The following is a 217,988-nucleotide window of genomic DNA, read 5'->3' as shown; positions in this document are numbered from 1 at the left end:
CTTCCGCGCCGGATATTCCGTCGTGGCTGGCGCTGTCGGCACGTGCGCAGACCAGCCTCGGGAAGGCCCCGACCCCTATCGCGGCGAAGTTCCCGCGCGGCCGCGGCGGGAGCCGAGGGCACCAGGCCGGCCGGGGGCCCCGCGAACCCCTGCGGAGCGCCGTAGCCGCCGCCGGGCGCCTGCGGCATCGGCGGGGCGGCCCTCCGCGCGCGGGCCGCGGGCGCCGGCGGGGGCACGGGGGGCGGAGCGGCCGCGCCCGCCGCGACGGGCGCCGGCGCGCCCCAGTCGTCGTCGGCCGCGGCGGCCCCGGCGACCGCGCCGCCGGGCCCGAAGGCCGTGGCCGGGCGGGGGCCTGCCGCGTCGTACCCGGCGAACAGGTCCGCGAGGCCGGCCGGAGGCTCACGCCAGCCGGACGGCGCGGGGGCGGCCTGACGGCGGCCGAGCCGGACCGAACGGAGCCGGGGCAGGTCCGTGCGGCGCCGCAGGTCCGCGGTGGAGAAGGCGATGCGCACCCCCGTCCAGTCCTCGTCGGTCCGCTGGGCGACCGACGCCCGCAGCAACAGCCGTCCGCTGCCGTCACCCTGGTGGTGCGTCAGCCGGTAGGTGGGCACCCAGACGGCGCCCGGCACCCCGTACTCCAGCTCCACGCGCACGTGCGTCGCGGCGTCCTCCACACCGTCCAGCGTCAGGACCGCGCAGACCTCCGTCCGCACGTGCGCCGCCGGCGCGTCGGTGGAGGCGCGGGCGAGACGCTCGGCGGCGACGGTCAGGGCGTGCTCGGCCTCGCGCAGCTCCTCCTCCAGCTCCGCCAGGCGCGCGTGCAGCCCCGTCAGCCGCTCGTCCACGAAGTCCGCGAGCTCCAGCCACGCCTCGACGGGGCTCCGCCGGTGCGGGTCCTCACGCTTCCGGCCGGGCGCCACCGGATGGAGTCCCTCGATCTCCTTCACGAGCCCCAGCTGTCGGTCGCGCCGGGCCTCCACCGCCTCGCGCGCGTCCCGCAGCCGCTCCACCTCCCGCCCGAGGCCCTCGGCCGCGCCCGGGGCGACCGGCGCCGCGTCGACCTTGACCCGTGCCTCGGTGACCCGTACTCCCGGGGTGTCCAGCACCCGCGCCCGCAGCGACCCGGGGTCCAGCGACCGCGGCAGCCCCGTCACGACCACCCGGCCGCCGGGAGACACCGTCCCCCGCGCCAGCCGGCGGCAGAGCGCGCCCCGCGCGTACACCACCACCGCGTCCAGAGCCGATTCCCACCGCTCCTCGGACCCACCCGTCATGTGCTCCGCCCCCCTTGGCATCACGCTGCCCGCAGCCTACGCCGAGCCGCGTCGCGGCGTGGCCCGCTCGACCCCCTGCCCCCGCGCCCGGCACGGATGTGGGAGCGTGGGCGGGTGAGTGAGACACCGACGAACACCCTGCAATACCGCGTCGACGGGCGCGACGACGCCCCGGTCCTTGTCATGGGGCCCTCACTGGGGACGACATGGCACATGTGGGACCGGCAGATACCCGAGCTGACCAGGGAATGGAGAGTCGTCCGGTTCGATCTGCCGGGGCACGGCGGTGCGCCCGCGCAGCCGTTCACGTCGGTCGCCGAGCTGGGGGACCGGCTGCTCGCCACGCTCGACGAGCTGGGGGTGCAGCGGTTCGGGTACGCGGGGTGTTCGCTGGGCGGGGCCGTCGGACTGGACCTGGCGCTGCGGGCGCCGCACCGGGTGGCGTCGCTGGCGCTGGTCGCCACGTCACCCCGGTTCGGGACCGCCGACGAGTTCCGGCAGCGCGGGGTGATCGTCCGGGCGAACGGCCTGGAGCCGATGGCCAGGGCCGCGCCCGAGCAGTGGTTCACGCCGCTGTTCGCCGGTGCGCAGCCCGCGATCGTCGACTGGGCCGTGCAGATGGTCCGGACGACCGACCCCGCCTGCTACATCTCCGCCTGCGAGGCCCTCGCCGTCTTCGACGTCCGCGAGGCCCTGGGCAGCATCGGCATCCCGGCGCTCGTGCTCGTCGGCTCGGAGGACCGGGTCACCGGCCCCGCCGAGGCCCGCACCCTGGTCGCCGGCATCGCCGACGCGCGCCTCGCGGTGGTCCCGGGCGCCTCGCACCTGGCCCCCGTCGAGCAGCCCGCCGCCGTCACCGACCTGCTGGCCGAGCACTTCACCGGGGCCGCGCAGGAGTCCAGCGGGACCCTGGCCGTGCCGCCGGTCCCCGCCGCCCCCGTGCCCGCCGCCGAGCCCTCGCCGGCGGTGCCGGAGGCCGAGCCCGCCCCGGCCGGACGGCCCGACCCGTACGAGAAGGGGCTCGGGCTGCGTCGTGAGGTCCTCGGCGACGCCCATGTCGACCAGGCGCTCGCGACGGACCCCGACGGCGCCTTCCAGGAGCTCGTCACCCGCTACGCGTGGGGCGAGGTCTGGGGCCGCGAGGGGCTGGACCGGCGCACCCGCAGCGCCGTCACCCTCACCGCGCTGATCGCCGGGGGGCACCGGGAGGCGCTCGCCGACCACACCCGGGCCGCCCTGCGCAACGGCCTGTCGACCGAGGAGATCCGCGAGATCGTCCTCCACGCGGGCGTGTACTGCGGCCTGCCGGCCGCCGAGACCGCCCTGCGGGTGGTCACCCGCGTCGTCGAGGAGGAGACCACGCCCCCGGCGTAGCCTGGACGGCGTGAAGCTGACGAAGAAGTCCCACGCGTGCGTACGGCTGGAGAAGGACGGGCGGACGCTCGTCCTCGACCCGGGCATGTTCACCGAGGAGGACGCGGTCCGCGGCGCGGACGCCGTGTTCGTCACCCACGAGCACCCGGACCACTTCGACGAGGGCCGGCTGCGCGCCCTCCTCGAAGCCGACGCGGCCGTCGAGGTCTGGACGCTCCGCAGCGTCGCGGAGCAGCTCTCGGCGGCCTTCCCCGGACGCGTCCACACCGTCGGGCACGGCGACGCCTTCACGGCCGCCGGGTTCGACGTCCAGGTCCACGGCGAGCTGCACGCGGTGATCCACCCGGACATCCCCCGCATCACCAACGTGGGCTTCCTCGTCGACGGCGCCGTCTTCCACCCCGGCGACGCGCTCACCGTCCCCGACCACCCCGTGGACACCCTGCTGCTGCCCGTCATGGCCCCCTGGAACAAGATCTCCGAGGTCATCGACTACGTCCGCGAGGTCAAGCCGCGCCGGGCGTACGACATCCACGACGCGCTGCTCACCGACCTCGCCCGGCCCATCTACGACCGCCAGATCGGCGCGCTCGGCGGCACCGACCACCTGCGTCTGGCACCGGGCGGCTCCGCCGACGTCTGATCGCCGGGCGGGGGGTCCGGGGGAGCGGTCCCGGGCGGCGCACCGGCCGACTGTCACACCCCGCCAGTAGGCTTGCGGGCATGCGCATCGCCACCTGGAACGTCAATTCGATCACCGCCCGGCTGCCCCGGCTCCTGGCCTGGCTGGAGAGCACCGGCACGGACGTGCTGTGCATCCAGGAGACCAAGTGCACCGCCGAGCAGTTCCCCACCGAGGAGCTCCGCGCCCTGGGGTACGAGTCGGCGGTCAACGCCACGGGCCGGTGGAACGGCGTGGCCCTGGTCTCCCGGGTCGGTCTCGCCGACGTCGTGACCGGCCTGCCCGGCGGCCCGGAGTACGAGGGCGCCGAGGAGCCCCGGGCGATCTCCGCGACCTGCGGCCCGGTCCGCGTCTGGTCGGTCTACGTGCCGAACGGCCGCGAGATCGCCCACGACCACTACGCGTACAAGCTGCGCTGGCTGGAGGCGCTCAAGGCCGCCGTCGCGGACGACGCGGCGGGCGGGCGCCCCTTCGCCGTCCTCGGGGACTACAACATCGCCCCGACCGACGACGACGTCTGGGACCGGTCGCTCTTCGAGGGCGCCACCCACGTGACGGAGCCGGAGCGGGCCGCGCTGGCCGGTCTGCGGGAGACCGGTCTGACCGACGTCGTCCCGCGCCCCCTGAAGTACGACCACCCCTTCACGTACTGGGACTACCGCCAGCTCTGCTTCCCGAAGAACAAGGGCATGCGCATCGACCTGGTCTACGGCAACAAGCCCTTCGCCGAGGCCGTCTCGGACAGCTACGTGGACCGCGAGGAGCGCAAGGGCAAGGGCGCGTCGGACCACGCCCCGGTCGTCGTCGACCTCGACGTCTGACCGCCGCCCCGCCCGGCGGCGGAGATCGTTTCCGCGCGCCGGGTGGTCGAGCGGCAGGTGGCGGTGCGACGCTGTTCGGATGAACATCCCGTTTCTGGACAACTGGCGCAAGCGACATGAGGCCGAGCCGACCGACTCCCCCCTGGCCGCGGCGTTCGACCGCGACCCGGAGGGAGTGGCCGAGCTGCTCTCCGAGTGCGAGCTGCTCCGTGCCCGTGTCGGGACGGCCGGGGTGGTGCTCGACGACACCCCGCGCTCCCTCCAGGAGCTCGACCAGCTGCCACCGCGCTGGCGGAACGATCCGGAGGAGCTCCCCTGGATCGGCAACGACGCCGGGCTCTACCTCGGCACCGTCGTCGTCCGGAACGTCCCGGGCGCGCGATGGCAGGTGTGGCCGGGCGGCGGACCGGTGGTGCGCCTCGCCTCCGGCCGCGAGATCCAGGTCGTCGAGGCCGGGCTCGACTGGGCGATGACGGGCTCGCCGGAGCTCTCCCAGGTGTACGCCGAGGCCGCCGAGTGCTGACCCGGGACCCGGCCCGCGCCACCCCCCTGCAGTAAATACGGCTTATTCCGGTTCCATGCGTGTCGAACCTGAAGTCCCTTTCCTCCGTGGAACGTTTGCGCTGACCGCGACACCGCCGACAAGGGGGCAGGGCAGCGCATGGCCGTCGCTCCGGCCGAACCGGGAACGCTGCTGCCGGGAACGCAGTAGCCGGTGTGGGGCCCTGCCCGCCCGGCAGCAGCCGGTGTGGGCCCTGCCCGCCCGGCAGCAGCCGGTGATCACTCCTGCCGCAGAGGCACCGACACGTACGACGGGTCGGCCGCCGGGGAGGAGAAGGTCAGCTGCGCGCCGGTCGGGTTGTGCTCGATGTACAGCGGGTCGACGGTGTCGACGACCAGGGCGAGCCGGTGCCCGGCGGGCACGTCGTACGCCGTGGAGAACAGCTCCAGGTCGACGGCGAACGGCTGCCCCGGGGTGCGGTCGTGGAAGGTGTACGGGGCGTTGCTCACGAGTTTGCCGAGCCCGAGCGGGCCGACGTCGTAGAGGTAGGCGACGAGGGTGCCGCTCTCCTTCGTGGAGGTCACCGTGGTGTGCACCGTCGCCGTGCCGCGCACCCGCTGCGCGGTGTCGTACCGCTCGGACTGCCAGACGCCGGCGAAGGCGCGGGGGAGCAGCGGGACGGACACGACGGGCGGGGTGCGGAGGAACTGGTCCAGGGCGTTGGTGAGCAGGGTGATGCCGCCGTTGGCGCCGGAGTCGACGTTCGCCAGGATGCGCTTCGTGCCGTCGAGGCCGAACTTCCGCTGGTCCGCGTTGACCGACTTCCAGTCGGGGTAGCCCTCGTAGCCGCCGGTGGAGCGGGACTTGAGCTGAACGGGCTGCTCTTGGTCGACGCCGTTGTCGGCGCCCTTGAGGTAGCGGTCGAACCAGCGGTGGGCGCTGGTCCAGGTGTCGTTGGGGAGCCCGAACAGGCCGGTCGCCTCGGCGGTGGCGTGGTCGCCGGGGCGGAACTCCAGGCGCTTGGGGCCGGTGAGCTTCTCGTAGAAGCTCGCGTACTGGTTGGGCGGGAAGATCGTGTCGCCCCAGGCGTTGCCGAGCATGATCGCGGCGCCGTTGGCGTTGATCCGGTCCAGGTACGCGGCGGGGGACCGGGTCCGTCCCCAGGCGATCATCTCGTCCTCCTTGTCGAGGTTCGACGAGAGGAAGTCGCCCAGGATCTCCTTGAGTTCGGGCCCGGGGCGGCCCGTGAGGTAGCCGGCGCCACCGAGCAGCGCGGCGGCCTGGAGGTGCTGGGTGCGTCCGCTGTAGATGGACTCGATCAGGTCCGCCCAGCCGCTCAGCGCGGCGACGGCCTTGATCCGCGGGTCGTGCGCGGCGGCGAGCAGGCTGATGCCGGCGCCGTAGCTGACCCCCGCCATGCCGATGTGTTCCGGGTCCGAGGGGGTGTTCGCCAGCGCCCAGTCGATGACCTTCGACGCGTCGGCGACGTCCTTCGGTCCCGCGGTCTCGATCTCCCCGCCGGACTGCCAGAAGCCGCGGGAGTTGTAACTCACCACCACATAGCCGGAGTCGGCGAGTTGCTGTGCCTGCGCCAGGTACTCGATCTGCGGCATCGCCCAGCTGGTGGGCAGCACGATCAGCGGGTGGGCGCCGCCTCCGGCGGGGGTGACGACGTTCGCCTTGAGGACGGTGCCGCCGTCGCCGGCGATGTCGACGAACCGGACGCCGCTCCTTCCGGCGGTGACGGCCTCCGCGGCCTGCGCGCCGGGCGCGAGTCCGAGCGCCGTCCCGGCCGCGAGGGCGGCCGAGACGGCGAGGACCAGGGATGTACGCACGGGTCACTCCTCACTGGGGCACTGATGGGGGGCAGTGAAAGTGACCCGACGGTAACCGGCCAGGCTTACCCGTGGTAACCGGTCGGTATGTTACGCACGAGTAACGATTGGGTGAGGCGCGCGGAGGGCCGTCGCCTCCGCCAGGTCCGCGTGGGCGTCCCCGTACCGCCCGGCGGCGGCGAGGAACATCGAGCGGTCGGTCAGGGACCGGGCGAGGGCGCCGGGGTCGGCGGTGAGGAGGCGCGCCAGAGCCACCCCCTCGTCGAAGAGGGGGCGGAGCGACTCCTCCAGTCCCGGGTGCCGGGGCCCGTCGTCCCAGCGCGCGGCGGACCGCGCGGTCAGGCGGCGGTGGGCGGACAGGGCCTCCCGCGTCCGGCCCGCCTCGGCGAGCCGCGTCGCCTCCGTCCGCAGGGCGGGAATCGCGGCGAAGTACGCGCCCCGGGTGTCGGGCGACCACTGGAGGCGGTCGGCCCCGAAGGGCGGCAGCGGCGCGTCCCGGGACGCCGCGGGCTCCTCCGCCCGGCACGACAGGGCGAGCAGGACCACCCAGGAGGAGCCGGAGCCGCGGGTCGTGATCTCGCCCGCCTCCCCCAGGCGCGCGAGCACCGCGAGAGCCTCCCGCCGATCGGCCTCGGCCTCCTCCGGGCGCCCGGCGGCGTCCAGCGTCCCCGAACGGTGCGTCAGCTCCCACACCAGCCGGGCCGCGGTGCACGATCCGTCCTCGGCCCCCTTCCGCGTGGCGTCCACGGAGCCCTCCAGCGCGACCGCCGCCTCACCGTGCCGCCCGGCCGCCTCCAGCTCCGCCGCCCACCGGACCGCGTCCTCGAAGTCGACCGCAGGCGACCCGGCGGCGGCGCCCCGCCCCAGGATCTCCGCCGCCTCCGCGTGGCGGCCCTCCTCCGCCAGCACGTCGGCCAGCCGTCCGTGCGCGTGGACCGGACTGTGCACCTGCCCGCGCTCGAAGGCGATCCGTCCGGCCTCGGCCATCTCCTCGCACACCGCCAGCCCTTCGGCCCGCCGTCCGCCGGCGAACAGTGCGCGCTGGTGGAACCACAGGGCGCCGCAGAGCGCCTGCAGCCGGTTCGGTTCGTCGGCGCCGATCCGTCGGGCGGCATCCACCGCCTCGGCCGTCAGCTCCAGTTCGCGTTCCGGGCGGCCCGCGCGCGCCACCTCGCAGCCGAGCGAGGTCAAGGCGTCCGCCAGCTTCGGGAGATACGCCGCCGGGCTCACCCGCGACAGCACCCGATACGCCTCGACCTGCTCCGCCGGGCTCAGCCGGTCGGATCCGAGCAGCATCGTCCGCGCCCTCAGCACCGCATCATGATCGACGTTCTCGGAGTGATTCATGACGGAGATTCTGAGGGCCGGGCACGGCACCGGACCAGGCTCCCGAAGTGTGCGATCGGTCCTACGAAAAACGCCCCTGACCTGTCATGATGGTGATGTCTTGACCCCTGGGGCACTTCTGTCGGGAGGCACGGTGGGGGACGCGAACGGCACACCGGACGTCTTCGACCCCCGGCTCTACGCGGCCGGTGTCCCGCACGACCGCTTCCGCGCACTCCGCGACCGCGCCCCCGTCGCGCGCCAGGCGGAACCCGAGATCCTGGGCTGGCCCGCCGGGCCCGGCTTCTGGGCCGTCACCCGGCACGCCGACGTGGTGCGGGTGCTGAAGGACTCGGAGACGTACTCCTCCCACCTCGGAGCCACCCAGATCCGCGACCCCGACCCGGCCGACCTGCCCTTCATCCGACGCATGATGCTCAATCAGGATCCGCCGGAGCATGGTCGGTTGCGACGGCTCGTGAGCCGGGCGTTCACTCCGGGGCGTATCGAACGGTTCACCGTGACGGCGCGGGAGAGGGCCCACGGACTCCTCGCGGAGGCGGTCGCGAGCGGCGGCGAGGTGGACCTCGTCGGGACCGTCACCGACGACTACGCGCTCCTCAACCTCACCGACCTGCTCGGGGTGCCCGCGAGCGACCGCGGGCTGCTGCACGCCTGGACCGAGCGGGTCATCGCCTACCAGGACCCCGACGAGCCGCCCGTCCTCGACGCCGGGGGCCGGCCCGTGAACCCCCGGTCGCCCGCCATGCTCGCCGAGATGTTCGGCTACGCCCAGGAGCTCGCCGCGTACAAGCGGTCGCATCCCGCCGACGACGTCATGACCTCGCTGGCCACCTCCGAACTCGCCGACGGGGAACTGGAGATGTTCTTCTTCCTGCTGACCGTCGCCGGAAACGACACGGTCCGCAGCGCCGCTCCGGGCGGCCTCCTCGCACTCGCCGAGCACCCCGGCGAGCAGCGGAGGCTGTGGAACGGCGAGGTGCCCATGGAGACGGCGGTCGACGAACTCCTGCGCGTGCACCCGCCAGTGCTGTCCTTCCGCCGCACGGCGAGCCGCGACACCGAACTGGCGGGGCAGCACGTCCGCGCGGGCGAGAAGGTCGTCGTCTTCCACGCCTCCGCCAACCACGACGAACGCGTCTTCGCCGCGCCGCACCGCCTCGACCTGGGCCGGACGCCGAACCCGCACGTCTCCTTCGGCGACGGCCCGCACGTCTGCCTCGGCGCCCACTTCGCCCGGCTCCAGCTCCGGGTGCTGTACGAGGAGGCGCGCGCGGCCTGCGGAGGCGTGGTCCTCGCCGGGCCGCCCCGCAGGCTCGTGTCGAACTTCGTCAACGGGATCAAGTCGCTGCCGGTGCGGCTGCGGGAGCCGTGAGGGCGAGCCGCGTGACGTCGGCGACGAGCTCCACCACGTCGGGGCCGTACGCCTGGGTGTTGACCACCTTCAGGAGCAGGACGAACGAGCCCGAGCGGTGGGCGCGGGCCAGCGTCCTGTGGTGGCGAGCCAGATAGCGGGTCGCCGCCTGGTTGGTGATGGCCCGCTGCCCGCAGAAGAGGAAGACCGGCCGACCGCCCTCGCCGGCGGTCAGCCGGGCGAGTATCACGTACTCCGTGACCCCCTTGTCCATCGGGTAGCTGTCGGTGCCGACCGTGATCGACCCCTGGGTCTCGGAGGGTTGGACGTCCACGTTCATCGTCACGCCGGGGAGCAGGGTCGCGAGATGGGCGGCCATGCGCCGGTTGGAGTAGGGGCCGCCGACACAGAACTCGGTGCGGTCGCCGAAGCCCTGGTGGGCCACGTCGTGCGCCAGGATGCGGGCCTGTGCGCCGCAGTCCTTGATGAGGGCGGAGAGTTCGAGCATCGCGAACACGTCGAAGCGGTGCACGACGTTGTCGCCGCCCGCCTCCCGGTTCACCACGAGCAGGCACTCCGAGCCGCCGGGCAGGCCGAAGAACGCCTGCTTGCGGCGGAGCCCCCGCCTCCAGAGGTAGGTGCGGGACAGCCACCCGAGGGAGGCGCTGACCCCGGTCGCCAGGACTCCGAGCACGATGTTCCGCACGTCTTCGTTCATGGGCGGGCATGGTAGCGGCCGACCGGCCCCTTGTTCGAGGCGGTCCTGACGGAAGGGGCGGGCGGAAGTTACGCTGCGCGGACGGTTGTTGACTGGAGGTAGGAATGCGTCGCTCCGCCGCTGGGAAGGTCTCCGTACTCGCCGTCGCGGCGACGGTGCTCTCGATGGGTGCCGCCGCCCCGGCCCCGTCCCCGCCGAGCGCGCCGCCGCCACCCGTCAAGGAACCCGTCGCCGTCGGGTACGGCGGAGCCGTCGCCAGCGTCGACGCCGACGCCTCGGCCGCCGGTGTCGAGGTGCTCCGCAAGGGCGGCAACGCCGTGGACGCCGCCGTCGCCGTCGCGGCCGCCCTCGGCGTCACCGAGCCGTACTCGGCGGGCATCGGGGGCGGCGGCTACTTCGTGTACTACGACGCGAAGAGCCGCACCGTCCACACGATCGACGGGCGCGAGACGGCGCCCCGCTCCGCCGGCACGGACCTCTTCGTGGAGAACGGCAAGCCGATCCCCTTCGAGGAGGGCCAGACCAGCGGCCTGGGCGTCGGCACCCCCGGCACCCCGGCGACCTGGCAGACCGCCCTCGACGCCTGGGGCAGCAGGCGGCTCGGCACCCTGCTGGAACCCGCCGAACGCCTGGCCCGCCAGGGCTTCACCGTCGACGCCACCTTCCGCGCCCAGACGGCCGCCAACGAGGCCCGCTTCCGCGACTTCCCGGCGACGTCCGCGCTCTTCCTGCCGGGCGGGCAGTTGCCGGTGGTCGGCTCCGCGTTCAAGAACCCCGACCTGGCCCGTACGTACGAGAAGCTCGGCCGCGAGGGCGTCGGCGCGCTCTACCGGGGTCCGCTCGCCCGCGACATCGTGAACACCGTCCGCACGCCCCCGGTCCGCGACGGCGCCACCCGGACCGTCCGGCCCGGCGACCTGACGGAGCGTGACCTCGCCGCGTACCGGACGGAGTTCCGCAAGCCCACCAAGGTCTCCTACCGGGGCCTCGACGTGTACGGCATGGCTCCCTCGTCCTCCGGCGGCACGAGCGTCGGCGAGGCGCTCAACATCCTGGAGGGCACCGACCTCTCCGCCGCCACGCAGGCCGGGTACCTGCACCGGTACATCGAGGCCAGCCGGATCGCCTTCGCCGACCGGGGCCGCTGGGTCGGCGACCCGGCGTTCGAGTCCGTGCCCACGCGGGGGCTGCTGTCCCGGCGGTTCGCCGACTCCCGCGCCTGCCTGATCCGCGACGACGCCGTCCTGACCAGCCCGCTCCCGCCCGGCGACCCCGCGAGCCCGGTGCCCTGCGCGAGCGGCGGGACCGCCGCCCCGACCCCGTACGAGGGCGAGAACACGACGCATCTGACCGTGGCCGACAGGTGGGGCAACACCGTCGCCTACACCCTGACCATCGAGTCCACCGGCGGCAGCGGCATCACCGTCCCCGGCCGCGGGTTCCTGCTCAACAACGAGCTGACGGACTTCTCCTTCGCCCCGGCCAACCCTGCCGTGCACGACCCGAACCTGCCCGGCCCCGGCAAGCGGCCGCGCTCCTCGATCTCCCCGACGATCGTCCTCGACCGTCACGACCGGCCCGTCCTCGCCCTCGGCTCCCCGGGCGGCGCGACCATCATCACCACCGTCCTCCAGACCCTGACCGGCGTCGTCGACCGGGGCCTCCCGCTCGTCGACGCGATCGCCGCGCCCCGGGCCAGCCAGCGCAACCAGGCGACGACCGAGCTCGAACCGGCGCTGTGGAACAGCCCGCTGCGGACGGAGCTGGAGGGCATCGGCCACGGATTCCGGCAGAACCCGGAGATCGGCGCCGCGACCGGCGTCCAGCGCCTCCCCGACGGCCGCTGGCTGGCCGCGGCGGAGACGGTCCGCCGGGGCGGCGGCTCGGCCATGGTGGTCCGGCCTGCGGCCGGCGGGGAGTGACGCCGCGCCACCCGGGGCCCGGCGGGGGGCGTGAGCCCTCCGCGGGCGGTCACAGGGCGGTCAGCACCCGTGGACCGGCGTCCGTGATCGCGACCGTGTGCTCGGCATGGGAGGCGCGCGAGCCGTCGAGGGTGCGGATCGTCCAGCCGTCGCCCGCCGTGTAGTGCCCGTCGGTTCCGCCGCCGATGAGCATCGGCTCGATGGCGAGCGTCATGCCGTGCCGGAGCCTCATGCCGCGGCCCGGGCGTCCCTCGTTGGGGACGCCCGGGTCCTCGTGCATGGTGCGGCCGATGCCGTGGCCCCCGAAGCCGTCGGGGATGCCGTAGCCCGCCTCCCGGCAGACCCGGCCGACGGCGTGCGCGATGTCGCCGATCCGGTTGCCGACGACGGCGGCGGCGATGCCGGCCTCCAGGGCGCGCTCGGCCGTGGTGATCAGGCGGGTGTCCTCCGGCCGGGCGCGGCCCACCGTGAAGCTGACGGCGGCGTCGCCGACCCAGCCGTCCAGCGTCGCCCCGCAGTCGACGGAGACGAGGTCGCCGTCGGCCAGCCGGTCCGAGCCGGGGATGCCGTGCACGATCGCGTCGTTGACCGAGAGGCACACGACCGCGGGGAACGGCACCGGGGCCCACTCGGGGTGGTAGCCGAGGAAGGGCGAGCCGGCGCCCGCCTCCGCCAGGACCTCGCGGGCCGCCCGGTCGAGCTCGGCCAGGGCGACACCGGGTGCGGCGGCCTCCCGCGCGGCCGTGAGGGCCCGTGCGACCACCCGTCCGGCCTCGCGCATCGCGTCCAGGGATTCGTTCGTCTTGATCTCCACCATGCCAATTACTATACCGGTATTAGAATGGCGGCATGGTGCGCACACCCCTGACCCCCGAAGAGCGCGAGCGCGGCGAGCGTCTCGGCATCCTCCTGCGCGCGGCGCGCGGCGAGCGGTCCATGGCCGAGATCGCCGCGGCCGCCGGACTCTCCCCCGAGACCCTCCGCAAGATCGAGACCGGCCGGGCCCCGACGCCGGCCTTCTTCACCGTCGCCGCCCTCGCCGGCGTCCTCGACCTCTCCATGGACGAGCTCGTGGCGCTCTGCGCCCCGGTGCCGGCCTGACGCCTCCGTCGGACCCTTAGGCTCGCGGCATGATCTCCGAGGAACTGCGGCGTGGCCGCTACGTCAGCCTGACCACCTACCGGAAGGACGGCACCCCCGTCGCCACCCCCGTCTGGTACGCCGTCGAGGGCTCCGAGCTGTACGCCTGGACCCGCACCGACTCCTGGAAGGTCAAGCGGCTGCGGAACGACCCCCGGGTCGTCGTCGTGGTCTGCGACGTGCGGGGCAGGATCGCGGACGGTGCCGAGCGGGTCCAGGGCGAGGGGCGGCTCGTGACGGGGGAGGAGCTGGGCCGGATCCGCGGTCTGCTCTCGCGCAAGTACACCTGGCAGTTCTGGCTGACCGACGTGCCCGCCATGATCGCCCGGCGCGGGAAGCGCCCGCACACCGGGATCGTCGTCACCTTCTGAGTCGCGCACCCAGCCGAAAACGGTCCGTAGTCGTCCCGTAACACGACTGCGGTCCAATACCCGCGGACCGGAAGGTTCCAGTCGACCGCGGGGCAGGTGCGTGACGCATGACGGTATATCAACTCCCCTCAGGGGTCGGCTCCTTCACGGAGTGGCTGACGGAGCTGGCCCTGCGCCTGCGGCCGGATGCCGGATGGTACGGCGTCTTCGCCGAACGCGACCCGGCGGGGATGCGCGCCTGCTTCACCGGCACGGAGATCCTGCCCTGGGACGTCGTCGAGGCCCTCCTCCAGGACGCCGGCGAACCCGCCGGCGGACCGTTCGCCGCCCACGGCCGCACCCTCCACGCGGCGGCCGCCGCCGCCCACGACCGCCGGCCCGGCGGCGCCGCCGCACTCGCCGAACGCCGGGCCACGATGGAACGCGAACGCCGCCGCGCCGCGTCCCGCGCCCGCGACCTCGACGACCGGCTCCGCGCCGTCCCGCCTCCCGCACCCGACGAGGCCGCCCGTCTGCGCCACGACCTCGCCTGGACCCGCGACGACCACGCCCGGGCGGTCGCCCGCGTCCGGGAGCTGACGGGCCGCCTGGCCGTCCTGGGCGACGTACCACGGGAGCCGGCGGCGGCGGTCTCCGCGACCGGACGCGAGGCCGCGCGGGCCCCCGTGTCCGCACAGCCACAGCCGCAGCCGCAGCCGCAGCCACAGCCGCAGCCGCAGCCGCAGCCGCAGGCTCCGACTCCCGCATCGGCGTCGGCTCCGGCGCGGGCCGAGACGCAGGCCGAGCCCCCGACGCGGACACGGCCACCGTCTCCGGAAGCCCCGGCCAAGGCCAGACGGCGTCCCCGCGGCGCCCGCTACGCCTGGCTGGAGGAGAGCGCCGAGGCGCGCGAGGAGCAGGCGGTGGTCGTCCTCCCCGCGGGGGGCGCGGCGCCGCGCGGGGCCCGGTTCGGAGGAGCGGCCCCGGACGAGGGGGCGGGCGGCGCGGCCCCGGTGCCCGTGGCGGACGAGGCGGAGGCGGTGCGGGCGGCGGCCAACGCGGTCTACGCGCTGCGGCGGCTGCGCGCCCAGGGCCGCAGCGGCGAGGCGCACGCCCTGCTGTGCGAGGCGCTCGGCGGGCCGCCGGTCCGGCTGCCCGCCCTCGCGACGGAGCTGCACCGGGCCGGGCTCGGTGCCGACTGGGCCACCCTCCTCTGGGAGGCGGCCTCCCTGCCGCCGGTCCGGCTGGCCGCCGTCGCCGGCGCGCTCGCCGACGCGGGCCGGGCCGCCGACTGCGAGCAGCTCCTGCGGCAGGGGGTGGCCCGACCCGTGGATGAACTCGCCGGAGCGTGCTCCGCGCTCCGGGCCGAGCACCACCACCGCGAGGCCCACGCCCTGCTCACCGCCTTCGTCCGCGCCCGCACCCCCGAGGACGCGGCCCACCTCGCCGCCGCGGACCCCCGCACCCTCGTCCCCCGGCTCCTCGACGCCGCCCGCGCCGTCTCCGCCACCCGCGAGCGCGACGTCCACCACGCCCTCCGGGTGGCGGGTCTGGCGTGAGCCCGACGGCCGCGGTGCCGCGGGCCGCGTGGCCGACGCCGGCCCCCGGGCCGAGGACGCGGGCGGCCGCGTACAGGACGCCGGGGAGGCGTGCGGCAGGGGGTCGGGGGTGCGGGTGGGCGGGCTGCCGGCCTTGAGCAATCGGGCGGTGCGGGACGGGTCCGAACGTGTCGGTACGTGTCCGACGTGGACCACTCGGGTATGAAACATGATCGACCCGGCCGCTTCACTGCGGTGGTCTTGCTCCGAGGTGTGACGGGGCTTACGTTCTCCTCCTACGCATCGCGTCTACGTGCGTAGAGGCTCTCTGACGCCGTGCCGAAGGAGCAGCTCATGACCGACGTCGTACGCGCCGCACTCGTCCAGGCGACCTGGACCGGCGACACCGAATCCATGATCGCCAAACACGAGGAACACGCCCGGGAAGCGGCCCGGCAGGGCGCCAAGGTGATCGGATTCCAGGAGGTGTTCAACGCCCCCTACTTCTGCCAGGTCCAGGAGCCCGAGCACTACCGCTGGGCCGAGCCCGTCCCCGACGGCCCCACCGTCTCCCGGATGCGGGACCTCGCCCGCGAGACCGGAATGGTGATCGTGGTCCCCGTCTTCGAGGTCGAGAGCGAGGGCTTCTACTACAACACCGCCGCCGTCATCGATGCCGACGGCTCCTATCTCGGCAAGTACCGCAAGCACCACATCCCGCAGGTCAAGGGCTTCTGGGAGAAGTACTACTTCCGCCCGGGCAACGCCGGCTGGCCGGTCTTCGACACCGCCGTCGGCAAGATCGGGGTGTACATCTGCTACGACCGGCACTTCCCGGAGGGGTGGCGGCAACTGGGTCTCAACGGCGCGCAGTTGGTCTACAACCCGTCGGCCACCCACCGCGGCCTGTCCTCCTACCTCTGGCAGCTCGAACAGCCCGCCGCCGCCGTCGCCAACGAGTACTTCGTCGCCGCCATCAACCGGGTCGGCGTCGAGGAGTACGGAGACAACGACTTCTACGGCACCAGCTACTTCGTCGACCCGCGCGGCCGGTTCGTCGGCGAGCCGGCCTCCGACAAGGCCGAGGAACTCGTCGTCCGCGACCTCGACTTCGGCCTCATCGAGCAGGTGCGCCAGCAGTGGGCCTTCTACCGGGACCGCCGCCCCGACGCGTACGACGGGCTGGTGCAGCCGTGAGCGGCCTCTTCGAGCGGCACCGCGCCGTCATCCCCGACTGGGTCGCGCTGTACTACCGCGACCCCATCGAGATCACCCACGGCGAGGGCCGCCACGTCTGGGACGCCGAGGGGCGCAGGTACCTCGACTTCTTCGGCGGCATCCTCACCACCATGACCGCGCACGCCCTGCCCGAGGTCACCAAGGCCGTCGCCGAGCAGGCCGGACGCATCATCCACTCGTCGACGCTCTACCTCAACCGGCCGATGGTGGAGCTCGCCGAACGGATCGCCGGCCTCTCCGGCATCCCCGACGCCCGCGTCTTCTTCACCACCTCCGGCACCGAGGCCAACGACACGGCGCTGCTGCTCGCCACCGCCTACCGCCGGTCGAACCAGATCCTGGCGATGCGCAACAGCTACCACGGCCGCTCCTTCTCGACCGTCGGCATCACCGGCAACCGCTCCTGGTCGCCCACCGGACTCTCCCCGCTGCAGACCCTCTACGTCCACGGCGGCGTCCGCACCCGCGGTCCGTACGCCGGGTTCACCGACGACCGGTTCATCGAGGCGTGCGTCGCCGACCTCGAGGACCTCCTCGGCCACACCCGCGAGGTCGCCGCACTGATCGCCGAACCGATCCAGGGCGTCGGCGGCTTCACCTCCCCGCCCGACGGGCTGTACGCCGCCTTCCGGCGCGTCCTCGACCGGCACGGCATCCTCTGGATCGCCGACGAGGTGCAGACCGGCTGGGGGCGCACCGGCGAGCACTTCTGGGGCTGGCAGGCGCACGGCCAGGCCGGGCCGCCCGACATCCTCACCTTCGCCAAGGGCATCGGCAACGGCATGTCCGTCGGCGGGGTCGTCGCCCGCGCCGACGTCATGAACTGTCTCGACGCCAACTCCATCTCCACCTTCGGCGGTTCGCCGATCACCATGGCCGCCGGCCTCGCCAACCTCTCCTACCTGCTCGAACACGACCTCCAGGGCAACGCGCGCCGCGTCGGCGGCCTCCTGATCGAACGCGTCCGGGCCGCCTGCGCCCGCGTCCCCGAGGTCCGCGAGGTCCGCGGTCGCGGCCTGATGATCGGCATCGAGCTGACGGAGCCGGGCACCGACCGGGCGAACCCCGACGCGGCCGCCGCCGTCCTGGAGGCCGCGCGGGCGAACGGGCTGCTCATCGGCAAGGGGGGCGGCCACGACACGAGCACCCTCCGCATCGCCCCGCCGCTCTCGCTCACCGTCTCCGAGGCCGAGGAGGGCGCCGCCCTCCTCGAACAGGCACTCGGAACCCTGTAACCGCCCCCTCAAGCAGGGAGAGTCCCGTGAGCACCCGAACCCTGATCAGGGGCGGTCTCGTCGTCACCGCCGCGGACGAGGTCCACGCCGACGTGCTGATCGAGGACGGCCGCGTCGTCGCCCTCGCGGCCCACGGCTCGGACGTGGCGGCCGGCTGGACCGCCGACCGGATCCTCGACGCCACCGACCGCTACGTGCTGCCCGGCGGTGTCGACGCCCACACGCACATGGAGCTGCCCTTCGGCGGCACCTTCGCCTCCGACACCTTCGAGACCGGCACCCGCGCCGCCGCCTGGGGCGGTACCACCACCATCGTCGACTTCGCCGTCCAGAGCGTCGGCCGGAGCCTGCGCGAGGGGCTCGACGCCTGGTACGCCAAGGCCGACGGCAACTGCGCGATCGACTACGCGTTCCACATGATCCTCTCCGACGTCAACGAGCACACGCTCAAGGAGATGGACCGGCTCGTCCAGGAGGGCATCTCCTCGTTCAAGCTGTTCATGGCCTACCCCGGCGTCTTCTACAGCGACGACGGGCAGATCCTGCGCGCCATGCAGCGCTCCGCCGACAACGGCGGGCTGATCATGATGCACGCCGAGAACGGCATCGCCATCGACGTCCTCGTCGAACAGGCCCTCGCCCGCGGCGAGACCGACCCCCGCTACCACGGCGAGGTCCGCAAGGCGCTCCTGGAGGCCGAGGCCACCCACCGCGCGATCCAGCTCTCCCGGGTGGCCGGGTCGCCGCTCTACGTCGTCCACGTCTCCGCGGAGGAGGCCGTCGCCGAGATCGCCGCCGCCCGGGACAAGGGCCTCCCCGTCTTCGGCGAGACCTGTCCGCAGTACCTCTTCCTCTCCACCGACAACCTCGCCGAGCCGGACTTCGAGGGCGCCAAGTACGTGTGCTCGACCCCGCTCAGGCCGAAGGAGCACCAGGCCGCGCTCTGGCGCGGACTGCGCACCGACGACCTCCAGGTGGTCTCCACCGACCACTGCCCCTTCTGCTTCACCGGGCAGAAGGACCTCGGCCGCGGCGACTTCTCCAAGATCCCCAACGGCCTGCCCGGGGTGGAGAACCGCATGGACCTCCTCCACCAGGCCGTCGTGGACGGGCGCATCTCCCGGCGCCGCTGGATCGAGATCGCCTGCGCCACCCCGGCCCGGATGTTCGGCCTCTACCCCCAGAAGGGGACGATCGCGCCCGGTGCCGACGCGGACGTCGTCATCTACGACCCGCGCGCCCGCCAGACGATCTCCGCGAGCACCCACCACATGAACGTCGACTACTCCGCGTACGAGGGGAAGACGATCACGGGCCAGGTCGAGACCGTCCTCTCGCGTGGCGAACTCGTCATCGACCAGCGGAAGTTCACCGGCCGCGCCGGACACGGCGCCTTCACCCCCCGCTCCACCTGTCAGTACCTGAACTAGGAGATCGACGTTGGACTTCGGACTCGTCCTGCAGACCGACCCGCCCGCCTCGGAGGTCGTCGGGCTGATGCGCCGGGCGGAGCGCAACGGCTTCCGCTACGGCTGGACCTTCGACTCGGCCGTGCTCTGGCAGGAGCCCTTCGTCATCTACAGCCGGATCCTCGAGCACACCACGAAGCTCCACGTCGGGCCGATGGTGACCAACCCGGGGACCCGGACGTGGGAGGTGACGGCCTCCACCTTCGCGACCCTGAACGACATGTACGGCAACCGGACCGTCTGCGGGATCGGCCGCGGCGACTCCGCGATGCGCGTCGCCGGCCGCAGGCCCAACACCCTCGCCCGGCTCGGCGAGGCCATCGACGTCATCCGCGACCTCGCGGAGGGCCGCGAGGCGTCCGTGGACGGCAACCCGATCCGTCTGCCGTGGGTGCGGAACGGCAAGCTGCCGGTCTGGATGGCCGCGTACGGTCCCAGGGCGCTCGCACTGGCCGGGCAGAAGGCCGACGGCTTCATCCTCCAGCTCGCCGACCCGTTCCTCACCGAGTGGATGGTCAAGGCGGTCCGCCAGGCCGCCGCGGACGCCGGCCGCGACCCCGACGCCCTCACCATCTGCGTCGCCGCCCCCGCGTACGTCACCGCCGACGACTCCCCGGAGGCCCTGGCCCACGCCCGCGACCAGTGCCGCTGGTTCGGCGGCATGGTCGGCAACCACGTCGCCGACCTCGTGACCAAGTACGGCGAGCACTCCGGCATGGTCCCCGAGGAGCTCACCGCCTACATCAAGGACCGCCAAGGCTACGACTACAGCCACCACGGCCGGGCCGACAACCCCGACACCACCTTCGTCCCCGACGACATCGTCGACCGCTTCTGCCTCCTCGGCCCCGCCGCGACCCACGTCGAGAAGCTCCGCCACCTGAAGACCCTGGGCGTCGACCAGTTCGCCGTCTACGACATGCACGACAACCGCGAGGGCACCATCGACGCCTACGGCTCGGAGATCATCCCACTGTTCGGCTGACACCCGCCCGAGGGAAGGGCCGACCCCGGAGCCGGCCCTCCCCGCTGCCGTTCCTAGCGGGGCGGCTGCCCGGCCGGCGTGGTCTGCGGGGGTACTCGTACCGTGATCAGGTCGGCGACCCCCGCCACCTCGCGCAGCGCCTTCGAGAGCGACAGCAGCACCTGGCGTACGGACTCGATCTCGGCCCGCAGTTCGGCGGCCCGCTCCCACTGCCGTTCGTGCTCGACCGGATCGACGTTGTCCGGACGCGTCGCCTCGTGCGCGGTGAGCAGCGGATGCCACCGGCTGAGCAGGGGCCGGATGGAGAGGTTGAGAACGTTGACCGCCAGCGCCCCGAAGGTCACCTGTCCCGGTGCCACGTGCGGTGCGACCGCGGGCCCGTAGCGGCGCAGAATCTCCCGCGTGGTCGCGAACATCGTGTAGAGCGAGGACAGTGCCTCCCGGAGCAGCCCTTCGTCCTCGCCCATCTCGACGACCGAGATGCGGGTGGCGAGTTCGACGTACAGCTCCCAGGCGGCCTTCCGCTCGACGTCGTCCGGCTGCCACGTCCCGCTGATCTCCCCGACGAAGGGGATCCCGAGCTTGACGTTGACCTCCTGTGTGACGAGCCGGCTGCCCCGACGCCCGCGCCCCCACCGCTCTCCCAAGCCCATCCCGTGAACCCCGCCCCCGCCAACCGCGCATGTCAGCCTATGAGTTACCCGAGACTACACAAGGAATACCGGGCGCAGCGGAAACGGTCGGGGACGAACGTCCCCACGGGATGGTCGCGTTTCCCTCGTGCGGCCGGCTTCGGGCGGTGCCGATTCTGTGGCGTCCATTCGAACTTGCTTGGCAAGCGCAGTGTTTGACGATCTTTCATGTTGTTCTTGGATGCCGCGATGTCACCCCGCTCATGCGGTTCCACAGGCTGACGCGCAGTCGCCGTTCGGCTGCGCTGAGGCGTCTCCGATTGTTACTGTCTCAGGCAGTCGGCGCCGCCAGGGGGGCGGGCGTGGGCAGGCGCGGCCGGACCCACGGAACGCCGCCGGAGAGCGCGCGGCGCGGGCTCGTACGACCGGGGGGACAGCAGCATGCCGGATGAGGAATTACCTCCCGCGGCGCCACGGGACGACGGACCCACGGAGCCCGCCGTGGTGGAGGACTACGACGCCTTCATCTCGTACACGCACCGACCGAACCACGCGCTGGCGAAGGCGATCCAGCGGGGCCTGCTGTCCGTGGGCCGCAAGAGCTGGCGGGCGCCGACCATCAAGGTCTTCCGTGACGAGGAGACCCTCTACTCGACCGGCGATCTGCCGAAGACCCTGCAGCACCACCTCGACCGGTCGCGCCACCTGATCCTCGTGGCCTCTCCGGAGTCGGCGCGTGCGGAGTACGTGCTGGCGGAAGTGGCGTACTGGCTGCAGCACAAGTCGAGCGAGAACATCCTCATCGCGGTGGCGGGCGGAGAGATCAGCTGGCCGTCCGGCGCCCGGGACTTCGACTGGGACGAGACCACCGCGCTGCCCAGGTCCCTGAAGGGCCGACTCTCCACGCAGCCCCTGTGGAGCGACTTCCGAGACCTGAAGAACGAGAAGGGGGACCCGCTCACCCTCCGCGACGAGAGGTTCCTCGGCGAGATCGCCAAGCTCGGCGCACGGCTCCACGGCGTGCAGAAGGAGCAGTTGGTCAGCATCGAGCGGCGCAACCAGCGCAACGCCCTGCGGCGGGCCTACACGGCGATCGCGGTGCTGATGGCCCTCCTCATGACGGTCGGGGTGCTGGCCTTCGTGGCGAACGACCAGCGACAGAAGGCCGAGCAGCGTGCGCGTGAGGCGACCAGTCGCCGGCTCGCGGCCCTGAGCAGGACCGTTCACGGCACCGACGGTTCCCTGCAGTACCTGCTGGCCGCGCAGGCCCAGCGGATGGCGGCGACGACGGAGGCGAGGGGGGCGCTGTTCGAGGCCGCCGCCGGCTCCGACGGCCAGCGGACACAGCAGGGCACACGGTCGCTGGCCCGCCTGGTCGGACACGAACAGGGCGTGGACGCCGTGCGCTTCTCGCCCGGCGGTACCCGGGCCGGGACCGTGGACGGCGTGGGTACCGTGCGGGTCTGGGCCACCGGCGCGCCGGGCGACCCGGTCACCGTGCCGGGCCTGCAACGGCCGCGGCTGACCTTCACCGCGGACGGTGAGTTCGTCGTGTCCGACGGCTCCCACCTGCAGTGGCGGGACGCGGCGACCGGCGCCGTACGCGCGGACCGGGACCTCGGCTTCGTCCCCGGCCACCTCGAATGGCTGGGCAGTGGCCGGACGGTGCTGGTCGCCGGGCCGGACGCCACCGTCGCCGCCGCCCGCCCGGACGGCGGCATCGACCGGGCGCCCGACGCCGGATCGTCCGCCGTCACCTTCCTGGGATCGCCCGCGCACGCGGAGGTCGCCGTCGTGGCCACCGCCGACGGCACGGTGACCGTCCGGCGCAAGAAGGACCTCGCCGTCGAGGAGCGGTGGAATCTGGGCTCCGAGGCAGGCCGCCCGGTCGCGGTGAGCGCCGACGGGACCCGCATCGCCGTCCTCGTGGAGACGTCGGGCAGGACACCGGCCCCCGACGGTACGGGCTTCCCCGTCGCCTCGGTCCAGGCGGTCCGGGGTGGCAAGCGGATCGGGCTGGTGCGGACGTCCGAGTACTACGTGGCCAAGGACGCGACGTTCATCGGGCGCGGCTCCAGCGTGGTCGTGGTCACGAGCGGAGGCGTCGACGGGGCGCCGGGTCAGCTGCTGACGGCCGATCCGGCGAGGAACGAGCCCGCCACCAGCCCGGGACTCGCCGTCCCGACCACCGCGTACGCGGTGCGGACCAGCGACGACGGTCGTCGTCTCCTGGTGGGCGGGGGCGATCCGACCGCCTACATCGACGCGATCGGACCGCGGGACGCCGACTTCGGTGCGAGTGTCCTCCCGGACGGCGTCACCCCGGTGCGACCTCTGAGCGTGGCCGGCGACACCGGCCGGGTCGTGGTCCGGCAGGCGGGCCGGGTGGGGTTCGCGGACATCGGGACGGGAAAGGCGGGCGACGCGGTCAGGGCCACCATGGTCACGGCAGGCGACAGCGCTGCCGTCAGTACGAACGGCAGATGGCTGGTGTCCGCCACCGGAGACGTGTTCGACCTCCGCGACCCGTCCGTGCCGAAGCGGGCGGGACGGATTCCCCCGCCGCGCGGCGCCCTCGCCTTCGACGGCGGCGGGGACCGGGTCGCCTACGTCGCAGGCGAGGCGGACCTCGTCGTCGCCGACCTGCCGTCACTGTCCGTCCGGCACGGCTCCGCCGGTCGCCGGCTGTGCCCCGCGAGCCAGTGCTCCGCGGTCGTCGCCCTCAGTCCGGACGGGCGTACGCTCGCCGTCCGCCCGACCTCGGCGAACGGCTTCACCACTGAACTGCCGGCCGGAGCGGACCCCGCCGACTCGCCCGCGGACCACGGCCGGACACCGCTCGTCCTGGTCTCGCTCCGGGACGGCTGGACGGTCCGGGCCGCCCTCGACCTCGCCGAACCGGGGCCCGTCACGTTCAAGGACGACGAGACCCTGCTCGTGCAGGTGGGCAGGACCCTCCTGACGGTCGACGCCACGGAACCGACGAAGTCGCCGGTGACGCGCGCGGCGGACCAGCGGGGCACCTGGGCCTTCGGGTCCGGACGAGAGGACAAGGACCTTGCCATCGCCGGGCAGTGCGGGATCGCGCTGACCGACCCGCTCACGTGGGGGGAGATCGCCGAGGTCCCCTTCGACGGGGTGAACACCGACGCCGGGTGCGACGGGACCTCCGCGGCCTGGGCCGGCGAGACCCTGCTGACCTCCGACGGCGAGGAGTGCCGTGAGGCCGTCTCCGGCGCCTGTCCCCTGAGGCGATGGAACACGCGCGCCGAGAAACTGGTCCAGCGCGTGTGCGGGCTGGCGGCACGGAACCTCACTCCCGGCGAGTGGAGCCAGTACCTGCCGGAGTGGCCGTACGAGCGGACCTGCCCGGAGTACTCCGGGCCGTCCGGGAGCGAGTCCGGCGCGCCGGGCCCGGGAACGGCTTCCGCCACGCCCGGCGCCCCGGTCCCGGGGACCTCCACGGACTCCCCTCCCGAGCCGACCGCCTCCGCGGCCACACCGACCCGGCCGGCCGCGCCCACGCCGACGCGATCTGCTCCGGCCCTCCCCACCACCGCGTCCGCCGGTCCGTACCCACCCGGCTCCGTACCGGAGGGACCCGGCGGCTGCTCACCGGGTCGGAACGACCTGTACCGCTGCACCGTCGGCAAACGGGGCGGCGCCCCCTACCAGGACTCCCCGACCGGAAAGCCCATGGGCGGCCTCGTCACCCGCGGCGAGCACCCGTTCCTCTGCCAGCGACAGGGGGCGGCCCACACGTACGGCGCCTACCACAACGACTGGTGGGCACGGGTCGTCCTGCGCGAGGCGACCGGGGAGGGCGGCTGGGTCAACGCCGTCTACCTGTCGGGGGGTGACAACGACCGTCCGGTGCCGGGACTCCCCGTCTGCGCGGCGGGGTGAGCGGGGAGACGGGCCATGTGCGGACGGGCCCCTCGTGAGGCCCGATCCGGCGCACGCCCCCCCCGGCACTCCGGTCACGTGCCCGCAGCGCTGTTCAGTTGCTTCTCCAGGGCGGCCAGGGTCCGGTAGCAGTCCAGCACCTGGGCGAGGGAGGAGTTCGGTTCGCGGTGCTCGCGGATGGCGGCGACGAACTCGCGGTCCTGGAGTTCGATGCCGTCCGTCGACACGTCCACTCGGCTGACGTCGATCGGCTCGTCCTTGCCGGTGAACAGGTCGTCGTAGCGGGCGAGGTAGGTGCCGGTGTCGCCGATGTACCGGAAGAAGGTGCCCAGGGGACCGTCGTTGTTGAAGGACAGCGACAGGGTGCAGATCGCGCCGCTCGCCGCCCGCAGCTGGATGGACATGTCCATCGCGATGCCCAGCTCGGGGTGGATCGGTCCCTGTACGGCGTTGGCCTGCACGATCGGCGAACCGGTCTGGTACGCGAACAGGTCGACGGTGTGGGCGGCGTGGTGCCACAGCAGGTGGTCGGTCCAGGAGCGCGGCTCGCCCAGCGCGTTGAGGTTGCTGCGGCGGAAGAAGTAGGTCTGCACGTCCATCTGCTGGATGCGGAACGCGCCGGCCTCGATCCGCCGCCGCACCCACTGGTGGCTGGGGTTGAAGCGGCGGGTGTGGCCCGCCATGGCGACGAGGCCGGTGCGTCGCTGCGCCGCCAGACACGCCTCGGCGTCCCCGAGGGAGGAGGCGAGCGGGATCTCGACCTGGACGTGCTTGCCCGCGTCGAGGCAGGCCAGCGTCTGCTCGGCGTGCAGGGGGGTGGGCGTGGCGAGGACGACGGCGTCGACGTCGTCCATGGCCAGCACCTCGTCCAGGGAGGCCGCGGCGCGGCCCACGCCGTGCTCCGCCGCGAACTTCCGCGCCCCCTCCAGGGTGCCGCTCACCACGGCGGTCACCTCGACGCCCTCGATCCGCCGCAGCGCGGCCGCGTGCTTGGCGCCGAAGGCGCCGCCGCCGGCCAGGGCGATCCGCAGGGTCCGGTTGTCGGTCATGTCACTCCTTCACGGCGGGCTCGTCGGCCCGCGGGCGGTTTTCCAGGATGAGGTGGCCGACGGCGGTGTTGGACGCCGGCACGTGGTAGAAGCGGTGCTTGAGCGCGACCTCGCCGGAACCGTCGACGTCGCTCATCGCGCCGCGGGCCATCAGCCACATGACCAGCTCGATGCCCTCCGAGCCGGCCTCCTCGACGTACTCCAGGTGCGGCACCTCGGCGAGTCCCGCCGGGTCCGCGACCAGCCGGTCGAGGAAGGCGTTGTCCCACTCCCGGTTGATCAGGCCGGCGCGCGGGCCCTGGAGCTGGTGGCTCATGCCGCCGGTGCCCCACACCTGGACCTTCAGCGGCCGGTCGTAGGACTCGACGGCCCTGCGCAGGGCCTGTCCGAGCGCGAAGCACCGGGCGCCCGACGGGACCGGGTACTGCACCACGTTGACGTGGAACGGGATGACCTTGCACGGCCACGTGCCGACGTCGCCGAACATCAGCGACAGCGGGACGGTCAGACCGTGGTCGACGGGCATCTCGTTGACGAGGGTGAGGTCGAAGTCGTCGCGGATCAGGGCGTGCGCGAGGTGCGCGGCCAGGTCGGGGTCGCCCTCGATGCCGGGCACCGGGCGGGGGCCGTACCCCTCGTCGGCGGTGGGGAAGGAGGCCCCGGTGCCCAGTACGAAGGTCGGGACGATCGACTGGTCGAAGGCGCTGGCGTGGTCGTTGTAGACCAGGATGACGACGTCGGGGACGTTCTCCCGCGCCCACTCCCTGGAGTACGCGTACCCGTCGAAGACCGGTCGCCAGTACGGCTCCTCGGCCTTGCCGTGGTCCAGCGCGGCGCCGATCGCCGGCACGTGCGAGGTGAAAACCGCGCCGGTGATCCGCGCGTGCGCGGCCGGGGCCGCGGGGGCGTGCGCGGCTTCGAGGACGGCGTGGTCGATGCGGTTCCCCTCGACCGGGCGGCCGCCGCCGACCATCATGGCGCGGTACTCCTGCTCGGTCATCCCGGTCATGGATCCTGCCATCTGCTGGAACGAGAGTCCCAGCGTGGCACCCCACTTGGCGAGGAAGTAGATGTTGCCGCCCTCGCGCATCGCCGCGTTGAGGTCGCGGTCGAGCAGCGCCTGTTTCTGCTCCTCCCGCAGCGGCCACGCGTCCAGGTAGGCGCGCTCGTCGGCGAGATAGCTCGCGCGGTTCTCCGCGGTCATCAGCGACATGCAGAACTGGTTGAGGTGGTACCCCTTGGCCGACTGCTCGGCGTCGAAGATCGTCGTCCCCGGAACCAGCTTGTAGGTCTTGTCCAGCGCCATGCGGATGCTCCCATCGGGGCGGGTCAGGAGGGTTCGGGCGATGCGTCGGGCCAGTACAGGCGCATCGGGTTGTCGACGAGCAGCCGCTGCCGGAGCTCGGGCGTCGGCGCGATGTGCGGCACGAAGTCGACGAGCAGCCCGTCGTCGGGCATGTGGTCGGTGAGGTTGGGGTGCGGCCAGTCGGTGCCCCACAGCACCCGGTCGGGGAACTCCTCGACCACGCGCCGGGCGAAGGGGACGACGTCGCGGTAGGCGGCCCGCTCCCCGTCGAGGGCCGGCGGACCGTCGGCCGACAGCCGCTCCGGGCACGTCACCTTGCACCAGATGTCGGGCCGGGCCCGCAGGAAGTCCAGGAACGCCTCGAAGTCGGGGCCCCACGGGTCCTTCGCGGTGTCCGGACGGCCCATGTGGTCGACGACCAGCGGGACGGGGATCGACAGCAGGAACTCCCGCAGACCGGGGAGGTCCGCAGCCTCGAAGTAGACGACGACGTGCCAGCCGTAGGGCGCGATCCGCTCGACGACGTCCCACAGGTCCTGCCGCGGCGCCGCGTCCACCAGCCGTCTGACGAAGGTGAACCGCACCCCGCGGACGCCCGCCTCGTGCAGCTCGCGCACCTGTGCGTCCGTGACGTCCGGCCGCAGCGTCGCGACGCCCCGGGCCCGTCCGTCCGAGGCGCGCAGCGCGTCGACCATGGCGGTGTTGTCGGCGCCGTGGCAGGTGGCCTGCACCACGACGTTCCGCGCGAAGCCGAGGTGGTCGCGGAGCGCGAACAGCTGCTCCCCGGACGCGTCGCACGGGGTGTACTTGCGCTCCGGCGCGTACGGGAACACGGCGCCGGGGCCGAAGACATGACAGTGCGCGTCGACGGCGCCGGCCGGGAGCCGGAGCTCCGGCCGGCTCGGACCGGCGTACCAGTCGAGCCAGCCCGGGGTCTTCTCGAAGTCCGTCGTCATCGTCAGTCCTCGTACCGCAGTCCGAGCCCGGCCAGCGGGCCGCGCATGCCGTACAGGTCCAGGCCGAGCGCGCCCGCCCGGAAGCGGGCGCGCTTGCCCTCCTCGGCCGCTTCGCGGGCGGCCGAGGCGGCGGCCACCTCGGCGGCCCGCTCGCGCGGCACCACGACGACGCCGTCGGCGTCGGCGACGACCACGTCACCGGGGCGCACCAGGGCGTTGGCGCAGACCACGGGGGTGTTGACGGAGCCGAGGGTGGCCTTGACCGTGCCCCTGGCGTTGACCGCGCGGGAGAAGACGGGGAAGTCCATCGCCTCCAGGTCGGCGACGTCGCGGACCCCGCCGTCGATGACCAGGCCCCGGCAGCCCCGGGCGCGGAACGAGGTGGCGAGCAGCTCGCCGAAGAACCCGTCCTCGCTCTCGGTCGTGCAGGCCGCGACGACGACGTCCCCCTCCTGGATCTGCTCGGCGGCGACATGGAGCATCCAGTTGTCGCCGGGCTGGAGGAGCACGGTCACCGCCGTGCCGCACATCCGGGCCTTCGGGTACACCGGGCGCAGGTAGGGGCGCATCAGCCCGACGCGGCCCATGGCCTCGTGGACCGTCGCGACGCCGAACGCCGACAGTGCGGCGACGGCCTCCGCGTCGGCACGGTCGATCTTGGTGTGGACGACGCCGATCTCGGTGTGTTCCATCGTGGTCCTCCTGGGGTCAGCGGCCGACCGCGGCGAGGCGGGCGGCGAGGCGGGGGTAGACGCGCAGGGCGTTGCCGGAGTAGACGGCGGCACGCTCCTGCGCCGACAGGTGCGGGGTGGCGTCCACGTACCGCCGGGTGTCGTCGAAGTGGTGGCCGGTCCGCGGGTCGACGTCCCGGACCGCGCCGATCATCTCGCTGGCGAACAGTACGGACCGGCTGGGGATCACCCGGGTCAGCAGGTCGACGCCGGGCTGGTGGTAGACGCAGGTGTCGAAGAGGACGTTGTCCAGCAGGGTCTCCGGGTCCGGCCGGCCCAGCGCCGCCGCCAGGCCGCGGAAGCGGCCCCAGTGGTACGGAACGGCTCCGCCGCCGTGCGGGATCACGAACCGCAGCGTCGGGAAGTCGGCGAACAGGTCGCCCTGGACGAGCTGCATGAACGCCGTGGTGTCGGCGTTCAGGTAGTGCGCGCCGGTGGTGTGGAACGCCGGGTTGCACGAGGTGCTGACGTGGATCATCGCGGGGACGTCGTACGCGACCATCGCCTCGTAGAGGGGGTACCAGCTGCGGTCGGTCAGCGGCGGCGCGGTCCACCGGCCGCCCGACGGGTCGGGGTTGAGGTTCACCGTGACCGCGCCCAGCTCCTCCACGGCCCGGCTCAGCTCGGGCACGCAGGTCGCCGGGTCGACGCCGGGGGACTGCGGCAGCATCGCGCCGACCGCGAACCGGTCGGGGTAGAGGCCGGCGACCCGGTGGACCAGGTCGTTGCAGATCCGCGCCCACACCGAGGAGACGGCGAAGTCGCCGATGTGGTGGGCCATGAAGCTGGCGCGCGGCGAGAAGATCGTGAGGTCGCTGCCCCGCTCGTCCATCAGCCGCAGCTGGTTGGACTCGATCGCCGCGCGCAGGTCGTCGTCGCCGATGACCAGCTCGGCGGGGTCGGGGACGGGGCCGCGGCCGGCGGCCGCCGCGATCTGCCGGTCGCGCCAGGCGGCCAGCTGTGGCGGGGCCGTGGTGAAGTGACCGTGACAGTCGATGATCATGGGAGGTCTCGCAATCGTCCGGGTCAGGGGCGGTGGCCGCGGGTGGGCCAGCCGGTGTACTGCTCGGCCAGGTAGGCGCGTCCGGCGCGCGTGCCCACCACGTTGTCCAGCTCGCCGAGCTGCCGCCGCAGGTCGAAGGCCGAGCCGCCGGGCTCGGTGTGGAGCAGCCGGGTCATCCAGGACGAGAAGTTCTGCGCCCGCCAGATCCGCCGGAGGGCCCGCGGCTCGTAGGCGTCCAGCGCGGGGTCGCCCGTCCTGCCGAGGGCCCGGGGCAGCACGTCGGCGAGGACCTTCACGTCGTGCAGCGCCAGGTTCAGCCCGCGGGCCCCGGTCGGCGGCACCGTGTGCGCGGCGTCGCCGACCAGGACCAGCGAGCCCCAGCGCATCGGCTCCTGCACGAAGGAGCGGAACCGCAGCACCGTCTTCTCGGTGATCGGCCCCTCCTTCAGCCGGAAGCCGTCCTCGCCGGCCACCCGCGCCTGGAGGGTGTCCCAGACGCGGTCGTCGGGCCAGTCCCCGACGGACTCGTCGGGGGAGCACTGGAAGTACATGCGCTGCACGGCCTCGGTGCGCTGGCTGATGAGCGCGAAGCCGTGCTCGGAGTGGGCGTAGACCAGCTCGGGGGCGCTCGTCGGCGCCTCGGCGAGGATGCCGAACCACGCGAAGGGGTACTCCCTGCCGTACCGCGTCCGCCGGTCCTCCGGCACCAGGTCGCGGCACATGCTGCGGGACCCGTCGGCACCGACGACGTACCGCGCCCGGATCTCGTGGCGGGCTCCGTCGGGCGCGGTGTAGCGGACCCGCGGGGCCGTGGTCGTGACGTCGAGGACCTCGGTGTCGCGGACCCCGAAGTGGACGGCGCCGCCGTCGCGTTCGCGGGCGTCGGCGAGGTCGGCGAAGACGTCGGTCTGCGGATAGAGCCACACGGACGCGCCGACGAGCTCCCTGAAGTCGACCCGGTGCGACCGCCCGGCCACCCGCAGCTCGACGCCCTCGTGCTCGTACCCCTCGCGCAGGATCCGGTCCGAGACCCCGGTCTCGACCAGGTCCCGGGCGGCGTCGGCCTCCAGGATCCCGGCCCGCTGGGTCGTCGCGATCGCGTGGCGGGTGCGGGTGTCGACGACGGTCGTGCCGACTCCGGCGCGGCCGAGCAGGTGCGCCAGCATCAGTCCGGCCGGCCCGGCACCCACGACCGCGACCGGAACCGTGGTGACGGAGTCGACGGGGGCGTCGGCCATGGCATCTCCCAAGCAGCTGTCTCCGTTGCGAACTGCTCGAACGGTGACAGCCTGCCCGGCGGCCGGTCTGCGGCGTTTCCGTCAGGCGGAAACGCTCCCTGCCCTCACCCCGACGTGCGGGTGCGCCTGCCGAGTTCGTCGGAGATCCCGTACGCCGCCCGCAGCAGGGGCTCGCGCAGCCCGCGGGCCCGGCTCGCGTCCTGCGCCGTCAGCACGATCCCCAGCGCCGCGCTCACCGGTCCGGCCCGGCCGATCCGCACCGGCGCGGCCACCGCCACCGTGCTCTCCGACAGCTGCCGGTCACTGACGAAGACCTGCTCGCGCCGGATGCGGTCCAGCTGCGTCCGCAGCGTCCTCGGGTCCGTGACGGTGTGCGGGGTCCACGCCCGCTGCGGCGAGTCGAGGACCTCCTCCTGGATGTCCCGCGGCGCGTGCGCCAGCAGCACCCGGCCCATCCCCGTGGACCCGACGGGAAAACGGGTCCCCACCCCCGTCAGGAGCTCCACCGACCGGTGCCCCGAGATCCGCTCCACGAACACCAGCTCGGTGCCCTCGCGCACCGCGAGCTGGACGTTCTCGTGGGTCGCCTCGTACAGGTCCTGCAGGAACGGCAGCGCCACGTCGCGCAGGATCTGCGTCCGGGGACATCCCGAGGCGATCTCCCACAGCCGCAGCCCCACGTGCCACGACCCGTCCTCGGCCCGCTCCAGCGCTCCCCACGCCGCCAGCTCCATGAGGACCCGGTGCGTGGTGCTCACGGCCAGACCCGTACGCTGCGCGATCTCCGACAGGGTCTGCGAGGGGTGGTCGCGGTCGAAGGCCGAGAGGACCTCCAGGACCTTTCCCGCCGCCGTGCTCCGGACTGTGCTCACCTCGCCAGTCTCGCAGACCCCCGACGGGCCGCCCGGTCGCCGGCCGTACCATCTGCCGCACACCAAGGAGGCGATGTGGAAGAAGAGATCTCCGGGCTGTCCTCGATGGCCACCCGGCCCGTGCTGGCCGAGCTGTCCGCGCACATCCGGCTCGCGCACGGGATCCCCGTGCGCTTCGACGCCGGCGGCGGGGTCGAGATCGCGCGGCGCGTGCGCGAGGGCGCCGAGGCCGACCTGGTCGTCCTCGCGGAGGGCGCGCTGGCCGGTCTGGAGCGCGACGGCCACGTCCTCGCGGGCAGCACGCGGCCGCTGTGGGTCTCCCAGGTCGTCGCCGCCGTCCCGGCGGCGGCACCGGTCCCCCCGCTCGGCTCGGAGTCCGACCTGCGGGCCGCGCTGCTCGCCGCCGACGCGATCGCCTACTCGACGGGCCCCAGCGGCACCGCGCTCACCGAGCTGATCGACCGGCTGGAGCTCGCCGACGCCCTCCGGGACCGGCTCGTGCAGGCGCCGCCCGGGGTGCCCGCCGGCAGCCTGCTGTCGTCCGGCCGCGCCGGTCTGGCCTTCCAGCAGCACAGCGAGCTGATGGACCTGCCGGGTGTCGTCGTGGTCGGACCGCTCCCTGGCGACGCCGCGATCAGCTCGCTCTTCGCCGGCGGCGTCCTCGCCTCCTCCGGCCGGCCGGGCCGGGCCCGCGAGGTCCTCGCCCTCCTGGGATCCGACGAGGCGTCACGGACAGCCCGCGCCCGGGGCATGCGGCCTGCGGGAGAACCCGCGGCGTGACGCCGGAGGCGGCGCCAGGTGAGGGACGGGCTCCGCCGGACAGCCCACGGGGCAAGAGGGGGCCAAAGTCCTGATGAGCCGTCACGTGCGCGACAGCGGACGCCATGTGACGGAGAGGCCGGGAGGAGAGCCGGTCATTCGCGGGGAGGGGCGGAGATCCGCCGGGAAGCCGGTGATCCGCCCGCGAGGCGTCACCTCCCTTGACGCACCTGTCCCGCAGGACGAGACTCCGCACGGTCAAGAACCCCACGCCCGCACGGCCTCGTTCCCGTCCCCGAACGAAGGGTTCCGTCCATGACCGCGACCACCCCCGCAGGAAGACCCGGGAGCGCCGGAAGCCCCGCGGCCCACAGCACGCCCCAGGGGCACGACGACCGGGTCGAGCTCGCGCCCGGCGCCGCCCCGGCCGACTCCCGCTTCGTCAACGACGACCTGCTCCCCGTCCCGCTGGCCGAACGCCGCTGGACCACGTACAACTTCGCCGCCCTCTGGGTCGGCATGGCGCACAACATCCCCTCCTGGATGCTGGCCTCCGGCCTCGTCGCCCTCGGCATGGACTGGAAGCAGGCCGTCCTCACCATCGCCCTCGCCAACGTCGTCGTCCTCCTCCCGATGCTGCTCACCGGACACGCGGGACCCAAGTACGGCATCCCGTTCCCGGTGCTGGCCCGCGCCTCCTTCGGCCTGCGCGGCGCCAACCTGCCCGCCCTGATCCGCGCCGGGGTCGCCTGCGCCTGGTTCGGCATCCAGACCTGGATCGGCGGCCAGGGCGTCTTCGTCCTGCTGGACAAGGTCTTCGGCGGCGCGTGGGCCGACGCCTCCCGCGTCGGCGGCCAGCCGTGGACCCTGTGGCTCTGCTTCGTCCTCTTCTGGGCCCTCGAACTCGCCGTCATCCACCGCGGCATGGACGCCCTGCGCCGCTTCGAGAACTGGGCCGCGCCGTTCGTCATCGTGGGCGCGCTCGCCCTGCTCGTCTGGATCACCGCGAAGGCCGGCGGCCTCGGCCCGCTCCTCGACCAGCCGTCGCGACTGGGCTGGGGCGCCGATTTCTGGCCGGTCTTCTTCCCCGCCCTCATGGGCATGATCGCCTTCTGGGCCACGCTCAGCCTCAACATCCCCGACTTCACCCGCTTCGGCGCCGGCCAGCGCGCCCAGGTCCGCGGGCAGACCCTGGGGCTGCCCACCACCATGACCCTGTTCGCCCTGCTGTCGGTGCTCGTGACCTCCGGTTCGCAGGCCGTCTACGGGGCGCCGGTGTGGGACCCGGTGGCGCTCGCCGCCAAGACCGACAGCGTCTTCGGGCTGCTCTTCGCCCTCGTCACGGTCCTCGTCGCGACCCTGTCGGTGAACATCGCCGCCAACGTCGTCTCGCCGGCGTACGACCTCGCGAACCTCGCCCCGAAGCTGGTGGACTTCCGCAAGGGCGCCCTGATCACCGGGGTGGTCGGCGTCGTGATCATGCCGTGGAAGCTGACCGCCACCCCCGAGCTGTACATCTTCACCTGGCTCGGCCTGGTCGGCGGTCTGCTCGGGACGGTCGCCGGCATCCTCATCGCCGACTACTGGCTCGTCCGCCGCACCGTCCTCGACCTCGCCGGTCTCTACTGCGCCGACGGCCCCTACTGGTACCGGGGCGGGTGGAACCCGGCGGCCGTCCTCGCCTTCGCGGTCGGCGGAGTCCTCGCCGTGGGCGGCTCCCACTCGGCCCCCGGCGCGGGCCCGTTCCCCGAGGACGGCCTGATCCCCTTCCTCAAGCCCCTGGCCGACTACGGCTGGGCCGTCGGCCTCGCGGCCTCCCTGCTGCTCTACACCGCCCTCATGAGGCGCGGGGGAGCCTCCCGATCGTCCGCTCGATCCAGCTGAGGTACGCCCCGACGCGGGTGTTCACGGCGGGGGTGTCGGTGGCGCACCCCCGCCCGTAGGACACGAGGCCCACCAGGTAGGGCCGTCCCCCCTCCCGGTGGACGAGGGGGCCGCCGGAGTCGAACAGGCAGGTGTCCCGCCCGGGCGCGTAGGTGCAGATCTGGGCGGAGGTCACCCGGCTCCACCCGCGCTCCGCGCACGTCGCGGTGCTCATCGTGGCGAGGTCCACGGTCCGCAGGACGTCGGACCGGGGGCCGTCGAAGGAAGTGGCGCCCCAGCCCGCCGCCTCCACCCGCGTGTGGTCGAAGGCGCTGGGGGAGAAGGAGACGGGCAGGCCGACGGGGCTCACGCCCTCGCGGTACGCGACCGGCTCCGCGAGCCGGATCAGCGCGATGTCGTTCACCTGGGTCCCGGGGTCGTAGTCCGGGTGGACGGAGAAGCGGGCCGGGGCGGCGAGCACGGCGCCGGGGCTGTCCGAGGACGACGACAGGTCGTGGTCGCCGAGGAGGACCCCCACGCGCGCGGTGCTGCCGTAGGAGCCCGTCAGGCAGTGCGCCGCGGTCAGCACGTACCGCTCGGTGACCAGCGCCCCGCCGCACATCACCCGCCGCTCCTCCCGGTCCACCAGCCCCGCCATGTACGGGTACTGGTGCGGCCGCGCCTCCTGGCCGCCCACGATCCCGTGCGCGGGCACGGGCCCCAGGGGCCAGACGGCCGCCACCGCGCCCGCCACCGTCGCCGTGAGCTTCCTCGCCCATCCCATGAACCCTCCGAACCCTCGACCGCGTCGTCCCGGACCCGCGGGATGCGGAGACGTTTCCTCTCTCCGCCCCGCCCCGGCCCGCCGGGTCGTCAACGACCGGGGGTGCGCGGGGTCACGGACCCGCCGACCCGTACGGTGGCCGGGTCCGGGCGACGGCCCGGCGCCCCGGACGAAGGAGGCCGCCCTCGTGGAACGGCGTCAGGACGCACTGCCCTACGACACGACGGAGGCGACGTCGGCCTTCGGACTCGGACTCCACCACGTCCAGCTCTCCCTGCCGCCGGGGGAGGAGGAGGCGTGCCGCCGGTTCTACGTCGACGTGCTCGGTATGACGGAGATCCGCAAACCCCCGGTGCTGGCGGCCCGCGGCGGGCTGTGGGTGCGCCTCGACGCACTGGAGATCCACCTCGGCGTGGAGGAGGACTTCCGGCCCGCCCGCAAGGGCCACCCGGGAATCCTGGCCGCCGACCTCGACGGCCTGGCGGAGCGGCTGACCGCGCACGGCGTGAAGGTCACGTGGGACGGGAACTTCCCCGGGTACCGGCGCTTCCACACCGCCGACTGCCACGGGAACCGCCTGGAGTTCCTCACTCCCGAGCGCCGAACCCGGCCGGCCGGCGACCCCCGGGCGAACGGCGGGTGACGGGAGCGACGTACCGGTCGTCAGCGCCGCGTGCTTAGCTGGGGGACATGATCGGAGACTTCCTTGAGCACGTCCTCGACGGCGGTACGGACGAGGTGGAGGAGGCGGTGCGCAAGGCGGCCGCCGCCGAGATCACGCCACGCTTCCGGCAGCTCGCCGCCGAGGACATCGTCGAGAAGAACGGACCGCACGACCTGGTCACCGTCGCCGACCGGGCCGCCGAGGCCCACCTGACCGCCTCCCTGACCGCCCTCCTGCCCGGCTCCGTCGTCGTCGGCGAGGAGGCCGTCCACGCCGACCCCGCCGTCTACGACGCGCTGCGCGGCGACGCCCCGGTGTGGATCGTCGACCCCGTCGACGGCACCCGCCAGTTCGTCCACGGCGACCCCGCCTTCTGCACGCTCGTCGCCCTCGCCCACCACGGCGAGGTCCTGGCCTCCTGGACCTTCGCCCCCGCCCTCGACGAGATGGCCGTCGCCGTGCGCGGCCGCGGCGCCACCCTCGACGGACGGCCGCTGCGCTCCGGCTCGCCCGCCCCCGGCGCGGTCGTCCAGGTCGCCACCTCGCACCCCGACTACACCACCCCCGACCAGAAGAAGGCGCTGCTCGGCCTCGACACCGAGGGGGTCCGGCGCCGCCCGTGCGGCTCCGCCGGACTCGAGTACCTCGCCGTGGCCCGCGGGGCCCTCGACGCCACCGCGTTCACCTGGGAGTACGCCTGGGACCACGCCGCCGGCCTGCTCCTGGTCGCCGAGGCGGGCGGCGCGGACACCACCATCGCGGGGGAGCCGTTCCGGATCACCGGGGGCAACGCGCTGCCGTTCACGGCGGCCCGGGACGCGGCCACCGCCGAGCGGATCCGGGGACTCCTCGGGGGGCGGTGAGCCCGGCCGGACCACCGGCCTATCCTGGGAGCCTTGGCCATCGGCTGACGAAGGAGTCCGAAGGTGACGAACGAGACGTCGATGCTCGATGCCGTCGTCGTGGGGGCGGGACCCAACGGACTGACCGCCGCCGTCGAGTTGGCCCGGCGCGGTTTCTCCGTGGCCGTGTTCGAGGCCGAGCCGACCGTCGGCGGCGGAGCCAGGACCGAGGAGCTGACCCTCCCCGGCTTCCTGCACGACCCCTGCTCCGCCGTCCACCCCCTCGGCGCCGGCTCGCCGGTCTTCCGGACGATGCCGCTCGACCGGTACGGCCTGGAGTGGCTCCACCCCGAAGTGCCCATGGCACACCCGTGGGACGACGGCACCGCGGCCGTCCTCGCCCGCTCCGTCGCCGAGACCGCCGCCTCCTTCGGGCCGCGCGACGCCGGCGCGTACCGCCGCCTCGTCGCGCCGTTCGTCGGCAAGTGGGACACCCTGGCGAGGGACTTCATGCAGCTGCCGCTCACCGCGCTGCCCCGCGACCCGGTGACCCTCGCCCGCTTCGGCCTGGCCGGCCTGCCGCCGTCCACCTGGCTCATGCGCCGCTTCCGCGACGAGAAGGCCCGCGCCCTCTTCGCGGGACTCGTCGGCCATGTCATCGCCCCGCTCGGCGGTTTCGCGACCGGCGCCGTCGGCCTGGTCTTCGCGCTCGCCGCGCACGCCGGCGGCTGGCCCATGCCCCGGGGCGGCTCGCAGTCGATCTCCGACGCCCTCACCGCCTACCTCAAGGACCTCGGCGGCGCCGTCCACACCGACTTCGAGGTGAAGCGGCTCGACGACCTGCCGCCGGCCCGGGCGTACGTCTTCGACACCTCGCCCACCGCCCTCGCCCGGATCGCCGGCTTCGGCGGGCACTACGACCACTACCGCTACGGCGCGAGCGTCTTCAAGATCGACTACGCCCTCGACGGCCCCGTCCCGTGGACCGCCGACGAGGCCCGCCGCGCCGGCACCGTCCAGATCGGCCCCACCGCGGGCGAGATCGACACCGCGCTGCGCCAGGCGTCCTCCGGCACCGCCCCCGACGCCCCCTTCCTCATCACCGCCCAGCCCAGCCTCGTCGACCCCTCCCGCGCCCCCGAGGGCAAGCACGTCTTCTGGGCCTACGGCCACGTCCCCCACGGCTGGACCGGCGACCTCACCGAGGCGATCGAGCGTCAGATCGAGCGCTTCGCCCCCGGCTTCCGGGACCGCGTCCTGGCCCGCGCCACCGCGGGACCGCCCGAACTCGCCGCCCGCAACGCCAACTACGTCGGCGGCGACATCGCCTGCGGCGCCGCCCGCGGCCTCCAGCTCCTGCTGCGCCCCACCCTCTCGCTGCGCCCCTACTCCACCCCGCACCCGGCGGTCTTCCTCTGCTCCTCCGCCACCCCGCCCGGCCCCGGCGTCCACGGCATGTCCGGGCACAACGCGGCGAAGGCCGTGTGGCGGCGGCTGCGAAAATAGACTGCCCCCATGGCCAAGTACTTCGACGTCCACCCCGACAACCCCCAGCCCCGCACGATCGCCGCGGTGGCCGACAGCATCCGCAACGGTGCGCTCGTCGCGTACCCCACCGACTCCTGCTACGCGCTCGGCAGCCGACTCGGCAGCCGTGACGGCATCGGCCGCATCCGCGCGATCCGCGACCTCGACGACCGGCACCACTTCACGCTCATGTGCCAGAACTTCGCCCAGCTGGGCCAGCTCGTGCACATCGACAACGACGTCTTCCGCGCGGTCAAGGCCGCCACCCCCGGCGCGTACACCTTCATCCTGCCCGCCACGAAGGAGGTGCCGCGCCAGCTCCTCCACCCCAAGAAGAAGACCGTCGGCGTGCGCATCCCCGACCACGTCGTCACCCAGGCCCTCCTCGCCGAACTCGGCGAGCCGCTCCTGTCCAGCACCCTGCTCCTGCCCGACGAGGCCGAGCCGCTGACCCAGGGCTGGGAGATCAAGGAACGGCTGGACCACCAGGTCGACGCCGTCCTCGATTCCGGCGAATGCGGAACCGAACCGACCACCGTCGTCGACTTCTCCAGTGGCGAGCCCGAGATCGTGCGCCGCGGGGCGGGAGACACCACGCGGTTCGAGTAGGACGGCGCGCCGACCGGCCGGGCCGCGTCCCGGCATGTGATCCTGTGCCGTTCCGACACGGCACCACAACGGGGGAGTTCCACCATGTCCAGGCGTCGCCTTCGCACGTCCGCCCTGTCCGCCGCCGCGCTCGTCTGCGGCCTCGTCCTCACGGGCTGCTCGGGCGGCACGACCTCGGGCTCGGCGAGCGGCGGCTCGACCCCCGCCACGACCTCGGCCCCGGCGCCCTCCGCCTCGGACGCCGCCGGCGGCCCGTCGTCGGACGGCTCGTCGTCGACCGGCGGTACGGCGACCGGCGGCTCGTCCGGCACCGGCGGGACGGGCGGCTCGGACGGCACGGCCTCCGGCGGCACCGCGACCGGGTCCGGCGCCCCGGCGGCGGCCGGGCCCTGCCGCACGGCCGGACTCGGCTTCGCGATCGCGCCCGGCAGCGGGGCCCAGGCCGTCGGGGAGCAGGGCGCGGTCGTCGTCGAGCTCACCAACAAGAGCGACGCCCCCTGTACCCTCAAGGGCTTCCCTGGCGTCGACCTCGTCGGCGACACCACCTGGTCGCTGCCCCGCCAGACCTCCCAGACGCCCCGCCCGGTCACGCTGAAGCCCGGGACCACGACGACCTTCACCGTCACCTACCAGTCGTACGAAGAGGGCTCCGGCGTCGAGCTCACCCCGAAGCGGCTCGTCGTCACCCCGCCCGGCGAGACCCGCTCGACCACGCTGACCTGGGACTTCTCCTCGGTTCTGCTCCAGGACGGAGCCACCCACCCGGGCACGTACGTCGGCCCCGTCGGCGGCAACTGACCCGGCGGCGCCGGCCCCGGCGCCCCGGTCCGCGCGAGGGCGGACGGCCATGTCGTTTTCTCGCCAGCCCGACGGCCGTCCGTCCCCGATCCTGGAGGCATGCACACCGACACCGAGCGCTGCGTGCGGGCCGTCCAGTCGAAGGACGCCCGCTTCGACGGCGTGTTCTTCACCGCCGTCCGCACCACCCGGATCTACTGCCGGCCCAGCTGCCCCGGCGTCCCGCCCAAGCCCCGGAACATGGAGTTCCACCCCAGCGCGGCCTCCTGTCAGCGGGCCGGCTTCCGGGCCTGCAAGCGCTGCCGGCCCGACACGAGCCCCGGCTCGCCCGAATGGAACGTCCGGGCCGACGCCGTCGCCCGCGCCATGCGCCTCATCCAGGACGGCGTCGTCGACCGGGAGGGCGTGCCCGGACTCGCCCGGCGCCTCGGCTGGTCGACCCGCCAGATCGAACGCCAGCTGCTCGCGGAACTGGGCGCCGGACCGCTGGCCCTCGCCCGCGCCCAGCGCGCCCAGACCGCCCGCGTGCTCATCGAGACGACCCCGATGCCCCTGGGCCAGGTCGCCTTCGCCGCGGGCTTCTCCTCGATCCGCACCTTCAACGACACCGTGCGCGAGGTCTTCGCCCTCACCCCCGGCGACCTCCGCGCCCGGGCCGCCCGCCGCTCACCGGCCGGGCCCCCCGCCACCCCGGGCATGATCAGCCTCCGGCTGCCCTTCCGCGCACCCCTGGAGCCCTCCAACCTCTTCGGCCACCTCGCCGCGACCGCGGTCCCCGGCGTCGAGGAGTGGCGCGACGGCGCCTACCGCCGGACCCTGAGCCTGCCGTACGGGCACGGCATCGTCGCGCTCTCCCCGCGCGCCGACCACATCGCCTGCCGGCTCTCCCTCACCGACCCCCGCGACCTCGCCCACGCGATCAGCCGCTGCCGACGGCTGCTCGACCTCGACGCCGACCCCGTCGCCGTCGACGAGCGGCTGCGCACCGACCCGCTGCTCGCCCCGCTCGTCGACGCGGCGCCCGGCCGCCGGGTGCCCGGCAGCGTCGACCCCGCCGAGTTCGCCGTGCGGGCCGTCCTCGGCCAGCAGGTCTCCACGGCCGCCGCCCGCACCCACGCCGCCCGGCTCGTCACCGCGCACGGGGTCCCGGTCGACGACCCCGAGGGCGGCCTCACCCACCTCTTCCCGGACGCCGAGGCGCTCGCCGCCGTCGACCCCGAGACCCTCGCCCTGCCGCGCAGCCGCCGCACCACCCTCCTCACCCTGGCCCGCGCCCTCGCCGACGGCTCGCTCGCCCTCGGCCCCGCCGAGGACCGCGAGGAGACCCGCGCCCGGCTGCTCGCCCTGCCCGGCTTCGGGCCCTGGACCACCGAGATCATCGCCATGCGGGCCCTCGGCGACCCCGACGCCTTCCTCCCCGGCGACCTCGGCGTCCGCCGCGCCGCCGAGGGCCTCGGCCTGCCCGGCAGCCCCGGCGCGCTCACCGCCCGCGCCGCCCACTGGCGCCCGTGGCGCGCCTACGCCGTCCAGTACCTCTGGGCGACCGACGACCACCCCGTCAACCACCTGCCCAGCGAAGGACACTGAACCGTCATGGCCCCCACCGTCCTCCACACCGTCGTGGACAGCCCGTACGAGCCGCTGACGCTCGTCGCGTACGACGGCGTCCTCAGCCGCGTCCACATGACCGGACAGCGCCACCGCCCGTCCGAAGAGACGTTCGGCGACCCCGACCCGCGCCCCTTCGGCGAGGCCGTCCGCCAGCTCGACGCCTACTTCGCCGGCGAACTCACCACGTTCGAACTGCCGTTGAAGCTGATCGGGACGCCGTTCCAGCTGCGGGTCTGGGAGCGGCTGCTCCGCATCCCGTACGGGGAGACGCGGACCTACGGCGAACTCGCCGAGGAGCTGGGCAGCCCCGGCGCCTCCCGCGCCGTGGGCCTCGCGAACGGGAAGAACCCCGTCAGCATCATCGTCCCCTGCCACCGGGTGATCGGCGCCGGTGGCGGGCTCACCGGCTACGGCGGCGGCCTCGACCGCAAGCAGCGCCTCCTCGCGTTCGAGTCGGGCACGGCGGAACCGGACGCACTGTTCTGACCGAGGTGTTAGGTTCCCGCCATGGCCAAGGTGAACATCGCGCTCGACGCCGAACTCGTCGTGGAAGTCATGGTGCTGGCGGGGATCGGCAACCCGCAGGACGCCGTCGAGGCCGTCGTGCGCGACTACATCGCCCGCGGCCACCGCACCGAGGCCAGGGCCGTCAGCCGGGACGAGCCCCACCGCACCGGCGAGATCGTCCCGCCGGAACCCCAGCAGGGCTGACGCCCGCGCCGGACGGGGCGGACCGGCACCGAACGGCCGCGCCCTCCGTCACGAGACCGACCGCGCCAACCGCACGGTCCTTTCGGCCAGTTCGCCGATCCGGACGCCGTCGAAGCCGAACACCGCACTGCTCACCCGGTCCCGCAGCGGGACCGACCACCGCGGCGGAATCGCGGCCGCCCCGCACATCACCCCGGCCACCGAACCCGCCGTCGCGCCGATCGAGTCCGTGTCGAGGCCGCCCCGCACGGTCAGCGTGATCGTGCGGGTGAAGTCCCCCTCCCCGTAGAGGAGTCCGGCGGTCAGCACCGCCGCGTTCGGGACCGTGTGGATCCAGCCGAGGCCCGCCGTGCGCTCCGCGAGCTCGGTGAGCGCGTCGGACCAGTCGAGCCCCGCCTCGTACAGCGCGATCGTCGCCCGCACCGTCCGGGCCAGCCGGCTGCCCGCCGGCACCCGCGCGAGGCCCTCCTCCAGCGCGGACCGGACGTCCGGCGCGGTGAACGCCGCCGCGATCAGCGCCGCCGCCCACATCGCCCCGTACACGCCGTTCCCGGTGTGCGACAGGACGGCGTCGCGCCGGGCCAGCGAGGCAGCCCGGCGCGGATCGCCCGGGCTGGTCCAGCCGTAGACGTCGGCCCGGATCAGCGCGCCGATCCACTCCTGGTGGGGATTGTCGTACGTGGCCGTCAGCGGCGGGCGCAGCCCGTTCACGAGGTTGCGGTAGGCGGCCCGCTCGGCCGTGAAGGTCTGGAGGTACGGCAGCCGCAGCAGCCACTCCTCACCGAGCTGCTCGGTCGTGAAGCCGAAGCCGTGGGTCTCCAGGACGTGCAGCCCGAGCACCGACCAGTCGACGTCGTCGTCCCGGCAGCTGCCGTCGATCCCGCCCCGCACGCACCGCGGCCACTCCGGGCGCAGCTCGAAACCGGCCGCGTCCGGCGGCGGGGCCGGCAGGTAGTCCGTCAGCGGCAGCGCGTCCGTCAGTCGCAGATAGGCGTCGATGTGCTCCCGGGTCCAGTGGTCACCGCGTTCCACCGGCTTGCCCAGCATGTTCCCCGCGATCCGGCCCGTCCAGCCGCCCAGGATCCGGTCCGCGAGCTCCGCGTCGGCGAGGACCACGTCAGGCACCGCCCTCGGGAGGCTCCGCGTCCGTCCCGGGCCGGGGCCGGCGGCCTCCGCCGCCGCCCTGCTCGGTCAGCGCCTCCCCGACCAGCGTCCGGACCGCGTCCCGGAGCCCGTGCAGGGCGTGGTGCCGGGCCGGACCCGCACCCGGGTCCTCCCGCAGCTCCTTCAGGAGCGCGAAGCACAGCACCAGCATGACCACCACGAACGGCAGGGCCACCAGGATCGTCGCCGTCTGGAGCGAACCCAGCCCGCCCACCACCAGCAGCACCGCCGCCACGGCCGCCATCAGGACGCCCCAGGTCACCACGAGCCAGGTCGGCGGATGCAGCGAGCCGCGGCTCGTCAGCGACCCCATCACCAGCGAGGCCGAGTCCGCGCTCGTCACGAAGTACGTCATCACCAGCACCATCGCCACGACCGACGTCACCGACCCGATCGGCAGCGCCTCCAGCATCGCGAACAGCGACGCCTCCGCCCCGTCCTTCACCGCCGTCGCGAGATCGGCGGCGCCCGTCGACTCCAGCCGGATCGCCGTGCCGCCCATCACGCAGAACCACACCACCGTCGCCCCCGAGGGCACCAGCAGCACGCCCATCAGGAACTCCCGGATCGTCCGGCCCCGGGAGATCCGGGCGATGAAGGTGCCCACGAACGGAGCCCACGACAGCCACCACGCCCAGTAGAAGATCGTCCACGTCCCCAGCCAGTCACGGTCGGTGAACGCGCCCGTTCGGCTCGCCATCGGCAGCAGCTGGTGCAGATAGCCGCCGACGGACGCCGGGATGGTGTCCAGGATGTAGACGGTCGGACCCAGCAGGAAGACGAACAGCATCAGGCACGCCGCGAGGACGATGTTCAGCGTCGACAGCCACTTCACGCCCTTGTTGAGCCCCGAGAAGGCCGACAGCACGAAGGCCGCCGACAGCGACGTGATGATGATCAGCTGGGTCGCCGTGGAGTCCTCCACGCCCATCGTCAGGTTCAGCCCCTCGGACACCTGGAGCGCGCCCAGCCCCAGGCTCGTCGCCGTGCCGAACACGGTCGCGAACACGGCCAGCAGATCGATCGCCTTGCCCGGCCACCCGGCCGCCCGGCGCGCGCCCATCAGCGGCACGAAGGCCGAGCTCAGCTGGTTCCCCCGGCCCTTGCGGAACGCCGCGTACGCCAGCGCCAGCCCGGCGATGCCGTAGATCGCCCACGGCGTCAGCGTCCAGTGGAAGAACGAGTACTCCAGGGCGGTACGCGCCGCCGCGCCCGTCCCCGCCTCCACACCGGTCGCCGGCGGTGGGCTCAGGAAGTGCTGGAGCGGCTCCCCGACCCCGTAGAACATCAGGCCGATGCCCATGCCGGCGCTGAACATCATCGCGATCCACGCCAGGTTCGTGAACTCGGGCTCCGAGTCGTCCGCCCCCAGCCTGATCCGGCCGAACCGGCTCAGCGCGATCACCACGCACAGCACCAGGAAGACGTCCGCGGCGACCACGAACAGCCACGCGAAGTTCGACAGGACCCAGTGCAGCGCCGTCGACGACGCACGGTCGAACGAGTCCTCGCCCAGCGCCGCCCAGGCCACCACCGCCGCCACGGCCGCCATCCCGATCCCGATGACCTTGCCGTCGGGCGCGTGCCGCTCACGTGGGGCCCGATCGATCGGTTCCGTCCTCATGCGACCCCACTATGGTGCGGAATATCGTCTCATCAGGGGGTGGCACGCCGTCTGGCGGTACGGATAGGGTCGGCCTCGGCGCGACTGCACGTTCGAAAGCAAGGGATGCAAGGTGACGGACGGAGCAGCAACTCAGGTCGCTCACGTGCTCGTGGCGGCCGACAAGTTCAAGGGCTCGCTCACCGCCGTACAGGTCGCGGAGCGGGTCACAGCAGGACTGCGACGGGTCGTCCCCGGACTCAGCGTCGAGACGCTGCCCGTCGCCGACGGCGGCGACGGCACCGTCGCGGCGGCCGTCGCGGCCGGATTCGAGCGCCGCGAGGTGCGCGTCACCGGACCGCTCGGCGAGCAGGTCACCGCCGCGTTCGCGCTGCGCGGCACCACCGCCGTGGTCGAGATGGCCGAGGCATCCGGCCTCCAGCTCCTCCCGCGCGGCGTCTTCGCCCCGCTCACCGCGACCACGTACGGCTCCGGCGAACTCCTCCGCGCGGCCCTCGACGCGGGCGCGACCACCCTCGCCTTCGGTGTCGGCGGCAGCGCCACCACCGACGGCGGTGCCGGCATGCTCGCCGCGCTCGGCGCCCGTTTCCTCGACGCGGACGGCGAGCCCGTCGGCCCCGGCGGCGCGGCCCTCGCCGACCTCGCCACGGCCGACCTGGCCGGCCTCGACCCCCGCTTCGCGGACGTCGACCTCATCCTCGCCAGCGACGTCGACAACCCGCTGACCGGCCCCAAGGGCGCCCCCGCCGTCTACGGCCCCCAGAAGGGCGCCACCCCCGACGACGTCCGCACCCTCGACGCCGCCCTCGCCCACTTCGCCACCGTCCTGGAGAAGGCCGTCGGCCCCAAGGCGGCCGAGGCAGCCCTCGCACCCGGCGCCGGCGGCGCCGGCGGCATCGGCTACGGCGCCCTCATCCTCGGCGCGAGCTTCCGCCCCGGCATCGAGCTCATGCTCGAGGTCCTCGGCTTCGCCCCCGCCCTCGAACGCGCCACGCTCGTCATCACCGGCGAGGGCTCCCTCGACGAGCAGACCCTCCACGGCAAGGCCCCCGCCGGCGTCGCCGCCGCCGCGCGCGCCGCCGGCAAGGACGTCGTCGCCGTCTGCGGCCGTCTCGCCCTGTCCCCCGAGGCCCTCGGCGCGGCCGGCATCCGCCGCGCCTACCCCCTCACCGCGCTCGAACCCGACCCCGCGGTCTCCATCCCCAACGCCGGCCCCCTCCTCGAACAGACCGCCGCCACCCTCGCCACCGACTACCTCACCTGACCCACCCCTCCCGCCCCTGCGGGACCGGTCCCGTCCCGTTGCGAGCGCCCGTCCCACTGGGGTGTGCCCACCCCCGCGGCCGGGAGCGGACGACCGTGACCGGGGTGCCCGGCCCACCCCGTTGTGGGCAGTCGTTCCGCTGGGGCGGAACGGGTGGGCACAACGGAACGGCGCCCCCTGCCGGGCCCAGGCTTCCGTGCCCCGGGCCCGCAGCCCATGCGCGGCGCACTGCTGGTGCGGGTCCAGGCACAAGGGGCGGGGGCGCCGCCAAGGGCGCCGTCCCGTGTGCCCACCCGTCCCGCCCAGCGGGACGATTGCCCACACGATGGGCAGGCGTGGGACCGGCCCACACGGAGGGGCGGGCGCGGGCCCGCGAATGGACGCGGGCGCCCCGCACCGGCGGGTCCGGGGTCAAGTCAGCCGGAAGGCGTCGAGGGCGAGGGTCATCTCCGTGAGGTCCCGCGGCCGGGACAGCGACCGCGACGTCAGCTGTTCGAGCCGCCGCAACCGGTTGAAGACCGTGTTCCGGTGGCAGTAGAGCCGCCCGGCCGCCCGCCCCGCGGACCCCTCGCAGTCGAGCCACGCGTCGAGCGTCTCCAGGAGGACCGCCCGGTCGGCGGGGTCGAGTTCGAGGAGCCCGCCGAGGACGTCGGTGACGAGGAGGCTCGCCATCTCGGGCTGGGAGACGACGAGCGCGCCGGCCATCCGCCGGTCGAGGCGGACGATCTCGCGGCTGCCGGGCGGGCAGGTCCGCAGGGCGAGCTCGGCGAGCCGCCGGGCGCGGCCGAGTTCGGTGAGGCCGACGACGACGGGGCTGATGCCGCCGGGCCCGGGGCACCGCCCGTCGAGGAGTTCGGTGAGGGCGTCCAGCCCGGTGTCGCCGGCGAGCGCCACGACCCCGAGTTCGCAGTCGGCTCCCATGCGCCACAGGAACCGGACGCCTTCGCCCTGGACCTGCCGGTGGAACGGTTCGCGTTCCTCACGCCGGTCGTAGCGCAGGACGACGACGGCGTACCGCCCCTGTTCGGGCAGGTCGAGGCCGGCCGCGGCCCGTGAGACCAGCTCGGGGGAGCGCTGGCCCTGGAGCAGTGCGTCGAGGAGGGCCTGGAGCTGTTCGTCGGTGCGGCGGCGCAGTTCCAGCTCGGCGGAGCGGTACGCCTCCGACGCCGTGTCGGCCTGCGCGTCGACCGCCGACCAGACGGTCGTCGCCGACTGCATGAGGGCGGCGAGCTGCGCGGTGTCGGTGCCCGCGCCCTCGATCAGCGCGTCCCACACGAGGTGCCCGGCATGCCGGTAGGCGTGGACGACGAGTTCCAGCGGCATGCCCTGCGCGGCCCGCCGCCGGCCCATGCCGTCGGCGTGCTCCAGGTCCCGCCGGGGCGAGTTGCGGGGCGCCGAGATCATCTCGATCCCGATCCGGATGGCTTCCTGGGCCTCCTGCCAGTGCTGGTCGTACGGGAGGATCCGCCCGTAGGCGGGCTCGTAGGCGTGGAGTTCCCGTAGATGCTCGTCCACCAGCTCCGGCACGCGCTCCAGAAGCCTCGTGCACGCCTGAGCGAGCACCTTCCAGTCGTCGCCGGTCCGCCTTCTGCGCCGTCCCATGCCGGGAGGATCCACCGCCGCGGCCCCCCGCGCACAGCCCTGACGCGCAGCGTTGTGCGCATGCACAGCCCGTCGCCGCGCCCGCTGGTCACCGGCAGCGTTTCGGCCGCGGAGCGTGGACGCGCGGTCCGGCGCGGTGCTGGGGTGAGCGCCACTGAACGGCCGAGTGACACGTGCGGCCGGGGAAAGGGGAACCATGGGAGGTACCGCACCCGCCCTCCAGGTGACGGACCTGACGGCGGGATACGGGCCCGTGCACGCGTTGCGACGGGTATCGCTGACCGTGCCGGCGGGCGCCGTCGTCACGGTGCTGGGAGGCAACGGAGCCGGCAAGTCCACGCTGCTGCGGGCGGTCTCGCGCACCCTGCGCTTCCACGGCGGCGCCGTGGTGTCGGGGTCGGTGAGCCGCGACGGACGGCCGCTCGACGGGCTGACGCCCGACCGGGTCGTCGCGGCCGGCGTCTCGCAGGTGCCGGAGGGCCGCCAGGTCTTCGCCCGGATGACGGTCGAGGACAACCTGCGGGCCGGCGCCCTGGGCCGCCGCGGCGGCCGCGCCGGGAAGGCGGCGGCGCTGCGGCGCGTGCACGAGCTGTTCCCCGTGCTCGCCGACCGGGCGCGCCAGCAGGCCGGGCTCCTCTCGGGCGGCGAGCAGCAGATGCTCGCCGTCGGCCGCGCGCTGATGGCCGAGCCGGGGCTGCTCCTCCTCGACGAGCCCTCCCTGGGCCTCGCCCCGCTGATGGCGGCCCGGATCGCGGACGCCGTCCGCGAGATCAACGCCCAGGGCACGGCCGTGCTGCTGGTGGAGCAGAACGCGGCGCTCGCGCTGCGGCTCGCCTCCCTCGCGTACGTCCTGGAGGTCGGCGAGGTCACCCTCTCCGGTCCCGCGGCCGAGCTCGCCGCCTCCGACGAGGTCCGCCGCCGCTACCTCGGCGTCGTCGACGAGACAGCCGCCGCCGACGCCGCCGTGGCGCGCGCCGCGCACCCGGTCCTGTCCCGCTGGGAGGAAGCCCGATGACGTCCACCCCGAAGCCCGGGGCGGCACCGGAGGACGACGACGCCGGGACGCCCGGCACGGCCCTCGCCCCCACCCCCGACGCCCCCGCGCCCCCCGCGCTCGAAGTCCGCGACGTCACCGTCCGGTTCGCCGGGCTCACGGCGCTCGACGGTGTCGGGTTCACGGTGCGGCCCGGGACCGTCCACGCGCTGATCGGCCCGAACGGGGCCGGCAAGTCCACCTGCTTCAACGTGCTGTCCGGGGTCTACCGGGCCGCCGAGGGCTCCGTGCGGTTCGGCTCGCACGAGCTGACCGCGCTGCCGCCGCACAGGATCGCCGATCTCGGCGTCGGGCGGATCTTCCAGAACCTGGCGCTGCCGCCCCGTGCGACGGTCGAGGACAGCCTGATGCTGGGCCGGCACCGGCTGACCCGCACGGGCTTCCTCGCCGCGGGGCTGCGGCTGCCGTCGGCGGCGCGGGAGGAGGCGCGGCACCGGGCCAGGGTCCGGGAGATCGCCGCGTTCGTGGGGCTGGAGAAGCAGCTCGCGATGCCCGCGGGCTCCCTGCCGTACGGGCAGCAGAAGCTCGCGGAACTGGCCCGCGCCCTGTGCATGGAGCCGAAGCTGCTGCTCCTGGACGAGCCGGTCGCGGGCATGACCGCGGACGAGCGGAGGCGTACCGCCTCGGTCATCGCGGGCGTCCGCGACGGCCTCGGCATCTCCGTGCTCCTCGTCGAGCACGACATGGGCCTGGTGATGCGGCTGGCCGACTCCGTCACCGTCCTCGACTTCGGCCGCCGGATCGCCGACGGGGCACCCGCCGACGTGCAGAACGACCCGGCGGTCGTCCGCGCCTACCTCGGAGAGGAGACCGCCGCGTGAGCACCTTCGCCGAGTTCCTGATCAACGGCGTCTCACTGGGCTCGATCTACGCCCTCATCGCCCTCGGGTTCGTGGTGATCTTCCGCGCCACGGAGGTCGTCAACTTCGCCCACGCCTCGCTGCTGCTGGCCGGCGGCTACGTCACCGCGGTGCTGCACGACACGATCGGCTTCTGGCCCGCGCTGGTGGCGGGGATCGCGGGCGCGGCGGTGGTGGGCGCGGCCGTGGAGTTCCTCGTGATGCGCCGCCACCGGGGCGGGGACCACAGCGTCCTCGCGATCGTCACCATCGGCGTCGACATCCTGCTGGCCACCGAGCTGACGCGGCGGATCGGCACCGACATCCTCGCCCTCGGCGACCCGTGGGGCGACTCCGTCGTCACCGTCGGCCCGGTCACCATCGCCGAGACCCGGATCGCCGCGCTCCTCGCGGCGGCCCTGCTCATCACCGCGTTCCTGCTCGCCTTCCGGTACACGTCCTGGGGCGTGGCGATGCGGGCCGCGGCCGAGAACCAGGAGACGGCCGCCCTGATGGGCATCCGGCTCGGCCGGGTCTCGCTCGGCGCGTGGGCGGTGGCCGGTGCGCTGGCCGCGGTGGCCGCGCTGTTCCTCACGGTCTTCCCGACCCCGGGCCTGGAGCGGGCCACCTCGCTCGCCGCCCTGAAGGCGTTCCCCGCGGCCATCCTCGGCGGCCTCGACTCCACCACGGGCGCCCTCGTCGGCGGCCTGCTGGTGGGGATCACCGAGTCCCTGGCCACCGGCTACCAGGGGGACCTGGCCTTCCTGGGCCGGGGCATCGGCGACGTCGCCCCGTACCTCGTCATGGTCGCGGTGCTGCTGATCCGCCCGGCCGGACTGTTCGGCACGAAGGAGCTCGCCCGTGTCTGAGACCCTGACCCGCCTCGTCCCGCGGGTCCGCACCCGGGTGTACGGCTGGGCCGCGGCCGGCCTGCTGCTCGCCGCCCTCCCGTTCTACCTGGACCGCTTCTGGCTCCAGGCCGGACTGTTCGCGATGGCCGCGGCCCTGGGGGCGGTCGGCATCAACCTGCTGACCGGCGCCACCGGGCAGCTCTCGATGGGGCACGCCTTCTTCCTCGCCGTCGGCGCCTACGGCTACTGCGCCTTCGCCGGCGACGGCGCCGACGGCCTGGCGGGCCTCGGACTGCCGGGCTGGCTCGCCGCCGTCCTCGCGGTCGCCCTCGCGGGGCTGGCCGGCGGGGTGTTCAGCCCCATCGCGGGGCGGCTGCGCGGCGCGTACCTGGGCATCGCGACCCTCGCGCTGATCTTCATCGGCCAGCACGTGCTGTTCAACGCCCACGACGTCACCGGCGGCTACAACGGCCGCGCCGTCCCGCCGCTCTCGCTCTTCGGCCTCACCTTCGACGACACGGAGCTCCTCGTCGCCCAGGTGCCGTTCGGCGCCGTCGAGAAGCTCTGGTACCTGGGGCTCGCCCTGCTCCTCGGCGGGGTCCTCTTCGCCCGCGGGGTGCTCCGGGGACGCCCCGGGCGCGCCATGAACGCGATCAGGGACCACCGGATCGCCGCCGGGGTGATGGGCATTCCCGTGGCCCGCTACCGCGCCGCCGTGTTCGTCCTGTCGTCGATGTACGCGGGCCTGGCGGGCGTCCTGCTGGCCCTGGTCTTCCAGCGCACCGTGCCGGAGTACTTCGGCATGGCGCTCTCCCTCGAGTACCTGGCCATGATCGTCATCGGCGGTCTCGGCTCGGTCGCCGGGGCCGTGGCCGGAGGCGTCTTCGTCTCCCTGCTGCCGCAGCTCCTCACCCGGTACAGCGACGCGCTTCCCCTCGTCTCCGCCCCCGGGACGGGCGGGATCGCGCCGGGCGAGGCCGCGCGCTACCTGTACGGCGCCGCCGTCGTCGCGGTGGTGCTCTTCCTGCCCGGCGGCCTGGTCCGCCTCGCCGCGCGGAAACCCCCGAACCCCACGCACACCCCCGCTCCACCTACTTCCACCGAACCCTCAGGGGAGGCACGATGAACCACCGACGACAGGCCGTGCGGGGCCTGGCCGCCGCGCTCGCCGCACTGGTCGCGCTCACCGCCGCCGGATGCAGCTCCAAGGCGAAGTCCGGCGACGGCAAGCAGACCGGCGCGGGCGGGGTGAAGGCCGGCGAGGGCGTCACCGACAAGACGATCGCCCTCGGCGCGCTCACCGACATGACCGGGGTGTACGCGACCCTCGGCAAGAGCGTCACCCAGGCCCAGCAGCTCTACGTGAAGCAGGTCAACGCCGCCGGCGGGATCTGCGGCCGGCAGCTGGAGCTGACCGTCCGCGACCACGGCTACGACCCGCAGAAGGCGCTGGCCGCCTACACCGAGCTGGAGCCGAAGGTCGTCGGCTACACCCAGTTCATCGGCTCCCCGTTCGTCGCGGCCGTCAAGTCCCGCGTCGACGGCCAGGACAAGGGCCTGGTCCTGCCCCAGGCGTGGTCGGCCTCGCTCCTCGGCTCCCCGTACATCCGCGTCCTGGGCGCCACGTACGACGTCGAGACGATCAACGCCGTGGACTTCCTGGTCAAGGAGAAGGGCCTGAAGGCCGGCGACAAGCTCGGCCACGTCTACTTCGAGGGCGACTACGGCGAGAACGCGCTCAAGGGTTCGAAGTACGCGGCGGAGAAGGCGGGCCTGACCGTCGTCGAGCAGAAGATCAAGCCGACCGACAACGACATGTCGGCCCAGGTCGCCGCGCTCAAGCAGGCCGGCGTCAAGGGCGTCGTCATCAGCGCGGGCCCCCGCCAGGCCGCCTCCCTCGTGGGCGTCGCCGCCGCCACCGGCCTGAAGGTGCCGGTCGTCGGGAACAACTCGGCCTTCGCCCCGCAGCTCCTGGGCACCCAGGCCGGTCCCGCACTGGAGAAGATGTACTGGTTCGCCTCCCCGAGCCTGCCCATCGGCGCGGACACCCCGACCGCGAAGAAGCTGGTCGCCGACTACCAGGCCGCCTACCCGGGCGACGCCCTCGACAACGGCATCGTCGCCGGCTGGACCGCGGCGAGCGTCTTCGGCGAGGCGCTGAAGAAGGCGTGCGCGGACAAGGACCTCACCCGCGAGGGCGTCGACAAGGCGCTGCTGACCATGACCGGCCACGACGCCGGCTTCGGCATGACCCACAACCTGGGCGACCCGAAGGCGCCGTCCTCCCGCGAGTCCGTGATCATCCAGCCCGACAAGTCGGTCCCCGGCGGCATGCGCACGGTCCGGCAGCCCTTCGTCTCCGACGCGGCGAAGAGCTACACGCCCTGATCGGCGAACCCGGCCCGCCAGGACGGGCGGGCCGGGACCCGGCCGAGGCCACGGGCCCGGCCGTTCACCGCACCCCGGGCCCAGCCGACCCGGCCCGCGGTCCGCTCTTCACATCCGGGAAACACGGAAGTGTGAAGCTCGGGCCCATGAACCCACGCATCGAGGAGAACCGCTCACACCCCCGCCTCGCCGACCTGCTCGGCGCCTACCACCTGGTCAACCAGGAGGAGAAGGGGACGGCGGTGGCGACGGTGGCCGAGCTCCCGGCCGTATACCGCGCCGAGGCCGAGGATCCGGCCGCCGCCTTCGCCGCCGACACGGTGCTGCTCGCCACCCCGGACGGGGCCGAGGAGCCGGCCGGCTGCGTCGTCCTCAAGGCGCCCCGCGACGGCCGCTCACCCGAGATCAAGCGGCTCTGGGTGGCGCCCGGGGCCCGCCGCAAGGGCCTCGCGAAGGCGCTCATGGCCGAGGCCCTGCGCCGGGCCGCAGGCTCCGGGGCGCCCTCGGTGCGCCTCACGGTCTGGTCCTGGCGCGAGGAGCCCGTCGCCCTCTACCGCGCCCTCGGCTTCACGGCCGTCGCCTCCTGGGACGACCGGCCGGACCTCCTCTGCCTGGAGCGGCCCCTCGACGCCGTCGAGCGCCTGTCGCCCGACGGCGTCCGCGCCCACGCCGACGGGGGGCTCGCCGAGCTCCTCGTGGACGCCGTGGACGGCGGCGCCTCCGTCGGCTTCCTGGCGCCCCTGGACATCGCGGAGGCGGCCGCCTGGTGGTCCCGTGCCGCCGACGAGGCGGCCGAGGGCGTCCGGGACGTCCTCGTGGCCCACGGACCCGACGGACGCCCGTCCGGCGTCGTCACCCTCGTCCGGACCACCACGGCCAACGGCCGGCACCGCGGCGAGATCGCCCGGCTCCTCGTCCACCGCTCCGCCCGGGGACGCGGCCTCGGCCGCCGTCTGCTGGCCGCGGCCGAGGCGCACGCCGCGGCCACCGGACTCTCCCTGCTCGTCCTGGACACGCAGACCGACAGCCCCGCCGAGCGCCTCTACCGGGCCGCCGGCTGGACCGCGGCCGGTACCGTCCCGGACTTCGCCGCCGACCCGACGGGCGTCCTGCGCCCCACGACGCTGTACTACAAGCGCCTCGGCTGAGCGGGCACGCGCAAGGGCCCCGGGAGGCGTATCGCCTCCCGGGGCCCTTGTCGTACCGCCTGGTCCGCTACGGCAGCTGCGCCGCCCGCGCCTCCCGGCTCTCACGCCGGTTGTCGCGGAAGGTGTTCACCCGGCGCGCCGTCGCGAAGAGGGGGATCACGGCGCCCAGCACGACCTGGAGCGCGCAGCCGGTCTGGAGCAGGAACGCCCCGCCCGGCGCGTCGAACGCCCACGCCGCGAGCATGGCCATCGCGCCGACGATCCAGCTGAGCATCGCCACCGCGAGGACGCCCCGCGGCTTCGGGTACTCGACCCGGCTCACCATCAGCCAGGCCACTCCGATGATCGCGAGCAGCGTCGGGATGAACGGCAGCTCCAGCAGCACGATCGAGACGACCGTCAGCGCGCCGAAGGGGCTCGGCATGCCCTGGAACATGCCGTCCTTCATCGTCACGCAGGAGAATCTCGCGAGCCTGAGGACCACCGCGAGCAGCACCACGATCGCGGCCACGGCCGAGACCTTCTGCTGCGCGTCGTCGGCGACCATGCCGTACACCAGCACGAAGTAGGCCGGTGCCAGACCGAAGCTGATCAGGTCCGACAGGTTGTCGAGCTCGGCACCCATCGGCGAGCTACGGAGCTTGCGCGCCACGATGCCGTCGAAGAGGTCGAAGATCGCCGCGCACAGCATCAGTATCACCGCGGTCGCGGCGCTGTTGCGCGCCATGCCGGTCTCGGTGCTGCCGGTGAGGTGCGGGATCAGGATGCCGGTGGTCGTGAAGTAGACCGCCATGAAGCCACACGTGGCGTTACCGAGCGTGAGGGCGTCCGCTATGGACAGCCTCAGCGACAGCGGCATCTCCTCGGCCTCGTCGGCCGCGTCCGCCTCGGTGTCGGCGGCCCACTCGGCGGCCCGTGTGTCGGGATCAATCACGGTCAATGCGAGTCACCCCCGCGGTCGTGGCCTGCCCGACCTCGACGGCGACCTCGACACCCTCCGGAAGGTAGATGTCGACGCGCGAGCCGAAGCGGATCAGGCCGATCCGGTCACCCTGCTCGACCTTCGTGCCCTGCGGGATGTACGGCACGATGCGCCGGGCGACGGCACCCGCGATCTGGACCATCTCGATGTCGCCGAGCTCGGTGTCGAAGTGCCAGACAACGCGCTCGTTGTTCTCGCTCTCCTTGTTGAACGCCGGGACGAACCCGCCCGGGACGTGCTCCACGGACGTGACCGTGCCGGCCAGCGGCGCGCGGTTGACGTGCACGTTCAGCGGGCTCATGAAGATGGCGACCCGGGTGCGTCCGTCCTTCCACGGCATGATGCTCTGCACCACACCGTCGGCGGGGGAGATGACCCGGCCCTGAGCGATCTCGCGCTCGGGGTCGCGGAAGAACCACAGCATGCCGGCCGCGAGTGCGGTGGTCGGCACGGCGATGGCCGCGGCACGCTTCGACTTGCGCGCGCGCACGAGGCTGAGCGCCGCGGTGGCGACGGTCGGCAGGAGCCACGGCGATGCTCCGCGCGCGAGGCGTACGCCGGCAAGGCTGTCGCGGTGTGCAGAGGTTTGGCTGTGGGGCATGGATGACCTTCGTAGCGGATGATGCCGCGCTGGCAACGGGGGACGGCGGCTTTCCGGCGATGCTATCGGTTGCGGGGCGCAACTGGGCAAGCCAGGAACCGAGTCGACGGCCGGAAGACGAACACAGGGTGTGATCTTCTTCGCGGCCTAACCGACTCAAAAGCGACAATCAACCCTGGAATCGGTACTCCTCGAGCAGCCGACGACCAATGATCATTTTCTGGATCTCGGCGGTACCTTCACCGATGAGCAGCATCGGCGCCTCGCGGTAGAGACGCTCGATCTCGTACTCCTTCGAGAACCCGTAACCACCGTGAATGCGGAAGGCATCCTCGACGACCTCCTTGCAGTATTCGGAGGCGAGGTACTTCGCCATCCCTGCTTCGAGGTCGTTTCGTTCCCCGGAGTCCTTTTTGCGTGCTGCATTCACCATCATGGCATGAGCGGCCTCGACCTTGGTAGCCATCTCGGCAAGCTTGAACTGAATCGCCTGGTGCTGGGCGATCTGCTTGCCGAAAGTGTGACGTTGCTGGGCATACGAGACACCCAGTTCGAAAGCACGCTGAGCGACACCGCAGCCACGGGCCGCCACGTTGACGCGGCCGACCTCCACGCCGTCCATCATTTGGTAAAACCCTCGGCCGGTGACGCCCCCGAGGACCCGATTGGCCGGAATGCGCAGTCCGTCCATGATGAGTTCGGTCGTGTCGACGCCCTTGTAACCCATCTTGTCGATCTTCCCGGGGATGGTGAGGCCCGGACGGACCTCCCCGAAGCCGGGCTCCTTCTCGACGAGGAAGGTCGTCATCGACTTGTGGGGCGCCGTGCCCTCGGGGTGTCCTTCGTCACTTCGGACGAGAACGGCCACCAGCGTCGACGTGCCGCCGTTCGTCAGCCACATCTTCTGGCCGTTGAGGACGTACTCGTCGCCGTCCTTCACCGCCTTGGACGTGATGGCCGACACGTCCGAGCCGAGGCCCGGCTCCGACATCGAGAACGCGCCGCGCGTCTCGCCGGCCGCCATCCGCGGAAGGAAGTACTCCTTCTGCTCCTGGGTGCCGTGCTGCTTCAGCATGTACGCCACGATGAAGTGGGTGTTGATGATGCCGGAGACCGACATCCAGCCGCGGGCGATCTCCTCCACGCACAGCGCGTAGGTGAGCAGCGACTCGCCCAGGCCCCCGTACTCCTCGGGGATCATCAGACCGAAGACGCCGAGCTCCTTGAGCCCGTCGACGATCTGCTGGGGGTACTCGTCGCGGTGCTCCAGCTCCGTCGCGACCGGGATGATCTCCTTGTCGACGAAGTCCCGCACCGTGGCGAGGATCTCCTGCTGGACATCGGTCAGACCGTGGGTCTGGGCGAGTCGCGCCATGACTACTTCCCCTGTTCCTTGAGCTGGGGGCGGCCGGGCTGCTCGCCGCCGCGCTCCTTGATGTACGTCTCGGTGGGGACCATCACCTTGCGGCGGAAGACGCACACGAGGGTGCCGTCCTGCTTGTAGCCCTTGGTCTCGACGTAGACGATCCCGCGGTCGTTCTTCGACTTCGACGGGGTCTTGTCGAGGACCGTGGTCTCGCCGTAGATCGTGTCGCCGTGGAAGGTCGGCGCCACGTGGCGCAGCGACTCGATCTCCAGGTTGGCGATGGCCTTGCCGGAGACGTCCGGCACGGACATGCCCAGCAGCAGCGAGTAGATGTAGTTGCCGACGACGACGTTCCTGCCGAAGTCCGTCGTGTTCTCGGCGTAATTCACATCCATGTGCAGCGGATGGTGGTTCATCGTGAGCAGGCAGAAGAGATGGTCGTCGTACTCGGTGACCGTCTTTCCGGGCCAGTGCTTGTAGACGGCACCGACTTCGAACTCTTCGTAGGTACGGCCGAACTGCATGGTCCTCACGCCTCCGGGATGTCGAACGTGGTGGTGCGCTGCATGCCGGCGGCGCGGCCCTTGCCGGAGATGACCAGGGCCATCTTGCGGGAGGCTTCGTCGATCATCTCGTCGCCGAGCATCGCGGAGCCCTTCTTCCCGCCCGCCTCGGACGTGTAGTAGTCGTACGCGTCGAGGATCAGCTCGGCGTGGTCGTAGTCCTCCTGCGACGGCGAGAAGATCTCGTTCGCGGCGGCGACCTGGTCCGGGTGGAGCACCCACTTGCCGTCGAAGCCCAGGGCGGCGGCGCGCTGCGCCACGGCCTTGTACCCCTCCTGGTTGCGGATCTGGAGGTAGGGGCCGTCGATCGCCTGGAGGTTGTTGGCGCGGGCGGCCATCAGGATGCTCATCAGGATGTGGTGGTACGCGTCCGCCGGGTAGCCGGGCGGCTGCTCGCCGACGACGAGGGACTTCATGTTGATGGAGGCCATGAAGTCGGCCGGGCCGAAGATGATCGTCTCGACGCGCTGGGACGCCTGCGCGATCGCGTTGACCTGGGTGAGGCCCTGGGCGTTCTCGATCTGCGCCTCGATGCCGATCTTGCCGACCTCGAAGCCCATCGTCTTCTCGATCTGGGTGAGCAGCAGGTCGAGCGCCACGATCTGCTGGGCGTCCTGGACCTTCGGCAGCATGATGCAGTCGAGGTTCTGGCCGGCGCCCTCCACGACGGTGACGACGTCGCGGTACGTCCAGTGGGTCGTCCAGTCGTTGACGCGGACCACGCGGGTCTTGCCGGTCCAGTCGCCCTCGTTCAGGAACTTCACGATGGTGTGGCGGGCGTCCGGCTTGGCCAGCGGGGCGCAGGCGTCCTCCAGGTCGAGGAAGACCTGGTCGGCCGCGAGTCCCTGGGCCTTCTCCAGGAAGCGCGGGTTGGAGCCGGGGACCGCCAGGCAGGAGCGGCGGGGGCGGAGCCGGTTCACAGGGCTGGTCATGCGGGGACCTCCGTGCTTTCAATGGGGCTGAGCTTGTGAGCTGTGCGGATCTCGTCGACGATACGGCCGATGATCTCCGTGATGCCGAAGTCCTTCGGCGTGAAGACGGCGGCGACACCCGCCCGCTTCAGTTCCGCCGCGTCGGCGTTCGGGATGATCCCGCCGACGATGACGGGGATGTCGGTCGCGCCGGCCTCGCGGAGACGGTCGAGGACGTCGGGGACCAGCTCGGCGTGGGAGCCGGAGAGGATCGACAGGCCCACGCAGTGCACGTCCTCGGCGAGGGAGGCGTCCACGATCTGCTCGGGGGTCAGCCGGATGCCCTGGTAGACGACCTCGAAACCGGCGTCGCGCGCGCGTACGGCGATCTGCTCGGCGCCGTTGGAGTGGCCGTCCAGGCCGGGCTTCCCGACGAGCAGCCGCAGCCGCCCGGAGTTCAGCTCCTCGGCCGTCCGCGCCACCTTCTCCCGCACGAGGGCCAGCGGCGTGCCCGCCTCGGCGGTGACCGCGACGGGGGCGGAGGAGACGCCGGTCGGGGCCCGGAACTCCCCGAAGACCTCGCGCAGCGCCCCGGTCCACTCGCCGGTCGTGACGCCGGCGCGGGCGCACTCCAGGGTGGCCTCCATGAGGTTGCCGGTGCCCTTGGCGGCCTCCTTGAGGCGTTCGAGGGCCTTGCAGGGGCGCGGGTGGTTGAACGGGGGCTGGTAGCGGTTGTCCCGCCACGACTTCAGCGAGCCGACCACCCGGGCCTCGACGGCCGGGTCGACGGTCATGATCGCGGTGTCCAGGTCGGCGGTGAGGGGGTTCTCCTCGGTCGACTGGAAGATGTTGACGCCGACGATCTTCTCTTCGCCGGCCTCGATCCGGGCGCGCCGCTCGGCGTGCGAGGAGACCAGCTGCGACTTGAGGTAGCCGGACTCGACGGCCGCCATGGCGCCGCCCATCTCCTCGATCCGCCCGATCTCCGCCATGCACTCCTCGACGAGCGAGTCGACCTTGGCCTCGATGACGTGCGAGCCGGCGAAGATGTCCTCGTACTCCAGGAGGTCGGACTCGTGGGCCAGCACCTGCTGGATGCGGAGCGACCACTGCTGGTCCCAGGGCCGGGGGAGGCCCAGGGCCTCGTTCCAGGCCGGGAGCTGGACGGCCCGGGCGCGGGCGTCCTTGGAGAGGGTGACGGCCAGCATCTCCAGCACGATCCGCTGGACGTTGTTCTCCGGCTGGGCCTCGGTGAGGCCGAGCGAGTTGACCTGCACGCCGTAGCGGAACCGGCGCTGCTTGGCGTCCTCGATGCCGTACCGCTCGCGGGTGATGCGGTCCCAGATGCGGCCGAAGGCGCGCATCTTGCACATCTCCTCGACGAAGCGGACGCCCGCGTTCACGAAGAACGAGATGCGGGCGACGACATCGCCCTTGCGGTCCTCGGGGATCTGGCCGGACGCGAACACCGAGTCGAGCACGGCGATCGCGGTGGACATGGCGTACGAGATCTCCTGGACCGGCGTGGCCCCGGCCTCCTGCAGGTGGTAACTGCAGATGTTGATCGGGTTCCACTTCGGGATGTTGTTGACCGTGTAGCAGATCATGTCCGTCGTCAGCCGGAGCGACGGGCCGGGCGGGAAGACGTGCGTCCCGCGCGACAGGTACTCCTTGACGATGTCGTTCTGCGTGGTGCCCTGGAGCTTGGTGATGTCCGCACCCTGCTCCTCGGCGGCGACCTGGTAGAGCGCCAGGAGCCACATGGCCGTGGCGTTGATGGTCATCGAGGTGTTCATCTGTTCCAGTGGGATGTCCTGGAACAGCCGTCGCATGTCACCGAGGTGCGAGACGGGGACGCCGACCCGGCCGACCTCGCCGCGGGCGAGGATGTGGTCGGGGTCGTACCCGGTCTGCGTCGGCAGGTCGAACGCGACCGACAGGCCGGTCTGACCCTTGGCGAGGTTGCGCCGGTACAGCTCGTTGGACGCCTCGGCGGTGGAGTGACCGGCGTACGTCCGCATGAGCCACGGCCGGTCCTTCTGGCGCTCAGTCATCTATGGTCCCGGGCTCAGATGTTGCGGAAGCGGTTGATGGCGTCGATGTGCTGGGCGCGCATCTCGGGGTCGCGCACGCCCAGGCCCTCCTGCGGGGCGAGGGCGAGGACGCCGACCTTGCCCTGGTGCAGGTTGCGGTGGACGTCGTAGGCGGCCTGGCCGGTGTCCTCCAGGGAGTAGACCTTGGAGAGCGTCGGGTGGATCTTGCCCTTCGCGATCAGGCGGTTGGCCTCCCACGCCTCGCGGTAGTTGGCGAAGTGCGACCCGATGATCCGCTTGAGGGACATCCACAGGTAGCGGTTGTCGTACTGGTGCATGTAGCCGGAGGTCGAGGCGCAGGTGGTGATGGTGCCACCCTTGCGGGTGACGTACACCGAGGCGCCGAAGGTCTCGCGGCCCGGGTGCTCGAAGACGATGTCGATGTCCTCGCCGCCGGTCAGCTCGCGGATCTTGGAGCCGAAGCGCTTCCACTCCCGCGGGTCCTGGGTGTTCTCGTCCTTCCAGAACTTGTAGCCCTCGGCGTTGCGGTCGATGACCGCGTCGGCGCCCATGGAGCGGCAGATGTCGGCCTTCTCGGGGGAGGAGACGACGCAGATCGGGTTGGCGCCGCCGGCGAGGGCGAACTGCGTGGCGTACGAGCCGAGGCCGCCGCTCGCGCCCCAGATGAGGACGTTGTCGCCCTGCTTCATGCCGGCGCCGTTGCGGGAGACCAGCTGGCGGTAGGCGGTCGAGTTGACCAGGCCGGGCGAGGCGGCCTCCTCCCAGCTCAGGTGGCCGGGCTTCGGCATCAGCTGGTTCGACTTGACCAGGGCGATCTCCGCCAGGCCGCCGAAGTTGGTCTCGAAGCCCCAGATGCGCTGCTCGGGGTCGAGCATCGTGTCGTTGTGGCCGTCCGAGGACTCCAGCTCGACCGAGAGGCAGTGCGCGACGACCTCGTCGCCCGGGTTCCAGGCGTTGACGCCCGGGCCGGTGCGCAGGACGACGCCCGCGAGGTCGGAGCCGATCACGTGGTACGGCAGGTCGTGGCGCTTGGTGAGCTCGGAGAGCCGGCCGTAGCGCTCCAGGAAGCCGAAGGTCGAGACGGGCTCGAAGATCGAGGTCCAGACCGAGTTGTAGTTGACCGAGCTCGCCATGACGGCGACCAGGGCCTCGCCCGGGCCGAGCTCGGGCAGGGCCACGTCGTCGAGGTGCAGGGACTTGCGCGGGTCCTTGTCGCGGCTGTCGAGCCCGGCGAACATCTCGGCCTCGTCCTTGTGGACGGTCACGGCCCGGTACGAGTCGGGGAGCGGGATGTTCGCGAAGTCGGCGGACGTGGCGTCCTGCGACTGGATCGCGGCCAGGATTTCCTTCACGGGTTGCCTCCGGCGGTGAGCGTCCTGAGGGAGGGACGCCTGGGGGTTACGGCGGTGGGTGCTGCTGTGGAGGTGTGCCGTCGGTTCGGCGTGGTGGTGCTGTGGCGGCGCTGTGGTGGAGCGCGGGGTGCCTGTGACGCAGGCGTCCGGGCGCAACAGCCGTCGGCTGGTGGGGACAGCCGGCGCACGAGGTGTGGTCTCTGCGCGCCGGCCGCCCGGACAACATCAACGTATGGCACGCCGTGTCACCTGACAAGGCACTGCGTGCCAACAATTTCACTCAGATGCAATCTGCCGGTCTCGGATGAGCGATGATCGATCGAAACGGCCTGTGAACTGGGCGAACGCGAGAGGGCCGCCCCCGGAAACCGGGGGCGGCCCTCTGCGTGGAACGTGCTCAGGAGCCCTTGAGGGCCTCCTGGATGGTGCGCATGACCTCGTCGAGCGGGGCGTCCGTGCGGGCCACCGCGACGACCACGTCGCCCGTCGTGGAGACCCGGGCGGCCGGCGCCGGCTCGGCCTGCCGGGAAGGGGCCGGGCGGCCCGCGCCTATCCCCGTGCCGAAGGTCTCCCGGACGATCGCGAAGGCGTGGTCGAGCTGCGCCTCCACGTCGCCCTGCCCGCCCGCCCGCAGCCAGCGGCGCAGCACGTGGTTGTGGGCGGTGACGACCGCCGACGCGGCGACCTCCGCGAGCAGCGGGTCGTCGTTGCCGTCGTGATGGTCGCCCTCGTCGAAGTGCTCCAGCAGATAGCGGGTGAAGAGCCGCTCGTAGCGGGCCACCGAGGCGATCTCGCGCTCCCGCAGCGTCGGCACCTCGCGGGTGAGCCGGTAGCGCTCCACGGAGACCGCGGGCGACCCGGCGTACATCTTCATGACTTCCTTGATGCCCGTGCACACCGTGTCGAGCGGGTGCTCGTGCGGCGGGGCGGCGTTCAGCACCGCCTCCGCCCGCACCAGGGTGTCGTCGTGGTCGGGGAAGATCGCCTCTTCCTTGGAGCGGAAGTGACGGAAGAAGGTCCGCCGCGCGACCCCGGCCGTGGCCGCGATCTCGTCGACGGTGGTGGCCTCGTACCCCTTGGTGGCGAAGAGCTCCATGGCCGCCGCGGCGAGCTCCCGGCGCATCTTGAGCCGCTGCGCGGCGGCACGAGTGCCCGCCGCGGTCTCCGGAGCGTCGGACGTGGACGTGGCACGGGGTGTCTTCGCGGCCTTGGGCATGGTCCGAACGTACTGCATCGGAGCGGGAGTGTGCCCAGGTGGGGGCGGGGAGACCCCCGGGGCACCGGCGGTGCCCCGGGAGCCCAGCAGGCCGCCCCAGCCGGCCGTGCGGGACTCAGCGTCGGGCATATTCGCGGAAGCCGCGCCCCGTCTTGCGGCCCAGGCAGCCCGCCGCCACCAGGTGCTCCAGGAGCGGGGCCGGGGCGAGGCCCGGGTCGCGGAACTCGCGGTGCAGCACCTGCTCGATCGCGAGCGAGACGTCCAGGCCGACCACGTCGAGCAGCTCGAACGGGCCCATCGGGTAGCCGCCGCCCAGCTTCATCGCCGCGTCGATGTCGTCCAGCGTCGCGTAGTGGTCCTGGACCATCTTGATCGCGTTGTTCAGGTAGGGGAAGAGCAGCGCGTTGACGATGAACCCGGCGCGGTCGCCGCAGTCCACCGGGTGCTTGCGGATCCTCGTGGTGACCTCGCGGACCGTGGCGTGTACGTCGTCGGCGGTCAGGACCGTCCGGACGATCTCGACCAGCTTCATCGCCGGAGCCGGGTTGAAGAAGTGCATGCCGATGACGTCCTGCGGGCGCGTGGTGGCGCGGGCGCAGGCCACGACCGGCAGCGAGGAGGTCGTGGTGGCGAGCACCGCGCCCGGCTTGCAGATCTTGTCGAGCCGGGCGAACAGCTCCTGCTTGATCTCCAGGTCCTCGGCGACCGCCTCGACGGCCAGGTCGACCTCGGCGAAGGCGTCGAGCGTGCCGGCCGCGGTGATCAGGGCCAGCGTGGTGTCACGGGCCTCGGCCGTCATCCGGCCCTTCTCGACCGAGCGGGCCAGCGACTTGGCGATGCGGGCCTTGGCCGTGTCCGCCTTCTCCTGGGAGCGGGCGGCGAGGACGACCCCGTACCCGGCCTTGGCGAAGACCTCGGCGATCCCGGAGGCCATCGTGCCCGAGCCGGCGACGCCCACCGAGCGGACCTCGCGGGCCGAGCCGGCCTCCGCGGACGCCGACGGGGTCAGCGCGTCCGCGACCACCTCGGCGGAGCCCGGCGCCTCGTAGGTGTAGAAGCCGCGGCCCGCCTTGCGGCCCGTCAGGCCCGCCTCGCTGAGCTGCTTGAGGATGGGGGCCGGGGCGTGCAGACGGTCGTGCGAGGAGGCGTACATGGCCTCCAGGACCGTACGGGCCGTGTCCACGCCGATCAGGTCGAGCAGCGCCAGCGGCCCCATCGGCAGGCCGCAGCCCAGCTTCATCGCCGCGTCGATGTCCTCGCGGGAGGCGTACCTGGCCTCGTACATGGCCGCGGCCTGGTTCAGGTAGCCGAAGAGCAGGCCGTCGGCGATGAAGCCCGCCCGGTCGCCGACCGCCACCGGCTCCTTGCCGAGGCTCTCGGCGAGCCGCGTGACGGCCTCGACGGCCCTCGGGTCGGTCAGGACGGAGGAGACGACCTCGACCAGCTTCATGGCCTGGACCGGGGCGAAGAAGTGCAGGCCGAGCACGCGCTCGGGGTGCGCGGAGTCGGCGGCGAGGCGGGTGACGGAGAGCGCGTTGGTGCCGGTCGCCAGGATCGTGTCGGGGCGGACGATCGCGTCGAGGGCCCGGAAGACCTCCTGCTTGGCCTCGTACGACTCCGGGACGACCTCGATCACGAGGTCGGCCTCGGCGGCCGCCTGGAGGTCGGAGAAGGTACGGAAGCGGGCCAGCACGTCCTGCCGCTCCTCCTCGGTGATCCGCTCACGGGCCACCGCGCGGGCGGTGGAGGACTCCAGGGCGGCGACGGCGCGGGCGGCGGCCGTGTCGCTGATGTCGATGCCGATGACCTCGCGGCCGGCCCGGGCGAGGACGTCGGCGATACCCGCGCCCATGGTGCCGAGACCGACGACGGCGATGGTGGAGAGAGGGGTGTCCATCAGGGGACTCCAGAGAGGAAGAGTGACGACTGAGGGCAGTGCGTGGAGCGAGAGTGCGGGTGCGGCTCCGCGTAGGTGCGCACGCGAGTGGTGCCGAGTCGCGCGAGGGAGAAAGCGCGGGAATACCCGGGAACAGGGCCGCCCCGGGAAAAGCGGCGGTGCCCTGGAAAGGAGCGACGGACCCTGTCCCGGGCCGCGTCGAAACTGCCGAACCGACGTACGACACAACGGCTGCGTCACCAGGCCGTCGTGGAAAGTGCGGGTGGTGGCCCGCTCACCTGAGACTAACCGGCCGGTAACGAGCGCGCCAGTCCCGGGAAGTTGAGGGCGATGTGATCTGGATCGCGGATAGGGTCGGATTCATGGAATACGCAGAGGATCCGGAATTCTGCTCGATGATCGATCGATTGCGCGACGAGATCGAGAAGGACACCGGAGAAGTCCCGGACGCATTCCGCCGCCTCGCGGAAACCGTCGATCCCGAAGAACTGCACGACGTGCTCACCGCACCCGGACAGCCGCTGTGGGCCCGTGAGATCGCCGCCTACGCACTGGGGGTCGCCGGCGACCCGCGCGCCTTCGAGGCGCTCGTCCTCCTCCTCAACCACCGCGACCCCGAGCGCTGCGTCACCGCCGCCCACGCCCTCACCCGGCTCGGCGACCCGCGCACCGCGCGCGCCGCCGCGGCCCTCGCCACCAACGAACTCCGGGCCGCCTACGCCCTCCTGCCGGTCCGGCTGCTCGCAGCCCTCCGCGCGCCCGAGTCCGTCCCGGCCCTCCTCACCGTCCTCGAACGCCGGCTCCCCGCCGACGACCCCCACTGGCGGGTCGGACTCGCCTGCGTCGAGGGCCTCGGAGCCCTCGGCGACCCCGCGGCCCGCCCCGCCCTGGAGGCCGCCCTGCCGCACCCCCGGCTCGGCGCCGCCGCCGGACGGTCACTGGCGCTGCTCGGCCCCGCCGCCTGAACCCGGGCCCCCACGCGACTAGGCCGTCTCTTCCGGATCTTGCCTGACCCGTGCCGCCCGGCACCGCACCTCGCGGCGTTGTCGAGGCACCCGAGTACGTCCAGTACGCGGGAGCCCCTCCGCCTTGCGATGCACGGCACCGGACGACACGGGCTTGACCGGCAAGATCCGAAAGAGACGACCTAGGCGCCCTCGCCGGGCCCCGGGCCCCGACCCGGCTCGTTCCCGACGTCCTGCTCCGCGCCCTGCCCCTGCCCCATCCCGTCGTCCGGCTCCCGGCCCCGACGTCACTCGTCCCCGACGCCCTCGCGGGGGCTCCGGTCTGCCCGTGCCGGAGCCAGGGTCCCGGCCGCCGCCAGGACGGCGGGAAGGGCCGCCAGCGCGAAGCACACCGGTAGCGGCAGCCGCCCCACCAGCAGACCCGCACCGGCCGTCGCCCCCGTACTGCCCGCGTTGAACGCCGTGTTGACCCACGCCCCCGCCCGGGCGCGCCGCTCAGGCCCGGCGGACTCGTCGGCCAGGAGGTAGGCGCTCGTGATCGCCGGCGCCAGGAAGAGCCCGCCGATCGCGACCCAGCCGACCAGCGCGTACGGATGCGGGGAGAGCCCCGCCACCGCCAGGACACCGCCGAGCCCCAGCGCGAGCAGCGACAGCCGCACGGCGGTGGGCAGCCGCCAGGAGACGGCGCCGTGCACCAGACCGCCCACCGCGCTGCCCGCCGACAGCGCGGCCAGCGCCCAGGGCGCCACCCCCGGCATGCCGTGCTCGTCGGCGAAGGCGATCACCAGCAGGTCGAGCGCCCCCAGGGCCATGCCCACAGCGGCCGCGACCAGGGCCGCCCGCGCCGTCCCGGCACCCGGCGCTCCCGTCGGGCCGCCTTTCGCCGCCGCCCCGCGCTCCCGCCCCCGGCTCCGCGCCGCCGGTGAGGCGGCGAGCGCGAGCGTGCCCGCCAGGACCAGCAAAGCGCTCAGCGCGAGCCCGGCCGGCGCCGCCCAGTACCGCACGAGCAGACCCACCAGCAACGGGCCCGTGACGAAGAGGACTTCCTCGGCCACCGTGTCCAGGCTGTACGCACGTCGCAGCAGGTCGCGGTCGGCGAGCATCCCGCTCCACAGCGCCCGCATCACCGGCCCGAGGGGCGGGGTCGGGCAGCCCGCCGCCGCGGCGAGCGCCACGAGCGGGACCGCTCCGCCCGCGGAGGCGGCCGTCGCCGCCGCGAGGGCGGCGAGCAGCAGCGCGTAGACGAAGGCCATCGGGGGCAGGGCCCGGCGCGGCCCGAACCGGTCGACCAGACCGGCCCTCACCGGCGACAGCACCACGCTCGTCAGCCCGAAGGCCGCCATCGCGGTGCCGGCCACGGCGTACGACCCGGTGCTCCCCTTGACCGACAGGAGCAGGGAGAGCGGGGCCGTCCCGTAGGAGAGCCGGCCGAGGAGAGCCGCGCCGAAGGTCCGGCGGGCGTGCGGGATCCGCAGCACCGCCGCGTATCCGGGCGCGGGGGACGGGCGGGCAGGGGAGATCACGGACATGACGGTGTTCCTCGGGAAAGGGCGCCGGGCAGCGGCCTGCGGCGCCGGGGCGTGCGGGGACGGCGGGACACCGCGCCGGGCTGGGCACGGTCGTCGGCTCGCCGACTCCTACGCACGGGAGAGGAACATGCGCGTCAAGGTAGCAAACGGAGCTCCGCCCCGGTCCGGGCCGTCGTCGCCGGCTCCTCCGGGACGAGGGCGAACGCCTCGATCTCCAGCAGCAGTTCCGGCCGGACCAGCGCCGCCACCTGCACCGCGGAGCTCGCCGGGAGCGGCGCCCCGGCGAGGGCGGCGTCCCGCGCGTCCCGGACGGCGGGGAGGTGGGCCACGTCGGTGACGAAGTACGTCAGTTTCACCACGTCCCCGAAGCCGGCACCGGCCGCGGAGAGGCAGCGCTCCAGGTTCGCGAAGACCTGGCGGGCCTGCGCCGCCGGGTCGCCGACGCCGACCACCGCGCCGTCGGCGTCGAACGCGCACTGCCCGGATATCGCGACGAACCGGCCTGTGCCCCAGACCACGTGGCTGTACTGGGGGCTGGGCGCGAGGCCGTCCGGGGCCGGGAGGTGGGTGAGGTGGCTCGTCATGCCGGACATCCTCGCGCACGCCACTGACAGTGCCCGCGACCGAGGGGGTGCGGGCACGGTCGGTGGAGGGGCGCGGATGTCAGCGCACGTGGCCGAGGAACCCGTGCAGGGCCGTGCCCGCCGTCTCCGCCTGCGGGGCGCCGGCCCGCGTGCCGCCGCCCTCGGGGGCGGTCTTCCCGGCCGGGGCCGCGGGCTCCGGCTCCGGCTCCGGGAGCGCGGCGCAGACCGCGTCGGCCTCCGCGCCGTCCGCGGCGCGCGGGACCGTGCCCGTGGCGAGGTAGCCGGCCAGGTGGTCGTCGAGGCAGTCGTTGCCGGCGAGGGTCACCCCGTGGTTCCCGCCGCCTTCCTCGACGACGAGGCTGGAGCCCCGGACGAGCCGGTGCAGCGCGACCCCGCCCTCGTACGGCGTGGCCGCGTCGTCCGTGGCCTGGAGGATGAGGACCGGGGGCACCTGGTCGTTGGCGACGTCCGGCGGGGACAGCGGCTCGACCGGCCAGAACGCGCACGGCGCGTTGTACCAGGCGTTGTTCCAGGTCGAGAACGGCGCCTTGGCGTGCACGTCCCAGTTGTCCTTGCGCCAGACGCTCCAGTCGCGGGGCCAGCCCGCGTCCCGGCACTGCACGCTCGTGTAGACCGAGTAGCCGTTGTCCGCGGCCGCGTCGGCCTCCCCGTACCGCTCGTACGCCTCCTTCAGCGGCGCCGGGTCGTCGTCGTTGACGTACGCGGAGAACGCGCGCGCGAGGCGCGGCCAGTAGCCGTCGTAGTACCCGCCGGGCAGGTAGGTGTCTTCCAGCTCGCCCGGCCCGACCTTCCCGCCGGCCGGGCTCTCGCGCAGGGCGTCCCGCATCCGGTACCAGGCCGCCTCGACCGCCGCCGGGTCGGTGCCCAGACCGTAGGTCGCGTCGTGCCGGGCGACCCAGGCCGTGAACGCCTTGTGGCGGGTGTCGAAGGCGAAGTCCTGGGCGATGTTGTCCTCGTACCAGACGCCGTGCGGGTTGACGACGGAGTCCAGTGCCATCCGCCGCACCCGGTCCGGGTACAGCCGCGCGTAGACCGCGCCGAGGTAGGTGCCGTACGAGTAGCCGAGGTAGTTGATCTGCTGGGCGCCCAGCGCGCCGCGGATGACGTCGAGGTCGCGCGCGGTGCTCACGGTGTCGATGTACGGCAGCACGTCCGCGTACTTCTCCCCGCACGCGTCCGCGAAGGACTGGGCGCGGGTGACCGCAGCCCGCTCGGCCGCCGCCCCGGTCGGCACCGAGTCGGCGCGCACCGGCGCGAAGTGCCCGGGCTTGCAGTCGAGCGCGGGTTCGCTCTTGCCGACCCCGCGCGGGTCGAAGCCGATCACGTCGTACTCGGCGGCCACCTTCGGGGGCAGCGACGCCGCCACGTACCCGGCCATGCCGCGCCCGCTCCCGCCGGGTCCGCCCGGGTTCACCAGCAGGGGCCCCTGGAAGGTCGGCGCCGTGTGCGGGATCCGGGTGAGCGCGAGCGTGATGCTCCGCCCCGCCGGGTCGTCGTGGTTCAGCGGCACCTTCAGGGTGGCGCACTGGAGCTTCGGGTAGGCCGGGGTGGCGCACCCGGTCCAGGCGATCCGGGGCAGTGGACGGGGAGCCGGTTCTCCGGCGTCGGCGGGAGCGGCCGGCAGGACGGTGACCGTCCCGGCGACCAGCGCTCCAGCGGCGATCAGCATTCCTGCGCGTGGGGTCATAGGGCCTTTGTGTCCCGCCGAGCGCTCGGAAGGACCCACTTCGGCCAGAGTTGACCCGAACAGAGGAGGATCCGACGGCGTGTCAGGTGACCGGTCGGATGATCGGAGCGGGCGTCCGGCCTCCAGGAAATCCGCTCGTGAGCGGCCGTCAGAGCAGGGTGAGCTGTTCCGGGGCGACCGCGTCGGCGGGGTCCTCCGGCAGCGCGATCCGCCGGGGTGCGCCGCCACGGTGCGCGGGGCCGATGCCGAACTCGGCCGCCAGCTCGTGCACCTGACGTGTGATCCGGCGCTGGTACCAGGTCGGCGCGTACGCCCCGGCCGCGTACATCCGCTCGTACCGCCCCACCAGCCCGGGGTGGTGCTCGTGCAGCCACCGCATGAACCACTCCCGGGCGCCGGGCCGCAGATGGAGGACGAGCGGGGTGACCGAGCTCGCGCCGGCCTCGGCGATCGCGCGGACCGTCGCCCGCAGCTGCTCGGGCCGGTCGCTCAGGAACGGCACCACCGGAGCCATCAGGACCCCGCAGTCGATGCCGTGCTCGCCGAGGACGCGGACGACGTCGAGGCGCCGCAGCGGTGAGGGGGTGCCGGGTTCGACCGTCCGCCACAGCTCCTCGTCGGTGAAGCCGACCGAGACGGAGATGCCGACCTCGGTGACCTGGGCTGCCTGGGTGAGGAGGTCCAGGTCGCGCAGGATCAGCGTGCCCTTGGTGAGGATCGAGAACGGGTTCGCCCGGTCGCGCAGGGCGGTCAGGATGCCCGGCATCAGGCGGTAGCGGCCCTCCGCGCGCTGGTAGCAGTCGACGTTGGTGCCCATGGCGATGTGCGCGCCCTGCCAGCGGACCGAGGCGAGCTGGCGGGCCAGCAGCTCCGGGGCGTTGATCTTGACGACGATCTGGGAGTCGAAGCCGAGGCCCGTGTCGAGGTCCAGATAGCCGTGGGTCTTCCGAGCGAAGCAGTACACGCACGCGTGCGTGCAGCCCCGGTAGGGGTTGACCGTCCACTCGAACGGCATGCGGGACGCGCCCGGCACCCGGTTGAGGATCGAGCGGGCCCGCACCTCGTGGAAGGTGATGCCGCGGAACTCCGGAGTGTCGAAGGTCCGGGTGGTGACCGCGTCCGAACCGAACAGGGCGATGTCGGCGGGTGCCGCCGCGCCGCCCGGGGTGTCGCCCAGATTGTCCCAGCGCATGGACGCCTCCTCGGTGGCTGATGTCGACCGTGCGCCCAGAATAGAACACCTGTTCCCTTGATCGTCGCAACCCGGATTTCGCCCGCCGCACCCCACGTGGTTCGCTTGGCCCACACCCGGAGGAACCACAAGCTGGAGGAAGTCAATGGCGCAGGTCGAGGCCACCACGGAACGGATCATCGCCGCGGACGCGGAGACGGTGTTCGACGCGCTGGCCGACTACAGCGGCACGCGCGCGAAGCTGCTCCCCGAGCACTTCAGCGAGTACGAGGTGCGCGAGGGCGGCGACGGCGAGGGCACCCTCGTCCACTGGAAGCTCCAGGCCACCAGCAAGCGCGTGCGCGACTGCCCCCTGGAGGTGAGCGAGCCCACCGACGGGCAGCTCGTCGAGAAGGACCGCAACTCCTCCATGGTCACCACCTGGACCGTGACCCCGGCCGGTGAGGGCAAGTCCCGCGCTGTCGTCACCACCGTCTGGAACGGCGCCGGAGGCATCGGAGGCTTCTTCGAGAAGACCTTCGCACCCAAGGGTCTCGGCCGGATCTACGACGCCGTCCTCGCCAAGCTGGCGGACGAGGTCGAGAAGTAACGCCCCGGGCGTTCACCGATTCGAGTGGATCGCCCGCACCCCCGTACCGGCGCCCCGCGCGTCGAGGGGGCGCGGGCCTTCTCGTAAACGCGCTGATGAGCGACCCAAGTGCGCCGTGGCGCAGGGAGGTTCGCACCCCCGGGCGCCACCTGCCGCCCGTACCGCCCGACTTGCTCCCCCTTCGCGTGCAATGCGAAGAATGGCGCGGCGCAGACGCCGTGACGAGGGGAGCAGGTACGTGGGTGCGATCACCATCGCGGAGTACGCCGGGAGCGCCGAGGAGGACGCGCGCGACACGGAACCGCTCCCCGCGCACGACCCGCCCGCCGGCCTCGCACCCCCGCCCGGCCCCGGTCCGGCCGCCCTCGACCCCCGGCGCGTCCGGCTCGTCTTCTGCGGCCTGATGCTCGCGCTGCTCCTCGCAGCGCTGGAGCAGATGATCGTCGCCACCGCCCTGCCGAAGATCGTCGGCGAACTCCAGGGCCTGGACCGGATGTCCTGGGCGATCACCGCCTACCTGCTGACCTCCACGATCGGTCTGCCGGTCTACGGGAAGCTGGGCGACCTCCTCGGCCGCAAGGGCGTCTTCCTCTTCGCCATCGTCGTCTTCGTCATCGGCTCGGGCCTGGCCGGCTGGTCGCGCACCATGGACCAGCTCATCGCCTTCCGCGCCCTCCAGGGCGCGGGCGCCGGCGGGCTCATGATCGGCGTCCAGGCGATCATCGCCGACATCGTCCCCGCCCGTGAACGCGGCCGGTACATGGGCCTGATCGGCGCCGCCTTCGGCCTCGCCTCCGTCGCGGGCCCCCTCCTCGGCGGCTTCTTCACCGACCACGTGTCCTGGCGCTGGTGCTTCTACTTCAACGTGCCCTTCGGCCTCGTCACCCTCGCCGTCGTCGCCGCCGTCCTCAAGCTCCCCAAACCCGTGAAGCGCGCGCGCTTCGACGTCCTCGGCGCCCTGCTCCTCGCCGCCGCCTCCACCTGCCTGGTCCTGCTGACCAGCTGGGGCGGCACCGAGTACGCCTGGGACTCCCGGGTCGTTCTCGCTCTCGCCTGCGGAGCCGTCGGAACGACCCTGCTGTTCCTGGTCGTCGAGCACGTCGCGCCCGAACCCCTCATCCCGCTCCGGCTCTTCCGCGACTCCGTCTTCACCGTCACCGCCCTCGTCGGCGCCGTCGTCGGCATCGCGCTCTTCGGCGCCGCCAGCTACCTTCCCAGCTTCCTGCAGATGGTCGAGGGCGCCAGCGCCACCGAGTCGGGCCTGCTGATGCTGCCCCTGATGGGCGGCATCGTCGTCGCCTCCGTCGTCTCCGGCCAGCTCATCAGCCGCACCGGCCGCTACAAGATCTATCCGGTGGTCGGCGGAGCCGTCTCCGTCCTCGGCATGTGGCTGCTCTCCCGCATGGACGCCGACACCCCGCGCCTCCAGCACAGCCTGTGGCAGGCCGTCCTCGGCACCGGCATCGGCCTGGTCATGCCCGTGCTCGTGCTCGCCGTGCAGAACTCGGTGCGCCCCGCCGACCTCGGCACCGCCACCAGCGCCCACACCTACTTCCGCCAGATCGGCGGGAGCATCGGCGCCGCGGTCTTCGGCACCCTCTTCGCCTCCCGGCTCGACGACGCCCTCGGCGACCGGCTCGCCGGCGTCCTCTCCGGGACCGGCGGCGCGACCCTGCCGCCTGCCGAGTCCATCACCCCGCAGACCGTGCACACCCTGCCGCCCGCGCTCCGCGACGTGTACGTCCTGGCCTACGCCGACGCGATGCCGCGGATCTTCCTCTACCTCGTGCCGGTCCTCGCGCTCGGCCTCGTCCTCGCCTTCTTCCTCAAGGAGAAACCGCTGGTGTCCCACCACAGCCCCCTCGCCGAGACCGCCGAGGCCCACGACATCGCCGGCGCCCAGGCCGTCCCGCACGCCCGCCACGCCGCCCCGCAGCCGGCTCCCGCGGCCCCGCACCACTCCGGGGTGCCGGTCTGCGGCACCGTCCAGCACCACGACGGCAGCCGGGTGCCCCGTGCCGCCCTCACCCTCATCGACGTCCAGGGGCGGCAGGTCGGCCGGGGCGCCAGCGGCGAGGACGGCCGGTACGCGCTGAGCGTCCCCGGCGGCGGCGCGTACGTCCTCATCGCCGCCGCGGGCGGGCACCAGCCCCAGGCCGTGTCCGTCACCGTCGGCGACCGGCCGGTCGAGCTCGACGTCGTCCTCGGCGGCGCCGGGCGGCTGGCGGGCAGCGTCGTCACGGCCGACGGCACCCCGGTACGGGAGGCGGCCGTGACCCTCACCGACGTCCGCGGCGAGGTCGTCGCCTCGACCCGCACCGGGCGCGAGGGCGGATACGTCATCGGCGAACTGGTCGCGGGCGAGTACACGCTCGCCGCCAGCGCCCCCGCCTTCCGCCCCGCCGCGCTCCCCGTGAGCGTCCAGTCCTCCCGGGAGACCCGGCAGGACATCGAGCTGGCCGGCGGCGCCGTGCTGCGCGGCACCGTCCGCGGGGGCGGCGGCCGGCCCGTGGAGGACGCCCGGGTCACCCTGCTCGACGCCGCGGGCAACGTGGTCGACACCCTCACCACAGGCGCCGACGGAGCCTTCCGGTTCGTCGACCTCTCCTCCGGCGAGTACACGGTCATCGCCGCCGGGTACCCGCCCGTCGCCACCGTCCTCCAGATGGCCGGCGGAGGCCGCACCGAGCGCGACCTCCAGCTCGGCCACCAGGACTGAGGCCCCGCCCCCGCGGGCGGGACGGGAGGCTCAGGAGGTGGTCGTCGCCTTGCGCAGCGCGCTGATGCAGGTGCCGATCGCCTCCTGGAGGGCCTCCAGGCGCTGGAGCATGTCGGCCTCGTAGATGTCCTCCTCCATCACCTCGTCCAGGGTCAGCTCCTCGAAGACCTTCGTCGCCTTCTGCAGGCTGTTGTAGAACTTCGTCCGGCGCTCCTGGACGCGCAGCGCCGGGTCCTCCTCGACGGCCTTGGCCACCAGGCCCTTCACCGTGTCGTACGCCTCGCCGGCCCACTCGCCGGCCTCCTCCGAGTCGTCGAGCTCGTCGAGCAGCGACAGGTGCCGCTCGGCCTCGGCGCGCAGCTCGGCCGGCGCCTCGACGGTCTGCCCCGCGGGGGTCTTGATCTGGCCGTTCTCGACGATCTGGCGCACGTACCCGATGCGGTCGGCCGCCTTCGCCTCGCTCGCCACGGCCTTCTTCAGGTCGTCGGTGCGCGCGATCGCCCGGGCCATCTCCGTCTGGAGCGCCGGGTCCTCCTTCATCCGGTCGAGCAGCGCTCCGCGGGCCGCCTCGGCGGTGCCCGGGTCGGCGAGGATCGCCGCCCGCAGCGCCGTCGGGTTCTCGGCGACCTCCAGGGCCTTCGTCGGCCGGATGCCCTCCGCCTCGGCCGCCGCCGTGATGGCCTGGCCGCGCACCGAGGACGCGCCGTTGCGCGAGGTGTAGTACGACAGCCACACGTCCGCTTCGGGCAGCTCGATGTCGGCGCCCGGCACCAGGACCTCGAACTGCGGGACCAAGCCGTCGTCCGCCGCCATGTCCCACGCCTTGTAGTACCGCATCACCCGCTCCGGGGAGCACCCCGCCAGCCGCGCGAACGCCTTCGCCGAGACCTTCGTCCGCGCCGTCCCCTCGGCGGCCTGGCCGCCCGGCCGCACGCTGCGGGCCACCTTCAGCGCGAAGGTCCAGCCGCCGGTCCGCGCGTACACGCCGAAGTCGAGGGCGTCCCGGACGACGACGGGGTCGTGCTCCTGACCGAGATCGTCGCTGTCGCTGTCGCTGTCGCTGTCGCTGTCGCTGTCGCCGTCGCCGTCGCCGGAGGGGGCGTCGGCGCCCTGCTGCTCGTGCCGCTCTGCCGGGGCGCCCGGCTCCTCCCGGGGCTCGGGGGCCGACGGCTCCCAGAACTCGGGCTCCTGCGCCATGGCGGGCACGTGGGCGGCTCCGGCGGCCCCGGCGGACGCGGTGTCGCCGGGCGCGGCGTCGGCGGGCGCGGTGTCGGACGGGGTGAAGGCGATGGTCACCGAGGGTCTCCGGAGGGTCGGGTGCGACAACTGCGGCCGACAGCCTATACGCACCTGTTGGCGATGTTTCGCCCGATTCGGTGCATCCCGCCCCGAAGGACCGATGGTGCGGGAGGGCCCCAGGCCGTATACGGAATCCGCCGGGTGAACCGTACCGCCGTCCGGTGGGCGTCATTGGTCCACTCCAACGGAGGTTATCCACAGGGGTGGTAGGGCTGCCGGGCGGCGCGTACGGTGCGAGACATGAAGATCCTCATCAGCGCCGACATGGAGGGCGCGACCGGTGTGACCTGGCCCGCCGACGTGCTGCCCGGCACGCCCCAGTGGGAGCGGTGCCGCTCGATGTTCACGTCCGACGTGAACGCCGCGGTGCTCGGCTTCTTCGACGGCGGCGCCGACGAGGTCCTCATCAACGAAGCGCACTGGTCCATGCGGAACCTGCTCCTGGAGCGGCTCGACGAGCGGGCCGAGATGATCACCGGCCGCCACAAGACCCTCTCCATGGTCGAGGGCGTGCAGCACGGCGACGTCGACGGCATCGCCTTCGTCGGCTACCACACGGGCGCCGGCACCGAGGGCGTCCTCGCCCACACCTACCTCGCCAACTCGATCACCGGCGTCTGGCTCGACGGCGAGCGGGCGAGCGAGGGCCTGCTCAACGCCCATGTGGTCGCGGAGTACGGCGTCCCGGTCGTCCTCGTCACCGGGGACGACCTCACCTGCGAGGACGCCCTGGGGTACGCGCCGGAGGCGCGCAAGGTCGCCGTCAAGGACCACGTCTCGCGGTACGCGGCGGTGTGCCGCACCCCGGCCAGGACCGCCGGCGACATCCGCGCGGCGGCCAAGGCCGCCGCCGCGCTCGCCGTCCGTCACGAACCGGTCCGCGGCGGGCCCTTCACCGTGGAGCTGGAGTTCGACGCCGACCACCTGGGCGCCGCCGCCACGGTGGTTCCCGGCGTGGCGCGGAGCGGGGAGCGGCGCGTCGCCTACACCAGCGAGACCATGTACGAGGCAATTCGGACGTTCAAGGCGGTCACGACCATCGTCTCGGCCGCGGTGGAGGAGCAGTATGGCTGAGGAGGTCCGGGGACCGGACGCGACGGCGCTTGACGAGGTGGTCACCTTCACCTCCGAGCTCATCCGCATCGACACCACCAACCGCGGCGGAGGCGACTGCCGGGAGCGGCCCGCCGCCGAGTACGTCGCCGAGCGGCTCGCCGCCGCCGGCATCGAACCCACCCTCCTGGAGCGGACCCCCGGCCGCACCAACGTGGTGGCCCGCATCCCCGGCACCGACCCCACGGCCGAGGCGCTCCTCGTCCACGGGCACCTGGACGTGGTCCCCGCGGACCCGGCCGAGTGGACCGTGCACCCGTTCTCCGGCGAGATCCGCGACGGCCTCGTGTGGGGCCGCGGCGCCGTCGACATGAAGAACATGGACGCGATGGTGCTGGCGGCCGTCCGCTCCTGGGCCCGCCACGGCGTCCGGCCGCGCCGCGACATCGTCCTCGCGTACACCGCGGACGAGGAGGCCAGCGCCGAGGACGGCTCAGGCTTCCTCGCCGACCGGCACGCCGACCTGTTCGAGGGGTGCACGGAGGGCATCAGCGAGTCCGGCGCGTTCAGCTTCCACCCCACGCCCGGCACGACCCTCTACCCGATCGCCGCGGGCGAGCGGGGTACCGCCTGGCTCAAGCTGACCGCGCACGGCCGGGCGGGCCACGGCTCCAAGGTGAACACGGCGAACGCCGTCACCCGCCTCGCCTCCGCCGTCGCCCGGATCGGCGCGCACACCTGGCCGGTCCGGCTGACCACGACCGTCCGCGCCGCCCTCACCGAGCTGGCCGCGCTGTACGGCATCGAGGTCGACACCGGGGCGCCCGACCTCGACGTCGACCTGCTGCTGGACAAGCTCGGTCCCGCCGCCGCACTCGTCGAGCCGACCGTCCGCAACAGCGCCAACCCGACGATGCTGGACGCCGGATACAAGGTCAACGTGATCCCGGGCCAGGCCGTCGCCCACATCGACGGGCGGATGCTGCCGGGCACCGAGGAGGAGTTCGCCTCGACCATGGACCGGCTCACCGGGCCCGACGTGGCCTGGGAGTTCCACCACCGCGAAGTGCCCCTGGAGGCGCCGGTGGACTCGCCGACCTTCGCCAAGCTGCGGGCCGCCGTCGAGCGCTTCGACCCGGCCGGACACGTCGTGCCGTACACGATGTCCGGCGGCACCGACGCCAAGCAGTTCTCCCGGCTGGGGATCACCGGCTACGGCTTCTCGCCGCTCCGGCTGCCCCCCGGCCTCGACTACGGCGCGCTCTTCCACGGCGTCGACGAACGCGTCCCGGTCGACGCCCTGCACTTCGGCGTCCGGGTGCTGGACCACTATCTGCGATCCGCGTAGGGACGGGGGAGAGGAACCTGTGACAGGGGGAGTGGAGATGGAGCCGACCGAGGCCGCCCACGGCGGCTGGCCGTCACCCGTCGACGCGGCGCTCGCCGCCGCGCACGACGGGCGGCCCGAGTACCTCGGCGCCGTCGGCGACGAACTGTGGTGGACCGCGCCCCGCCCCGCCGAGGGCGGCAGGCGCGCCCTCGTCAGGCGGCGCGCCGACGGCACCGAGGAGAGCGTGCTGCCCGCGCCGTGGAACGTGCGCAGCCGGGTGATCGAGTACGGCGGACAGCCCTGGGCGGCGGCCGGGCGACCCTCCGGCGGGCCGCTCGTCGTCTTCGTCCACTTCCCCGACCAGCGGCTGTACGCCTACGAGCCGGACGCCGCGCCCGGCGCGGAGCCGAGGCCCCTCACCCCCGTCTCCGCCACCGGCGACGGGCTGCGCTGGGTGGACCCGGTGATCCGGCCGGAGCGGGGCGAGGTGTGGTGCGTCCTGGAGGAGTTCACCGGCCCGGCCCCGACCGACGTGCGCCGGGTGCTCGCCGCCGTGCCGCTCGACGGCTCGGCCGCGGAGGACCGCTCCGCCGTCCGCGAGCTCTCCGACGACCGTCACCGGTTCGTCACCGGCCCCCGCCTCTCGCCGGACGGGCGGCGCGTCGCCTGGATCGCCTGGGACCACCCGCGGATGCCCTGGGACGGGACCGAGGTGCGGCTCGCCGAGGTCGCCCCCGACGGCACCTTCCGGGCCGCCAGGACCGTCGCCGGCGGGCCCGCCGAGTCGGTCCCGCAGGTCGACTGGGACACGGCCGGGCGCCTGCTGCTGGTCAGCGACCGCACCGGCTGGTGGAACCTCTACCGGGCGGAGTACGGGGCCGACGGAGAGCTCGGCGAACCCGTCGCGCTCTGCCCCCGGGCCGAGGAGTTCGGCGGCCCGCTCTGGAAGATCGGCCTGCGCTGGTTCACGCCCCTGGAGAACGGTCTGATCGCCGTCGTCCACGGGAGGGGAACCACCGCACTCGGCGTCCTCGACCCCGGCACCGGCACCCTCGCCGACGCCCCCGGCCCCTGGACCGAATGGGCCTCCGCCCTCGCCGCGCAGGGCACCCGTGTCGTCGGCGTCGCGGCCGGCCCGCACACCTCCTACGAGCTCGTCGAGCTGGACACCCGCACCGGACGGACCCGGGTGGTCGGCGCCGCCCACAGGGACGCCGTCGACCCGGCGTACTACCCCGAGCCCCGCGTCCGCACCTTCACCGGACCGGGCGGACGGGAGATCCACGCGCAGGTCTACCCGCCCCGCCACCCCGGGTTCACCGGTCCCGACGGCGCGCCGCCGCCGTACGTGATCTGGGCGCACGGCGGCCCCACCGGCCACGCCCCGCTCGTCCTCGACCTGGAGATCGCCTACTTCACCTCGCGGGGCATCGGCGTCGCCGAGGTCAACTACGGGGGTTCGACCGGCTACGGACGCGAGTACCGGGAGCGGCTGCGCGAGCAGTGGGGCGTCGTCGACGTCGAGGACTGCGCGGCCGTGGCCGCGGCGCTCGCCGCGGAGGGCACGGCCGACCCGGCCCGCCTCGCGGTGCGCGGCGGCAGCGCCGGCGGCTGGACGTCCGCCGCCTCCCTCGTCGCCACCGACGTGTACGCGTGCGGCACGATCATCTACCCCATCCTCGACCTGCGCGGCTGGGCCACCGACGAGACGCACGACTTCGAGTCGCAGTACCTCCACGGCCTGATCGGACCCCTCGACCGGGTGCCGGCCCGCTACAAGGAGCGCTCGCCGATCGAGCACGTCGACCGGGTCACGGTCCCGTTCCTGCTGCTCCAGGGGCTCGACGACGTCATCTGCCCGCCCGCCCAGGCCGAGCGCTTCCTCGCCCGCACCGCCGGGAGAGGTGTCCCGCACGCCTACCTGGCCTTCGAGGGGGAGGGTCACGGCTTCCGCAGGGCCGACACGATGGTCCGTGCGCTGGAGGCGGAACTCGCGCTGTACGTCCGTGTCTTCGGGCTCGACCGGACGGACGTCCCCGACCTCGAGTACCGCTCGTGAGCCCCCGCGACCCCCGGGCGGCGGACGGTGCCGTCGCGCCCCTGGTCCGGGCCGAGCGGCTCAGGCCCGGGGCCCGGGTCGCCGTCGTCTCGCCCAGCGGACCCGTACCCGAGGACCGGCTCGACGCCGGGCTCGACATCCTGCGCGGCTGGGGACTGGAACCCGTGGTCGCCCCGCACGTCCTCGACACCCACCCGGCACTCGGCTACCTCGCGGGCGAGGACCGGGCACGAGCCCGCGACCTGACCGAGGCATGGTGCGACCCGACGGTCGCCGCCGTGTTCTGCGCCCGCGGTGGCTTCGGGGCGCAGCGGATGGTCGACCTCGTCGACTGGCGGGCGGTCCAGGAGGCCGGCCCCAAGGTCTTCGTCGGCTACAGCGACGTCACCGCCCTCCACGAGGCCCTCGCCGTCCGGGCGGGCTTCGCGGGCCTGCACGGCCCCATGGTCGCCGCCGGCACGTTCCTGACGGACGCGGACACCCGGGAATCGCTGCGGGCCACCCTGTTCGAGCCCGAGACGGTCCGTACCGTCGGACTCGGCACGGCACGGGCCCTGGCACCGGGACGCGCCCGGGGCGTCACCCTCGGCGGGTGCGTCAGCCTCCTCGCCGCCGACCTCGGCACCCCCCAGGGCCGCCCCTCGGCGCGCGGCGGGCTGCTGCTCCTGGAGGACGTGGGGGAGGAGCCGTACCGGCTCGACCGGATCCTCACCCAGCTCCTGCGGTCCGGCTGGCTCGACGGCGTCGCCGGGATCGCCCTGGGCTCCTGGACGGAGTGCGGCCCCTACGAGGACGTGCGGGCCCTGCTGTCCGACCGGCTCGGCGGACTCGGGGTGCCGGTCGTGGAGGAGCTGGGCTTCGGCCACGGCGCATCCGCCCCGACCGTGCCGCTCGGTCTCCCCGCGGTGCTCGACGCGGAGGCCGGCACCCTCACCCTGGACGTCCCGGCCCTGCGCTGAGCGCGGGCCGGGAGGCCCGGGTGCCACGCGGCCCGGGAAGCCCTGCCGATCAGGCCGGACCGGACGGAGGAGCCCAGCCCACGCCGATTCCCCGGCCGCCGGCCGGTCCCCTCCGGAGGGGACCCCCTAGAGCGCCGCGTAGCCCGGGCGGACGACCTCGTCGATCAGCCGGCGCCGCTCCGGGAGCGGCAGGAAGGCGGCCTCCAGGGCGGCGACCGTGAACTCCTCGAAGACCTCGGGGCCGTAGCCGAAGGCGTCCACCATGTGCTGGAACTCCTCGCTCATGGTGGTGCCGGAGACGAGGCGGTTGTCGGTGTTCAGGGTGATGCGGAAGCCCAGGCGGCGCAGCTCGTCGATCGGGTGCGAGGCGTAGTCCTTCGCGGCGCCCGTCTGCAGGTTGGAGGTCGGGCAGACCTCCAGGGCGATGCGGTTGTCCCGCACGTACGCGGCGAGCCGGCCCAGCGTGCCGTCCTCGGCGATGTCGTCGGTGATCCGTACGCCGTGGCCGATCCGCTCGGTGCCGCAGACCTGCACGGCCTCGTGGATCGACTCCGCGCCGACGGCCTCGCCCGCGTGGATCGTGAAGTGGCAGTTCTCCCGCTTGAGGTGCTGGAAGGCGGGGAGGTGGCGGGCCGGCGGGTTGCCGATCTCGCCGCCGGCTATGTCGAAGCCGGCGACGCCGTTGTCCCGGTGCGCCACCGTGAGCCGCGCGATCTCCAGCGAGCGGTCCGTGTGCCGCATGCCGGTGAGCAGGGTGCGGACGGTGATCCGGCCGCCGGACCGGCGCTCGCCCTCGCGGAAGCCGTCGTTGACCGCCTCGACGACCTCGTCGAGCGTGAGCCCGCCCTCCAGGTGCTGCTCGGGGGCGTAGCGGATCTCGGCGTAGACGACGCCGTCCGCCGCGAGGTCCTCGGCGCACTCGGCCGCGATGCGGGCCAGCGCCTCGCGGGTCTGCATCACCGCGCAGGTGTGGGCGAAGGTCTCCAGGTACCGCTCCAGCGAACCGGAGTCGGCGGCGTCCCGGAACCACACCGCGAGCGCGGCCGGGTCCTCGGTGGGCAGCGCGGTGTAGCCGCACTCGCGCGCCAGCTCGACGATGGTCGCGGGGCGCAGTCCGCCGTCGAGGTGGTCGTGGAGGACGGCCTTGGGGGCCCGGCGGATCCACTCGGAGACGGTGGCGGCGGCAGGCGTGGCAGGGTTGTCAGACAAGTGCATGGCCGGGAAGTGTACGCCACGCCCGGGACGCGCGCTGTGACGGTCCCGACAGCCCGTAGGGCCTGCGACGCCCACCGGCCCGGCCGCGCACCGCTCGCGGGTGCGCCCGGCGCCCGGCGGGACTCGGGCACCGGCCCGGCGGGGCTCAGTGCGACTGCAGCACCGGCAGGGCGGGGGCGCCCGTCGGGAGCATGTGCTTGGCGGCCAGGACCGGTGTCTCGCCGACCCGTACGACCTGGGTGACCAGCACGGCGGGCGTGTCCGCCGGGCGTCCGAGCTGCTCGCCGCGGCGCCGTCCGAGCAGCGTCGCCGTGATGCCGCTGTGGGCGCTCAGGGCCGTCTCGCGGGAGGCCCCGACGAGGACCGAGAGCATGGAGACGGACGGTCCCCGGGCCGGCCCGGGACCGGCGGCCCGCAGCGTGCCGCGGTCCTCCCCGGCTCCCGCCCCGGACTCCGTCGCGCCGCCGGTCTCCGCGGCCCGCAGGGCCCGCGCGAACTCCGGGTGGGTCCGGTCGAGGAGCTCGTCCGGCGCCGCCCACTCGTGGCTCAGGGCCGCCGCCGTGCCCTCCCCGGTCAGCACGGACTCCCAGAAGCGCAGCTCCGCGCGGGCGGGGGCGAGCAGGTGCTGGGTGGTGAAGTCGGTCGGCTCCTCGACGGTGCGCAGCAGGGCCCGCACGCGCAGCGGCGAGCCCGCCCCGATCAGCTCCTCCAGCGGCTGGACGTGTTCGAACCCGCGCCGGGGCGGCCGGTCGTTGACGGTCCTGCCGACCCCGCGCCGGACGGTCAGGACGCCGTCCTCCTGGAGCAGCAGGAGCGCCTCGCGCAGCGCGGGCCGGCTCACCCCCAGCTCGGCGGCGAGCTTCGGCTCGGAGGGGAGGGTGGAGCCGGGCGGGTAGGTGCCGTCGTGGACCGCGTCCGCGATGCGCTCGTAGAGCGCCACGACCGGTCGCCGCCGCTGTCCGCTGACCGCCACGGCCCCTCCTCGTCTCGTCACCGGCCGGGTCTCCGGCGGTGTCCCGATACCCACGGTAGTCGGCTCTCGTTGTCTGACAAGTCACCCGTACAGCTCAGCTTGCCCGCGCCGTCGGGCGCCGCGCGCCCCATTCTGGACCCACGGCGGTGGGCCGGGTACGACCGACGGCACGACGGAGGAGAGGGGCCAGGCATGAGTCCCAAGGAGCCACGCGCATCGGGTACGGGCAAGGGCACGTCACGGTTCTCCGGAGCCATGACACCGGGCCGGATCGCGATGGGCGTGGTCGCGATCCTCACGCTGGTCTTCATCTTCGAGAACACGCAGGAGGTCGAGATCCGCCTGATCATCCCCAAGGTGACCATGCCGCTCTGGGGCGCCCTGCTCATCACGACCCTCCTCGGCGCCGCCATCGGCTTCTACGCCGCGGCCCGGAGGCGGAAGTGAGACGGGCCGCCGTTCTGGGCGCCGGCGCCGCCCTCGCGCTGGCCGCCCTCGCCATGACCTCGGCCGGGGAGGCCGCCGCCCCGGGCGACGACGCCGACGCCGGGCCGATGCCGGACTTCCTCGGCCAGCGGCTCTGGCGGGTCTTCACTCATCTCCCGCGCCGGATCAGGCTCGACGTCCACGACGTGAGCGGACAGGACCGGCGGGTGCTCTGGCCGTCGAACTGGCTGGTCTGCACCCAGTACCCGGCGACGGGTACCGGCCTCGACCGCCGCACCACGGTCATGATCGGCGTCGTGCGCAGGGGCGAGAGCTGCCCGCCGCGCGTCGCCGGCGCCCGCCGCTGATCCGGCCTGGGCGACGAGACCCCGGGGCGCCTCCTCCGGATCCTGCCGGGCCCGGGGCCCGATCCGGCGGAACGGCCTAGCCTGGCCCCATGTCCGAAGATCTCGGCCGGTACCTCGTGGCCGGCACCCGGGTGGGCCTGCGCGCCTTCGCGCCCGACGACGCCGAGGAGTTCACCGCCCGCGCCCGGGAGAGCCGGGAGCTGCACCGGCCCTGGCTGTTCCCGCCGTGCACCGAGGAGGCGTACGAGGTGTACGCGGGCGCGCTCACGGGGGACCCGGCGCGCGCCGGGTTCCTGGTGTGCGAGCGGGACGACGGCGGCCGGATCGCCGGGTTCGTCAACATCAACAACATCGTCCGGGGCGCCTTCCGGAGCGGCGCCCTCGGCTACGGCGCCTTCGCGCACGCCGCCGGGCGCGGACTGCTCACCGAGGCCCTGGCGGTGCTCCTGCCGTACGCCTTCGGGCCGCTGGAGCTGCACCGCCTGGAGGCGAACATCCAGCCGGGCAACGCGGCCTCCCGCGCGCTCGTCCGCCGTGCCGGTTTCCGGCTGGAGGGGTTCTCCCCGGCGATGCTGTTCGTCGACGGCGCCTGGCGGGACCACGAGCGCTGGGCGATCACGGCCCCGGAGACGGAGGCACCGGCTCAGCGCTTGTAGTTGATCTTCATGGTGTCGAGGTCCGTCACGGTCGAGCGCAGCCCGCGGTACCCGTGGCCGAGCGCCGCGAGCGCGGTCTCCACGCGGTCCTCCGCGATCGCCCCGGCCATCTCGTCGCCGTCCGCCGCGTCGGAGACGACGACGAGACGGTAGGAGAAGTGCTTCAGCGTGCGGTCGTAGGCGAGTGAGCCCTCCTCCGTGAACTGCATCGCGGTCAGCCCGTGCGCCTCCACCTCGGCGAGGAGCCGGCTCCGGCTCTCCTCCGACAGGCCGTCGAACGTCCCGCGCACGATGACCCGGTAGGTGTGCTGCGTGCCCATTCCTCGTACTCCCTGTGCCACTGTTCCCTCGGCCACCCGGGCGGCGCCGACCCTCCACCGTACGGCGCCCGGCACCCACGCCGCCGGGAATATCCGAGCACCCGGGCCGCCGCCCCTTTGCCGAAGCCTGACGTGGAGAACCCCTGGTCAGGACGGGCCCCTGCGTGTTCCATGGGGCAATGACGACCGTACGACGTGCCGTACTGACGCTGCCCGCGGCCCCGTTGGGCCCGGACAACCCGCTGCCCGCGCTGCGCCCCCTCGACGGGACGCACGCGGTCGACGCGTCCACCCTCGCCGCCCTCCCGCGCGACATGGCCCGCGGCATCGGCCGCGACCCGCTGCGCAGTCTGCTGCCCGTCCCGGTGCGCGACGGGTACGGACGCGAGCGCACCCCCGCGGAAATCGAAGCGATCGTGATCGAGAACGACCGCCTCCGGGTGACCGTGCTGCCCGGCCTCGGCGGCCGGGTGCACTCCCTGCACCACAAGCCCACCGGCCGGGAACTCCTCTACCGCAACCCGGTGTTCCAGCCCGCGGCCTTCGCACTCAACGGCGCCTGGTACTCCGGCGGCATCGAGTGGAACATCGGGGCCACCGGCCACACCGCGCTCTCCTGCTCGCCCCTCCACGCGGCGACCGTCACCGCCCCCGACGGCGTCCCGATGCTCCGTCTCTGGGAGTGGGAGCGGTTGCGCGACCTCCCCTTCCAGGTCGACCTGTGGCTCCCGGACGGTTCCGACTTCCTGTACGCCGCCGTCCGGATCCGCAACCCGCACGAGCGCACCGCCCCGGTCTACTGGTGGTCCAACACCGCCGTCCCCGAGGACCGCCGGATCGTCGTGCCCGCCGACGCGGCCTGGCACCACGGCTACGAGCGCGGGCTGCGCCGGCTCCCCGTGCCGCGCACCGAGGACGGCACCGACCGCTCGTACCCGCGGAACGGTGCCCACGCCGCCGACTGGTTCTACGACGTGCCGGAGGAGCACCGCCGCTGGATCGCCGCCCTCGACGCCGACGGTACGGGCCTCGCCCAGACCTCGACCGACGCGCTGCGCGGCCGCAAGCTCTTCCTGTGGGGCACCGAGCGCGGCGGCCGCCGCTGGCAGGAGTGGCTGACCGAGCCCGGCACCCCCGGCTACGCCGAGATCCAGGCCGGACTCGCCCGCACCCAGCTGGAGCATCTGGAGCTCGCGGGCGGCGCGGAGTTCAGTTGGCTGGAGGCGTACGGGCCGCTGGCGGCCGACCCCGCCGCCGCGCTCGGCGACGACTGGACCGCGGCCCGCACCGAGGTTGAGGAGGCCCTCGCCGGGGCGCTGCCCCGCGCCACCGTCGACGCGGCCCACGCCGCCTGGCGGGAGACCGCCGCCGACGCCGAACCCGGCACGCCCCTCGCCACCGGCTCGGGCTGGGGAGCCCTCGAAGTCCTGCGCGGACAGTACGAGCTGCCCGGCACCCCGTTCCCCGAGTCGACGATCGGACCGGACCAGGAGCCCTGGCGCGAGCTGCTGCGCACCGGCGTCCTGCCCGCTCCGCCCCGGGGAGCCCCGCCGGGTCCGCCGCTGGTCGCCTCCCCCTGGCGGGACATGCTGGAGACCGCCCCGGCCGACCCGACCACCGAGTACCACCTCGGCATCGCCCAGTGGCACGCCGGAGACCGCGCCCAGGCCGTACGGAGCTGGGAGCGCGGCCTGAAGGACGCCGGGGTGCGCTGGCCCCTGCTGTACTGCCTGGCCGTCGCCGACCGAGAGGACGGCCACCCCGCCCGGGCCGCCGAGCGCTTCACCGAGGCGTTCGCCGAGGCGTTCACGGAGGCGGGCGCGGAGGCCGTCGCCGCGGGGGCGGGCAGGGGCCGCGCCGGCTCCGGGCACGCCATCCCCGGCCAGGCGGTCACAGGTCACGCGGAGACGTGGATCGCCGACATCAGGCTGCCCTTGGACGTACGGCTCGCGGGCGCGGAGTCCGGCGAGTTCGGCGAGTTCGGCACCGCAGGCACCCTGGGCACCGCAGGGACCCCACGAACCCCGGGAACCGCCGATGTCTCCGGCGCCCTCGGCGCCCCCCGCGTCGGATCCGTCGGTGTCCGCCCCGAACGCGTCCGGGCCGCGGACACGGGAGTCGTCGTCGCCCTGGGGCGGGAGACCGTCGTCGCGCTGCTCGCCGCCGGGCGGCCCGGCACGGCGGGGGAGGTGTGGGCCCGGCTCCCGGAGGAGGTCCGGGGGAGAGGGGCGTTCCGTCTCCTGGAGGCACGCATCCTCCTCGCGGAGGGCAGGACGGGCGAGGCCCGCGCCGTCTTCGACGCGGGGTTCGAGGTCGCCGACCTGAGCGAGGGGGCCGAGGTGCTCGGCGAGCTGTGGGCGGAGCTCACCGACGAACCCCTGCCGGACGCCTACGAGTTCAGGATGCGTCCGAGCTGACGGCCGGGCGCCGGGCGGCGGTACGGTGGAAGCGCCGACGGGGTGGCGAGGGCCGTGGAGGGGCGGGGGGTCCGGCGATGGCGTCCTGGGCGACGGCCGAGTGCCGGTGCGGCCATCCGCGCTTCCGCCACGGCGAGCCGCGGTTCTCCGGCGCCTGCGAAGGCTGCCTGTGCGGCGCCTTCGAGATGGCGCCGCCGCCCTTCGCCGACCCCGACCTCGACCCCGCCCCCGCGCCCGCCCGGCCCGAGCCGGACCGCACCCCGCACCCGAGCCGCCCCTTCCGGGACCCCGACCGCCTCGGGGTCCACGACCCCGGCGCCTGAGACGTGCCGGGCGCCACCGTCCGGGGTCAGGACACCCGGCACAGGATCTCGCCGTGCGGGACCATGAACCAGGCGTCCTCCTGCTCGCCCCACTCCCGCCAGGCGTCCCCGATCGCCGCCAGCTCCTCGGCCGTCGCGTGCCCGCCGGAGACGGCCAGGTCGGCGTAGCCGGACGCCGTCGTGCGGTCCGCCCACAGGCCGCTCCACCAGGCCCGTTCCTCCTCGGTGGAGTAGCACCAGGTGCCCGCGGTCGTGGTGACGTCGGTGAACCCGGCCCGCCGGGCCCAGGAGAGCAGCCGCCGTCCGGCGTCCGGTTCGCCGCCGTTGGCGCGCGCGACCCGGTGGTACAGCTCCAGCCACCCGTCCAGGGCGGGCCGTTCGGGGAACCAGGCGAAGGCCCCGTAGTCGCTGTCGCGGGCCGCGACGACGCCGCCGGGCCGGCAGACCCGACGCATCTCGCGCAGCGCCTGGACGGGGTCCCCGACGTGCTGCAGGACCTGGTGGGCGTGGACGACGTCGAAGGAGTCGTCGGGGAAGTCCAGGGCGTGGACGTCGGCGACGGCGAACGCGACGTTCTCACGGCCCCGTTCGGCGGCCACGGCGCGGGCCCTGTCCAGGACGTCCTCGGCGGCGTCGACCGCGGTCACCCGGCCCGGCGCCACCAGGCCGGCCAGGTCGGCGGTGATGGTGCCGGGCCCGCACCCCACGTCCAGCACGTCCAGTCCCGCGCGCAGCTCGGGCAGCAGGTAGGCCGCGGAGTTGGCGGCGGTCCGCCAGGTGTGCGAGCGCAGGACGGACTCGTGGTGCCCGTGCGTGTAGACGGCGGTCTCGTGGGCCGTGGACGGTGCGGAGGCGTGCGTCATGGAAGCGACTCCCTCGGTGTGGGTGCGTGTCTCCACCGTACGCAGGCCATTCGAATATTGAGATAGGTGTCTTGAGATATGGACAGACGCTCAGTCGAACAGGCGCTTTCGGTAACGGAGTTCGTCGAGGAGTACGCCGCCCGTCTCCTCGCTCGCCACCTCGCCGTCCGGTCGCCACCCCGCCGCCTCGTAGAACCGCCGTCCCCGCGCGTTCCCCGCCAGCACCCACAGCGCCGCCTCGCGGAACCCGGCCGATCCGAGCGCCGCCTCGGACGCCGAGAGCAGGGCCCGTCCGACGCCCGTGCCCCACACCTCCGGCAGGGCGTACAGCGCCGCCAGCTCCGCCGTCGGCCCGGGGCCGAGCCCCTCGCCCGGCCACGCGCGGAAGCAGGAGAAGGCGACCGGCCGCCCGTCGGCCCCCGTGCTCACCAGCACCGCCGGCCGGTCCGCGGAGGTCAGCCGCGCCCGCCAGACGGCGGCCCGCTCCGCCGGGTCCAGGGAGTCCAGAAAGGCGGGAGGGAGCAGGTCGCGGTAGGCGGCCCGCCAGGAGGCGACGTGCACGGCGGCGATCGCGGCCGCGTCCTCGGGCAGTGCTTCACGTGTCGGCATGCCGCATTCTCGGTGCCCGGACGCCCTTCCCGCCGCTCGATTTCCGCTGCTCCCGGACCTGCCGGGGGCGACGGCAGGTCGAGCGTGGGTCGAGGCACGGCCGAGGCCGGGTCGAGGCCCGGTCGACCTGACCGGTCCGTGTATGACAGCACTGTGAACGGACCGTCCGGACCGGGCCCGCGCCCCTAGGATCGGCGCGCCGCCGCCCGGTGGCCGCGCCCGTCCCCGTGCCGAGGAGTCCCGTGCCGTACTCGCCCGCGCCCGCCCGCCGCTCCCTGCTGAAGCTTCTCGCGGCGGGCCCGGCGGTCTCCGCAGTCGGCGGGCTCGCCGCCGCCGCGCCCGCGCACGCCGCCCCCGCCGTGCCGCTCGCCGCCCCCGGCATCGTCAAGGCCCTCCCGGCCGAGCACTTCACCATCCGGGGCACCAACGCCGAGGCCCGCTTCGACGCCTTCGGCGACACGGGCCTCCTCACCCCCGCCGACCGCTTCTTCGTCCGCAACCACACCTCGACCCCCGTCCTCGACGCCTCCGACTGGCGCCTGACGCTCTGGGGGGACGGGCTGCACGGCCGGAGCCCCGTCCACTTCACCTACGGGCAGCTGCGCGACCTGCCCTCCGTCACCCGGACGGCCCTGATCGAGTGCGCCGGGAACGGCCGCAGCCTCTACACCAGCCAGCAGGGCGAGCCGGTCACCGGCACCTCCTGGACCCTCGGCGCCGTCGGAGCCGCCCGCTGGCGCGGTGTCCGCCTCTCCGACGTGCTGCGACGCGCCGGCATAGCCCGCGACGCCGTCGACCTCCAGCCGCGCGGCCTCGACGACCCGTACGTCTCCGGCGGCGTCGACTACGGCCGCGTCCGCCGGCCGCTGCCCGTCGCCAAGGCGTTCGACGACGTGATCCTCGCGTACGAGATGAACGGCGAGCCGCTGCCGTACGACCACGGCCACCCGGTCCGGCTCGTCGTGCCCTCCTGGGTCGGCATCGCGTCCATCAAGTGGCTCGGCGACATCGAGGTCTCCACCAAGCCGCTCAGCTCGCCCTGGTCCACCGACTGGTACCGCCTCTTCGGCGACGCGCACCCCGCCGGCGGCAGCGCCCCGATCAGCCGCCAGACCCTCAAGTCCGCCTACCAGCTGCCCTTCGGCGCCACCCTGGAGTCCGGCCGCGTCCACCGGCTCACCGGACGGGCCTGGTCCGCCCTCGCGCCCGTGCGGACCGTGGAGGTCTCCACCGACGGCGGCGCCCACTGGCGCCACGCCCGGCTCCTCGACGCCCCCCGCCGCGGCGGCTGGGTCCGCTGGACCGTGCCGTGGCGCCCGCACACCACCGGACCCGTCACCCTGCTCTCCCGGACCACCGACGCCGCCGGCAACACCCAGCCCGACCGCGCCGTCCACAACACCCAGGGCTACCTCTTCAACGCGGTGGTGCGTCACCCGGTCACCGTCTCCTGAGAGGGCGGGAACGCGCGAACCTTCGTATAAAGGGCACGGGGCCGCCTTCCCGGCGCCCCCGTGCGCTCAGGAGGTGCGGGTCATGCGGCAGAAGGCTCCGGAAGGCCGCGGCCCGGTGCGCTACGGCCCTCCCGCCCCCGAGACCGGACTCCCCGTCCTGCCCGTGCTCGCCGGGCTCCTCGCCGCCGCCGCCGGGCGGACCGCCCCCGAACCGCCCGGCGGCGGTCCCGTCCTGCGCGAGGCGGCCGGCGGCTACTGGTGGCGCCGCGGCCTGCGCACCCACCCCGAGGACGTCGTGGCCGCCCCCGGCGCGCCCGCCCTGCTCCTGGCCCTGCTCGCCGCGCACGGCGGCGACCTCCTGCTGCCCCGGCCCTGCCCCGCCTGGTGGACCCCGCAGGCCAGGCTCCTCGGCCGCCCGACCTACCACGTGCCCACCCCCGCCGAGTGCGGCGGCGTTCCCGACCCCTACGCCCTGATGGAGACCGTGCGCCGGGTCCGCGCCGAGGGCGGCGACCCCCGGGTCCTGCTCCTCTCCGTCGCCGACGACCCCACCGCCACCGTCGCCCCGCCCGAGATCGTCCGCGAGGCGTGCGAGGCCGCGGTCGCCGAAGGACTGCACGTCATCAGCGACGAGACCTGGCGCGACACCCTCCACCACCCGCACGACACCGTGCTCGTCGGCCCCGCAGAGATGTGCCCGGACGACGTCACCGTCCTCAGCGACCTCGGCGGGGCCCTCGCCCCGGCCGCCTGGCCCTGCGCCGTCGCCCGCTTCCCGCCCACCGACCCGTCCCGCGCCGACCGCTGGACCGACCGCAGGGCACGCGTCCTCGACGTGCTCACCGCCCTCGGGGCCGTCGTCCCCGGGCCGGTGGCCCCCGCCGCCGCGCACGCCCTGGACGAGCCCGAGGACGTGACCGTGCGCGCCCGGCGCGCCGCCGCCGTCCACGGGCGGATCGCCGCCGCCGCCCACCACGCCGTGCTCGCCGCCGGGGCCCTCGCCCGGCCCCCGCAGGCCGGCCGGCACCTCTACGCCGACCTCGGGCCGCTGCGGTCCGGGCTCGCCGCCCGCGGCGTCACCGACTCCCTGGAGCTGGAGAGCCACCTCACCGCCCGGCTGGGGGCGCCCACCCCCGGCGGGCACCGCTTCGGCGACGAACTCGGCGCGCTCCGCGTCCGGTTCGGCACCGTCATGTTCCTCGGCACGACGGAACGGGAGCGCGCCGAGACCCTCGACGCGCCGGACCCCCTGCTGCTCCCCCATGTCGCCCGGAAACTCGCGGAGTTCGAAGGGGTCCTGGAGGAACTCCGGTGACCCCGGCACCGGGAGCTCCGGAGCGCTCCGACGGCCCCGCCCCCGGGGTTCCCGGAGCGGCTCCGGTGGCCCGGCCCCTCGCCGGCACCCGCCGGCGCCCCACCCCACCCGTACGAGCCGAGCGGAACGGAGCCCGCAGATGACCGAACGGACGGCACCTCCCGCCCGGGCCGCACAGCCCCCGTCCTCGCCCGACCCCGTCACGGCTCGGCCCCCCGCCCCGCCGCTCACGGGACCCGTGCCCGCCCCGGTGCTCCAGCCCGTGGGCCGGCTCCGGCACGACTGGCCCCGCACCTTCGCCGACCGGCTCACCGCGCCGCTGCCCGGGGTGCGGGCCTTGGCGCGCCTGGCGCGCGAGGGCGCCGTACGCCCCCGCCCCGAGGGGCTCCGCGACATCCCCCTGCTGCCGTTCGAACCCGGCCCGCTGCCCCCCGCCGGCCCCGACACGGTCGCCGTCACCTGGGCGGGGCACGCGAGTTGGGTGCTGCGCATCGGCGGGCTCACCGTGCTCACCGACCCGGTCTGGTCACGGCGCATCTTCGGCACCCCGGCCCGGCTCACCCCGGTCGGGGTCCGCTGGGAGGACCTGCCGGCCGTCGACGCCGTCGTCATCAGCCACAACCACTTCGACCACCTCGACGCCCCCACCCTGAGACGGCTGCCCCGTCACACCCCGGTCTTCGTCCCGGCCGGGCTCGGCCGCTGGTTCGCACGCCGCGGCTTCCACCGCGTGACCGAGCTGGACTGGTGGGAGGCGGCCGAACTCGACGGCGTGCGCTTCGACTTCGTCCCCGCCCACCACTGGTCCAAGCGCACCCTCCTCGACACCTGCCGCTCACTGTGGGGCGGCTGGGTGCTGACCGACCGGTCCGGCCGCCGCGTCCACTTCGCCGGGGACACCGGCTACGGCCACTGGTTCGCCGAGATCGGCCGCCGTCACCCCGGGATCGACCTCGCGCTGCTCCCCATCGGGGCGTACGCCCCGCGCTGGTGGCTCAGCGACGTCCACACCGACCCGGAGGAGGCGGTCCGGGCCCACCAGGACCTCGGGGCGCGGCGGATGGCCCCGATGCACTGGGCCACCTTCGTCCTCTCCTCCGAGCCCGTCCTCGAACCGCTCACCCGGGTCAGGGCCGCCTGGGAGAAGGCCGGGCTGCCCCGCGAGGAGCTGTGGGACCTGCCGGTCGGCGGCTCACGGGTGCTCGTGCCCTGACACGCCGTTCCCCGGCCTCCCGTCGCCGGGCGCCCCGTGCCCCGCCGCCCCGTTCCCGGGCACGCCGTCCGCCGCGCGCCCGTCCCAGGCCCCCCGCGCCCCGGCCCCCCGCGCCCCGCGGAGGCGCCGCCACAGCCCCGGTACCGCGCCGACCAGCACGGTGATGCCGATCGCCGCCACCACTCCCTGCCACGGCTCCGGGAAGAGCGAGCCGCCCAGGATGCCGATCAGCTGGTACGTCGCCGCCCAGGCGAGACAGGCCGCCGCGTCGCCGCGGGCGAACCGGCGCAGCGGCATCCCCGCGAGCAGACACGCCAGCATCACCGGGATCCGGCCGGCCGGCACCAGCCGCGACAGCACGAGCACCGACACCTGGTGGGTCTCCAGCCGCTCCTGGGCCTGGGCGAGCCGCTCCGGGGTGACCCGGCCGCGCAGCGCGGCCAGCCACCGCGAGCCGTTGCGGGAACGGACCCCGCGCTGCCCCAGCCAGTACAGGGCCGTGTCGCCGAGCCACGCGGCGACCGCCGAGACCAGGAAGACGTACAGCAGCGCCAGGGGAGAGGTCTGGTGGAAGGCGACCACCGCCGCCGAGCTCACGATCGCGCCCGTCGGCACGATCGGCACCAGTGCGCCCAGCGCCACGAGCAGGAACAACGACGGGTAGCCGACGGCCTGCTGCGTGGACTCCGGCGGCAGCTCCCGCACCGCCGTGACCACGCGGGTGAACCCGTCGATCACCGGGCGACCTCCGGGCGCACCCGTTCGCCGTGGCCCAGCAGGTGCACCGCCACCTTGGGCGCGAGCCGCGCCGCGTGCCGCACGAACTCGTCCCCCGGGGCGTGGAACTCGTGCGGCCGGATCCCGTCGAGACCGATCGGCCAGTAGGTGCCGTAGTGCACCGGCACGGCCGCCGCGGGGGAGAGCGCGGAGAGCGCCTCGGCCGCGCGCGCCGCGTCGAGATGGCCGTGCCCGAGGTACGGGCCCCAGCCGCCGACTGGGAGCAGCGCCACGTCCACCGCCCCCACCGCCTCCGCCATCCCGTCGAACAGGCCGGTGTCCCCGGCGAAGTACGTCCGCGCCTCGCCCTCGACGACGTACCCCAGCGCGGGCGCGCGGTGCGGTCCGAGCGGCAGCCGCCGCCCGTCGTGGAGTGCCGGCACCGCCCGTACCGTCACGCCCTCCACCGTCACCGCGTCCCCGGGCTCCACCTCGGTCAGCCGCAGGCCCTGCCCGCCGAGCCTGCGCAGTCCCGGTACGGCGCCGGGCGCCCCGCGCGGCACGAGGACCCGGGTCCCCGGCGCGAGCCGGGCCAGCGACGGAAGATGGAGGTGGTCGGCGTGCAGGTGCGAGACGAGGACGGCCTCGGCGCGGGCGGCGCCCGGCGGCGGCAGGGCCCCGCGCCGTCGGCGCAGATGCGCGAGCCGGCGGGCGAAGAGCGGGTCGGTGAGGAAGCGGACCCCGGAGTCCTCGACCGTGCAGGTCGCGTGACCCCACCAGGTGACCTCCACCGGCATGCCGCCTTCCGTCTCGGTGCCCGCGGCCGCCGTGTCCGATGTCCGCGGCCGTACTCCGCCTCCGTAACGAGGGTAAATGTCCGGAGCGTGCTCCGGAGGATGTTCGGCCGTCCGGTTCCCCAGTAGGGTCGGTCCATGGACGACGTTCGGGTGGCGGCGATCGCCAGCCTCACCCCGCTCGAAGAGCTGGACAGCGACCCCTTCCTTGTCGACACGCGCGGCCAGCACGCGATCTGTGCCCGCTGGGCGGAGGACCAGGGGTACGTGATCGCCCGCAGCCTGCTGTTCCACGGGCTCAGGCCCGACCACGAGGCGCTGTGGGCGGACGTGGAGGAGGGCGCGGTCGACCTCTTCGTCGCGGCCAACGAGAGGGTGCTCGCCCGCGCGCTGACCTCCGTGCCCGCCTTCCGCGCCGAATGCGCGCGGCGCGGGGTGCGGGTGGAGACCGTCCGCCCCGACGAACCGGTCTACGACACGGCGGCCAAGGCCGGTGTCCACCGGCGGCTCTCGATGCCGACCGCGGGCTACGACGGCTCCTGACCCGCTGCGGTCCCGCGGGCCCCGACGGCACCCGACCCGCCGCGGTCCCGGCGGACCTGACGGACCGGAGCCGCCCGACGTCACCCGTTCGACGACCCCGCCCTGGGCGTTGTGCCACGCTTGGGGCAGGTAACGGGCGAAAGGTGAAGCGGGCGTGGGTGACGGGCGATGGGGTGGCGCCGAACGCTGGCGGTCCGCGGGCCGGACGGTGACGCGGGTGGTCGCGGTCTGGGCGGTGTCCACCCTCACCATGCTCGCGCTCGCCGGGCTGCTGCCCGACTTCGAGCTCCAGTCCGCCGACGGCGACAGCCTCACCCGGACCGCCCTCACCGCCGCCACGGCCGCCGGCGCCTTCGGTCTCCTCGGCGCCCTGGTGTGGCCCGTGATCGTCCGGGCCCTGCTGCTCGTCCCGGCCCTCGTCCTCGGCGTGCTCGTCTTCTTCCTCAACGGCTCGCTGCTGCTCGTGGCGCTCTGGCTCATCCCCGACGGCCGCGGCGCCGCGAACCCTGAGACGGCCGTCGTGGTCGCCGCCGTCATGTCCGCCGTCGCCTCAGCGACCTCCACCGCCCTCGCCGTCCGCGACGACGACGCCTACCGCCGCCGGCTCTACCGGCTCACCGGCCGCACCCGGCCGCGCGACCCCGCCGACCTGCCGGAAGTCGTCCCCGGGACGGTCTTCCTCCAGCTCGACGGCGTCGGCCACCACGTCCTGCGCGGCGCCGTCGCCGACGGACTCATGCCCACCGTCGCCGGCTGGCTCGACGCCGGCCACCGCCTCACCCCCTGGCGCACCGACTGGTCGAGCCAGACCGGCGCCAGCCAGCTCGGCATCCTGCACGGCTCCAACGAGGACGTGCCCGCCTTCCGCTGGTACGAGAAGGACACCGGCCGGCTCATGGTGTCCAACCGCCCGGCCAGTGCGGTGGAACTCCAGCGCCGGGCCGTGCACCGCACCGGCGACGGCGGGCTGCTCACCGTCGACGGCGCCTCCCGCGGCAACCTCTTCAGCGGCGGGGCCGACCAGCTCGCGCTCGTCCTGTCGATGGCGGCCCGGCGCGGCCGCCGCAACCGCTCCCGGGCCGGCTACTTCGCGTACTTCTCCGACCCGGCCAACGCCGTCCGCACTGCCGGCTCGCTCGTCGCCGAGTGCGGCCGCGAGATGTTCCAGTCGACCCGGGCCCGTCTGCGCCGCGAGACCCCCAGGGTCTCGCGCGGCGGCCTGTACCCCTTCGTCCGCGCCTTCGCGACCGTCGTCGAGCGGGACGTCGTCGTCTCCGCCGTGATGGGCGACATGCTGGCCGGCCGCACCGCCGTCTACGCCGACCTCGTCGCCTACGACGAGGTGGCACACCACTCGGGCCCGCACGGCCGCGACACCGACCAGGTCCTGCGCCGCCTCGACCGGGCCGTCGCGCTCATCGCCACCGTCGCCGAGCACGCCCCCCGGCCGTACCGGATCGTGCTCCTCTCCGACCACGGGCAGAGCCCCGGCGAGACCTTCGAGGGGGCGTACGGACTCACGCTCAAGGAACTCGTGCGGGCCGGCTGCGGACTGCCCGTGCCGCGCCGGGTCCGGCGCACCCGCAGCGGTTCGGAGGCGCGGGACGCGGCCCGGGACGCGCTGCGCAGCGCCCTGCACCGGCCGGTCGACGAGACCGGCGAGGCCGCCCGGGAGCTGCCCGCCCGGCCGTCCGAACCGCTGGTCCTCGCCTCGGGCAACCTCGGCCTGGTCTCCTTCCCCGACGTCCCCCACCGGATGACCCGCGAGGAGATCGACCGGCGCCACCCGGCCCTCCTGCGCACCCTCGCCCACCACCCGGGCGTCGGCTTCGTCCTCGTCGCGAGCGACGAGCACGGCTCGGTGGTGCTCGCGCGCGACGGCGTCGAGGTGCCGGTCGCCGAGCTGGCCGACGCGGGACCGCTGGCCGTCTTCGGGCCCGGCGCGGCGCAGGCGGTACGGCGCACCGACGGGTTCCCGCACGTCGCGGACATCATGGTCAACTCGATGTACGACCCCGCCACCGGCACCGTGCACGCCTTCGAGGAACAGATCGGATCCCACGGCGGTCTCGGCGGGGAGCAGTCCCACCCCTTCCTGCTCTCCCCGCCGGACCTCTCGCCGCCCGTCGCCCCGGGGGAGGAGCTGGTCGGCGCCGAGCGGGTCCACCGGGTCCTGCGGCGATGGCTGCGCGAGTCCTCGGGGCCGCAGGTGCCGCTGGAGACCGCCCCGCACCCCGCCCGTCCCGACCGGCGCCCACCCGTCGACGGCCCCGTCGTGCGGGACGGCAACCACTGAGCGGACGCCCCGGCGCCGGGCCCCGGCCGTGACCGCCGGTGCGGTGAATCCGTCGCCCCCGCTGTAGGCCGCCCGGGCGGAACTCACGGGCCGGGCGCCGCCCGCGCACCCGGACGGGGCAGTACGGATATCCGTGAGCCCCGCGTCCGGACCGAACCCCGCGCCCGCCTTCCCGGCGGGGCGCCGGGCACGCCCGGAGCGGGGCAGGCACCGGTGGATCGCGCTGCTCCTCGTCCTCGCCGCGCTGTTCGGCGCGGGAGCCGCGGCCACCCTCCCCGGCGGCGGCGCCGAATTCCGCAGCGCCGCCTTCCCCGCCTCCGACCCGGGCGGCGAGACCCACGACCCCGCCTCCACCGAGGCCGGACTCGCCGGCCGAGGCCGCCGGCACGGCACCGGCCTGCGGCCCATCGGGAGCCGTCCAGGCCCCCACCGGGCCCGCGGGCTCCGGTGGACCCCCGCACCCGTCGTCCCCGCACCGCGCGGCGACGCCCTCCGGCGTGTGGTGATGCGCTGCTGAGAGGCCCGTGCCTCCGCAGCCGAACGACGTCACCTTCCCCCGCACCGCGAGGAGTTCCGCCATGCCCGTCGACCCGTACGCCGTCCTCCAGGCCCTGCTGCGCGCCGAGGCGTCCCGCGCCCAGCGCGCCGACCGTTCCGCGGCGGAACCGGCCGCCCCGGCACCCGCCCCGGCGCCCGAGCCCGCCGCGCCCCGCGGCGAACCCGCCCGCTGACCCACCGGCCCCGTCCGGCCAGGGCCCCGATCCAGGCCCTGGCCGCGGGGGCGGCCGGACTCAGGCCGCTTCCGCCACCCCGACCCCGGCCGCCGAGCGGCGGCCGTGCAGACCGACCAGCACCGCCGCGAGGGTGGCGAGCACCCCGAGGGCCACGAGCGCGGGCACGAGGGCGACCGCCGGGCCGGCGACCAGACAGCACACGCCGCCCACCGCGAGGGCGATGGGGCGGCGGCCCGAGGTGCGCAGCACGATCGCGGCGGCGCCGAGCAGGAAGACGCCCACGCCGCCGGTCAGCGACCACGCCACAGCGCCGTGCAGGGGTTCGGCGAGGCCGTAGTGCCCCGTGTCCGCGACCTGCTGGAGGACCTTCTTCATCCCGAGCGCGCAGAGGACGACGCCGGCCACCAGCGGAAGGTGCAGGAAGGTGTAGACGTCGCGGGCGAAGCGGGTGCGCTCGTCGCCGTCGAGGGCGGTGAGCCGGTGCTCGGCGGCCTCGCCCAGCTGACGGAAGTACAGCCTCCACAGCCCGGCCGCCAGGAGCAGGCCCGCGGCCGAGGCCCCCAGCACGGCGTACGTGATCGGGAGGCCGGAGACGCCGACGCCCATCGCCACGATGGACTCGCCGAGCGCGATGATCACGATGAGGCCGTGCCGTTCGGCGAAGTGCGCGGGGGAGTTGACCCGCCAGCCCGATGACCCGGTGACGTAGATGCCGCCGTAGTCGACGGCCACCGCCCCCAGCCACAGCAGCAGCTGGATCCTTCCGCCGTACGCGCTCCCGATCAGCAGCAGCACCAGCGGCGGCGCCACCGACACCAGCGCGGTGCGCCGCAGCGTGGCCCTCAGCGCGGGATCACCCGGACTGGAGATCCAGTACGACGCCAGGTGCAGGACGCGCACGGTCCCGTAGCAGAGCACGAACAGCAGGGGCGCCGACAGCCCGCCCGCCGGGTCCGCGAAGACCTTCGGCACCGTCAGCGACACGATCAGGACCGTGGCCATCACGGTGACGAGCACCGCGAACAGGGCCCCCGAGTCCGCCCGCACCACGTTTCCCAGCCAGGCGAAGCAGCACCAGCACCACCACAGCAGCGCCAGCACCACCATGCCCCCCACCACCCGCACCGGCGACGGCGACATCGCCATCAACGCCGTGACCTGCGTGATCGCATACACGAACACCAGGTCGAAGAAGAGCTCCGCCGGCGTCACCTTGTGATCGTCCGCCGTGGCCACCAACCGGGCCCGTCCCCTGTTCCACGCCATCCCTGTCTCCCCCTCCGGGGCACCCTTCCCGGCCACCCCGGCGCGAACAATACCCACGCCCGCCCCGGCACGGAGCCCTGTCCGAACTCCGGCCCCGCACAAGGGATCACGGGCACCGGGGGCGGCATTACCTCCGGGGCAATCACCGTCCGCCGCCGAGATGCAATGTCCTCCCAGGTGACGCGCACGTCGGCCATCGCGGTCGCCACCAGGGGAGCCAAAGAGGGAGCCACTGGGCGAGAGCTACGTGCCGTCGGGCTTGAAGATCTCGTCCATGGCTTCGGCGCCTTCCGTGATCACCGGTCGGATCTGCTTGCGGTAGACGGTCTCGGTCGTCTGCGTGCCGCTGTGACCGACGACCCTCGCGATGACCTCGATCGGCGTTCCATGGTCGGAGAGAAGAGAGACGAAGCTTGTGCGCAGCTCCCTCGTTGTCCAGGTGCGCGGAGCGGGCAGGCCGGCTTCCTTGAGCAAGGCGCGGAAGTTCCTCAAGACGTTGGTTGAACTTCGCTGAGTCCCGTCGGCATGGGCAAAGACAAGTCGGCTCTCCGCCCACTCGATGCCGGCCGCCGCGCACTCCTCTTGTTGCTGCTGACGGTGCTGGGATAGCACTGCTGCGGCGTAGTGCGGCATGGTCAGCGATCTCTTGCTCTTGCGCGTCTTGGTCTCACCCCTTCGCCGGACAGAGCGCCATACGTCGATGTGCGGACGATCCCCGTCGCCCGCATCAATGTGGACGTGCGCCCAGGTGAGAGGTCGTTCCTCCTCGGTCCGTACTCCGACGAGCAGCGCCAGCACCACGTAGGCGTGAATCCACGAACCGCGGTCGGCTTGGAGGACCGCTTGAGCTTCCTCCAGCGCCAGGGACTTGCTGGGGCGGCCCTCCCGGCCGTGCGGAAGCTCTACGAGTTCAGCCACGTTGCGTTCCACGAGCCCCTCGCGCTGGGCCTGGGCGATCGACCGGCGAAGGATGGATCGAATCATCTTCAGGGTCTCGTGAGACACCTCATCCGCCTTGGCTGTCAGCCACTCATCGACTTCATCGGCGGTCAGTTCGTGAGTCCTGGCCTTTCCGAGGTCGGGAATGACGTGGTTGTTCGCCAGGCTTCGATAGGTCTTGAGGGTGTTCTCGTCACGGCCTCGCAGGCCGCGGATCAACCACTTGTTCACGGCGACCTCAATGGTGTGCCGACTGGAGGTCTGCACCCCCACGGCTAGACCCTTTCGCAGCTCACGAAGCTTCACCCGCACTTCGGACTTGGTCTTGCCGGACACCTTGGGCCGCCGGCGCTTCCCATCGGGCGTGTAGCCGAGCGAGATGGCTCCCACGTAGCGGTTCTTGGACTGGTCCCAGTAGATCGAGTCATCGCCGTTCGCTGCCTTCCTGCGCGCCGGAGCTTCCTCGCCGTTCATCTGGTGCGTGCCTTTCATGAGAGGAGGCCGCACCACGTGTGGTGCGGCCTCCGGTCGGTTGGCCTCAGGCGGCAGAGCGGGCTTCTTGCTTCAGCAGTTCGACGTACTCCTCGATGTACTCCGTCGGGACGAGACGCCGGCGCCCCACGCGAACGGTTCGGAGGCGACCCAGGCGGATCTCCTGCCAGGCCGTGGTGCGTTCGAAGCCGAGCACGTAGGCCGCATCCTCGACGGGGTGGAGGCGTCGCACGAGCGGCACTGCGGTGGTGGGTTGAGGCCCCGGGTTATCGGTTGCCATCAGGCTCCTTCAGCTCGGGTCGGGGCGTGGAAACCCCGGGAAGTGCTGACAGAACTGACAGAACCTCGGCGTACGGCCTCTGACCTGTTGGTTTGGCCGGATCGGCGGTTGTGACAAAACCTCAAAAAACTCTGACAGAACCTCGAAAACCTAGGTTCTGTCAGACCAGCCCTGTGTGCCGGGGCCGGGGTTTTTGGAGTTCTGTCAGAGTTTCCGGAGGTTTTGTCAGAGCTCCGAAAGTGCTCGTTTTCGCAGGTCAGGTGGCTGGTCGGGGGGTTCTGTCAGTTCTGTCAGTGGCTTGGGGGGTTTTCAGGCGCCAGGGGTGGCGCGGGGGTGGGTCTCGTAGCGGGGGGAGGGGGGCCGGCCGCCGCGGGTGGTGCGGGGCGGCGGGGGCTGTTGGCGGACCCAGCCGTGGTCTTCCAGGAGGTTCAGCGCGGGGTCGAGGTCGCTCATGGTGGGGAACTCGCTGCGGGGCATGGCGCGGAACAGGTCGCGTCGGGTGAAGGCGGTGGTGCGGGTGTCGGTGAGGTGGGTCAGGACGGTGTGGGCGGCTTCCTGGGCGGGGTCGGCCTTCATGGCGTTGAAGACGTCGAGGGCGTGGGCGGTGAAGTAGTCGCCGAGCTGGGTGGCGGCGGCCATCGTGGCTGCGGCGATGGGGCGGGTCCAGGCGTCGTCGGGGTGGGTGGCGAGGTGGAGGAGTCCGGAGATGCGGGCGACGGCTCCGTCGCGCTTGCTGGCCCAGTTCACGATCGGCGCCAGGCTCCCGTCCTTGCGGAGGCGTGCCTCGGTGACGCGCTGGTAGGCCAGCAGGACCGCGTCGGCCTCGGGGCTGAGGGTGAGCGCGGCGGGCTCGGTCCAGGACGCCAGGGTCAGGGCCAGGCGGCCGAGTTTGAGGGCGTAGGTGTCGGCGGTGTCGGCGGGCAGGAGTTGGGGGGTGAGGTTGCGGTAGCCGACGAGGGAGGCGGGCTTGGAGTAGAGGAAGCGGGCGAGCAGGCCGCGGCCGTCGGCTCCCTTGATCTGCCCGATAGAGTCCAGCACGTCGGGCTGCACCGCCAGGCCCATGGTGATGGCGGGGTTCTCGATGTACTGGCCGTCGCGGGCCTGGCGGTTGACCCGGGCCATGTCCCCGGCGTGACCCTTGAGGAAGATCCCCATGTTCGGCACCCCGGAGTACCGCCCGGCGATGATCTCGAAGATCTCCCCCTCCGGCGACAGGATCGAAATCCTCCCGTCCTGCTGCGCGAGCAGGGTGGTCAGGGACTCGGCGGTGACGTCGTCGGCGACGAGCTGCGGCTCACACGGCACGGACGCCCGCTCCGCCGCCTCGGACAGGGCGACGGCCTGGGCGGTCAGGTCGGCCAGCTTCTCGGGCTCCGCGTTCGCCGCGATCTTCTCGGCCTTCTCCGCCGCCGCCTTCGCGATCCGCGCCGACGCCGCGGCCTCGGCCCGCTGGGGTGCGGTCAGCTCGATGAGGGCCTTCTCGGCGGCCAGGAGCGGCTTGGTCATGAGGCCGAACACGGCGCTCTTGCGGTTGCCGGGCGGCAGCGCGACGGCGGTGTAGAGATTGACCGGCTCGCTCCACTGGCCCCGGACGGTGACGGTGAGCCGTCCACCGGCGGCGGTGCCGATCACGGCGAGGGCGAGGCACCCGGCGAGGTCGACGGGGGTCTGGGTCTCCTCCGCGACCCCGGCCGTCATCGCCCCCAGCCAGTCCGGCAGCGCGTCCACGGGGAAGGCCGGGAGCTGTCCGCGCGGGTTGAGCGGGACGGGCTCGTCCCACACGGGCCCGGCGATGGTCTCGGCGGTCATCTCCTCGTCGAACCCGGCCCACAGGTCCGGCTCGTGCACGCTCATGAGGCGTCCTTCCAAACGGTCCAGGCCGTGGGGCGGCTGGTGTGGGTGGTCGGGTGCGGGTCAGGGATGAAGGGGACGCCTTCGGCGACGACCCTCGGCGCACCACGGCCGGGGGTGGCCGGGGCCGGTCGGGCGGGGCGGGGGTGGTGGTTCATCGGGCACCGGCCAGGGCGTTGCGGGTGCTGCGGCGAATGCCGTCGCGGATGCTGGCCGCCGTACGCGAGGCTGTGAGGCCCTTGGCGAGCGCGGCCTCGGTCAGACGGTCGGTGACCTCCTGCTCCGACAGACTTCCGGCGGCGATGAGCCGGCCAAGGGCGTAGGCGGCGCGGTAAAGGGTGAGGTTGTGCTCCCCGTCCACGGCGGCGGCCAACTTGCCCAACTCCCCGTCCAGAGCGGCGGCGGCGTACCGGTCCGCGCGCCCGATGCGGGCCCGCACCGCGGCCACCGAGAGCGGCGCGGGTGCGGGCGGCGGGGTGAGGAGGTCACCGAGCCACGTGGGGAGGGGGATCGGCTCCACCGCGTTCACGACCTCATACGGCCGGCGGTGCACCACGCTCCCCGCGGCCACCACGTACCCGCCCCAGGCCCGCGTGTCGACCTTCCACCCCAGACGCCCTGCGCTCCCACGAAGCCGCTTTCCCTCAGGCGCGGTGAAGTACAGGTGCAGCCCGCCACGCCCGGTCCGCACCGTGTACGTCCCGGCCGGGACCGCATGCCCCGCGCGCTGGCAGACAGCCGTGAACACCTCGATCCCGTCGCGGAACCCCGCCCACTCGGCCGGCGCGGGCTTATCGGTGGGCTTGGGCAGGTCCAGGTCGACGACGACCAGCCCTGCCGGGCCGGTGGCCAGACCGACGTTGTACGGCTTGTGCGTCCACGCGGCCAGGATCTGCTCCCGGCCGGTCGTGGCCCGCTCCTCGGGCGTCCGGTGCCCAGCCTCGCACCGCCCGGTGGCGGGGCAGTGCTCCTCGGAGTGCCCGGCGGGCCGCTTCTCACCGGGACGGAGCGGAAAGACGGGCCAGCGGCGGGCGGCCGCGTCCAGAGCGGCGGTCAGGGTCGGCGGGCGCGCGCCGTCTCGCCGGTTCGGGGTCGGATGGGTCATGCTGGGTTCCTCCAGTTCTCTTCTGCATTGCTGGATTGAGGGCGACCCCGGACTTTGACGAGGCGGGGTCGCCCTTCTGGCTGTCACGCGGCGAACAGGCCGCGCTGCCCCGGCTCGACGTCGATGTCGACGACGCGCTGAGAGGGATCGGTGGCGACCGGGGCGAGGAGCGTGACGCGCTGGTCGGTGGTGGGTCCGTCGTTATGGAAGCGCCAGGTGCCGACGTCGTGCTGCTGCGGCCTGGCCCTGGTCGCGACCGTGTAGCGGCGGGGCTCGTCCGAGTGGGTGGCGTTCCAGTCCTCCGCGCACACCTTGTGGACGGCTTCCCCGGCGTGGGACCGCATCGGGGTCGGCCGGCCGCACAGGCAGCAGGGCCGGTCCTGGGTGCGTTCGAAGTGCCGGGCGTCGCCCCAGTCGAGGTACGGGACCTGGTTCACGGCCCCGGCCTTTACCGGTGGTTGATGGTGCCGTTGGCGCGGCCGAACATGCCGCTGGCGGTGATGTTCTGCGTGATGTGCGTCGTCCCCGACCCGCCGCCGCGGCCTCCGTTCGCCGCTCGGCGGGTTCCGCGGAGGAGGAGGGGGATGGCGGTGATGGCGGCGACGATGAGGGCGGCGGCGGACCAGAGGGCGTGGCTCATGGCGATGAGTCCCGGGGCGGCGTAGGAGAGTCCGATGCCGGCGGCGGCGATCCCGCCGCCGACGGTGGGCGCGAGGAGCGCGGTGGTTTTGGCCCAGGCCGGGATCGGCTCCGCGGTCGGGGCGGCCGTGGCCGGCGGCTGGGTGGGGTGGGTGTAGGCGAGGGTGCGGACCCCGTTGGGGAGGGTGACCCAGTCGACCCCCGGCGGGATCTCGGCGGGCAGGATGACCGGCTGCCGTACGACCGTGGGCCGGTCGGCGGGGTGGCGGTAGGAGGTGGTGGGGGTGATCTCGTACGGGGTGTCGGCGTGCACAACGCGGTCCCTTCAACGACGGCGGCCGGCCCCCTTGGGTGGGGGTCCGGCCGGTGCCTTGCTTGTCGTCTGTCTTGTCGTGCGGCTTGTCGCTTGTCTTGTCTTGTCGCTTGTCGCCTTGCAGGTCACAAGCCGTTTGAGGCCCTCAGCAAGCCACCCAGGGCCCTTCCCGTAGCAGTGGCGACAAGCCGGGGGAAAGGCGTGCCATGGGCTGCGGTCCGGGCCGTATCGTCGGCGCATGACTGACGACGCAACCGGCCGCCTGGACCTGGACTCCCATGTGCCGATCACTCTCTGGGCGCCGGACGTGGTGGTGCTGTTCCATTGGCTGATGGAGCTGGATTTCGACCGATTGCCGGTCAGTCACAAGGCGGAGAAGCAGGCACTGACCGATCTGCTCGCGCAGCTGGACGAGTGGGGCCTGGGAACCACCGAGGACGACCTGAAGCGCGCCCGGGAACTCGTCGCGCGCGACATGGGCTGGGAGTAGCGGCCCCGTCCCCGTTCCGCTGCGTCTCAGTCGGCGCGGGGGGCGTGGCGGTGGTGGACGTAGCGGGCTTTGGTGCCGGTACCGATGCGGACGGCGGTGCCGTCGTCGGTCCAGGTCTTGAGCCAGCCGACGACGGTCTGCCGGGAGGTGCCGTGCTCGTCGGCCAGGGCTCGGGCGATGGCGGAGGCGCCGGTGCCCTCGGGTCCGGCGGCGAGGAGGAGGGCGAGGGCGGCGGTGCGGGCCGCGCTGTCCTCCTCGCGCAGCGCGGAGAGGTTGAGCCCGCTGCCCGTGGGCGGCTGCCCGGCCGGCGGCTGCGTGCTGGTGGGTTCGGGGGCGGTGGCGAACTGGGCGTCGATCTGCTCGCGGAACTCCCGCGCCATCCGATCCGCCTCCGACTCGGCCGACGGCTCGGTGCCGCGGAGCGCGGACAGGTTCAGCCCGCCCGTCCTCCCGCTCGGGGGCGGCTCGGCCGGGGCGTCGACGTCGGGGGTGTGCTCGTGCATCCAGTCGATGCGGGCCGAGTCCCAGCGGCGGGCGTAGTCCGGCCCGGCCGCCTTCGCGGAGATCGAGTCCAACGCCGGGTGGCGGTCGGCGGTGGCGGCGACGATGTCGCGGATCTGGTGGGGCTTGATCCGCCAGGACTTGAACAGCGCGGCCGACGATTCCGGGGTGCCCATGAACCCCGACCCCTTGTAGGGGGCCTGGTCCACACGCAGGCCACGGGAGCCGGGGAACTGCTTGCCCAGGTCCATGCCCTCCGTCTCCCCGCCCGTGAGCGCGACCCGGACCTTCGCTTCGCGGCGGATCATCAGGTTGCCCAGCACCGACCCGGTGGCGCCCAGCGCGGTCAGGACGGTACGGATGCCCATGGCACGGGCGATCCGGATGACCTCCAGGATCTTCGCCGCGAGCTTGCGCATCGCCTGATCGGAGCTGGCCAGGATCTCCGCACCCTCGTCGATGACGATCTCGATCTGCGGGATCTGCGCCGAGACCGGCAGCAGGTCGGTGTTCGCCTTCGACATCAAGTCCTGGTAGGCCATCTTGCGGTGCTTGGCGATCCGCACCGCCGCGTCCAGCATCAGGGCGGCCTCCTCGTGGGTGGAGGCGAGCCAGTCGACCCCGGGCCGCATGCCCTGGCCGTCACCGGCGAGGGCGGGGCGGACCCAGGGCAGGCCGGCCGATCCGGCGTTGAGGTCGATGACCCAGGTCAGCACGTCCGTGGTGCGGGCGAACCCGGCCAGGATCGTGTGGACCATGTTCGTCTTGCCCGACCCGGTCGGACCGACCACCAGCGCGCACTGCTCGCGCAGGTAAGCCAGCACCTCACGACCGTCGGTCCGCAGCCCCCACGGAATCCCCGTGAGCAGAGACAAGGGGCTGTAGTCCGTGGGGTACTCGACCATGCCGATCAGGACGTTGACGGTGGTGACGTCGATGAGGACGCGTCCCTGGTCGATGCCCGGCGAGGCCGAAGCGGTGCAGCCATGCGGCAGCCGCGCGTCGGCCGACAGTCGGGCCGACTCCCGCGCGATCCGTTCGTACGTGGCACCGCCCGCGGGGAGTTCGGCGTCGATGGTGAACCCGGTACCGGTCGGCCACATCTCCACCGCGAGGACGCGGATGGTCAGGCCGCACACGCGCTGGACGCGGTCGACCCACTCCGCGGCGATCGCACGGCGGCCCGCGGACAGTTCCCGGGCGACCTGCCGTTCGGCCGCCGCGATCGCCTCCAGCTCGCGGGCCTCCTCATAAAACATCGTCGAGCGGGCGGCGGCCCCCATCCCCACCCCCAGGGTGGCGAGGGAGCCGATGGCGGCCCAGGTGAACGGGCCGGTGGTGATGGCCCAGGTGGTCCATCCGGCGCCGAGGAGCCAGGAGGCGGCGCGCATGGTGATGGTGCGGGCGGCGAGGCGTTCGCGGATGCTGGTGACGGTGTGGCCGATGGCGCCGGCGGCGCCGGCCGCGAGGGCCCATCCGGCGGGCATGCCGGTGGCGGCGCCGGTGGTGGCGAGGGCGAGGGCTCCGGTGGTGGCGGACAGGGCGCCGGTCACGGGTCCGTGACCGGCCGCCCAGTCCCACACCGGCCCCGTGCTGGTGGTGGCGGTGTTGTGGGGCATGGTCAGACGTTCCATCCCTTCTCGGCCTCGGGCCCGTTGCGCGGGTCCTCGTGGCGGGCGATGTCCTGCTCGTGGGCCTCGCGGAACAGCGGCCCCATGTCCTCCGCGACCTCCACCGCCCCCATCAGGGCGGCGTAGATGTCGTTGAAGCCGTCCGCGACCGGCTTCTCCAGCGGGAACTCCGAGTCCGCGCGCTCGGCCAGGACCTTCATCACGTTCGCCACGCTGGTCAGCGCGGCCGGGAGGCCCTCGACCATGGCGAGGATCTCCATGGCGTTCTCGGGCTCGTAGCTATTGGCCGCGGCTTCCATCTCCGCGGCGTACTCCTCAAACCGGAAACCCGACACACTCTCTCCCTCGGTCACTTCGCTGGTGGCGGTGGTGGGGACGAGACCGGCCGGACGCTCGGCCGCCTCCCCGATCTGCTGCTCGTTGTCCTGCTGTTCGGCCTCCGCGTCGGTGGCGGCCTCCTCGCTCTCCCGCTGCTCGCGGATCGCCTCGTCCCGGTCCTGGCGCTGGTCGGCGGCCGTCTTGACGAGGCGGTGGTAGAGGCGGCGGCCGGGGTGCTGCAGCCAGGCCCAGCCGAGCTTCCGCCCCAACGGGGTGGTCAGCATCCCGACCAGGCCCAGAGCTCCGGCCAGCAGGGCGGCGAGCAGGCGGCGGCCCTGGAACCGGGCCGCCGACTTCCACAACGCCTTCCGGGCCTTCGCTCGCGCGGGGGCCTTGCGAACGTCGGAGCGCTGGGCGGCGACCTTCCCGGCCGCCGCCTTGTCCCGCGCCTTGCGGAGCTTGCCGACGGCGCCGCCGCGGGCGGCCCCGACACGGCCGGCCGCCTTGCCGACCGTCCTCCCGACCGGGCCCTTCCTCGCAGCGGCCGTGGTGCGGGCGGCGGTCTTGGCGTGCCGTCGGGCATCGGCAACCTGACGGCGAGCGGCCGTCGCCTCCGCCCGGCGCCCCGCCTTGGACGGCTGGACCGAACGGGCCTGCTCGCGCAGCGCCTTGACCTGCTCGACCCGACCCCGCGGCTTGCCCGCGGCCGACGATCCGGCCGACAGCGAACCCAGTCCGGCCGACCGCGACCCGGCTTTCTTCGCCGTGCTGGGCTTGCGGGTGCCGGTGGCCGCCGTGCTGGCCGACCGCAGCGTGCCGGACGGGCCGCGACCGGCCTTCCTGCCTCCGGTGGACGATCCGGCGGCCGACCGGGTCCCGGGCTTGCTGCTGGTCGTGGACCCGCGCTTGGGTTGGGCCGGGACCCGGCCCGACCCGGCCGATCCGCCGTTGGCCTTGCCCGGCTTGGCCTGCCGGGCCTTGCTGGTCTTGCGGGTGTGGGCGGCGGCGCCCAGGACGACGGCACCAGTCATCGCGACCGCCGCGGCGACGGGTCCGCCGACCAGCGCGGCCCCGGCCAGCAGAGTGACCGAAGCGTTCGCGCCGGTGGTGGCCAGGGGGAGCACCGGCCAGCCGCCCACCGTGTGCTCCACCTCCTTGCTCTTCTCCTGCGTGGCCGGGACCGTCTCCAGGCTCGGAACGGTGGCGGTTTCCGGCTGGGGGCTGGTGAGGACGGGTTCGGTGCTGAGGTCGGTCATCGTGCCGCCTCCTCGTCGGTGAGGGTGTTGAGGGAGAGGGCGAAGTAGAGGACGACGGAGCCCTGCATCGTCGGGTACTCCTGCACGGCCTCGATGCGGAGCTGGGTGAGGATGTCGTAGCGGGTCATCCCCGGGGTCGGGGTGAAGGTGCCGGAGACGGTGCACGCCCCCAGGCGGCTGTTCTGCAAGCTGAGGACGTACAGGTGCGTGCCCTGCTGGGCGGTGTTCTGCTGGGTGGTGCTCTGCACGGGAAACCTCCAGGTCAGGACACAAAGTGATGGGGTGCGTCCGCGCACGGGACGCACATGCCGAGCGAGGCGGGGATGCGGTATCCGGCATCCCGCCCGCAGGCGGGGCAGACCCGGCGGGCGGCGTTCGCCTTGGCCAGCGCGGCCCGCTTCGCGTCGGTCATCGGGCGGACCGGCAATGCGAGGTCGATGCGGAAGAGGATCGCGATCAGCGGTTCGCGTCGGCGGCGGGGGCGTTCGAGCTGGGCGACGACCGGCTGACCGGCCGGCCGCAGCCCCAGCGCCCGCAGCTGCCTAAACGTCGCCAGGCCCTCCGGCGCCAGACGCCACCGGTAGACGGGCAGACTGGCCATCAGCCGAGCCGGTGGTGCGAAGCCCGGCAAGCGGTGGCGTGCGCGTTCGCCTCGTCACGGGCGAACGCGAGACCGTGCTCGCTGGACAGGTCGCCGCAGCCGTGGCAGGACCAGCAGGCGGAGTGCCCGCGCTCGCTGCCCGTGACGTCGACGGCCGCCCCGGTCTGGTTGTGCAGCCGGATCAGCAGGTCGGTGGGCTCGGGCGGGTTGCTGTTCGGGGAGAGCTTCACTGCGACGCTCCTTCCAGAGCCGGGACGGAGTGGTTGTCGCGGAGTTCCTGGTAGCGGCCGGTGACCCAGCCCGTGGACCAGCCACACAGCTCCGCCGCCGCACGCACGGAAAGCCCGGCGTCGAAAGCCGCGGCCACGGTCCGCAGGGCCAAGTCCTTGCCCTGCTGCTCCTGCGCCGGACCGGCGGCGAGAAGCTGGGCGCGTTCACGCTCTACGCGCTCGGCCTGCTCCAGCTGCTCCCGCGCGGCCCGCTCCTCACGGTCCCGGCGCTGCCGCTCGGCGCGTGCGACGGCCTCGCGTTCAAGGCGTTCACGCTCTACGCGCTGCTGTTCACGCTCGTGTTCACGGCGTTCACGCTCCGCCCGCACCGCCGCCTCGATGGCCGCGGCCCGCTGGCGTTCCTCGCGCTGCGCGCGCTCTTCCCGGTCGGCCTGTTCACGGGCGAGCGCGGCCTCGTGGTCGCGCTGTTCACGCGCCAGGCGGGCCTCGAACTCCCGCGCCTCCCGCTCCCGCAGCTCGGCCGCCTGAGCACGTTCGGTGGCTGCCTTCTCCCGCTCGATGCGCTCGGCCTGCTCGTGCTGCTGCATGGCGGCGAGGGCGGCGGTGATAGCGCGGCGGTAGGCCAGACCGGTCTCCGCGGTGACGATCAGCAGCAGCGGCGCAACCGCATGCACCGCCACTCCGACCAGGTCTTTCCTCAACGCGGAGTCGGCGACGTTCAGGGCCAGGGTCATGCAGCCGGTCATCCACCGCAGCGCGATGGGCCACCGGCCGCCGTGCCCGCCGAGACGGGCCAGGACCGAATCCAGGCGGACGACGATAACGACCGCGGCGTCCACCACCAGCGGCAGAATCGGCGCCGTCCACCGCCAGGCTTCCGGGGTGTGGGCGGCCATCAACGGGGTGACCGTGAGGATCGAGTACAGCATCGCCCCGGCCACAATCAGCCACGTCCCCACCGACAACGCGCGCTCCGCTGAACGGATCTGAACACCGTTCACGACGACGCCCCCGACCCCGCCAGAACCGGCACCGCGGCCGTGACCTCGGCGTAGCCGATCAGCATCACCTCGGCCCCGGCGAACGTCGCGTGAACGCGCAGGACGCCGGTCTTGCCGCCGATCTGAACGCGGTGAACAACGTCCTCGGGGGCGATGTTCAGGGCCTCGCGCCACGCCTCGAATCCGGCGAAGTCGTCGTGGAACGTCAACTCCAGCCGCTCCGGATAGATCGTCGAGACCTCCACGGTCGGCGCCGGCAGGTGCCCGAACTCCGCGCCGAGCAGCCGCAGCGCCAGCAGCGGGGCGGACAGATCCGCCAGCGTCCCGGCCCTCACGCCGCACCACCGGACTGCGCCGCGGCGGCGCGGTTGGTCAGGTCCCGGCGGGCCGCGGTGACCCGGCGGCGGGCCCGGCGGATGCGCCGCTCGTCCAGCTTCGCCGCCGGCCGGTCGAGCATCTTGATCTGCGCGTCCAAAAGGTCGACCTCCGCCAGGATCAGCGGCATCTCGCTCTCGATCGCGTCCAGCTCCGCGTCCGACGGCTCCCCGCCAAACGCCAGACCCGCACTCGTGGCGGGCAGTGTGATGATGGACCTCATGGGTCGTGCTCCCTTCGAGAAGGAACGGCCCGAACGAGGTCCCGGAGTGCCAGCTCCGGGACCTCTCGCCGTCTAGAACCAGGGACGGATTTCCACCGGCTCCCCTCAACCCCGCCCGTACGCGACGGGCAGAGGAGGTAACCGGCCGCGACACGGAAGCGCCGCGAAGCGGTGGTGTGGATCAGATGTCTCCTTCGGGTGCGAACCCAAGGCGTATGGAGACGCGGCCTTTCGGCCTCAAGCCCTCCGGTCAATGACAAGGCGCCGGGCCGCCTCCCCCCGTCCACAGCGGGGCTCCTGGGTCGAGCACGTCCCAGTAGGCCCGCTCCGGGCCATCTGGTGCGCACCAGTAGATTGGCATCTGGTGCGCACCAGATGCAAGCTCTTTGGTCTGCTTGCCTTCGGTACGCATCTCCAGGGAACGGCCAGAGTGGGGTGCCCTGGTAGCCAACTGGGGTTAACCTCAGGGGTGTTAACCAGCTCCCACCTCGGGCTTTGCAGGAGGCGGCGTGACTAAGGGGTTAAGGGCAGTTCGGACTGCGCGAGGTTGGTCGCAGGATCGATTGGTCCACGAAATGCTGCGGTTTGCGGAGCAACGGCTGCTCGACATCGCTTCGGCACCCAGTCTCAAGACGTATGTGTCGGAGTGGGAGAACGGTCGGCGCACTATCACGGACCGATACGCGGGGATCCTTCGCCCGCTCCTGGGTGCCACGGACGCCGAGCTGCGGGGCGAAACCAAGGTGCCCGAGCCTCAGGCGGATGGCTACGCGGACCTGCTGAGCCGGATCGATGCGGCAGGCACCCTGAGTGAGTCCATGGTGCCGTCGTTCCTGGCTCAGACCGAGCTTCTCCGCACCATGGACCGGCAGATGGGCGCGGCCGGCCTGGTTGACCAGATGAACGGCCATCTGGCCTCAATGGAAGAGGCGTTGACCTTCGCCGTATTGCCAGGAGTGCGACGGCCAGTTGCGACGGCTCTCGCCGGGGCTTCTACCCTCGCAGCGTGGCAGGCGTTGGACGCGGGGGCCGTTGACCGTGCGTGGCGGAGGTACGAACTTGCTAAGAAGGCCGCCCAAGACGCCGAGTCCCCGCTCTATCTGGCGCACGCCATGGGCGAGCAGGCGTATGTTCTCGCAGACGCTGGCCGTCCAAAGCTGGCGGTCGAACTGGTGCAAGACGCGCAGCGCACCCAGCGCGAGAGGCAGTCGCCGCGGCTGAGGGCGTGGCTCGCGGCCGCCGAAGCCGAGTTGTGCGCCGCTGTGGGGCCCGAGATGGAATCTGCGGCGCAGGCGGCGCTTGAGCGGGCGACACAACTTCTCCCGGATGATGGCGAGGTACGCGACGCCGACATGCTGAGCATCTTCCTCAACGTCGGCCATCTGGCGCGGTGGCGTGGGAACGTTCTTGCCAAGCTCGGCGACGCCTCGGCGATGGCGGAGTTGTACGCGTCACTCGACAGCGCCGATGAGTCCTTCGTACGTGCGAACTCCGGCCTCTTCTGCGACATTGCCCAGGCGCACCTGGCCCGGGGAGAGTTTGACGACGCACGGTCCCATCTCCAGAAGGCCAGGCTGCTGGCGAACCGCACGGGGTCCGTGCGGCATCGCCGTCGTGTGGAGATGCTTACCGGTCGCCTCTAGTGCGGGATGCCAGGATGTGCAGCAGGGCCACGAGTGTGCCCGACCCCATGAGCTTGCCCTCGGACATGAGTCGAGGAATGTCTTCGAGGGGGATCCAAGCAATTTCCCCTGCTTCTTCGATGTCCGTCGGATCGCCTACCTTCTCGGCACCGTGGGCCACGAAAATTTCGTGCGGCGAGTCGACCATGCCGATCATCGGCTGGTAGCTGACAATGTGCTCTACAGGGCCGGGACGCCAGCCGGTCTCTTCCTCGGTCTCACGGGCCGCCGTGGCCATGGCGTCTTCGCCGGCGTCCACGATTCCGCCCGGTAGCTCCCAACCCCACTGCTGTGGGACAAAGCGGTACCGCCACAGCATGAGAACGCGGTTCTGGTCGTCGATCACCGCGGTGACGGCCACACGGAAGAGACGCACTACGTGATGCTCAAAGCGCTCTACGCCGGGAGGCTCCACGTCAACCAGGTCCAGGTTGACCCAGCGGTTGTCGTACACGCGCCGTGTGCCGTGGATCTTCCATGGCTCACTCTCGGCCGGGGTCGGGGCACTGTCACCACCAAGGACCCGATACGAACTCCGGTCATGAGCACGGATCAAGCGCTCACTCACGAGGCGTGCAAGTACCTGACGCAGTGCGGTGCGACCGATCTCAAGCTCAACGCTCAACGTGCGCTCAGATGGCAGTTTCTCGCCGGGACCGTATCGACCCGACTCGATCCATGATCGAATGGTCTCGTAGACCCTCTGTGTCTTGGGTCCCATTGTCAGCGCACTCCTGATTTTTCGATTGATGGTGGCCACCTTAGTGGAAGGTTGATCGGCTGATCCAGGTGGTTCGGGTTACCCCCTCCGAATGGCGCTTTTTCTCTCGTGGGGAGTTGGTATTGACGTTCGCGTTCTGTGAGTATTTATCCCTTTAACCGCCGACCAGAATGAGATTTCCTCGACTTGTGGAGTCAGTGGTCAGGAGTTCCGGACGTTCGTATAGGGCCTTGAAAGCGGAAATCGCGATCTCAATAGATCGCTCCCTATGCTTAATCGCTTCGACGAAATTTGGCTCCTTCGTACCATGAACGAGGTTGCTGCGAACGCCGTACAGCTTCTTTATTTCGGTAAAAAGTGTCTTTCGGTTACTTGGGTCGTTCGGCTCTAGTGTATGAGCGATTGAAGCGGCGACTCGGAAGCCTACTTCCCCCTGGTTTGTTCCGAAGAGATTCTCCCAGCAGATAACCGCGTCCACGAAGGAATCCATTGGATCGAACCTCTCAGAGGTTGCGGAGAGGAGCCTCCTCATGCCCATGTCTAGGTTTCCGGGATTGGCCGCCACCTTAGACGACCATTCGATGGCCCTGGCTGCCGCTACCGAATCGATCTCTAGCAGCGGGCTGTGGTGGGAAATTGAATGATGGATGCTATATCCAACGGTTCGACCGTTTAGGATTGGATTGTTTATGGTCGTCGCCACGCCGAGTGGTGCGTGAGGGCTTCCCTCGCACGAGAAGAGGATTGCCAGTCGTTCGAGGTCAACCTTTCGACGCAGGTCTGACTGGGCTCTGCTTAGTTCACTTTGAAATTTATCCCAAGATGACTGCTCCTCGCCCGCCGGGGCGGTGGGCTCCATGCCGAGGATCTCGATTTGACACTCGATCTCCAGAACTGACTTCACGTCTGTGGCATCGATGAACGCGCGAATATCGCTAGGTGTGGAGGGGCGCAGGGTGCCACCCGACAAGCGAACGTGGGAGCCGTCCGGGATTGTGATGTTACTGATCCCAATTAGGGCGGTTGTTTTGGTCTTCCGATTTCTGGCCAGTGCGCGTGCTTGTTGAATGGACTGCCTGACAAGGGTGAAGTATTCGTCGGCCGTCGACTCGTTAGATGTCTTGTGCAGTGCTGATTGCAGAAGCTGCCCGGCAAGACTTCCGAGCTGGAGCGTCGAACCTGATCCAGTTGACCAGTAGATCATTGAACTAACGTCCAAGCCCATTCCGTCATAAGTGTCAGCCGGTGGTGCACCAGGAAATAGCTTTGCGAGATCTGGATCGCTCAGGATTAGCCGGGGGAGAGGCTTCACGGAAGGCTTTTGGAAAGTGACCCCACTCGGGATCGCAAGGAGCATGCTGCCGAGGCTATCTTCTGGCAGAGGTGTAAAAAGAGCGGCAGGGAAGACGTCGCCTGCAATATCAAATAGTGCAGCCTCAACTTGGTCTGAACTTCCCTTTCTCTCAACTCGCCCTCCACAGGACTCTCGAAGGGCGTTGGGAAGGGATGTTTGCGAGGTGTCCACGTACTGCATCACGGTAATTCTGGCCATCTGGGCCTGGAAATTTTCGCTGGCAGACCGTGCGTTCTGGGCTATCGATTCCAGGCTTTCGATTGCTTCCTGCTGCTCCGATGAGAACGTCGTTGTGTCGATTTTATCGAAGGGGGAATTGATGCAGTATTCGACGAACCGGTCCCCGAAGAATTCCCTGGCTGCTTCCATGACGCGATCATAGTGCTGGCGGCGCAAGGGGAACCCGTGAACAAGAAGACTCCAGGGTCGACGCGGCTGCGGCTGCGGTTGCAGTGGCGCAGGGCTGCGGCCGCTGCTGGACCGCCTTGCCGCAGGTACCAGCGAACCGATCAGCCCGTGATGGGACGTCCCTCATCTGGTCTGCACCTTTCGTCGCTCGCTTGTGGGCAGGTGCCCTGGCGGCACGGCATTGGTGCGGGGAGCCACACGGGGAGCCACTCGTGGCGACACCCAGCGGACGCAGGCGGACGTGAGCGACCTATGTGGCTCCCCCACGCGGGTGGGGAGGGGCGCTCGTTCAAGGTGTCGGAGGGCCCTGCATTACCTCCGGGGTAATCGACCCCCTCCGTCGCGGACGGCATGCTCGGGGACACCGGGGCCCGGGCGGCGCACTCCGTCCGGGATCCGGGTCCTCGACCCACGAACGTTCCTCTTGGAGGGTGATCCGTCATGTCCCAGGCTCTGCTCGCCGGTCTCGCCCGCACCACCAGGCCCCAGGTGGCGGTGCGTCGGTTCCTCGCTCTCGACGCCGTCGTCACGGGGGCGAACGGGATCGCGTACGCGGCGGCGTCCGGGCCGCTGGGGGAGCTGTTGGGGGTGGACGCGGGCCTGCTGTTCGAACTCGGACTGTTCCTGACGGTGTTCGCTGCCGGGGTGGGATGGCTGGCGAGCAGGCCGGAGCCGTCGGCGCTCGCGGTGAAGGCGGTCGTGGACGCCAACGCGGTGTGGGCGGTGCTCAGCGTCGTCGCCCTCGTCGTGTGGCTGGAGCCGACGACGGCGGGGCTGGTGTGGGCGCCGGTGCAGGCGGCCACGGTGGCGGGGTTCGCCGGGCTGCAGTGGGCGGCGCTGCGGGCGGCTACGCGCTGAGCGCCCGGAGGTAGGTGACGGTGGCCGGGTCGGCCGGGAGGAGCGTCTCGATGGCCAGCTCGGCGACCGTCACGTCCATGGGGGTGTTGAAGGTGGAGATCGACGACACGAACGACAGCACCTGTCCGTCGTGGGCGATCCGCATCGGCAGCGCGAAGTACGGATACGGCTCCTCCACGGGGGAGTCGTCCGCCTCCGCGCCCGGCGGCAGCGGGTACGCCGCCACCTCCTCGTACAGCGCGCGCAGCGACTCCGAGCGGGCCAGGCCGATCTGACGCTCCATCTGGGCGAGCAGATGCCCCCGCCACTCCCGCAGGTTCAGGATGCGGGGCGCGAGGCCCTCGGGATGCAGGGTGATCCGCATCGCGTTGAGCGGGGGGACGAGCAGATGCTCCGGCAGCCCTTCGAGGAGCAGACCGATGCCCCGGTTGGCCGCCACGACGGTGTACGAGCCGTCGACCACGAGCGCGGGGAACGGGTCGTACCCCTGGAGCAGCCGCTCGATGCCCTCCCGCAGCGCCTCCAGCCGCGGTGCGTCGAGCGGCGACTCCGCGTACCGGGGGGCGTACCCCGCGGCGAGCAGCAGCGCGTTCCGTTCGCGGACCGGCACCTCCAGGTGCTCGGCGAGCCTCAGCACCATCTCCTCGCTCGGCCGGGACCGGCCCGTCTCCACGAACGAGATGTGGCGCGCCGAGGAGTCGGCGCGCAGCGCCAGCTCCAGCTGACTCAGCCTCCGCTGCTCACGCCATCCGCGCAGCAGCGCGCCCACGCCCGTGTCGCTCACGACGGTTGTCATGGTCAGACGGTATCCCAGAGGGGGACCCCGGGTACCTATCCTCCGGGGCCCCTGTCCGTCACCCCGCACCACCCGACCGGAGGGAGCACCGCCGTGCCCACACAGCCGCTGTCGCAGAAGGAGATCGAGGACCGGCTGCGGGAGCTGCCCGGCTGGTCGGCCGGCGACCGCCTCTCCCGCACCTACCGGCTCGCCGACCACTTCGCCGCGACCGCCCTCGTCGTCCACGTGGCCCGGATCCAGCAGGAGCTCGACCACCACTCCGACCTCACCCTCGGCTACAACACCGTGGCCCTCGCCGTGCACACCCACTCCGCGGGCGGCGCCCTCACCGAGAAGGACTTCGCCCTCGCCGAGCGCGTCCAGGCGATCGCCGCCGGACACGGCGCCGACTGACGGGCCGTCGCCCGACCGCCGGACCTCCGCCCTCCGCTCTGCGAAGGAACCCCGGCCCGGGCGGAGTTCCGCGCCGGCCCGAGCCCGACCGGGCGCCGGGAACCCAGGCGGTGTCCGGAAGCAGGGCCAGGCGGGACTTTCCGGAGACCCCCTAGGATCGCCGGCATGGCGAACACCGTGCTCGACTACGAGGCCGAGGCAGCGCACTACGACCGCACGCGGGGTGGAGTGCCCCGCGCCCGGGCCGCGGCCGACGCCGTCCTGTCCCTCGTGCCGCCCGGCGCGCGGACCCTGCTCGACCTCGCGTGCGGCACCGGCCTCGTCACCGAACGGCTCGTCAGGCCCGGTCTGGGCGTCTACGGGGCGGACGCCGCCCACGCCATGCTGCGGGCGGCCGCCGAGCGCGTCCCCGGCCGGACCGTGCGGGCCGACGCGCGCCGGCTGCCGCTGCCCGACGCCGCCGTGGACGCGGTCAGCGCCGTCTGGCTGCTCCACCTGGTCCCCTTCGCGCCGGAGATCGTCGCCGAGGCGGCCCGGGTGCTGCGCCCCGGCGGAGTCCTGATCGCCACCGTCGACAAGGACGCCGCCCACGACGTCGGCAGCGACATCGACGCGATCCTCCGCCCGTACCGCTCCGCCCGCCGGCCCTCCGACGGCGCCGGCGCCGTCACCGCGCACGCCGCCGCCCACGGTCTCGACCCCGCACCCGGCACCCACTTCGCCGGTCACGGCCAGGGCGCCACACCCCGGGACACCGTCCGCAAGCTCCGCGCCGGCTACTACGCCTCCTGGTTCCACGGGGAGCAGGCGGAGACCGAGGCACTCGCCGCCGCCCTCACGGCCCTCCCCGACCAGGACCGCCCCCGCCCCGACCCCCGGTACCGGCTGGCCGCCTTCGTCCGGCGCGGCTGAGCCCCCCGGCGCCGGGACCTCCCGCGCCGGGGGAGCCTCACGCTCCGGCCCCGCCCCAGACCTCGGAGGCGAAGGCGGCGAAGGAGCGGGGCTCGCGGCCGAGGACGCGCTTGACGCCGTCCGTCGCGGAGGCGTTGTGGCCGTCGAGGAGGGTCGCGAACAGCGACGCGAGCCACTCGGCCTCGGGCGCCGGGAGGCCGAAGCCGGTGAGCATCCCGGCGTACTCGGCCGGCGAGACGGGGGCGTAGACCACCGGACGGCCCGAGGCGCGGGAGATCTCGGCCGCCACCTCCGCGAAGTCCACCGGCCGTGGCCCCGTCACCTCGTGCACCCGCCCGGCGTGCCCGTCCGAGGTCAGGGTCTCCACGACGACGTCCGCGAGGTCGTCCGCGTCGATGAAGGGCTCGGCCGTGCCGCCGGCCGGGAAGACGACCGCGCCCTCGGCGACCCCCTCGGCGAGCAGGCCCTCGGAGAAGTTCTGCGCGAAGAACGAGGCGCGGACGACGGTCAGTTCGACACCGGAGGCCGCCGTGCGCAGGGAGTCCTCCGCGAGGACCGCCTCGGGCTCGCCGCGGCCGGAGAGCAGGGTGAGCCGCCGTACGCCGTTCTCGGCGGCCAGCCGCCCGAAGGCCGCCATCGCCTCGACCGCGCCGGGGGCGGCCAGGTCGGGGTAGTAGGCCACGTAGGCGGCGTCGGCGCCCCGCAGCGCGGGGGCCCAGGTCTCCGGGGCCTCCCAGTCGAAGGGCGTGGCGCCGGTGCGGGACCCGGCGCGGACCGTGGCGCCGCGCGCCGCGAGCCGTGTCGCGACGCGGCGGCCGGTCTTGCCGGTGGCGCTGGTCACCAGCACCGTGGCGGCGGAGGCGGTCGAAGTGGTCTGCGTCTGCTGCGTGTTCGTCGTCATGGCTCAAGCCTCCCGCCCACGGCGCCCGGCGCCCATGCTCCGCCGTCTCACGGACCTACGCCTGCGTCTCGGCCGCGCGCACGCTCTACCCTTGCCCACCATGGACGCACTCGCCGGACTGCTCGACGGGCCCCGCGCCAAGGGGGCCTTCCTGCTGCGCATGATCATGGAGCCGCCGTGGTCCGTGCGGATCGAGGACGGCGCCCCGATCTGCCTGATGTGCGTCACCGAGGGCGAGGCGTGGATGGTCCCCGACACCGGGGAGCCCTTCCTGCTGCGGCCCGGGGACATCGCGATCGCGCGCGGCCCGGAGCCGTACACCGTCGCCGACGCCCCCGACGCACCGCCCCGGGCCCGGATCGGCCCCGACGGCAACTGCACCACGCTGACCGGCGAGCCCCTCTCCCAGTCCATGCGGCTCGGCGTCCGCACCTGGGGCAACGCCCCGGACGGCGGCACCACGGTCCTGGTCGGCACCTACCTGATGGACGGCGAGGTCGGCCGCCGGCTCCTCGACGCCCTGCCGGCGCTGGTCCACCTCCCCGCGGACGTGTGGAACTGCCCCCTCATGCCCTTCCTCGACGAGGAGATCTCCCGTGACGAGCCCGGCCAGAGCGTCGTCCTGGACCGGGTCCTCGACCTGCTGCTGATCGCCGCCGTCCGCGCCTGGTTCGCCCGGCCCGGCGCGGAGGCCCCCGCCTGGTACCGGGCGATGGGCGACCCCGTGGTCGGTCAGGCGCTCCGGCTGCTGCAGAACGATCCCGCCCACCCCTGGACGGTGGCCTCGCTCGCCGCGAAGACGGGGGTGTCCCGGGCGGCGCTCGCCCGCCGCTTCACGAGCCTCGTCGGCGAGCCCCCGATGGCGTACCTCACCGGCTGGCGGATCGCGCTCGCCGCCGACCTGCTGCGCGAGCCGGACGCCACGGTGGAGGCCGTCGCCCGGCGGGTCGGCTACAGCGGAGCCTTCGCCCTGAGCGCCGCCTTCAAGCGGGTCCGGGGCATCAGTCCGCAGGAACACCGGACCGCGCGGGCCTGACGGGACCGGCGGGCGCGGTCATCGTGGGCCCCCGGTCGTACCGGGCCCCGGCCGCACCACGCGGGTGTGACGGCACCCGGTCCTGATTTGCCGGACCGGCAACATTTCTCGCAGTCCGGGCAGTCTCGTCGCACCCTGGAGCCATGAGTCAGCATCGCGCATCCCACCCGGACCCCTCGCACGACGAGCGCCACGGCAGCCGGCCCGCCGAAGGACACGGACACGGGCCCGCCGAAGGACACGGACACGGGCCCGCCGAAGGGCACCGGCACGGCCATCAGCACGACGGCGCCCACACCCACCTGGACTGGAGCGAGCTGGCTCCGCTCCTGGAGGGCCAGGCCGAGATCGCGAGCCCGGCCTACGCGGACGCCGCGGCCTGGCTCGGCACCCTCGTCCCGGCACCCGGGGTCCGCCGGATCCTCGACGTCGGCAGCGGTCCGGGTGTCGTCACCAGCCTGCTCGCCGAGGCGTTCCCGGCGGCCGAGGCGGTGGCCGTCGACGGCAGCCCCGAGCTGCTCGCCCTGGCACGGGCCCGCGCCGACGCCCGCGGCCTCGGTGCGCGCGTGACCACCCTGCACGCCGAACTCCCGGAGGCGATCGACTCCTTGGGGAGGGCCGACATCATCTGGGCGGGCAACTCCCTGCACCACATGGGCGACCAGAGCGACGCGCTCGCCCGGTTCGCCGAACAGCTGCATCCCGGCGGCCTGATGGTCCTCGTCGAGGGCGGGCTGCCCACCCGGCACCTGCCGTGGCACATCGGGATCGGCCGGCCGGGTCTGGAGGCCCGGCTCGACGCCGCCCACGCCGACTGGTTCGGCGAGATGCGCGCCGACCTGCCCGACACCAAGGACGAGCCGGACGACTGGCGGGCGCTCCTCGCCGGCGCCGGACTCACCCCGGCCGGCACCCGCACCTTCCTCACCGACCTCCCCGCCCCGGTGTCCCCGGTCGTGCGGGAGCTGGCCGTCGCCCACTACACGCGGCTGCGGGAGGGCGTCGGCTTCCGCATCGCGCCGGACGACAAGGAGACGCTCGACCGGCTCCTCGACCCGGCCGACGCGCTGTCGCTGCACCGGCGCACGGATCTCTTCCAGCTGACGGCCCGTACGGTGCACACCGCCCGCAAGGGCTGACCCGCGGGCCCGGCGCCCGGCGTCAGGACACCGGCTCCAGCCGCCACCACTGGAACGGGGAGTCGGTGTCCTCCCACTGACGCACGTCGCCGCCGGCCTCCGTCGACTCGTCGGCGACCTCCAGGAACAGCCCGCTGACGAAGCTCACCAGGGCCACCGTCCCCGGCGACTGGAGGTCCTGCTCGATGATCCACTCCTGCGCGCCGAAGTTGTTCGCCTTCCACTGCTGGACGTTGGCGCCGTTCTCCGTGGAGGCGTTCGCCACGTCGAGACGCTTGCCGCTCGCCGCGTTGACCAGGTGGTGGAGCCCGCCGCCGTTCGGCACGGGCGTGATGTGCCAGTGCTGCCCGGGGGTGCCGTCCTCGGTGCCCTGCTGCACGTTCGCCCCGCTGCGGCTCGAACCCCCGTACACCTCCAGCAGCAGCCCGCTGGCCACGTTCCGCACCCGGTAGAGGCCCGCCTCGACGGGTCCCGGACCACCGCTCACCCTTCCCACTCCTTCGTCTCGCCCCGCTGTCGGACGCGCGGCGCGCGGGCCGCGGGCCGGCCCCGTGGAGAGCCGTCATCGACTCTACGTCCCGGGTCCGACAGCGGGCCGGGCCTGACACCATGGGGCCGGTGTCGGGCCGGGCCTGACACCATGGGGCCGGTGACCGCTCCCGATCTCCGTTCCCTGCTCGACGACCCCGCGCGGGTCCTGCGCCACGACCGCGCCGAGCTCCGCACCCGCCTCGACGCCCTGGCGGACGACGACGGCGGGGTGGGCCGCGAGGTGTTCACCCAGGCCGAGGCCGTCTTCGGCGCCGCTCCCGTGACCCCCGCCGAGTTCGCGTCGTGGCTGCACTTCGCGGCCACCGTCCTCGGCCACCACGCCTACGCCGACCGGATCACCGCCGCCGAACCGGGGCTGCCGTGGCGGACGGTGTGGGCGTGGTGGCGGCCCGTCGGCGCCTACGAGGCCGAGCCGAACCTCAGCGGCGACCGCTCCGCCGAGATGTACGAGGCCGACGGGCGGCCGCTGCTCAAGCTCTGGGCGCTGTGGTGCCGGGACACCTGGTTCGACCCGGCCACCGGGCGGGTCCTCCCCGCCCCCGCCGACGGCGCGGAGCCCCTGGACGACGTGGAGCCGGACGGACCGTGGCTGTTCGACGCCGACGAGGAGTCCTGGGCGCTGCGCGCCCCCGACGGCTGGGAGGAGCCGGTCCCGCTGGAGGGCGGCCGCTTCGTCTTCCTGGACGCGCGCGGGGTGGCCGTCGTCGAGCCGAACGGCGAGGCCCTCGCCGACTGGCCGACCGGCGGAGCCGACACGGCCGAGCGGACACCGGCGGAGGGCGGACCGTGGTTCCGCCCCGGTACGAGGGACGACGCGGGTTCCCTCACCGCGGCCCGGCTCGACGCGGTGTTCGGCCCCGCCGGGGTCGTCCGCGTCGCGGCGGACGACCTGCCCGCGGCCCTCGTCCACGCGCCCACCCGCGCCCTGCTGGCCGAGGTCGGCGTGCCGCGTCACTGGGCGGCCGGCGTCACGTCGTTCGCGACGGCGGGAGGCTTCCTGGAACCCGGCCCGGAGGGCCTGCTGCGCCTCGGCTCCTTCGACCTCGGCCACTGCGACCCCGGGGAGGTGTTCCTGCACCCGGTGACCGGAGCGGTCGGCATGCGGCAGCCGGACGGCAGCCACGGCCCCGGCGGCGACGCCGTCTTCCCGCTCGTCCGCGACCTGGACTCCTTCGTCCGCTTCCTGGAGGGCGTCCGCCGGTACATGGGCGCGTGCTGGGACCCGTACGCGGGGGAGGACGGGGTGAAGGCGTTCCTCCGGGCCATGGCGGAGGCGGACGCCGGGGCGCTCGCCGAGGGGGCGCCCGGCGCCGACGTGTGGGAGCACCTCTTCGCCTCGATCACCGAACTGGGCGTCGACGGCTACTGAGCCCGGGGCGGGTCACCGGGCCCGGCGCCGACGCGCGCGGGGCCCGGCACCCGCGGTCACCGGGCCCGCCGTCCGCCCCCGAGGCGGCGCCGCACCGCCGAGGCGGCGCGGCGCGGCAGGCTCCTCCGCCGTGTCCTTCAGGCGCCGACGTTGAACTCCGCCGGGTCCGGGCCGAGGCGGCGGTTCTCGTCGAGGGCGGCGATGGCGGCCAGGTCCTCGGCGTCGAGCTCGAAGTCGAAGACGTCGATGTTCTCGCGGATGCGCGAGGGGGTGACCGACTTCGGGATCACCACGTTCCCGAGCTGGAGGTGCCAGCGGAGCACCACCTGGGCGGGGGTCCGCTCGTGCTTGCGGGCGATGGCGACGATCGCCGGGACCTCCAGGAGCCCGCGGCCCTGGCCCAGCGGCGACCACGCCTCGGTCGCGATGCCGAGCTTGGCGTGCGCCTCGCGGGACGCCTGCTGGGGGAGCTGCGGGTGGAGCTCGATCTGGTTGACGGCGGGCACGACCGAGGTCTCGCCGATCAGCCGCTCCAGGTGCTCCGGCAGGAAGTTCGAGACGCCGATCGCCTTGGCGCGCCCGTCCGCGTGGATCTTCTCGAAGGCGCGGTACGTGTCCACGTACGCGTCCTTCGCCGGCACCGGCCAGTGGATCAGGTAGAGGTCGACGTAGTCGAGGCCCAGCTTGTCGAGCGAGGCGTCGAAGGCCCTCAGCGTCGAGTCGTAGCCCTGCTCGCTGTTCCACAGCTTGGTGGTGACGAACAGCTCTTCGCGGGGGATGCCGGAGGCGGCGACGGCCTGGCCCGTGCCCACCTCGTTCTGGTAGATCGCGGCGGTGTCGATCGAGCGGTAGCCGGCCTCCAGTGCGGTCGCCACGGCCGTCGCCGCCTCGTCGTCCGGCACCTGCCACACGCCGAAGCCCAGCTGCGGCATGGCGACGCCGTTGGCGAGGGTGATCGAGGGAACCTTGCTGTCCGTGCTCACGTGGCCTGGATCCTTACGTTGTCTCGGGTCGTGACGGCCGTACGCCCCTGCCGGTCGTACGGGCACTTCCCAGCTTCAACGATCAAGGGCCGCCGCGCATTCCTCCCGGGCGCGATCCGTCCCCTCGAAGCGGCTCAGCCGTACAGCGCCTCGACCTCCGCCGCGTAGGCCCGCTCGATGGCCTTGCGCTTCAGCTTCAGCGAGGGGGTGAGCAGCCCGTGCTCCTCGCTGAAGGGATGGGCGAGGATCCGGAAGGTGCGGATGGACTCGGCCTGCGAGACCAGCGTGTTCGCCGCGACGACGCCGCGCCGGATCTCCGTCTCCAGAGCCGGGTCGCGGACCAGCTCGGCGGGGGCCATCGGCGGCCGCCCCTGCATCGCCAGCCAGTGCTCCACCGCCTCCTGGTCGACGGTGACCAGTGCGGCGACGTACGGCCTGTCGTTGCCGACGACGATGCACTGGGCGATCAGCGGATGCGCCCGCACCCGCTCCTCCAGACCGGAGGGGGCGACGCTCTTGCCGCCGGAGGTCACCAGGATCTCCTTCTTCCGCCCGGTGATCGTCAGATAGCCGTCCGCGTCGAGGGAGCCGAGGTCGCCGGTGGCCAGCCAGCCGTCGTTGAGGACGGCGGCGGTCGCGTCGGGGTCGTTCAGGTAGCCGGAGAAGACCTGGCCGCCGTGCAGCCACACCTCGCCGTCCTCCGCGATGTGCACCGTCGTGCCCGGGACCGGCTGCCCGACCGTGCCGTACTTGGTGCGCCCCGGCGGGTTCGCGGTCGCGGCCGCCGACGACTCGGTCAGCCCGTACCCCTCGAAGACCGTCACGCCCGCACCCGCGAAGAACAGCCCCTGTCTGCGGTCCATCGCCGAACCGCCCGACATCGCGTGGCGGACCCGCCCGCCGAGGGCCGCCCTGACCTTGCCGTACACCGTCTTCTCGAAGAACTGGTGCTGCACGCGCAGCGCCGCCGACGGCCCCGGGCCGGTCCCGAACGCCTTCTGCTCCAGCGCCTCGGCGTACGCGACCGCCACCTCCACGGCCTTGTCGAACGGGCCGGTCCTCCCCTCGCTCTCGGCCTTGCGCCGGGCCGCGTGGAAGAGCTTCTCGAAGACGTACGGCACGGCCAGCACGAAGCTCGGCCGGAACGCCACCAGGTCGGGCAGCAGCTCGGCCGCCGCCATCACCGGCTGGTGCCCCAGCTTCACCCCGCTGCGCACCGCCGCGACCTCCACCATCCGCCCGAAGACGTGCGCGAGCGGCAGGAACAGCAGGGTCGACGCCTCGTCCCCGGGCCGGGACCGGAACACCGGCTCCCAGCGCCCCACGAGCATGTCCGTCTCGAACATGAGGTTCGCGTGGGTGATCACACAGCCCTTCGGGCGGCCCGTCGTGCCCGAGGTGTAGATGACCGTCGCCACCGTCTCCGGGGTCACCGCCCTGCGGTGCCGGTGCACGACCTCCTCGTCGATGTCCGTGCCCGCCGCCGTCAGCTCCGCCACCGCGCCCGCGTCCAGCTGCCACAGCCGCTGGAGCCGGGGCAGCCGGTCGATCACCGAACCGATCGTCATCGCGTGGTCCTCGTGCTCCACCACGCACGCCGTGACCTCGGAGTCGTACAGCATCCAGAAGACCTGCTCGGCGGAGGAGGTCGGATAGACCGGCACGGACTGCGCGCCCAGCGTCCACAGCGCGAAGTCGAAGAGCGTCCACTCGTAGCGGGTGCGGGCCATGATCGCGACCCGGTCGCCGAACCGCACGCCCTCGGCGATCAGCCCCCTCGCGAGCCCGACGACCTCGTCGCGGAACTCCGCGGCGGTCACGTCCCGCCACTTCCCGTCCGGGCCCGGATCCCTCCGGCCGAACGCGATCCGGCCCGGCTCGTCGAGGGCGCGGTCGAACACGGCGTCCGCCAGACCGCCGACCTGAGGCGCCGCCTCGACGGGCGGCACGGTGAACTCGCGCACTGACCTGCTCCTCGACCGCTCGATGGCTGGAAAAGTCCGTTGTCGCGCTCCGTACGGCGCGGGTGACGGTACCCCACCCGCCTGCCCGGCGGGAGGGCCTTCACCAAGCCGGGACATTCTGTGTTCTCACAGGTCAGGGACGGTGAGGTGGCCAAGTCGCGGGCCCTTCCAGCGTGTTACGGACCGGTCGGTACGTCCGCCGGGCGGGAATCTCCACGGAATCTGTACCGGCCGCTCACGCGCGGACCCCCGCGGCGCCGCTTCCCGGGCGCCGGGGGCCTTCACGGGCCGGGCCGTCAGCGAGGCCGGTGCAGCCGGTCCCCGCCCGCGAGGATCGCCTCCGCCAGCGCGTCCGCCGCCTCCTGGACGGCCCCGCCCCGGCGGCCCGTCCGCAGCACGAAGCCGACCTCGCCGAGCTCCGGCAGCCCGGCACGGGCCGGCACGGGGACGAGACCCGGCGGCACCAGACCCCGGGTGTGCGCCATCACGCCGAGCCCGGCGCGGGCCGCCGCGACGTTCGCGCTGAGGCTGGAACTCGTGCACGCGATCCGCCACGCCCGGCCCTGGGCCTCCAGGGCCTCCAGGGCCCGCGCCCGGGTGATCCCCGGCGGCGGGTAGAGGATGAGCGGCACCGGCCGGTCGGGGTCGAGCCGCAGCCCCGGCGCCCCGATCCAGACGAGCGAGTCCTCCCAGACGAGCCGGCCACCGCTCTCCGCCCCCCGCCGCTTGGCGAGGATCAGATCGAGCCGGCCCGCCGCCAGCCGGGCCTGGAGCGTCCCCGACAGCTCGACCGTCAGTTCCAGGTCGACCTCGGGGTGCTCGCGCCGGAACGACGCGAGGATCTCCGGCAGCCGGGTCGTCACGAAGTCCTCCGAGGCGCCGAAGCGCAGCCGGCCGCGCAGCCGGGTCCCGCCGAAGAACGCCGCCGCCCGTTCGTGCGCCTGGAGGATGGTGCGGGCGAACCCGAGCATCGCCTCGCCGTCCTCCGTCAGCTCCACCCGATGGGTGTCCCGGGTGAACAGCGGCCGGCCCGTCGCCTCCTCCAGACGCCGCACGTGCTGGCTGACGGTCGACTGGCGCAGACCGAGCCGTTCGGCGGCGCGCGTGAAGCTCAGCGTCTGGGCCACGGCGAGGAAGGTGCGCAGCTGCGCGGGCTCGTACACGGGTCGACGCTACCGCGGCACGGGTCATCGCGAACCGTGATGACAGTCAGAGGGCTGTACGGGATTCCCGATCACCGGCCCGTGGAGCAGGATGAGAGGGCGCGATCCCCGCACGGAACGGCGCCACCCCCGCAGCGCACAGAGCAGTGGAGACCATGACCCGCCCCATCCCGCGCCCCGCCGGCCCCGGCCGTGCCGGCCTCCGCCTGCTGTCCCGGATACCCGTCGACGGGTACGTCCTGGCGCTGCTCGGCACGGTCGCCCTCGCCGCGCTCCTGCCCGCGTCCGGCGCGGCCGCGGACGTCGCCGAGGGCGCGTCGACCGGCGCCGTGGCGCTGCTCTTCTTCCTCTACGGCGCCCGGCTCTCCACCCGCGAGGCCCTCGACGGCCTCCGCCACTGGCGGCTCCACCTCACCGTCCTCGGCTGCACCTTCCTGCTCTTCCCCCTCCTCGGCCTCGCCGCGCAGGGCCTCGCCCCGACCGTGCTCACCCCCGAGCTGGCCGGCGGGCTCCTCTTCCTCTGCCTGGTGCCGTCCACGATCCAGTCGTCCATCGCCTTCACCTCGATCGCCCGGGGGAACGTGCCCGCCGCGATCTGCGCCGGCTCCTTCTCCTCGCTCGCCGGCATCGTCCTCACCCCGCTGCTCGCGGCACTGCTCCTCGGGAACAGCGCGGGCGGCCTCTCCGCCGACGCGCTCCTCAAGATCGTGCTCCAGCTCCTCGTGCCGTTCCTCGCGGGCCAGCTCCTGCGCCGCTGGGTCGGCGGCTTCCTCGCCCGCCACCGCAAGGTCCTCGGCCTCGTCGACCGCGGCTCGATCCTCCTCGTCGTCTACACCGCCTTCAGCCAGGGCATGGTCGCCGGCATCTGGCACCTGGTGACCCCCGTCCGGCTCGTCCTGCTGCTCGCCGTCGAGGCCGTCCTGCTGGCCGTGATGCTCGCCCTGAGCTGGCACGGGGCCCGGCTCCTCGGCTTCGACCGGGGCGACCGCATCGCCGTCCAGTTCGCCGGCTCGAAGAAGAGCCTGGCCGCCGGGCTGCCCATGGCGAGCGTCCTCTTCGGCCCGCAGGCCGCGCTCGCCGTCCTGCCGCTGATGCTCTTCCACCAGATGCAGCTGATGGTCTGCGCGGTCATCGCCAAGCGCCGCTCGCGGGACCCGGAGCCCGCCCCGGCGGAGCCCGCTTCCCCGGAGCCCGCCCCGGCGAAGACCGGTCCGCCGGAGAACAGCGGCACGGAGGCGGTTCGCGGCCCCGGGCCCGCACCCGTGCCCGGGGCCGCGCCCGGCCGATGACCCCGTGCGCCCCCTCGCGTCGGCCGGATCACACCACCGGCGGCCCCGGGATGATCATCGGGGCCGCTACGGTGCTCCCATGCCCGCACTCGATCCCGGCAGCACCGCGCTCGTCCTCGTCGACCTGATGGAACGCATCGTCGCGCTGCCCCTCGCCCCCCGACCCGGCACCGACGTCCTCGCGGCGTCCACCCGGCTCGCCGACACCTTCCGCGCCGCCGGCGCGCCCGTCGTCCACATCCGGGTCGAACGGCCGAACGTCGACAGCCAGCCGCCCGGCAGCGACCTCGTCGCCGGCCTCGTCCGGGACGGCGAGCACGTCGTCGTCAAGCGGACCATCGGCGGCTTCCAGGACACCGGGCTCCACGCGCTGCTCTCCGGACTGGGCGCCACCACCCTGGTGTTCGGCGGCATCGCCACCAACCTCGGCGTCGAGTCCACGGCCCGCGCCGCCGGCGACCTCGGCTACGACCTCGTCTTCGCCGAGGACGCGATGGCGGCCCTCACCGCCGACGAGCACCGCGCCTCCGTCGACCTCGACTTCCCGCGCCTCGGCACGGTCGCCCCGGTCGCCGGGATCACGCTGGACGGTCCGGAGTGACCCCGGTGCCGATACGGTACGGGGCCCGCCCCTGCTCGCTCGTCGTCTGCCGCGGCTGCTGCTGCGGCGACGCCCGCAAGAACCCCGGCACCGACCACGCCGGCCAGCTCGCCCGCCTCACGGAGGCCGCCGCGGCCTCCGGCGGCAGACTCGCCGTCCGCACCAGCGACTGCCTCGGACCCTGCGCCCAGGCCAACATCGTCGTCGTCCAGCCCTCCACCGAGGGCCGCCGCCGCGGCGGCCGGGCCGCGTGGATCGGTTTCACCCTCGACGAGGACTGCCTCGACGACATCCTCGACTGGACGGCCGCCGGCGGCCCGGGCATCGCCCCGCCCCCGGCCACCCTCGCCCTCCAGATGATCGACCCGCCGAAGAACTGAGCCGGACCCGGATCGCGGTCGCGTCAGACGGCGATCCGGTGCTCGCCCGCGTACACGTTCATGTCCGGCCCGCGCAGGAAGCCCACCAGCGTCAGCCCGGTCTCGGCGGCCAGGTCGACGGCGAGCGAGGACGGCGCGGAGACGGCCGCGAGGACCGGGATGCCGGCCATCACGGCCTTCTGCGCCAGCTCGAACGAGGCCCGCCCCGAGACGAGCAGCACCGCCCGCTCCAGCGGCAGCAGCCCCTCCCGCAGAGCCCGTCCCACCAGCTTGTCCACGGCGTTGTGCCGGCCGACGTCCTCCCGGACGTCCAGCAGCTCGCCCTCCTCGGTGAAGAGCGCCGCCGCGTGCAGACCGCCGGTCGTGTCGAAGACCCGCTGCGCCGCCCGCAGCCGTTCGGGCAGCAGGGACAGCAGTTCCGGGGAGAGCCGTACCGGGGGAGTGTCGGCGATCGGGAAGCGGGCCGTGGTGCGGACCGCGTCCAGGCTGGCCTTCCCGCACAGGCCGCACGACGACGTCGTGTAGACGTTCCGCTCCAGACTGATGTCCGGGACCGCCACCCCGGGCGCCAGCTGCACGTCCACGACGTTGTACGTGTTGCGACCGTCGTCCGTGGCCCCCGCGCAGTACACGATGTTCCGCACGTCCGAGGCGGCGGCGAGGACCCCCTCGCTGACCAGGAACCCGGCCGCGAGCGCGAAGTCGTCGCCCGGGGTGCGCATGGTGATCGCGATCGGGCGCCCGTTCAGCCGGATCTCCAGCGGCTCCTCGGCCACCAGCGTGTCCGGCCGTGCGTTGACCGCACCGCCACGGATCCGCAGCACACGCCGTCGCTCGGTGACCCGACCCATCGTGACCGTTCTCGATTCTCTCCGCCGTGAAGGCCGGGAAGACCCCGGCCGGGCCATTCTCCTCCACCCGCACCGGCGCCACACGCGGGCCGGCGGCGGCCGCGGACCCCGCCCCCACCAGGGACGTTGTCACGGTCGGCCAAGCAGTACGGGGGAATCTTGGTGGTTTACGTCACCGGTTACCCATCAGTCGCTGGCAAGACTGGGTGATCCGCCGCACGAACCACCTAGGGGGTCCCGGGTATGACGGGCACTCGTATCGCCGCGCTCGGGCACTACCAGCCCGCCAAGGTGCTCACCAACCACGATCTCGCCGAGATCGTCGACACCGACGACGCGTGGATCACCAGCCGGGTCGGCATCCGCACCCGGCACGTCGCCGGACCCGACGAGCCGGTCGACGAGCTCGCCGCCCACGCGGCCGGCAAGGCCCTCGCCGCGGCCGGCCTCACCCCCGGCGACATCGACCTCGTCCTCGTCGCCACCTCCACCGCGATCGACCGCTCCCCGAACACGGCCGCCCGCGTCGCCGCCCGCCTCGGCATGGCGTCGCCCGCCACCATGGACCTCAACGTGGTGTGCGCCGGCTTCACACACGCCCTCGCCACCGCCGACCACGCCGTGCGTGCCGGCGGCGCCCGCCGGGTCCTGGTGATCGGCGCCGACAAGATGACCGCCGTCACCGACTGGACGGACCGCACCACCTGTGTCCTCACCGGCGACGGCGCGGGCGCCGCGATCGTCGAGGCCGTCGAGGACGCGGACGCGGGCGACGAGCCCGGCATCGGGCCCGTGCTCTGGGGCTCGGTACCCGAGATGGGCCACGCCGTCCGGATCGAGGGCACCCCGCCCGTCTTCGCGCAGGAGGGGCAGTCCGTGTACCGCTGGGCCACCCAGCAGCTCCCCGCGCTCGCCCGCAAGGCATGCGAACGCTCCGGCGTCGCCCCCGAGGACCTCGCCGGCGTGGTCCTGCACCAGGCCAACCTGCGGATCATCGAGCCGCTGGCCGCGAAGATCGGCGCCGTCAACGCGATCGTCGCCCGCGACGTCGTCGACTCCGGCAACACCTCGGCCGCCTCCATCCCGCTCGCCCTCGCCAAGCTGGTCGAGCGCGGCGAACTCCCCTCCGGCGCCCCCGTCCTGCTCTTCGGCTTCGGCGGCAACCTCTCGTACGCGGGCCAGGTCGTCCGCGTCCCCTGAGGCAGCGGCCGGCGCGCCGGCCCGGATGCCTCCGTTCGGCGGCGCGCCGGTGGCGGCGCACCGGGGGCGGACCTAGCTTCGATCACGGTGAGGGTCGTTTCGTCCCGGCCGCGGAATCGCTCCGCGCCCGAGCCCTCGTGTGAACCGGAGGACCGCCCATGCGCGCGATACGTGCCGCTTCCGCCGCCCTGCTCGGCGCCGTCGCCGCGGTCGCGGCCGCGCCGGTCGCCCTGGCGGACGAAGGCGAACGGAACATCACGTCGTTCGGCTTCTCCGTCACCCCGGCGACGATCGCCCCGGGCGGCACCGTGACCCTCACCTCCGAGGGGTGCGAGGTGCCGTCGGTGACCGTCACCTCCGGCGTCTTCGACACCGTGACCCTCACCGAGGGCCGCCCGGGAACCGCGACCGTCGACGTCGACGCCAAGGCCGGCGCCCAGTACGAGATCACCTTCGACTGCAAGGGCGAGCGCGGCACCGCCCCCCTCACCGTCGCCCGGGCCGACCCCGGGCCGAAGCCCGACGGACCCGAGGAGGGCCTGCCCACCGCGGCCCACAAGGGCGTGAAGGCCGGCTACGGCACGGCCGCCTCCGCCCCCGGCTCCGAAGGGCTCGGCACGGCCGAGGTCGTCACCGGGGTCCTGCTCATCGCCGGCGCGCTCGGCGCCGCCGTCGCCCTGACCCGTCGCCGGGACACCGGCGGCCGCGCCTGACGGCCGGGACCAGGGAGCCTGAGACGGCCCCTCCGGCCCGGTGTGACGAGGTCCGGGCCGGAGGGGCGCCACATGCGCAGGACGCTGTCGAGGAGGGCGGGACGTGGGGCGGTCGTACGGTGCGGGACGCCCACGGGGCGCCGAGCGGCCCGACGCTGCCACGCCGCCCCCCGCCACCGGGTGGCCGGCCGGAGTCGCCAGGCCCCACGGCACCGGGCGGCGCGGTGCCTGGGGCCTCGTCGCCGTCGCCCTCCTCGTCGGGGTCCACCTCGTGCGCGGGGGCGCGGACGAGCTCCGCGCCGACGGCCCGCCGCAGCCCCTCGCCGTCGCGGCTCCCCACGCCGCCGCACTCGCCGACGCCTCCCTGTTCGCCCCCGCCGCCGCACTCGGCCCGCTCCCCGCGTCCGACCCGCTCCGTGTCCGCGTCCCCGCCGTCCGCATCGACGCCCCCGTCACCGCCGTCGGCCTCGACGCCGACGGCTGGATCGAGCCCCCGCCGCCCCGGGACAACCGGCTCGCGGGCTGGTTCACCGGCGCGGTCACCCCAGGCCAGCGGGGCACCGCCGTCGTCGTCGGCCACGTCGACACCCCCGGCGGCCGGGCGGTCTTCTACGACCTCGGAGCGGTCTCCCGGGGGCAGCGCGTCGAGATCGACCGGCGCGACGGCCGCACCGCCGTCTTCGCCGTGTACGGCGTCGAGCTCGTCCCCAAGGACGACTTCCCCGCCGCGCGCGTCTACGCCGACTCCGGCCGGCCCGAGCTCCGCCTCATCACCTGCGGCGGAGCCTTCACCGAGGAGCACGGCTACACCGGCAACGTCGTCGTCTCCGCCCGTCTCGTCGAGGTCCGCTGACCGCCCGACCTGACGGACTCCCCGCGCGGTATTGGCCTGGACCGCGTCCCGGTCGTCAGGGTGGGCCCGCGGAGCCGGCGTCGGGGGGCGTCCGGCTCCCACCCCGCCCCTCCGTCCCGCCCAGCGCGCCGGACCGGCTTCAGCCCCCCGCGCCTCCTCTCACCCGCCGCGACCAGGCATTTCGCGGACCCTCCCCGCCCGGCCCCTCACCCTCCGTGCGCGGTCGAGCGCACAACGTGTGCACGAACGGCCAAATCGGGTCGAATCGCAGGTGAAGGCGTCCCCGCACCCCACTGACCACGGAAAACGCTGGTGAACGGCACCTCAAACCCCTGGTAGAGTTACATCTGTCGCCGCGAGGGAAACCGAAAAGCGACAGACACCTTGTCCGGGTGGCGGAATGGCAGACGCGCTAGCTTGAGGTGCTAGTGCCCTTTATCGGGCGTGGGGGTTCAAGTCCCCCCTCGGACACCACACGAAAGTGCCGGTCGATCTCGAATCGACCGGCACTTTTCGCATGCCCGGCGGGCCCCGTTCCGAGTGAGCCGTACTGCCTGGGGGCCGGGCCGCCGAGGGGCGCGCCCCCGGTTTCGGGCAGGATCATCCGGCGTTCTTCCGCGCCACCACCAGTCGGCAGCGCGGGCTGCCGTCGTCGCGGCGGCCGAGGTTCTCGACCGGGACCAGGGAGACGTCGAAGCCGGCGTCGGTCAGACGGGTGCGGACGTCGGCGAGGCGGAAGGTCCGGTAGTACATGACGAAGGGGGGACGCCAGAGGGCGTTCCTGACGCGCATGACGGCGTCGAAGCCCCAGAGGGTCCAGTAGAGGCGGGAGCCGACGGGGGGCGGGGCGGGGAGCGGGAAGGCGAAGGTGCCGCCGGGGCGCAGCGAGGCGTGGACCCGGTCGAAGAGGGTGCGCTGGTCGGCCGGGAGGAAGTGGCCGAAGGCGCCGAAGCTGACCGCCAGGTCGAAGGCGGGGGCGAAGGGCAGGGCCAGCGCGTCGGCGCGGACCAGGTCGGCGTCGGGATGGGCGGCGCGGGCCCGGGCGAGCATGCCCGCGCTGAAGTCGACGCCGGTGACGCGGCCCGCGCAGACGGAGCGCAGCACCCCGAGTCCGGCGCCGGTGCCGCAGCAGACGTCGAGCCCCGAGTCGAAGGGGCCGAGGGACTCCAGGGTGCGGGTGACGGCCGCCAGGAGGCGGTCGGAGGTGCGGAACGGGGTGGCGTCGAAGGAGTCGGCGAGCAGGTCGTAGCCGTGCTCGACGGAGGAGAGCGCCTGGACGGTCAGCTCGCGGAGGCTGGGACCCTGCGGGGTGAACATGGCTCCGACCCTATGCCGTGAGGGCCCCCCGGCGTCAGAGCGCGCTGCCCACCGGCGGCGCCGGCCAGGCCGGGGCGATCCCGGTCAGCTGGCAGACGAGCAGGTACAGCGGGATGGGCGGGGTGTAGGGGGAGGCGCCGTCGGGGCGGTGGATGAGGCGGGGGCCGCGGTCGGGGATCTCGGCGCCGGGGGCGTAGCAGGCGGGCAGCGGCCAGGTGAGGTCCAAATCGGAGCCGGCGGGGACGAGCCACCACCACCAGTCGGAGTCGGCGTAGACGCAGCCCTTGGCGGGGAGGCGCGAGAGGATCTTGAAGCCGAAGCGGGAGGGGACGCCGACGGCGTCGCAGCCCAGTCCCGTCCGGAGGCCGACGGGGACGGCGAGGCGGGTGGCGGCGAGCTCGGGGGAGCCCAGGGTCCGGGCGCCGGGCGAGGCCGAGCCGAGCGGCCTCGGGTGCGGCCCGCGCGGGTCGGCGGCGGCGCGCTGCCACGGGACGGTCTCGGGCGGCTTGCGGGCCGAGCGGGGGAGCATCCGGGTGGCCATCGACCTCAGCACGGTTCCCCCATGCCGTGGGCGAGTTCCGCCCAGACGACCTGGGCCGTGCCGTGACCGGTGCGGTCGGCGCCCCAGGCGGAGCAGAGGGCGTCGACGATGAGGAGTCCGCGGCCGCGCTCCTCCTCGCCGCAGTCGCGTATGCGGGGATCGGCGGGGCCGCCCTCGTCGCGTACGGAGATGCGCAGGGTCTCCTCGTCCTCGCGGAGCTCGCAGACGACGCGGTCGCTTGCGGTGTGCACGACGGCGTTGGTGACGAGCTCGGAGACGACCAAGGCGACGGTGTCGCGGATCTCGGGGCCGCATCCCCAGAGGATGAGCCGCTCCTCGGCGAGCCGGCGGGCGCGGGCGACGGAGGCGGTGCGCGCCGGGAGTTCGAAGGCGAAGCGGCGGACGGGATCGGTGTGCTGCTGTGGGCGCTGGGCCATGACCCGGGGGGCTCGCGGGCTCATGAGACCTGAGGGCTGCGCGTTACCAGAAGCCACGACCGGTTCCTCACAACAGTGGGCAGGACTGCCGTACGGCGCTGTCGCCGTGGCGCGACGGCGCACGGCGGCAGCGAGTACTGGTTCACCGGAACACTGTCCTCCTGGTTCGGACACTTGGCAAGTGGCACTCTGAAAATTGCAGAGTGCCTTGTTCTCACCGGCCCGGCTTCGTGGCACACTCGTCGAAACAGTGCGTCGGGGAGGTCTGAGAGTGAGCGAGCCGCGGTCCGCCCCCACGGTGGGACAGGTCGTTCTCGGCAGGCGCCTGCAGGATCTGCGGGAGCGGGCCGGCCTGAAGAGGGAAGAGGCCGCGAAGATCCTCCGGGTGGCCCCGGCCACCGTCCGGCGGATGGAGACCGCCGAGGTCGCGCTGAAGATCCCCTACGTCCAGCTCCTGCTCAAGGAGTACGGGATCACGGACTCCGAGGCCGAGGGCTTCATCGCCCTCGCGGAGGAGGCCAACCTCCCCGGCTGGTGGCAGCGGTTCCACGACGTGCTGCCCGGCTGGTTCTCCATGTACGTGAGCCTGGAGGGGGCGGCCAGCCTCATCCGGGCCTACGAACCCCAGTTCGTCCCCGGTCTCCTCCAGACCGAGGCATACGCCCGTGCCATTCTGCGCAGCGGGGCGGTCGGTGGCGGCAGCGATGCCGGCAAGGACGAGGACGCCGAGCGCCATGTAGCCCTACGGATGGAGCGTCAGTCCCTGCTGACCAGGGAGGACGCCCCGAAGTTCTGGGTGATCATGGACGAGACGGTGTTCCGCCGACCGGTCGGCGACGGGCCCGAGGTGATGCGCGACCAGCTCGACCGGCTGCTCGAAGCGTCCGAGTCGCCGAACGTCACCCTGCAGATCGCGGAGTTCGCGTCCGGCCACCATCCCGGCACCTACGGACCGTTCGTCCTCTTCCGCTTCGCCATGCCCGAACTTCCGGACATGGTCTACAGCGAGTACCTGACCGGCGCGGTCTATCTCGACGCGCGTCCCGAGGTGGCATCCCACCTGGAGGTCATGGACCGCATGGCGGCTCAGGCCGCGACTGCACAACGCACGAAGGAGATTCTCCGGAATCTCCGCAAGGAGCTGTGAATGGATCGCATATACAACGGCATGCCCGCCGCCGAGCTCGGTGCCGAGGGTTGGCACAAGCCCTGGAGCGGCGGGAACGGGGGCAACTGCGTCGAGGCCATGAAGCTGGCCGACGGCAGAGTCGCCGTGCGACAGTCCGCAGACCCTGAAGGACCAGCGCTCATCTACACCCACGGAGAGATCGCCGCTTTCATCCAGGGCGCCAAATCCGGCCAGGCTGACTTTCTGCTCACCTGAACCCTTCCGTCCCACCCCTACCATCGCGTAACTCTTGCCGTAGTGCCAGCCGTTCATCCCGACCAGGAGAGCCGATGACCCAGGAACCCGCAGCCCCACACGGCGGACTGCACATCGACACCAGCAAGCCGCATCCCGCGCGGATGTACGACTGGTTCCTGGGTGGCAAGGACAACTACCCGGTCGACGAGGCGATGGCACGCCAGCTGCTCACCGTCGACGCCCGGGGCCGGGACATGGCCCGCGTCAACCGGGCCTTCATGCACCGCGCCATCCGCTGGCTCAGCGCCCACGGCGTCCGGCAGTACCTGGACGTCGGCACGGGCATCCCGACCGAGCCCAACCTGCACCAGATAGCGCAGGAGGCCGCGCCGGAGTCCCGCATCGTCTACTGCGACAACGACCCGATCGTGCTCGCGCACGCGGCCGCCCTGCTGCGCTCGACCCCGGAAGGGGCCACCGAGTACATCCAGGCGGACGCCCGGGAGCCCGAGGTCATCCTCGAAAGGGCCGGAAAGGTCCTTGATTTCGACCAGCCCATCGCGCTGTCGATGCTCGCCCTGCTGCACTTCGTCGGGGACGAGGACGGCGCGTACGAACTGGTCGCCAAGATCGTCGAGAAGCTCGCGCCGGGCAGCTACCTCGTCCTCTCCCACGTCACCGGGGACTTCGACCCCGAGGGCGCGGAGAGGGCGAGTGCCATGTACCGGGCGCGCGGGCTGACCCTGCGGCCCCGCTCGCGCGACGAACTGGCCGCGTTCTTCGAGGGCATGGAGTTCGTCGAGCCCGGTGTCGCGCTCACCGCGGAGTGGCACCCGGAGCTCGGCGAGCCCGTCCCGGTCCAGGGCGACGACCCGATCCCCGGGTGGGCCGGCGTGGCCCGCAAGCTCTGACCCCGACCGTACGGAGCACCGGAAGGGCCCGTGGACCGCACCCCGGTCCACGGGCCCTTCCGTCGTTCCCGGGACCGCCTACGACCGCACCAGCGTCACCAGGAAGCTCCGCGGGCGCCCCACGTTGCCGGCGGCGTCGATCGTCCGGTACTCGACCGTGTGGGTGCCGAGGTCGGGGGTGGCGTCGTCCCACGGCACGGCGCGGGACCTGCCCAGCTTCCCGTACACCAGGTCGTCGATCACGGTGCCGCCGGGCGAGAGCCGGAACGGCGCGTCGGCGTCCGTGGGCCAGCCGTAGTAGGTGTACCAGCCGTCGCCGTTGACCCTGAACTGGCTGACGACGGCGCCCTCCTGGTCGTCCCGCGCGGTCAGCCGCAGGGTGAAGGGGCCGTCGTAGACGTACTCCAAGGGGCGGCCGGGGCGGCTCACCGTCCGCAGCGGCGCGGACAGTTCGTACGAGGCCGTCGCCGGGCGGGCGTCCACCGTCCAGGCCAGCACCTCGGCGGTTCCCGGGATGCGCGCGGTCAACGTGTGCGTACCGGGGGACATGCGCAGCGAACCCAGGTCCAGATCGCGGTCGTTGCGGCCCGCGGGGCGGACGGGGCGGCCGTCGAGCCGCCAGTGCACGGCCGGGACGCGGTCCGTCGGATGGGTGGTGTCCGCGTGGACGACGGCCCGGGCGCCGACCGCCCGTCCGGTGGGGGTGTGCCCGGTGAACGCGGCCCGGACCGGCTCCGCCCGGGTGGTGAGCGACGGGTCCACCGTCCAGCCGACGGTCCGGGTCAGCGCGGGCGAGGCGCGCAGCGCCGGGTCGCGGACGAAGGGCGTCGGGTCGGTGACCGTCGCCGTGAGCGTGTGGGCACCGGCGGAGAGGCTGAGCCGCCGCAGGTCGACGGAGCGCGCGCCGCGCGTGGTCAGGGTCCGGCCGTCCAGCCGCCAGGTGACGGAGAGCGCGCCGCCCACCGGGTGCAGGGTGTCGACCCACACGATCCGGTCCGCGCCGACCGGCGCCGCGTTCGGCGTGTGGTCCTGGACGAGGTTCACCTTCGCGGAGACGGCCCCGACCATCACCTCGCGCTCCACCTGGTCGAAGGAGTAGCCGAGGGTCTTCATGAGCGAGTGACGGCTCGGGCGCCAGACGCCCTTCGTGCTGTACAGGCCGCCCTCGAAGCGGCCGATCGGACCGCCGGACTCGCTCTCCTCGCCCAGCCAGCGCCACCACTTGGCCCGCTGCTCCCGCATCTGCTCCTCCGTCAGGAGGGTGTGGTGCGCGGAGGCGGGCTCGGGGCCGGAGTACGCCTCGCCGGGCACGCCCCGCGCGTAGTAGTCGTACTCGTCCTGGAGGCCGCCGAGCGAATGGCCGAGCTCGTGCGGGGTGATCAGGGCGGAGAGCGCGTTGCCTCCGGAGGCCGTGGCGTAACCGCCGCCCGCGCCGCCGTAGGTGGAGCTGTGGGCGAGCGCGACGATCTGCCGGTTGGCCCGGGTGGTGCCCGGGACGAGATCGGCCAGCGCCGCGGCCTTGCGGCTGTCGACGGTGAGCAGCCGCTGCACGCTCGCCGGGTTGCAGCCGCCCCAGAAGCCCATGTCGAGCGCGGTGTCACGGGCCGGGGCGGTCAGCGCGGGATCGCAGTCCACCCCGGACTCGGCCGAAGGAGCCTCCACCGCCCACACGTTGACGTAGGAGCGGTAGGAGGCGAACGGTTCGATGCTCCACAGCGTGTTCAGGTGCCGTTCGAGGTCGGCTCGAAAGGCCGGCATCTCCTCGGCCGTGTAACCGTCGCCCATGAACACCAGGTTGAACCGACGGTCGGCCGGCCCGGTCGTCTGGATGGGGACGACGACGGGACTTTCACCGCTCGTCGGGGTCTCCGCGGCCGCCGGTCCCGCTCCCACGAGTCCGGCGGCCAGCAGACAGACCGCGACGAGCCTGGCCAGTCCTCTCCGTGCTCCGTTGCGCTGTGAGGTCATGGGGCGCGAGCCTAGGCCGCGCCCCCGGCGTCGTAAAGATGTTCGCCGGCCGTACGGCTCGGCGACGGTTCAGTGCCGCAGGTACGCCAGACCGGGGTGCTCCGCCCGGTAGCCGTCCACCAGCCGGCGGGCCACCTCCACCGAGTCGACCAGTGGGTGCAGCGCGAACGCCTTCACCGCCGTCGCCCGCGAACCGCTCTCCGCCGCGGCCAGGACCTCCCGCTCGACCGCCTTCACCGCGGTCACCAGACCGACGGCGTGGTACGGCAGGGGCGACGCGGCCATCGGGTGGGCGCCGTTGGCGTCGACCGAGCAGGGCACCTCGATCACCGCGTCCGCGTCGAGCGCGGCCAGCGTCGAGCCGTTGCGCACGTTGAGGATCAGGGTGGCCCGTTCGTCCCGCGCGATCGCCCGCATCAGGGCCAGCGCCACCTTCTCGTAGCCGCCGGACTCCAGGTCCTCCTCGTCGCGGTCGCCGGTCCCCGCGGCCTCCCGGTTGGCGGCCATGTAGGTGGCCTCGCGGTCGGCGAGCGTACGGTGCCAGGCGTCCAGGGCCGACACGTCCGGCTTGCCCGTCTCCAGGTAGAAGCCGGCCTGCTGGTCGCGGAGATAGGCGCCGCGCGTCCGCTCGGCCGTACGGTAGGCGTGCACCGCCTCCCGGTTGAAGTAGTAGTAGTGCAGGTACTCGTTGGGGACCGCGCCGAGCGAGCGCAGCCACTCGGGCCCGAAGAGCCTGCCCTCCTCGAAGGAACCGAGCGCCGTCTCGTCGGCGAGCAGCTCCGGCAGCAGGTCCCGGCCGCCGACCCGCAGACCGCGCAGCCAGCCCAGGTGGTTGAGGCCCACGTAGTCGATCCACGCCTCGTCCGGGTTCGCGCCGAGCACCCGGGCGACCCGGCGGCCCAGGCCCACCGGGGAGTCGCAGATGCCGACGACCCGGTCGCCGAGGATCCGCGACATGGCCTCGGTGACCAGGCCCGCCGGGTTGGTGAAGTTGATGACCCAGGCGTCCGGGGCGAGTTCGGCGGTCCGCCGGGCGATGTGCACCGCGACCGGCACGGTCCGCAGGCCGTACGCGATCCCGCCGGCCCCGACCGTCTCCTGGCCGAGCACGCCCTCGGCCAGGGCGATCCGCTCGTCGGCCGCCCTGCCCTCCAGACCGCCCACCCGGATCGCCGAGAACACGAAGTCGGCCCCGCGCAGCGCCTCGTCCAGATCCGTCGTCGCGGTCACGACGGGCGCGTCCGGCACCCCGTCGCCCTGCTCCGCGAGGACCCGGGCGATGGCCGTGAGCCGTGCCTCGTCGAGGTCGTACAGGGTCACGTGGGTGACCCGCCCCTCGGCGTGGTCGCCGAGAAGGGCGCCGTACACCAGCGGCACCCGGAATCCGCCGCCTCCGAGAATCGTCAGTTTCATGGTCGTACGCTACTCGCGCGCCCTTCCCGGGCGGCGGGACCGGAGTCCGGAGTCCACTGGGACGTCCACATGCCGGGCGCCGGGGCGCACCCGCCGTGGGGGAGAATGACGGCATGTCCCGACGCAAGACCCGCCCCCGCACGGCCCCGGCCGCCGCGCCCGCCGTGACCGCGGCCTCCCCCTGCCCGTGCGGCCTCGACGCCGCCTACGGGGCGTGCTGCGGCCGGTTCCACTCGGGCACCGGCGGCACGGCGCCCACCGCCGCGCTCCTCATGCGCTCGCGCTACTGCGCCTTCGTCGTCCGCGACGAGCCCTACCTGCTGCGCACCTGGGCGCCGGAGACCCGGCCGGACGACGTCGACTTCGACCCGGCGCTGCGCTGGGCCGGACTGGAGATCGAGGCCACCACCGAGGGCACCGCCTTCCACCAGCACGGCACGGTCACCTTCACGGCGCGCTACGCGCAGGGCGGCGAACAGGGCGCCCTGCACGAGCGGAGCCGGTTCGCCCGCCACGAGGGCGCCTGGGTGTACGTGGACGGCGACTTCCTGGAGTAGCCCGCCGGCGGGGGGCTCCGGCCGGCGGGCCGGTCTCAGCGGACGGTGGCCACGGCCCGGTCGGCGGGCCGCTTCCTCGGGATGCCCTGGGCGAGGTCCTCGGCGACGATCCGCTTCGCGATGGCGTCCGTCGCCACCCGCAGCTCCGGCCCGCTGGGCCGGCCGCGCTCCTGCTCGACCGTGTCGGAGAGCCAGTCCCCCCAGGCGTGGGTGATCACGTCTGCCTCGCGCCGGCCGGCCGCCGTGTGGGAGATCAGGTTCCCGTCCCGGGTGAGGTACCCCTCCTCGACCATCCGCTCGAAGACGGGCAGGAGCACCTCCGGCGGGACCCGCCGGCCGGCCGCCACCAGCCCGAGGCTGGCGTGCCCGACGGTGCGGGTGTACAGCTCGACCTGCATCACGGCCCAGGCGCCCGCCGTGTCGAGGCGGGTGTCGGAGTCGGCGACGATCCGCCGGACGGTGTCCATGTCGGTGCGGCGCAGGATGCGGCCCACGGCCAGTTCGAGGAGCTTCGCCGAGTCGCCGGCCGTCGTGGGGGAGCCGAAACCCTCGCCCATGTCGGGGGCGGCCTGGCGGGCCGAGTCCCGGAGGGTCACCTGCTTGAGGAAGAGGGCCACCACGAAGCCGACGGCCGCGACCGGCACGGTCCAGAGGAACACGGTGTGGAGGGTGTCCGCGTACGCCTGCACGATCGGTTCGGCCACCTCCGGCGGCAGCCCGTGCACCCCGGCCGGGCTCTGCGACGCCTGGACGAGGCCGGCCGGATCGACGCCGAGGCCCTCGGCGACGACCGCCGCCTCGCCGACCCCCCGCGCCAGGTTGGGCCCCAGGGAGTTCACGTAGATCGTGCCGAAGACGGCGGTGCCGAAGGAGCTGCCGAGCGTGCGGAAGAAGGTGACGCCGGAGGTGGCGGTGCCGAGGTCGGCGTAGTCGACGGTGTTCTGCACGGCGATGGTCAGCACCTGCATGCACAGGCCGATGCCGACGCCCAGCACGAACATGTACAGCGACGCGAGCCAGGTGGCGGTCCCGGGGTCCATGAGCGACAGCAGGAATAGCCCGATCCCCATCACCAGGCAGCCGACGATGGGGAAGATCCGGTAGTGGCCGGTCTTGCTGACGACGTTGCCGCTGAAGATCGACGCGATGAGCAGGCCGACGACCATGGGGAGGGTGCGGATGCCGGAGACCGTCGCCGAGTCGCCGTCGACGTACTGGAGGTACGTCGGCAGGAACGTCATCGCGCCGAGCATGGCGAAGCCGACGACGAAGCTGAGCACCGAGCAGACGGTGAAGACCGGGTTCGAGAACAGCCGCATGGGCAGCATGGGTTCGGCCGCCCGGGTCTCCACCCAGCAGAAGAGCGCCAGCGCGATCAGGCCGCCGGCGAACAGCCCGATGATGACGGCGGAGCCCCAGGCGTACTCGTTGCCGCCCCAACTGGTCGCCAGGATCAGGGCGCTGGAGCCGACGGCGACGAGCGCGATGCCCGCGTAGTCGATGACGGGGCGGCTCGCGGAGCGCACCGAGGGGATGGTGCGGGCGGCGGCGATCACGACGAGGATCGCGATGGGCACGTTGACGTAGAAGGCCCAGCGCCAGGTCAGGTGGTCGGTGAAGAGACCGCCCAGGAGCGGGCCGATGACGGTGGAGACGCCGAACACGGCCCCGATCGCGCCCTGGTACTTGCCCCGCTCGCGCAGCGGGATCACATCGGCGATCAGCGCCATCGAGGTGACCATCAGACCGCCGGCGCCGACCCCCTGGAGGCCGCGCCAGACGATCAGCAGCGTCATGTTGGTGGCGAGACCGCAGAGGAACGAGCCGGTGATGAAGACGACCGCCGAGATCTGGAAGATCACCTTGCGGCCGAAGAGGTCGCCGAACTTGCCGACGAGGACGGTCGCGACCGTCTCGGCGAGGAGGTACGCGGTGACCACCCACGACATGTGGGCGGCGCCGCCCAGGTCCGAGACGATGGTCGGCAGCGCGGTGCCGACGATGGTCTGGTCGAGGGCGGCCAGGAGGACGCCCAGCATGATCGTGCCGAAGACGATGTTGCGGCGGCGGCTGTCGAGCACGGGTGGCTCGGTGGCGGCCGGGGGCGCGGGCGCTGCGTCGCTGGTCGTGGTCACTCTCGCAGCGTCACACCGGCGCCGCGGGCGTGCCTCCGGGGGACGGCCGAACAGGTGGATCCGGCCGGCCCTCCGTCAGGGGGTGACGGGCAGCTGGGGGTGGTGCTTGGCGAGGATCTTGTTGGCCCGGGCCAGGGCGGCCAGGGCGTGCTCGCGGTCCGCCCGGTCCTCCGCGCAGAGCGGCCCCCGGAACCGGTACACCTCACGCGCCGCGCAGTCCGCGTCGACCTCGGCCTGGAGGACGTGCAGCGGGAGACAGGAACCGATCATCGCGGCCACACGGTCGGGAATCGGGACGGGTACGAGGGGCGAGGGCGAGGTGATCACGGGTCAGTCCTAGTCGGTCCGGGAAGCGTGCGGAAGGTTCTCCACTCCATACGTACCGGATCGCGGTACAGGTTCCGGTACGGCTCGGTCGCGACGGCGCAACAGCGCGCTGGGCGCCCGCTCGAACAGCGAGGGACCGCCGGCGCCGACCGTCTCGCGCCGGCGCGAGACGGCGCGGACGTTCCCGCAGGTGCGGGGGTGCGCGAGCCCGCCCGGCTTTCCGTACCGTCCCTGCGTATCGCTCGCGGACCGGTCGAACGGAGCGCCGGCGCCGGGGTGTTGGCCCGTCTTGATCGTCCGGCGAATGTGAAGGATCTCACTCCCCGGTCAAGAGGCTTCCGGTCGGGCCGGAGCTGTGCCTGCCGTGGCTCCACGAGGTCCGTGGAGCCGGCGGGACGGGCCTCCTGGGTCGTCTCTTCCGGATCTTGGCGGGTCAGGCAAGATCCGGAAGGGACGGCCTAGGTGAGAATCTCGGACAGGTCGTACGAGACCGGCTCCTCCAGCTGTCCGTAGCCGCAGGACTCCGGCGTCCGGTCCGGACGCCACCGCTTGAACTGGGCGGTGTGCCGGAAGCGGTCGCCCTCCATGTGGTCGTAGCCGACCTCGCAGACCCGCTCCGGCCGCAGCGCCACCCATGACAGGTCCTTCTTGCCCGACCAGCGGCTCGGCGCCCCGGGCAGCCGCGCCCCCTGGTGGGCGGCCTCCTCGGTCCAGGCCGCCCAGGGGTGCCCGTCGGGCGGATCCATTCGGAGGGGCTCCAGTTCCTCGATCAGCTCCGCCCGCCGCCGCGCGGTGAACGCCGCGCAGACGCCGACGTGCTGGAGGACGCCCCCGTCGTCGTGCAGGCCGAGCAGCAGCGAGCCGACCACCGGGCCGCTCTTGTGGAAGCGGTAGCCGGCGACCACCACGTCGGCGGTCCGCTCGTGCTTGATCTTGTACATGAGGCGGGCGTCCGGCCGGTACGGCAGGTCCAGCGGCTTGGCGATCACCCCGTCCAGGCCCGCGCCCTCGTACTGCTCGAACCAGCGGGCGGCGAGGGCCGCGTCCCGAGTCGCCGGCGCGAGGTGCACGGGCGCGTCCACCCCGTCGAGGATGCGCTCCAGGGCCGTCCGGCGCTCGCTCAGCGGCACGTCGAGGAGCGACACCTCGCCGAGGGCGAGCAGGTCGAAGGCGACGAACCGGGCCGGGGTGGTCTCGGCGAGCATCCGGACCCGGGAGGCGGCCGGGTGGATCCGCTCGGTGAGCCGGTCGAAGTCGAGGTGGCCGTCGCGCTCGATCACGATCTCGCCGTCGACCACGCACCGCTGCGGAAGCCGGCCCGCGAGCGCCTCGACGAGCTCGGGGAAGTACCGGGTGAGGGGCTTGCCCGTACGGCTGCCGATGACCAGCTCCGGGCCGTCCCTGTGCACGATCGCGCGGAAGCCGTCCCACTTCGCCTCGTACTGCATCCCGGGCGGGATGCGCTTCACGGCCTTGGCCAGCATCGGTTTCACGGGCGGCATCACCGGAAGATCCATAGGGCGATTGTCCGGTATGCGGGACTTGTCGGCGAGCCCTAGGCTGACCCGCATGGCAGGCAAGACGGCAGCGGTGGAACTCGAAGTCGGCGACCGGACCGTGCGGGTCTCCAACCCCGACAAGGTGTACTTCCCCGAACCGGGCTACACCAAGATGGACCTCGTCCAGTACTACCTGGCCGTCGGCGACGGGGTCACCCGGGCCCTGCGGAACCGCCCCACGACCCTGGAGCGCTACCCCGACGGGGTGACCGGCGAGTCCTTCTTCCAGAAGCGCGCCCCGAAGTACCTGCCGGACTGGATCCCGACGGCCCACATCACCTTCCCCAGCGGCCGGTCGGCCGACGAGATGTGCCCGACCGAGCCGGCGGCCGTCGTCTGGGCCGCCAATCTGGGAGCCGTCACCTTCCATCCCTGGCCGGTGCGGCGCGACGACACCGACCACCCCGACGAACTCCGCATCGACCTCGACCCGCAGCCCGGCACGGACTACGGCGACGCCGTCCGGGCCGCCCACGAGCTGCGCGCCGTCCTCGACGAGCACGGACTGCGCGGCTGGCCGAAGACCTCCGGCGGACGCGGCCTCCACGTCTTCGTGCCGATCACCCCCGAGTGGACGTTCACCCAGGTCAGAAGGGCGGCCATCGCCTGCGGCCGGGAGCTGGAACGGCGGATGCCGCAAGAGGTCACCATCAAGTGGTGGAAGGAGGAGCGCGGCGAGCGGATCTTCGTCGACTACAACCAGACCGCCCGTGACCGCACCATCGCCTCCGCCTACTCCGTACGGCCCCGCCCGCACGCGCCGGTCTCCGCGCCGCTGCGGTGGGAGGAGGTCGACGACGCCGTGCCGCAGGACTTCGACATCAGGACGATGCCGATCCGGTACGCCGACGTGGGTGATGTGCACGCGGGCATGGACGAGGAGCGCTTCAGCCTGGAGTCCCTGCTCGAACTGGCCCGGCGGGACGAGGCGGAGCACGGCCTCGGTGACCTGCCGTACCCGCCGGAGTACCCGAAGATGCCGGGTGAGCCGAAGCGCGTGCAGCCGAGCCGCGCGAAGAAGGAGCCGTCGGGGGAGGGGTGAGGGTGCCGGGGCTTCGGGGCGCGGTGGCCTCGGGCGTCGGCATGCGGCGGGGCGGTTCCTTCCGGGTCGGAACCGCCCCGCCGCATGCCGACCCTAAAACAACACGAACGGTCGTGCTAGCATTTTCCCGTATCCAGGACGACCGAGGAGAACCGGCATGTACCCGATGGCTCCGCTCGTGCGCACCACCCTGAACACCGCCGCCCGCGTCGCCCCCGGACCGGCCGGCCGTCTCGCCTTCCACCTCTTCGTGCGCCCCCTCGGCCGCGCCCGGCTCAAGCCCGAGGAGCGCGAGCTCTTCGCCGCCGCGCGCACCGAACGCCTCCGGGTCCGCGGCAAGGAGGTCGTCACCTACGCCTGGGGGGACGGCCGGCGGCCCGTCCTCCTCGTCCACGGCTGGTCCTCGCGCGCCTCACGCCTCACCGCCTTCGCCGAGGCGCTGCTGGCCCGCGGCTACAGCCCGGTCGCCTTCGACGCCCCCGGGCACGGGGAAGCGCCCGGCCGGGCGAGCAACATCCTGGAGTACCGGGAGATCATCCGGGAACTGCACGCCCGGCACGGCGACTTCGACGCCGTCGTCGCCCACTCCTTCGGCGCCCTCGCCGCCCTCTTCGCGCTGCGCGACGGAGTCCGTACGCGCCGCTTCGTGGGACTCGGCGCCGTCGGCTCCTTCGACCTGCTGCTCGCCGGCTTCCGCGCCGGGCTCGGCGTCGACGACCGCGTGATCCGCTGCATGCGCGACCACGTCGAGCGTCGACTGGCCCCGGACGAGCCCGGCGTCTGGGAGAACTTCGGGGCCGACCGGCACGCCGCCGAACTCGACGCGCCCGTCCTGCTGTTCCACGACGAGACCGACGACATGGTGCCCCTCGCCCAGGCCCGCCTGCTCGCCCGCGCCCACGGCGACCGCGCCAAGCTCGTCGTGACCGACGGCCTCGGCCACCGCCGCATCCTGAAGGATCCCGAAGTCGTCGCCGCCGCCGTGGAGTTCGCGACCGGCTCCACCGCGGAGGCGGCGGCCGCGACGCCCGAGCACCGGGTGGCGGCGGGCTGACGGGCCGGTCGAGCGGGCGCGGCGGGCGCGAGCGCCCGCCGTACCCCGTTCGGCGTCGCCCCTCAGGCCGGATCGGCGAGCGCCGCCCGGCCCTGCTCCGTGGCCGCCCCGCGGAGCCGGGCGACGATGCCGCGTTCCGCGCGGCCGTAGGCCGAGGTCTCGCCGAGGAGGACGGACTGCGCGTTGGCGGCCTCCATGAGGGCGATCACCTCGAAGGCCAGCTGCTCCGCGTCCGCGTCCTCGGCCAGGTCGCCCGCGGCGCGCGCCTCCGCCAGGGACTGCTCCACGTACGTGCTCCAGTCGAGCCGGGTCCGCGCGACGGCGTCGTGGACCGGGCCCGTTCGGGCGTCGAACTCGGCCGAGACCGCGTAGAAGAAGCAGCCTCCGGCGAAGACCCGGCCCGAGGAGTAGGCGAGCCAGTTCCGGCACAGGTCGAGCACCCGCCCGACACCCGGCGGCTCGTCGGCGAGGGGGGTGACGACTTGCCGGCTGAAGACGGCGACCGCGGCGCGGATCGTGGCGAGCTGGAGCTCCTCCTTCGAGCCGAAGAGGGCGAAGACCCCGCTCTTGCTCAAGCTCAGCTCGGTGGCGAGCCGTCCCAGCGACAGCCCTTCGAGCCCCTCGACGGAGGCGATGTCCATCGTCCGGCCGAGCACCAGGCGCCGGGTCTGGTTGCCGCGCTCGACGCGCCCGTCCGTCTTGGTCCCGGTGCCGCTCACGCTGTCGCCGCTCATCCCTCCATCGTACTGAACGCACGACCGTGCGGAAATCTCCACGCCGGGTGCCGGGTGCCGGCAGGATCCGAAAGGGACGCTCTAGCCGGCTCGCTCGCTCGGGTCCCGCCGCTCCGCCGGGGCCAGGAGCAGCACCTCCAGCGCCCTGGCGCAGGACCGGGCCTGTGCCAGGTACCACTCCAGGCGCGCGTCGGTGATCAACTCCGGGGTCGCGCGGACGGCCAGCGCGAAGCGCGCGTGCCCCGACCGCTCCATGACCGGCACGGCCACCGTCCGCACCCCGAGGGCCGACTCGCCGTCGTTGAGCGCGTACCCCGCGTCCCTTACGCGCGCCAGCTCGGCCGCCAGCGCGGGCGGCTCGACGATGGTCCGCTCGGTGAACGCGTACAGCGGCGGCAGCGAGTGCGGACCGCCCTCGCCCGCCCGGGGCCACGCGAGCAGGACCTTCCCCAGCGCCGTCGAGTGCAGCGGCCGGCGCAGACCCACCTTGGGCGTCACCGAACCGCCCGCCACGATCACCACGTGCGGCCCGCTGCGCAGCGCCAGGTCGGCGGTCGCGCCGGTCCGTTCGGCGAGATCGGACAGCTCGGGCGCCGCCAGGTGGAGCCCCCGCTGGTGGTATGAGAGGCGCCCCAGCTCCGTCATCGCCGGGCCGAGCCGGTAGCGGGCGGTCCGGGCGTCCTGCTCCAGGAAGCCCGCGCCGAGCAGCGTCCGGGCCAGCCGGTGCGCCGTCGAGGTGGAGAGCCCGAGCCGGCGTGCCAGGTCGGAGGCGCTCAGGTCGGGCCCGTTGTCGTGGAAACAGTGCAGCATATCCAGTGCGCGGCGGACCGCCTGGGCGCCCGCCGGGGGTCGGACGATGCCGGCCTCGGTCGTCATAGGGTTCGCTCCCCGTGGGTGATCGGGCCCCCACGCTCCCACATGGCGGGAGCCGAATCAGGGCTCCGGCCGGGTCGGAAACACTGCGTTCATGCGCAATCCCACATCGTGGGAGCCGAGTTGTGGGCGCCCGGAGATCCGTGGCAAGGTTCCGGCCAACGCACCACAGGGACACCGAGCCGGAAGGGAGCAGCACCGTGACGCACGCAGGATGCACCGCGCCTCGCACGCCCACCGTCTCCCCCGTACCGCTCTCGCTCACCCGGCGCCGCCACATCGACCTGGCACGCGTCGCCGGTGCGGGCTGTCGCTGACACCGTTCACCGTCGGGCGTCCGTCCGGCACCCCGCGGGACTGACCGTGCGCCGCGCCCCTTCCCGCTGAGGGAACGCCACGACGTGGCGTCTTTCGGCACCGTGGCGGCGCCGTGCCGCCGCCCGTCGGGCAGGGCCCGCTTCCCACGGCGGTTCCGGCTCCGCAGGACGCCGACCACCTTCCCGCGCCGAGACCGGCAGCCCGTCGGCCACGGACACTCCTTCACCCGCCGGTCCCGGCGCCCGCCACGGCGCCACCGGCCTCCCCACCCCTTCCCTCGCGCTCCGGGCCGCGTCGCGCGCCGCGCCGCCGGGCACCTCGCCGATCGCGGGGCGCCCCGCGCGCCGCCGCCGCACCCCGAGTCCACCCCACACCACCCCGGGACGTCCCTCCATGTCGCATGCCCCCGTTCCCGACACGCTCTGGTTCACCCGCTGCCCCGTTCCCACCGCCACCGGTGTCGCCGCCGACCGGGGATGGCTGGCCGCGGAGTTCGCGCCGGACGGCATCGCCGTCCGCTCGCTCCAGGACGACGACCCCGGCGCCGACCGCGCCGCCCACTTCACCCACGCCCTCCCCGGCCTCTTCCGCGAAGGCGGCAACGTGCCCGCGCTGTGGGCCCGTTCACGGGGCGAGCGCACCCGGCTCGTCGGCCTCACCTGGATCGAGGAGCACCAGGCGGTGCTCGTCGCCCCCGGCTCCCCGGTGCGCGGCGCGGCCGCCCTGCGGGGCCTGCGCCTCGCCGTGCCCCGCCACTCCGTTTCCATCGACTTCTGGCGTGCGATGGCCCTCCGCGGCTTCGAGGGAGTCCTCGCCTCGGCCGGGTACGGACTCGACGACGCCGTCCTCGTCGACGTACCCGCGGACGGTCACCGCGGCCAGTGGGCCGCCGAGCTGGACGCCCTGCGGCGGGGCGAGGTCGACGCCGTCTACGTGAAGGGCGCCCTCGCCGTCGAGGCGGCCCGCCGCGCCGGCGCCGAGGTCGCCGTCGCCCTCGACGAACTCCCCGACCCCGCGCACCGCGTGAACAACGGCACCCCGCGCCCGCTCACCGTGCACCAGGACCTCCTGGACCGGCACCCCGAGCTGGTGGACCGCTTCCTCGCCGTGCTGCTCCGCGCCGCCGACTGGGCCGCCGGCGAGCCCGCCGAGGTCGCCCGCATCCTCGGCGCCGAGACCGGCGCGGGCGCCGAGGGCGTCGCCGGGGCCTACCGGGCCGGTACTCACCGCACCCTCCACCCCGACCTGTCCGACATCCGGCTCGACCTCCTCGCCCGGCAGGAGGAGGCCCTGCGTGCCCACGGCTTCCTGCCCGAGGCCGTCGACGTAGGCGACTGGGCCGACCCGGAGCCCCTGCGCCGCGCCCACCGGATCGCGTCCGCCGCCGGCCTTGCCGCGTCGGGGCCCCGACGGTCGACCGCCTGACCGCCTGACCGCCTGACCGCCTGACCGCCTGACGACCGACTGGCCGTCCGTCCGCTCTCGGCCTCGCCCGCCGCCCTGTCCACCCGCATCCCGGCCGCTCCACCCGCGGCCACCCTCCCCGAAGGACCACCGCCATGCGCCCACTCGCCCCGCTCGCCGCCCTGGCGGCCCTCGCCGCGCTCTCCACCCTCACCGCCTGCGGTGGCGACCCCGCCGCGGACTCGGCCACCGGCCGGGCCGGCGGCGCGGGGGGAGGAAAGGGCACGGTCACCGTGCGGATCCCCGACCCCGGCAACGCGGGCGTCCTCGCCCGCGGCAAGAAGGACGGGAGCCTGGACAAGGCGCTCGCCGCCGTCGGGGCGAAGGTGGCGTGGACCGGCAGCGCCGGCCCGTTCGCCCCCGCGGCCCAGGCGATGAACGCCGACCAGCTCGACATCGCGACCGGCTCGATCACCTCGGGGATCACCTCCCTCGCGCAGAGCCCCGGCTTCGCGTTCTTCACCGCCACCGACCCCGACCCGGTCGGCGAGGGCATCCTCGTCCGCGAGGGCTCGGACATCGCCTCGGTCCGGGACCTCGTCGGCCGCAAGGTCGCCGTCAACAAGGGCGGCACCGGCGAGTACCTGCTGCTCAAGGCCCTCGCCAAGGCCGGGATCCCCGCCGGGAAGGTGGAGCGGGTCTACCTGCGCCCCGACCAGACCGCCGCCGTCTTCAACGCCGGACAGGTCGACGCCTGGGCGGTCTGGTCGACGTACGCCGTCGCCGAGATCGGCGCGGGCAAGGCCCGCTTCGTCGCCGACGGCACCGCCATCGGATCCGACAACTACAGCCTGAACGCCGTCCGTTCGGACTTCGCCGACCAGCACCCCGAGGTGGTCAGGGCGCTGTACGCGTACCTGCACGAGAACAGCGCCAAGGAGAAGCGCGACCCGGCCGCCTACCTCAACGTCTTCACCGACGCGGGCCCCACGGCGGTCAACGGCCGCGCCAAGGAGGTCCAGATCGCCTTCACCGGCAAGGGCGGCACCGTCGACCCGATCGGCCCCGAGGACATCCGGCGGTTCGAGACGGTGGCCCGGTTCTACGCCGACCAGAAGGTCACCCCGCACAAGGTCGACATCGCGGCCCATCTCCTCGACGTCGAGAAGCTGTCATGACCGCCGCCGCGGCCACCACCGCCACCGGAAACCCCAAGGACACCGCCACCGACACCTCCGTCGGACCCGCCACCGACACCAGCGCGCCCGCCGACACGACCGCGCCCGCCGACACGACCGTGCCAGCCGGGCCGACGGACGCCGACGGATCCGCCGAGGGGCCCGTCGACGGGCTCGTCGCGCCGCGTCCGCCGGTGAGCCGGCCCCGCTCCCGCACGTACGCCGTCCTCGCCCGAGCCCTCGGCCCGATCCTCCTCCTCGCCCTGTGGTGGGTCTCCTCGGCGACCGGCCTCCTCACCGCCGACGTCCTGGCCTCTCCCGCGCAAGTCGGCGACGCCGTCGTCGAGTTGTGGGGAAACGGGCAGCTCCAGGACGCCCTGTCCACCTCCCTGGTCCGCTCCGGCACCGGGCTCGTCATCGGTCTCGCCGCCGGACTCGCCCTCGGCATCACCACCGGGTTCACCCGGCTCGGCGACGAACTCCTCGACTCCTCGCTGCAGACCCTGCGGACCATCCCGTTCCTCTCCCTCGTCCCCCTCTTCATGGTCTGGTTCGGCATCAACGAGACCGCCAAGATCCTCCTCATCGCGGTCGCCACCACCTTCCCGATGTACGTATCCACCACCGGCGGCGTCCGCAGCACCGACCGCAAGCTCGTCGAGGCCATGCGCAGCTTCGGGCTCGGCCGGCTCGCCATCGTCCGGCAGGTCGTCCTGCCGGGCGCCCTGCCTTCGCTCCTCGCCGGACTGCGCCTCTCGATGACCCTCAGCGTCATCGCGCTCATCGCGGCCGAGGAGATCAACGCCACCGCGGGCATCGGCTATCTGATGTCCCAGGCCCAGAGCTACGCCCGCACCGACGTCCTCGCCGTCTGCATCCTGGTCTACGGACTGCTCGGCCTCACCGCCGACGTGCTCGTCCGGGGGCTGGAACGGGTCCTCATGCCCTGGCGGACGGCCGGCCCCGGGGGAGGGGCCCGATGACCACGCCCACCGGAACGAGGACGGCGGTACGGGTCCGCGGGCTGCGCCGGGTCTTCGGCGCCCGCCCCGTCCTCGACGGCCTCGACCTCACCCTGGCACGCGGCGAGTTCCTCGCCCTGCTCGGGGCGAGCGGCAGCGGAAAGACCACCCTGCTCCGCATCCTCGGCGCCCTCGACGGGGCCGACGGCGGCGAGGCACTTGTCCCCGCCGCCCGCACGGTCGTCTTCCAGGAACCCCGGCTCATCCCCTCCAAGAAGGTCCTCGCCAACGTGACCGTCGGCCTGCCACGCGGGGCGAAGACCCGGGAGACCGGCCTCCGCGCCCTCGCCGAGGTCGGGCTCGAACGGCACGCCGGCGCCTGGCCGGCCACCCTCTCCGGCGGCGAGGCACAGCGGGTCGCACTCGCCAGGGCGCTGGTGAGGGAGCCGGAACTCCTGCTGCTCGACGAGCCGTTCGCCGCGCTCGACGCACTGACCCGGCTACGCATGCAGGACCTGGTCGGCGAGCTCCGCCGGATCCACCGGCCCGCCGTCCTGCTCGTCACCCACGACGTCGACGAGGCCGTCCGCCTCGCCGACCGGGTCGCCGTCCTGCGGGACGGCCGGCTCGTCACCGACGAACCCGTGACCGTCGCCCGGCCCCGCGACCCCGGCGATCCCGCGTTCGTCGCCCTGCGCCGCCGCCTCCTCGCCGACCTCGGCGTCCACGTGCCCGAGGAGACGCCCCAGTCCACCGCCCCCGCCACCATCGAAGGAGCGTCCGCATGACCGTCGTCATCGGTGTCCACCGCAGCAACCCGTCCCTCTACCACCTCTCCCGACTCGGCTACGCGGAGGAGGAGCTCGCCGCCCTCGGCGAGACCGTGACCTGGCACCCGTACACCGACGGCGTCCGCACCGGGGCCTTCCTCGCCGACGGCACCATCGACTTCGGCGGCACGGGCTCCACCCCGCCGGTCACCGCGCAGGCCGCCGGGCACGACATCGTCTACACCGCGGTCTCCGCGCCCCGCCCCGACCACGGCGCCCTCCTCGTACCCGAGGACAGCCCGGTCCGCGGTGTCGCCGACCTCAAGGGCGGCACCGTCCACCTCGCCGTCGGCTCCTGGCAGACGCATCTCGTGGCCAAGGCCCTGGACGACGCGGGACTCTCGTACGCCACCGACATCACCGCGGTGCGGGGGGACTCCGGCAGCGAGGCCCGGCTCCGCGCCGGCGAGATCACCGCCTGGGTGGCGCAGGGCGCCGAACTCGCCGCGGCCCGCCGGACCGGCGGCCTGCGCACCCTGATCCGTACCGGCGAGGTGATCTCCGACCGGTCCGTCTTCTTCACCCGGCGCGACCTGGCCGAGACGCGGCCCGAGCTGGTCGGGGCCCTCACCCGGGCGCTCCGGCGGGCCGACGACTGGGCCGCCGCCCACCCCCGGGAGGCCGCCGAGATCGCCGCGGCCGACCAGGGCGGCACCGTCGAGGACTGGGAGAGCGCGCTGCGCGCCCTGCCGTGGACCATCGAGGAGGTGTCCGAGGAGTTCATCGCCGAGCAGCAGCAGGCGGCGGACGTCTTCCACCGCACCGGATTCATCGACCGCGCGGTGACCGTCGCCGACGCCCTGCCCCGGAAGGGCTGATCCCATGGCCCCGCAGACCTCCCCGGCGCCCGCCTTCTCCCCGGTGTCCTCGCCGGCGCCGGAAGTCCTCTGGTACGTCATCCCGCGCGAAGGCGCCTACCCGTGGGAGCCGGCCGGCCGCCGCCCCGTGGACCTCGGCTACCTCACGCGGCTCGCCGGCACCGTCGAGCGCCTCGGGTACTCCGGCGCGCTGCTCGCCACCGACCTGTACGACGTGTGGCCGCTGGGCTCGGCGCTCGCGGCCGCCACGAGCACCCGGTTCAAGCCGCTGCTCGCCGTCCATCCCGGTCTGATCGCACCCACCCTGCTCGCCAAGATGGCGCTGAGCTTCGACAACCTCTTCGGCGGGCGGCTGCGGTTCAACGTCGTCAACGGATCGACGAACGCCCTGCGCGAGTACGGCCTCCACGTCGGGCACGACGAGCGGTACGAGCTGAGCGCCGAGTACTGGTCGATCGTCAAGCGGCTCACCGCGGGGGAGGTCTTCGACCACAAGGGGCGCTTCTACGACCTCAAGGACGCCGGAGCCTCGTTCGGGGACCTGCGGCCCGTGCAGGAGCCGCACGTCCCGCTCTGGTTCGGCGGCTCGTCCGCGCCCGGCATCGAGATGGCCGCCGAGCACGTCGACGTCTACCTCACCTGGGGCGAGCCCCCGCAGGCGCTGAAGGAGAAGCTCGACCACGTCCGGGCGCGCGCCGCGGCCCACGGGCGCTCCCTCCGCATCGGCCTGCGCCTCCATCTCATCGTCCGCGACACCGAGGACGAGGCGTGGGCGGCGGCGGACCGGCTCCTCGACGTCACCAGCGAGGCGACGTACGCGCGGCAGCTGGGCGAGCGGGCGGGCGAGGACGGTGTCGGCTGGCAGCGCCAGTTCCGCCAGCACGGCGGCAGGGTCCCGGCCCGGGCCCGCGAGCTGGAGACCCACCCCAACCTCTGGCCCGGCATGGGGCTCTTCCGGCCCGGCCCGGGAACGGCGGTCGTCGGCTCGACGGCGCAGGTCGTGGAGCGCCTCAAGGAGTACCAGGACCTCGGCGTGGACACGTTCATCCTGTCCGGGAACCCGCTGCTGGAGGAGGCGTACCGAGTGGCGGAGACCGTCCTCCCGGCACTGGGTATACGCCATTGATCGAACGTTGATGGCGTGTTTACGGCGTGGCGGCACCGTAGGGGTCATGCAGACGGATACCGACACGCTCACCGCTCCCGACCTCACCTGGCGCGAGAACGCCCTGTGCGCCCAGGCGGGTCCCGAGTTCTTCTTCCCGGCCCCCGGCTCGTCGACCCGCGAGGCCAAGCAGCTGTGCGGGGCGTGCGAGGGGCGCCTGGAGTGCCTGGACTACGCGCTCCGCCACGACGAGAGGTTCGGGGTCTGGGGCGGTCTCTCGGAGAAGGAGCGCGGGCGGCTCAAGCGGCAGGGCCGCTGAGCCCGCCCGGGGCCGTCCCCGGGCGGGTCCGCCCGGGGACGGATCGCCGGTCGGACCCGGTTCCGCCAGGGACGGATCGCCGGTGGCTCAGCCGGCGGCGCGGGCCGCCATGCGGGCCTTGCGGGCCGCGAGCTTCTCGTCGAACTTGCTCGCCTCGCTGTCCAGGCCGTTCATGTAGAGCCCCAGTTCCTCCTGGGCGCGCAGACCCTCGGGGCCCAGGCCGTCGATCTGGAGCACCTTGAGGAAGCGCAGGACGGGCTGGAGGACGTCGTCGTGGTGGATCCGCATGTTGTAGATCTCGCCGATCGCCATCTGCGCCGCCGCCCGCTCGAAGCCCGGCATGCCGTGTCCGGGCATCCGGAAGTTGACCACGACGTCCCGCACGGCCTGCATCGTCAGGTCGGGGGCGAGCTCGAAGGCCGCGCCCAGCAGGTTGCGGTAGAAGACCATGTGCAGGTTCTCGTCGGTGGCGATGCGGGACAGCATCCGGTCGCACACCGGGTCGCCGGACTGGTGGCCGGTGTTGCGGTGCGAGATGCGGGTGGCGAGCTCCTGGAAGGCGACGTACGCCACGGAGTGCAGCATCGAGTGCCGGTTGTCGGACTCGAAGCCCTCGCTCATGTGCGACATCCGGAACTGCTCCAGCTTGTCCGGGTCGACGGCGCGGGAGGCGAGGAGGTAGTCGCGCATCACGATGCCGTGGCGGCCCTCCTCGGCGGTCCAGCGGTGCACCCAGGTGCCCCAGGCGCCGTCGCGGCCGAAGAGGCTGGCGATCTCGTGGTGGTAGCTCGGGAGGTTGTCCTCGGTGAGCAGGTTGACGACGAGGGCGATCTTGCCGATGTCCGTCACCTTGGACTGCGACGGGTCCCATGCCTCGCCGTCCTCGAAGAAGCCGGGGAAGTTGCGGCCGTCGGACCAGGGCACGTACTCGTGCGGCATCCAGTCCTTGGTGACCTTGAGGTGCCGGTTGAGCTCCTTCTCCACGACCTCCTCCAGTGCGTAGAGGAGCCGTGCGTCGGTCCACCCAGCCGAGCTGTCGAGGGAGGGAGAGGTGAGCGTCACGGGGAACTCCTGGGGACGGAGAAGGGCATACGGGCGTACCTACGGATTCGTAGGTTACGAGACCGTAGGTTAAGGCTCCGTAAGGCGTCGGCCAAGCCCGCTCCGGCGATGTCCGGTTACATTCCGTTATGTGCGCTGCTCGGACCGGGTGGCGGAGACGCAGGTCACGTCGGGTGAGGCGACCGTCGGCCCTCGTGCCGGCTACACAGCGCAGGCGCTCGGCGGCGCGGAGCGGCCGGCGTCCGACCGCCCCCGCGCCCCCCGCTCCACGCCCCGCTCCCCGGCGGCGTCAGCGCTCCGCCGGCACCGCTCCCCGCACCTCCTCCGCCGTCGTCGGCCGCAGCTCGCCGTCGAGCAGCAGCCACCGGGTGATCCCCAGCGACTCCAGGAACGTCACGTCGTGGCTCGCCACGATCAGCGCACCCTCGTACGCGTCGAGGGCCTCGGTCAGCTTCCGCACCGACGCCATGTCCAGGTTGTTCGTCGGCTCGTCCAGCATCAGCAGCTGCGGAGCCGGGTCCGCCAGGAGGAGCGCCGCGAGCGTCGCCCGGAACCGCTCCCCGCCGGACAGGGTCCCCACGGGCCGGTCGGCCCGTGCTCCCCGGAACAGGAACCGTGCCAGCCTCGCCCTGATCGCGTTCCCCGTCGCCGTGGGCGCGAGACGGGCCACGTTCTCCACCACGCTCAGCCCGTCGTCGAGGACGTCGAGCCGCTGCGGCAGGAAGCGGAGCGGCACCCGTGCCTCCGCGACGCCCGACACCGGCTCCACCTCGCCGGCGATCGTCCGGAGCAGCGTCGTCTTCCCGGCCCCGTTCCGGCCGACCAGCGCGATGCGCTCCGGGCCCCGCAGCTCGAACTCGCCCGCGACCCGGGCCCCGTACCGCATCTCCAGCTCCCGCAGGTACAGGACCTCGCGCCCCGGCGGCACCGAGGTGCGGGGCAGCTCGACCCGGATCTCGTCGTCGTCGCGCACCGCCTCCACGGCGGCGTCGAGCCGCTCCCGCGCCTCCGAGAGGCGCTCGGTGTGCAGGGTGCGGTGCTTGCCTGCCGAGACCTGGGCGTCGCTGCGGCGGCCGTTCGCCACGATCTTCGGGACGACCTTGTTCTCGTAGCTCTTCTGCCCGAACCGTTTGCGCCGCGCCAACTTCATCTGGGCGTCGGAGAGTTCGCGCTTCTGGCGCTGCACGTCGGCCTCGGCGACGCGCACCATCCGCTCGGCCGCCTCCTGTTCGGCCGCGAGCGCCTCCTCGTAGGCCGACCAGGTGCCGCCGTACCAGGTGACCGAACCGTCCCGCAGATCGGCGATCTGGTCGACGAGCTCCAGGAGTTCACGGTCGTGACTCACCACGACGAGGACGCCGGACCAGTTCCGCACGGCCTCGTACAGCCGGGCCCGGGCGTGCCGGTCCAGGTTGTTGGTCGGCTCGTCGAGGAGCAGGACGTCCGGCCGGGCGAGCAGCAGCGCGGCGAGGCGCAGCAGGACGGACTCGCCGCCCGACACCTCGCCGACGGTCCGGTCCAGTCCGACCCCGTCCAGACCGAGCTGGTCGAGGGTGGCGCGGGCCCGCTCCTCGACGTCCCAGTCGTCGGCGAGCGCGGTGAAGTTCTCCTCCGACGCGTCGCCCGCCTCGATGGCGTGCAGGGCGGCCCGCTTCCCGGCGATGCCGAGGATCTCGTCCACCCGCCGCGAGGTGTCGAGCACCAGGTTCTGCGGGAGGTAGCCGAGTTCGCCGTTGATCCGGACCGTGCCCGAGGACGGCGTCAGTTCGCCGGCGATCAGCTTGAGGAGCGTGGACTTGCCGGAGCCGTTGAGGCCGACGAGACCGGTGCGGCCGGGACCGACCGCCAGCCGGAAGTCCTGGAGGACCTCGCTGCCGTCGGGCCAGGAGAAGGAGAGCGAGGAGCAGGTGATGAAGGTGGGGTGATGTGCCATGGGGGCCTCCCGGTCGCGCGAGCGTGGAAATGGGGCAACGCGAGAGACACCGGGGCGCGGGCGGTCGTCAGGAACGGCTCGTACGCCGAGGTCGAGAACGGCACACGCGGCTCAGGGGGCACGCGCGGCTCGGTGTCTCGCAACCTCAGACGAGCAACGTCCTTCTCCGATCAGGTGACGACAGGTCCGTGAAAGACGGTACGACCGAAGCCTGGAGGACGGCAAACGATTTAAGGGGCGGGGCTTCCGCGCCGCCGCTACGGGTGGCCGCGCAGCAGCTCGGTCAGGTCCTGGTCCCAGTCCAGGTACTGGTGCTCGCGCCCGGCCGGCACCAGGTGCTCCGACCGCTCCAGGAACCGGCGCAGCTCCGAGGTCCTGACGTGGACCATGGCGACCCCCTCGGGGGCGTGGAACTCGACGACCGTCCGGTCGTAGCCGTAGGGACGCAGCCGGACGTCGCCGACCCCGGCCGGGCGCTCGACGCCCTGCACGAGCAGGTCGCGGGCGAACGCCCACGACACCTCGACGCCCTCCAGCGTCGCGGGCGGGGGGAAGGCCATGCTCACGGCGTACGGGTCCTCACGGTCGTACCGCAGGGTGGCGGGCACGGTCTCCATGCGGGGAGCTGACGCGACCAGACGGGCCTGGAGGGACTGTTCGATGACGGCGGACACGGCCGTCTCCTCTCACGCGGGCTTCGGATCCTGTGCGTCTCCCCGACACCAGGCCACCTGACACCAGGAAGGACGAACGGAACGGCCGGAACGTGCACTCCGGTCCTACGTGAGCTGTGTCACCGGCACGCGGCCGGAGGGCCTCAGCGCTCCTCGGCGACGTCGTCGTCCGGAGCGGCGCACGGGCCGGAGTGGTCGCAGTAGGGCTGGTTCCCGGAGGCCCCGCAGCCGCAGAGAGTCACCCGCGTCTCGTGCCGCTCCCCGGCCGGACCGGTGACGAGGAGGTCGCCCCGGAGGACCAGCTGCCCGGACGGGGTGCGGCGCACGGAGGTGGGGGAGTCGGGCGGTTCCGCCGAGCCCTGCGCGGGCCGGCGGTGGTGGTACTGGAGCGCCCCGGAAGGGCACCGGCGGATCACCCGCTCGACCTGGCCGGGATCCGCCGCGTCGGGCTGGATCCAGGGGCGGCGGGACAGGTCGAAGACCTCCGGCAGCCCGTGGACGCACTCGGCCGCGTGCAGACACCGGCGTGGCTCGAACGTGACGGTGATGCCCTCGCCCTCGTACTCCTTGAGCCGCGGCGGCTCCGCCTCGGTGCCCGGCACCCCGTCGTGCGCCTGCTGCCCCGCGGCCGTCGGGGGCTCGTCCGTACGGTCGGTCATGCGACCCAGCCTAGGAAGACGTGGCGCGGGACGCACCCTGGACGGGGAGCGCCCCGGGGCACTAGCTTCCGGCGCCATGACGTCCATGGGGAAGACGAGACGAATGATGTCGGTGGGGCTGATCGGGGCGGCGCTCGCGCTCACCCTCGCGGCACCCGCGCGCGCCGGGGAGACCCCCGCGGCCGCGGCCGGCTGGCAGCTCACACCGACCGGCACCGACGCCCGCTTCCGCGGCCTCGCCGCCGTCGACCGGACCACCGCCTGGGCCGCGGGCTCGCGGGGGACCGTCCTGCGCACCACCGACGGCGGCCGCAGCTGGCGGAACGTCTCGCCGGCCGGCGCGGGCGAGCTGGAGTTCCGCGACGTGGAGGCGTTCGACGCCCGCCGGGCCGTCGTCCTGGCCATCGGCGAGGGCGAGGCATCGCGGGTGCTGCGCACCGAGGACGGCGGCGCCACCTGGACCGAGTCCTTCCGCAACACCGACCCGCGCGCCTTCTACGACTGCATGACCTTCTTCGACCGCCGCCACGGACTCGCCATGAGCGACCCGGTCGACGGGAAGTACCGCCTCCTCGCCACCCGCGACGGCGGCCGGTCCTGGCAGGTCCTGCCGAACGCCGGGATGCCGGACGCCCTCCCCGGCGAGGCCGGCTTCGCGGCGAGCGGCCAGTGCCTGGTCTCCGCCGGGCCCCGGGACGTCTGGCTCGCGACCGGCGGCGGGGCCACGGCCCGCGTCCTGCACTCCGCCGACCGGGGTCTGACCTGGACCGCCACCGCCACGCCGATCCCGGCGGGCGACCCGGCCAGGGGCGTCTTCGGACTCGCCTTCCGCGACCGCGCCCACGGCATCGCCGTCGGCGGCGACTACCGAAAGGACCAGCCGTCCCCGAGCGCCGGGGCCGTCACCGGCGACGCCGGCCGTACCTGGCGCCCCTCGGCCGCGCCGCCGCCCGCCTACCGATCCGGCGTCGCCTGGCTCCCGCACAGCCGGTGGGCCGCCCTCGCCGTCGGCCCCACCGGAACGGACCTGACCACCGACGGCGGCCGCACCTGGCGGACCGTCGACACCGGCTCGTACGACACGGTGGACTGCACCGCCGACGGCTCCTGCTGGGCCTCCGGCGAGAAGGGCCGGATCGCCCGCCTGGCCCGCCGCTGACACCTGGGGGGCGTCCGGAAAGTCCCGCCTGGCCCGCGACGCCGGACACCCCCTAGGGGGTGGGCAGCTCTTCCCGGTACGCGGCGATGCCGTCGGCCGTCTTGGTCGCGTGGAACTCCGTGATCCGGTACGCGCAGACGCCCTCCACGCTGAAGGGGTCGGCCGCCGCGATCCTCTCGATCTCCGCGCGGTCGACCCCGGCGGCCAGGATCACCCCGCCGTCCCGCGGGTTCTTGCGGCCGGAGGCGAGGAAGACGCCCTCCGCGTACTGCGCGTCGAGCCACTCGACGTGGGCGGCGAGCAGCGCGTCGACCCGTTCGACGGGCGCGGTGTAGGTCAATTCCAGTACGAACATGATCGCCAGGCTACCGGGACCGGGCCGGGCGCCGGCGGGGCGTTCCAGCCCTCGGAACCGGGCCCCGGCCCGGAGCCGTAGGGTGACCGCACTATGACGATCATCGGGATTCCGGCGGGATGGCCCGCCGACGAGACCGCCGCCCTGGCCGTCCAGCGGGAACTGCGCGGGCGCCTCGTCCTCGACGAGACGGGCCCCGGGGTCGGGACCGGACACGTCACGGGGCTGGACGTGGCCTACGACGACGAGCGCGACCTCGTCGCCGCCGCGGCGGTCGTGCTCGACGCGCGGACGCTGGAGGTGGTGGAGGAGGCCACGGCGGTCGGCCGGGTCTCCTTCCCCTACGTCCCCGGCCTGCTCGCCTTCCGCGAGATCCCCACCGTCCTCGCCGCGCTCGACGCCCTCACCGCCGACCCCGGTCTCCTCGTCTGCGACGGCTACGGCCTCGCCCACCCCCGCCGCTTCGGACTCGCCTGCCACCTCGGGGTCCTCACCGGGCGCCCCTCCGTCGGCGTCGCCAAGAACCCCTTCGCCTTCGCCTACGAGCCTCCCGGCGACGCCCGCGGCGACACCTCGTCGCTCCTCGCCGACGGGGAGGAGGTGGGCCGCGCCCTGCGGACCCAGGCCGGGGTGAAGCCCGTCTTCGTCTCCGTCGGCCACCGCGTCTCGCTCGCCGCCGCCTGCGCCCACACCCTCCACCTCGCCCCGCGCTACCGCATCCCCGAGACGACCCGGCACGCCGACTCCCTCTGCCGCCGCGCCCTGAAGGAGGCCCTCGGCGACGGCTGAGCCCGACGGTCGTGCCCTGAGCACCGTCGTGCCCCGCGCGCGTGCGTCTGAGTACCTGTACGGATACCGGTCCCGTCGCCCCGACCGGCAGGGTGGGGGCATGACGACTCCCCTCTCCGTGCCCCCGCGTTCCGCCGGGCGCGGCCTCGCCCTCGCGCTCGCCACCGCCGGGATGCTCGCCCTGGCCTGGGTCTGCGCCGTGCTCTACACCGTCGCCGCCTGGGCGCTCGCGTGATCGGGCAGGCGTGGTGCGTCGTCCTGGACTGCCGGGACGCGGGGGAACTCGCCCGCTTCTACCGCCGGTTGGTGGGTGGTGCGGTGGAGCGTCCCGATCCCCGGTGGGCCGTGGGCGACGCCTGTGTCGTGCTGCGCGGCGACGACGGGGCCGTCCTCGTCTTCCAGAGCGTGGCCGACCACCGCCCGCCGGTCTGGGGCGCGCCCGAGCAGCAGTTCCACCTCGACGTGCGGGTCGACGACCTGGACGCGGCCGAGGAGGCCGTCGTCGCGCTCGGTGCGACGCCCCTCGACGGCGGGGGCGCCGACCCGGCCTGGCGCGTCTACGCCGACCCGGCCGGCCACCCCTTCCGGCTCGTCCGGCTCTGAGCCCGGGCCCGGCGCCCCGCCAGGGGGTCGTCGATCAGGCCGCGGTCAGCTCCGGTGCGCCACCCGGAAGCGGATGCCCGCCGCCCGCAGCCGGTCGGTGAGCGCGTCGCCCATCGCCACCGCCGTGGTCACCTGGCCCGCGGTCTTCGGCAGCGGGTCGAAGGCCAGGCAGAGGGCGGACTCGGCCAGCATCTTGGCCGTCTCGTCGTACCCCGGGTCGCCGCCGGACACCTCGGTGAAGACCCGCCGTCCGCCGCCCTCGCCGACGAACCGGACGGAGAACCAGCTGCGGGCGCGCCGCTCGGTCGAAGGGCCCTCGCCCGCCGAGTAACGCTCCATCAGCCAGCCCCGCACGGACGGCAGTTGCGCGGCGGCGACGCTCGCGCCGACGGCGGCCGCGCCGCCGAGGGCCATCGGCAGGGTCTTCACCGAGGCGTAGTGCCGGTAGCGGAAGTCCGGTCCGTACCGCTCCAGCCCGGCGGCCGAGCGCGCCACGATCTGCGGGTCGAGGGTCGGCAGCGGCAGCGCCCAGGTGCCCGTCTCCGTGCTGAACCGCGGCCCGCCCAGCGGCGCGCGGGCCCGGCGGCCCACCAGCCTCGGTTCGTGCAGGTGCCGTTCGCGCGAGGCGCGCAGCATCTCCCGGCCCCGGCCCATCGCGGTGAGGGCGGAGGCGAAGGTGCCGCCGGAGAAGGCGGCCCCGGCCCGGACGAAGCCGTCGACGCGGAGCGGCACGCCCTCCGGGAGCTGCCGGACGGTGAAGTACACGCCCAGGTCGTGCGGGACGGAGTCGAAGCCGCAGGCGTGCACGATCCGGGCGCCGGTCTCCCGGGCCCGCGCGTCGTGCCGGACGTAGGTCCGGTCGACGAACTCGGCCTCGCCGGTGAGGTCCACGCAGTCCGTGCCGGCCTCCGCGCAGGCGGCGACGAGCCCGTCGCCGTACCAGACGTAGGGGCCGACGGTGGTCGCCACGACCCGGGTCGACTCGGCCAGCTCGCGCAGCGAGGCCGCGTCGTCGGCGTCGGCGACGAGGACCGGCAGGTCCGCGCAGTGCGGCCACCGGGCGGCGAGACCGTCGCGCAGGGCGGTCAGCGCCGCCCGGTTGCGGCCCGCCAGCGCCCAGCGGCACTCCGCCGGGGCGTGCTCGGCCAGGTACTCCGCGGTGAGCTCGCCGACGAACCCGGTCGCCCCGAAGAGGACCACGTCGTAGGGCCTCGCCCCGGCCTCCCGCGGCGCGCCGGCCTCGGAGGTCCCGGCCTCCCGCGCCGCGCCGGGTGCCGGAGCCCCGGCCCCGGCCGAGGAGCCGGCCGTTCCGGAGCCGTTCCCGGCCTCCGGTCCCGTGCCGGCCTCGTGTCCGCTGTCCGCCCCTGTGTCCATCGAGCCCCTCGTCTCGGCCGTACCGCGCCGCCGTGCGCGGTTGTCGTCGGCGGAGGATAGCGGAAGTCGACGGCCGCGCAATTTCCAAGCGCTTGCTCGGCCGGGGGGCTTGTGCCGAGTGGAACACGTTCCTAGCATCTCCGGTGTTACATCATTGGTGTCACACACTCCTGGGGGCTCGATGACCACCACGCACACGGCCGGGAACGGCCCGCTCACCGGGGTGCGCGTGGTCGAACTCGCCGGGATCGGCCCCGGTCCCTTCGCCGCCATGGTCCTCGCGGACCTGGGCGCCGACGTCGTGCGCGTCGACCGCCCCGGCGGCCCGGGACTCGGCATCGACCCGGCCCGCGACCTCACCAACCGCAACAAGCGGTCCGTCCTCGTCGACCTCAAGGCCGCGGAGGGCCCGGCCACCGTCCTCGACCTGGTCGAACGCGCCGACGTCCTGATCGAGGGCTACCGCCCCGGCGTCGCCGAGCGCCTCGGCGTCGGCCCCGAGGCGTGCCTCGCCCGCAACCCCCGCCTGGTCTACGGCCGGATGACCGGCTGGGGCCAGGACGGGCCGCTCGCCCACACCGCCGGCCACGACATCGGGTACATCGCCCTCACCGGCGCCCTGGGCATGATCGGCCCCGACCCGGACGGCCCGCCCACGGTCCCGGCGAACCTCGTCGGCGACTACGCCGGCGGCTCCCTCTACCTCGTCATCGGCGTCCTCGCCGCCCTCCGGCACGCCCGCACGCACGGCGAGGGCCAGGTCGTCGACGCCGCCATCGTCGACGGGACCGCGCACCTCACCACCATGATCCACGGCATGCTGGCGGCCGGCGGATGGCAGGACCGCCGGGGCGTCAACCTGCTCGACGGCGGCTGCCCGTTCTACGGCGTCTACGCGACCTCCGACGACGGTCACATGGCCGTCGGCGCCCTGGAGGAGCGGTTCTACGGGGAGTTCGTCCGACTCCTCGGCGTCGAGGAGGCCGCCTCCGCCCGCCACGACCTCGCCCGCTGGCCCGAGCTGCGCGAGGCCGTCGCCACCCGCTTCCGGAGCCGCACCCGCGCGGAGTGGACGGCCGTCTTCGACGGCAGCGACGCCTGCGTCGCCCCCGTCCTCTCCCTGCGCGAGGCGCCGGCCCACCCGCACCTCGCCGCCCGCGCCACCTTCGCCGAGCGGGACGGCATCGCCCAGCCCGCCCCCGCACCCCGCTTCTCCGTCACGCCCGGCACCCTCCGCACGGGCCCCGCCCTGCCCGGTGCCGACACCGCCGAGGTCGCCCGCGACTGGGCCGTACCCGCGCTGGCGACCCCGTCCCAGACCCAGGAGACCGAAGCATGAAGCGTCAGCTCTACACCGCCGACCACGAGGCGTTCCGCGCGGTCGTGCGCACCTTCCTGGAGAAGGAGGTGCTGCCCCACTACGCGCAGTGGGAGAAGGACGGCATCGTCTCCCGCGAGGTCTGGCTCGCCGCCGGACGGCAGGGCCTGCTGGGCATCGCCGTCGACGAGGAGCACGGAGGCGGCGGCAACCCCGACTTCCGCTACGGCGCGGTCCTCGCCGAGGAGTTCACCCGCGCCGGGGCGCCCGGACTGGCCATCGGCCTGCACAACGACATCATCGGCCCGTACCTCACCTCGCTGGGCACCGAGGAGCAGAAGCGGCGCTGGCTGCCCGGATTCTGTTCGGGCGAGACGGTCACGGCGATCGCGATGACGGAGCCGGGGGCGGGTTCGGACCTGCAGGGCATCCGCACGACCGCGGAGGACCGGGGCGACCACTGGGTCCTCAACGGCTCCAAGACCTTCATCTCCAACGGCATCCTCGCCGACCTGGTGGTCGTCGTCGCCCGCACCACCCCGGAGGGCGGCGCCCGCGGCCTGTCCCTGCTCGTGGTGGAGCGGGGCATGGAGGGCTTCGAGCGCGGCCGGAACCTCGACAAGATCGGCCAGAAGGCCCAGGACACCGCCGAGCTGTTCTTCCACGACGTCCGCGTCCCCAAGGAGAACCTCCTCGGCGAGCTCAACGGCGCCTTCCTCCACCTGATGACCAACCTCGCCCAGGAGCGCCTGGCCATCGCCGTCGCCGGCATCGCCTCGGCCGAGCACCTCCTGGAGCTCACCACCACCTACGTCAAGGAGCGCGAGGCGTTCGGCCGGCCGCTCTCCCGGCTCCAGCACGTCCGCTTCGAGATCGCCGAGATGGCCACCGAGTGCGCCGTCACCCGGACCTTCGTCGACCGCTGCATCGAGGAGCACGCCGAGGGCGCGCTGGACGCCGTCCACGCCTCGATGGCCAAGTGGTGGGCGACCGAACTCCAGAAGCGGGTCGCCGACCGCTGCCTCCAACTGCACGGAGGATACGGCTACATGAGCGAATTCCCGGTCGCCCGCGCCTACACGGACGGCCGCATCCAGACCATCTACGGCGGCACCACCGAGATCATGAAGGAGATCATCGGCCGGTCCCTCCTCGGCTGACCTCCCGCCGCCCGCTCCCTCCCACCCTCATCGCGAAAGGCTTTCCGTGAGCACCGAAGCGTACGTGTACGACGCGATCCGCACCCCGCGCGGACGCGGCAAGGCCAACGGCTCCCTGCACGGCACCAAGCCGATCGACCTGGTCGTCGGCCTCATCCGGGAGATCCAGTCCCGCAACCCCGGGCTCGACCCGGCCGCCATCGACGACATCGTCCTCGGCGTCGTCGGCCCCGTCGGCGACCAGGGCTCCGACATCGCCCGGATCGCGGCCATCGCCGCCGGACTGCCGGACACCGTCGCCGGCGTCCAGGAGAACCGCTTCTGCGCCTCGGGCCTCGAAGCGGTCAACATGGCCGCCATGAAGGTCCGCTCCGGCTGGGAGGACCTCGTCCTCGCCGGCGGCGTGGAGTCGATGTCCCGGGTGCCGATGGCCTCCGACGGCGGCGCCTGGTTCGCCGACCCGATGACCAACCTGGAGACCAACTTCGTCCCCCAGGGCATCGGCGCCGACCTCATCGCCACCATCGAGGGCTTCAGCCGCCGCGACGTCGACGAGTACGCCGCCCTCTCCCAGGAGCGCGCCGCCGCCGCCGTCAAGGACGGCCGCTTCGCCCGGTCGATCGTCCCCGTCAAGGACCGCGCCGGACTGACCGTCCTCGACCACGACGAGCACCTGCGCCCCGGCACCACCGCCGACTCCCTCGCCCGCCTCAAGCCCTCCTTCGCCGACATCGGCGAGCTGGGCGGCTTCGACGCGGTCGCGCTGCAGAAGTACCACTGGATCGAGGAGATCGACCACGTCCACCACGCCGGCAACTCCTCCGGCATCGTCGACGGCGCCTCCCTCGTCGCCATCGGCTCCCGGGCGGTCGGCGAGCGGTACGGCCTGACCCCGCGCGCCCGGATCGTCTCGGCCGCCGTCTCCGGCTCCGAGCCGACCATCATGCTCACCGGTCCCGCCCCGGCCACCCGCAAGGCCCTCGACAAGGCCGGCCTCACCATCGACGACATCGACCTCATCGAGATCAACGAGGCGTTCGCCGCCGTCGTCCTGCGCTTCGTCAAGGACATGGGCACCACCCTGGACAAGGTCAACGTCAACGGCGGCGCCATCGCGCTCGGCCACCCGCTCGGCGCCACCGGCGCGATGATCCTCGGCACCCTCGTCGACGAGCTGGAGCGCCAGGACAAGCGCTACGGCCTCGCCACCCTGTGCGTGGGCGGCGGCATGGGCATCGCCACCGTCATCGAGCGCGTCTGACCGTCCCGTCCGCAACCCTCTTACGGAGAAGCAGAGCCATGAGCGAGAGCACCACCATCCGCTGGGAGCAGGACGCGACCGGGATCGTCACCCTCGTCCTCGACGACCCCGACCAGTCCGCCAACACCATGAACCGGGCCTTCCGGGCCTCCGTCACGGCGATCGCCGACCGCGTGGAGGCCGAGAAGGACTCCATCCGCGGCATCATCTACACCTCCGCCAAGAAGACCTTCTTCGCCGGCGGCGACCTCAAGGACATGATCAAGGCGGGTCCCGAGCACGCCCGGGACATCTTCGACTCCGCGATGGAGATGAAGAACGCCCTGCGCCGCATCGAGACCCTCGGCAAGCCCGTCGTCGCCGCGATCAACGGCGCCGCGCTCGGCGGAGGGTACGAGATCGCGCTCGCCTCCCACCACCGGATCGCCCTCGACGCCCCCGGCTCCAAGATCGGCCTGCCCGAGGTCACCCTGGGCCTGCTGCCGGGCGGCGGCGGCGTCACCCGCACCGTCCGCCTCATGGGCATCACCGACGCCCTGCTCAAGGTGCTGCTCCAGGGCACCCAGTACAACCCGCGGCGCGCCCTGGACAGCGGTCTCGTCCACGAACTGGCCGCCACCCCCGAGGAGATGATGGCCAAGGCCATCGCCTTCATCGACGCCAACCCCGAGTCCCGCCAGCCCTGGGACGTCCCCGGCCACCGCATCCCCGGCGGCACCCCGTCGCACCCGAAGTTCGCCGCCAACCTCCCGGCCTTCCCGGCCAACCTGCGCAAGCAGCTGGCCGGCGCGCCCTACCCGGCGCCCCGCGCGATCATGGCCGCCGCCGTCGAGGGCTCCCAGGTCGACTTCGAGACCGCGCTGACCATCGAGTCCCGCTACTTCACCGAGCTGGTCACCGGCCAGACCGCGAAGAACATGATCCAGGCGTTCTTCTTCGACCTCCAGGCCGTCAACTCCGGCGCCAGCCGCCCGAAGGACGTGGCCAGGCGCCAGGTCCGCAAGGTCGCCGTCCTCGGCGCCGGCATGATGGGCGCCGGCATCGCGTACTCCTGCGCCCGCGCCGGCATCGAGGTCGTGCTCAAGGACGTCTCCGCCGAGTCCGCCGCGAAGGGCAAGGCGTACTCCGAGAAGCTCTGCGCCAAGGCCGTCTCCCGCGGCCGCACCACGCAGGAGAAGGCCGACGCCCTCCTCGCCCGCATCACCCCGACCGGCGACGTCGCCGACCTGGCGGGCTGCGACGCGGTCATCGAGGCGGTCTTCGAGGACACCGCGCTCAAGCACAAGGTGTTCCAGGAGATCCAGCACGTCGTCGAGCCCGACGCGCTGCTCTGCTCCAACACCTCCACCCTGCCGATCTCCGTCCTGGCCGAGGGCGTGGAGCGTCAGGGCGACTTCATCGGCCTGCACTTCTTCTCGCCGGTCGACAAGATGCCGCTCGTCGAGATCATCAAGGGCGAGCACACCGGCGACGAGGCCCTGGCCCGCGCCTTCGACCTGGTCCGCCAGATCGCCAAGACCCCGATCGTCGTCAACGACTCGCGCGGCTTCTTCACCTCCCGCGTGATCGGCCACTTCATCGACGAGGGCGTGGCGATGGTCGGCGAGGGCATCGAGCCCGCGTCGGTCGAGCAGGCCGCCGCCCAGGCCGGCTACCCGGCCAAGGTCCTCTCCCTCATGGACGAGCTGACCCTCACCCTGCCGCGGAAGATCCGCAACGAGACCCGGCGCGCGATCGAGGAGGCCGGCGGCGTCTGGGTCACCCACCCGGGCGAGGCCGTCATCGACCGGATGGTCGACGAGTTCGGCCGCCCCGGCCGCAGCGGCGGCGCCGGGTTCTACGAGTACGGCGAGGACGGCAGGCGCGGCAAGCTCTGGCCCGGCCTGCGCGAGCACTTCGCCAAGCCCGGCCACGAGATCCCGTTCCGGGACATGCAGGAGCGGATGCTCTTCGCCGAGGCCCTCGACACCGTCCGCCTCCTGGAGGAGGGCGTCCTGACCTCGGTCGCCGACGCCAACATCGGCTCCATCATGGGCATCGGCTTCCCCGCGTGGACCGGCGGCATCCTCCAGTACGTCAACGGGTACGAGGGCGGCGTCGCCGGCTTCGTCGCCCGCGCCCGCGAACTGGCGGAGACCTACGGCGAGCGCTTCACCCCGCCGGCCCTCCTCGTCGAGAAGGCCGAGCGGGGCGAGACCTTCCACGACTGACCGGTCACGGACTCCGGAACGCCGTCCGCAGCTCCTCGCTCAGCGAGCGCTGGAAGGCCGTGAGGAGGGCCTGGACCACCATCGGCTGCATGTGGGCCGAGAGCGACCTCATCGCGCTCAGGTGGTCCGGGTCCTCCCCGCTCTCCCGGTACGGGCTCCACACCTCGTCCCGGAAGAGCCGGGAGAGCTCCTGCGCGGCGGCGCGCGCGTGCTCCAGGAGCACCGTCCGCGAGGCGAGGATCGTCTCGTGCTCGATGGGCACGTCGAGCATCTCCACCCCGAGGCGCAGCAGCGAACCGTCCAGCCGGAAGGTGTCGCTGTCGTCCGTCCGGTCGAGGACGCCCATCGCGGCCAGCCGCTCGACGTCCCGCCCGGTCAGCTCCCGGCCGGCGCGCCGCTCCAGCTCCCGCCGCGTGATCGTCTCCGCGGACTCGGGCGCCCACGACGCCACCAGCGCCCGGTGCACGGCCAGGTCCTGCGCGCTGAGGTCCGGCGGCAGCTGTTCCAGGTAGCGCTCGATCGCCGCCAGCGTCATCCCCTGCCGCTGCAGCTCCTCGATCAGCGCCAGCCGCGACAGGTGCCCGGGACCGTAGTGCCCGACCCGCCGGGCCCCGATCACCGGCGGCGCCAGCAGCCCGCGCGTCCCGTAGAAACGGACCGTCCGCACGGTCACGCCGGCCCGTGCCGCCAGCTCGTCCACCGTGTAGCGGGGCTCGTCCTCCCCCTCGCCTCCCACGCCCATCCGAGCCGCCTCGCTTCCCCGCACCACGGACCCGCCGGTCCGGGTCGCTTGAACAGTATTGCTGTCTCACCAGCCCTGTAAAAGAGTGGCGGCACTGTCGGTGGTCACCCGTAGCGTGATCGTCATGAACGCGATCCGATACGTCCAGGGGGACGCGACCTCGCCGCAGGCCAAGGGCGTCAAGATCATCGCGCACGTCTGCAACGACCGCGGGGGCTGGGGCCGGGGCTTCGTCCTCGCCCTCTCGCGTCGCTGGCCGCAGCCCGAGGCGGAGTACCGGCGGTGGCACCGCGACCGCGCGCGCAACGACTTCGGGCTGGGCGCCGCGCAGTTCGTCCGGGTGGAACCGTACGTCTGGGTGGCGAACCTGGTGGGGCAGCACGGGACGCGCACCGCGCGGAGCACCGGCGCCCCCGTGCGGTACGAGGCGATCGACGCGGCCCTGGTGCCGCTCGCGGACCGGGCGCTCGCGCTGGGCGCCTCCGTGCACGTGCCCCGCATCGGCTGCGGCCTGGCGGGCGGTTCCTGGGACCGGGTCGAGCCGCTGGTCGTCGGGCGTCTGGCGGACCGGGGGATACCGGTCACGGTGTACGACTTCGGAGCGTAAGGGGCGGGGGGCCGGGGTGCGGCGGGACTGCCGTGGGCCGACGGCTAGAGTCGGCCGCTGTTCGCATCAGGGGGAGTCGGGACGGGGGAGCGGGATGTACGCGCAACTGAGGGAGACGGCCACGGAATTGGCCGGTGTCCTGTGGCGGGAGCACACGGTGTACCGGGAGCGCGGCGGTGGGGTGGTCATCCGCGGGGAGCACGTCCGGCGGTGGATCAGTCTGGCGCCGACCGGTGGCAAGGACCGGGCGCTGCTGAGGGCGGGACGCCTCCTGGACGGAGGGACGACGGCGCCGGCGCGGACGGAGGTGGTCGTCGACCTGACGGCCGGGACGGCGGAACTGGCGACGGTCTGCCGGCGGCTGCTGGCCGACGTCGCTGCGGCCGCCGAGCCGGCGCGGGTCCCGGCGGGCGCCGGGAAGCGCGCGAAGGGGAGCCGGCCGAAGCCGGGGCGGTCGGCGGGTGCCGGCCGCCCCGGCCGCCGCCCCCGCGGGGAGCGGCACACGAGCGCGGGATCCTGGTTCGTCCTGCTCTGCGTCGTCGCGGTGCTCGGCGCCTGGCTCTACGGCGTCTTCGGCGGCACCGGGGTCTGAGCCGCGGCTCAGAAGCCGGTGACCGGGTAGTGGTCGCTGAGGTTGGTGTAGGTGTAGCTCGTGCCCCAGCTGGAGACCGTCCACGGGGCGCTCTGCTCCAGGACCACGTGGTTGGTCCAGCCGGCGGGGCGGGCGTTGCCGGCGCGGTAGAGGACGTAGTCCAGGTCCTCGCGCGGGTCGTCCGGGTAGCGCTCGGAGGCGATCGAGTTCAGGTCCGTGTCGAAGGAGTACGGGTGGCCGGTGCGGGCGTCGGCGCCCGCCAGGCCCGCGTCGGCGAGCATCGTGCCGTACTCGGGGGTGTGGGAGTCGACGTTCATGTCGCCGGCGACGACGACCTGCTCGTTCGCCGGGATGTTCTTCGCGTCGAGGAAGGCGTCGATCGCCTTGAACTGGCGGCTGCGCATCTGCGCCGCCTCGCCCGCCGAGCAGCCCGGGTCGGTGGACTGGGCGTGGGTGCCGACGACGTGGACCCGGCTGCCGTTCACGTCGAGCACGGTGTACGCGAAGCCCTTGTTCGACCACCAGTCGGCGCCGCAGGCGTCCTTGTAGACGTACTGCTCCTTGCGGACGATCGGCCACTTGCTGAGGATCGTCACGCCGCCGTCCTCGGGAGTGGTCGCCGAGTAGGAGCCGCCGGTGGCGTCCCAGCCGCTCTTGCTGCGGCCGACGACGGGGGTCTGGTGGGGGTACCGGGCGGCGGCGTTCGCCTTGAGGGCGTCGGAGGCGGAGTTGTCGAAGGCTTCCTGGAGCACGACGACGTCCTGCCCCTGGAAGAAGGGGGCGGCGGGGATCGCCTTGGCCCGGTGGTCCTGCCCCCAGTTCGGGTAGAGCGTCTTGGAGAACAGGAACGTGTTGTACGTGAGGACCTTCAGCCGCGGTGCCTCGGCGGCGCCGGCCGCGGGGGACGCGGACGCGGCGGGGGCGGCGGCCGCCAGGGCGGCCGCGGCGAGCACGAGGGAAAGGGCGGCGCCGGGGGCGCGGCGGAACGCGGCGAGCGACACATGAACTCCCATGGAGAGGTGGGGGGTTGGACTGGCGCCGCACATACAATCAGCCGTGGTTACCTTCCGGTAGCCTTTGGGTGCCGGGAATCTTGCCGAGCAGGCACGATCACGCCAACTCTCGGTCCGGTGTCTGAATTGTCCTTATTTGAACCAGGTAGAATGCGCGCATGACCCTCGCGAACTCCACAGTCTTCAAGATGGACCTCGGTCCGCTCAACCCGGTCTGGGCCGAGCTCATCCTCGGCCTGGTGTTGTTCGGGATCACGTTCCTCATCATGGCGAAGGCCATCCTGCCCAAGATCAAGCGCACGCTCGACGAGCGTGAGGACGCCATCGACGGCGGCACCGACCGCGCCGACGACCTGCGCGCCGAGGCCGCGCGGATCCGCGCCCAGTACGAGGCGGAGCTCGCCGAGGCCCGCCACGAGGCCGCCCGCATCCGCTCCAAGGCCACCGAGGAGGGCTCGGCCGCCATCGCCGCCGCCCGCGCCGAGGGCAACGCCGAGCGCGACGCGATCGTCGCCGCCGGCGCCGAGAAGATCGCCACCGAGCGCGCCGCCGCCGAGCGCGAGCTCACCGCGGACGTCGACGCCTGGGCCCACTCCCTGGCCGCCCGCATCGTCGGCGAGCCGGTCGGCGCCGACCGCGGCTGACCCGCGACCGTCGCAGAGGGGCCGTCGCCCGGGTAATGAGCCCGGGAGGCGGCCCCTTCGCCGTGGGCGGCACCCGGCACGAGGGGGTGGCAGCCTGGAACAGTGGAGGAGAAGACCATGCCGCGTGGGACCAGCCCCGACCGGACCCCCGCCGACGACCCCGTCCCGCCGCCCGTCGGCGGCGTGCTGTGGACCGTCGCCGGTGACGTCCGGGCGCTCCTGATGCTGCCCGCCGCACTCACCCTGCAGGTCGCCCACCCCGCGATCGGCGCCGGCGTCGACGATCACTCCGTCTTCCGGACCGACCCCTGGGGCCGCGGCGAACGCTCCCTGCGCTCGCTCCAGCTGTGGATCTACGGCGGCGAGGAGGCCGCCCGCGAGGGCCGCCGGCTCCGCGAGCTGCACCGGACCATCCAGGGCACCGACGCCCACGGCCGCCGCTACCACGCCCTCACCCCGGCCTACTACTCCTGGGTCCACGCCACCGGCTTCCCGATCTACCGGCACGGGCTCCGCCTCCTCGTCCGCCCCCTCACCGAGGCGCAGGAGCGGCAGCTGTACGCCGAGTGGCTCCGGGTCGGCCGCGTCCTCGGCATCCACGACCGGGACATGCCGCAGACCGTCGAGGAGTTCTGGCCGTACTACCGGAAGGTCCTCGCCGACGAGATCGAGGCCACCGCCGTCGTCCGGGAGCTCCTCGACACCGACCTGCCGCTGCCCGCCCCGGACCGGGGCCCGCTGCCCGTGCGGCTCGCGCTCCGGCTCCTCTGGCCCGTGCTGCGCCGCCCCTTCCTGCGGCTGCGGGCCTTCCTGACCGTCGGCATGATGCCGCCGGACGCCCGGGAGGCCATCGGCCTGGAGTGGACCGACGCGCAGGAACGCTCCCTGCGGCGCTTCGCCCGGGTCGTCCGGGCCGTGGTCCCCGTCCTGCCCGAGCGGCTCCGCTATCTGCCGATGGCCCGGAAGGCCCGCGAGGCCGCCCGCCGCGCCGGGCGCTGACGGGCGGCCCGCTCACGGCCCCGCTCAGCGGCCGCCGTGCTCGTGGATCGTGTTCGTCGCCGCGATCTTCTTCCACGACTTCGGCTGGACGGGCTTCCCGGCCCGGGTGGCCTTCCCGACGCGTGCGGCCGTGCCCGGCGCCGCGGCGGCGGAGGGTGCGGCGGCGCCCGCCGCGGACGCCGCCGGCGCGGCCGGCTTCACCGGCTGGTAGAGCCAGGTGTCGAAGAGGCCGGCCAGCGGCTTGCCGGAGACCCGCTCCGCGTACTTCACGAAGTCGGCCACCCGCGCGTTGCCGTAGGCGAACTCCTGGGGCCAGCCCTTCAGGATCGCGAAGAAGTCCTCGTCGCCGACCTCGTCGCGCAGCGCCTGGAGGGCGAGCGCGCCCCGGTCGTAGACGGCACCGTGGAACTGGTTCTCCGCGCCCGGGTCACCCGGCTTGACCGTCCAGAACGGGTCCCCGGCCGGCCGGGAGGCGTACACGTAGTCCGCCAGCTCCCGCGCCGTGCCCTCGCCCTCCTTCTCCGACCAGAGCCACTGGCTGTAGCGGGCGAAACCCTCGTTGATCCAGATGTCCTTCCAGTCGCGGACGGAGACGCTGTCCCCGTACCACTGGTGCGCCAGCTCGTGGACGACCACCGACACGTTCGAGCCGCCCGCGAACTGCCGGGGGCTGTAGAACGGCCGGGTCTGCGTCTCCAGCGCGAAGCCGCTGGTCACGTTCGGCACGTAGCCGCCGAGGGAGTTGAAGGGGTACGGGCCGAAGACCGACTCCAGCCACTCGGCGACCTCGGTGGTGCGCTCGACCGAGGCGCGCGCCGCACCCGCGTTGGCGCCGAGGTCCTTGCTGTAGGCGTTGAGGACCGGCAGCCCGTTCGCCGTCCGGTCGGTCGTGATGTCGAAGCGGCCGACGGCCAGCGTGGCCAGATACGTCGCCTGCGGCTTGTCGGACCGCCAGTTGTAGCGGGTCCGGCCCAGCCGCGAGGACTGCGACTGCAGGACGCCGTTGCTGATGGCCTGGTGGCCGTCCGGCACCGAGACGGAGACGTCGAAGGTCGCCTTGTCCAGGGGATGGTCGTTGGACGGGAACCACCACGCGGCCGAGTCCGGCTCCTGCGCGGCGACACCGCCGTCCGGGGTGCGGGCCCAGGCCGACCAGCCGTCGACCGTGAACGCGGAGGGCTTGCCGGCGTAGCGGACGACCACCGTGACCGGTGTGTTCCGCGGCAGCGGGGCGGCCGGCGTGACCTCCAGCTCGTGGTCGCCGGAAGCGGTGAACTGCGCGGTCCTGCCGTTGACCCGGACCTCGGACACCCTCAGGCCGAGGTCGAGGTTGAACCGGGACAGGTCCTGCCGGGTGGTGGCGAGGATCGTCGCCGTGCCCTCCAGCAGGTCCGTCGCGGGCTGGTACGTCAGGCGCAGGTCGTAGTGGGAGACGTCGTAGCCCCCGTTGCCGCTGGTGGGGTAGTAGGAGTCGCCGATGCCCGGGGCACCGGGGACGAAGTCGGCCGCCGATGCCGGGATCGCCAGCAGCAGGGAGGCCGCGAGGGCGCTCGGAACGATGATTCTGCGGTGCACGGGTGCTCCAAGTCGTAAGAAACGTACGACGCGTGGGTGGGCGCCGGTCCTTGTCCCCGACCCTAGGAAGGGTCCCCACGCACCGTCACGCTCCCGGGACCCCCCGTCACACGATCGCCATTCGGCCGACATGAACCCTCCGCCACCCGAATCCCGCTGGTTTCCCTCCGGCGCTCTTTTGCACGGGAGTTGACCGGGGTACGTTCCGGCCCATGCCGATGCGAAAGCGGAGAACCCGCGGAGCCCGACGGTCGTACGGACCCCTCGTGGCCGCGGCCACGGCCGCCCTGTTCGCGACCCTGGTCACCCCGGCCGGCGCGCGGCCGGCCGCCGTCGCCCCGACGGCGCAGCCCGGACCGGCCGTGCCGGACGCGGGCCGCGAGTCCCGCCCCCTCTACTCCTACGCCGACGCGGTCCGCGAGTCCGTCTGGGTCGACACCGGACTCGACGGGGACGGGGACGGCCGCCCCGACCGGGTCGCCGTCGACATCGTCCGCCCCCGTGAGGCCGCCGCGACCGGCCGCAGGGTCCCGGTCATCATGGACGCCAGTCCGTACTACGCCTGCTGCGGACGCGGCAACGAGGGGCAGAAGAAGACGTACGACGCGGACGGCCGCCCCGTGCAGCTCCCGCTCTTCTACGACAACTTCTTCGTCCCGCGCGGCTACGCCTTCGCCGCCGTCGACCTCGCGGGCACCGGCCGCTCCGACGGCTGCGACGACGTCGGCGGCCGTTCCGACGTCCAGTCCGCCAAGGCCGTCGTCGACTGGCTCAACGGCCGCGCCCGCGGCTACACGACCCGCACCGGCACGACCCCCGCCCGCGCCGCCGGCTGGAGCACCGGCGACGTCGGCATGATCGGCAAGAGCTGGGACGGCACCATCGCCAACGGCGTCGCCGCCACGGGGGTGGAAGGGCTCAGGACGATCGTGCCGATCGGCGCGATCTCCTCCTGGTACGACTACTTCCACTCCCAGGGCGCCCCGCTCTACTACGCCAGCCCGAGCTGGCTCTCCGAATACGTCAACAGCCCCGAGGCGATGGCCCGTTGCGGCGCCGTCCAGGACCGGATCACCGCCGGCACCCCCTACAGCGGCGACCGGACCCCGGCCTGGACCGAGCGCGACCACGTGAAGGACGCCGGCAAGGTCCGGGCGAGCGTCTTCGTCGTCCACGGGCAGCAGGACCTCAACGTCCGCGCCAACCAGTTCGGCCAGTGGTGGGACGCGCTCGGCGCGCACGGCGTCGAGCGGAAGATCTGGCTCTCGCAGACCGGCCACGTCGACCCGTTCGACTTCCGCCGTGCCGACTGGGTCCGCACCCTGCACCGCTGGTTCGACCACTACCTGCTCGGCTACGACAACGGCATCGACCGCGAACCGGTCGCCGACATCGAGCGCGCCCCGGACCGCTGGACCACCGACCGCCAGTGGCCGCCCCGGACGACGGCCGCCACCACCCTGCGGCCCGCGCCCGGCGCCGCCGCCGGTCCAGGGGTCCTCGGCCGCGCCCCCGCCGCCCCCGGATCCACCGCGACCCTCACCGACGACCCGGGCCTCGGCGAACTGGACTGGGCGGCCCGGATCGACGCCGCGACACCGGAGAAGGCCGGCTTCGTCACCCGACCGCTCGCCCGCGACCTGCGGATCTCCGGCTCCTCGACGGTGACGGTGACCGCCACCCCGACCACCGCCACCGCGCACCTCTCCGCCGTCCTCGTCGACCTCGGCCCCGACACGATCCGCGACTACGGGGCGACGGGCGAGGGCATCACCACCCTCGACACGCGCACCTGCTGGGGCGCGAGCACCCCCGGCGACAGCGCCTGCTTCAAGGAGACAGCGGCCCGCACCGCGGACGTCGGATTCACCGTCGTCAGCCGCGGCTGGGCCGACCTCGGCACCTGGGCCGACCCGGGCCGGGAACGCCCGCTGACCCCCGGCACGGCGTACACCCTCACCCTCCGCCTCGCCGCCGCCGACCACGTCGTCCCGGCCGGACACCGCCTCGCCCTGATCGTCGGCGGCACCGACAAGGACCTGCTCGACCCGCCGTCCACGACTCCCACCCTCACCCTGGACCTCGCCCGTACCTGGGCGCGGCTGCCGCTCGTCGGCGGCGCGGGCGCGTTCGCCCGGGCCACCTCGGGACCGGCCCCGGCCGTGGCGTCGCCGCCCGCGGCCGCACCCTCCCTGAGCGGCGCCGTCCCCCCGGCCGCCGTCGCCGGACCGCGGCTGCCCGGACCGGGGGCGGGCCGATGAGGCTCCGCGGCGGATACCGCAGTTCGCGGCGCGCCCTCGCCCTCGTGGCGGGGGCCGCCGCCCTCGGGCTGCCGCTCGTGACCGTGCCGGCCAAGGCGGCGGCCGGCGGGGCCCCCGCGGCGCCGCCGCGGACCGGGTTCGAGACCAGCCGGGGCGCCCGCTGGACGGGGGAGGCCGAGGAGCGGGACTTCCTCGCGGCCGTCGACCGGGCGAGCGACCGGGTCTCGCTGCGCGTCATCGGGACGACCGCGCAGGGCCGCCCCCTCCGCCTCGCCACCCTCGGCACCGCCCGCGGCGGCCCCACCGTGCTGCTCGTCTGCAGCCAGCACGGTGACGAACCCGCCGGCCGCGAGGCGTGTCTGAGCACCGTGCGCGACCTCGCGTTCGCCCGGGACGAGGAGACCCGTGACCTCCTGGCGCGTACGACCGTCCTCGTGGTCCCCACGGCCAACCCCGACGGCCGCGCGGCCGACACCCGGGGCAACGGCGACGGGGTCGACGTCAACCGGGACCACATCGCGCTGCGCACCGCCGAGGCGCGGGCCGTCGCCGCCGTCATCCGCGACCGGCGCCCCGAACTCGTCTACGACCTGCACGAGTACGGTGCCACCCCCCGCTACTACGACAAGGACCTGCTCGCCCTCTGGCCCCGCAGCCTCGACGTGTCCCCGCGGGTCCACGACGAGTCCCGGACGCTCTCGGAGTCGTACGTCCGGCCCACCGCGGGACTCGCCGGGTACAGCAGCGGCATCTACGGCATCTGGACCGACCCCGTCACCGGCGAGCCGGTCCGGCAGGTCGCGGGGGACGGCCAGGAGCGGATCCTGCGCAACACGGCCGGCATCAAGCACGCGGTCGGCCTGCTCGTCGAGACCCGGGTCGACGCCCTCGACGACGCCGAGCAGCAGGACTCGGCCCGTAACCACCGGCGGCGCGTCGCCACCCAGCACGCGGCCCTCAAGGGTGCCTTCGCCTACGTGAAGGAGCGGCGTGGCCCGCTCGCCGCGGCCACCTCCGTGGCCCGGCTCGCCGGCTACGCCGACCGGGGGCCCGTCTTCCTCGGCGGCGCCGACAACGACCCGCCCGAGCCCGCCGAGATCCTGGCCGACCCGCCGTGCGGCTACCGGCTGGACGCCGCCCAGTACGCCGAGGTCGGAGACGAGCTCGCGCTGCACGGAATCACCGTCCGACCGGACGGCACAGGGGTGTTCGTCCCGCTGAGGCAGTCCGGACGGGCCCTCGTCCCGCTCCTCCTCGACGGCCGTTCGACCTATCACCTCGTCAGTGGGAGTCCTGTGGAGAGGTGTTGACGATCAGGTGCCCACGGCGGGCGTGGCCCGATTCCGTCGTTTGCCGAGGTAAAGTTACCTGCTGGTACTGACCATGCCTCGAACGGGTGTCCCGCACCCCGGAGTTGGAGAACCACCATGCACCACATCAAGCCCGCCCGCCGTGCCCTGACGGCCCTGCTCGCCACGACGCTGCTCGCCGGGGGCGTGCTGCTCGGCCAGACCGTGACCGCCGGACCGGCGGCGGCCGGCACCATCACCTGCAACGTCTCCAAGCTGCGCGCCGACGCCCACAAGGAGCGCGCCCGCGCCGCCCAGCTCAAGCGCCTCGGTGCCGACGGCGAGGCCCGCAAGGCCCTCGCCAAGGCCGACGCCCTGGAGCGTCGCGCCCGCCAGTGCGCGGACGCCGACAACAACAGCAAGCCGCCGCTCTGGAAGTAGCCCGAGCCGCCCGCGCGTCGGTCGCCCGCAGCACGGGCGACCGCCGCGCGGTCACTCCGCCGGCGTTCCCCCGGCGACCAGCTCCGCCGCGCGCTCCGCGCACCCCCAGGCCACGGTCACCCCGGCGCCCCCGTGCCCGTAGTGGTGCACCAGCCGGCCGCCGCCCGGCAGCGGCACCGCCTCGATCCGCACCCCGCCCGCCCGCGCCGGCCGCAGCCCCACCCGGTGGCCGAGGACCCGCGCACCCGCGATCTCCGGCCTGACCCGCGCGCAGCGCGCCACGATCGCCGCCGCCGTCGCCGGATCGGGTGCGAGCCGCTCGTCGTCCTCCTCGGCCGTCCCGCCCAGGATCAGCCGCCCCGGCTGCGGGAAGAAGTAGGTCGTCTCGCTCGACCCGGCGTCGGCCGCCGTGAACCACTCCTCGACCCCCGGGTTCTCCACGAGCACCAACTGCCCCCGCACCGGCCGCAGCGCGGGATCCGGCACGAGCTCCCGCGCCGCGCCCCCGGTGCAGTCCACGACCACCCGGGCCGCCGCGGCCGCCTCCTCGAAACCGCTCACCGCCCGCCGCTCGAACACCCCGCCCGCGGCCTCGAACCGTCCCCGCAGCCACGCCAGATGGACCGGCATGTCGATCAGCGGAAGCCTCGCCGCCAGCCCCACGGCGTACGGCCCCGGCACCTCCTCCGGGGAGAGCTGCCGCAGGCCCGGCACCCGCCGCGCCCACGGGCCGAGGCCGCCCAGGGGCGTGTCCGCGTGGACACCCGGCACCAGCCGCACCCCCGTCCGCACCGGATCGGCCGCCAACTCCTCGTACACCCGCAGCGAGACGAGCGCCCAGTCGCCCGCATCGGCCGCCGGTTCCACGCGGTACGGCCACCACAGCGCGCCGGCCACGGCGGAGGTCGTCGCCGTGACGTCGTCGCGCGACCAGAGCCGTACCCGGAGCCCCCGCTCCGCCAGCGTCAGCGCCGTCGTCAGCCCGATGACCCCGCCGCCCACCACGATCACATCGCTCTCCATGGCCCGGACCGTACCGGGACCGGGACATTTCCGGGACGGCGCGGCCACGGATGACGGAAATACTCGGGACATGCCCGCCCCGCACTCCTCCCTCGACCTCGCCGGTTCCGTCCGTCCGGGCGCCGGCCCCGCCCCGCACCGCGACTTCCTCGTGGACGGCCGGGCGCTCCTCCACCGGCTCGACGAGGTCGACGGCGTCGACGCCGTCTCGCCGCTCGCGGCGGACCTCCCGCCGACCGTCCGGGCCCGGGACGTCCGCGGCCTCCTCGCGGCCGACGGGAGCCGCAGGGTGATCCACTCCTGCCCGGAGTGCGACGACCCCGGCTGCGGAGCCGTCACGGCCGTCGTCGAGAGGGCCGGTGAGGACGTCGTGTGGCGTGACCTCGCCTGGCAGACCGGACCCTCCGTGGACCCGGAGAGGGACGTCTACCCGGGCGTCGGCCCGTTCCGCTTCCGGGGCGCCGCCTACCGGGCGGTGCTCCACCGGATGCTCGGGGAGGCGGCCGAAGGGCCCGCGGACCTCCGCCCGGGCGGACCGGGCGGCCCGGGCCTCCCGGGCGGAGCCGCCGGGCCGGGCGAGGCCGGACGGGCGACGACCCCTCGGGCGGCGTGACCGCGCGGAGGGCCCCGTAGGATTCATCCCCTGATGACTGCAACCCTCGTCGCCAAGGACCTCGCCGCCGGCCACGGCGAACGCACCCTCTTCGCCGGGCTCGACCTGGTCGTCGCCCCCGGCGACGTCATCGGCCTCGTCGGCGTCAACGGCGCCGGCAAGTCGACGCTGCTGCGGCTGCTCGCCGGACTGGACACCCCGGAGGAGGGGGAGCTGCGGCTCTCCCCGCCCACCGCGGCCGTCGGCCACCTCCCGCAGGAGCCGGAGCGGCGCACCGGCGAGACCGTGCGCGAGTTCCTCGCCCGGCGCACCGGCGTCGCCGCCGCCCAGACCGCCATGGACGAGGCGACCCAGGGCCTCGTCGACGGCACCCCGGGCGCCGACGACGCGTACTCCGTCACCCTGGAGCGCTGGCTGAACCTCGGCGGCGCCGACCTCGACGAGCGTGCGGACGAGGTCGCTGACTCCCTCGGCCTCACCGTCGGCCTCGACCAGCCCATGACCTCCCTCTCCGGCGGTCAGGCGGCCCGCGCCGGCCTCGCCTCGCTCCTCCTCTCGCGCTACGACGTCTTCCTGCTCGACGAGCCCACCAACGACCTGGACCTCGACGGCCTGGAGCGGCTGGAGGCGTTCGTGAAGGGGCTGCGCGCCGGGACGGTCGTCATCAGCCACGACCGCGAGTTCCTCACCCGCACCGTCACCAAGGTCCTCGAACTCGACCTGGCCCAGCAGCAGATCACCCTCTACGGCGGCGGCTACGACGCCTACCTCGACGAGCGGGACACCGCCCGGCGCCACGCGCGCGAGGACTACGAGGAGTACGCGGGCAAGAAGGCCGCCCTGGAGGCGCGCGGCCACATGCAGCGCTCCTGGATGACGCAGGGCGTCAAGAACGCCCGCCGCAAGGCCACCGACGGCGACAAGCTCGGCCGGAACGCCCGCAGCGAGGCCAGCGAGAAGCAGGCCGCCAAGGCCCGCCAGACCCAGCGCATGATCGAGCGCCTCGACGTCGTCGACGAGCCCCGCAAGGAGTGGGAGCTGCGCATGGAGATCGCCCCGGCGCCGCGCTCCGGCTCCGTCGTGGCGACCCTCCGGGAGGCCGAGGTCCGCCGCGGCGACTTCTCCTTCGGGCCCGTCACCCTCCAGATCGACTGGGCCGACCGCGTCGCGGTCACGGGAGCCAACGGCGCCGGCAAGTCGACCCTGCTCGCCGCCCTGCTCGGCCGGCTCCCGCTGGACTCCGGCGACACCGTGCTCGGCTCGGGCGTCGTCGTCGGCGAGGTCGACCAGGCCCGCAGGCTCTTCCACGGCACGGAGACGCTCCTGGAGGCGTTCTGCGCGGCCGTGCCCGACACCGAGCCCGCCGAGGTCAGGACGCTGCTCGCCAAGTTCGGCCTCAAGGCGGAGCACGTGCTGCGCCCGGCGACCACGCTCTCCCCGGGCGAGCGCACCCGCGCGGCGCTCGCCCTCCTCCAGGGCCGGGGCGTCAACCTGCTCGTCCTCGACGAGCCGACCAACCACCTCGACCTGGCCGCCATCGAGCAGCTGGAGTCGGCCCTCGACTCCTACACCGGCACCCTGCTCCTCGTCACCCACGACCGGCGCATGCTCGACGCGGTCCGCACCACCCGCCGCATCGAGGTCGCCGGCGGCAAGGTCACCGAACTCTGATGACCGTCTCCTTCGGCTGGGGGCCCGTCGAGGCACGGGCCCTCGCCCCGGCGGCCGCCTGCGTGGTCGTCGTCGACGTGCTGTCGTTCACCACCGCGGTCGGCGTCGCCGTCGAGGCCGGCACGGCCGTCCACCCCTACCGGTGGCGCGACGCCACGGCCGCCGCCCACGCCGACCGCGTCGGGGCGACCCTCGCCGTCGGCCGCCGCGAGGCCACCCCCGAGCACCCCTGGTCGCTCTCCCCGGCCGCGCTGCGGGCCGCCCCGGCCCCCGCCCGACTGGTCCTGCCGTCCCCGAACGGCTCCACGATCGCGGCGGAGGCCGGCGGGGCGACCGTCGTCGCCGCCTCCCTGCGCAACCGCACCGCCGTCGCCCGCTGGCTCACCGACCGCGGGTACGGCACGGCCGAGCGCCCCCTGGCCGTCATCGCCTCCGGCGAGCGGTGGCCCGACGGCTCCCTGCGCCCGGCGCTGGAGGACCTGTTGGGCGCGGGAGCGGTACTCGCCGCCCTGGCGGGCAGGGGCACCCCGACCCCCGAGGCGACGGCCGCGGCCACGCTGTGGTCGGCGACCGAGGACCCGGTCGCCGCCTTGCACGGCTGCGACTCGGGCCGTGAACTGTACGCGTACGGCTATCCGCAGGACGTGGAGGTGGCCGCCGAGACCGACAGCTCGACGACCGTCCCGGTCCTCGTGGACGGCGCTTTCCAGGAGGCAGCAGCATGACCGACGCCCTTTCCCGACTGATCGGGATGCTCGACGATCTCGACGCGGACGTCGACGAGACCATCGACCTCGCCGACGAGGTCGCCGCCTCCGGCGACACCGCCCTGCTGCCCCGCCTCGGCGTGGAGCTGGACCGCGCCCTCGCGGAGCGCAACGGCTACGCCCGCGAGCTCCTCGGCGGCGTCGTCGCCGCCCTCGGCGGCACCGAGGCCCTGCCGACCCTGATCCGCGCGTCCGCCGTCGACCTCGGCGACGACCAGGACGGCCTGGCCGCCGAGATCGTCGAGCTCGTCCAGGCCGACCCGAAGGCCGCCCGCGGGTTCCTCCAGCCCCTGACCGACGACGACGACCTCTCCGTCGCCCACCGCGCCGACTGGGCCCTGCGCTTCCTCCCGTGACGGCGGGCGGCCCGTCCGGGCCGCCCCCGTCGGCGGGCCCGCGGCCCGCACGTCCCGGCCGGGCGTCCCCACGGACGCCCGGCCGGACGCGTTCCGCGCGGTGCCGGCACGGTGCCGCCCCACCCCGTGGGCGGGCGGCACCGCACGACACCCGTCAGCGGCGCTTGCCGCCGCCCTCGCCGAGCAGGCCCGCCTTGCGGAGGGCGTCCGCCATCGCGCTGTTGGCGGGGGCGGGGGCGGCGGACCGGTCACGGCCGCCGCCCCGCTCCGCGCGGTCGCCGCGGTCGCCGCGGTCACCCCGCTCGGCCCGGCGTCCGCCGCCGCCCTGGCGCTGCTGCGGAGGACGCCCGGAGCGGTCGCCGCGCTCGCCGCGCTCGCGCTTGGGCGCGCCGCCGGCCGCGTCCGCGCCGGGCTCGTCGTCGAGGCGCAGGGTCAGGGAGATCCGCTTGCGCGGGATGTCCACCTCCAGGACCTTCACCTTGACGACGTCGCCGGGCTTCACGACGTCGCGCGGGTCCTTGACGAACGTCTTCGACATGGCCGAGACGTGCACCAGACCGTCCTGGTGGACGCCGATGTCCACGAACGCGCCGAAGGCCGCCACGTTGGTGACGACGCCCTCCAGGACCATCCCGGAGGCGAGGTCCCCGATCTTCTCGACGCCGTCCTTGAAGGTGGCCGTCCGGAAGGCGGGCCGCGGGTCGCGTCCGGGCTTCTCCAGTTCGCGCAGGATGTCCGTGACCGTCGGCAGGCCGAAGGTGTCGTCGACGAAGTCGTCGGCCCGGAGCGAGCGCAGGGTGCCCGTGTCGCCGATGAGCGCGGCGACCTCGCCGCCGGTGGACTTCACCATGCGGCGGACCACGGGGTACGCCTCCGGGTGCACCGACGAGGCGTCGAGCGGGTCGTCGCCGTCACGGATGCGCAGGAAGCCCGCGCACTGCTCGTACGCCTTCGGGCCGAGCCGGGCGACGTCCTTCAGGGACCGGCGGGAGCGGAACGGGCCGTTGGCGTCCCGGTGCGTGACGATGTTCTCGGCGAGGCCGGCGCTGATGCCGGAGACGCGCGAGAGCAGCGGCGCGGAGGCGGTGTTGACGTCGACGCCGACGCCGTTCACACAGTCCTCGACCACGGCGTCGAGCGAGCGCGAGAGCTTCCCCTCGGCCAGGTCGTGCTGGTACTGGCCGACGCCGATGGACTTCGGGTCGATCTTCACCAGCTCGGCCAGCGGGTCCTGGAGCCGACGCGCGATGGAGACGGCGCCGCGCAACGACACGTCGAGCTCGGGGAGTTCCTGCGAGGCGAAGGCGGAGGCCGAGTAGACCGACGCGCCGGCCTCCGAGACCATCACCTTCGTCAGCTTCAACTCGGGGTGCTTGGCGAGGAGTTCACCGGCCAGCTTGTCGGTCTCGCGGGAGGCCGTGCCGTTGCCGATGGCGACCAGCTCGACCGCGTGCTCCTTCGCCAGCCGCGCGAGCCGGTCGAGCGCCTGGTCCCACCTGTTCGCGGGGACGTGGGGGTGGATCGTGTCGGTGGCGACGACCTTGCCGGTCGCGTCGACGACGGCGACCTTCACGCCCGTGCGGAAGCCGGGGTCGAGACCGAGCGTCGCCCGGGTGCCGGCCGGCGCGGCGAGCAGCAGGTCGCGCAGGTTCGCCGCGAAGACCCGGACCGCCTCGTCCTCGGCCGCGGTCCGCAGCCGCAGCCGCAGGTCGATGCCGAGGTGGACGAGGATGCGGGTGCGCCAGGACCAGCGGACGGTGTCCTGGAGCCACTTGTCGCCGGGGCGGCCCCGGTCGGCGACGCCGAAGCGCCCCGCGACGATCCCCTCGTACGAGGAGGGGCCCTCGGTGGGCTCCTCGGGCTCCAGGTCCAGGGCGAGGACGTCCTCCTTCTCGCCGCGCAGCATGGCGAGCACCCGGTGCGAGGGCAGCGCCGTGAAGGGCTCGGCGAAGTCGAAGTAGTCGGCGAACTTCGCCCCCGCCTCCTCCCGGCCGTCGCGGACCTTCGCGACCAGCCGCCCGCGGCCCCACATGCGCTCGCGCAGCTCGCCGATGAGGTCGGCGTCCTCGGAGAACGTCTCGGCGAGGATCGCCCGTGCGCCCTCCAGGGCCGCCGCGGCGTCCGCGACGCCCTTGTCGCCGTCCACGAAGGCCGCGGCGGCCGCCGTCGGCTCCACGGACGGGTCGGCGAGCAGGCCCTCGGCCAGCGGCGCCAGACCGGCCTCGCGGGCGATCTGGGCCTTCGTCCGCCGCTTCGGCTTGAAGGGCAGGTAGATGTCCTCCAGGCGCGCCTTGGTGTCCGCGGCCCGGATGCCGGCCTCGATCTCCGGCGTCAGCTTGCCCTGGTCGCGTACCGACTCGAGGATCGCCGACCGGCGGTCCTCCAGTTCGCGCAGATAGCGCAGCCGCTCCTCGAGGGTGCGCAGCTGCGCGTCGTCGAGCATCTCGGTCGCTTCCTTGCGGTAGCGCGCGATGAACGGCACGGTCGAACCGCCGTCGAGGAGCTCGACGGCTGCCTTCACCTGTCGCTCGCGTACGCCGAGCTCCTCGGCGATCCTTGCTTCGATGGACGTCGTCACGGTGTCCCGACTCGCCTTCTCGTGCCTCAAGCTTGCGAGTGCATTCTGCCGGGTCGGTCACCCGGACGCGGCAACCGACCCGTTCCGGCGGTTCGCCGGACCGGCGTCACCCCTTGCCGGTGAGGTCCGCGGGGAAGGCTCCGGCGGAGGCCGCGGCGAAGAGGAAACCGCGTCCGAGCTCGGTCAGGCGCTCCACGCCGGCCGCGCCGAGGTGGGCGTAGGGGGCGGCGTCCAGCCGGTCGGTGTCCTCCTCCAGTCCGGCGCGCAGCGCGGTGCCGGACTCCGTCAGCTCGCCGTCGGCGTCGAGCAGCCCGCGCCCGCGCAGCCGCTCCACGGCCGCGTCCCAGTCGTCGCGCCGCCAGCCGCGCGAGCCGAGGACCCAGCGGGGTGCCATGCCCTTGCCGGTGGCGGTGTGCGAGACGAGGGCCTCGACGGGGTCGAGTCCGGCGGAGAGCAGCGCCGTGAGGTGGCCGTCGCCCCGGTGCTCGCGCAGCAGGGTGGCGGCGTGCCAGTAGGCGAGGTGCGGCTCCTCGGGCACCGGCAGGTCCGCGTGGGCGGAGTAGAGCGGCCGGGCGTGCCGGGTGCACGCCTGCGCGGCGCGCAGCGCGAGCCCGGCGGCCTCGGCCATCTCGGGGGAGGCGACCGCGTCGTCGCCGAGGAGGCGTCGCAGGGTCGCGTCCGCGGTCCGGAGCCGGGCGTCCAGGACGGCGGCGGGGGAGGCGGTCTCCCAGACGGCGGGCAGGTGCCGGGCGAGCAGCTCGTGGTTGTAGTTGTAGAAGGTCGCGGCGACCGTGCCCGCGCCGACCGCGCCGAGCGCGGCGCTGCGGGAGGCGAGCCGCATCGCGCTCTGGTCGGTGAAGCCGAGGGCGGTGAACTCCCGGTCGAGGTCGGGGGAGAAGTAGACGGTGGAGTGCAGCGGATTGAGGGCGTTGTGGCAGCGGCGGCCCGCGCGGGGCGGCAGTGCAGTCGTCATGGTCCCGAACGTTACCGACTGGTCGGTACGACCGGAACAGTCGTACCCCGCCATCCTCCGGCACGGGCGCCGGATGGCAGGAAAGGTGGGTTCCCCGTCGTTGCGGACGCCGGGGCACCCGCGAAGGATGGAGGCATGACGCAGCGACCCGTTCTCGTCGTCCTCTTCGACGACGTGCAGAGCCTCGACGTCACCGGCCCCGTGGAGGTGTTCGCCGGTGCCGGCCGGGCGGCCGGCGACCCGGCCGCCTACCCGATCCGGACGGCCTCCCTGGACGGCGCCCCGGTCCGCACGCAGAGCGGCCTGCGCCTCCTCCCCGACACCACGCTCGACGCGGCGGTCGCCGACGGCCCGCCGCACACCCTGGTCGTGCCCGGCGGCGAGGGCACCCGCGCCCCCGCCCCCGCGCTGGTCGACTGGCTGCGGACGCACGCCCCGCACGCCGAGCGGCTGGTCTCCGTCTGCACCGGGGCGCTGCTCCTCGCCGAGGCCGGACTCCTCGACGGGCACCGGGCGACCACCCACTGGGTCGCCTGCGACCACCTCGCCCGCCGCCATCCCGACGTCGACGTCGATCCGGACCCGATCTTCGTCCGGGACGGCCGGATCGCCACCTCCGCCGGCGTCACCGCGGGCATCGACCTGGCCCTGGCCCTCGTCGAGGACGACCTCGGCCGGGACGTCGCCCTCACGGTCGCCCGTCACCTGGTCGTCTTCCTGCGCCGCCCCGGCAACCAGGCCCAGTTCAGCGCCCAGCTGTCCGCCCAGACCGCCCGCAGCGAGCCGCTGCGGGACCTGCAGCACTGGATCACCGAGCACCCCGAGGCGGACCTCTCCGTCGACGCGCTCGCTGCCCGCGCCCGCCTCTCGCCCCGCCACTTCGCCCGTGCCTTCCACGCGGAGACCGGCACCCCGCCCGGCCGCTACGTCGACCGGGTCCGGCTGGAACACGCCCGCCGCCTCCTGGAGGCGACCTCCCGCGGAGTCGAGGAGGTCGCCCGCGCCTCCGGCTACGGCACCCCCGAGACGATGCGCCGCGCCTTCCTCAAGGCCCTGGGCACCGGCCCGGCCGAGTACCGCCGCCGCTTCCACGCCGTCCTCGGCTGACCGCGCGCCCCGGACCGGCGCCCCGAACCCACCCCATCGAAGGGAACCACCGTGCAGATCGCCGTCCTGCTCTACGACCGCTTCACCACCCTCGACGCCGTCGGGCCGTACGAGCTCCTCGCCCGCCTCCCCGGCGCCGAGACCGTCTTCGTGGCCAAGGAGGCCGGCCCGGTCCGCAACGACCAGGGGAGCCTGGCCCTCGTCGCCGACAAGACCCTCGCCGACGTCCCGCGCCCGGACATCGTCCTCGTCCCCGGCGGTCCGGACGCGCGGGTGGCCATGGAGGACCCGGAGATCCTGGACTGGCTGCGCACCGCCGACGCCACCAGCACCTGGACCACCTCCGTCTGTACCGGCTCGCTGATCCTCGCCGCCGCCGGCCTGCTCGAAGGCCGCCGGGCGACCACCCACTGGCTCGCCTTCGACGAACTGCGGGCCCTGGGGGTCGAGCCGACCGGCGAGCGGGTCGTCCTCGACGGCAAGTACGTCACCGCCGCGGGCGTCTCCTCCGGCATCGACATGGCGCTGCACCTGCTCGGCCGGATCGCCGGCGACGAGACCGCCCAGACGATCCAGCTGCTGACGGAGTACGACCCGCAGCCGCCGTACGACGCGGGCTCGCCGGAGAAGGCCCCGGCGGCGATCGTGGCGCACTGGCGGGGCACGGCGACGCAGGACCTGGCCGGCGGGGGCCGCTGACGCCCGCGGGGCCTCAGAGCCCGTAGGTGAAGCGGGGCGCGCGGCGCTCCAGGAAGGCGGCGACCCCCTCCGCGGTGTCGCCGCTGCCGCGCGCCTGCTCCGCCCAGTGCGCGTCCCGGTCGAGCCGCCCGTCCGCGAACTCCTTGGCCGCCGCCTGGGTGAGCAGCGAGCGCGAGGCGAGCACCCGCACGAAGTCGGCCACCCGCTTGTCCAGTTCGCCCGCCGGGTGCAGTTCGTCCACGAAGCCGGTCCGCAGCGCCCGCTCCGCGTCGATCAGTTCGCCCGAGAACAGCAGGTACTTCGCGGCCGAGGGGCCCACGAGCGCGGCCAGCCGGCGGGTCGACGAGGACGCGTAGACGATGCCCAGCTTCGCGGGCGTGATCCCGAAACGGGCGCCCTCCTCGGCGAACCGCAGGTCACAGGCGGCGGCGAGCTGGCTGCCGCCGCCGACGCAGAAGCCCCGGACGGCGGCCAGGGTCGGCTTGGGGAAGGCGGCCAGGGCCTCCTCGGCGCGGATCGCGAGCGACTGCTGCTCGTCCCCGGGCTCCCGCAGCGTCGAGATGTCGGCGCCGGCGCAGAAGGTGTCGCCCTCGCCGGTCAGCACGAGCACCCGGACGGCGGGGTCGGCGGCGAGGCGCTCCAGGATGCCGGGCAGGGCGCGCCACATGCCGGCGCTCATCGCGTTGCGCTTGGCGGGGTTGGCGATGACGACGGTGGCGACCCCGTCCGCGACGGTGTCCCTCAGCTGCGGCTCCATGGGCCGGATGCTATCCGCCGGACCCGAACGTACGATCAGGAAGGGGTCGCTCCGAGGAGGCACCGCATGGCCGAGGACGCCCGTGAGACCACCGCGACGCCGGATCCCGTCCGGGACATGGCACGTCAGGGCAGGAAGCTCAGGCGCGGCTTCGGCTGGCTGGCCGCGCTCGGCGTCCTGCTGGTGATCGCCGGTCTCGTCGGTCTGGCCTACACGGGCCTGGCGACCCTGACCTCGATGCTGCTCTTCGGCTGGCTGCTGCTGATCGGCGGTGTGGTGGGGCTGCTCCAGGCCATCGGGTCGCGGGGCACCAGCTCGTTCTGGCTCGCCGTGGTGGTGGCCGCGCTGAACATCGCGGCCGGTGTGGTGGTGATCCGTCACCCGGAGGGCTCGGCCGAGGCGCTGACGATGTTCGCCGCGCTGCTCTTCCTGACCGGCGGGCTCTTCCGGCTGGTGGGCAGCGTGGTGGTGCGCGGGCCGCAGTTCGGCTGGACCCTGCTCCAGGGCGCCTTCGGCCTGCTGCTCGGGCTGCTCGTCCTCTTCGACTGGCCGGACAGCAGCCGGTACGTGCTCGGGGTGTTCTTCTCGCTCGCGCTGCTGTTCGACGGTCTGGGCCTGATCGCCATGGGTCTCGGGGGCCGGCACGTGGTCGGTATGGTGACCCCTTCGGCGCCCGTGAAGACCGCCCCTCCGGATTCATCAGAAAACGTGCAGGACCAGTCGAACAACTGACTTCTGTCTACCGGCTCGATCAGAAGGCAGCCGATAAGTGTCGACTTCTGGTCAGTAGGTCGGTCTGCCCGTCCCGATTGCCAAGACTCGATCCGTGGCGAGAATCGAGCACGAGGGTGGGAACGGGACCGTGGACACCCACGGAGGCGTCCCCACCCGGCAACCGTCCTACGAAGGAGTCTGGCGCTTCACCGCGGCCGCGGTCGACGTCTCCGTCCCGCAGGCCCGGCACGCCGTACGCGACCTGCTGGTCCGCCAGGCCGTCCCCCTCCACGAGGAGATCATGGACGGCCTGCTGCTGATCGTCTCCGAGCTGGTCACCAACGCCGTCCGGCACGCGGCGCTGCTGTCGCCGGAGATAGCGGTGGAGGTGGCGATCGGCCCGGAGTGGATCCGGGTCTCGGTCGAGGACAACCACCCGTACCGCCCCAAGGCCCTCGAAGCCGACTGGGGTCAGACCGGCGGCCGCGGACTGCTGCTCGTCCGGGAGGTCGCCCAGGAGTCCGGCGGCGCCTGCGACGTCGAACACACCGCGAGCGGAGGAAAGATCATCTGGGCGGCACTGCCCCTGGCCCCGATCGCACCGGGGCCGGGCGGCGTGCCGCAGCCGATGGTCACCAGCCCCCGGACGGACCCGTCAGTTCCCTGATCGCCGGACGCGCCGCGTCGAGCACCGTCATGAACCAGGCGGAGAACGGCGCGGCGGCGTGGCGCTCGGTCAGCTCGGCGGCGGTCACGAAGGCGGTGTCCTCGATCTCCTCCGGGTCCGGCCGGGGCTCGGCCTGCACGAGACCGACGAACAGGTGGTTGAACTCCTGCTCCACCAGGCCCGACGCCGGGTCCGGGTGGTTGTAGCGGACCGTGCCGGCCTCGGCGAGCAGCGTCGGCGAGACGCCGAGCTCCTCGAACGTGCGCCGGGCGGCCGCCGCGAAGGGCGCCTCGCCCGGGTAGGGGTGCCCGCAGCAGGTGTTCGACCACACGCCGGGGGAGTGGTACTTGCCGAGCGCCCGGCGCTGGAGCAGCAGCCGCCCCTCCTCGTCGAAGAGGAAGACGGAGAAGGCGCGGTGGAGCCGACCCGGCGCCTGGTGGGCGGCGAGCTTCTCCGCCGTGCCGATGGTCCTCCCCTCCTCGTCGACCAGTTCGAGCATGATCGGCGCCGGGACTCCGGACGGCTGGACACCGTTCGACATGATCTCCGGCGAGATCTGAGCCGCGGTGGCTGGTGTGGTCGACATACCCATCCTTCGCTTCGGTCCTCGGCCCGGTGGGGCCCCCACAGTCTGCCGTACAAAACCGGCTTGTCCGTACTTCGACGGCCGGACGTGGCCGCTGCCGCCGCACCGGAGCGGAACCGGTGCGGCGGCAGCGGGAGGGGCGGGGAGGCGCCTAGACGCCGAAAGCCGCCGGATAGACCAGGGTGCCCGCCGGAACCGGCACCGAGTCGTCCAGGACGAGCGCCATCATGGCCTCGTCGGGGACGTCGAAACCTGGCTTGATTCCGTACTCGGACGCCCGTACGAACCCGAACCGCGGGTAGTACTCCGGATGGCCCAGGACGAGCACGAGCGACTCTCCCCGCAGCCGCGCCGCGTCGAGGGCGGCCCGGACGACGGCCTGTCCGGCCCCCGTCCGCTGATGGGCCGGGGCCACCGAGACCGGCGCCAGCGCCGCCGCCGGGGCGGCGCCCACCCGGCAGCGGGTGATCAGCGCGTGCGCGGCCACCGTGCCGTCGGGTGCCTCCGCCACGATCGACAGGCCGGGCAGCCAGGCGTCCGCGTCCCGGCGGAGCGCCTCGACCAGATCGGCCTCGGTCGCGGAGGGCTCGCCCTCCGAGCCGAAGGCCGTGGACACGACCCGCCGGATCGCCTCCGCGTCCGCGGCGGTCTCCGTGCGGAGGGTCCAGCGCGGATCGGCCGGACGCAGCGCGAAGCCGGCGTAGCCGTACTCGGAGCCGTGGGCGCGCCGCAGCGCGATCTCGGCCCGTGCGCCCTCGACCGCCACCGCCATGCCGGGCACGGAGGTGTCCGCCGCGTCGGCGTGCGCGGCGAGCGGGACGTAGTACTCGTCCCAGTCGCTCTCGGGCTGCGGGACGGTGCCCAGGACGTGGTAGCCGGCCTCGACCGCCGCCGCCGCGTTCCCGGCGACGGTGCGGAGGGGGTAGTGCTCCTCCCAGAAGCCGCGGGCCGTCGGGCCCGGCTCCTCGGTGGTCCAGACGCACTCGGTGAGCACCAGCGTGCCCCCGGGGGCGAGCAGCCTGCGCCACTCGGCCAGCGCCCGGTCGAAGCCGAGCACGAAGACCGAGCTCTCGGCCCAGACGAGATCGAAGGAGCCGTCCGGGAACGGCAGGGCGCCCATGTCGGCGCGGACCGTACGGACCGAGCCGTCGAGCCCGCGTGCGGCGGCGCTCTCCCGCAGCTCGGCGAGGAACGGCTCGTGGGTGTCGACGGCGGTCACCTCGGCGCCCGCCTCGGCGGCCAGGAGCAGCGCGCTGCGGCCCGGGCCGCAGCCGAGGTCGAGGACGCGCGGGCGCTCCGGAAGCGTCCCCGCGAGCGCGAGGAGCCGACGGGTGGTGGCGTCGGAGCCGGGACCCTGCCGCGGCAGGCCGTGGTGCAGGGCGAAGAAGGAGTCGTGCAGAGCGTTGTCGGACAACGTGGGGTTCCCTTGGTGAGAGGGTCCCGGCCGACGACGTGACGTACCGGTGGGAGTACCGGGATCAGGTCAGCCGGAGACCCGGAAGCTGAAGCTGGACCGGGCGCTGCCGCGGTGGGCAGCCTCCATCGCGACGGTCATCAACCTCAGCTCCTCTCCACACGTGTTCGTACGAAGAGACTAACAGTCCGCTCCGGCGCGGAGGCAGAGCTTCGCCTCCCGCTCAGAGGCAGAGCTTCGCCTCGTGCTCCGCGTGGCCCACCGGCTCCAGCTGGAAGGTGCAGTGCTCCACGTCGAAGTGCGAGCCCAGGCATCCCTGGAGCGCGTGCAGCATCTTCTCGTGGCCCACCGAGTCCAGCGCGCCCTGGTCCACCACCACGTGCGCCGAGAGCACCGGCATCCCCGAGGTGATCGTCCACGCGTGCAGGTCGTGGACGTCCTCCACGCCCGGCAGGGCCAGGATGTGCGCCCGCACCTCCGCCATGTCGACGCCCTTGGGCGCCGCCTCCAGGAGGACGTCGAGGGTCTCGCGCAGCAGCTTCAGCGTCCGCGGCACGATCATGAGGCCGATCACGATCGAGGCGATCGGGTCGGCGTACTGCCAGCCCGTGGCCAGGATGATCCCGGCCGCGACGATCACGGTGACCGAGCCCAGCGCGTCCGCGAGGACCTCCAGGTACGCCCCGCGCACGTTGAGGCTCTCCTTCTGGCCCCGCACGAGCAGCGACAGCGAGATCATGTTGGCCACCAGGCCGACCACCGCGAAGGCGATCGTCAGGCCGCCCTTGGTCTCGGCCGGCTCCAGGAACCGCTGGACCGCCTCGTACAGCACGTAGCCGCCGACGACGAGCAGCAGCAGACAGTTGGCCAGCGCGGCGAGGATCTCCGCCCGGGCGAACCCGAAGGTGCGGTTGCCGGACGGCGGCCGGTTCGCGAAGTGGATCGCGAGCAGCGCCATCGCGAGGCCGACCGCGTCGGTCGCCATGTGCGCCGCGTCGGCGATCAGCGCGAGCGAGTCGGCGACCAGACCGCCGATGATCTCGATCACCATCACGGAGAGCGTGATGCCGAGCGCGATCCGCAGCCGGTTGCGGTACGCGGCCCCCGCGGTGCCCGACGGGGGCGTGCCCCCGTGGCTGTGCCCGTGGTCGTGTCCAGCCCCCATGACCTGGCCTCCCGGTCGTGTCGTCCGTCGTGCGCCCAGTGGTTCCCGATTCGCAAGTGAACTACGGGTGGGGGGTATGTGCAACACGGTACTGAACACCGTTGTCATATGCTCTGACCTGCGAATATCCGGTGTGGCTCGCACAGGGCAGGACGTGCCCTCCGAGTGCCGCGCGAGCGCCGCCCGACCGTGGTTTGTGAGGCGGGCCACCGATCGCCCATGATGATCACCACAGGACGGGCGCATCCGTGCGGACACGGGAGGGCCCGGGGGAGTCCTGCCCGCGAAGCCTCGGTGAACTCACGCTTCTGTTCATCCGATAGCCTCAGCCGACGTGTCGCCGCCCCGTGCCGGGCGGCACCGCCGCGCCCGGGGCCGCCTGAGCCCCGCCGGCCCTCCGTCAGCTCCAAGGAGTGAGTTCGTCTGTCGACCGCCATCCTCACCGGCCCGCCGGCACCCGGATCGTCGCTCGACGGCGATCTGCGGTCGCTCGGCTTCGACGTCCGGATCGCCTCCGACGCCGAGGAGACCGGCTCCCTGCTGGCCACCGTCCCGGCGGGTGAGCGCGTCGCGCTCGTCGACCCCCGGTTCGTCGGCCACCTGCACGCGCTGCGTCTCGCCCTCACCGACCCCCGGTTCCCGGCCGCGGCCGCGCCCGGCGCGCTCACCGCGCAGAGCGCCGCGCGCCCCGCGCTCGCCCGCGCGCTGACCGCCGCCTCCGGCGCCCCCGCGGCCGCCGCCACCGGCACGCTCACCGACGACCTCACCGGCACGCTCGCGGACGCGCTCGACGCCGACGGCGTCACCGTGCACCGGCCCGTCCTCGGCACCCTCGTCGCCACCGTGCCCGTCGACGACGAGGCCCGCCGCGAGGCGCGCGCCGCCGTCGAGGCGGTCGACGACGAGGCCGTCCGCCTGCGCTCGGCGGTCAAGGCGCACGACGGCTTCTTCACGACCTTCTTCATCAGCCCCTACTCGCGCTACATCGCCCGCTGGTGCGCGCGCCGCGGACTGACCCCCAACCAGGTCACCACCGCCTCGCTGCTCACCGCCCTGGTCGCGGCGGGCTGCGCGGCGACCGGCGAGCGCGGCGGCTACATCGCCGCCGGCGTCCTCCTGCTGCTCTCCTTCGTCCTGGACTGCACCGACGGGCAGCTCGCCCGCTACGCGCTGAAGTACTCGACGATGGGCGCCTGGCTCGACGCCACCTTCGACCGGGCCAAGGAGTACGCCTTCTACGCGGGCCTCGCGCTCGGCGCCGCCCGCAACGGCGACGACGTCTGGGCGCTAGCCCTGGGCGCGATGATCCTCATGACCTGCCGGCACGTCGTGGACTTCTCGTTCAACGAGGCCAACCACGACGCCACCGCCAACACCAGCCCCACCGCGGCCCTCTCCGACCGGCTCGACAGCCTCGGCTGGACCGTCTGGGCCCGCCGCATGATCATCCTGCCGATCGGCGAGCGCTGGGCCATGATCGCGGTCCTCACCGCCGTCACCACGCCCCGGATCGTCTTCTGGGCGCTGATCGTCGGCTGCTCCTTCGGCGCCTGCTACACCACCGCCGGCCGGGTCCTGCGCTCCCTGACCCGCAAGGCGCGGCGCACGGACCGGGCCGCCCAGGCCCTGGCCGACCTCGCGGACTCCGGCCCGGCGGCGCGGGCCTTCGCCCGGATCTTCCACCGTCCCGGGCGCCGCGGCGTCGGGGTGGTCTTCGCCGCCTTCGGGACGGCGGGTCTGCTCTTCGCGGTCCTCTCGTGGCCGTTCGGCGACCGGCAGGCCGTGGTCGCCGCCGTCGGCTACGCGGTCTTCGCCGGCGTCGCCGTGGCCCAGCCCCTCAAGGGCGCCCTCGACTGGCTCGTACCGCCGCTCTTCCGCGCGGCCGAGTACACCACCGTCCTCGTGCTCGCCGCCCGCTCCGAGTCCGCGCACGCCCTCCCGGCGGCGTTCGGGCTGGTCGCGGCGGTCGCCTACCATCACTACGACACGGTCTACCGCATTCGCGGCGGCACCGGCGCGCCGCCCGCGTGGCTGGTGCGCGTCACCGGCGGACACGAGGGGCGCACGCTCCTGGTGACCGTCCTCGCCGCCCTGCTGGCGGACCGCGGTGACGACTTCACCCTGGCACTGACCGCCCTGGCGGCCGCCGTCGCGCTCGTGGTGCTCGTGGAGTCCATCCGCTTCTGGGTCTCCTCCGGAGCACCCGCCGTTCACGACGAAGGAGAAACAGCATGATCGGCCTCGTACTCGCAGCCGGTGCCGGACGGCGTCTGCGCCCCTACACCGACACCCTTCCGAAGGCCCTCGTGCCTGTCGACGGCGAGACCACGATCCTCGACCTCACGCTGAAGAACTTCGCCGAGATCGGCCTCACCGAGGTCGCGATCGTCGTCGGCTACCGCAAGGAGGCCGTCTACGACCGCAAGGACGCGCTGGAGGCCAAGTACGGCCTGACCATCACCCTCGTCGACAACGACAAGGCCGAGGAGTGGAACAACGCCTACTCCCTGTGGTGCGCCCGTGACGTCCTCAAGCGCGGTGTGATCCTCGCCAACGGCGACACCGTCCACCCGGTCTCGGTCGAGAAGACCCTGCTCGCTGCCCGCGGCAACGGCCAGAAGATCATCCTCGCCCTCGACACGGTGAAGAACCTCGCCGACGAGGAGATGAAGGTCATCACCGCTGAGGGCAAGGGCGTCCAGCGCATCACCAAGCTGATGGACCCGGCCACTGCCACCGGCGAGTACATCGGCGTCACGCTGATCGAGCCCGAGGCCGCCGAGGAGCTCGCCGACGCCCTCAAGGTCACCTTCGAGCGCGACCCCGACCTGTACTACGAGGACGGCTACCAGGAGCTGGTCAACCGCGGCTTCACCGTCGACGTGGCCCCCATCGGCGACGTCAAGTGGGTCGAGATCGACAACCACGACGACCTCGCGAAGGGCCGTGGGATCGCGTGCCAGTACTGACCCGGCTGATCCCCTCGCCGGTCGTCGTCGACATCCGCCGGGGAGCGCTCGACGACCTGTCCGCGCTCCTCGCGGACCAGCGGATCTCCAGCAACGGCAAGATCGCCGTCGCCATCAGCGGCGGCTCGGGCCTCAAGCTGCGTGACCACTTCGCCCCGGAGCTGCCGGGTGCCGACTGGTACCCGGTCTCCGGCGGCACCATCGACGAGGCCGTGAAGCTCGCCGACGCCATGCGCGGCAAGCGGTACGACGCCGTGGTCGCCCTCGGCGGCGGCAAGATCATCGACGTGACCAAGTACGCGGCGGCCCGGGTCGGGCTTCCGCTGGTGGCCATCGCCACCAACCTGTCGCACGACGGCATCTGCTCGCCGATCTCCACCCTGGACAACGACAACGGCCGCGGCTCCTACGGCGTGCCCACCCCGATCGCGCTGGTCATCGACCTCGACGTGATCCGGGACGCCCCGGTCCGCTACGTCCGCTCCGGCATCGGCGACGCCATCTCGAACCTCTCCGCCATCGCGGACTGGGAGCTCTCCCACCGCGAGACCGGCGAGCCCGTCGACGGCCTGGCCGCCGCCATGGCCCGCAGCGCCGGCGAGGCCGTGCTCCGCCACCCCGGCGGCGTCGGTGACGACGACTTCCTCGTCACCCTCTCCGAGGGCCTGGTGATGTCCGGCATCGCCATGTCGATCAGCGGCGACAGCCGCCCCTCCTCGGGCGCCTGCCACGAGATCAGCCACGCCTTCGACCTGCTCTTCCCGGCCCGCGCGGCGAGCCACGGCGAGCAGTGCGGCCTCGGCGCGGCCTTCGCGATGCACCTGCGCGGCGCCTCCGAGGCGTCCGCGCTCATGGTCGAGACCCTGCGCCGGCACGGGCTGCCCGTCCTGCCGGAGGAGATGGGCTTCACCGTGGACGAGTTCGTCCAGGCGGTGTCCTTCGCCCCGCAGACCCGGCCGGGCCGCTTCACCATCCTCGAACACCTCGACCTGTCCGACGACGAGATCAGGGACGCGTACGCCGACTATGCAAAAGCCATCGGTAGCTGAGCTCCGACCGGTCGTTCACCCCCCGGGCGTGAAGGACCGGCGGAGCGGTGAGCACTGGGGCGGGCGCCTCTACATGCGGGAGATCTCGCTCAGGATCACCCGCCACCTCGTCGGCACCCGGATCACGCCGAACCAGCTCACCTATGTGATGACCGTCGCCGGCGTCCTCGCGGCCCCGGCGCTGCTGGTCCCCGGGATCCCCGGGGCGCTGCTCGGCGCGCTCATGGTCCAGATCTACCTGCTGCTCGACTGCGTCGACGGCGAGGTGGCCCGCTGGAAGAAGCAGTACTCGCTGGCCGGCGTGTACCTGGACCGGGTCGGCGCCTACCTGTGCGACGCGGCCGTCCTGGTCGGCCTCGGCCTGCGCGCCGCCGACCTGTGGGGCTCGGGCGGTGCCGACTGGCTCTGGGCGTTCCTCGGGACCCTCGCCGCGCTCGGCGCCATCCTGATCAAGGCCGAGACCGACCTCGTCGGCGTCGCCCGCCACCAGGGCGGGCTGCCGCCGGTGAAGGAGGCGGCGTCCGAGCCGCGCTCCTCCGGCATGGCGCTGGCCCGCAAGGCGGCCGCGGCGCTGAAGTTCCACCGGCTCGTCCTCGGCATCGAGGCGTCGCTCCTCGTCGTCGTCCTGGCGATCGTGGACCAGATGCGGGGCGACCTCTTCTTCACCCGGCTCGGCGTCGCCGTCCTGGCCGCCATCGCCCTGCTCCAGACCGTGCTGCACCTGGTCTCGATCATGGTCTCCAGCAGGCTCAAGTGAGGCCGGCCGTGAGTACGCCGCTCAAGGTGGGTGCCGTCGTCATCACGATGGGCAACCGCCCCGACGACCTGCGCGCGCTGATCGACTCGGTCGCCAAGCAGGAGGGCGACCCGGTCGAGGTCGTCGTCGTCGGCCAGGGCACCCCGGTCACCGGGGTGCCCGACTGGGTCCGCACCGTCGACCTGCCCGAGAACGTCGGCATCCCCGCCGGCCGGAACGTCGGCATCGAGGCGTTCGGACCCGGCGGCACCGACGTCGACGTCCTGCTGTTCCTCGACGACGACGGGCTGCTCGCCCACGCGGACACCGCCGAGCTGGTCCGCCAGGCGTTCACCGCCGACCCGCGCCTGGGCATCATCAGCTTCCGCATCGCGGACCCGGACACCGGGCTCACGCAGCGGCGGCACGTGCCGAGGCTGCGGGCCGCCGACCCGATGCGCTCCTCGCGGGTGACCACCTTCCTCGGCGGCGCCAACGCGGTCCGCACCAAGGTCTTCGCCGAAGTGGGCGGACTGCCGGACGAGTTCTTCTACGCCCACGAGGAGACGGACCTCGCCTGGCGGGCGCTCGACGCCGACTGGATGATCGACTACCGTTCCGACATGGTGCTGTTGCACCCCACCACCGCCCCCTCCCGTCACGCCTCGTACCACTTCAACGTGGCTCGCAACCGAGTGTGGCTGGCACGTCGCAATCTGCCCGCGCCCCTGGTGCCGGTCTATCTCGGCGTCTGGCTGCTGCTCACCCTGGCACGGCGGCCCTCGCTCCCCGCGCTGAAGGCATGGTTCGGCGGATTCCGCGAAGGCTGGACGACCCCCTGCGGACCACGCCGTCCCATGAGGTGGCGTACGGTGTGGCGGCTGACCCGGCTGGGTCGCCCCCCGGTCGTCTGACATCGTGGTACCGACGTGCCGCGCATCTTGAACACGAAAGTTTCGACTTGTGAGTGACACACACCAGGGCGGGGCGGTCGCGACGAGCCCGCCTCCGTCCGTCGACGAGGGACTGTCCTCGGCCGCGCTGGCCGCGAAGTACGGCCTCTCGGTCAGTGGCGCCCGGCCCGGACTGTTCGAGTACGTCCGGGACCTGTGGAGCCGGCGCCACTTCATCCTGGCGTTCTCCTCGGCCAAGCTGACCGCCCAGTACAGCCAGGCGAAGCTGGGCCAGGTGTGGCAGGTGGCCACCCCGCTCCTCAACGCCCTGGTCTACTACCTGATCTTCGGGCTCATCCTGGGCGCCGGCCGCGGCATGACCAAGGACGTCTACATCCCGTTCCTGGTCACGGGCATCTTCGTGTTCACCTTCACCCAGAGCTCGGTCATGGCCGGCGTCCGGGCGATCTCGGGCAACCTGGGCCTCGTCCGGGCCCTGCACTTCCCCCGGGCCACCCTGCCCATCTCCTTCTCGCTCCAGCAGCTCCAGCAGCTGCTGTTCTCGATGATCGTGCTCGTCGCGGTCGCGATCGCCTTCGGCAGCTACCCGTCGCTCCGCTGGCTGCTGCTGGTCCCGGCGCTGTTCCTGCAGTTCGTGTTCAACACCGGCCTCGCCATGATCGTCGCGAGGATGGGCGCCAAGACCCCCGACCTCGCGCAGCTGATGCCGTTCATCATGCGCACCTGGATGTACGCCTCGGGCGTCATGTTCTCGATCTCCGCGATGCTGGCCGACAAGCCCGCGTGGATCGCCGACGTCCTCATGTACAACCCGGCGGCCGTCTACATGGACCTCATCCGCTACGCGCTGATCGACGGCTACGGAGCCGAGAACCTCCCGTCGCACGTCTGGATGACCGCCCTCGGCTGGGCCCTGGTCTTCGGCATCGGCGGCTTCGTCTACTTCTGGAAGGCCGAGGAGAGGTACGGCCGTGGCTGAACCGAACCAGTCCCACGTTCCCACCGTCATCTGCGACGACGTCCACATCGTCTACCGGGTGAACGCCGGCGGCGGCGGCAAGGGCAGCGCGACCGCGGCCCTCAGCCGGATCGTCGGCAAGGGCAAGGCCGAGGTCACCCGCGGCGTCCGCAAGGTCCACGCGGTCCGTGGCGTCACCTTCACCGCCTACCGCGGCGAGGCCATCGGCCTCATCGGCTCCAACGGCTCCGGCAAGTCCACCCTGCTGCGCGCCATCGCCGGACTGCTCCCCACCGAGAGCGGCAAGGTCTTCACCGACGGTCAGCCCTCGCTCCTGGGCGTCAACGCGGCCCTGATGAACGACCTCACCGGCGAGCGCAACGTGATCCTCGGCGGCCTCGCGATGGGCATGAGCCGCGAGGAGGTGCGCTCGCGCTACGACGGGATCGTCGACTTCTCCGGCATCAACGAGAAGGGCGACTTCATCAGCCTGCCCATGCGGACGTACTCCTCCGGCATGGGCGCCCGGCTCCGCTTCGCCATCGCGGCCGCCAAGAACCACGACGTCCTCCTCATCGACGAGGCGCTGGCGACCGGTGACCGCAAGTTCCAGATCCGCTCCGAGGAGCGCATCCGCGAGCTCCGCAAGGAGGCCGGCACGGTCTTCCTGGTGAGCCACAGCAACAAGTCCATCCGCGACACCTGCGACCGGGTGCTCTGGCTGGAGAAGGGGCAGCTCCTGATGGACGGCCCCACGGACGAGGTGCTCAAGGCGTACGAGCGTGAGACCGCCCGCTAGTCCCCGAGGCCGTGTGACGGGCCCCTGCCGGAGCATCCCGGCGGGGGCCCGTCCGTTTTCCGCGCGTCGCGCCCCCACCCGGAATGTTGATGCGGTCAACATCGGGCAGGATGAGCCCATGGCAGCGATCTCGGGGGGAAAGACCTACCACCACGGCGATCTGCGCAACGCGCTGATCTGCGCGGCCGTCGACCTCGCCACCGAGGGCGGTCCCGAACGGGTCGTCCTGCGCGAGGCGGCCCGCCGGGTCGGCGTCTCGCCCACCGCCGCCTACCGGCACTTCGACGGACGGGGCGAGCTGCTCCGCACCGTCAAGGCCCACGCGCAGCGGGCGCTCGCCGACTCCATGGAACGGGCCGCGGCCCGCGAACCCGGCGCCGACGACCCCGGCCTCGCGGCGGAACGCCGGCTCGCGGCCCTCTGCCGGGGGTACGTCGCCTTCGCGCTGGCCCAGCCCGGCCTCTACCGGGCCGCCTTCTGCGCGGCCCGTCAGGCCGGGGCGGACGGGCCGGTGGCGGAGTGCCGCGGACCCGAGCCCGAGGTCCGGGCGTTCACCCTGTTCGCGGAGGCCCTCGACGCGCTCGCCGGGGCCGGCGTCCCGCGCCGGGAGGTCCGCCCGGCCGCCGGAGCCGCCGCGTGGTCGGCTGTTCACGGTCTGTCACTTCTGCTGCTCGAAGGCCCGCTCCGCCGGCTTCCCGTCCCGCGCAGGAACGCCGTCGTCGAGACCGCCCTCGCCATGGTCGTCTCCGGCACGCGCGTCACGTGACGCCCGCCTGAGGGCGAACTCCCCTGCGGTTCGCGGCCGTTGACGACCCGTACGGGTGAGGTCCGGGGTGTCCGACACCCCGGAATGGCGACGGTCGTCGTACAACGTAAGCTGGACCGGTCTGATTCGCGGCAAGTAGGGCCATACCCCACCGCCATCGGGCCTCCGGGCGGCGGCTCTACGGGCAGGGGTCGGCGGCGTGTCCGAAATAGGATGGATTGGGTCGGCAGTGTAGAACGGGAGACGTGACGGCCATGACGCAGAATCTCCAGCTCCACGAGGGTGTCGCCGTCCCTCCGTCGGGCAGTGACCTGTGACGGACACCCGGCAGGCGCGCCCCGACGCCTCCTCGCGCGCCACACTCGGCAAGGCCGCGGACGAGAACTTCCCCGTGGCCCCCTTCTACCTGCCCCGCGCGTGGCGCGACGACCTCATGGCCGTCTACGGCTTCTCCCGGCTCGTCGACGACATCGGCGACGGCGACCTCGCCCCCGGCGGCGCCGACGCCCGCCACCTCGGCGTCGCCCCCGAGCAGGCGGAGGACCGCCTCGTCCTCCTCGACGCCTTCGAGGCCGACCTCCACCGCGTCTACGACTCCACCCCGCACCACCCCCTGCTGCGGGCGCTCCAGCCGACCGTCCGGCGGCGCGACCTGGCCCCCGAGCCCTTCCTCGGCCTGATCGAGGCCAACCGCCAGGACCAGCTCGTCCGCCGCTACGAGACCTACGACAACCTCCTGGCGTACTGCGAGCTCTCCGCCAACACCGTCGGCCGACTCGTCCTCGGGATCACCGGCACCGCCACCCCCGAGCGGATCCGGCGCTCCGACGAGATCTGCACCGCCCTCCAGATCGTCGAGCACCTCCAGGACGTGGCCGAGGACCTCGGCAACGACCGGATCTACCTGCCCGCCGAGGACCTCAAGCGCTTCCACGTCACCGAGGACGACCTCGCCCGGCCCACCGCCGGAGCCTCCGTGCGCGCCCTGATCGCCTTCGAGGCCGAGCGGGCCCGCGACCTGCTCCACGCGGGCATCCCCCTCGTCGGCAGCGTGCACGGGCGGCTGCGCCTCCTCCTCGCCGGATTCACCGGCGGCGGACTCGCGGCGCTCGACGCCGTCACCGACGCCGGATTCGACGTGCTGACCGGGCCGCCGAAGCCGACCAAGCCGAGCCTGATGCGCCAGGTGGGAGCGGTACTGCTCCGGGCGCGGAAAGAGGGGTGAGTGCGACCGTGGAGGGACAGCCCCAGCCGTCCGCACCGGTACTGGCCGCCTACAGCTACTGCGAGGCGGTCACCGGGCAGCAGGCCCGCAACTTCGCCTACGGGATCAGGCTGCTGCCGACCGAGAAGCGCCAGACGATGTCCGCGCTGTACGCCTTCTCCCGGCGGGTCGACGACATCGGCGACGGCACGCTCGCGCCCGAGGCCAAGCACGAGCGGCTCGAATCCACCCGGACCCTGCTCGACCGGGTCCGTGCCGGAGACGTCGACGAGTACGACACCGACCCGGTCGCGGTCGCCCTCGCCGACTCCGCCCGCCGCTTCCCGATCCCGCTCGGCGCCCTCGACGAGCTCATCGACGGCGTCCTCATGGACGTGCGCGGCGCGACCTACGAGACCTGGGACGACCTCAAGGTCTACTGCCGGTGCGTCGCCGGGGCGATCGGACGGATCTCCCTCGGCGTCTTCGGCACCCAGCCCGGTGCCCCCGGCGCCGACCGCGCCCCCGAGTACGCCGACACCCTCGGTCTCGCCCTCCAGCTCACCAACATCCTCCGGGACGTGCGCGAGGACGCCGGGAACGGGCGGACCTACCTGCCGGCCGACGACCTCGCCAAGTTCGGCTGCGGGGACGGCTTCGGCAGCCCCACCCCGCCCCCCGGCGCCGACTTCGCCGGGCTCGTCCACTTCGAAGTGCGGCGCGCCCGCGCCCTGTTCGCCGAGGGCTACCGGCTGCTGCCGCTGCTCGACCGGCGCAGCGGCGCCTGCGTCGCCGCCATGGCCGGCATCTACCGGCGCCTGCTCGACCGCATCGAGCGCGACCCCGAGGCCGTGCTCCGCGGCCGCGTCTCGCTGCCCGGCCGGGAGAAGGCGTACGTCGCGGTCCGCGGCCTCTCCGGCCTCGACACCCGCACCATCGCCCGGCGCACCGTCAGGAGGCGTGCCTGATGCACCCGTACGCCGCCCGCCGGGCAACCCGGGGGAGCGTTCCGGCGTCCCTGGACGGGGCGGCCGCGCCCGCGACCGCCCTGCCGCCGACGCCCCCGACCGCCCTGTCCGCGCCGAACCGGACCGTGCCGACCCGAACGGAGGCCGTGTGACGACCGACGGAACCGAGCGCGACGCCCGGCCGGGCACCGACGCGCCCGCCGGACCGGCCCCCGGCACCGGCCGCCCCGCGGACCCGTCCGGCGACGGCGCCGGCGGGGACGGGCGGAAGCACGCCGTCGTCGTCGGCGGCGGCCTCGCCGGGATCACCTCCGCGCTCCGACTCGCCGACGCGGGCGTCCGCGTCACCCTCCTCGAAGGGCGGCCCCGCCTCGGCGGCCTCGCCTTCTCCTTCCGCCGCGGCGAACTCACCGTCGACAACGGCCAGCACGTCTACCTGCGCTGCTGCACCGCCTACCGCTGGTTCCTCGACCGCGTCGACGGCGCCCGACTCGCCCCGCTCCAGGACCGCCTCGACGTGCCCGTCCTCGACGTGGCCCACCCCCGCGGCCCCCGCCTCGGCCGGATCCGCCGCGACGACCTCCCGGTCCCGCTGCACCTGGCGCGCAGCCTCGCGACCTACCCGCACCTCTCCCTCGCCGAGCGGGCCTCCGTGGGCCGGGCCGCGCTCGCCCTGAAGAAGCTCGACCCCGCCGACCCGGCCCTCGACGGCATCGACTTCGCCACCTGGCTCGGCCGGCACGGCCAGTCGCCCAGGACCGTCGAGGCCCTCTGGGACCTCGTCGGCATCCCCACCCTCAACGCCCCCGCTCCGCAGGCGTCCATGGGCCTCGCCGCGATGGTCTTCAAGACCGGACTCCTCTCCGAGCCCGGCGCCGCCGACATCGGCTGGGCCCACGTCCCGCTCGGCGAACTCCACGACACCCGGGCCGCGAAGGAGCTCGACGCCCTCGGCGTCCGCACCCTGCTGCGCACCAAGGCCGAGCGGATCTCCCGTACCGACGAAGGACGTTGGACCGTCGAGGTGTCCGGCGAGAGGCTCACCGCGGACGCGGTCGTCCTCGCCGTACCGCAGCAGGAGACGCACGGCCTGCTGCCCGAGGGAGCCCTCGACGACCCCGACCGGCTCCTCGACATCGGCACCGCGCCCATCCTCAACCTGCACGTCGTCTACGACCGCAAGGTCCTGAGGCGACCGTTCTTCACCACCCTCGGCTCCCCGGTGCAGTGGGTCTTCGACCGCACCGACTCCTCCGGACTGACCGGCGGCGGCCAGTACCTCGCCGTCTCCCAGTCCGCCGCCCAGGACGAGATCGACGAACCCGTCGCCGCCCTGCGCGCGCGGTACCTCCCCGAGCTGGAGCGGCTGCTGCCCGCCGCCCGCGGCGCCGGGATCCGCGACTTCTTCGTCACCAGGGAGCGGACGGCCACGTTCGACCCCGCCCCGGGCGTCGGCCGGCTCCGGCCCGGCGCCCGCACCAGGGCGCCGGGCCTGTACCTGGCCGGGGCCTGGACCGCCACCGGCTGGCCCGCGACCATGGAGGGTGCCGTCCGCAGTGGCTTCAGCGCCGCGGGCGCCGCGCTCTCCGCCTTCGGCCGCCGCCACGACCATCCGCTACAGGAGGCGGCATGAGTGTGAGTACCGGAACAAGAGGAGAGACCGTGCCGACTGTGCCGCCGGGTAATCTGGCCGTCGACACCGCGGACGTGTCCGCACTGCTGGAGCGGGGGCGGACGCTGTCCACCCCCGTACTGCGGGCGGCCGTCGACCGCCTCGCGTCGCCCATGGACACCGTGGCCGCCTACCACTTCGGCTGGATCGACGCCCAGGGCAACCCCGCCGACGGCGACGGTGGCAAGGCCGTCCGCCCGGCGCTCGCGCTGCTGTCGGCCGAGGCCGCGGGCGCCGCGCCCGAGGTCGGGGTCCCCGGCGCCGTCGCCGTGGAGCTCGTCCACAACTTCTCGCTGCTCCACGACGACCTGATGGACGGCGACGAGCAGCGCCGGCACCGCGACACCGTGTGGAAGGTGCACGGCCCCGCGCAGGCCATCCTCGTCGGCGACGCGCTGTTCGCCCTCGCCAACGAGATCCTGCTGGAGATCGGCACCGTGGAGGCCGGACGGGCGACCCGCCGGCTCACCACCGCCAGCCGCAAGCTCATCGACGGCCAGGCCCAGGACATCTCCTACGAGCACCGCGAGCGGGTCACCGTCGAGGAGTGCCTGGAGATGGAGGGCAACAAGACGGGCGCCCTGCTCGCCTGCGCCGTCTCCATCGGCGCCGTCCTCGGCGGCGCCGACGACCGCACCGCCGACAAGCTGGAGGAGTACGGCTACCACCTCGGCCTCGCCTTCCAGGCCGTCGACGACCTCCTGGGCATCTGGGGCGACCCGGAGGCCACCGGCAAGCAGACTTGGAGCGACCTGCGCCAGCGCAAGAAGTCCCTCCCGGTCGTCGCCGCGCTCGCCGCCGGCGGCGAGGCGTCGGAGCGGCTCGGCGAGCTCCTCGCCGCCGACGCCAAGTCCAACGAGTTCGACTCCTTCTCCGAGGAGGAGTTCGCCTTCCGGGCGGCCCTCATCGAGGAGGCCGGAGGACGCGAGTGGACCTCCCAGGAGGCCCGCCGCCAGCACGCCGTCGCGATCGCGGCCCTGGACGAGGTGGACATGCCCGCCCGCGTGCGGGCGCAGCTCGTCGCCCTGGCCGACTTCGTGGTCGTACGGAAGAGATGATCACCATCACCCTGATATGAGTTCGCGGTCGCCGGCCGGCGCCCACCCGGCGCCGGCCGACGGCAGACCCGTAGAAGCAGAGAAGGATCCGACTGCGCAAAGGGGAAGCCATGACAGCGACGACCGACGGAAACGCCGGGGCCGTGGGCCCCCGGGCGGCCTCGGCCAGCACCACGCACGACACCGACGCCGCCGCGTCGGACCTCGACGAGTCCGCCGCACGGGCCGCGGAACGGGCCGTCGAGCACCTGCTCGCCCTCCAGGACCCGGAGGGCTGGTGGAAGGGCGACCTGGAGACCAACGTCACCATGGACGCCGAGGACCTCCTCCTCCGCCAGTTCCTGGGCATCCTCGACGCCGAGACCGTCCGCGCCTCGGCCCTCCACATCCGCCGCGAGCAGCGCGACGACGGCGCCTGGGCCACCTTCTACGGCGGACCCGGCGAGCTCTCCGCCACCGTCGAGGCGTATGTCGCCCTCCGCCTCGCCGGGGACCCGCCCGAGGCCCCGCACATGGCGCGCGCGGCCACCTGGGTCCGCGCCCGGGGCGGGATCGCCGCCGCCCGGGTCTTCACCCGGATCTGGCTGGCGCTCTTCGGCTGGTGGCGCTGGGAGGACCTGCCCCAGCTGCCCCCGGAGCTGCTCTTCCTGCCGAAGTGGTTCCCGCTCAACATCTACGACTTCGGCTGCTGGGCACGGCAGACGATCGTGCCGCTGACCATCGTCTCGGCGAAGCGGCCGGTCCGGCCCGCGCCCTTCCCGCTCGACGAGCTGCACACCGATCCGGCCCGCCCCAACCCGCCCCGGCCCCTCGCCCCCGCCACCGGCTGGGACGGGATCTTCCAGCGGCTCGACAAGGCCCTGCACGTCTACCACCGGCTCGCCCCCCGCGCCCTGCGCGGCACCGCGATGAACGTCGCCGCGCGGTGGATCGTCGAGCGCCAGGAGAACGACGGCTGCTGGGGCGGCATCCAGCCCCCGGCCGTCTACTCGGTCATCGCCCTCCACCTCCTCGGCTACGACCTGAAGCACCCGGTCATGCGGGCCGGCCTGGAGTCGCTCGACCGGTTCGCGGTCCGGCGCGAGGACGGCTCGCGCATGATCGAGGCGTGCCAGTCGCCCGTCTGGGACACCTGCCTCGCCACCATCGCGCTCGCCGACGCAGGGGTCCGCCCCGACCACCCGGCCCTGGTGAAGGCCGTCGACTGGATGCTGGACGAGGAGATCACCCGGACCGGGGACTGGGCCGTGCGCCGGCCCGGACTGCCCCCGGGCGGCTGGGCGTTCGAGTTCCACAACGACAACTACCCCGACATCGACGACACCGCCGAGGTGCTCCTCGCGCTGCGCCGGGTGCGCCACCCCGACCCCGCCCGGGTCGAGGCGGCCATCGCCCGCGGCGCGCGCTGGACGCTCGGCATGCAGTCGCGCGACGGCGGCTGGGGCGCCTTCGACGCCGACAACACCAGCGCGTTCCCGAACAAGCTGCCCTTCTGCGACTTCGGCGAGGTGATCGACCCGCCGTCCGCCGACGTCACCGCCCACGTGGTGGAGATGCTCGCCTACGAGGGCATGCTCCGGGACCCGCGGGCCCGCCGGGGCATCGAGTGGCTGCTCGCCGAACAGGAGCCGAACGGCGCCTGGTTCGGCCGCTGGGGCGTCAACCACGTCTACGGGACGGGGTCCGTGCTCCCCGCTCTCACCGCCGCGGGTCTCCCCGTCTCCCACCCGGCGGTCCGGCGGGCCGTCGGCTGGCTCGGCTCCGTCCAGAACGAGGACGGCGGCTGGGGCGAGGACCTCCGCTCCTACGAGGACGAGGGGTGGGTCGGGCGCGGCGCCTCCACCGCCTCCCAGACCGCGTGGGCGCTGATCGCCCTCCTCGCGGCCGGCGAGCGGGAGTCCGAGGCCGTCCGGCGCGGCGTCGCCTGGCTCACCGGGACCCAGCACGAGGACGGCTCCTGGGACGAGCCGTTCTTCACGGGCACCGGCTTCCCGTGGGACTTCTCCATCAACTACCACCTCTACCGGCAGGTCTTCCCGCTCACCGCGCTCGGGCGGTACGTGCACGGGGAGCCCGCACCCCACAAGGACCGCTGATGGGCCGCGAGCCGGGCCCCGAGGCCACTCCGCCGCTGCTGATCGTCTGCGCGCTCGGCATCGAGCGGTTCGCCCTGCGCGGCGGCGACCACGGCGGCGCCGCCGGCCCGGTCACCGTGGTGCGCACCGGCATGGGGCCGCACCGGGCCCGCCGGGCGGTCTCCCGGACCCTCGGCGAGGAGCGGTGGCGGGACGCCGCCGTCATCGCCTCCGGCTTCTGCGCCGGCCTGGCACCGGGTATGCACCCGGGCGACCTGGTCGTCGCGGACGAGACCCGGGGGGCCGACGGCGCCACCCTCTGCACCGGCACGGAGCTGCTGGTGAAGGCGCTGGCCAAGGCGGTCCCGGGGCGGGCCGTGCACACCGGGCCGCTCACCGGCTCCGACCACGTCGTGCGCGGCCCTGAGCGGATCGCGCTGCGGGCCGGCGGCGCGATCGCCGTCGACATGGAGTCCGCGGCGACCCTGCGCACGGCCCGGGCCGCCGACGCCCTCGGAGACGGTCCGGACGCCCGCCCGGTTGCGGCCGTCCGGGTGGTCGTGGACGCTCCAGAACATGAACTGGTCCGGATCGGCACGGTACGCGGGGGAATATCGGCCTTCCGCGTCCTTCGTGCCGTCCTTCCCGCATTCTTCGAATGGCACCGTTCTTTGCTGCTCCCCAGGAGGTGAGCGAGTTATGGCCATGCCGCTCCGTCAGTCCATCCGGGTCGGGACCTACCTCTTCGAACAGAAGCTCCGCAAGCGGGACAAGTTCCCGCTGATCGTCGAGCTGGAGCCGCTGTACGCCTGCAACCTCGCGTGCGAGGGCTGCGGCAAGATCCAGCACCCCGCGGGTGTCCTCAAGCAGCGCATGCCGGTCGCGCAGGCGGTCGGGGCCGTCCTGGAGTCCGGCGCCCCGATGGTGTCCATCGCGGGCGGCGAGCCCCTGATGCACCCTCAGATCCACGAGATCGTGCGCCAGTTGGTGGACCGGAGGAAGTACGTCTTCCTCTGCACCAACGCGGTGCTGCTGCGCAAGAAGCTGGAGAAGTTCACCCCGTCCCCGTACTTCGCCTTCGCCGTGCACATCGACGGCCTGCGCGAACGCCACGACGAGTCCGTGGCCAAGGAGGGGGTGTTCGACGAGGCGGTGGCGGCCATCAAGGAGGCCAAGCGGCGCGGCTTCCGGGTCACCACCAACTCGACCTTCTTCAACACCGACACCCCGCAGACGATCATCGAGGTGCTCAATTACCTCAACGACGACCTGCAGGTCGACGAAATGATGATCTCGCCCGCCTACGCGTACGAGAAGGCCCCCGACCAGGAGCATTTCCTCGGCGTCGAGCAGACCCGGGAACTCTTCAAGAAGGCGTTCGCCGGCGGAAACCGGCGCCGCTGGCGGCTCAACCACTCGCCCCTCTTCCTGGACTTCCTGGAAGGAAAGGCGGACTTCCCCTGCACCGCCTGGGCCATTCCCAACTACTCCCTCTTCGGGTGGCAGCGGCCCTGCTATCTGATGAGCGACGGATATGTGCCCACGTACCGCGAGCTCGTCGAGGACACCGACTGGGACAAGTACGGGCGCGGCAAGGACCCGCGCTGCGCCAACTGCATGGCGCACTGCGGGTACGAGCCCACCGCCGTCCTCGCCACCATGGGCTCCCTCAAGGAGTCCCTGCGCGCCGTCAGGGAGACCGTCTCCGGGAACAACGGGTGAGGACGGGGGAGCGATGAGCGGGGAGTTCGACCTGCGGGCGCTGCTCGCCGAGCGCGGCGGCGAGCGGTACGAGCTGCACGCCAGGTACCTCAACCACCAGCTGCCGCGGATGCTCCACACCATCGGCTTCGACAAGGTGTACGAGCGGGCGGAGGGCGCCCACTTCTGGGACGCCGACGGCGTCGATCACCTCGACATGCTCGCCGGCTTCGGCGTGATGGGCCTCGGACGACACCACCCCGTCGTCCGCAAGGCCCTCCACGACGTCCTGGACGCCCAGCTCGCCGACCTCACCCGCTTCGACTGCCAGCCGCTCCCCGGGCTGCTCGCCGAGCGGCTGCTCGCCCACAGCCCCCACCTCGACCGCGTCTTCTTCGGCAACAGCGGCACGGAGGCGGTGGAGACCGCGCTCAAGTTCGCCCGGTACGCCACCGGACGGCCCAGGGTCCTCTACTGCCACCACGCCTTCCACGGCCTCACCGCCGGCTCCCTCTCCGTCAACGGCGAGGACGGCTTCCGGGACGGCTTCGCCCCGCTGCTCCCCGACACGGCGATCGCGCTCGGCGACCTCGACGCCCTGGAGCGGGAGCTGCGCAAGGGGGACGTGGCCGCCTTCGTCGTCGAGCCCATCCAGGGAAAGGGGGTCCACGAGGCTCCGCCGGGGTTCCTGAGGTCCGCGCAGGAGCTGCTGCGCCGGCACGGCGCCCTGCTGATCGCGGACGAGGTGCAGACCGGCCTCGGCAGGACCGGCGACTTCTACGCCTACCAGCACGAGGAGGGCGTCGAACCGGACCTGGTCTGCGTCGCCAAGGCGCTCTCCGGCGGCTACGTGCCGGTCGGCGCCACGATCGGCAAGGACTGGATCTTCAAGAAGGTCTACTCGTCGATGGACCGGGTCCTGGTCCACTCGGCGAGCTTCGGGTCGAACGCCCAGGCCATGGCGGCCGGCCTCGCCGTCCTGTCGGTCATGGAGGAGGAGGGCACGGTCGCGCACGCCCGCCGGATCGGGGACCTGCTCTCCGGCCGGCTGAAGGAGCTCGTGCCCCGGTACGAGCTGCTGCACGAGATCCGCGGGCGCGGGCTGATGATCGGGATCGAGTTCGGCCGGCCGACCTCGCTGGGGCTGCGCGGCCGCTGGACGATGCTCCAGGCGGCCCGCAAGGGCCTCTTCGCCCAGATGGTCGTCGTCCCGCTGCTCCAGCGGCACCGGATCCTCACCCAGGTCTCCGGTGACCACCTGGAGGTGATCAAGCTGATCCCGCCGCTCGTCGTCGACGAGGCGGACGTAGACCGGTTCGTCACCGCCTTCACGGCGGTGATGGACGAGGCGCACGGCGGCGGTGGGCTCCTGTGGGACTTCGGCAGGACGCTGGTCAAGCAGGCGGTCGCGCAGCGCTGACCGGCGCCGTTCGCGGATGCCTTCCGAAGGGTTTTGCCTCTGGGGCAAGAAATTTGCCTCAGAGGCATAATCCTGGCGGAATGGAGTCATGGACCACGTCCCCGGGGAAGCCTCCCCGGACCCCGCCACCTCCGGCGCCCTGCCGGACGTCGCCCCGCAGCTGCGGGCCCTGCGCCGCCGCCGGGGGCTCACCCTGGAGGTCGCCGCCCAGCGGGCCGGCCTCTCGCCCGCCCACCTCTCGCGCCTGGAGACGGGGAACCGGCAGCCCTCGCTGCCGATGCTGCTGGCCCTCGCCCGTATCTACGGTACGACGGTCTCCGAGCTCCTGGGCGAGGCGCCCCCCGAGCGGGACCCCGTCGTCCGCGCCGGCCGCTCCGAGCCCGTCGAGGCCGGCGGCTGGATCTACCGCCAGGCCGGTGGTGCCGGACGCGCCCTCCAGTGCCTGCGCGTCCACGTGCCGCACGCCACCCGGGCCGACATCGTGCGCGTCCACCCCGGCGAGGAGTGGATCCACGTCCTGGAGGGCCGGGTCCGGCTCGCCCTGGGCGAGGCCGTGCACGTCCTCGACCCCGGGGACAGCGCCCACTTCGACTCGTTGACCCCGCACCGGATCGGCGCCGCCACCGCGGGCGGGGCCGAGCTGCTCTTCGTCCACACGCTGATGCAGAGTCCCGTCGCCGAGCTGTGCCTCGGCGACGGAACCCCGCACCTGCGCTGATCCCGCGCGATCCCGTCCGACAAGAAAGGACCGACATGTCCGAGAAGTCCGCACCGGTGACCGGCGAGGAGCGCGGGGAGGGCAAGTTCCCCAAGGGGCTCGTCCTCCGCCTTTTCGCCTACCTGGTCGCCGGCCACCTCTTCGCCGGCTTCCTCTACCTGCTCTTCATGCTGGGCGGGCAGAATCAGTAGGCCGGACTACGCCTCCGTGAGAAGTCGCTCCCGCAGGCGCTCGCGGGTCTCCGGGGAGAGCTTCAGCCCCTCGGCGAGGTAGGCGTCCACCGTGCCCCAGGTCTCCTCGATCGTCTCGAAGGCGGCCCGCAGGTACTCCACCCGCGCGTCGAAGAGCGGGCTCAGCAGCTCCATCACCTCGGGCGACATCGCGTCGGGGGCGGTGGAGCTGCGGCGCACCTTGTAGCGGCGGTGCGGGTCGTTCGACTTCACGTAGTCGGCCTCGATCGCCTCGCGCTCGACCCCGAGGGCGAGCAGCGTGATCGCGATGGAGAGGCCGGCGCGGTCCTTGCCCGCCGCGCAGTGCATCAGGGCGGGGACGCTCTCCTCGGCCATGGAGTGCAGGATCCGGCTGTGCTCCGACGTCCGCTCGACCACCATCTTCCGGTACGAGTCGGACATTCTGGCCGCCGCCTTGCCGTCGCCGAGGATCTCCCGCAGCTGCGCGATCTCGCCGTCGCGCACCAGCCTCCAGAACTCCTTGCCGTCGGCGGGGTCGTTGAGCGGTATGTTCACGTTCCGCACGCCGGGCAGTTCGACGTCCGCGCCCTCCACCCGCCGGTCGGCCTCGTTGCGGAAGTCGAAGACGGTGTGCAGTCCCAGCGTGGCGAGGAAGGCGGCGTCGCCCTCGGTCGCGTGGGCGAGGTGGCCGCTGCGGAAGAGGCGGCCGGCGCGCACGGCGCGCCCGTCCGTCGTCGGCAGGCCGCCCACGTCACGGAAGTTGCGGACCTCGGCCAGCTCGGGCTCGTTCGCTTCGGTGGGCGGGACCTGCGGCAGCTGCTGCGTCACGGATGCTCCTGGGTGTCGTCGTTCGGGTGCCCGACGCGAGATCGGTTCCAGGGGCAATCATCCAGCCGGCGCGCGGGCGGCGCACCCCCTCGGACGGGAATGGGTGATCTGTCCGAATTGGGGCGTAAGGGGTAACGCGCCCCGGTTGCAGGGGAGATGAGCTCCGGCGCGTGAGCAGGGTCATAAAGGTGACGGATCGTGGCCGACGGCCCGCCGCAATTGCCCTGCGTGAAAAGGGGATCGAGGGACCGTCATCCACACAGGGTGACCGGAATGCGAATCCGATCACGGGCCGTGGAATGCCCTCGGAAATCGTTGGCTTGTTCGCGCCGACCCCGCTCGTCTAGCGTCACCGTCAATCCGGTCGGACCGCCGAATCCTGCCACCGTCCGGAATTCCACTCACCCATGTGTGGCAGGAGCGGGGGACCCAGGTAGTACGCCGGTCCCGCGATGCAGGACGGCTTGGGGTGAAGCCGCGTGAGAACGCGGCCGGGCATCTCCAGTCCGAACCCGACAGCTCACCTCGCAGGCGCCGGAGAGGAATTCGCCATGCCCGCAAAGGGTAAGCACCGCCGTCCCAGGATCAACCCCCTCGCCCGTGGGCTCGCCGTCGCCGGCACCGGTGGCGCCGTCGTCGCGCTCCCCCTCCTCGGGGCGACCGGGGCCCACGCCGCCGAGCAGTCCGCGCCCGCCGCCGTCCCCGGCGCCGTCACCGCGGCCGCCCAGGTGAAGGCCCCCGCCGCCGTCCAGGCCGCGCCCGCCGCCAAGGCCGCGCCGAAGACGTACTCCGTCGTCCGCGGCGACTACCTGTCGAAGATCGCCGCCGACCACCACCTCGCCGGCGGCTGGAAGAAGCTGTACGCCGACAACCGCCAGGTCGTCGGCGAGGACCCCTCGCTGATCCTGCCGGGCATGAAGCTCACCCTCGGCGCCAAGGGCAACGCGCCGAAGGCCGCCGAGCCCAAGGCCGCCCCGAGCGCCAAGAGCTCGGAGAAGAACGGCGACGCCCCGCGCGCCTCCCGCAGCAGCCAGCGCTCCTCCGCCCCGGCCGCCGCGACCTCGGAGAGCTCCGCCCCCGCGTCGTCCTCGGGCTCCTCGACCTCCTCCTCCGGCTGGGTCACGCCCGTCGCCGGCGGCGGCTTCTCCACCCCGTACCGCGCCGCCGGCTCCATGTGGTCCTCCGGCTACCACACCGGTGTCGACTTCATCGCCTCCTCCGGCACCACCGTCCGCGCCGTCGGCGCCGGCACGGTCGTCTCCGCCGGCTGGAGCGGCGCCTACGGCAACGAGGTCGTCATCCAGCACGCCGACGGCAACTACTCGCAGTACGCGCACCTCTCCTCCCTCTCCGTCTCGGCCGGCCAGAGCGTCTCCGGCGGCCAGCAGATCGGCCTCTCCGGTTCCACCGGCAACTCCACCGGCCCGCACCTGCACTTCGAGATCCGCACCACGCCGAACTACGGCTCCGACGTCGACCCGCTGGCCTACCTCCGCCAGCACGGCGTCTCCGTCTGACGCGGACGCACCCCGGCGGCCCGGCACGTACGTCCCGAGGCCGCCATGCTCGGGGTCGGCCGGATCATCCCCAAGCCCTGGGTGCACCAGG

The 217,988-nt window shown here is 73.4% G+C and carries 209 protein-coding genes, 1 tRNA gene and 1 riboswitch; of the genes, 121 read left to right on the top strand and 89 right to left on the bottom strand.

The annotated features are described in order from the left end of the window. Nucleotides 1-1,274: DUF4139 domain-containing protein (locus AB0424_RS20275; RefSeq protein WP_366307262.1), on the bottom strand; the 1,274-nt coding region annotated here is incomplete at its 3' end. 114 nt (nt 1,275-1,388) lie between these two features. Here AB0424_RS20275 and AB0424_RS20270 point away from each other — a divergent pair. From AB0424_RS20270 to AB0424_RS20255, 4 genes are all read left to right on the top strand, one after another. Then, nucleotides 1,389-2,648: an alpha/beta fold hydrolase gene (locus tag AB0424_RS20270; RefSeq protein ID WP_366307260.1), complete on the top strand. Its 1,260-nt coding sequence runs from the start codon at nt 1,389-1,391 to the stop codon at nt 2,646-2,648. Nucleotides 2,649-2,658: 10 nt separating this feature from the next. Further along, nucleotides 2,659-3,291, top strand: a complete 633-nt coding sequence (locus AB0424_RS20265) for an MBL fold metallo-hydrolase (protein ID WP_366307258.1) — start codon at nt 2,659-2,661, stop codon at nt 3,289-3,291. Between the two features lie 80 nt (nt 3,292-3,371). Further along, on the top strand, nt 3,372-4,151 hold the full coding sequence (locus AB0424_RS20260; protein ID WP_366307256.1) for an exodeoxyribonuclease III: 780 nt from the start codon (nt 3,372-3,374) through the stop codon (nt 4,149-4,151). 79 nt (nt 4,152-4,230) lie between these two features. Then, entirely contained in the window at nt 4,231-4,674 is a 444-nt protein-coding gene (locus AB0424_RS20255; RefSeq protein WP_366307254.1) for a DUF6278 family protein, read from the top strand. A 257-nt stretch (nt 4,675-4,931) separates the two neighbouring features. On the opposite strand, the gene AB0424_RS20250 is transcribed toward AB0424_RS20255, so the two are convergent. Together AB0424_RS20250 and AB0424_RS20245 are read right to left on the bottom strand one after the other, a co-directional pair. Then, the gene (locus tag AB0424_RS20250) at nt 4,932-6,488 is read right to left on the bottom strand and encodes a CocE/NonD family hydrolase (RefSeq protein WP_366307252.1); all 1,557 of its coding nucleotides are present in this window, start codon (nt 6,486-6,488) and stop codon (nt 4,932-4,934) included. A 90-nt stretch (nt 6,489-6,578) separates the two neighbouring features. Then, a complete protein-coding gene (locus tag AB0424_RS20245) occupies nt 6,579-7,835 on the bottom strand; it encodes a hypothetical protein (RefSeq protein WP_366307250.1) in 1,257 nt (418 codons plus the stop codon). 133 nt (nt 7,836-7,968) lie between these two features. On the opposite strand from AB0424_RS20245, the gene AB0424_RS20240 reads away from it, so the two are divergent. Beyond that, on the top strand, nt 7,969-9,210 hold the full coding sequence (locus AB0424_RS20240; protein WP_366307248.1) for a cytochrome P450: 1,242 nt from the start codon (nt 7,969-7,971) through the stop codon (nt 9,208-9,210). Here the strand turns inward: AB0424_RS20240 and AB0424_RS20235 are convergent. Beyond that, on the bottom strand, nt 9,176-9,907 hold the full coding sequence (locus AB0424_RS20235) for a hypothetical protein (protein WP_366307246.1): 732 nt from the start codon (nt 9,905-9,907) through the stop codon (nt 9,176-9,178). The genes AB0424_RS20240 and AB0424_RS20235 overlap by 35 nt on opposite strands. Nucleotides 9,908-10,011: 104 nt before the next feature. On the opposite strand from AB0424_RS20235, the gene ggt reads away from it, so the two are divergent. Continuing rightward, entirely contained in the window at nt 10,012-11,829 is a 1,818-nt protein-coding gene (gene ggt / locus AB0424_RS20230; protein ID WP_366307244.1) for a gamma-glutamyltransferase, read from the top strand. 49 nt (nt 11,830-11,878) lie between these two features. On the opposite strand, the gene map is transcribed toward ggt, so the two are convergent. After that, nucleotides 11,879-12,646 carry a type I methionyl aminopeptidase gene (gene map, locus AB0424_RS20225; protein WP_366307242.1) on the bottom strand — a complete coding sequence of 256 codons (768 nt, stop codon included), beginning with the start codon at nt 12,644-12,646 and terminating at the stop codon, nt 11,879-11,881. 32 nt (nt 12,647-12,678) lie between these two features. Here map and AB0424_RS20220 point away from each other — a divergent pair, with 32 nt between their 5' ends. The 7 genes from AB0424_RS20220 to AB0424_RS20190 all read left to right on the top strand — a co-directional run bounded on the left by AB0424_RS20220 (nt 12,679) and on the right by AB0424_RS20190 (nt 19,785). Beyond that, the gene (locus AB0424_RS20220) at nt 12,679-12,930 is read left to right on the top strand and encodes a helix-turn-helix transcriptional regulator (protein ID WP_366307240.1); all 252 of its coding nucleotides are present in this window, start codon (nt 12,679-12,681) and stop codon (nt 12,928-12,930) included. Nucleotides 12,931-12,959: 29 nt separating this feature from the next. After that, a complete protein-coding gene (locus AB0424_RS20215) occupies nt 12,960-13,340 on the top strand; it encodes a PPOX class F420-dependent oxidoreductase (protein WP_366307239.1) in 381 nt (126 codons plus the stop codon). Between the two features lie 107 nt (nt 13,341-13,447). Further along, entirely contained in the window at nt 13,448-14,878 is a 1,431-nt protein-coding gene (locus AB0424_RS20210; protein ID WP_366307237.1) for a UL36 very large tegument protein, read from the top strand. A gap of 333 nt (nt 14,879-15,211) precedes the next feature. Next, nucleotides 15,212-16,054: a nitrilase-related carbon-nitrogen hydrolase gene (locus AB0424_RS20205; RefSeq protein WP_366307235.1), complete on the top strand. Its 843-nt coding sequence runs from the start codon at nt 15,212-15,214 to the stop codon at nt 16,052-16,054. Beyond that, nucleotides 16,051-17,331 (top strand): aspartate aminotransferase family protein, encoded by a 1,281-nt coding sequence (locus AB0424_RS20200; RefSeq protein WP_366307233.1) that lies wholly within the window; start codon nt 16,051-16,053, stop codon nt 17,329-17,331. Before AB0424_RS20205 ends, AB0424_RS20200 begins: the two co-directional genes overlap by 4 nt. A 26-nt stretch (nt 17,332-17,357) precedes the next feature. Next, a complete protein-coding gene (hydA, locus tag AB0424_RS20195; RefSeq protein ID WP_366307231.1) occupies nt 17,358-18,761 on the top strand; it encodes a dihydropyrimidinase in 1,404 nt (467 codons plus the stop codon). A gap of 10 nt (nt 18,762-18,771) precedes the next feature. Further along, nucleotides 18,772-19,785 carry a TIGR03842 family LLM class F420-dependent oxidoreductase gene (locus tag AB0424_RS20190; RefSeq protein WP_366307229.1) on the top strand — a complete coding sequence of 338 codons (1,014 nt, stop codon included), beginning with the start codon at nt 18,772-18,774 and terminating at the stop codon, nt 19,783-19,785. Between the two features lie 53 nt (nt 19,786-19,838). On the opposite strand, the gene AB0424_RS20185 is transcribed toward AB0424_RS20190, so the two are convergent. Further along, nucleotides 19,839-20,438, bottom strand: a complete 600-nt coding sequence (locus tag AB0424_RS20185; RefSeq protein ID WP_366307227.1) for a hypothetical protein — start codon at nt 20,436-20,438, stop codon at nt 19,839-19,841. Nucleotides 20,439-20,918: 480 nt separating this feature from the next. On the opposite strand from AB0424_RS20185, the gene AB0424_RS20180 reads away from it, so the two are divergent. Next, complete coding sequence (locus tag AB0424_RS20180) at nt 20,919-24,323, top strand: hypothetical protein (protein ID WP_366307225.1); 3,405 nt, start codon at nt 20,919-20,921, stop codon at nt 24,321-24,323. Between the two features lie 74 nt (nt 24,324-24,397). Here AB0424_RS20180 and AB0424_RS20175 read toward each other — a convergent pair whose 3' ends face one another. From AB0424_RS20175 to AB0424_RS20145, 7 genes are all read right to left on the bottom strand, one after another. Then, nucleotides 24,398-25,372: a Gfo/Idh/MocA family oxidoreductase gene (locus AB0424_RS20175; RefSeq protein WP_366307223.1), complete on the bottom strand. Its 975-nt coding sequence runs from the start codon at nt 25,370-25,372 to the stop codon at nt 24,398-24,400. Nucleotide 25,373: 1 nt separating this feature from the next. Further along, entirely contained in the window at nt 25,374-26,678 is a 1,305-nt protein-coding gene (gene ligA / locus AB0424_RS20170; RefSeq protein ID WP_366307221.1) for a protocatechuate 4,5-dioxygenase subunit alpha, read from the bottom strand. Nucleotides 26,679-26,701: 23 nt separating this feature from the next. Beyond that, a complete protein-coding gene (locus AB0424_RS20165; RefSeq protein ID WP_366307220.1) occupies nt 26,702-27,634 on the bottom strand; it encodes an amidohydrolase family protein in 933 nt (310 codons plus the stop codon). A 2-nt stretch (nt 27,635-27,636) separates the two neighbouring features. Continuing rightward, nucleotides 27,637-28,326 carry a 4-carboxy-4-hydroxy-2-oxoadipate aldolase/oxaloacetate decarboxylase gene (gene ligK, locus AB0424_RS20160; protein WP_366307218.1) on the bottom strand — a complete coding sequence of 230 codons (690 nt, stop codon included), beginning with the start codon at nt 28,324-28,326 and terminating at the stop codon, nt 27,637-27,639. A gap of 16 nt (nt 28,327-28,342) precedes the next feature. Continuing rightward, a complete protein-coding gene (locus tag AB0424_RS20155; protein WP_366307216.1) occupies nt 28,343-29,368 on the bottom strand; it encodes an amidohydrolase family protein in 1,026 nt (341 codons plus the stop codon). 23 nt (nt 29,369-29,391) lie between these two features. Further along, nucleotides 29,392-30,606, bottom strand: coding sequence for a 4-hydroxybenzoate 3-monooxygenase (locus AB0424_RS20150; RefSeq protein ID WP_366307215.1), 1,215 nt, complete (start codon nt 30,604-30,606; stop codon nt 29,392-29,394). A gap of 104 nt (nt 30,607-30,710) precedes the next feature. Then, a complete protein-coding gene (locus AB0424_RS20145) occupies nt 30,711-31,478 on the bottom strand; it encodes an IclR family transcriptional regulator (RefSeq protein WP_366307214.1) in 768 nt (255 codons plus the stop codon). A 75-nt stretch (nt 31,479-31,553) separates the two neighbouring features. On the opposite strand from AB0424_RS20145, the gene AB0424_RS20140 reads away from it, so the two are divergent. Continuing rightward, complete coding sequence (locus AB0424_RS20140) at nt 31,554-32,258, top strand: substrate-binding domain-containing protein (RefSeq protein WP_366307212.1); 705 nt, start codon at nt 31,554-31,556, stop codon at nt 32,256-32,258. Between the two features lie 294 nt (nt 32,259-32,552). Next, entirely contained in the window at nt 32,553-34,121 is a 1,569-nt protein-coding gene (locus tag AB0424_RS20135; RefSeq protein WP_366307210.1) for an NCS1 family nucleobase:cation symporter-1, read from the top strand. On the opposite strand, the gene AB0424_RS20130 is transcribed toward AB0424_RS20135, so the two are convergent. After that, a complete protein-coding gene (locus tag AB0424_RS20130; RefSeq protein ID WP_366307208.1) occupies nt 34,075-34,884 on the bottom strand; it encodes a serine protease in 810 nt (269 codons plus the stop codon). The genes AB0424_RS20135 and AB0424_RS20130 overlap by 47 nt on opposite strands. Before the next feature lie 208 nt (nt 34,885-35,092). Here AB0424_RS20130 and AB0424_RS20125 point away from each other — a divergent pair, with 208 nt between their 5' ends. The 8 genes from AB0424_RS20125 to AB0424_RS20090 all read left to right on the top strand — a co-directional run bounded on the left by AB0424_RS20125 (nt 35,093) and on the right by AB0424_RS20090 (nt 41,646). After that, nucleotides 35,093-35,527, top strand: coding sequence for a VOC family protein (locus AB0424_RS20125; protein ID WP_366307291.1), 435 nt, complete (start codon nt 35,093-35,095; stop codon nt 35,525-35,527). 47 nt (nt 35,528-35,574) lie between these two features. Then, a complete protein-coding gene (locus tag AB0424_RS20120; protein ID WP_366307206.1) occupies nt 35,575-36,411 on the top strand; it encodes an inositol monophosphatase family protein in 837 nt (278 codons plus the stop codon). An 81-nt stretch (nt 36,412-36,492) separates the two neighbouring features. Next, on the top strand, nt 36,493-37,896 hold the full coding sequence (locus AB0424_RS20115; RefSeq protein ID WP_366307289.1) for an NAD(P)/FAD-dependent oxidoreductase: 1,404 nt from the start codon (nt 36,493-36,495) through the stop codon (nt 37,894-37,896). Nucleotides 37,897-37,905: 9 nt separating this feature from the next. Beyond that, nucleotides 37,906-38,526 carry an L-threonylcarbamoyladenylate synthase gene (locus AB0424_RS20110; RefSeq protein WP_366307204.1) on the top strand — a complete coding sequence of 207 codons (621 nt, stop codon included), beginning with the start codon at nt 37,906-37,908 and terminating at the stop codon, nt 38,524-38,526. 84 nt (nt 38,527-38,610) lie between these two features. Beyond that, nucleotides 38,611-39,324: a DUF4232 domain-containing protein gene (locus tag AB0424_RS20105; protein ID WP_366307202.1), complete on the top strand. Its 714-nt coding sequence runs from the start codon at nt 38,611-38,613 to the stop codon at nt 39,322-39,324. 99 nt (nt 39,325-39,423) lie between these two features. Then, nucleotides 39,424-40,911: an AlkA N-terminal domain-containing protein gene (locus tag AB0424_RS20100; RefSeq protein WP_366307200.1), complete on the top strand. Its 1,488-nt coding sequence runs from the start codon at nt 39,424-39,426 to the stop codon at nt 40,909-40,911. Nucleotides 40,912-40,917: 6 nt separating this feature from the next. After that, nucleotides 40,918-41,421 carry a methylated-DNA--[protein]-cysteine S-methyltransferase gene (locus AB0424_RS20095; RefSeq protein ID WP_366307198.1) on the top strand — a complete coding sequence of 168 codons (504 nt, stop codon included), beginning with the start codon at nt 40,918-40,920 and terminating at the stop codon, nt 41,419-41,421. 21 nt (nt 41,422-41,442) lie between these two features. Continuing rightward, nucleotides 41,443-41,646, top strand: a complete 204-nt coding sequence (locus AB0424_RS20090; protein WP_366307196.1) for a type II toxin-antitoxin system VapB family antitoxin — start codon at nt 41,443-41,445, stop codon at nt 41,644-41,646. A gap of 48 nt (nt 41,647-41,694) precedes the next feature. Here the strand turns inward: AB0424_RS20090 and AB0424_RS20085 are convergent, their stop codons facing one another. After that, the gene (locus AB0424_RS20085) at nt 41,695-42,771 is read right to left on the bottom strand and encodes an ADP-ribosylglycohydrolase family protein (RefSeq protein ID WP_366307194.1); all 1,077 of its coding nucleotides are present in this window, start codon (nt 42,769-42,771) and stop codon (nt 41,695-41,697) included. Further along, nucleotides 42,764-44,434: a BCCT family transporter gene (locus tag AB0424_RS20080; RefSeq protein WP_366307192.1), complete on the bottom strand. Its 1,671-nt coding sequence runs from the start codon at nt 44,432-44,434 to the stop codon at nt 42,764-42,766. The genes AB0424_RS20085 and AB0424_RS20080 overlap by 8 nt, the downstream gene beginning before the upstream one ends. A 112-nt stretch (nt 44,435-44,546) precedes the next feature. On the opposite strand from AB0424_RS20080, the gene AB0424_RS20075 reads away from it, so the two are divergent. Then, the gene (locus tag AB0424_RS20075) at nt 44,547-45,698 is read left to right on the top strand and encodes a glycerate kinase (RefSeq protein ID WP_366307190.1); all 1,152 of its coding nucleotides are present in this window, start codon (nt 44,547-44,549) and stop codon (nt 45,696-45,698) included. 411 nt (nt 45,699-46,109) lie between these two features. Here AB0424_RS20075 and AB0424_RS20070 read toward each other — a convergent pair whose 3' ends face one another. Then, nucleotides 46,110-47,300: a helix-turn-helix domain-containing protein gene (locus tag AB0424_RS20070; protein ID WP_366307188.1), complete on the bottom strand. Its 1,191-nt coding sequence runs from the start codon at nt 47,298-47,300 to the stop codon at nt 46,110-46,112. A gap of 196 nt (nt 47,301-47,496) precedes the next feature. Here AB0424_RS20070 and AB0424_RS20065 point away from each other — a divergent pair, with 196 nt between their 5' ends. The 6 genes from AB0424_RS20065 to AB0424_RS20040 all read left to right on the top strand — a co-directional run bounded on the left by AB0424_RS20065 (nt 47,497) and on the right by AB0424_RS20040 (nt 53,580). Continuing rightward, complete coding sequence (locus AB0424_RS20065) at nt 47,497-48,315, top strand: ABC transporter ATP-binding protein (RefSeq protein WP_366307186.1); 819 nt, start codon at nt 47,497-47,499, stop codon at nt 48,313-48,315. After that, nucleotides 48,312-49,175, top strand: a complete 864-nt coding sequence (locus tag AB0424_RS20060; RefSeq protein ID WP_366307184.1) for an ABC transporter ATP-binding protein — start codon at nt 48,312-48,314, stop codon at nt 49,173-49,175. The genes AB0424_RS20065 and AB0424_RS20060 overlap by 4 nt, the downstream gene beginning before the upstream one ends. Beyond that, nucleotides 49,172-50,062, top strand: a complete 891-nt coding sequence (locus AB0424_RS20055) for a branched-chain amino acid ABC transporter permease (RefSeq protein ID WP_366307182.1) — start codon at nt 49,172-49,174, stop codon at nt 50,060-50,062. The genes AB0424_RS20060 and AB0424_RS20055 overlap by 4 nt, the downstream gene beginning before the upstream one ends. Nucleotides 50,063-50,099: 37 nt before the next feature. Continuing rightward, nucleotides 50,100-51,170: a branched-chain amino acid ABC transporter permease gene (locus AB0424_RS20050; protein WP_366307287.1), complete on the top strand. Its 1,071-nt coding sequence runs from the start codon at nt 50,100-50,102 to the stop codon at nt 51,168-51,170. After that, on the top strand, nt 51,167-52,432 hold the full coding sequence (locus AB0424_RS20045; RefSeq protein WP_366307180.1) for an ABC transporter substrate-binding protein: 1,266 nt from the start codon (nt 51,167-51,169) through the stop codon (nt 52,430-52,432). Before AB0424_RS20050 ends, AB0424_RS20045 begins: the two co-directional genes overlap by 4 nt. Before the next feature lie 146 nt (nt 52,433-52,578). Next, on the top strand, nt 52,579-53,580 hold the full coding sequence (locus tag AB0424_RS20040) for a GNAT family N-acetyltransferase (RefSeq protein WP_366307178.1): 1,002 nt from the start codon (nt 52,579-52,581) through the stop codon (nt 53,578-53,580). Nucleotides 53,581-53,647: 67 nt separating this feature from the next. Here the strand turns inward: AB0424_RS20040 and pssA are convergent, their stop codons facing one another. The 9 genes from pssA to AB0424_RS19995 form a co-directional block, all read right to left on the bottom strand. Continuing rightward, nucleotides 53,648-54,514 (bottom strand): CDP-diacylglycerol--serine O-phosphatidyltransferase, encoded by an 867-nt coding sequence (gene pssA / locus AB0424_RS20035; protein WP_366307285.1) that lies wholly within the window; start codon nt 54,512-54,514, stop codon nt 53,648-53,650. After that, nucleotides 54,507-55,163 (bottom strand): phosphatidylserine decarboxylase, encoded by a 657-nt coding sequence (locus AB0424_RS20030; RefSeq protein ID WP_033202964.1) that lies wholly within the window; start codon nt 55,161-55,163, stop codon nt 54,507-54,509. The genes pssA and AB0424_RS20030 overlap by 8 nt, the downstream gene beginning before the upstream one ends. Nucleotides 55,164-55,332: 169 nt before the next feature. Next, entirely contained in the window at nt 55,333-56,538 is a 1,206-nt protein-coding gene (locus tag AB0424_RS20025; RefSeq protein WP_366307176.1) for an acyl-CoA dehydrogenase family protein, read from the bottom strand. 2 nt (nt 56,539-56,540) lie between these two features. Then, nucleotides 56,541-57,053: a MaoC family dehydratase gene (locus AB0424_RS20020; RefSeq protein ID WP_329853930.1), complete on the bottom strand. Its 513-nt coding sequence runs from the start codon at nt 57,051-57,053 to the stop codon at nt 56,541-56,543. A 5-nt stretch (nt 57,054-57,058) separates the two neighbouring features. After that, nucleotides 57,059-58,024 (bottom strand): CoA ester lyase, encoded by a 966-nt coding sequence (locus tag AB0424_RS20015; protein WP_366307175.1) that lies wholly within the window; start codon nt 58,022-58,024, stop codon nt 57,059-57,061. Further along, nucleotides 58,021-60,057, bottom strand: coding sequence for a protein meaA (locus AB0424_RS20010; protein ID WP_366307173.1), 2,037 nt, complete (start codon nt 60,055-60,057; stop codon nt 58,021-58,023). The genes AB0424_RS20015 and AB0424_RS20010 overlap by 4 nt, the downstream gene beginning before the upstream one ends. Before the next feature lie 14 nt (nt 60,058-60,071). Continuing rightward, nucleotides 60,072-61,409 (bottom strand): crotonyl-CoA carboxylase/reductase, encoded by a 1,338-nt coding sequence (gene ccrA, locus AB0424_RS20005; protein ID WP_366307171.1) that lies wholly within the window; start codon nt 61,407-61,409, stop codon nt 60,072-60,074. 397 nt (nt 61,410-61,806) lie between these two features. Next, nucleotides 61,807-62,625, bottom strand: coding sequence for a TetR family transcriptional regulator (locus tag AB0424_RS20000; RefSeq protein ID WP_366307170.1), 819 nt, complete (start codon nt 62,623-62,625; stop codon nt 61,807-61,809). Between the two features lie 115 nt (nt 62,626-62,740). Continuing rightward, nucleotides 62,741-64,522: a 3-hydroxybutyryl-CoA dehydrogenase gene (locus tag AB0424_RS19995; protein WP_366307169.1), complete on the bottom strand. Its 1,782-nt coding sequence runs from the start codon at nt 64,520-64,522 to the stop codon at nt 62,741-62,743. 362 nt (nt 64,523-64,884) lie between these two features. On the opposite strand from AB0424_RS19995, the gene AB0424_RS19990 reads away from it, so the two are divergent. After that, complete coding sequence (locus AB0424_RS19990; protein ID WP_366307167.1) at nt 64,885-65,487, top strand: HEAT repeat domain-containing protein; 603 nt, start codon at nt 64,885-64,887, stop codon at nt 65,485-65,487. Nucleotides 65,488-65,774: 287 nt separating this feature from the next. Here AB0424_RS19990 and AB0424_RS19985 read toward each other — a convergent pair whose 3' ends face one another. The 4 genes from AB0424_RS19985 to AB0424_RS19970 all read right to left on the bottom strand — a co-directional run bounded on the left by AB0424_RS19985 (nt 65,775) and on the right by AB0424_RS19970 (nt 70,500). After that, nucleotides 65,775-67,016 carry an MFS transporter gene (locus AB0424_RS19985; RefSeq protein ID WP_366307165.1) on the bottom strand — a complete coding sequence of 414 codons (1,242 nt, stop codon included), beginning with the start codon at nt 67,014-67,016 and terminating at the stop codon, nt 65,775-65,777. 134 nt (nt 67,017-67,150) lie between these two features. Beyond that, nucleotides 67,151-67,600 (bottom strand): RidA family protein, encoded by a 450-nt coding sequence (locus AB0424_RS19980; protein ID WP_366307163.1) that lies wholly within the window; start codon nt 67,598-67,600, stop codon nt 67,151-67,153. Between the two features lie 79 nt (nt 67,601-67,679). After that, nucleotides 67,680-69,308 (bottom strand): alpha/beta hydrolase, encoded by a 1,629-nt coding sequence (locus AB0424_RS19975; protein ID WP_366307161.1) that lies wholly within the window; start codon nt 69,306-69,308, stop codon nt 67,680-67,682. A 148-nt stretch (nt 69,309-69,456) separates the two neighbouring features. After that, nucleotides 69,457-70,500: an Rv2578c family radical SAM protein gene (locus AB0424_RS19970; RefSeq protein ID WP_366307159.1), complete on the bottom strand. Its 1,044-nt coding sequence runs from the start codon at nt 70,498-70,500 to the stop codon at nt 69,457-69,459. Nucleotides 70,501-70,645: 145 nt separating this feature from the next. Here AB0424_RS19970 and AB0424_RS19965 point away from each other — a divergent pair, with 145 nt between their 5' ends. After that, nucleotides 70,646-71,089, top strand: a complete 444-nt coding sequence (locus AB0424_RS19965; RefSeq protein ID WP_366307157.1) for an SRPBCC family protein — start codon at nt 70,646-70,648, stop codon at nt 71,087-71,089. A gap of 238 nt (nt 71,090-71,327) precedes the next feature. Continuing rightward, complete coding sequence (locus tag AB0424_RS19960; RefSeq protein ID WP_366307155.1) at nt 71,328-73,808, top strand: DHA2 family efflux MFS transporter permease subunit; 2,481 nt, start codon at nt 71,328-71,330, stop codon at nt 73,806-73,808. A gap of 30 nt (nt 73,809-73,838) precedes the next feature. On the opposite strand, the gene AB0424_RS19955 is transcribed toward AB0424_RS19960, so the two are convergent. Further along, nucleotides 73,839-75,104, bottom strand: a complete 1,266-nt coding sequence (locus AB0424_RS19955; RefSeq protein WP_366307153.1) for a hypothetical protein — start codon at nt 75,102-75,104, stop codon at nt 73,839-73,841. Between the two features lie 243 nt (nt 75,105-75,347). On the opposite strand from AB0424_RS19955, the gene AB0424_RS19950 reads away from it, so the two are divergent. The 4 genes from AB0424_RS19950 to AB0424_RS19935 are packed head-to-tail and all read left to right on the top strand — an operon-like array spanning nt 75,348 to nt 80,508. After that, the gene (locus tag AB0424_RS19950; protein WP_366307151.1) at nt 75,348-76,181 is read left to right on the top strand and encodes a M55 family metallopeptidase; all 834 of its coding nucleotides are present in this window, start codon (nt 75,348-75,350) and stop codon (nt 76,179-76,181) included. Beyond that, nucleotides 76,174-77,508 (top strand): M20/M25/M40 family metallo-hydrolase, encoded by a 1,335-nt coding sequence (locus tag AB0424_RS19945; RefSeq protein WP_366307149.1) that lies wholly within the window; start codon nt 76,174-76,176, stop codon nt 77,506-77,508. Before AB0424_RS19950 ends, AB0424_RS19945 begins: the two co-directional genes overlap by 8 nt. Before the next feature lie 37 nt (nt 77,509-77,545). Continuing rightward, nucleotides 77,546-79,549, top strand: coding sequence for a prolyl oligopeptidase family serine peptidase (locus tag AB0424_RS19940; RefSeq protein WP_366307147.1), 2,004 nt, complete (start codon nt 77,546-77,548; stop codon nt 79,547-79,549). Beyond that, nucleotides 79,546-80,508 (top strand): LD-carboxypeptidase, encoded by a 963-nt coding sequence (locus AB0424_RS19935; protein ID WP_366307145.1) that lies wholly within the window; start codon nt 79,546-79,548, stop codon nt 80,506-80,508. The genes AB0424_RS19940 and AB0424_RS19935 overlap by 4 nt, the downstream gene beginning before the upstream one ends. A gap of 126 nt (nt 80,509-80,634) precedes the next feature. Here the strand turns inward: AB0424_RS19935 and AB0424_RS19930 are convergent, their stop codons facing one another. Further along, nucleotides 80,635-81,723, bottom strand: a complete 1,089-nt coding sequence (locus AB0424_RS19930; protein ID WP_366307143.1) for an adenosine deaminase — start codon at nt 81,721-81,723, stop codon at nt 80,635-80,637. A 145-nt stretch (nt 81,724-81,868) separates the two neighbouring features. Beyond that, nucleotides 81,869-82,696 (bottom strand): GntR family transcriptional regulator, encoded by an 828-nt coding sequence (locus tag AB0424_RS19925; protein WP_366307141.1) that lies wholly within the window; start codon nt 82,694-82,696, stop codon nt 81,869-81,871. Nucleotides 82,697-82,888: 192 nt separating this feature from the next. Here AB0424_RS19925 and AB0424_RS19920 point away from each other — a divergent pair, with 192 nt between their 5' ends. From AB0424_RS19920 to AB0424_RS19910, 3 genes are all read left to right on the top strand, one after another. Beyond that, the gene (locus AB0424_RS19920; RefSeq protein ID WP_366307139.1) at nt 82,889-83,143 is read left to right on the top strand and encodes a LapA family protein; all 255 of its coding nucleotides are present in this window, start codon (nt 82,889-82,891) and stop codon (nt 83,141-83,143) included. Next, the gene (locus AB0424_RS19915; RefSeq protein WP_366307137.1) at nt 83,140-83,490 is read left to right on the top strand and encodes a hypothetical protein; all 351 of its coding nucleotides are present in this window, start codon (nt 83,140-83,142) and stop codon (nt 83,488-83,490) included. Before AB0424_RS19920 ends, AB0424_RS19915 begins: the two co-directional genes overlap by 4 nt. An 89-nt stretch (nt 83,491-83,579) precedes the next feature. Then, on the top strand, nt 83,580-84,146 hold the full coding sequence (locus tag AB0424_RS19910) for a GNAT family protein (protein ID WP_366307136.1): 567 nt from the start codon (nt 83,580-83,582) through the stop codon (nt 84,144-84,146). On the opposite strand, the gene AB0424_RS19905 is transcribed toward AB0424_RS19910, so the two are convergent. After that, nucleotides 84,134-84,466, bottom strand: a complete 333-nt coding sequence (locus AB0424_RS19905; RefSeq protein WP_366307134.1) for a DUF6204 family protein — start codon at nt 84,464-84,466, stop codon at nt 84,134-84,136. The two genes, AB0424_RS19910 and AB0424_RS19905, sit on opposite strands and share 13 nt — an antisense overlap. A gap of 179 nt (nt 84,467-84,645) precedes the next feature. Here AB0424_RS19905 and AB0424_RS19900 point away from each other — a divergent pair, with 179 nt between their 5' ends. Both AB0424_RS19900 and AB0424_RS19895 read left to right on the top strand, forming a co-directional pair. After that, nucleotides 84,646-86,883 carry a DUF5107 domain-containing protein gene (locus AB0424_RS19900; protein WP_366307133.1) on the top strand — a complete coding sequence of 746 codons (2,238 nt, stop codon included), beginning with the start codon at nt 84,646-84,648 and terminating at the stop codon, nt 86,881-86,883. A 77-nt stretch (nt 86,884-86,960) separates the two neighbouring features. Next, entirely contained in the window at nt 86,961-87,206 is a 246-nt protein-coding gene (locus AB0424_RS19895; RefSeq protein ID WP_366307131.1) for a hypothetical protein, read from the top strand. 26 nt (nt 87,207-87,232) lie between these two features. Here AB0424_RS19895 and AB0424_RS19890 read toward each other — a convergent pair whose 3' ends face one another. Beyond that, entirely contained in the window at nt 87,233-88,069 is an 837-nt protein-coding gene (locus tag AB0424_RS19890) for a methyltransferase domain-containing protein (protein WP_366307130.1), read from the bottom strand. 90 nt (nt 88,070-88,159) lie between these two features. Beyond that, nucleotides 88,160-88,678, bottom strand: a complete 519-nt coding sequence (locus AB0424_RS19885) for a GNAT family N-acetyltransferase (RefSeq protein WP_366307129.1) — start codon at nt 88,676-88,678, stop codon at nt 88,160-88,162. 242 nt (nt 88,679-88,920) lie between these two features. On the opposite strand from AB0424_RS19885, the gene AB0424_RS19880 reads away from it, so the two are divergent. The 3 genes from AB0424_RS19880 to AB0424_RS19870 all read left to right on the top strand — a co-directional run bounded on the left by AB0424_RS19880 (nt 88,921) and on the right by AB0424_RS19870 (nt 92,660). After that, entirely contained in the window at nt 88,921-90,132 is a 1,212-nt protein-coding gene (locus AB0424_RS19880; RefSeq protein WP_366307127.1) for a sulfite oxidase, read from the top strand. A gap of 82 nt (nt 90,133-90,214) precedes the next feature. Further along, complete coding sequence (locus tag AB0424_RS19875; RefSeq protein ID WP_366307125.1) at nt 90,215-91,447, top strand: aminotransferase class I/II-fold pyridoxal phosphate-dependent enzyme; 1,233 nt, start codon at nt 90,215-90,217, stop codon at nt 91,445-91,447. A gap of 139 nt (nt 91,448-91,586) precedes the next feature. Next, nucleotides 91,587-92,660, top strand: coding sequence for an MBL fold metallo-hydrolase (locus tag AB0424_RS19870; RefSeq protein ID WP_366307123.1), 1,074 nt, complete (start codon nt 91,587-91,589; stop codon nt 92,658-92,660). Here the strand turns inward: AB0424_RS19870 and AB0424_RS19865 are convergent. Further along, entirely contained in the window at nt 92,640-93,398 is a 759-nt protein-coding gene (locus tag AB0424_RS19865; RefSeq protein WP_366307121.1) for a VTT domain-containing protein, read from the bottom strand. The two genes, AB0424_RS19870 and AB0424_RS19865, sit on opposite strands and share 21 nt — an antisense overlap. Further along, nucleotides 93,395-94,174, bottom strand: a complete 780-nt coding sequence (locus tag AB0424_RS19860; RefSeq protein WP_366307119.1) for an MBL fold metallo-hydrolase — start codon at nt 94,172-94,174, stop codon at nt 93,395-93,397. Before AB0424_RS19860 ends, AB0424_RS19865 begins: the two co-directional genes overlap by 4 nt. A gap of 135 nt (nt 94,175-94,309) precedes the next feature. Between AB0424_RS19860 and AB0424_RS19855 the strand changes: the two genes are divergently transcribed. From AB0424_RS19855 to AB0424_RS19840, 4 genes are all read left to right on the top strand, one after another. After that, nucleotides 94,310-94,714 carry a hypothetical protein gene (locus AB0424_RS19855; RefSeq protein WP_366307118.1) on the top strand — a complete coding sequence of 135 codons (405 nt, stop codon included), beginning with the start codon at nt 94,310-94,312 and terminating at the stop codon, nt 94,712-94,714. Nucleotides 94,715-94,868: 154 nt separating this feature from the next. Then, nucleotides 94,869-97,010: a phage holin family protein gene (locus tag AB0424_RS19850; RefSeq protein ID WP_366307116.1), complete on the top strand. Its 2,142-nt coding sequence runs from the start codon at nt 94,869-94,871 to the stop codon at nt 97,008-97,010. Nucleotides 97,011-97,143: 133 nt separating this feature from the next. Continuing rightward, nucleotides 97,144-97,527: a hypothetical protein gene (locus AB0424_RS19845; protein ID WP_366307114.1), complete on the top strand. Its 384-nt coding sequence runs from the start codon at nt 97,144-97,146 to the stop codon at nt 97,525-97,527. A gap of 61 nt (nt 97,528-97,588) precedes the next feature. Continuing rightward, the gene (locus tag AB0424_RS19840; protein ID WP_366307113.1) at nt 97,589-97,741 is read left to right on the top strand and encodes a hypothetical protein; all 153 of its coding nucleotides are present in this window, start codon (nt 97,589-97,591) and stop codon (nt 97,739-97,741) included. 60 nt (nt 97,742-97,801) lie between these two features. On the opposite strand, the gene AB0424_RS19835 is transcribed toward AB0424_RS19840, so the two are convergent. The 7 genes from AB0424_RS19835 to AB0424_RS19805 all read right to left on the bottom strand — a co-directional run bounded on the left by AB0424_RS19835 (nt 97,802) and on the right by AB0424_RS19805 (nt 104,605). Beyond that, nucleotides 97,802-99,010, bottom strand: coding sequence for a low temperature requirement protein A (locus tag AB0424_RS19835; RefSeq protein ID WP_366307111.1), 1,209 nt, complete (start codon nt 99,008-99,010; stop codon nt 97,802-97,804). 243 nt (nt 99,011-99,253) lie between these two features. Beyond that, nucleotides 99,254-100,423, bottom strand: coding sequence for a site-specific integrase (locus tag AB0424_RS19830; protein ID WP_366307109.1), 1,170 nt, complete (start codon nt 100,421-100,423; stop codon nt 99,254-99,256). Between the two features lie 64 nt (nt 100,424-100,487). Further along, nucleotides 100,488-100,721, bottom strand: coding sequence for a helix-turn-helix domain-containing protein (locus tag AB0424_RS19825; RefSeq protein ID WP_366307107.1), 234 nt, complete (start codon nt 100,719-100,721; stop codon nt 100,488-100,490). Between the two features lie 309 nt (nt 100,722-101,030). Further along, nucleotides 101,031-102,575 (bottom strand): YfjI family protein, encoded by a 1,545-nt coding sequence (locus AB0424_RS19820; protein ID WP_366307105.1) that lies wholly within the window; start codon nt 102,573-102,575, stop codon nt 101,031-101,033. Nucleotides 102,576-102,726: 151 nt separating this feature from the next. Further along, nucleotides 102,727-103,677 (bottom strand): bifunctional DNA primase/polymerase, encoded by a 951-nt coding sequence (locus tag AB0424_RS19815; RefSeq protein WP_366307103.1) that lies wholly within the window; start codon nt 103,675-103,677, stop codon nt 102,727-102,729. A gap of 83 nt (nt 103,678-103,760) precedes the next feature. Further along, the gene (locus AB0424_RS19810; RefSeq protein WP_366307101.1) at nt 103,761-104,114 is read right to left on the bottom strand and encodes a hypothetical protein; all 354 of its coding nucleotides are present in this window, start codon (nt 104,112-104,114) and stop codon (nt 103,761-103,763) included. A gap of 11 nt (nt 104,115-104,125) precedes the next feature. Continuing rightward, nucleotides 104,126-104,605, bottom strand: coding sequence for a hypothetical protein (locus AB0424_RS19805; RefSeq protein WP_366307283.1), 480 nt, complete (start codon nt 104,603-104,605; stop codon nt 104,126-104,128). A gap of 262 nt (nt 104,606-104,867) precedes the next feature. Here AB0424_RS19805 and AB0424_RS19800 point away from each other — a divergent pair, with 262 nt between their 5' ends. Beyond that, nucleotides 104,868-105,119, top strand: a complete 252-nt coding sequence (locus AB0424_RS19800; RefSeq protein ID WP_366307099.1) for a hypothetical protein — start codon at nt 104,868-104,870, stop codon at nt 105,117-105,119. A gap of 26 nt (nt 105,120-105,145) precedes the next feature. Here AB0424_RS19800 and AB0424_RS19795 read toward each other — a convergent pair whose 3' ends face one another. The 8 genes from AB0424_RS19795 to AB0424_RS19760 are packed head-to-tail and all read right to left on the bottom strand — an operon-like array spanning nt 105,146 to nt 111,255. Then, nucleotides 105,146-107,239 carry a hypothetical protein gene (locus tag AB0424_RS19795; protein ID WP_366307097.1) on the bottom strand — a complete coding sequence of 698 codons (2,094 nt, stop codon included), beginning with the start codon at nt 107,237-107,239 and terminating at the stop codon, nt 105,146-105,148. 2 nt (nt 107,240-107,241) lie between these two features. Continuing rightward, a complete protein-coding gene (locus AB0424_RS19790) occupies nt 107,242-108,825 on the bottom strand; it encodes a hypothetical protein (protein WP_366307095.1) in 1,584 nt (527 codons plus the stop codon). Continuing rightward, nucleotides 108,822-109,073 (bottom strand): hypothetical protein, encoded by a 252-nt coding sequence (locus AB0424_RS19785; RefSeq protein WP_366307093.1) that lies wholly within the window; start codon nt 109,071-109,073, stop codon nt 108,822-108,824. Before AB0424_RS19785 ends, AB0424_RS19790 begins: the two co-directional genes overlap by 4 nt. 14 nt (nt 109,074-109,087) lie before the next feature. Next, nucleotides 109,088-109,426 (bottom strand): RRQRL motif-containing zinc-binding protein, encoded by a 339-nt coding sequence (locus tag AB0424_RS19780; RefSeq protein ID WP_366307091.1) that lies wholly within the window; start codon nt 109,424-109,426, stop codon nt 109,088-109,090. Beyond that, on the bottom strand, nt 109,426-109,656 hold the full coding sequence (locus tag AB0424_RS19775) for a hypothetical protein (protein ID WP_366307089.1): 231 nt from the start codon (nt 109,654-109,656) through the stop codon (nt 109,426-109,428). Before AB0424_RS19775 ends, AB0424_RS19780 begins: the two co-directional genes overlap by 1 nt. After that, nucleotides 109,653-110,657 carry a DUF2637 domain-containing protein gene (locus tag AB0424_RS19770; protein WP_366307087.1) on the bottom strand — a complete coding sequence of 335 codons (1,005 nt, stop codon included), beginning with the start codon at nt 110,655-110,657 and terminating at the stop codon, nt 109,653-109,655. Before AB0424_RS19770 ends, AB0424_RS19775 begins: the two co-directional genes overlap by 4 nt. Beyond that, on the bottom strand, nt 110,654-110,992 hold the full coding sequence (locus tag AB0424_RS19765; protein WP_366307085.1) for a hypothetical protein: 339 nt from the start codon (nt 110,990-110,992) through the stop codon (nt 110,654-110,656). Before AB0424_RS19765 ends, AB0424_RS19770 begins: the two co-directional genes overlap by 4 nt. Then, complete coding sequence (locus tag AB0424_RS19760) at nt 110,989-111,255, bottom strand: DUF6284 family protein (RefSeq protein ID WP_366307083.1); 267 nt, start codon at nt 111,253-111,255, stop codon at nt 110,989-110,991. The genes AB0424_RS19765 and AB0424_RS19760 overlap by 4 nt, the downstream gene beginning before the upstream one ends. A gap of 509 nt (nt 111,256-111,764) precedes the next feature. Here AB0424_RS19760 and AB0424_RS19755 point away from each other — a divergent pair. After that, nucleotides 111,765-112,898, top strand: a complete 1,134-nt coding sequence (locus AB0424_RS19755) for an XRE family transcriptional regulator (protein ID WP_366307081.1) — start codon at nt 111,765-111,767, stop codon at nt 112,896-112,898. On the opposite strand, the gene AB0424_RS19750 is transcribed toward AB0424_RS19755, so the two are convergent. Next, nucleotides 112,882-113,658 carry an NUDIX domain-containing protein gene (locus tag AB0424_RS19750; RefSeq protein ID WP_366307281.1) on the bottom strand — a complete coding sequence of 259 codons (777 nt, stop codon included), beginning with the start codon at nt 113,656-113,658 and terminating at the stop codon, nt 112,882-112,884. The two genes, AB0424_RS19755 and AB0424_RS19750, sit on opposite strands and share 17 nt — an antisense overlap. A gap of 154 nt (nt 113,659-113,812) precedes the next feature. Further along, the gene (locus tag AB0424_RS19745) at nt 113,813-115,381 is read right to left on the bottom strand and encodes a hypothetical protein (RefSeq protein ID WP_366307079.1); all 1,569 of its coding nucleotides are present in this window, start codon (nt 115,379-115,381) and stop codon (nt 113,813-113,815) included. A 480-nt stretch (nt 115,382-115,861) separates the two neighbouring features. Here AB0424_RS19745 and AB0424_RS19740 point away from each other — a divergent pair, with 480 nt between their 5' ends. Then, nucleotides 115,862-116,278: a hypothetical protein gene (locus tag AB0424_RS19740; RefSeq protein ID WP_366307077.1), complete on the top strand. Its 417-nt coding sequence runs from the start codon at nt 115,862-115,864 to the stop codon at nt 116,276-116,278. Here the strand turns inward: AB0424_RS19740 and AB0424_RS19735 are convergent. Further along, entirely contained in the window at nt 116,268-117,074 is an 807-nt protein-coding gene (locus tag AB0424_RS19735) for a helix-turn-helix transcriptional regulator (RefSeq protein WP_366307075.1), read from the bottom strand. The two genes, AB0424_RS19740 and AB0424_RS19735, sit on opposite strands and share 11 nt — an antisense overlap. Before the next feature lie 93 nt (nt 117,075-117,167). Here AB0424_RS19735 and AB0424_RS19730 point away from each other — a divergent pair, with 93 nt between their 5' ends. Both AB0424_RS19730 and AB0424_RS19725 read left to right on the top strand, forming a co-directional pair. Next, complete coding sequence (locus AB0424_RS19730; protein WP_366307073.1) at nt 117,168-117,470, top strand: 4a-hydroxytetrahydrobiopterin dehydratase; 303 nt, start codon at nt 117,168-117,170, stop codon at nt 117,468-117,470. Between the two features lie 165 nt (nt 117,471-117,635). Beyond that, nucleotides 117,636-118,382: a class I SAM-dependent methyltransferase gene (locus AB0424_RS19725; RefSeq protein WP_366307071.1), complete on the top strand. Its 747-nt coding sequence runs from the start codon at nt 117,636-117,638 to the stop codon at nt 118,380-118,382. Between the two features lie 37 nt (nt 118,383-118,419). Here the strand turns inward: AB0424_RS19725 and AB0424_RS19720 are convergent, their stop codons facing one another. Beyond that, nucleotides 118,420-119,283 (bottom strand): NmrA family transcriptional regulator, encoded by an 864-nt coding sequence (locus AB0424_RS19720; protein WP_366307069.1) that lies wholly within the window; start codon nt 119,281-119,283, stop codon nt 118,420-118,422. Nucleotides 119,284-119,383: 100 nt separating this feature from the next. Here AB0424_RS19720 and AB0424_RS19715 point away from each other — a divergent pair, with 100 nt between their 5' ends. Beyond that, nucleotides 119,384-120,319: an AraC family transcriptional regulator gene (locus tag AB0424_RS19715; protein WP_366307067.1), complete on the top strand. Its 936-nt coding sequence runs from the start codon at nt 119,384-119,386 to the stop codon at nt 120,317-120,319. A gap of 143 nt (nt 120,320-120,462) precedes the next feature. After that, on the top strand, nt 120,463-121,458 hold the full coding sequence (locus tag AB0424_RS19710; protein ID WP_366307065.1) for a class I SAM-dependent methyltransferase: 996 nt from the start codon (nt 120,463-120,465) through the stop codon (nt 121,456-121,458). Between the two features lie 22 nt (nt 121,459-121,480). On the opposite strand, the gene AB0424_RS19705 is transcribed toward AB0424_RS19710, so the two are convergent. Next, nucleotides 121,481-121,945: an RICIN domain-containing protein gene (locus tag AB0424_RS19705; RefSeq protein WP_366307063.1), complete on the bottom strand. Its 465-nt coding sequence runs from the start codon at nt 121,943-121,945 to the stop codon at nt 121,481-121,483. 162 nt (nt 121,946-122,107) lie between these two features. On the opposite strand from AB0424_RS19705, the gene AB0424_RS19700 reads away from it, so the two are divergent. Beyond that, nucleotides 122,108-123,379, top strand: coding sequence for an SUKH-4 family immunity protein (locus AB0424_RS19700; RefSeq protein WP_366307061.1), 1,272 nt, complete (start codon nt 122,108-122,110; stop codon nt 123,377-123,379). Nucleotides 123,380-123,516: 137 nt separating this feature from the next. On the opposite strand, the gene AB0424_RS19695 is transcribed toward AB0424_RS19700, so the two are convergent. The 3 genes from AB0424_RS19695 to AB0424_RS19685 all read right to left on the bottom strand — a co-directional run bounded on the left by AB0424_RS19695 (nt 123,517) and on the right by AB0424_RS19685 (nt 127,489). Beyond that, nucleotides 123,517-124,311 (bottom strand): aldo/keto reductase, encoded by a 795-nt coding sequence (locus AB0424_RS19695; RefSeq protein WP_366307279.1) that lies wholly within the window; start codon nt 124,309-124,311, stop codon nt 123,517-123,519. Between the two features lie 185 nt (nt 124,312-124,496). After that, entirely contained in the window at nt 124,497-126,326 is a 1,830-nt protein-coding gene (locus tag AB0424_RS19690; protein ID WP_366307059.1) for a long-chain fatty acid--CoA ligase, read from the bottom strand. 296 nt (nt 126,327-126,622) lie between these two features. Beyond that, on the bottom strand, nt 126,623-127,489 hold the full coding sequence (locus tag AB0424_RS19685) for a LysR substrate-binding domain-containing protein (RefSeq protein ID WP_366307057.1): 867 nt from the start codon (nt 127,487-127,489) through the stop codon (nt 126,623-126,625). A gap of 155 nt (nt 127,490-127,644) precedes the next feature. Here AB0424_RS19685 and AB0424_RS19680 point away from each other — a divergent pair, with 155 nt between their 5' ends. From AB0424_RS19680 to AB0424_RS19670, 3 genes are all read left to right on the top strand, one after another. After that, nucleotides 127,645-128,778 carry a bile acid:sodium symporter gene (locus AB0424_RS19680; protein WP_366307055.1) on the top strand — a complete coding sequence of 378 codons (1,134 nt, stop codon included), beginning with the start codon at nt 127,645-127,647 and terminating at the stop codon, nt 128,776-128,778. A 79-nt stretch (nt 128,779-128,857) separates the two neighbouring features. Next, on the top strand, nt 128,858-129,379 hold the full coding sequence (locus tag AB0424_RS19675; RefSeq protein ID WP_366307053.1) for an isochorismatase family protein: 522 nt from the start codon (nt 128,858-128,860) through the stop codon (nt 129,377-129,379). Then, on the top strand, nt 129,376-129,759 hold the full coding sequence (locus AB0424_RS19670; protein WP_366307051.1) for a (2Fe-2S) ferredoxin domain-containing protein: 384 nt from the start codon (nt 129,376-129,378) through the stop codon (nt 129,757-129,759). Before AB0424_RS19675 ends, AB0424_RS19670 begins: the two co-directional genes overlap by 4 nt. A 23-nt stretch (nt 129,760-129,782) precedes the next feature. On the opposite strand, the gene fdhD is transcribed toward AB0424_RS19670, so the two are convergent. Then, nucleotides 129,783-130,610 (bottom strand): formate dehydrogenase accessory sulfurtransferase FdhD, encoded by an 828-nt coding sequence (fdhD, locus tag AB0424_RS19665; protein ID WP_366307049.1) that lies wholly within the window; start codon nt 130,608-130,610, stop codon nt 129,783-129,785. Nucleotides 130,611-130,853: 243 nt separating this feature from the next. Here fdhD and AB0424_RS19660 point away from each other — a divergent pair, with 243 nt between their 5' ends. From AB0424_RS19660 to AB0424_RS19645, 4 genes are all read left to right on the top strand, one after another. Next, nucleotides 130,854-131,810, top strand: a complete 957-nt coding sequence (locus AB0424_RS19660; RefSeq protein WP_366307047.1) for a beta-ketoacyl-ACP synthase III — start codon at nt 130,854-130,856, stop codon at nt 131,808-131,810. Between the two features lie 158 nt (nt 131,811-131,968). Further along, entirely contained in the window at nt 131,969-132,523 is a 555-nt protein-coding gene (locus tag AB0424_RS19655; protein ID WP_366307045.1) for a hypothetical protein, read from the top strand. A gap of 103 nt (nt 132,524-132,626) precedes the next feature. Continuing rightward, nucleotides 132,627-133,376: a class F sortase gene (locus AB0424_RS19650; protein WP_366307043.1), complete on the top strand. Its 750-nt coding sequence runs from the start codon at nt 132,627-132,629 to the stop codon at nt 133,374-133,376. A 386-nt stretch (nt 133,377-133,762) separates the two neighbouring features. After that, nucleotides 133,763-133,850: transfer RNA gene (locus AB0424_RS19645), tRNA-Leu, on the top strand. Nucleotides 133,851-133,976: 126 nt separating this feature from the next. Here AB0424_RS19645 and AB0424_RS19640 read toward each other — a convergent pair. Genes AB0424_RS19640 through AB0424_RS19630 form a run of 3 tightly spaced genes read right to left on the bottom strand, consistent with a single transcriptional unit; the run spans nt 133,977 to nt 135,671 of the window. After that, nucleotides 133,977-134,693: a class I SAM-dependent methyltransferase gene (locus AB0424_RS19640; RefSeq protein WP_366307041.1), complete on the bottom strand. Its 717-nt coding sequence runs from the start codon at nt 134,691-134,693 to the stop codon at nt 133,977-133,979. Nucleotides 134,694-134,727: 34 nt separating this feature from the next. Further along, nucleotides 134,728-135,246, bottom strand: coding sequence for a hypothetical protein (locus AB0424_RS19635; protein WP_366307039.1), 519 nt, complete (start codon nt 135,244-135,246; stop codon nt 134,728-134,730). Continuing rightward, nucleotides 135,240-135,671 carry an ATP-binding protein gene (locus tag AB0424_RS19630; protein WP_366307037.1) on the bottom strand — a complete coding sequence of 144 codons (432 nt, stop codon included), beginning with the start codon at nt 135,669-135,671 and terminating at the stop codon, nt 135,240-135,242. The genes AB0424_RS19635 and AB0424_RS19630 overlap by 7 nt, the downstream gene beginning before the upstream one ends. Nucleotides 135,672-135,942: 271 nt before the next feature. Between AB0424_RS19630 and AB0424_RS19625 the strand changes: the two genes are divergently transcribed. The 3 genes from AB0424_RS19625 to AB0424_RS19615 all read left to right on the top strand — a co-directional run bounded on the left by AB0424_RS19625 (nt 135,943) and on the right by AB0424_RS19615 (nt 137,948). Then, complete coding sequence (locus tag AB0424_RS19625) at nt 135,943-136,818, top strand: helix-turn-helix transcriptional regulator (RefSeq protein ID WP_366307035.1); 876 nt, start codon at nt 135,943-135,945, stop codon at nt 136,816-136,818. Further along, nucleotides 136,819-137,055: a DUF397 domain-containing protein gene (locus tag AB0424_RS19620; RefSeq protein ID WP_015037566.1), complete on the top strand. Its 237-nt coding sequence runs from the start codon at nt 136,819-136,821 to the stop codon at nt 137,053-137,055. A gap of 74 nt (nt 137,056-137,129) precedes the next feature. Further along, a complete protein-coding gene (locus AB0424_RS19615; protein ID WP_366307033.1) occupies nt 137,130-137,948 on the top strand; it encodes an SAM-dependent methyltransferase in 819 nt (272 codons plus the stop codon). A 78-nt stretch (nt 137,949-138,026) separates the two neighbouring features. Here the strand turns inward: AB0424_RS19615 and AB0424_RS19610 are convergent, their stop codons facing one another. Further along, complete coding sequence (locus tag AB0424_RS19610) at nt 138,027-139,916, bottom strand: M64 family metallopeptidase (RefSeq protein ID WP_366307031.1); 1,890 nt, start codon at nt 139,914-139,916, stop codon at nt 138,027-138,029. 69 nt (nt 139,917-139,985) lie between these two features. Further along, the gene (locus tag AB0424_RS19605) at nt 139,986-141,329 is read right to left on the bottom strand and encodes a 6-phospho-beta-glucosidase (RefSeq protein WP_366307029.1); all 1,344 of its coding nucleotides are present in this window, start codon (nt 141,327-141,329) and stop codon (nt 139,986-139,988) included. Between the two features lie 113 nt (nt 141,330-141,442). Between AB0424_RS19605 and AB0424_RS19600 the strand changes: the two genes are divergently transcribed. Next, nucleotides 141,443-141,886, top strand: a complete 444-nt coding sequence (locus AB0424_RS19600; RefSeq protein ID WP_366307027.1) for a YchJ family metal-binding protein — start codon at nt 141,443-141,445, stop codon at nt 141,884-141,886. 35 nt (nt 141,887-141,921) lie between these two features. Here the strand turns inward: AB0424_RS19600 and AB0424_RS19595 are convergent, their stop codons facing one another. From AB0424_RS19595 to AB0424_RS19585, 3 genes are all read right to left on the bottom strand, one after another. After that, nucleotides 141,922-144,021, bottom strand: coding sequence for an MDR family MFS transporter (locus AB0424_RS19595; protein WP_366307025.1), 2,100 nt, complete (start codon nt 144,019-144,021; stop codon nt 141,922-141,924). A gap of 75 nt (nt 144,022-144,096) precedes the next feature. Beyond that, on the bottom strand, nt 144,097-144,345 hold the full coding sequence (locus tag AB0424_RS19590; RefSeq protein WP_026057756.1) for a hypothetical protein: 249 nt from the start codon (nt 144,343-144,345) through the stop codon (nt 144,097-144,099). A gap of 461 nt (nt 144,346-144,806) precedes the next feature. After that, nucleotides 144,807-145,865 carry an ATP-dependent DNA ligase gene (locus tag AB0424_RS19585; RefSeq protein WP_366307023.1) on the bottom strand — a complete coding sequence of 353 codons (1,059 nt, stop codon included), beginning with the start codon at nt 145,863-145,865 and terminating at the stop codon, nt 144,807-144,809. 52 nt (nt 145,866-145,917) lie between these two features. Here AB0424_RS19585 and ligD point away from each other — a divergent pair, with 52 nt between their 5' ends. Both ligD and AB0424_RS19575 read left to right on the top strand, forming a co-directional pair. Continuing rightward, nucleotides 145,918-146,949, top strand: a complete 1,032-nt coding sequence (gene ligD, locus AB0424_RS19580) for a non-homologous end-joining DNA ligase (RefSeq protein ID WP_366307021.1) — start codon at nt 145,918-145,920, stop codon at nt 146,947-146,949. Between the two features lie 157 nt (nt 146,950-147,106). Continuing rightward, a complete protein-coding gene (locus AB0424_RS19575) occupies nt 147,107-148,003 on the top strand; it encodes an alpha/beta hydrolase (protein ID WP_366307019.1) in 897 nt (298 codons plus the stop codon). 62 nt (nt 148,004-148,065) lie between these two features. Here AB0424_RS19575 and AB0424_RS19570 read toward each other — a convergent pair whose 3' ends face one another. Beyond that, the gene (locus AB0424_RS19570) at nt 148,066-148,737 is read right to left on the bottom strand and encodes a TetR/AcrR family transcriptional regulator (RefSeq protein WP_366307016.1); all 672 of its coding nucleotides are present in this window, start codon (nt 148,735-148,737) and stop codon (nt 148,066-148,068) included. Between the two features lie 81 nt (nt 148,738-148,818). After that, nucleotides 148,819-149,613 (bottom strand): IclR family transcriptional regulator, encoded by a 795-nt coding sequence (locus AB0424_RS19565; RefSeq protein WP_366307014.1) that lies wholly within the window; start codon nt 149,611-149,613, stop codon nt 148,819-148,821. Between the two features lie 197 nt (nt 149,614-149,810). On the opposite strand from AB0424_RS19565, the gene AB0424_RS19560 reads away from it, so the two are divergent. The 8 genes from AB0424_RS19560 to AB0424_RS19525 all read left to right on the top strand — a co-directional run bounded on the left by AB0424_RS19560 (nt 149,811) and on the right by AB0424_RS19525 (nt 156,544). Beyond that, nucleotides 149,811-149,927, top strand: coding sequence for a putative leader peptide (locus AB0424_RS19560; RefSeq protein WP_366307012.1), 117 nt, complete (start codon nt 149,811-149,813; stop codon nt 149,925-149,927). A gap of 394 nt (nt 149,928-150,321) precedes the next feature. Next, on the top strand, nt 150,322-151,353 hold the full coding sequence (locus AB0424_RS19555; RefSeq protein ID WP_366307010.1) for an ABC transporter substrate-binding protein: 1,032 nt from the start codon (nt 150,322-150,324) through the stop codon (nt 151,351-151,353). Between the two features lie 134 nt (nt 151,354-151,487). Continuing rightward, nucleotides 151,488-152,510 carry an ABC transporter substrate-binding protein gene (locus AB0424_RS19550; RefSeq protein ID WP_366307008.1) on the top strand — a complete coding sequence of 341 codons (1,023 nt, stop codon included), beginning with the start codon at nt 151,488-151,490 and terminating at the stop codon, nt 152,508-152,510. After that, the gene (locus AB0424_RS19545; RefSeq protein ID WP_366307007.1) at nt 152,507-153,493 is read left to right on the top strand and encodes an ABC transporter permease; all 987 of its coding nucleotides are present in this window, start codon (nt 152,507-152,509) and stop codon (nt 153,491-153,493) included. Before AB0424_RS19550 ends, AB0424_RS19545 begins: the two co-directional genes overlap by 4 nt. Continuing rightward, nucleotides 153,490-154,260, top strand: a complete 771-nt coding sequence (locus AB0424_RS19540) for an ABC transporter ATP-binding protein (protein WP_366307005.1) — start codon at nt 153,490-153,492, stop codon at nt 154,258-154,260. Before AB0424_RS19545 ends, AB0424_RS19540 begins: the two co-directional genes overlap by 4 nt. Continuing rightward, on the top strand, nt 154,257-155,120 hold the full coding sequence (locus AB0424_RS19535) for an ABC transporter substrate-binding protein (protein WP_366307003.1): 864 nt from the start codon (nt 154,257-154,259) through the stop codon (nt 155,118-155,120). The genes AB0424_RS19540 and AB0424_RS19535 overlap by 4 nt, the downstream gene beginning before the upstream one ends. A gap of 4 nt (nt 155,121-155,124) precedes the next feature. Beyond that, nucleotides 155,125-156,246: an LLM class flavin-dependent oxidoreductase gene (locus AB0424_RS19530; RefSeq protein WP_366307001.1), complete on the top strand. Its 1,122-nt coding sequence runs from the start codon at nt 155,125-155,127 to the stop codon at nt 156,244-156,246. Between the two features lie 46 nt (nt 156,247-156,292). Further along, the gene (locus AB0424_RS19525) at nt 156,293-156,544 is read left to right on the top strand and encodes a WhiB family transcriptional regulator (protein ID WP_366307000.1); all 252 of its coding nucleotides are present in this window, start codon (nt 156,293-156,295) and stop codon (nt 156,542-156,544) included. Nucleotides 156,545-156,631: 87 nt separating this feature from the next. Here AB0424_RS19525 and AB0424_RS19520 read toward each other — a convergent pair whose 3' ends face one another. The 4 genes from AB0424_RS19520 to AB0424_RS19505 form a co-directional block, all read right to left on the bottom strand. Next, nucleotides 156,632-157,606: an acyl-ACP desaturase gene (locus AB0424_RS19520; RefSeq protein ID WP_366306998.1), complete on the bottom strand. Its 975-nt coding sequence runs from the start codon at nt 157,604-157,606 to the stop codon at nt 156,632-156,634. 289 nt (nt 157,607-157,895) lie between these two features. Beyond that, nucleotides 157,896-159,539: an ATP-binding cassette domain-containing protein gene (locus AB0424_RS19515; protein ID WP_366306996.1), complete on the bottom strand. Its 1,644-nt coding sequence runs from the start codon at nt 159,537-159,539 to the stop codon at nt 157,896-157,898. A gap of 257 nt (nt 159,540-159,796) precedes the next feature. Further along, nucleotides 159,797-160,213 (bottom strand): SsgA family sporulation/cell division regulator, encoded by a 417-nt coding sequence (locus AB0424_RS19510; protein WP_366306994.1) that lies wholly within the window; start codon nt 160,211-160,213, stop codon nt 159,797-159,799. Between the two features lie 143 nt (nt 160,214-160,356). Beyond that, nucleotides 160,357-160,872, bottom strand: a complete 516-nt coding sequence (locus tag AB0424_RS19505; RefSeq protein ID WP_366306992.1) for a (4Fe-4S)-binding protein — start codon at nt 160,870-160,872, stop codon at nt 160,357-160,359. Between the two features lie 76 nt (nt 160,873-160,948). On the opposite strand from AB0424_RS19505, the gene AB0424_RS19500 reads away from it, so the two are divergent. After that, entirely contained in the window at nt 160,949-162,031 is a 1,083-nt protein-coding gene (locus AB0424_RS19500; protein ID WP_366306990.1) for an oxidoreductase, read from the top strand. A 52-nt stretch (nt 162,032-162,083) separates the two neighbouring features. On the opposite strand, the gene AB0424_RS19495 is transcribed toward AB0424_RS19500, so the two are convergent. Beyond that, nucleotides 162,084-162,386, bottom strand: coding sequence for a YciI family protein (locus AB0424_RS19495; RefSeq protein WP_366306988.1), 303 nt, complete (start codon nt 162,384-162,386; stop codon nt 162,084-162,086). 93 nt (nt 162,387-162,479) lie between these two features. Here AB0424_RS19495 and AB0424_RS19490 point away from each other — a divergent pair, with 93 nt between their 5' ends. The 3 genes from AB0424_RS19490 (at nt 162,480) to AB0424_RS19480 (ending at nt 163,778) form a co-directional block, all read left to right on the top strand. Continuing rightward, nucleotides 162,480-163,175: an endonuclease V gene (locus AB0424_RS19490; protein WP_366306986.1), complete on the top strand. Its 696-nt coding sequence runs from the start codon at nt 162,480-162,482 to the stop codon at nt 163,173-163,175. A 100-nt stretch (nt 163,176-163,275) separates the two neighbouring features. After that, entirely contained in the window at nt 163,276-163,410 is a 135-nt protein-coding gene (locus AB0424_RS19485) for a hypothetical protein (protein ID WP_366306984.1), read from the top strand. Next, nucleotides 163,407-163,778, top strand: coding sequence for a VOC family protein (locus AB0424_RS19480; protein WP_366306983.1), 372 nt, complete (start codon nt 163,407-163,409; stop codon nt 163,776-163,778). The genes AB0424_RS19485 and AB0424_RS19480 overlap by 4 nt, the downstream gene beginning before the upstream one ends. A gap of 45 nt (nt 163,779-163,823) precedes the next feature. Here the strand turns inward: AB0424_RS19480 and AB0424_RS19475 are convergent, their stop codons facing one another. Continuing rightward, nucleotides 163,824-165,152, bottom strand: coding sequence for a saccharopine dehydrogenase NADP-binding domain-containing protein (locus AB0424_RS19475; RefSeq protein WP_366306982.1), 1,329 nt, complete (start codon nt 165,150-165,152; stop codon nt 163,824-163,826). A 181-nt stretch (nt 165,153-165,333) separates the two neighbouring features. Between AB0424_RS19475 and AB0424_RS19470 the strand changes: the two genes are divergently transcribed. Genes AB0424_RS19470 through AB0424_RS19455 form a run of 4 tightly spaced genes read left to right on the top strand, consistent with a single transcriptional unit; the run spans nt 165,334 to nt 171,101 of the window. Continuing rightward, nucleotides 165,334-166,491, top strand: coding sequence for a CaiB/BaiF CoA-transferase family protein (locus AB0424_RS19470; protein ID WP_366306980.1), 1,158 nt, complete (start codon nt 165,334-165,336; stop codon nt 166,489-166,491). Beyond that, nucleotides 166,488-167,630: an acyl-CoA dehydrogenase family protein gene (locus tag AB0424_RS19465; protein ID WP_366306979.1), complete on the top strand. Its 1,143-nt coding sequence runs from the start codon at nt 166,488-166,490 to the stop codon at nt 167,628-167,630. Before AB0424_RS19470 ends, AB0424_RS19465 begins: the two co-directional genes overlap by 4 nt. Nucleotides 167,631-167,676: 46 nt before the next feature. Continuing rightward, nucleotides 167,677-168,891 (top strand): acetyl-CoA C-acetyltransferase, encoded by a 1,215-nt coding sequence (locus AB0424_RS19460; RefSeq protein WP_366306977.1) that lies wholly within the window; start codon nt 167,677-167,679, stop codon nt 168,889-168,891. A 38-nt stretch (nt 168,892-168,929) separates the two neighbouring features. Beyond that, nucleotides 168,930-171,101 carry a 3-hydroxyacyl-CoA dehydrogenase NAD-binding domain-containing protein gene (locus AB0424_RS19455; protein ID WP_366306975.1) on the top strand — a complete coding sequence of 724 codons (2,172 nt, stop codon included), beginning with the start codon at nt 168,930-168,932 and terminating at the stop codon, nt 171,099-171,101. Between the two features lie 4 nt (nt 171,102-171,105). On the opposite strand, the gene AB0424_RS19450 is transcribed toward AB0424_RS19455, so the two are convergent. Further along, on the bottom strand, nt 171,106-171,843 hold the full coding sequence (locus AB0424_RS19450; RefSeq protein ID WP_366306973.1) for a MerR family transcriptional regulator: 738 nt from the start codon (nt 171,841-171,843) through the stop codon (nt 171,106-171,108). 124 nt (nt 171,844-171,967) lie between these two features. On the opposite strand from AB0424_RS19450, the gene AB0424_RS19445 reads away from it, so the two are divergent. Next, entirely contained in the window at nt 171,968-172,450 is a 483-nt protein-coding gene (locus tag AB0424_RS19445; RefSeq protein WP_366306971.1) for a macro domain-containing protein, read from the top strand. A gap of 94 nt (nt 172,451-172,544) precedes the next feature. Continuing rightward, the gene (locus AB0424_RS19440; protein ID WP_366306970.1) at nt 172,545-173,042 is read left to right on the top strand and encodes a hypothetical protein; all 498 of its coding nucleotides are present in this window, start codon (nt 172,545-172,547) and stop codon (nt 173,040-173,042) included. A gap of 8 nt (nt 173,043-173,050) precedes the next feature. Here AB0424_RS19440 and sph read toward each other — a convergent pair whose 3' ends face one another. After that, nucleotides 173,051-174,043: a sphingomyelin phosphodiesterase gene (gene sph, locus AB0424_RS19435; RefSeq protein WP_366306968.1), complete on the bottom strand. Its 993-nt coding sequence runs from the start codon at nt 174,041-174,043 to the stop codon at nt 173,051-173,053. A gap of 170 nt (nt 174,044-174,213) precedes the next feature. Between sph and AB0424_RS19430 the strand changes: the two genes are divergently transcribed. Further along, nucleotides 174,214-174,699 carry a hypothetical protein gene (locus AB0424_RS19430; protein ID WP_366306966.1) on the top strand — a complete coding sequence of 162 codons (486 nt, stop codon included), beginning with the start codon at nt 174,214-174,216 and terminating at the stop codon, nt 174,697-174,699. Between the two features lie 117 nt (nt 174,700-174,816). After that, complete coding sequence (locus AB0424_RS19425) at nt 174,817-175,698, top strand: oxygenase MpaB family protein (protein WP_366306964.1); 882 nt, start codon at nt 174,817-174,819, stop codon at nt 175,696-175,698. 24 nt (nt 175,699-175,722) lie between these two features. Here AB0424_RS19425 and AB0424_RS19420 read toward each other — a convergent pair whose 3' ends face one another. Continuing rightward, nucleotides 175,723-177,273: a M1 family metallopeptidase gene (locus AB0424_RS19420; RefSeq protein ID WP_366306962.1), complete on the bottom strand. Its 1,551-nt coding sequence runs from the start codon at nt 177,271-177,273 to the stop codon at nt 175,723-175,725. Nucleotides 177,274-177,491: 218 nt separating this feature from the next. Here AB0424_RS19420 and AB0424_RS19415 point away from each other — a divergent pair, with 218 nt between their 5' ends. From AB0424_RS19415 to AB0424_RS19405, 3 genes are all read left to right on the top strand, one after another. Further along, nucleotides 177,492-179,534, top strand: a complete 2,043-nt coding sequence (locus AB0424_RS19415; protein WP_366307276.1) for a Xaa-Pro dipeptidyl-peptidase — start codon at nt 177,492-177,494, stop codon at nt 179,532-179,534. Beyond that, nucleotides 179,531-180,844: a M14 family metallocarboxypeptidase gene (locus tag AB0424_RS19410; RefSeq protein WP_366306960.1), complete on the top strand. Its 1,314-nt coding sequence runs from the start codon at nt 179,531-179,533 to the stop codon at nt 180,842-180,844. The genes AB0424_RS19415 and AB0424_RS19410 overlap by 4 nt, the downstream gene beginning before the upstream one ends. A 117-nt stretch (nt 180,845-180,961) precedes the next feature. Then, on the top strand, nt 180,962-181,264 hold the full coding sequence (locus AB0424_RS19405; RefSeq protein WP_366306958.1) for a hypothetical protein: 303 nt from the start codon (nt 180,962-180,964) through the stop codon (nt 181,262-181,264). Between the two features lie 51 nt (nt 181,265-181,315). Here AB0424_RS19405 and AB0424_RS19400 read toward each other — a convergent pair whose 3' ends face one another. Next, entirely contained in the window at nt 181,316-182,287 is a 972-nt protein-coding gene (locus AB0424_RS19400; protein ID WP_366306957.1) for an FAD-dependent oxidoreductase, read from the bottom strand. Between the two features lie 70 nt (nt 182,288-182,357). Between AB0424_RS19400 and AB0424_RS19395 the strand changes: the two genes are divergently transcribed. From AB0424_RS19395 to AB0424_RS19380, 4 genes are read left to right on the top strand one after another with little or no spacing between them, the layout of a single operon-like run. Beyond that, nucleotides 182,358-182,900, top strand: a complete 543-nt coding sequence (locus tag AB0424_RS19395; protein ID WP_366306955.1) for a hypothetical protein — start codon at nt 182,358-182,360, stop codon at nt 182,898-182,900. Between the two features lie 33 nt (nt 182,901-182,933). Beyond that, nucleotides 182,934-184,571 carry an ABC-F family ATP-binding cassette domain-containing protein gene (locus tag AB0424_RS19390; RefSeq protein WP_366306953.1) on the top strand — a complete coding sequence of 546 codons (1,638 nt, stop codon included), beginning with the start codon at nt 182,934-182,936 and terminating at the stop codon, nt 184,569-184,571. Then, the gene (locus AB0424_RS19385) at nt 184,571-185,296 is read left to right on the top strand and encodes a 2-phosphosulfolactate phosphatase (protein WP_366306951.1); all 726 of its coding nucleotides are present in this window, start codon (nt 184,571-184,573) and stop codon (nt 185,294-185,296) included. Before AB0424_RS19390 ends, AB0424_RS19385 begins: the two co-directional genes overlap by 1 nt. Next, a complete protein-coding gene (locus AB0424_RS19380; RefSeq protein ID WP_366306949.1) occupies nt 185,293-185,694 on the top strand; it encodes a hypothetical protein in 402 nt (133 codons plus the stop codon). Before AB0424_RS19385 ends, AB0424_RS19380 begins: the two co-directional genes overlap by 4 nt. 154 nt (nt 185,695-185,848) lie before the next feature. Here the strand turns inward: AB0424_RS19380 and AB0424_RS19375 are convergent, their stop codons facing one another. Together AB0424_RS19375 and AB0424_RS19370 are read right to left on the bottom strand one after the other, a co-directional pair. Next, nucleotides 185,849-188,272, bottom strand: a complete 2,424-nt coding sequence (locus AB0424_RS19375; protein ID WP_366306947.1) for a Tex family protein — start codon at nt 188,270-188,272, stop codon at nt 185,849-185,851. A gap of 106 nt (nt 188,273-188,378) precedes the next feature. Then, entirely contained in the window at nt 188,379-189,245 is an 867-nt protein-coding gene (locus AB0424_RS19370) for a hypothetical protein (protein ID WP_366306945.1), read from the bottom strand. 135 nt (nt 189,246-189,380) lie between these two features. Between AB0424_RS19370 and AB0424_RS19365 the strand changes: the two genes are divergently transcribed. Beyond that, nucleotides 189,381-190,352, top strand: a complete 972-nt coding sequence (locus tag AB0424_RS19365; protein ID WP_366306944.1) for a GlxA family transcriptional regulator — start codon at nt 189,381-189,383, stop codon at nt 190,350-190,352. Nucleotides 190,353-190,403: 51 nt separating this feature from the next. After that, nucleotides 190,404-191,051 carry a DJ-1/PfpI family protein gene (locus tag AB0424_RS19360; protein ID WP_366306942.1) on the top strand — a complete coding sequence of 216 codons (648 nt, stop codon included), beginning with the start codon at nt 190,404-190,406 and terminating at the stop codon, nt 191,049-191,051. A gap of 13 nt (nt 191,052-191,064) precedes the next feature. On the opposite strand, the gene AB0424_RS19355 is transcribed toward AB0424_RS19360, so the two are convergent. Then, nucleotides 191,065-191,808 carry an enoyl-CoA hydratase/isomerase family protein gene (locus AB0424_RS19355; RefSeq protein WP_366306940.1) on the bottom strand — a complete coding sequence of 248 codons (744 nt, stop codon included), beginning with the start codon at nt 191,806-191,808 and terminating at the stop codon, nt 191,065-191,067. A 66-nt stretch (nt 191,809-191,874) separates the two neighbouring features. Between AB0424_RS19355 and AB0424_RS19350 the strand changes: the two genes are divergently transcribed. Continuing rightward, nucleotides 191,875-192,540 (top strand): DUF308 domain-containing protein, encoded by a 666-nt coding sequence (locus AB0424_RS19350; protein ID WP_366306938.1) that lies wholly within the window; start codon nt 191,875-191,877, stop codon nt 192,538-192,540. 130 nt (nt 192,541-192,670) lie between these two features. After that, nucleotides 192,671-193,189 carry an ATP-binding protein gene (locus AB0424_RS19345; RefSeq protein ID WP_366307274.1) on the top strand — a complete coding sequence of 173 codons (519 nt, stop codon included), beginning with the start codon at nt 192,671-192,673 and terminating at the stop codon, nt 193,187-193,189. Here the strand turns inward: AB0424_RS19345 and idi are convergent. The 3 genes from idi to AB0424_RS19330 all read right to left on the bottom strand — a co-directional run bounded on the left by idi (nt 193,155) and on the right by AB0424_RS19330 (nt 196,354). Further along, nucleotides 193,155-193,730, bottom strand: coding sequence for an isopentenyl-diphosphate Delta-isomerase (idi, locus tag AB0424_RS19340; protein ID WP_366307272.1), 576 nt, complete (start codon nt 193,728-193,730; stop codon nt 193,155-193,157). The genes AB0424_RS19345 and idi overlap by 35 nt on opposite strands. A gap of 196 nt (nt 193,731-193,926) precedes the next feature. After that, complete coding sequence (locus AB0424_RS19335; protein WP_366306937.1) at nt 193,927-195,189, bottom strand: bifunctional class I SAM-dependent methyltransferase/N-acetyltransferase; 1,263 nt, start codon at nt 195,187-195,189, stop codon at nt 193,927-193,929. Between the two features lie 223 nt (nt 195,190-195,412). After that, the gene (locus tag AB0424_RS19330; protein WP_366306935.1) at nt 195,413-196,354 is read right to left on the bottom strand and encodes a cation diffusion facilitator family transporter; all 942 of its coding nucleotides are present in this window, start codon (nt 196,352-196,354) and stop codon (nt 195,413-195,415) included. Nucleotides 196,355-196,777: 423 nt separating this feature from the next. Between AB0424_RS19330 and AB0424_RS19325 the strand changes: the two genes are divergently transcribed. The 18 genes from AB0424_RS19325 (at nt 196,778) to AB0424_RS19240 (ending at nt 215,552) form a co-directional block, all read left to right on the top strand. Then, nucleotides 196,778-198,589, top strand: coding sequence for a DUF5941 domain-containing protein (locus tag AB0424_RS19325; protein ID WP_366307270.1), 1,812 nt, complete (start codon nt 196,778-196,780; stop codon nt 198,587-198,589). Beyond that, nucleotides 198,586-199,323, top strand: a complete 738-nt coding sequence (locus AB0424_RS19320) for a phosphocholine cytidylyltransferase family protein (RefSeq protein WP_366306933.1) — start codon at nt 198,586-198,588, stop codon at nt 199,321-199,323. The genes AB0424_RS19325 and AB0424_RS19320 overlap by 4 nt, the downstream gene beginning before the upstream one ends. After that, on the top strand, nt 199,311-200,372 hold the full coding sequence (locus AB0424_RS19315; RefSeq protein ID WP_366306931.1) for an iron-containing alcohol dehydrogenase family protein: 1,062 nt from the start codon (nt 199,311-199,313) through the stop codon (nt 200,370-200,372). Before AB0424_RS19320 ends, AB0424_RS19315 begins: the two co-directional genes overlap by 13 nt. Next, the gene (locus tag AB0424_RS19310) at nt 200,350-201,129 is read left to right on the top strand and encodes a CDP-alcohol phosphatidyltransferase family protein (protein ID WP_366306929.1); all 780 of its coding nucleotides are present in this window, start codon (nt 200,350-200,352) and stop codon (nt 201,127-201,129) included. The genes AB0424_RS19315 and AB0424_RS19310 overlap by 23 nt, the downstream gene beginning before the upstream one ends. Nucleotides 201,130-201,176: 47 nt before the next feature. Continuing rightward, the gene (locus tag AB0424_RS19305; RefSeq protein ID WP_366307268.1) at nt 201,177-202,022 is read left to right on the top strand and encodes a glycosyltransferase; all 846 of its coding nucleotides are present in this window, start codon (nt 201,177-201,179) and stop codon (nt 202,020-202,022) included. 49 nt (nt 202,023-202,071) lie between these two features. Continuing rightward, on the top strand, nt 202,072-203,001 hold the full coding sequence (locus AB0424_RS19300) for an ABC transporter permease (RefSeq protein WP_366306927.1): 930 nt from the start codon (nt 202,072-202,074) through the stop codon (nt 202,999-203,001). Beyond that, nucleotides 202,994-203,779: an ABC transporter ATP-binding protein gene (locus AB0424_RS19295; protein ID WP_366306925.1), complete on the top strand. Its 786-nt coding sequence runs from the start codon at nt 202,994-202,996 to the stop codon at nt 203,777-203,779. Before AB0424_RS19300 ends, AB0424_RS19295 begins: the two co-directional genes overlap by 8 nt. A gap of 118 nt (nt 203,780-203,897) precedes the next feature. Continuing rightward, nucleotides 203,898-204,545, top strand: coding sequence for a TetR/AcrR family transcriptional regulator (locus AB0424_RS19290; RefSeq protein WP_366306923.1), 648 nt, complete (start codon nt 203,898-203,900; stop codon nt 204,543-204,545). Nucleotides 204,546-204,858: 313 nt separating this feature from the next. Then, nucleotides 204,859-205,770: a squalene synthase HpnC gene (hpnC, locus tag AB0424_RS19285; protein WP_366306922.1), complete on the top strand. Its 912-nt coding sequence runs from the start codon at nt 204,859-204,861 to the stop codon at nt 205,768-205,770. Continuing rightward, on the top strand, nt 205,767-206,717 hold the full coding sequence (gene hpnD / locus AB0424_RS19280; protein WP_366306920.1) for a presqualene diphosphate synthase HpnD: 951 nt from the start codon (nt 205,767-205,769) through the stop codon (nt 206,715-206,717). Before hpnC ends, hpnD begins: the two co-directional genes overlap by 4 nt. A gap of 148 nt (nt 206,718-206,865) precedes the next feature. After that, entirely contained in the window at nt 206,866-208,350 is a 1,485-nt protein-coding gene (hpnE, locus tag AB0424_RS19275; protein WP_366306918.1) for a hydroxysqualene dehydroxylase HpnE, read from the top strand. After that, nucleotides 208,347-209,447, top strand: a complete 1,101-nt coding sequence (locus tag AB0424_RS19270) for a polyprenyl synthetase family protein (protein ID WP_366306916.1) — start codon at nt 208,347-208,349, stop codon at nt 209,445-209,447. The genes hpnE and AB0424_RS19270 overlap by 4 nt, the downstream gene beginning before the upstream one ends. A gap of 110 nt (nt 209,448-209,557) precedes the next feature. Beyond that, complete coding sequence (gene shc / locus AB0424_RS19265; protein WP_366306914.1) at nt 209,558-211,543, top strand: squalene--hopene cyclase; 1,986 nt, start codon at nt 209,558-209,560, stop codon at nt 211,541-211,543. After that, complete coding sequence (locus AB0424_RS19260) at nt 211,543-212,214, top strand: 1-hydroxy-2-methyl-2-butenyl 4-diphosphate reductase (protein WP_366306912.1); 672 nt, start codon at nt 211,543-211,545, stop codon at nt 212,212-212,214. Before shc ends, AB0424_RS19260 begins: the two co-directional genes overlap by 1 nt. 7 nt (nt 212,215-212,221) lie before the next feature. Further along, on the top strand, nt 212,222-213,244 hold the full coding sequence (hpnH, locus tag AB0424_RS19255; RefSeq protein ID WP_366306910.1) for an adenosyl-hopene transferase HpnH: 1,023 nt from the start codon (nt 212,222-212,224) through the stop codon (nt 213,242-213,244). A gap of 13 nt (nt 213,245-213,257) precedes the next feature. Next, on the top strand, nt 213,258-214,643 hold the full coding sequence (locus tag AB0424_RS19250) for an aspartate aminotransferase family protein (RefSeq protein WP_366306908.1): 1,386 nt from the start codon (nt 213,258-213,260) through the stop codon (nt 214,641-214,643). Nucleotides 214,644-214,731: 88 nt separating this feature from the next. Continuing rightward, on the top strand, nt 214,732-215,361 hold the full coding sequence (locus AB0424_RS19245; RefSeq protein ID WP_366306906.1) for a helix-turn-helix domain-containing protein: 630 nt from the start codon (nt 214,732-214,734) through the stop codon (nt 215,359-215,361). Between the two features lie 35 nt (nt 215,362-215,396). After that, complete coding sequence (locus tag AB0424_RS19240) at nt 215,397-215,552, top strand: DUF6126 family protein (RefSeq protein ID WP_366042521.1); 156 nt, start codon at nt 215,397-215,399, stop codon at nt 215,550-215,552. A gap of 6 nt (nt 215,553-215,558) precedes the next feature. On the opposite strand, the gene AB0424_RS19235 is transcribed toward AB0424_RS19240, so the two are convergent. Then, entirely contained in the window at nt 215,559-216,380 is an 822-nt protein-coding gene (locus AB0424_RS19235; RefSeq protein WP_366306904.1) for a tyrosine-protein phosphatase, read from the bottom strand. A gap of 360 nt (nt 216,381-216,740) precedes the next feature. Beyond that, a riboswitch (cyclic di-AMP (ydaO/yuaA leader) is annotated at nt 216,741-216,927 on the top strand. 4 nt (nt 216,928-216,931) lie between these two features. On the opposite strand from AB0424_RS19235, the gene AB0424_RS19230 reads away from it, so the two are divergent. Continuing rightward, nucleotides 216,932-217,897: a LysM peptidoglycan-binding domain-containing M23 family metallopeptidase gene (locus AB0424_RS19230; protein WP_366306902.1), complete on the top strand. Its 966-nt coding sequence runs from the start codon at nt 216,932-216,934 to the stop codon at nt 217,895-217,897. Nucleotides 217,898-217,988: the final 91 nt, after the last annotated feature.

It is taken from the genome of Streptomyces sp. NPDC051180 (assembly GCF_040689545.1).
Classification (GTDB): Bacteria; Actinomycetota; Actinomycetes; order Streptomycetales; family Streptomycetaceae; genus Streptomyces.
The sequence above is the reverse complement of the archived record's forward strand: the minus strand, read 5'-3'. Positions and strand labels throughout refer to the sequence as shown.

Excerpts from the sequence above, each read along its gene's own strand:
- AB0424_RS20260 (WP_366307256.1), top strand. The coding sequence starts at position 3,372 with ATGCGCATCGCCACCTGGAACGTCAATTCGATCACCGCCCGGCTGCCC.
- AB0424_RS20255 (WP_366307254.1), top strand. The coding sequence starts at position 4,231 with ATGAACATCCCGTTTCTGGACAACTGGCGCAAGCGACATGAGGCCGAG.
- AB0424_RS20245 (WP_366307250.1), bottom strand. The coding sequence starts at position 7,835 with ATGAATCACTCCGAGAACGTCGATCATGATGCGGTGCTGAGGGCGCGG.
- AB0424_RS20235 (WP_366307246.1), bottom strand. The coding sequence starts at position 9,907 with ATGAACGAAGACGTGCGGAACATCGTGCTCGGAGTCCTGGCGACCGGG.
- ggt (WP_366307244.1), top strand. The coding sequence starts at position 10,012 with ATGCGTCGCTCCGCCGCTGGGAAGGTCTCCGTACTCGCCGTCGCGGCG.
- map (WP_366307242.1), bottom strand. The coding sequence starts at position 12,646 with ATGGTGGAGATCAAGACGAACGAATCCCTGGACGCGATGCGCGAGGCC.
- AB0424_RS20220 (WP_366307240.1), top strand. The coding sequence starts at position 12,679 with ATGGTGCGCACACCCCTGACCCCCGAAGAGCGCGAGCGCGGCGAGCGT.
- AB0424_RS20215 (WP_366307239.1), top strand. The coding sequence starts at position 12,960 with ATGATCTCCGAGGAACTGCGGCGTGGCCGCTACGTCAGCCTGACCACC.
- AB0424_RS20210 (WP_366307237.1), top strand. The coding sequence starts at position 13,448 with ATGACGGTATATCAACTCCCCTCAGGGGTCGGCTCCTTCACGGAGTGG.
- AB0424_RS20205 (WP_366307235.1), top strand. The coding sequence starts at position 15,212 with ATGACCGACGTCGTACGCGCCGCACTCGTCCAGGCGACCTGGACCGGC.
- AB0424_RS20185 (WP_366307227.1), bottom strand. The coding sequence starts at position 20,438 with ATGGGCTTGGGAGAGCGGTGGGGGCGCGGGCGTCGGGGCAGCCGGCTC.
- AB0424_RS20175 (WP_366307223.1), bottom strand. The coding sequence starts at position 25,372 with ATGACCGACAACCGGACCCTGCGGATCGCCCTGGCCGGCGGCGGCGCC.
- ligA (WP_366307221.1), bottom strand. The coding sequence starts at position 26,678 with ATGGCGCTGGACAAGACCTACAAGCTGGTTCCGGGGACGACGATCTTC.
- AB0424_RS20165 (WP_366307220.1), bottom strand. The coding sequence starts at position 27,634 with ATGACGACGGACTTCGAGAAGACCCCGGGCTGGCTCGACTGGTACGCC.
- ligK (WP_366307218.1), bottom strand. The coding sequence starts at position 28,326 with ATGGAACACACCGAGATCGGCGTCGTCCACACCAAGATCGACCGTGCC.
- AB0424_RS20155 (WP_366307216.1), bottom strand. The coding sequence starts at position 29,368 with ATGATCATCGACTGTCACGGTCACTTCACCACGGCCCCGCCACAGCTG.
- AB0424_RS20150 (WP_366307215.1), bottom strand. The coding sequence starts at position 30,606 with ATGGCCGACGCCCCCGTCGACTCCGTCACCACGGTTCCGGTCGCGGTC.
- AB0424_RS20135 (WP_366307210.1), top strand. The coding sequence starts at position 32,553 with ATGACCGCGACCACCCCCGCAGGAAGACCCGGGAGCGCCGGAAGCCCC.
- AB0424_RS20130 (WP_366307208.1), bottom strand. The coding sequence starts at position 34,884 with ATGGGATGGGCGAGGAAGCTCACGGCGACGGTGGCGGGCGCGGTGGCG.
- AB0424_RS20120 (WP_366307206.1), top strand. The coding sequence starts at position 35,575 with ATGATCGGAGACTTCCTTGAGCACGTCCTCGACGGCGGTACGGACGAG.
- AB0424_RS20115 (WP_366307289.1), top strand. The coding sequence starts at position 36,493 with ATGCTCGATGCCGTCGTCGTGGGGGCGGGACCCAACGGACTGACCGCC.
- AB0424_RS20110 (WP_366307204.1), top strand. The coding sequence starts at position 37,906 with ATGGCCAAGTACTTCGACGTCCACCCCGACAACCCCCAGCCCCGCACG.
- AB0424_RS20105 (WP_366307202.1), top strand. The coding sequence starts at position 38,611 with ATGTCCAGGCGTCGCCTTCGCACGTCCGCCCTGTCCGCCGCCGCGCTC.
- AB0424_RS20100 (WP_366307200.1), top strand. The coding sequence starts at position 39,424 with ATGCACACCGACACCGAGCGCTGCGTGCGGGCCGTCCAGTCGAAGGAC.
- AB0424_RS20095 (WP_366307198.1), top strand. The coding sequence starts at position 40,918 with ATGGCCCCCACCGTCCTCCACACCGTCGTGGACAGCCCGTACGAGCCG.
- AB0424_RS20090 (WP_366307196.1), top strand. The coding sequence starts at position 41,443 with ATGGCCAAGGTGAACATCGCGCTCGACGCCGAACTCGTCGTGGAAGTC.
- AB0424_RS20080 (WP_366307192.1), bottom strand. The coding sequence starts at position 44,434 with ATGAGGACGGAACCGATCGATCGGGCCCCACGTGAGCGGCACGCGCCC.
- AB0424_RS20070 (WP_366307188.1), bottom strand. The coding sequence starts at position 47,300 with ATGGGACGGCGCAGAAGGCGGACCGGCGACGACTGGAAGGTGCTCGCT.
- AB0424_RS20065 (WP_366307186.1), top strand. The coding sequence starts at position 47,497 with ATGGGAGGTACCGCACCCGCCCTCCAGGTGACGGACCTGACGGCGGGA.
- AB0424_RS20060 (WP_366307184.1), top strand. The coding sequence starts at position 48,312 with ATGACGTCCACCCCGAAGCCCGGGGCGGCACCGGAGGACGACGACGCC.
- AB0424_RS20045 (WP_366307180.1), top strand. The coding sequence starts at position 51,167 with ATGAACCACCGACGACAGGCCGTGCGGGGCCTGGCCGCCGCGCTCGCC.
- AB0424_RS20040 (WP_366307178.1), top strand. The coding sequence starts at position 52,579 with ATGAACCCACGCATCGAGGAGAACCGCTCACACCCCCGCCTCGCCGAC.
- AB0424_RS20030 (WP_033202964.1), bottom strand. The coding sequence starts at position 55,163 with ATGCCCCACAGCCAAACCTCTGCACACCGCGACAGCCTTGCCGGCGTA.
- AB0424_RS20025 (WP_366307176.1), bottom strand. The coding sequence starts at position 56,538 with ATGGCGCGACTCGCCCAGACCCACGGTCTGACCGATGTCCAGCAGGAG.
- AB0424_RS20020 (WP_329853930.1), bottom strand. The coding sequence starts at position 57,053 with ATGCAGTTCGGCCGTACCTACGAAGAGTTCGAAGTCGGTGCCGTCTAC.
- AB0424_RS20015 (WP_366307175.1), bottom strand. The coding sequence starts at position 58,024 with ATGACCAGCCCTGTGAACCGGCTCCGCCCCCGCCGCTCCTGCCTGGCG.
- AB0424_RS20010 (WP_366307173.1), bottom strand. The coding sequence starts at position 60,057 with ATGACTGAGCGCCAGAAGGACCGGCCGTGGCTCATGCGGACGTACGCC.
- AB0424_RS20000 (WP_366307170.1), bottom strand. The coding sequence starts at position 62,625 with ATGCCCAAGGCCGCGAAGACACCCCGTGCCACGTCCACGTCCGACGCT.
- AB0424_RS19995 (WP_366307169.1), bottom strand. The coding sequence starts at position 64,522 with ATGGACACCCCTCTCTCCACCATCGCCGTCGTCGGTCTCGGCACCATG.
- AB0424_RS19990 (WP_366307167.1), top strand. The coding sequence starts at position 64,885 with ATGGAATACGCAGAGGATCCGGAATTCTGCTCGATGATCGATCGATTG.
- AB0424_RS19985 (WP_366307165.1), bottom strand. The coding sequence starts at position 67,016 with ATGTCCGTGATCTCCCCTGCCCGCCCGTCCCCCGCGCCCGGATACGCG.
- AB0424_RS19980 (WP_366307163.1), bottom strand. The coding sequence starts at position 67,600 with ATGACGAGCCACCTCACCCACCTCCCGGCCCCGGACGGCCTCGCGCCC.
- AB0424_RS19975 (WP_366307161.1), bottom strand. The coding sequence starts at position 69,308 with ATGACCCCACGCGCAGGAATGCTGATCGCCGCTGGAGCGCTGGTCGCC.
- AB0424_RS19970 (WP_366307159.1), bottom strand. The coding sequence starts at position 70,500 with ATGCGCTGGGACAATCTGGGCGACACCCCGGGCGGCGCGGCGGCACCC.
- AB0424_RS19965 (WP_366307157.1), top strand. The coding sequence starts at position 70,646 with ATGGCGCAGGTCGAGGCCACCACGGAACGGATCATCGCCGCGGACGCG.
- AB0424_RS19950 (WP_366307151.1), top strand. The coding sequence starts at position 75,348 with ATGAAGATCCTCATCAGCGCCGACATGGAGGGCGCGACCGGTGTGACC.
- AB0424_RS19945 (WP_366307149.1), top strand. The coding sequence starts at position 76,174 with ATGGCTGAGGAGGTCCGGGGACCGGACGCGACGGCGCTTGACGAGGTG.
- AB0424_RS19940 (WP_366307147.1), top strand. The coding sequence starts at position 77,546 with ATGGAGCCGACCGAGGCCGCCCACGGCGGCTGGCCGTCACCCGTCGAC.
- AB0424_RS19930 (WP_366307143.1), bottom strand. The coding sequence starts at position 81,723 with ATGCACTTGTCTGACAACCCTGCCACGCCTGCCGCCGCCACCGTCTCC.
- AB0424_RS19920 (WP_366307139.1), top strand. The coding sequence starts at position 82,889 with ATGAGTCCCAAGGAGCCACGCGCATCGGGTACGGGCAAGGGCACGTCA.
- AB0424_RS19910 (WP_366307136.1), top strand. The coding sequence starts at position 83,580 with ATGTCCGAAGATCTCGGCCGGTACCTCGTGGCCGGCACCCGGGTGGGC.
- AB0424_RS19905 (WP_366307134.1), bottom strand. The coding sequence starts at position 84,466 with ATGGGCACGCAGCACACCTACCGGGTCATCGTGCGCGGGACGTTCGAC.
- AB0424_RS19900 (WP_366307133.1), top strand. The coding sequence starts at position 84,646 with ATGACGACCGTACGACGTGCCGTACTGACGCTGCCCGCGGCCCCGTTG.
- AB0424_RS19895 (WP_366307131.1), top strand. The coding sequence starts at position 86,961 with ATGGCGTCCTGGGCGACGGCCGAGTGCCGGTGCGGCCATCCGCGCTTC.
- AB0424_RS19890 (WP_366307130.1), bottom strand. The coding sequence starts at position 88,069 with ATGACGCACGCCTCCGCACCGTCCACGGCCCACGAGACCGCCGTCTAC.
- AB0424_RS19885 (WP_366307129.1), bottom strand. The coding sequence starts at position 88,678 with ATGCCGACACGTGAAGCACTGCCCGAGGACGCGGCCGCGATCGCCGCC.
- AB0424_RS19875 (WP_366307125.1), top strand. The coding sequence starts at position 90,215 with ATGCGGCAGAAGGCTCCGGAAGGCCGCGGCCCGGTGCGCTACGGCCCT.
- AB0424_RS19870 (WP_366307123.1), top strand. The coding sequence starts at position 91,587 with ATGACCGAACGGACGGCACCTCCCGCCCGGGCCGCACAGCCCCCGTCC.
- AB0424_RS19860 (WP_366307119.1), bottom strand. The coding sequence starts at position 94,174 with ATGCCGGTGGAGGTCACCTGGTGGGGTCACGCGACCTGCACGGTCGAG.
- AB0424_RS19855 (WP_366307118.1), top strand. The coding sequence starts at position 94,310 with ATGGACGACGTTCGGGTGGCGGCGATCGCCAGCCTCACCCCGCTCGAA.
- AB0424_RS19840 (WP_366307113.1), top strand. The coding sequence starts at position 97,589 with ATGCCCGTCGACCCGTACGCCGTCCTCCAGGCCCTGCTGCGCGCCGAG.
- AB0424_RS19835 (WP_366307111.1), bottom strand. The coding sequence starts at position 99,010 with ATGGCGTGGAACAGGGGACGGGCCCGGTTGGTGGCCACGGCGGACGAT.
- AB0424_RS19830 (WP_366307109.1), bottom strand. The coding sequence starts at position 100,423 with ATGAACGGCGAGGAAGCTCCGGCGCGCAGGAAGGCAGCGAACGGCGAT.
- AB0424_RS19825 (WP_366307107.1), bottom strand. The coding sequence starts at position 100,721 with ATGGCAACCGATAACCCGGGGCCTCAACCCACCACCGCAGTGCCGCTC.
- AB0424_RS19820 (WP_366307105.1), bottom strand. The coding sequence starts at position 102,575 with ATGAGCGTGCACGAGCCGGACCTGTGGGCCGGGTTCGACGAGGAGATG.
- AB0424_RS19815 (WP_366307103.1), bottom strand. The coding sequence starts at position 103,677 with ATGACCCATCCGACCCCGAACCGGCGAGACGGCGCGCGCCCGCCGACC.
- AB0424_RS19800 (WP_366307099.1), top strand. The coding sequence starts at position 104,868 with ATGACTGACGACGCAACCGGCCGCCTGGACCTGGACTCCCATGTGCCG.
- AB0424_RS19795 (WP_366307097.1), bottom strand. The coding sequence starts at position 107,239 with ATGCCCCACAACACCGCCACCACCAGCACGGGGCCGGTGTGGGACTGG.
- AB0424_RS19790 (WP_366307095.1), bottom strand. The coding sequence starts at position 108,825 with ATGACCGACCTCAGCACCGAACCCGTCCTCACCAGCCCCCAGCCGGAA.
- AB0424_RS19780 (WP_366307091.1), bottom strand. The coding sequence starts at position 109,426 with ATGGCCAGTCTGCCCGTCTACCGGTGGCGTCTGGCGCCGGAGGGCCTG.
- AB0424_RS19760 (WP_366307083.1), bottom strand. The coding sequence starts at position 111,255 with ATGAGGTCCATCATCACACTGCCCGCCACGAGTGCGGGTCTGGCGTTT.
- AB0424_RS19750 (WP_366307281.1), bottom strand. The coding sequence starts at position 113,658 with ATGGGACCCAAGACACAGAGGGTCTACGAGACCATTCGATCATGGATC.
- AB0424_RS19745 (WP_366307079.1), bottom strand. The coding sequence starts at position 115,381 with ATGGAAGCAGCCAGGGAATTCTTCGGGGACCGGTTCGTCGAATACTGC.
- AB0424_RS19740 (WP_366307077.1), top strand. The coding sequence starts at position 115,862 with ATGTCCCAGGCTCTGCTCGCCGGTCTCGCCCGCACCACCAGGCCCCAG.
- AB0424_RS19735 (WP_366307075.1), bottom strand. The coding sequence starts at position 117,074 with ATGACAACCGTCGTGAGCGACACGGGCGTGGGCGCGCTGCTGCGCGGA.
- AB0424_RS19725 (WP_366307071.1), top strand. The coding sequence starts at position 117,636 with ATGGCGAACACCGTGCTCGACTACGAGGCCGAGGCAGCGCACTACGAC.
- AB0424_RS19720 (WP_366307069.1), bottom strand. The coding sequence starts at position 119,283 with ATGACGACGAACACGCAGCAGACGCAGACCACTTCGACCGCCTCCGCC.
- AB0424_RS19715 (WP_366307067.1), top strand. The coding sequence starts at position 119,384 with ATGGACGCACTCGCCGGACTGCTCGACGGGCCCCGCGCCAAGGGGGCC.
- AB0424_RS19710 (WP_366307065.1), top strand. The coding sequence starts at position 120,463 with ATGAGTCAGCATCGCGCATCCCACCCGGACCCCTCGCACGACGAGCGC.
- AB0424_RS19695 (WP_366307279.1), bottom strand. The coding sequence starts at position 124,311 with ATGCCGCAGCTGGGCTTCGGCGTGTGGCAGGTGCCGGACGACGAGGCG.
- AB0424_RS19680 (WP_366307055.1), top strand. The coding sequence starts at position 127,645 with ATGACCCGCCCCATCCCGCGCCCCGCCGGCCCCGGCCGTGCCGGCCTC.
- AB0424_RS19675 (WP_366307053.1), top strand. The coding sequence starts at position 128,858 with ATGCCCGCACTCGATCCCGGCAGCACCGCGCTCGTCCTCGTCGACCTG.
- fdhD (WP_366307049.1), bottom strand. The coding sequence starts at position 130,610 with ATGGGTCGGGTCACCGAGCGACGGCGTGTGCTGCGGATCCGTGGCGGT.
- AB0424_RS19660 (WP_366307047.1), top strand. The coding sequence starts at position 130,854 with ATGACGGGCACTCGTATCGCCGCGCTCGGGCACTACCAGCCCGCCAAG.
- AB0424_RS19655 (WP_366307045.1), top strand. The coding sequence starts at position 131,969 with ATGCGCGCGATACGTGCCGCTTCCGCCGCCCTGCTCGGCGCCGTCGCC.
- AB0424_RS19640 (WP_366307041.1), bottom strand. The coding sequence starts at position 134,693 with ATGTTCACCCCGCAGGGTCCCAGCCTCCGCGAGCTGACCGTCCAGGCG.
- AB0424_RS19630 (WP_366307037.1), bottom strand. The coding sequence starts at position 135,671 with ATGGCCCAGCGCCCACAGCAGCACACCGATCCCGTCCGCCGCTTCGCC.
- AB0424_RS19620 (WP_015037566.1), top strand. The coding sequence starts at position 136,819 with ATGGATCGCATATACAACGGCATGCCCGCCGCCGAGCTCGGTGCCGAG.
- AB0424_RS19615 (WP_366307033.1), top strand. The coding sequence starts at position 137,130 with ATGACCCAGGAACCCGCAGCCCCACACGGCGGACTGCACATCGACACC.
- AB0424_RS19610 (WP_366307031.1), bottom strand. The coding sequence starts at position 139,916 with ATGACCTCACAGCGCAACGGAGCACGGAGAGGACTGGCCAGGCTCGTC.
- AB0424_RS19605 (WP_366307029.1), bottom strand. The coding sequence starts at position 141,329 with ATGAAACTGACGATTCTCGGAGGCGGCGGATTCCGGGTGCCGCTGGTG.
- AB0424_RS19600 (WP_366307027.1), top strand. The coding sequence starts at position 141,443 with ATGTCCCGACGCAAGACCCGCCCCCGCACGGCCCCGGCCGCCGCGCCC.
- AB0424_RS19585 (WP_366307023.1), bottom strand. The coding sequence starts at position 145,865 with ATGGATCTTCCGGTGATGCCGCCCGTGAAACCGATGCTGGCCAAGGCC.
- ligD (WP_366307021.1), top strand. The coding sequence starts at position 145,918 with ATGGCAGGCAAGACGGCAGCGGTGGAACTCGAAGTCGGCGACCGGACC.
- AB0424_RS19575 (WP_366307019.1), top strand. The coding sequence starts at position 147,107 with ATGTACCCGATGGCTCCGCTCGTGCGCACCACCCTGAACACCGCCGCC.
- AB0424_RS19570 (WP_366307016.1), bottom strand. The coding sequence starts at position 148,737 with ATGAGCGGCGACAGCGTGAGCGGCACCGGGACCAAGACGGACGGGCGC.
- AB0424_RS19565 (WP_366307014.1), bottom strand. The coding sequence starts at position 149,613 with ATGACGACCGAGGCCGGCATCGTCCGACCCCCGGCGGGCGCCCAGGCG.
- AB0424_RS19555 (WP_366307010.1), top strand. The coding sequence starts at position 150,322 with ATGTCGCATGCCCCCGTTCCCGACACGCTCTGGTTCACCCGCTGCCCC.
- AB0424_RS19550 (WP_366307008.1), top strand. The coding sequence starts at position 151,488 with ATGCGCCCACTCGCCCCGCTCGCCGCCCTGGCGGCCCTCGCCGCGCTC.
- AB0424_RS19545 (WP_366307007.1), top strand. The coding sequence starts at position 152,507 with ATGACCGCCGCCGCGGCCACCACCGCCACCGGAAACCCCAAGGACACC.
- AB0424_RS19540 (WP_366307005.1), top strand. The coding sequence starts at position 153,490 with ATGACCACGCCCACCGGAACGAGGACGGCGGTACGGGTCCGCGGGCTG.
- AB0424_RS19535 (WP_366307003.1), top strand. The coding sequence starts at position 154,257 with ATGACCGTCGTCATCGGTGTCCACCGCAGCAACCCGTCCCTCTACCAC.
- AB0424_RS19530 (WP_366307001.1), top strand. The coding sequence starts at position 155,125 with ATGGCCCCGCAGACCTCCCCGGCGCCCGCCTTCTCCCCGGTGTCCTCG.
- AB0424_RS19525 (WP_366307000.1), top strand. The coding sequence starts at position 156,293 with ATGCAGACGGATACCGACACGCTCACCGCTCCCGACCTCACCTGGCGC.
- AB0424_RS19515 (WP_366306996.1), bottom strand. The coding sequence starts at position 159,539 with ATGGCACATCACCCCACCTTCATCACCTGCTCCTCGCTCTCCTTCTCC.
- AB0424_RS19505 (WP_366306992.1), bottom strand. The coding sequence starts at position 160,872 with ATGACCGACCGTACGGACGAGCCCCCGACGGCCGCGGGGCAGCAGGCG.
- AB0424_RS19500 (WP_366306990.1), top strand. The coding sequence starts at position 160,949 with ATGACGTCCATGGGGAAGACGAGACGAATGATGTCGGTGGGGCTGATC.
- AB0424_RS19495 (WP_366306988.1), bottom strand. The coding sequence starts at position 162,386 with ATGTTCGTACTGGAATTGACCTACACCGCGCCCGTCGAACGGGTCGAC.
- AB0424_RS19490 (WP_366306986.1), top strand. The coding sequence starts at position 162,480 with ATGACGATCATCGGGATTCCGGCGGGATGGCCCGCCGACGAGACCGCC.
- AB0424_RS19485 (WP_366306984.1), top strand. The coding sequence starts at position 163,276 with ATGACGACTCCCCTCTCCGTGCCCCCGCGTTCCGCCGGGCGCGGCCTC.
- AB0424_RS19475 (WP_366306982.1), bottom strand. The coding sequence starts at position 165,152 with ATGGACACAGGGGCGGACAGCGGACACGAGGCCGGCACGGGACCGGAG.
- AB0424_RS19470 (WP_366306980.1), top strand. The coding sequence starts at position 165,334 with ATGACCACCACGCACACGGCCGGGAACGGCCCGCTCACCGGGGTGCGC.
- AB0424_RS19465 (WP_366306979.1), top strand. The coding sequence starts at position 166,488 with ATGAAGCGTCAGCTCTACACCGCCGACCACGAGGCGTTCCGCGCGGTC.
- AB0424_RS19455 (WP_366306975.1), top strand. The coding sequence starts at position 168,930 with ATGAGCGAGAGCACCACCATCCGCTGGGAGCAGGACGCGACCGGGATC.
- AB0424_RS19450 (WP_366306973.1), bottom strand. The coding sequence starts at position 171,843 with ATGGGCGTGGGAGGCGAGGGGGAGGACGAGCCCCGCTACACGGTGGAC.
- AB0424_RS19445 (WP_366306971.1), top strand. The coding sequence starts at position 171,968 with ATGAACGCGATCCGATACGTCCAGGGGGACGCGACCTCGCCGCAGGCC.
- AB0424_RS19440 (WP_366306970.1), top strand. The coding sequence starts at position 172,545 with ATGTACGCGCAACTGAGGGAGACGGCCACGGAATTGGCCGGTGTCCTG.
- AB0424_RS19430 (WP_366306966.1), top strand. The coding sequence starts at position 174,214 with ATGACCCTCGCGAACTCCACAGTCTTCAAGATGGACCTCGGTCCGCTC.
- AB0424_RS19425 (WP_366306964.1), top strand. The coding sequence starts at position 174,817 with ATGCCGCGTGGGACCAGCCCCGACCGGACCCCCGCCGACGACCCCGTC.
- AB0424_RS19415 (WP_366307276.1), top strand. The coding sequence starts at position 177,492 with ATGCGAAAGCGGAGAACCCGCGGAGCCCGACGGTCGTACGGACCCCTC.
- AB0424_RS19410 (WP_366306960.1), top strand. The coding sequence starts at position 179,531 with ATGAGGCTCCGCGGCGGATACCGCAGTTCGCGGCGCGCCCTCGCCCTC.
- AB0424_RS19405 (WP_366306958.1), top strand. The coding sequence starts at position 180,962 with ATGCACCACATCAAGCCCGCCCGCCGTGCCCTGACGGCCCTGCTCGCC.
- AB0424_RS19400 (WP_366306957.1), bottom strand. The coding sequence starts at position 182,287 with ATGGAGAGCGATGTGATCGTGGTGGGCGGCGGGGTCATCGGGCTGACG.
- AB0424_RS19395 (WP_366306955.1), top strand. The coding sequence starts at position 182,358 with ATGCCCGCCCCGCACTCCTCCCTCGACCTCGCCGGTTCCGTCCGTCCG.
- AB0424_RS19390 (WP_366306953.1), top strand. The coding sequence starts at position 182,934 with ATGACTGCAACCCTCGTCGCCAAGGACCTCGCCGCCGGCCACGGCGAA.
- AB0424_RS19385 (WP_366306951.1), top strand. The coding sequence starts at position 184,571 with ATGACCGTCTCCTTCGGCTGGGGGCCCGTCGAGGCACGGGCCCTCGCC.
- AB0424_RS19380 (WP_366306949.1), top strand. The coding sequence starts at position 185,293 with ATGACCGACGCCCTTTCCCGACTGATCGGGATGCTCGACGATCTCGAC.
- AB0424_RS19370 (WP_366306945.1), bottom strand. The coding sequence starts at position 189,245 with ATGACGACTGCACTGCCGCCCCGCGCGGGCCGCCGCTGCCACAACGCC.
- AB0424_RS19365 (WP_366306944.1), top strand. The coding sequence starts at position 189,381 with ATGACGCAGCGACCCGTTCTCGTCGTCCTCTTCGACGACGTGCAGAGC.
- AB0424_RS19355 (WP_366306940.1), bottom strand. The coding sequence starts at position 191,808 with ATGGAGCCGCAGCTGAGGGACACCGTCGCGGACGGGGTCGCCACCGTC.
- AB0424_RS19350 (WP_366306938.1), top strand. The coding sequence starts at position 191,875 with ATGGCCGAGGACGCCCGTGAGACCACCGCGACGCCGGATCCCGTCCGG.
- idi (WP_366307272.1), bottom strand. The coding sequence starts at position 193,730 with ATGTCGAACGGTGTCCAGCCGTCCGGAGTCCCGGCGCCGATCATGCTC.
- AB0424_RS19330 (WP_366306935.1), bottom strand. The coding sequence starts at position 196,354 with ATGGGGGCTGGACACGACCACGGGCACAGCCACGGGGGCACGCCCCCG.
- AB0424_RS19320 (WP_366306933.1), top strand. The coding sequence starts at position 198,586 with ATGATCGGCCTCGTACTCGCAGCCGGTGCCGGACGGCGTCTGCGCCCC.
- AB0424_RS19310 (WP_366306929.1), top strand. The coding sequence starts at position 200,350 with ATGCAAAAGCCATCGGTAGCTGAGCTCCGACCGGTCGTTCACCCCCCG.
- AB0424_RS19305 (WP_366307268.1), top strand. The coding sequence starts at position 201,177 with ATGGGCAACCGCCCCGACGACCTGCGCGCGCTGATCGACTCGGTCGCC.
- AB0424_RS19290 (WP_366306923.1), top strand. The coding sequence starts at position 203,898 with ATGGCAGCGATCTCGGGGGGAAAGACCTACCACCACGGCGATCTGCGC.
- AB0424_RS19270 (WP_366306916.1), top strand. The coding sequence starts at position 208,347 with ATGAGTGTGAGTACCGGAACAAGAGGAGAGACCGTGCCGACTGTGCCG.
- shc (WP_366306914.1), top strand. The coding sequence starts at position 209,558 with ATGACAGCGACGACCGACGGAAACGCCGGGGCCGTGGGCCCCCGGGCG.
- AB0424_RS19260 (WP_366306912.1), top strand. The coding sequence starts at position 211,543 with ATGGGCCGCGAGCCGGGCCCCGAGGCCACTCCGCCGCTGCTGATCGTC.
- hpnH (WP_366306910.1), top strand. The coding sequence starts at position 212,222 with ATGGCCATGCCGCTCCGTCAGTCCATCCGGGTCGGGACCTACCTCTTC.
- AB0424_RS19250 (WP_366306908.1), top strand. The coding sequence starts at position 213,258 with ATGAGCGGGGAGTTCGACCTGCGGGCGCTGCTCGCCGAGCGCGGCGGC.
- AB0424_RS19245 (WP_366306906.1), top strand. The coding sequence starts at position 214,732 with ATGGACCACGTCCCCGGGGAAGCCTCCCCGGACCCCGCCACCTCCGGC.
- AB0424_RS19240 (WP_366042521.1), top strand. The coding sequence starts at position 215,397 with ATGTCCGAGAAGTCCGCACCGGTGACCGGCGAGGAGCGCGGGGAGGGC.
- AB0424_RS19230 (WP_366306902.1), top strand. The coding sequence starts at position 216,932 with ATGCCCGCAAAGGGTAAGCACCGCCGTCCCAGGATCAACCCCCTCGCC.